The sequence below is a fragment of the Variovorax sp. V213 genome, from assembly GCF_041154455.1.
Classification (GTDB): domain Bacteria; phylum Pseudomonadota; class Gammaproteobacteria; order Burkholderiales; family Burkholderiaceae_C; genus Variovorax.
Genome location: NZ_AP028664.1, coordinates 4,416,766 through 4,647,451, shown reverse-complemented (window position 1 = coordinate 4,647,451; position 230,686 = coordinate 4,416,766). Strand labels below are relative to the sequence as shown.

Genomic DNA, 230,686 nt, shown 5'->3' with positions numbered 1-230,686 from the left:
CTGCCCAACCACATCGCGATGGAGACGCGCTTCCTGAGCGAGATCGTGGGCACCCACCAGACGACGGCCCTTGCCGTGGCCAACAACGAAGCCGACGTGGCCACCAACAACACGGCCGATTTCGAGCGCTTCAAGCTGCGCTTTCCGGCCGAGGCGCAGCGGCTGCAGGTGCTGTGGGAATCCGAGCTCATTCCGCATGCGCAGATCGTGGTGCGGCGGGAATACTCGCCCGAGTTGCGCAGCCGGGTGCAGGCGTTTCTGGTCGGCTACGGGCGTGCCAAGGGTCCGCGCGGCGACGGCGAACGCCTGGTGCTCAAGTCGCTGCACGACCTGGCCGGTTTCGTGGCCGCGGACAACAGCTCGCTGCAGCCGGCCGCCAAGCTCGCCTACCAGCTGGCCAAGCAAAACGCCATGACCGCACAGTGGGTCAACGACGCGGCGCGCCAGGCGCGGCTGCAGCGCATCGAAACCAATTACGCGGAGCAGGTTACCGTCTTGCGGGATCTGTCGCCCTGATGTTGCCCATGGCGTTTTCGCGCGTCCTGCGCCTGTTCGCGGTGGCACTGGCGCTGTCCGCCGCGGCCGTCGGTTCGCTGGCGCAGGGCGGCGCGGCGGGCGCTCACAAGGCGGCTCCGGTCGCGTCGATCCGCTTCGGCGTGCTGCCGCTGGGCGGCGCCGTCGAATCGCGCGCACTGTGGATGCCTTTGCTGGCGGACATGAGCCAGGCCATCGGCGTGCCCGTGAGCGCCTATTCGGTGGCGTCCTACGAAGAGCTCGACCGAGCCATCAAGCGCGACGAGATCGACATGGCTTTTCTGTCGGCCAAGATGGCGCTCGACGCCGTGATGCAGCAGCGCATGAAGGTGGTGGCGCAAATCGCGCGCCGCCCCGGCATGCCGATGCACCGCGCGGTGCTGCTGACGCGCAAGGCCGGCGTGCCCAACACGCTGGAAGCCGTGCTCGCCGAACCCGAGCGCTGGCGGCTGGCGCGCGGCGACAGCCGTTCGGTGACCGGATTCCTCGTTCCGCAGAGCCAGCTCTTCCTGCCGCGCAACATAGAGCTGGAGACGCGTTTCCGTGGCGAGGTGGTCGGCAACCACCAGGCCACCGCGCTGGCCGTGGCCAACGGTGACGCCGATGTGGCCACCAACAACACCACCGACTTCGAGCGCTTCAGGGAACAGTTCCCGGTCGAGGCCGGGCGGCTCCACATCGTCTGGGAATCCGAGCCGCCACCCGGCGCGCAGATGGTGGTGAGGCGCTCCTATCCCCCCGAGTTCCAGTCCCGGCTGCAAAGCTTTCTGATCGGGTATGGCCAAGGCAAGGGCCCGCGCGCAGACGCCGAGCGCGAGGTCCTGAAGACGCTGCGCGCGGCCTACGGCTACGCCCCAGCCGACGACAGCGCGCTGCTGCCCGAGGCCATGCTCGAATACCAGCTTGGCAAACAGCGCGCCATGGCCGCCGCGTGGGTCAACGAGGCGGCGCGCGAGCAGCGGCTGCGGCGCATCGAGCAGGCCTACAAGGAACAGGTCGAGACATTGCGCGCGGCGGCCGGCGCGACGCGCTGAGCAGGCACCGCGGCCTCGCATCTAGTCCCTTCGCCGTAGCTCCAAATCCCTCCGCCTAGGCCGTTAGGCGGATTTGCCGGCGGCCCTGCGCGCCGGAAACTCCGTGCTTCTTTCGGGCAGCCCTTGCCTTTGACGGAGTGCGGATGAGTTGGCGAACAAAAGTGGTCTGGAGCGAGGGGATGCTGCTGCAGCCCCAGCACCTGCAGCAGAGCGAGCGTCATGGCGACCATGCGCGGCATGTGCTGTTGCGCTCCACCACGCCCTATGCCTGGGGCTTCGCGGAGATCGAGATCGATCAGGCCGCGCTCACGCTGGGCAAGCTGGCGCTGGTGCGCGCGGTGGGCATCTTCGGCGACGGCACGGTGTTCGACATGCCGGCGGTCGATCCGCTGCCCGAACCCATCGACATTCCGCCCACCATGCGCGACGAGGCCGTGATGCTGGCATTGCCGCTGCGCCGCGCCGGTGCCCGCGAGGCCGATGCCGAGGAATACGAAGAGCTGGTGCGCCACCGCGTGCTCGAGTCCGAGGTGCCCGACTCCAACACCGCCGGCGAGCGCACGGCCATGCTGCAGCTGGGCCAGCTTCATACGCGCCTGATGCGCGCCAGCGAAGCGACCGATGCCTGGACCACGCTGGGCGTGGCCCGTGTGCTCGAGCGCCGGGTCGACAACCAGGTGCAGCTCGACCGCGCCATGCTGCCGCCGCTGCTGGACGTGGCGGGCCATGCCGTGATCCGCGCCTGGCTCGACGAACTGCTGGGCCTCATGCGCCAGCGCGGCGAGGCACTGGCCGGCCGCATGACGCAGGGCGGCACTGGCGGCGTGGCCGAGATCGCCGACTTCATGCTGCTGCAAACGGTCAACCGCAATGAGGCGATCTTTGCGCACCTGGCCAAGAGCGCCATGCTGCACCCGCAGCACTTCTTCGAGCACGCGCTCGGGCTGGCCGGCGATCTGGCGAGCTTTCGCGATTCACGCCGCGTGGCGCGCTTCGGCCCCTACATCCACGACGACCTGGCGCTGAGTTTCCGCCCGCTGATGGACGACCTGCGGCGCAGCCTCTCGATGGTGCTGGAGCAGTCGGCCATCCGCATCGACCTGCACGACCGCAAGCACGGCGTGCGCGTGGCGGTGGTGACCGACGTCGAGCTGCAGCGCAAGGCGACCTTCGTGCTCGCGGTGAACGCCAACATGCCGAGCGAAGCGCTGCGTGCCCGCTTTCCCACGCAAGTCAAGATCGGCCCGGTCGAGCGCATCCGCGACCTGGTCAACCTGGCGCTGCCTGGCGTCACGCTCACGCCCATGCCGGTCGCGCCGCGCCAGATCCCTTTCCACACAGGCGCCAACTACTTCGAGCTCGAAACGCGCAATAGCGACCTGTGGCGCCAGCTGGAGCAATCGGGCGGCATCGCGATGCACATCGCGGGCGATTTTCCCGGCCTCGACCTCGCGTTCTGGGCAATCAGGGCCTAGCGATTCCGGGTAACGGACGGAACACACCATGACTACACCCGATCCCTTCGCCGCTTTCGAGTCGGAGCGCACGGTCATCAAGCCCAAGCCGCGCACGCCGGCCGGTACGCCGCCGCCCGCTGCCGCGCCCGCGCCTTTCTTCGGCGGCGCCGATCCGACGCCCGCCGCCGATGTCGGCGAGATCGGGCTGCTCAACCCGCTGGTCTCGGCCGCGGGCAAGCTGCTGGTGCTTACGGCCAAGCTGCGCAATCTCGCGCAGCCGCCCAATGTGCCGGCCCTGCGCGCCTCCACAGCCGAAGCGGTGAACCAGTTCGACGCCGCCGCGCGCCGCGCCGGCGTCAGCAATGAGTCGGTGCTTGCCGCGCGCTATGTGCTGTGCACGGCGCTGGACGAGGCCGTGGCCAACACGCCCTGGGGCGTGCAGGCCGGCTGGAACAAGCAGAGCCTGCTGGTGCAGTTCCACAACGAGACCTGGGGCGGCGAGAAGGTGTTCCAGCTGCTCGCCAAGCTCGCGCAGGACGTGCCCACGCACCGCCAGCTGCTGGAGCTGATCTACAGTGTGCTCGCACTCGGCTTCGAGGGCCGCTACCGCGTGGTCGACAACGGCCGTGCGCAGCTCGACTCGGTGCGCCAGCGCCTGGCCGACCTGATTGCCAAGGATCGTCCGCCGCTCGAAGCCGAGCTTTCGCCGCATTGGCGCGGGCAGGGCGCAGGCACGGTGCGGCTGCGCGAATCGCTGCCGCTGTGGGTGTTCGCGGCCGGCTTTGCGCTGTTGCTTGCGCTGGCGTGGTTCGGCCTGCGGCTCACGCTCAATTACCGCTCCGACACCACCTATGCCGCCGTGTCGGGCCTGCGCGTGCCCAACATCCAGATCGCGCCGCCCGCCGCGCCGGCCAAGACGCCGCGGCTCGCGCGCTTTCTCGAGCCCGAGATCAAGCAGGGCCTCGTGACCGTGACCGACGAGGCCGACCGCAGCGTGGTGCGCCTGCGCGGCGATTCCTTCTTCGGCTCCGGCAGCGCCGAACCCATGGCGGCCTCGCTGCCGGTGCTGCGCCGCATCGGCCAGGCACTGGCCGAGGTGAAGGGCGAGGTGCTGATCACCGGCCACTCGGACAACCAGCCGATCCGCTCGCTGCGTTATCCGTCCAACTGGCATCTGTCGGCCGCGCGCGCCGATGCAGTGAAGGGCGCGCTCACCACGCTGGTCGATCCGGCGCGCATGCGCTCCGACGGCAAGGCCGACGCCGAGCCCGTGGCCGCCAACGACACGCCGGCCAACCGCGCGCGCAACCGGCGCGTGGACATCGTGCTGTTGTCCGAGCCGGACCGGGTCGCTTCGGCGGGAGTGACGAAATGATCAAGAAAATCTTCGGCTTCCTGTTCAGCCCGGTGCTGCTGACCATCCTGGCGCTGGTCATCGTCGCGCTGCTGATCTGGTGGATCGGCCCGCTGGTGAAGATCGGTGCGTGGGCGCCGCTCGAGAGCGAGCTTGCGCGCGCGCTGCTGATCGGCGCCATCGTGCTCATCGTGGTGCTGCGTGCGCTCTACCGCCGCTGGCGCGCGCGCCGTGCGAGCCAGCACCTGACCGACGGCCTCATGAAGGCGCCGGCCGCCAAGACCGACGCGCCCGTCAACGGCGAACAGAAGATCCTCGACACGCGCTTCAGCGAAGCCGTGTCCACGCTCAAGCAGATGCGCCTGCATGCGGCCGGCAAGAAGCCCGGCTGGCGCGACTGGCTTTCCATTTCCGGCGGCAGCTACCTGTATGACCTGCCGTGGTACGTCTTCATCGGCGCGCCCGGCGCGGGCAAGACCACGGCGCTGGTCAACTCGGGTCTTTCGTTTCCGCTGGCAGAGAAGTTCGGCCCCGGCGCCATCCGCGGCGTGGGCGGCACGCGCAACTGCGACTGGTGGTTCACCGACGAGGCCGTGCTCATCGACACTGCCGGCCGCTACACCACGCAGGACAGCCACCAATCGGAAGACAAGAGCGCATGGGAAGGGTTCCTGGGTCTCTTGAAGAAGGCGCGCCCGCGCCGCCCGCTGAACGGCGTGTTCCTGACAGTGAGCGTGGCCGACCTGCTGAGCCAGGGCCCCGAGCAGCGCACGCAGCTGGCCGCGTCCATTCGCGCGCGGCTGCTCGAGCTCGATTCGAAACTCACCACGCGGTTGCCGGTTTACGTGCTCGTCACCAAGAGCGACTTGCTCTACGGCTTTACCGACTACTTCGACGACCTCGGCAAGGAGCAGCGCGCGCAGGTGTTCGGCTTCACGCTGCCGGCCGACGAAAACGTGCAGGCCGACGACAAGGGGCTTTCCACCGCCTTCCAGCGCGAGTTTGCGCTGCTGCACAACCGCGTCAACGACGGGCTCATTTCGCGCATGCAGCGCGAGACCGATGGCACGCGGCGCGCCGCGATCTTCGGCTTTCCGGCGCAGTTCGGTTCCATCGGCTCGATGCTGTCCGACCTGCTCGACCAGGTGTTCACCGGCTCGCGCTTCGCGCAGCCGCCGTGGGTGCGCGGCGTGTACTTCACCAGCGGCACGCAGGAAGGCAGCCCGATCGACCGCGTGATGGGCAGCCTTGCGCGCAGCTTCGGCATCGAGCGCGCCATGCTCGCGCCGCAGAAATCGAGCGGCCGCAGCTACTTTCTCACCGCGCTGCTGCGCGAGGTGGTGTTTCCCGAGCAGCGCCTGGCCGGTGCCAACGTGAAGCTCGAGCGCCGGCGCCATGCCCTGCGCGTGGCCGGCGTGGCGGCCATGACGCTGGTCACGCTCGCGCTGCTTGCGAGCTGGGGCTACAGCACGCTGCAGAACGTCAATTACCTGAAGTCGGTCGAGGCGCGTGTCGAGCCCGCGCGCCAGAACCTCGCGGCCCTGCCTTCGCGGGTGCAGAACCTGGTCGAGGTGGCACCCGTGCTGCAGGGCCTGCGCGACATCTGGAAAACGCCTGACAACCGGCAGGGCGACGAGCCGCTGTCGATGACGCTCGGCCTCTACCAGGGCGACAAGCTCGACGCCGCCGCCATGCTCACGCACCAGCGCGCGCTCAACGACGCCTTCCTGCCGCAGATCGCCAAGCGCATCGAAGACCAGCTGCGCACCGCGCAGAAGGACAACCTCGAGTACACGTACGAGGCGCTCAAGAGCTACCTCATGCTCTATCAGCCCGAGCACTTCGATGCCGAGGCGCTCAAGGCCTGGATCACTCTCGACTGGGCGCGCAGCCTGGACCGCGGCATTCCCGAAGACCAGCGCAAGGCGCTCGAAGACCAGCTCGACGTGCTCATCGCCCAAGGCCCGCCGCGTTCGCCGCTCAAGATGGACGAGAACCTGGTGCGCAGCGTGCGCGCCGTGCTCGCGAGCTATCCGCTGGAGCAGCGCGTGTTCAGCCGCCTGAAGCGCCAGCGTGCCACCAAGGACATTCCGGCCTTCAGCATCGCCACCGCCGCGGGCCCCTCGGCGCCGCTGGTGTTCGAGCGCATCAGCGGCAAGCCGCTGACCGAAGGCGTGCCGGGCATGTTCACCTACGACGGCTATCACAAGCGCTTCCAGAATGAAGTGACGGTGCTCACCGGCCTGCTCGCGCAGGAGGACCCGTGGGTGCTCGGGCAAGACCGCAGCGCCACCGACCGGATGCGCGACGTGGCCGCCCTCGGCGCGCTGACCGATCGCGTGCGCCGGCTCTACCTGGCGGAATACGTCAAGGTGTGGGAAACGCTGCTGGCCGACGTGCGGCTGATTCGCGCCAACGGGCTCGAGAAGAACATCGAGGCCGCGCGCATCCTCTCGGGCGTGGGTTCTCCGCTGGCGAACTTCCTGCGCGCGGTCGTGAAGGAAACCACGCTCATTCCGGCCGACCAGCCCAAGGATGTGGTGAGCAAGGCCACGGCCACGGTCGCCAACACCCGCAAGGGCCTGGAAGACCTGTTCGGCGGCGACCCGAACAAGGCGGTGGCCAGCGGCAAGCGCATCGAGAGCATCGTGGACGACCGCTTCGAGCCGCTGCGCCGTCTTGTCACCCCCGCCGCGCCGAACCAGCCTGCGCCCATCGACGATGCGCTCAAGCTTTTCAACGAGGTGTACGTGTACCTCAACGCCGTCGACACGGCCGTGAAGGGCCGCACCTCGCCGCCGCCCGGCGACGTGGCCGGCAAACTCAAGTCCGACGCCGGCCGCCTGCCCGAGCCGGTGCGCACGATGGTCGAGAACCTGAGCCAGTCGGGCGCGGCGCAGGCCCAGGTGGCCGAGCGCGGCAACCTGAGCCAGGACCTGCGTCCCGTGACCGAGTTCTGCAACCGCGCCATTGCGGGCCGCTATCCCTTCGTGGGCAACAGCAAGCGCGACGTGCTGCCCGAGGACTTCGGCCAGATGTTCGGCCCCGGCGGCCTGATGGACGACTTCTTCCAGAAGCGGCTGGCCGCGCTGGTCGACACCAGCACCCGGCCGTGGCGCTACAAGCCCGTGGCCGAGCGCGGCGCCGTCACCACGCAGGCGATTGCGCAGTTCGAGCGCGCCGCGCGCATCAAGGACATCTTCTTCCGCGGCGGCGGCCGCGGCCCTTCGATGCGGCTGGACTTCAAGCCGGTGGAGATGGACGCCGGCATCACGCAGTTCATTCTCGACGTGGACGGCCAGCTCGTGAAATACGCGCACGGCCCGGTGGTGCCCATGGCCGTGCAGTGGCCCGGCCCGAAGGGCAGCAACCAGGTGCGCATCCAGGTCAGCCCGCCTTCGACCACGGGCAGTTCGGGCTCGGCGGTCGATGGGCCATGGGCGCTGTTCCGCGCGCTCGACGACGGCCAGCTCGAAGCCGGCGATGCGCCCGAGAAATTCTTCATCACCTTCCAGGTCGGCCCGCGCAAGACGCGCTTCGAGGTGACGACGAACAGCGTGCAGCATCCGATCCGCTTGAAGGAACTGCGCGAGTTCTCCTGTCCGGAGGGGCTGTGAGCGACGTGGCGACTTCTTCCTCTTCCTCCTCTTCTGTCTTCGCTTCTTCTTCGGACGCGCTGCCGGGATGGTTCGGCAAGTTGCCGGGCATGGGGGACTTTGCGCATCGGCGCCTGCCCGAGTCGTTCCGTTCGGTGTGGGACCAGTGGCTGCAGCGCGGGTTGGCGCGGCTGAAGGACCGGCATGCCGACTGGACGGCGCATTACCTGGAGGCGCCGATCTGGTGCTTTGCCTTGGGGCCGCAGGTTGCCGGAGAGGGCGCGTGGATCGGTGTGTTGATGCCTTCGGTCGATGGCGTGGGGCGGTACTTTCCGTTCACTATGGCTGTCGAGCTTGATGTTTCCGTGGGCGAGGTGCTGCGGGGGGATGCGCTGCAAGTTGCGTTGCGCTGGTGGTCGCAGGGCACGCGGGCTGCACTCGAAGGGCTTGAGGGGGATCTGGATGCGCTGCGGTTCGATGCCGTGTTGCAACGGGTGTTTGTTGCCGATGTTGGTGATGTGCGCGTTGGGGCGGTGGAGTCGCTGGTTTTGCCGGGGGCGGGGGGGTCGTTGTGGATGGGCGATCCGGGCGCTGAAGAGACTGTTCGAATAGTTGTGGCTGGGTTGCCTTTGGATGGGCAGTTCGAGGCTTTGTTTGTTGGGGGTGGGGAATGACGTCCGTCAGTCGTTTTCTTTCCCGAAGCCGGGATATCCGCCCGATGGCGGACTCACTTTCCTTTGGTGAAGCAAAGAAAAGCAGGTCGCCCGCCGGGGCGAGTCCCGGCCTCGGGAAGCAAGCACCCGTCTACGTTCAAACGGGAGCCACTCAATGACCGACGCAAACACGCCTCCAGAAGACGACCGTACGCAGGTCATGTCGAGGCCAGCCCCACAACCCGCGGGCAACGAAGACACGTCAGCCACCGTCATCACGGCAAACCCGACCAGCCTGTCCAACGTCCCCGTCACCAGCCCCGCCACGGAAGCCAACGAAGCCGGCCTCCTCCCCGTAGGCAGCCGCCTCGCAGAATTCGAAATCACCAGAGTCGTGGGCCAGGGCGGCTTCGGCGTCGTCTACGAGGCCTGGGACCACACGCTTGAGCGCGTCGTCGCCATCAAGGAATACCTGCCGACGTCGCTCTCGACCCGGCAGCAGGACGGCACGGTGGTCCCGCTCTCCGAGCGGCACCGCGAAACCTTCGATCTCGGCATGCGCAGCTTCATCAACGAGGCCCGCCTGCTCGCGCAGTTCGACCATCCCTCGCTGCTGAAGGTCTACCGTTTCTGGCAGGAGCGCGGCACCACCTACATGGTGATGCCGTTCTACCGCGGCGACACGCTGCGCCAGGCGCTGGTGTCCATTCCCGCGGGGGTGGACGAGGCATGGTTGATCCGCATCATGGACGGCGTGACGCAGGCGCTGGCGGTGATGCACAACGCCAACTGCTACCACCGCGACATCGCGCCCGACAACATCATCCTGCTCGAAGGCTCCGGCCGGCCGGTGGTGCTCGACTTCGGTGCCGCGCGCCGCGTGATCACCGACAAGACGCAGGCGATCACCGTCATCCTGAAGCCCGGCTACGCGCCGATCGAGCAGTACGCCGAAATGCCCGACATGTCGCAGGGCGCGTGGACCGACGTCTACGCGCTGGCGGCAGTGATGCACGTGGCCGTCTGCGGCCGCGCGCCGCCGCCTTCGGTGGCGCGGCTGTTGTCCGACAGCTATGTGCCGCTGGCGGGCAACGAGATCCTGCGCCAGCGCTACAGCCTGCGGCTCCTGCAGGCGATCGATTCTGGCCTGGGCGTGCGGCCCGAGTCGCGGCCGCAGTCGATGGCCGAGTTCCGCGCCGCGCTCGACCTGGAGGTGGGCCACAGCGTCGCGCCAACGCCGCGCACCACGCCGCCGGGCTCGGGTGCGCGGACCCACAGCAACGCCGACCTGCCGACGACGATCGGCCGCGGCAAGGCGCCTGCGCCGGCACCCGCTCCGGGCGCGGGCACGAGCGGAAAGAACGGCAAGGCCGTGGCCGCCCTGGCCTCGGTGGCCGTGCTGGCCGCCGTGGCCGGTGGCGGCTGGTGGTGGTACCAGGGCCGCACGGCGGGCGCGGAGGGCGACGGCGGCAAGCAGGTCGCGGTTGCAACACCGCCGCCGCCGCCCGAGCCCCGCGTGACCCAGGCGCCCCCAGCACCGCCGCCGCCTCCGCCGCCAACACCCCGCACGCCGCTCGAATCGCTGCAGTCGCTTGCCGCGGGCGCGGCGCCGGGTTTCGACGTGACGGCCACGCCGAAGAAGCCCGAGGTGGCGATCGGCAAGGACAAGCTGGCCTTCGAGGTCCGCAGCAAGCGCGAGGGTTTCGTCTACGTGTTCCTGCTGTCGAGCGGCGGAGAGATGTTCCTGCTGTTCCCCAACCTGCTCGACAAGTACAACAAGATCACCGCGAACAGCCCGCTGTCGCTGCCGCGCGCCTCATGGCCGATGGATGCGGGCGGTCCGGCCGGCACCAACCAGTTCGCGGTGCTCGTCAGCCAGCACGAGCGCGACTTCAGCGCCTCGGGCATGCAGAACGACGGCGTGTTTCCGCAGTTTCCGCTGCCCGTGCTGGCGGCGCTCGAAGCCAGCCGCGGCACGGGGCCGTCGCCCTTGCTGGGCAAGCCCGCGTGCGCGCCCAACACCCCATGCAACGACGTCTACGGCGTCGCGAATTTCAAAATCGTCGAGAAGTAATCGTCTGTAGAGCGTTGGCCCGCTGGGCCGTCTTTCGGACAAGGAGGCTTTCATGTACACGCAGTCGCCGATTTTCATTTCCGCCCTTCGCTGGGTTGCCGCCGCCGCGGCCGTGCTTGCGGCGGGCTGCGCCAACACGCCGCCGGCGTCCAACACCGACGTCAACGCCAACGCAACTGCCGCTGCTCCCGACACCACGGCGGCATCGGCAGGCACATCGCGGCCGGCCTCCACCGGCGCGAGCGTGGCCGGCCAGGCGCGCACCTTCTCGACCCAGCTGGCCACCTACACCTCGGTCAGCTTCGATGCCGTGCCCGGCTGGGCGCGCGACGATTTCTCCGAGAGCTGGCCCGCCTTCCTTGGCAGCTGCAAGGTGCTCACCGGCCGCGGCGCCGAATGGAAGGATGTGTGCGCGCGGGCCCTCAGGATCGACAGCAGGAACAGCACTGCCATTCGCGCCTTCTTCGAACAGGAGTTCTCGGCCTACCAGATCCGCGACGACGACCGCAAGCCCGATGGCGTGGTCACCGGCTATTTCGAACCCGAGATCCCGGGCAGCCGGCAGTACGCGGCGCCGTTCATCTATCCGGTCTACGGCCAGCCCGAAGACATGCTGTTTGCCGACGTGCGCAAGTTGCCGGCAGGAAACGGCACCGTGGCGGCGCGTGTCGAAGGCCGCAACGTGGTGGTGCAGACCGGGCTCAGCACGCGCGACATGGGCGCGCCGGGTCTCTATGCGCTCGACCTCTCGGCCCTCACGCGCGACACGCTCGACCGCAAGGTCCGCCTGCGCATCGAGGGCAAGCAGTTGCTGCCCTACTACACACGCGAAGAGATCGAGACCAAGGGCGCGCCCAATGCCAGGGTGCTGGCCTTCGTGAGCAGCGCCACCGCGCTCTACGAAATGCAGATCCAGGGTTCGGGCCGCATCAAGCTGGCCAACGGCGACATCATTCGCGTGGCCTACGCCGAGCAGAACGGCCAGCCCTTCCGTCCCACGCTGGCGCAGGCCACCAACGGAAAGCCCCTCACCCCGGTCAAGGTGCGCGGCTCGTCCATCGAGCTGCAGCTCGACGACGGCGACGATGACGACGACGTCGGCGGCACCTCGACCAGCACCATCCGCACGCGCGGCTTCACGCTTGCACGGCCCGTCGCCAGCGGCGCGGTCGTGGTGCCGGGGCGGCGCGCAGCCGGGCCGGTCATCGGCTCCGGCATCAAGGACCCGAGCTACGTGTTCTTCAAGGAGTCGCCGTCGCCTTCGGGCGGGCCGGTGGGTGCGTTCGGCGTGCCGCTTTCGGCGGGCCGCTCGATCGCGGTGGATCCGCGCAGCACGCCGCTCGGCTATCCGGTGTTCGTCTCCACCCGCGCGCCCGGCACCGGCGCGCCCATGCAGCGGCTGACCATTGCGCAGGACACCGGCGGTGCCATCCGCGGCGCGGTGCGGGCCGACTATTTCTTCGGCAACGGCCAGCAGGCCGCCACCAACGCGCGCCGCATGAAGGAACGCGGCCAGCTCTGGATCCTGCTGCCGCGCGGCCTGGCCGTGGCCTCGGCGGCGGTGTCCTCGGCCATCCGCACGCGCGGCGGTCCGGTGGGCGCCGGCCTGCCGCAATGCCTGGTTCCGACCGAAGGCGTGTGCGTGGACGACTAGTCCGACTGCTTCCGATTTCCTTTGTTCGCTCCTCCATGCAGGAAACCCTTTCGTCCGCGGAAAGCAGTGCGCTCGTCCGCCTCTGGCGGCGTCGGCAGACGCTGTCCCCCGACGACATGGGCACCATGTACCGCATCGTGGGCGATGCGCTCGTGGCCTGCAATCCGCCCGAGCTCCAAGTGCTGGGCGAAGGCCGGCAGGAGCTGGTGGCGCAGTTCATCTATGTGAAGGTGCTGCGGCTGGACGCCGATCCCGACGAGGCCGACGAGCGCGCGAGCCACAGCGCGCCCTCCAGTGCCTTTGCCTTGTGTGCCTACTTCCGGCGCTACCTGATCGACTGCACGCGCGCGAGCTCGTTCCGCCGCAAGCTCTCGATCGGCGACCAGGTCACGGAGGCGCAGCTCGAAGACGCGCTGGGCGCGGATGAAGATCCGGACGGCTGCCTGGCGGAACACGGGCTGAGCGCCAGCGCGGTACAGCTGGCCGCGCGCGCCTTCATCGCCGAGCTGCCCGAGCCCGAGCGCATCCTGCTGTGCGAGGGTTTCGGCAAGGAGGCCGAAGGCGGCTTGTCTGGGATTGCCTCGCGCCATGCCATCGCCTCCTACCACTACCGCGCAGGCCGGCTGGGCCTGGTGCACAAGCGCGAGGGCCTCACCGCCGACTACGCCAAGACCCGCCTGGGCGGCTGGATCCAGCAGACGCTGGGCATTGCCATCGAGCCCGGGAACATGGCGGCGATCCTGCAGGTTTTCAAAATCCTCGGTGCTGAAGCGTCTTATGCCTGAAGACATAGCCATTCAGGAACAGACCGCCATGCACACCGACCTCTGGCCCCCCCTCAGCGTGATCCGAAGTGCGTTCCAGCCCGTGGGCGCCGCCCCCCCGGTGCCCGACGCCTCCGGCCGCGAAGCCGTCGTGGCCATGCCGGGCACGGCCGCGCGCACCGCGGCCGGGACGCCGCGCGCTGTGCTCGATCTCGTGCTTCCGCTCTCCGAATTGGCCCGGCGCCGCGAGGCTGTCGCCCAGCGCGCCTTCACGGCGCGCTGGGCGCCGGGCCGCCTCGTCAGCGTGGTGGTCGAAGGGCGCCTGCTCGGCGTGCTGCTCGACCGCTGCATACACGGCAACCTCTGGCAGGGCTGGATGGCCGCGGGCGAGGCCGACTGGGCCGGCGCGTACGACGTATTGCTCGAGCCCGACGATGAGCCCTTCGAGCCCGCCTTCGGATTGATCCAGGCCTGGAACGTGGTCATGCTCGAACCCAGCCCGCAGCTCTGCGCGCGCGTGCTCGGCGAGGTCTCGGCCACGCGGCTGGCCGCGATCCGCGCGGTGCACGACGAATGGGCCGCGCAGACGCCGCTCGCCATTGCGCCCGAACCGGGACGCATCGCATTGCGCACCGTGGGCGGCGTCTTCTCGGTGCTCTGTGGCACGCCGCTGGGCGAGGAAGATCCGCGCGCCGAATACCAGGCGATCTATCGCGATGCCGCGGCGCAGCTGGGCACGGCATTGCTGCCGGGTTCGAGCAGCGCGGCGGCGGTGCCCAGCGCGCCGCGCGCAACGCCGCAGCCCAAACCCGAGGGAGGCTGGTGGGGCAGCATCCGCCGCTGGTTCGGCGCCGAGGGCTGGGTGCGTCCGGCCTTCGCAGTGCTTGCGTTGGTTGTGGTGGTGCAGAACCTTGGCCTGCCTGGCGGGCGCCCTGCCGAAGACGAGGAGGTGCGCTTCCGCGCCGTGCCGGCCGCACCCTCGGCCGCACCAGCGAACCTGGTCGTGCGCTGGAAAGACGGCGTGCGCATCGACGAAGCCGGCCGGCTGTTGCAGTCGATCCCGGCCGAGGTGGTGGGCGGTCCGGGCACGAATGGTGTGTGGCGCCTGCGTGTGCACGATCCGGTTCAAGGCCTGGCGGTGCTGGCGGCTTCGCCGCTGGTCGAATCGGCCGGACCGGCTTCGGAGCGGCCATGACGATCACGGCGCATCCGTTCTTCTCCCTCCCCCCCTGGGGGAGGGCAGGAGTAGGGGCAAGCGGCGTATCCATCGGGCGCTCTGCCTGGCCCCATCCCCGCCTTCCCCAGGAAGAGGAAGGCGCCATGCGATCGCGTTGCTTGCGGCTGCTGTTGTCGCTGGCGCTGCTGCTCTTCGGCAACGCCGCCTTCGCCGCCCAGCGCGCTCTGCTCGTCGGCGTTTCCGAGCTCGTGAATCAACCGCAGTCGCTCTGGCTGCAGGCGCCGCGCAACGACGTGATGCTGATGCGCGAGGCCTTGCTGAAGCAGGGCTTCGCGGCGCCGGACATCACGGTGCTGGCCGATGGCGTCAGCGGCGCCGCGCTGCCCGAATCCCGTGCCATCCACGAGGCGCTGGGCCGTTTGCTCGCGCAATCGAAAAGCGGCGACTTCGTGTTGCTGTACTTCTCCGGCCATGGCGCGCGCTGGCGCGACGGCACCAAGCGCTACCAGGAGCCCGACGGCCTGGCCGAGAATTTCCTGGCGCGCGACGTGCGCGGCGCGGTGGGCGTGGACACCGCGCTGGCGGGCGGCGTGCGCGACGTGGACTTCGACGCCTGGGTCCAGGCCTTTCTTGCGCGCAACGTGTTCGTGTGGTCGGTGTTCGACACATGCGCCGCCACCTCCATGACGCGCAGCGCCAATGCCGGCGCGACAACCGCCACGGCCGAAGGCCCTGCTGACGACGAAGTCCGCTGGCGCGGCCTGCGCGCCACGCAGCTGCGCGGCGCCATGAACACGGCAACCGCCGATGCGCCCGCGCCGACCGCGCCGCCTGCTTCGCAGAGGGTGGCGCGGGCGCGCTATGTGGCGTTCTTCGCGTCGGAGAGCCACCAGATCACGCCCGAGCTTCGCCTGCCGCGCAAGAGCCGCGGCGCGCAGCCGCAGGGCCTGCTCACCTGGGCCGTGGTCGGCGCGCTCGAGCGCAGGCCCGCCACCTGGCGCGAGCTTTTCGACGGCGTGCTCTCCTTCTACCCGCCGGTCATCGACGAGCTCGCGCAGCGTTTCCCCACGCGCGAACTGCCGTCGCCGGTGGCCGAAGGCAATCTCGATGCGCAGCTGTTCGCCAACAGCGCCGTGGCCGCCTCGACGCGGCCGGTGTGGCGCGCGCAGCGCAGCGGCGACACGCTCACGCTGCAGGCCGGTCTCATCGACGGGCTCCAGCCGCAGCAGGAAGTGCGGCTCGCGGCCACGATGGAAGACGGAACCGTTCGCAGCGCGCAGGCGCGATTGCTCCAGGCCGATATCGACTCCGCGCGTGTGGCCGTGCCGCCCGCGCTGCGCGCCCTCTCGGGCGCCGCTTCCTGGAGCGCCGCGCCGCTCGCGCCGCCGCCCGCGCTCGCACTGCGCGTGCGCAGCGACAAGGGCTTGTTGCCGCCGCGCATGAACCTCGACTATCCGGCTTCGGTCGTTTCGGTCGGCGATGCCCCGGCGCCCGGAGAGGCCCCGGCCGATGTGCGCTGGAGCGATCTCGGCGCGGCAGGCCAGCGCATCGAAGTGCTTTCGCCCGCACTCAGGAGCGGATCGGAGGCCGTCACCCAAGTGTTGCCCGACCAGGCCGCACTGCGCCGGCGGCTCGAGGCGCTGGCCCGGCTGAAGTGGTGGACCCAGTTGTCCGCGCTCGGCAATGGCAGCAGTGCACAGGTCGATGGGCTCGAAGCCGTTCTCGAAGTCTGGAGCGGCGAGCGCCTGGTGCGCAGCGAGCCCGTGCAGCGGGCCGGCGCGTCGCTGCTGCCGCTTCGCGGCGGCGAGCGTGCGGCGCTCAGCGTGCGCAACGCCAGCGGCCATTCGATCGACATGGTGGTGGTGGGCGTGGACGCGCAGGGCAGCCTGCGCCCGGTCTACCCCGACGACCCGGGCGAGACCAACCGCTTCGAACGCGGCACGCAGGGCGCACCTGCTTCCAAGCGCTTCGAGCTGCCATGGTTCGAGGCGCCCGGCGGCCGCCTGCTGGTGCTGGCTTCCACGGCCAGCCCCTACAGCAGCCCGCGCCTCTTCGGCGCGGGGCCGATGGAAGCGGCCGCGCCCGAGGTCCGCGTGCGCGGGCAGCTGTCCGAGGGCAAGTCCCGGCAGACCTTTGCCGCCATGGTGCATTGGGCGGGCGATGCACCGCCCGCCAAGTAACTGTTTTTGTTCTCAGGAGATCGACATGAGCTGGACCTACGATGGAAAACTGGACCCCGACGAGGCCCTGCGCCTGCTCGACTACCTGTCGGGCGAATCGGGCAACGACTTCTCGATGATGATCGAGAGCAAGGGCTCGCCGATCGAAGGCGAGTCGGCGCGCACGTATGAAGACGGCAAGCAGCGCATGGAAATCGGCGGCTACTCGTACAAGTCCGACGTGGTCATTCCGCCGGGCTCGACCAAGGGCAAGCTGCGCAGCTATTCGTTCATCGTCATTCGCGACTGCGATGCCGCCACGGCCTCCATCGCCAGCCTGCTGAAGAACCAGGAAAGCGACCTCAAGGTGACGGTATCGGTTTTCAAGGCCGGCGGCGACAGCTCCAAGGACCTGCAGTCGCACCTGGAGTTCGTGCTCGAAGGAGCGCGGGTCGACTGCCACGCCATCGTCACGGGCGGCACCCCCAAGCGGCCGTGCGACATCATCTTCTTCCACTACACCAAGCTGGAAATCCGCTCGGCGCCGCAGCAGAAGACCGGTGCGCGCGGCGCGGTGCGCACCTGCACCTTCAGCGGCAACTGAGACGGCCGAACGGAGAACCCCATGACCACCTCTGCCGAACTCATCAAGTCCGCCGACCCTGTCGCTGCCCTCAAGGCACTGAGCGACGAGGTTCGCGCCAGGCCTTCCGACAGCAAGCAGCGCGTCTTCATGGCGCAGCTGCTCTGCGTGCTGGGGCAGTGGGAGCGCGCGCTCAACCAGCTCACCGTGGCGGCCGAGCTCGATGCGCTCGCCGTGCCCATGAAGCAGGTCTACGGCGAGGCCGTGCGATGCGAGGGCCTGCGTGCCGAAGTGTTCGCGGGCACGCGCACGCCCATGATCTTCGGCCAGCCGGACGAATGGCTGGCCCTCCTCATCGAATCGCTGTTGCGGCAGGGCCGCGGCGAACTGGACCTCGCCGAGGACCTGCGCCAGCGCGCCTTCGATGCCGCGCCCGCCATCGGCGGCACCATCGACGGCGTGCCCTTCGACTGGCTGGCCGATGCCGACATGCGCCTGGGCCCCGTGCTCGAGGCCTTCGTCAACGGCAAGTACTACTGGATTCCGTACGCGCGGCTTGCGCATATCAAGATCGAAGCGCCCGAAGACCTGCGCGACTGCGTCTGGATGCCCGCGCACCTGCTGCTCGAAAACGGCGGCGAGACGCTGGCGCTCATTCCCACCCGCTACGAAGGCACCGAGAAGAGCCAGGACGGCGAACTGCTTCTCGCGCGCAAGACCGAATGGCGCGAACTGCGGCCCGAGGTGTGGGCAGGCAGCGGCCAGCGCGTGCTCGGCAGCGATGCGGGCGAATACGCGCTGATGGACGTGCGCGAGATTCTCTTCAACCCGGCGGCTCCGGTGGAGGAGAAGGGCGCGTCGGAACAAGGCGGGCAACGTGGTTGACCTCACGGCCCAGGAGCGCCTGCAGCCCTCGCTGCTCGACCGGCTGGTGGACCATGCGCCCGACGAAAAGCGCGAAAGCGACGACAAGCGCACGCTGACCAAGCAGGCGCTGCGCCAGGCCGTGCTGCGCGACCTGAGCTGGCTGTTCAACGCCACCGGCTACGGCCTTGCGATGGACGACAGGCAGTACCCGAATGCTGCGCGCTCGGTCATCAATTACGGATTGCCTATGCTGTCTGGCCAGTTCACCTCGTCGGTGCAGCGTGTCAGCATGGAACAGGCTTTGAAGAACGCAATCCTGCAGTTCGAGCCACGAATCCTGCCCCGCACCCTCGAAGTCGAACTCGTCATGGAAGGCTCAGCATTGGACTCCCACAACAGCATTGGCCTGCAGATCCGCGGCATGCTGTGGGCGCAGCCCGTGCCGCTCGAATTCCTGATGCGAAGCCGCGTCGATCTCGAAGAAGGACGCATCGAGATCGTGGACATGGCACAGCGGTCATGAGCCCGCGGCTTTTCCTGGAGTGATGCCGTGGACCCCCGGTTGCTGAACCTCTACGAGCAGGAGCTGCGCTACTTTCGCGAGAGCTCCTCGGAGTTCGCCCGCGCGTTTCCCAAGATCGCGCACCGCCTGGGCATCGAGGGCCAGGAAGTCGCCGATCCGTATGTGGAGCGGCTGATCGAAGCCACGGCTTTTCTCTCGGCGCGCGTCAACCTCAAGCTCGATGCCGAATACCCGCGCTTCACGGGCCACCTGCTCGACATCGTCTACCCGAACTTCCTGGCGCCCACGCCGGCCATGGCCGTGGCCTCGTTCGCGCACGACCCCGACGATGCCAACCTGGCCACCGGGCCCACGCTGCCGCGCGGCAGCGGGCTGCGCGCGCGGCAGGCGGTGGGGCAGAACACGCATTGCGAGTTCCGCACCGCGAGCGCGCTGCGGCTCTGGCCGATCGAGGTGCAGCGCGCGCAGTACTTCACCTATGCGCCGGACCTGCCGCTCAACACGCATCCGCAGTCGCGTGCGATTCGCGGCGGGCTGCGCATCGGCCTGCATGCCACCGCGGGCCTGAAGTTCAGCCAGATCGCCATCGACGAACTGGTGCTGCACCTGGGCGGCGCCGAAGACGTGGCGTGGCAGCTGCACGAATGCGCGCTGGGGCAGCCCATCGGCGTGATGGTGCGGCCGCTGTCGCCCACCGGCGCGTTGCAGGGCGCGGCGCAGAACCTGCCCGCGAGCGCCATCGGGGCCGTGGGTTTCGAGGACGACGAGGCACTGTTGCCTGTCACTGCCACCGGCTTTTCGGGCTTCCGGCTGCTGCAGGAATACTTCGCGTTTCCGCAGCGCTTCCAGTTCATTCGCATCTCGGGCCTGCAGGCGCTGCTGTCCACCATGGCGGTGGCCGATATCGAACTGGTGCTTCTGTTCTCGCGCGGCGATGCGGCGCTCGAAAAGCTGGTGGGCGCGGACAACGTGCAGCTGCACTGCGTGCCGATCGTCAACCTGTTCAACAAGCGGCTCGACCGCGTGCCGCTGACCGAAGGCGTGAGCCAGTTCCACCTGGTGCCCGACCGCACGCGGCCGCAAGACTTCGAGGTGCACACGGTGACCGAGGTTGTCGGCCACGGCGCGCCCGGTGCCGATGCTGCCGCGGCGGAGCAGCTCTTCCGGCCTTTCTATTCGGCCTTTCATGGCACGCGGCACAGCCACCCGGCCTACTTCACGACCACGCGCGAGCCACGCATGCTCTCGGTGCGGCAGCGCACCGAAGGCCATCGCAGCAGCCATATCGGCTCCGAGGTCTACATGCAGATCGTCGATCCGCAGCAGGCACCCTATTCGGCCGCGCTGCGGCAGCTGGCCGTGTCTGCGCTGTGCACCAACCGCGACCTGCCGCTCCTGATGCCGCTCGGCCGTGAGAACGACTTCGACTGCATCGATTCGTTTCCCGCGCAGCGCGTGCGCATGGTGCGCGGGCCTTCGCGCCCGGTGTCGCCGGTGGTGAGCCAGGGGCTCGGATGGCGCGTGCTCGATCACCTCGCCCTCAACTACCTTTCCATCTCCGACAGCACGCCGGAGCAAGGCGCGGCCGCGCTGCGCGAAACCCTGATGCTCTATGCCGTGCATGCCGACGAAATGCGCCAGGGCCAGGTGCGCGGCCTCTTGTCGGTCAAGAGCAAGCCGGTTGCGCGCCGGCTGCCGCTCAAGGGACCGATCGCGTTCGGACGCGGGCTCGAAGTGACGGTCGAGGTCGACAAGGACGCCTTTCACGGCCACAGCGTCTTCCTGTTCGGCGCGGTGCTGTCGCGCTATCTCGCACGCCACGTGGAGGTCAATCACTTCGTCGAGACCGTGCTGCGCGTGGCGGGCAAGGGCGAGAACATGCGATGGAGGCCGCTGTGCGGGACACGCCAGATTCTGTAGCCGGCCGCGTCGACGGCGCGCTGCGCGCGTGGTCGGCCGAGCCATGGTCCTACGACTACTTCGCGGTGATGCGGCGGCTGGAATCGGTGGCCGGCACCACGCCGCGCTGGGGCCGCGCGCTGCTGCCGAGCGCCGAGCCGGTGCGCGTGGGGCAGGAGCCGTCGCTGTCGTTCGCGCCGGCCAGCTTCAGCCGCTTCGAACCCGCGACCGCCGATTCGCCGCCGCGCCTGCGGCAGCATTTCTTCAGCTACATGGGTCCCAACGGCCCGCTGCCGGTGCACCTGAGCGATTTCATCCGCGAGCGCAGCCTGAACCATGGCGATCCGACGTGGCTGGCATTTCTCGACAGCTTCCTGCACCGCTTCTCGCTGCATCTCTACCGTGCCTGGGCCCAGTCGCGGCCGGCGGTGGCGCTCGACCGGCCGGGCGAGGACCGCTTTCGGCTCCAGGTGGGCGCGCTCGTGGGCATGGGCATGCCAGGCCGCACGGGGCGCGACGAGATCCACGACGATGCACGGCTGCATTTCTCGGGCTGGCTGGTGCGCCGCGTGCACAACGCGGAGAGCGTGGAGTCGGTGCTGTGCAGCTACTTCGGCGTGCCGGTCACGCTGGAGCGCTGGGTCGGCCACTGGATGAGCCTGCCCGGCGGCGAACTCACGCGCCTGGGGCAGGGCGAGAGTTCGCGCTCGATGGGCATGGGCGCCATGCTCGGCACGCGCGCCTGGGACCGCCAGCACCGCGTGCGGCTGCACGTGGGGCCGCTCTCGCTCGACCAGTACCGCATGTTCCTGCCCACCGGCGATGCGCAGCCCGTGCTGCAGCGCTGGATGCAGCAGTTGCTGGGCGACGAACTCGAGTGGGACGCTGAACTGATGCTGGAGAAGGCCGAGGTTCCGGCCACGCGGCTCGGCCAGCACAAGGGCAACGCGCCCCGCCTGGGGTGGATCTCCTGGCTCGGGCAACACAAGCGTGCGCGCGATGCGGCGGACGTGCGCGTCGGCAGCCAGCCGATGCGTGCGAGCGCACGGCCTTCGCAACCGCTCGCACTTCAATAAACCCAGCTTCCATTCGTCTTGAAGAGATACGGAGTCCTCCATGAGTGAAATCAGCCGCACCGCCCTCTTTGGCAAGCTCAACTCGCTGGCCTACAAGGCCATCGAAGGCGCCACCGTGTTCTGCAAGATGCGCGGTAATCCGTATGTGGAGCTGGAGCACTGGTTTGCCCAGCTGCTGCAGGTACAGGACTCCGACCTGCACCGCGTGATCCAGCACTACGGGCTCGACGTGTCGGTGATTGCCAAGGACATGACGGCCGCGCTCGACCGCCTGCCACGGGGTGCCACCGCCATCAGCGATTTTTCTCCGCACATCGAGAACGCGATCGAGCGTGCCTGGACCTACGCCACGCTGCAGTTCGGCGAGGCGCAGGTGCGCACCGGCTACATCCTGGTCGGCATGCTGAAGACGCAGAGCCTGCGCAACCCGCTCTTCGGTTTGTCGAAGCAGTTCGAGAAGGTGAAGGTCGAGGATCTGGCCGACAACTTCGCGAAGATCTGCGACCCTTCCCCCGAATCGCAGATGCGCGCGCAGGACGGCACCGGCATGGGCAGCGGAGCGCCCGGCGAAGACTCGGGTGCCATGGCGCCCGCGGCCATGGGCAAGGGCGATGCGCTCAAGAAGTTTGCTGTCGACCTGACCGAGAAGGCGAAGAAGGGGGAGATGGATCCGGTGACCGGGCGGGACGAGGAAATCCGCCAGATCGTCGACATCCTGATGCGGCGCCGCCAGAACAACCCGCTGCTGACGGGCGAGGCGGGTGTCGGCAAGACCGCGGTGGTGGAAGGCTTCGCGCAGCGCCTGGCGCGCGGCGACGTGCCGCCGCAGCTGAAAGACGTGAAGCTGCTCACGCTCGACATCGGCCTCCTGCAGGCGGGCGCGAGCATGAAGGGCGAGTTCGAGCAGCGCCTGCGCCAGGTGATCGATGAAGTGCAGAGCTCGCCGACGCCCATCATCCTCTTCATCGACGAGATCCACACGCTGGTGGGCGCGGGCGGCGCGGCCGGCACCGGCGATGCGGCCAACCTGCTGAAGCCGGCGCTCGCGCGCGGCAACCTGCGCACCATCGGCGCCACCACCTGGGCTGAGTACAAGAAGTACATCGAGAAAGACCCGGCGCTCACGCGGCGCTTCCAGGTCGTGCAGGTGCCCGAGCCCGACGAGGTGAAGGCCATCCTGATGCTGCGCGGCGTGGCCAGCGTGCTCGAGAAGCACCACCGCGTGCAGCTGCTCGACGAGGCCATCGAGGCGGCCGTGAAGCTGTCGCACCGCTACATTCCCGCGCGCCAGCTGCCCGACAAGGCTGTGAGCCTGCTCGACACCGCATGCGCCCGCGTGGCCGTGTCGCAGCATGCCACGCCGCCCGAGGTGGAAGACTGCATGCGCCGCATCGAAGGCCTCACCGTCGAGCAGGAGATCATCGGACGCGAAGAAGCCATCGGCATCGACGTGACCAAGCGCGCCACGCAGGTGGCTGCGCTGCTGGCCGAATCGAAAGTGCAGCTCGATGCGCTCAATGCGCGCTGGCAGGAAGAGAAAGGGCTGGTCGACCGCTTGCTCGAGTTGCGCAGCAAGCTGCGCGCGGGCAACAAGCCCGTCGATGCGCCCGCCGATGCCCCGGCCACCGATGCCCCGCCGCACGACCGCACCGCGCTGCTTGCCGAGCTGCATGAACTGCAGGCGAAGATCCACGCGGTGCAGGGCGAGTCGCCGCTCATCCTGCCTTCGGTCGACGAACAGGCCGTGGCCTCGGTGGTCGCGGACTGGACCGGCATTCCCGTCGGCCGCATGGTGAAGAACGAAGTCGAGGCGGTGCTCAAGCTGGCCGACACGCTCAACCAGCGCGTCATCGGCCAGAAGCACGGGCTGGAGATGATCGCGCGCCGCATCCAGACCTCGCGCGCGCGGCTGGACAACCCGCAAAAGCCCATCGGCGTGTTCATGCTCTGCGGCACCTCGGGCGTCGGCAAGACCGAGACCGCACTGGCGCTGGCCGAGGCGCTCTACGGCGGCGAGCAGAACATCATCACCATCAACATGAGCGAGTTCCAGGAGGCACACACCGTCTCCACGCTCAAGGGCGCGCCGCCTGGCTACGTGGGCTATGGCGAGGGCGGCATCCTGACCGAGGCCGTGCGCCGCCGGCCCTACAGCGTGGTGCTGCTCGACGAGGTGGAGAAGGCCCACCCCGACGTGCACGAGATCTTCTTCCAGGTGTTCGACAAGGGCTGGATGGAAGACGGCGAGGGCCGCATGATCGACTTCAAGAACACGATCATCCTGCTCACCACCAATGCCGGCAGCGAGCTGGTGATGAGCATGTGCCGCGACCCCGAGCTGCTGCCCGATTCCAACGCGCTGGCCGATGCGCTGAAGGCGCCGCTGATGAAGGTGTTCCCGCCCGCGCTGCTGGGCCGCATCGTCACCATTCCCTATTACCCGCTGTCGCCCGAGATGATGAAGAAGATCGTGCGGCTGCAGCTGGGCCGCATCAAGAAGCGCGTTGAAACCAACCATGGCGTGCCCTTCGAGTACAGCGAGGCGGTGGTCGAGCAGGTGGTGGCGCGTTGCCAGGACCCGGAGTCGGGCGGCCGCGTGATCGACGCGATCCTGACCAACACCGTGCTGCCGACCATCTCGGTCGAGTACCTGCAGCGCCTGGCCGCCGGCGGTGAGATCCGCCGTGTGGCGCTCGACGTGAAAGACGCCGACTTCACCTACGCCTTTGATTGAGGCTTTCAACAAGAGACCCCCGAAATGGCCGACCACGAGTTCCGCATCGAGAGCGATTCGCCTGTCAACAAGGAGCTGATGTTCTGGCGCATCGTGGGCCACGAGGCGCTCGCGCGGCCTTCGGCCTATGAGCTCACGGTGCTGTCGAAGAACAGGGCACTGGACGCCAAGGACATTCTGGGACGGGCCTTCGACGTGGTCATCGAATTCCAGGACAAGAACGGCGGCAAGCACGAGCGGCACTGCCAGGGACATGCGGTGCGCTTCGTGCGCGCGGGGCACGTGGGCCGGCACTTCGAATACCGCATCACGCTGCGCTCGTGGTTCTGGCTGCTCACCAAGCGCGCCAACTCCCGCATCCTGCAGGAAAAGCCGGTGCTCGAGGTGATGGACGCGGTGTTCGAGGACAGCCCGATCAAGCGCTTCAAGAAGACCAAGGCCGACAACGTCATCGGTACCCATAACCCGCGGCGCTACTGCGTGCAGCACCAGGAAAGCGACTACCAGTTCATCTCGCGGCTGCTCGAAGACGAAGGCATCTACTACTGGTTCGACGCGCACGACGCGCCGGGCACCATGCACCTGTCGGACGCGAGCGATATGGCGCACGAGAAGCTGTCCGTGGAGGGCACCTTGCGCCACGCCGGCAGCGATGCGAGCGAGGCGCGCTACAACGAGATCTCGCGCTGGGTGAGCGCGCGCCACTTCCATACGGGCAAGCAGGATTCGCGCGACAGCGACTTCAAGGCCATCAAGAAAAAGCTGGGCGCCGCCATCGACGTGTCCGACGACCATGAACTGGCCGGCCTCGAGGTGTTCGAATTTCCCGGCGGCTACTTCAGCGGCGACGATGCCGAGAACCGCGCCAAGCTGCGCGGCGACGAACTCAACGCGCGGCGCGACCGCCACTGGGCCCTGACCAACTGGCCCGACGTGGCCGCGGGCCGCAGCTTCAAGTTCGAGGGCGACCCGGATGGCGCGCGCGACGGCGACTACATCATCGCGGCCTGCACCTTCGTGGCCAGCCACCCCGGCTACGAGAGCGTGGCGGCCAGCGCCGCCGAGCAGCCGATCTACAGCGCGCTGTCCGAAGCGCTGCGCGACGACGCGGTGAATGCCGACACGCTGCAGGTGCTGGAGGAACTGATCGCCGGCACGCCCATGCTGCACACCGCGCAACCGGGCACCAGCGCCTTCCTGCTGACCGTGATTCCGGTGGACCGCCCGTACCGCGCGCCCCGCCTCACGCCGCGCGTGACCATGCCCGGCCCTCAGATTGCGATCGTGGTGGGCCCCAAGGGCGACGAATACCACGTGGACGACCACGGCCGCGTGAAGGTGCACTTTCATTGGGACCGCTACGACGAGAGCAACGAGAAGTCGACCTGCTGGGTGCGCGTGTCGCAGCCCTGGGCCGGCAAAGGCTGGGGCGGCTACTTCATTCCGCGCATCGGCCAGGAAGTGATCGTCGATTTTCTGAACGGCGACCCCGACCGTCCCATCATCGTCGGCCGCGTCTACAACGACGACCAGCCGATCCCGTACAAGTCGCCCTCGCAGAGCGGTTTCAAGACCCGCTCCACGCCCGGCGGCGGGTCCTCGAACTACAACGAGATCATGTTCGAGGACAAGAAGGGCGAGGAGAACATCAACATCCACGCCGAGCGCAACATGAGCCGCAGCGTGGAACTGGACGACTCGACCACGGTCGACCGCGACCAGTCGGTGACTGTCAAGCGCGACCAGACGAACCACGTGGACCGCGACCGCAAGAGCACGGTGACGCGCAACGACACCAACATGGTGGCGGTCGACCAGACGAACACGGTCAAGGGCAAGCAGAACAACCAGGTGGTGGGCAACCGAGACACCTTTGTCGATGCCAACGACATGCTCAAGGTGAAGGGCACCGGCACGCATGAAGTGATCGGTGCGCGCAGCGACATCTCGCGTGCCGGCGAAACCCGCAGCGTGACCGGCAACCAGACCATCACCGTGAGCGGCAACCTGACCTACAAGGCCGCCAAGATGAGCTTCGAGGCGGCGCACATCGATTGGCTGGTGACCGGATCGAGCTCGAAGTACATCACGGTGCCTGCCGGCCCCCTGGCCTTGATGGCGAACAAGATCAAGCTGATGAGCAACACCGGCATCGACATGATGGCCGCGGGCGACATCGACGCTGTTTCCATCGGCTCCAACACCACGGTGCTTGGCGCCAACAGCAGCGGGTACATCGGCAACAACAGCGAAGCCAACATCGGCATGGCCCGTTCCACCTTCATAGGGTTGAACATGGAAACCGCGATTGCGGCGAGCCTGTCCAATTTCCTGGGGCTGCAGATGGACAACACCGCGGGACTGAAGTTGGAGACGGTCGCTGCCGCCGGCATCGAACAGAAGACTTCCAGCTTCAGGCAGTCCGCGCTGGCCTGCTTCACGCCGGGAGCCGGAGGTCCGGCTGCGGGCATGGGAGCTGCGGTGGGCGCAGGGCTCGGCGCCGTGGCGGGCGCCGCGTCCGCCATCGTCGATGTTGCCGCCACTTTCGAGCAGTATGCGAAGGCGGCCGACAAGCTGCAGAGAGCCTCGGAAGAGGCGGCGGCTCAGGACCCACCGGTGCCAGGACTCGCCGACAGGCTGCTGGCCCTTTCGCGCATCACGCGACGTCGTGCGACCGACGCCAAGGCGGGGCTTGTATCACTCGGCATTGGTGTGGTGGCGCAGGTCGGTTCCGACATGCTGGGCGGCCAAGGTGCCGCTTCGGATGCGGATGCGCTCGGCAGAGCGATGCCCGATCCCGATGCCAGCTGAGCCCACGCCTCATGCAAGTGCTCAAGCCCCAAGCCCTCGGACTCTCGACGCGGCCGATCGAATTCCGCAAGCGCTACGGCCTGTCCATCAGCGCTTGCCTGCACCTGCCTTTTGCGCAGGACAAGAACGGCACCCTTTGGTCGGAGCAATCGATGTGGTCTTTTCTTGGAAAGGAAATGGCGCAACCCCTGATCGACGAGGGCGTCGCCAAGCTGACCCCGGAGTTCCTGGTGCACGGCAAGGCCTTTCCGCCCCGCGACAGGCCTGAGGCTTGCGCGGTTCGCGCCCGCCTTGGCGCGCGGGAAAAGACCGTACTGGTCTTTGGCGAGCGCTATTGGGACGGCGGGCGTGCCAGTGCGCCTCAGCCCTTCGAGTCTCTTGCGCTGGGTTGGTCCGCAGCCTATGGCGGCCCGGACTTCGCATCCAACAGCCAGGGCAGAGGGAGGCAAGCCAGGGACGGCGTGACCTGGCTGCCGAACACCGAACTGCCGCAAGACCGATTGCAGCGTCCTGACCAGGCCATCGCCCCGGCGGGTTTCGGTGCATTGGACGTGATGCATCCGCAGCGCGTGCAGTATCGCGGCACCTACGACGCGGGGTACCTGCGCGAGCACGCGCCCGGCTTAGCTCCCGATACCGATTGGCGCTATTTCAATCTGGCGCCGGCCGATCAGTGGATGGACACGGCGCTGGTCGGCGACGAGGCGTTCGCGTTCGATCACATGCACCCCGACAAGCCGCGCATCGAGGGTCGGTTGCCGGGCATGCGGGCACGCGTGTTCGCCGGCTACAAGGTCGAAGGCGCCGAACCCAAGATCCGGGAAGTGCCGCTGCGGCTGACCACGGTGTGGTTCTTTCCGCACGCGGAACGCTGCATCGCGATCTTCCAGGGGCTTGCCGAAGTGGACACCGACGATGGCTCCGACGTGGTCAGCCTGTTGGGCGCAGTCGAGCGCCTGGCGGAAGCCAAGGCCGATCACCACTACATCGATGCTGCGGCGAAGCGGGCCGACCCGAAGATGGGGGCCATCTACGCCATCATCGACAGCGATCTGCTGCCCGCCGGTGTCTGCACCCTGGACCCCGACGTGGAGGCCGCCAAGGCGCCATTCGAAATGGCTGGCCTGCAGGGAGAGGCCCAGTACCGCCGCGCGCAGTTCGACGTGGAACTCGCGCGCGAAAAGGCCGCTGCGTTGGGGAAGGACCCTGATGCCCTGGGAATCCGGATGCCTCCGCGCGAGAAGGTTCCGACCGGCGACGAGCTGCCGCCGTACCTCGAAAAGAAGATGCAGGAAGCGCAGGCGCAGCAGTGGGCCGCCGTCGAGGATGCGGTCACGGTGCTGGAGAAAGCACTGGCGATGTCGGAAGAAAACAAGATCGACCTGGCGAAGCTGCAGCACCGCGGGCCGCCCCGGTACGACGCCGAGAAGCACCTGGCCCAGATGCAGGCGCAGGCCGCGACCGGTACCCGGCCCATCGACCTCCAGCCTGTGCTTCCCAAGCTGCGCCAAATGGAAGACGCTCACCGCATGGGCTACCTGCAGTCTGCGCACATGCAGCTGCCGGCGTTCGCAATGCCGCCCGATGAGGCGGCAACGCTGCGGGACGAGGTGTCGCGTGCCGTTCAAGCCGGCATCAAGTTCTTTGCCGGCATCGACTTCACCGGTGCCGACCTGTCCGGCCTCGATCTGCGCGAGGTGAACTTCGAAGGCGCCTGGCTGGAGAGTGTCGATTTCAGGAACTCCAACCTCTCGAACGCCGATTTGTCGGGCGCGGTGCTGGCCCACGCCAATCTCGAAGGCGTGATTGCGATCGGCGCGAAATTCGGCAAGGCCAACCTGGGAAAAGCCATTCTGGCCCGCGGTGTTTTCGACGACTCGGATTTCAGCGGGGCGGTGCTGATGCATTGCGCATTCGCCGGCACGCAGATGCGGCGGGCGCGGTTCGCAAAGGCCAATCTGCTGGAGACGACCTGGGGTGACGCAGACTGGGAAGGCGCCCAATTGGCGGGCCAGACTTTCTACAAGCTGGATATCAGGGGCATGCGTTGGCCCGGTGCGGATCTGTCTGTCTGCAATTTCCTGGAATCGGATCTTTCGGGCGTGGATATGCATGCCGCGAACATCGCAAGCGCCACCTTCGCGACCTGCAAGCTGGACGGAGCGAACATGGTGGCTGCGCAATGTGCTGGCGCCGTGGCGGTCAAGGACTCCAGTCTCGTCGGCACGGACATGAGCGGGGCCAACCTGCGCCAGTTCAACTTTGGCGCATCGGACCTGCGCGGAGCGAAGCTGGTTCGGGCGGTGCTGGATGGCGCCAATTGCGGCGACGCGCGGCTCGAGGGGGCAGACCTGCGGCTTGCAAGTGCCAAAGGCACCCTGATGCGCAAGGCGGACTGCAGGAAGGCATTGCTCTCTGGCGTGAATTTCACCGACGCGATACTGCAGAAAACCGATCTGCGCGGTGCCGATCTGCGGCGCAGTAACCTCTTCGGCGCCGACCTCAGCCGCGTGCGGCTCGATGGTTCGACGAGTTTCGACGGTGCGCTGCTGAAGAGGGCGCGTACCTGGCCCCGTCTGACGCCCGAACAGGCGGCCGCATGAGTCCGGAATTATTGAGCATCGCAGTCGGAATCGGGGAGGCCCTGGAAGGCCTCGATCTCGGCAAGGGGCGGTACGCCGGGCTTGTGCTGGGCGGAGGAACTTTCTCCAAGGTCAGGTTGGCCGAGACGGATTTTCGTGGGGCCGACCTGCGCGAAGCCGTGTTCGACCAATGCGACCTGCGCGGTGCGATCGCTTCGGGCGCCAATCTCCGCAAGGCGCTGTTCAATCGCTGCGTGCTCGACCATGCGGACTTGCGCCAGGCCAACCTTCATGGCGCGGTCTTCACCGAGTGCGACATGACGCATGCGCAACTCGCACAGGCCATGCTGTCGATGGCCACGGTCTCGAAATGCAAGATGGGCCACGCCAACCTGCGCGGCGCCTGCCTCGATTCGGCGGTGTTCAGTCAATCGGTGTTGCTCGACGTGTGCGCTGACGACACGAGCTGGCAATACACCGCCGTGACCGAATGCGACCTTTCGCATCTGACGTGGACAGGGGCGCGAATGCTGCGCAACGTGTTCTTCAAGACTTCGCTCAAGCGCATGTCATTCGCGGGGCTGACCCTCGACGGATGTCAGTTCGCGTCCGCCGATCTGAGCGGCGCCGATCTCGGCGGCATCACGTTGCAGCAGTGCAATTTCCAGAATGCGAACCTCGAAGGCGCGAGCTTTGCGAAGGCGGTGGCACCGTCGACCATCTTCTGCGAAGCCACGGGCAAGGGTGCCGATTTCTCGGGCGCGCGCATGCGGCAAGCGCTCTTCACCGGCGCCGCCCTGGCGCAGGCTAATTTCGCCGGCTGCGACCTCTACCAGACGCATTTCGCGGGCGCGAAACTGCGCGGTGCGAACTTCACTGGCGCGGAGTTGACCTATGCGGACTTCCGCCATGCCGACCTCGGTGGGGCCGACCTGCGCGGCGCCACGCTGTTGCGCACGGTGCTGCATGGCGCCAACACCGAGAACGCACAAATGACCGACCGCGCACGTGCGCTCGAATCCGACCCCGAACTGGCGGAATCCGAGCGATGGCAGCCGCTGGCCGCCTGATCCGACGAATCGACAGACAGGGAAACATGCAATGATCGAAACCACGACGCTCAAACCCGCCACGCCTCGCGCCCGCCGGCGCGAGCCCTCCAAGGCCATTTCCGGCGAATGGTGCGTGGGCATCCTCGGCGCCGATGCCGGCGGCGCGCCGGTGGTCACCAGCGGCGACCTGCAGCTGCACGCGCGGCGCGCCGCCAGTTGCCTGCTCGAGCCCGCTGCCGGCGACAGCGTGGCCTGCCTGCGCATTGCCCCTCGGGAGGTCTGGGTCATGGCGGTGCTGGAGCGCGAGGAAGGCACGCCCAATGTCGTGAGCTGCCCGAACCACATGCGCATCGCCGTGGAAGGCGGCGCGCTCGAACTGGCGGCGGCGCGCGTCGCCCTGCAGTCGGACGAACTCGATGTCGCCACGCAGAAGACACGCGTTGCCACCGATACCGCCGACATCGTGGGGCGCCAGCTCAGCGTGGTCGCGACCAGCATCAAGCTCGTGGGGTCGGCGCTGTCGTCGGTGATGGACCGGGTGCAGCACTTCAGCAAACACTACCTGCGCACCACCGACGGCATCGACCGCGTGGCAGCCACGCACCTCGAGTGCGAAGCGAAGCAGCTGCTTCGCCTCGAAGGCGAGCACACGCTGGTGAACGGCCGCGAGCTCATCAAGGCGCGCGGCGCGCAGATCCATTTCGGCTGAAGGAAGAAGGAAGCGGAGCACAGCATGTTCGCCAACTGCCAGCTGATGGGCACCGACATGGGCTTTCCCGATGTCTGCATCACGCCCGCCGCGCCATCGCCGATTCCGGTGCCGTACCCGAACATCGCCATGGGGCCGATGGCGATCCCGAACTGCCCCACGATCCTGATCATGGGCGGGCCGGCCCACAACCTGGGCACCACGATCCCGATGACCAACGGCGACAACTCCGGCGTGCTGCTGGGTGTCGCATCGGGCACCGTGATGGGACCGAGCCGCCATCTCACCGGCGCCTTCACGGTGCTGTGGAACGGCATGCCCGCCACGCGGCTCACCAGCGTTTCGCTGCAGAACAGCACCAACTGCCCGGGCGTGCGCACGGTGCCCAGCCAACCGCTCGTTCTATTGCTGGCGCCCTGAGGGGCCTTGGTGCCGCCACGGCGCGCCGCATGCGGGGTGCGCCGGACAACTGGAAAGTGTGAGGGAGAGGGACGGAAAGGAGAGGCTCAGAGCCGAACGCCATGGCCGATCACGAGTTCAGCATAAAAAGCGATTCGCCCGTCAGCGACAAGCTGAAGTTCTGGCGCATCGTGGGGCACGAGGTGCTCGCACGCCCCTCGGCCTACGAACTGACGGTGCTGGCCGAGAACGAGACGATCGACGCCAAGGACATTCTCGGCCGGTCGTTCGACGTGGTGATCGAATTCACCGACAGGGACAACGGCAAGCACGAGCGCCACTGCCAGGGCCACGCGGTGCGCTTCTCGCGGGTGGCGCAGATCGGGCGCTACTTCGAATACCGCATCAGCCTGCGCTCTTGGTTCTGGCTGCTTACCAAGCGCATCAATTCGCGCATCCTGCAGGAAAAGCCGGTGCTCGGCGTGCTCGATGCGGTGCTCGAGGACAGCAGGATCAGCGGGCTCAAGAAGATCAAGTCTGGCAAGGTGATCGGCCCGCACACGCCGCATACCTACTGCGTGCAGTATCAGGAGAGCGACTACCAGTTCCTTTCGCGGCTCCTGGAAGAGGAGGGGATCTACTACTGGTTCGACGCGCACGATGCGCCCGGCACCATGCACCTGTCGGACACGAGCACGCTGGCGCACGACAAGCTCCCCGCCGCGGACACGCTGCAATACGCAGCCACCCACGCCACCGAGGCGCGCTTCAACGAGATCACGCGCTGGGTCAGCGCGCGCCAGTTCGAGTCGGGCCGTTTTGCTTCGCGCGATCGCGATTTCAAGGTCATCAGCAAGGAGCTGCGAGCCGACAGGGGCGACCCGGACACGCACGAGTTGTCCGATCTCGAGGTGTTCGAATTTCCGGGCGGCTACACCGCGACCGACGACACCGACAACCTGGCGCAGGTACGGCTGGACGAACTCATCGGCCGTCGTCAGCGCCACTGGGCGCTGACGACCTGGCCCGATGTGACGGCGGGCCGCAGCTTCACCTTCGAGGGCGACCCCGACACCACGCGCAATGGCGACTACATCATCGGCGCCTGCACCTTCGCGGCCAGCCACCCTGGCTACGAGTCCATCGCCTTCGACGAGATCCGGCGCCCGGTCGACGAGGTGCTGCACGAGGCGCTCGAAGACGATCCGGTCAACGATGGAATGCTTGCAATGCTGCGCGACATGGTGGCCGGGACGCCCGCCCTGCATGCTGGCGAGCGCGGCACCAGCGCCTTTCTCATGACCGTGATGCCGCTCGACGTGCCCTGGCGCCCACCGCGGCTCACGCCGCGCGTCGCCATGCGCGGACCGCAGACCGCCATCGTCGTGGGCCGAAGCGGCGAGCAGATCTGGACCGAGGAGCATGGCCGCGTGAAGGTGCAGTTCCATTGGGACCGCTACGGAAAGAACGACGAGAACAGCTCTTGCTGGGTGCGCGTGTCGCACCCATGGGCTGGCAAGAGCTGGGGGGCCATCAGCATCCCCCGCATCGGCCAGGAAGTGATCGTCGACTTTCTCGATGGCGATCCTGACCAGCCCATCATCGTCGGGCGTTTCTACAACGGCGAGTCGATGTCGCCCTATGGCCTGCCGGCGGGCGCCGTGGTGAGCGGCATCAAGTCGAATACGCACAAGGGCAAGGGCTACAACGAACTGTCGATGGACGATACCGCGGGCAAGGAGAAGGTGACGATCCACGGCCAGTACGACATGAACACCACGGTAGAGCACGACCAGACGACCACCGTGCACAACAACCGCACCGACAGCGTCGATGTCGACGACTCGGAGACCGTGGGCAGCAACCAGACCCAGAGCATCGGCGCGAACCAGACGATTTCCGTTGGTGCAAACCGCGAGGAGTCGGTGGGAGGCACCGAAACCATCACCATTGGCGGCCACCGGACCGAAACCGTGAACGGCGGCGAAACCGTGACCATCAACGGCGGGCGCAGTCACACCGTGAACGGCATGCAGACCACCACCATCTCGGTGGCCGAGGCGCACACCGTGGGCGCGGGGCGCATGCACAGCGTGGGCGCTGGCGAGGCCATCAACGTGGGCGGCGTGCAGGCCGTGACGGTGGGCGGCGCGCAGATCGTCAGCGTGGGCGGCGTGCAGAAAGTCAGCGTGGGTGCGCTGCAGTCGATCTCCGTCGGCGGTCCGCACAAGCTGTCGGCCGCGGTGATCTCCGAGACATCGAAGGGGCCGATCAAGATCAAGGCCGGCGCCATCTGCATGGTCGAGGCACCCACCATCATGCTCAAGGCCGGCGGCAGCAAGATCGTCATGAACGCCAGCGGCATCACCATCAAGGGCGCCAAGATCACCATCAAGGCCGACGGCAGCGCGTCTTTCAAGGCTGGCGGCTCGATCAAGATCAAGGGCTCCAACCTGGGAGAGGACTGAGCCGTGGAAGACCACACCGATCTTCAGAGCGCGCGCAGCGTGCTGCACAGCGTGGCGGCCTGGTCGAAGCTGTCGGGCCAGGGCGTGGCGGTGGCCGTCTTTGCAGGCTTCGATGCCGAGGGGCGCTTCCTGGTCACCCTGGGGGAAGGCATGGCGCCGGTGCAGGCGCTCTCCACCGTCGGCCTGGCGCCCGGCGATGCCGGTGCGGCCATCGTCGTGGCCTTCGAGCAGGGCGAAGCGCGGCACCCCGTCATCGTCGGGCGCGTGCAGCCGCCGCGCACCGACGCACCGCAGGCGCGCGAGGCGGGCGCTTACGCCAACGTCGACGGCGAGCGCGTCGTGCTCCAGGCGCGCGAGCGCATCGAGCTGCGCTGCGGCGACGCCAGCATCGTGCTCACGCGCGCGGGCAAGGTGCTGATCAACGGCAACTATGTGCTCTCGCGCTCGCGCGGCGCCAACCGCGTCAAGGGTGCCTACGTGGGCATCAACTGACGAGGCGCATGTCATGTGGCAGTTGGACAACCGAACACCCTACGCCGCCGAACGCACCTGGGTGCGCGATCGCGACGGTGCGGAGATCTGGCTCGTCGCGGTGAAGTGCAGCTTCGACATTTCACCCGATGGCGAGACAAGCGTCGCACCCGAGCAACCACCCGTTGCGCAGGCGCCCGTCTTCGTCGACGAGGCCGCGCCCCAGCCGAGCCTCCTCTACGAGATGGATCTGGTGCGCACCAAGCAGACGACCGACGTGCTGCTCATCGGCCACGCCCATGCGCCCGGCGGCGTGCCCGTGACGCAGCTCGACGTGGGCCTGCGGGTCGGTCCCATCGCCAAGCGGCTGCGCGTGACCGGCGACCGCGTGTGGCTGGGCGGCGCGCCATCGGAGCCCGAGCCTTTCAGCGCCATGCCGCTGGTGTGGGAGCGCGCGTACGGCGGCGTCGACCCGTGGACGCGCAATGCGCCGTTGCCGCAGTTCGACGTGCGCAACCCCGTGGGCACCGGCTTCGTGTTGGAGGCCGCGCACGCGGAAGGCCTGCGGCTGCCCAACATCGAGTACCCGGATCAATGCGTGCGGACGTGGAGCGACCGGCCCGAGCCCGCGGGCTTCGGACCGCTGTGCAACCACTGGCAGCCGCGCGCGGGGTTTGCGGGGACGTACGACGAGGCGTGGCAGCGTGATCGGTTGCCGTTGCTGCCGGTGGATTTTGATGACCGGCACTATCAGTGCGCGCCGGGGGATCAGCAGGCGCCGCAGTTTCTGGTGGGCGACGAGCCAGTGGTACTGGTGCACCTGGCGCCGCAACCCGAGATCCGCTTCACGCTGCCGCGCGTGTTGCTGGGCTTCGAAACCTTCTTCTCCGACGACACGAAGGTGCTGCATGAACGGCCGCAGCTGCACACGGTGATCCTTGAGCCGGCCGTGATGCGTGTTTCGCTGGTCTGGCACAGCGCGCTGCCTTGCCACCCCAAGGTTCACAAGCTGCTGAAGACGCGCATTGTCGAGAAACGGCTGCTGCGCCTGGGCGAGACTGTGCCCGGGCAGGCGGTGGAGGCCTGAGCATGGCCGGCGCCGCATTGCAGATCCTCGGGCTCGGCGCCAGCACGCCGATAGGGCGCAATGTGTGGGCCAGCGCCGCGGCGGCGCGTGCCGGCGTGTGTGGCTTTTCCGAGCATCCGTACATGGTCGACACGGCTGGCGAGCCGATGCGTATCGCGCGGGCACCCTGGCTCGACGTGGGCCTCGATGGTGCCGCGCGCCTGGACGCACTGCTACTGCCGGCCATGGACGAGGCGCTGGTGCCGCTCGCACAGGCAGGCGGGAGCTCGCCGCTGCGCCTTGGCTTCGCACTGGCACTGCCGCCGCCACGACCGGGTCGGCCCGACACCCTTGTCGGAGATCTGCTGAAAGCGATCGGCGAGCACCTGCCTGATCGCTTCGCGCGCACCGGACACTTCGAAATGGGCCACGCTGCCGGCTGTCTGGCTCTGTCTGCGGCCGAGGCGGGTTGCGCCCGCGGGGCCTTCGACGCTTGCCTGGTGGCCGGCGTCGACTCCTACCTGTCGTCCGAGACCCTGGAATGGGTGGAGGCCTGCGATCAGTTGCACGGCGGTGGGCCGCTCAACAACGCCTGGGGCTTCATCCCCGGGGAGGCTGCGGGTGCGGTACTCCTCGGAACACCCGACCTGGTGCGGCGCTGTGGCCTCGTGCCTCTGGGCGAGGTGGTTTCGGCGGGCATCGGAATGGAGTCCAAGCTCATCAAGACCGACGAGGTGTGCGTCGGCGAGGGCCTGACCCAGGCCTTTCGCGCGGCCCTGCAGGTTCTTGCGCCCGGCGAGCAGGTGCACAACGTGTTCTGCGATCTCAACGGGGAGCCCTACCGCGCCGACGAGTTCGGCTTCGCCACGCTGCGCACTGGGGAGCACTTTCGTGCAGCGTCGGACTTTGTCGCGCCAGCCGATTGCTGGGGCGACGTGGGTGCGGCGGGTTCGCTGCTGCACGTCGCGTTGGCGGTCATCGCCAGTCGCAAGCGCTATGCCGAGGGGCCGCTGTCGATGGTGTGGGGCAGTTCCGAGTCGGGCGAACGCGGGGCGGTGCTGGTGCGCTGCGCCGAATCGATGGGAGGCTGATTCGTGCCGCTCACCATCAGGGTCAACGGCACCAGTCTCACACTGGTCCACAAGTTCAGCATCGGCATCAGCACCGCGACGATCCCCGACGTGTGCAAGACGCCGAGCCCCGGTGGGCCCGTGCCGGTCCCCTACCCGAACATCGCCAATTCGATCACGTTGTCGAGCGGCACCAGCACCGTCAAAGGCGACAAGGCGATGGCCGCGAACAAGGGTTCGAAGTTCGCCATCTCCAACGGTGACAACGCAGGTGTGGCGGGAGGCGTGAAGTCCAGCACCTTCATGAAGGAGGCCACCTGGATCCTCTACTCCTTCGACGTGAAGATGGACGGGAAGAACACGGCCCGGCTCACGGACAAGATGTTCCATAACTCGGAGAACGCGGCGAATCTGGGCGGGGTGGCGCAGCAGCCGCTAATCACCGCCCTGGGGGACGCTGCCCTGGCGCAAGAGCTTTGCGAAGCCGCGTGCCAGGCCCTGAAAGACAAGGAAGCGGCTGACGCCAAACTACCGCCAGGGCAGGCTTCCACTGACCAATACCAGCGCCGCATGCGCAACATCGTCGATCCCAAGGACGCCGCCGGTGCGCGCGGCGGCAAACCAGGCCTGCTCACAGAGGTCTCGCAGGATTTGAAGAGTGGGAAACTCATCGGCAAACATGGCGCAGATGTCGGCAGTGGTTTGGGATGTGCCAGGTGGGACATCCTGCTGGTCGACGCAACGAAAGCCGTTGGGAAAAAAGTGCTGACGCTTGCCGATGTGGAGAAGATCATCGAGGTGAAATTTCCCGGCGATTCGCCTACGGACAATCAGGAACGTCTGCGAAAGGCACACCCGGACACGGACAAGAAGCTGAAGGAAATGAAGGTCAGAAAAAAAGGGGCGAAGGACGCCAAAGGCGCTGACTGCCTGTGTACCTGAAAGGAAAACTTATGAATGAGTCCCTATTCACCCTGACGGACGAAGGTGAGAGCGTGGCGACGCCCTGCATCGAGATCGTCGCATTCGCCTATGGGCTGCCTGAGAACATTGGAGCGGGCCTTGTGCGATTTCTTCGCGCGTACACGGACGCCTTTGGCAATCAGCAGCGCTTCTATCGCACTGGCGACATGAAGCGCTTCCGCGTTCAGGATGCCAAGGCGAGTGAGGGACCGAATCACTGGTTTTCGGACCCGGACATACTCTCAACCAAAATACTGGGCTATCGGTCGCATTCGGGGAAGAAAGCCGGCCAGGTTCAGTCACCAGCGATTGATATGGCGTTGCTGGGCCCTATGGATCCGCCGCGCTTTGTGCTACGAATGGCGCTACCCGCCGTGTGGGGCGACCATCCCGAGGATGTGATCGCGTTGGCCCAGGATGCGCTCGCTGACTTCCCGCTCAGCAGTGGGTATGCCGGCTATTCCTTGCTTTGGGACGACTTGGACCCATTGGTGGATCGGGAAGTCCTCCAATGGTCGGTCCCGCTGATGCTGCGGTATCCGGGCCTCGGCTACGGCGATGCCATGCGAATGTCGAATGGGGTGCAGCATGGTGTCGCGGCCGTCAATTGGTTGACCTTCCTTGGAGTCGAAGCGGCGGCGGCACTTGGCGGCCTGGCAACCCTTGAGCGAAGTGCGCCCGTGGGGGTGTCCGCGCTTGCGCTCGGCAAGGCCGGCGTGATCTTGCGCGCCGGCGATGCGCCGCAGATCGGTGACGTGAATCGGCAAGAGACCGTGCCGATCTATGGCGCCGTGGGCAAGCTTATCGCGCACGTGGTGGCGCCCGACGAGGCGCTGGACCAGATATTCATCAAAGACATGTCCGAGGAGGCGGCGCATGACTGGCTTCGACGCTTCTTCGTCTGAGCGCTACAGCGGCCCGGTTCTGCTTCAGGCCATGCTGGAGCACGGCCCCGAAGGATCGGTCGAGCTTGTGGAGCGGCGCTTTCGCGTCTTTCTTGATGCGGTCGACGCGGGGTTTTTCTTTCCGGGGAGGCGGCTTCCTTCGGCGCCGGCCGAGCTTCGCGCCGCCGGCACGTCGGTGCAGGCGCGGCTGCAAGTCGAGGATCTTCCTGTCACGGCCCTGGATGTGCTGGGCGGCATGCTGGCCGATTGCCGCCAACACGAAGTCCTTTTCCACGCGGCGCGTGCCGTGCTGGGCCAGCGCGAACTTGACTTGCTCCGCGAGAGAGGCATGCGTCCGGCTGCTCCGGAGGAACCGCCGTTCGAAGTCGAATTCCCCGAGGACATGGGCGGCAATTACGCATTGCTGGTCGAGATCGAATTCGCGCAGCCGGTGCAGCCCGAAGTCCAGCAGGGCCTGCTCGAAACCCTGGCGCTGTGGGACGCGTTGACGCTCGCGTATCCCAACGATCCCGACGAGGCGGTGGAAGTCAGCGGCGCGCAGGCCATGTTCAACGATCCGCGCACGATCCACTATCACGAATGGATCTGGGACAACGCGGACGCCGAGGCGTGGGATCTCATCGTCAACCTCTGCTGCGCCTGGCACCAGACCCTGCCCATCGTGCGGCTGCACTTCGAGTAGGAGCCTGTCCTGTGGAATCCTACACGCTGCTTCCCGTTGTCGCCGAGCACGCCGACGAAGCCGCCTTCCTCTGGCTGCAGCGCGCCAGCGCAGTCCACGCGCCCAACTACTCGCCCCAGCAATTCGCCGACCTCGACGAACGCCTTGCCGCCCACATCGACGGCCTGCGCGTTGCCGGCGAAGAAGGCTGGGAGCATGCGCTGGCGCTCACCGACAACGAAGGCCCCGAGGACTTCTTCGTCGCCGCCGTGCTCGCCATCGAAGCGGTCGACAGCCGCTTCGACGATCTGGTCGAGCGCGCAAAGGACTTGCCCGAGGTCGTGCCCGGCCTGGTCTCCGCGCTCGGCTGGGTCGAGCCGAAGTATCTCAACGGCCGCGCCAAGGCGTTGCTCGAAGACGCTTCGCCGCTGCGGCAGAAGCTCGGCTTGGCGGCTTGCGCGCTGCATCGGCGCGATCCGGGCCCGGTGCTCGGGCAGCTGCTCGCGGCTGCGCCGGACAGCGTGCGCATCCGTGCGCTGCGCGCAGCCGGCGAGCTGGGCCGTGCCGATCTGCTGCCGCAGGCGCGATCGCTGCTCGGCGAGACCAAGCCCGAGTTGCGCTTCTGGGCCGCGTGGGCGGCGGTGCTGCTCGGCGACCGGGCGCAGGCACTCGATGTGCTCACGGCCTTCGCGCTGAAGAGCGGGCCGCGCCAACCGCGCGCATTCCAGCTTGCGCTGCAGGCGATGGAGGTTGCGCCGGGCCACGCGCTGCTGCTCGAAAGCGCTGCGCTGCCCGAGGCGCAGCGCCTGCGCATCATCGGTTCGGGTTTCATCGGCGACCCGCGCTACGTGCCATGGCTCATCGAGCAGATGGTGCATCCTGCCATCGCGCGGATTGCGGCCGAAGCGTTCGTCACCATCACCGGCGTCGACTTCAACCTGGAGCAGATGGAAACCCCGCCGCCCGATGATTTCGAAGACGGCCCCACCGAAGACCCCGACGATGAAAACGTCGAACTCCCGGAGGACATTGCCTTGCCCTGGCCCGATGTCGGGAAGATCCGCCAATGGTGGCTTGCAAACCAGTCGCGGTTCGTGCCCGGAGGGCGCCACTTCATGGGACAGCCGGTGTCGGCCTCCTCATGCGCCGGCGTGCTGCGCGAGGGCTTCCAACGGCAGCGCGTGGCGGCAGCGCTGCACCTGTGCCTGCTTGACGCCGGAGCGCCGCTTTTCGCAACCAGCGCGCCTGCCTGGCGACAGCAGCGCTGGCTCGACAAAGTGGCGTAAGACGCCATCGCAATAAAGACATACCTCTTAAGGCGAGATTGCCAACCCGCCCCCCGGAATGAATACTCCTTCTGAGTTTTTTCACCCGTGCAAGCGCGGGCTGTGTTCGGGCGTAGAAGGGCATAGAGCCTCGGGGGCCGATTCATGATCCATATTGCTGTCATCACCCGGCAAGGCGCCCCGGCGGGGCAGGCCATTGCCGCCGATTTCGGCCCCAACGGGGGCACCATCGGGCGTGCGGACACCAACACGCTGGTGCTGGTCGATCCCGACCGCACGGTCTCGCGCGTGCATGCGCAGGTGCTGTGCCGCGACGGGCAGTATTTCGTCATCGACCGCGGCAGCAATCCGATGCAGTGCAACGGTGTGCCGCTGGGCTCGGGCAAGGAAGCCGCGCTCACCGACGGCACGCAGCTCGTGGTGGGCAGCTTCGAGCTTCGCGTGCGCGTGATGGCTGCCGCCGTGGCCCCTTCGCTGGCCGTGCCGAACACGGTGATGAAAGCCCCTGCATCCACGGCAGCGGTGTCGAGCGACGATCCCTTTGCGGACCTGCTGGCGGGGCTTGCGCCTCCGCCGCCACCGTCGGGGCCCGCCGCGGCGCCCAAGGCATCGTCCGCTGCTTCGGCCGCGTCCGCCGACTCGCTGCTGTTCCCGGACCCGATGCAAAGCGGCTCGCGCAATGCGCAGGCCGCGCAGATCGATCCCTTTGCCAATCTGCTGGGGCCTGCGTCTTCTTCTCCATCGTCGTCATCGGCACCGGGCACGAACTTCGGTGCGCTCGACGATTTTTCCGACCTGGGCGCGCCGCCCGCAAGCGGCAAGGCCGCCGGCATCGACGAGCTCTTCGGCGGCATGGGCGGTGGGGGCGGCATCGGCGGCGATCCGCTCGCGCTTTCCCCGCTGGCCGACCCCCTGCTGCAACCCAATACGGCCTCGGACGCCGATCCGCTGGCGGCGCTGCAGCGCGCAGCGCCGGCCACGCCGGTGCCGCGCGCGGACCACCTGCCCATCGACCAGTTCGGCTTCACGCCGCCGAAGGCAATCTCCGCGCCGCCGCCTGTCATGCCCCGGCCGGAGCTGCCGCAGTTCGACGACATCACGGGCCAGCCGATCCGCATCAGCGGGCCGGAGGTTTCGCTGCTCGATCCGATCGAGCCGTTGCCGCAACCGGCGCCTCCCGCGCCGCGGCCCCAGCCGCAACCCGTGGCAGCGCCAGTCGCCAAGGCCGCAACGCCGTCAGCGCAGCGCATTGCCTCCGACGACGAACTGCTCGCCGCCTTCCTGCGCGGCCTGGCCAGCACGCACCAGCCGCCCGAGATGCTCACGCCCGGCCTCATGGAGCGCATCGGCTCGATTCTTCGCAGCGCCACCGAGGGCACGCTGCAGCTGCTGCTCACGCGCCAGGAGTTCAAGCGCGAGGTGCGCGCCGAGGTCACCATGATCGCGTCGCAGGCCAACAACCCGCTCAAGTTCTCGCCCACGGTGGAGGTGGCGCTCGCGCACTTGCTGGGGCCCGGCGTGCGCGGCTTCATGCAACCGGAGGCCGCCATGCGCGATGCCTTCAACGACCTGCGCGCCCACCAGTTCGGCGTGATGGTGGGCATGCGGGCGGCGCTGGCGCACGTCATTGCGCGCTTCGAGCCCGAAGAGCTCGAGAAGAAGATCGCGTCCAGGTCGGCACTCGACGCGTTGTTCAGCGCCAACCGAAAGGCGAAGCTCTGGGATCAGTTCGTGGCGCTCTACGGCGGCATCGCGAGCGAGGCCGAAGACGACTTCCACAACCTCTTCGGCAAGGCCTTTCTGCAGGCCTACGAAGAACAGATGGCGCGCCTGAAGGCCGACGTGCCGCCCGGTGGCAACTGAACCCTCCGACACAGAAGCAAAAGGCACTCCGCTTGGAAATCGAAATCGTCACGCTGTCCCGGCAGGGCGGCCGCAACTACAACGAAGACGTGCATGGCCACTGGCACGACGAGCGCTATGTCGCGTGCCTGGTGGCCGACGGCGCGGGCGGCCATGGCGGCGGCGACGTGGCGGCGGCCACGGCGCGCACCAGCATGCTGGCCGGCTTCTCGGCCGCGCCGAGCCTGGACGAGGCGAGCCTGCGCGCGCTGGTCGAGCAGGCCAACCTCGACGTGGTCGCGCGCCAGGCCGAAGGTGGCAAGCTGGCCGGCATGCGCTCGACCATCGTGTTCGCGGCCATCGACCTGGAGCAGCAGGTGCTCGCCTGGGTGCACAGCGGCGACAGCCGGGCCTACCTGTTCCGCGGCGGCGCCGTGGTGGCGCGCACCACCGACCACAGCCTGGTGCAGCAGATGGTCGCAGGGGGCATGCTCGACGAGGAGGGCGCGCGCCTGCATCCGCAGCGCAACATGCTGCTGTCGGCGCTCGGCTCGGTGGAAGAGGCGCCCGACATCACGGTGTCGGACCGCATGCGCCTGTTGCCCGGCGACGTGCTGCTGCTGTGCAGCGACGGCGTCTGGGAGCCCCTGGGCGACGAAGTGCTGGTCGACACGCTGCATGCTTCGCGCACGCCCAGCCAGTGGACCGAACTGCTCGACGCGCAGATCAAGTCGCATGCCAAGCCCGGGCACGACAACTACACGGTGCTCACGCTGTGGGTGATTGCGGACGACGGCGACGCAACGCGCCTGCTGCCGGCGGGCGGCGAAGTGACGATGCCGGCGGGCCTGGAGCCCACCGAAAAGCCGGCGGACTAGGCGCGTGCCGGGTCGTCCCCGGCCGCGGCCTCAGGGCTTCTTGGGCCGGTAGGCCTTGAGCTTGCCCGTCACGGTGACGTCTACCGTCACCACCACGAGGGCCGATTCCATCTTGCCGTTGTCCTGCCGCTTCATCAGCTTGCGGGTGGTGGTCGAGGTCGAGCTGTCCTTCCAGCGGATCGTGCTCGATCGCACCGCCTCCTTGTTTCCCATGTAGTTCTGCTCCAGCACCGTGATGGCGCCGGTGCCCGGGTTCTTGGAGAGGATCGAGGTGTGGTGCGGATGGCCGACCGTCACGGAAGGACTGTCCACCCAGCCCGAGTCGTCGGAAAAGGTGACGTCGGTGGTGGTGGTCGTCGTCATCTCGTAGTCGCGGTACTGGAGGATGTCGCCAGGCAGGGCATCCTTGAGCGCGACTTCGTCGCCCCAGACGTAGTCGGCGTCGTCGCCCATCGGACCGAAGTCCGACGAGGTGCCGGCGCCGGCCTGGAGCAGGGCCTTGTTGGCCAGGTCCCAGCATTCGCCCGCGCCGATCTGCTTGCCGACCTGTGCGCTGGCCCACTGGAGGGCCTTGGCGTTGAGTGTTGCCATCGCGTGTCTCCGGCTCGAAGGTTGAAGCGGCCTCCGGCCGCGAGCGGCAGCCGGAGAGGCGCGTTCAGACCTTCTTGTTGGCCGCGATGTCCCAGCCGGTTTCCTTGGTGCCGTCGCCGGAGCCGTCGGACTTCTGGGGCGTGTACTCGTACTTGAACTTCGAGAAGTTCAGCGTAATGGTTTCGGTCAGGCGGTCTTCGCCCCCGCTGCCGCCGGTGTGGATGTTGCTGACGATGATGTCTTCCATCGTGAGCTTGATGTATTCGAGCGGCGTGGCGCCGGCCTTGCGGACCACCAGCGTGCCCTTCTTGATGTGCTGGCCGTTGCAGCAGTCGAGAAGCAGCAGGTGCGAGGAGGAATCGACGTACTTGGTGACCGAGAGGTCCTGCACGCTCACCTTGCCGGCGCCCGAGCCGCCGCCCACGTGGCCGGTGCCGGACTGGCTGGCGCCCCAGCTCCAGGCGAGAACGTCGATTTCCTTCTTGTGCGAATCGTCCTTGGATTCACCGTCGACGCCTTCGAGCTTCAAAAACATGTCTGCAGCCATGATGCTTACCTTTCAGTTGTGTGTGGTCGAAAAAAGACAGGGCTTCCGGGCGGTGCCAGAGCGTTGTTGCCCGGGAGCTATGGAGAGAACGAGCGATGGGCCGGGTTTTCAAAGGCCCACCGAAGGCATATGCCGTCGGTTATTTGCCGCCCTTGGCGGAAGGCAGCTTGGACACGAGGCGCAGGGAGACCGTGAGGCCTTCGAGCTGGTAGTGCGGGCGAAGGAAGAACTTCGAGGTGTAGTAGCCGGGGTTGCCCTCGACCTCTTCCACCACCACCTCGGCCGCGGCCAGCGGCTTGCGCGCCTTGGTTTCCTCGGACGAATTGACCGGGTCCCCGTCGACGTAGTTCATGATCCATTTGTTGAGCCAGCGCTGCATGTCGTCGCGCTCCTTGAAGCTGCCGACCTTGTCGCGCACGATGCACTTCAGGTAGTGCGCAAAGCGGTTGCAGGCAAACAGGTAGGGCAGGCGCGCCGCCAGGTTGGCATTGGCCGTGGCGTCCGGGTCGTCGTATTCCGCAGGCTTGTGCAGCGACTGCGCACCGATGAAGGCCGCGAAGTCGGAGTTCTTGCGGTGAATGAGCGAGAGCAGGCCGGCCTTGGAGAGCTCGGCCTCGCGCCGGTCGCTGATGGCGATCTCGGTCGGGCACTTCTGGTCCACGCCGCCGTCGTCGCTCGGGAAGGTGTGCAGCGGCAGGTTCTCCACCGCGCCGCCCGACTCGATGCCGCGGATGCGCGAGCCCCAGCCGTAGATCTTGTACGAGCGGTTGATGTTGGTGGCCATGGCGTAGGCCGCATTGGCCCACGCGTACTTGCTGTGGTCGGCGCCGGCCGTGTCTTCCTCGAAATCGAACTCTTCCACCGGATTGGTGTTGGCGCCGTAAGGCGTGCGCGCCAGGAAGCGCGGCATGCACAGGCCCAGGTACTTGGCGTCGTCCGACTCACGCAGCGAGCGCCAGCCGGCGTACTCGGGCGTCGAGAAGATCTTGGTCAGGTCGCGCGGATTGGCAAGCTCCTGCCATGACTCCATCTGCATCAGGTTGGAGCTGGCGCCGGTGATGAAGGGTGCATGCGCGGAGGCCGCGATCTTGGCCATCTCGCCCAGCAGTTCGACGTCGGGCGGGCTCTGGTCGAAGTGGTAGTCGCCCACGAGCGCGCCGAAGGGCTCGCCGCCGAACTGGCCGTACTCCTGCTCGTAGACCTTCTTGAACAGCGGGCTCTGGTCCCAGGCGGCGCCCTTGAACTTCTTGAGCGTCTTGCCCAGGTCCTTCTTGGAGATGTCCATCACGCGGATCTTCAGGTGCTCGTCCGACTCGGTGTTGTTCACCATGTAGTGCAGGCCGCGCCAGGCACTTTCGAGCTTCTGGAATTCCTCGTTGTGAAGAATCGCATTGACCTGGTCGGTGAGCTTCTTGTCGATGGCCGCGATCATGGCCTGGATCGACTTGGTCACGTCCTTGCCGATGACCGTGCTGTTGCTCAACGCCTGCTGCGCCAGCGTGAGCACGGCCGCCTCGACGGCGCTCTTGGCCTCGTCGCTGCGGGGTTTGAATTCCTTTTGCAGGAGCGAGGAAAAGTCGCTCCCTTCGTACGCGACGTCCTTGAGTGCGCTCTGCTGCTCGAGTGCTTCTGCCATGATGCTTTCTCCTGGTGGTCCGGTGGTGTTGGTCAGGCGGCGGGCGCGGTGCCGTCTTCGGGTTTCTTGCTCGCGGCCAGCGTGGCCAGCAGCGCCGGGTCTTCCAGCACCTTGGCCAGCAGGTCTTCGGCGCCGCCCTTGCCGTCCATGTAGGTCACCAGGTTCGACAGCTGCGTGCGGGCTTCGAGCAGCTTGCTGAGCGCGTCGACCTTCTTCGCCACCGCGGCGGGCGAGAAGTCCTCCATGTTCTCGAAGGTGATGTCGACCTTCAGGTCGCCCTCGCCGGTGAGCGTGTTGGGCACCGAGAACGCCGCGCGCGGCTTCATGGCCTTCATGCGCGAGTCGAAGTTGTCGGTGTCGATCTCGAGGAACTTGCGATCGGCCACCGGTGCCAGCGGATCGACCGGCTTGCCGGACAGGTCGGCCAGCACGCCCATCACGAAAGGCAGCTGGATCTTTTTCTCGGCGCCGTAGAGTTCGACGTCGTACTCGATCTGTACCCGGGGCGCCCGGTTTCTGGCGATGAATTTCTGACTGCTCTTGGCCATGGGAAGTGCTCCTTGCGGGTGTGAATGGGACGGGTCGATAAAAACGGAAGGAATGAGGCGGGCTTATTCGGACGGGCGCTTACCGGTCACGTTCTCGATGGTGTCCATCGCATTGGGTGCGAGGTTGGCCATGATCTCGAGGAAGCTCACGCCAATGAGCTTCTTCGCGCGTTCGATGAGGAGCGGCGCCGGGTTGCCGGGCTCGGCCTGTTCGAGATAACGGATCACGCGGTCGAGCATCTGCACTGCGTCCTGCCGGTTCTGGATCTCGCCGCGCGCGGCGGCCGGACGCGGCGCGCCCGCACCCGCGCCTTGCGTTTCATCGTTGCCGGCATCGCCGGCGTCCACCTCTTCGGGGGCGCCGCTCGCAAGGCTGCAGGCCCGCTGCAGCACGCGGCCAATGCCGCGCAGCGCGCCAAGGTCGACGGCATCGGCGCGGCCGGTGCGCTCGACCAGCAACGCCTGCAGGCGCTCCACGAGGCCGGGCACGCTCACGGCCGCCTGCAGGAGTTCGGGGCGCTCCGCCTGGATCGCTTCGAGGCCGCCCTGGATCTGCGACATCGAATAGGTCGGCTCGCCACCGACGGCGGTCAGCGCATTGCTCGCAATGGCGACGTCGCGCACGCGGATCGGGCCGACACCGGGCGCCACGCCCACCTGCGCGTCGTACAGGTCGCGCAGCACCATGTTCTCGTCCCACAGCGGTGCCAGCGCGTTCAGGCGCATCGTGGGGTCGTTGTCGTCGTCGGCATCGAGCGTTGGATGTATGCCGTCCCAGAAGCGGTCGAACAGGCCGATCAGCAATTGAAGGCCCGCGATGAAACCGGCCACGCCCTGCAGCCGCGTGGAAGCGCGCAGCAGCAGAACCGCGGCGCGCACGTCCTTGCTTCGGCGCAGGATCGCGTCGGACTGCTCGGCCACGTCGCGCCACTCCGGCTCCACCGCGGGTATGACGGTGTCGCCGAACTGCTGCTCGGGCTTGCCCTGCGAGGACGCCGCCAGCGCGGTAAAGGCCGGGTCGTACTCCAGATCGTCGCCGCACGGCGATGCTTCGCCGACGGGCGTGAGCAGGGCTTCGACAAGTTCGTTGGTCAGCATGTTGCCTGTTCGAGTTGGCTGGTGATAATCAAAGATGCGTCGGAACCGGTCAATGCAACGAAGGGAATAGCATGCGCACGCTGGGTACACACCATTCGTCCTATGGACGCACTCCTGCCGCGGTTTCGCGGCGCCTGGCACTGGGTTGCGGCCTGGCGCTGGCTGGCGTCCTGATGGCCGGCTGCGCAAGCAAGCCGGTAGTCACGCCGGTGTCGATCACGCTGGTTGCGGGGGGCGATGCCAACCCCGATGCGCGCGGCCGCGCTTCGCCGCTGACGGTGCGTGTCTATGCACTGAAGACGCCCGGCCCCTTCGAAGGCGCCGACTTCTTCTCGCTGTTCGAGAAAGACCAGGCCACGCTCGGCGCCGAGCTGGTTCAGCGGGAAGAGATGCTGCTGCGTCCCGGCGAGAGCAAGAAGCTCGATCTCACCTTGCCGGCAGACGCCAAGGCCATCGGCGTGATGGCGGCGTTCCGCGACCTGGACCGTGCGCGCTGGCGCGAAGTGCGCGCCGTGGAGCCCGGCAAGCCGCAAACGCTCACGGTGACCTTCGGCGCCCGGCAGATCCGCGTCGAAAGCAAGTAGGTCCGTCAGGCGCTTCATGGCGGCGCCGCGCTTCCATGCGAAGGGCGGCCGGGCCGCACGAGCGGCTGGTCGGCCGGCAGGAAGTGCGCGAACAGATCGTTCACGAACGCGCCGCCGGCGGCCCCCGATGCGGCGGCCGTGAAGTAGAGGCCGCGCCACCGAAGCCCGCGCGAACCCCGTCCCTGGCTTTCGAACAGGGCGTCCGCCACCTGGCGCAGCGCGGGTTGCAGCGCCCGCATCGCTTCGACGAATTCATGGGTCGCAAGCCGGCCCGAAGCGCTCGGCTGTTCTCGCAGCAACGCCATGCGCAGCGCGTGCAATTGCCGCGCCATGGGGTCGAACAAGGCATCGAGCCGCGCTGCCGCCGTGTCGTTGCCGCCATGCGGCTCGGCCAGTCGATGGCCGATGGCTTGCGCCAGCACCTCGGGCGGCAGCGCGCCGCGCAGCGTGGCATAGCCCGCCAGCTGTTCGAGGCCCGTCACGACGAGGTAGACGGGCAACTGCAGGCGCAGGGTGTCGCCAGCCTCCTCGAGCAGGCGGTGCATCCGGGCCGCGAGCGGCTTCATCGTTTCGGTGCCGGCGCGCAGCAGCTCGCTCGCGGCGACGCACACCACCAGCCCGTTGAGCGGCAGGCGTTCGCGCCGCTCGGCCAGAGCCATCAGTGCCTGCAGCCAGAGGCCACGCGTGTGCGGCGCCGCGGCTGCTTCGCTGACGGCCGTTGGATGGAGTTCGATGGCCGCCATCGAACCGGTGAGCCACCAGCGCCAGTACGGTTCGCCGAAAGGCTCGCTGCCCGAAGGCACGAGCCGCTCGGCATGCGCCGCCGCCAGCAGGCCCGGCAGATTGGCCGCCGCGTCGCCCAGGAAGAGAAACCATGGTGCCGGGGCGCTGCGTTGCCGCGGTGGCTGGCGCAGGGCCTGGCGCGCCTGCGACATGGCATCGCGCACGGCTTCGATGGCGGCCTCGTCGGTGTCGGCGGCCGGCGGACCCAGGGCATCGATGCGCCGCCGCAGCGCACGCCGGCGCGCACCGCGGCCCGCATCGCGCACGGTGCCGTACAGCAGCATGAAGCCGATCAGGCACAGCAACAGCAGCAGCCAGAAGAGATGGGCAGACGACGGCGCGGCGGTCATGGCGATGGCGTGGGGTTCTTCTCAGCGTGCGATCGTGTCGAGCGACACGAAATCAGCGATCAGCCGATCTCCGCCCTTGTTGGCCGCGAGTGCTTCGCGCAGGCGCAGCAGATAGGCCGAGGCCAATTCGAAAGGCGGCCGGTCGGCGGTTTCGTTGAACGGCGTGGGAGACGAGAGCACGGTGATCAGCACGCTGCCGAAGGGCGGGCCCACGAGCCAGCTGGTGGGCACCTCGCGGCCCAGTTCGAGCTTTTCGCCGGCGCGCAGCCGCGTGGCCACCTGGCCGGCGTTCAGGTGCATGACCGAACCGTCGACCGTGTAGTAGTCGACCCACAGGTAGCTGTCGTGGTTCGGTGCCGCCACCTGCACGCGCACGCTGTCGCCTTCGCGCAGCTGGCCGTTCCTGGCCGTGAGGGCTTCCACATCCAGTCCGTAGGCCTTGTCGCGGTTTCGCAGCTGGTAGGGCTTCAGGATGGCGAACACCTCGCAGTGAGGCCACAGGCGCAGCTCGACGTCGAACGCGGGCGACTTGACCCCCGGCATCGCGGCCACCTCGTGCTCGACTCTTTTCAGGTCCGCGGGCAGCGAGACGAAGCCGCTTACGCGCAGGTTGCCGTCCTTGTCCGCGGCGGCCGCGAGGTCGGCGCATGCGTAGGTCTGCAGGTGCTGCTCGATGCGCTGGCCCAGGCTCGGCTCCACCGCGGGCGGCCCGGCCAGCCACAGCCACCACAGCAGGTAGACAAGCGGCACCAGCAGCGCGAGCGCGGCGCTGGCACGCAGCAATGCGCGGTCGCGGCGCTGCGTGTCGTGCGGCCCGGCCGGGTCCGCCACGCGATAGGGTTGCGGCGTGATGCGGTCCTGCACCAGGCTGCCGAGCGCCAGCGGCCGCAGGCGCAGCTGGTGGGCGTGCAGATCCTTCAGCTTGCCAAGCTCGCCCCGATCGCCGTTCTCGAAGTAGTACTGGCCCTTGAAGCCATACACCAGCGCATGCCAGTAGACCTCGCGCACTTCGTCGTCCTGCGTGGTCAGGGCCGACAGGTGATGGAAGAATTCGCTGTGCGCGTTGTTCGAATTGAAGAGTTGCACCTGCAGGGGCGCGGCACTGCTTGCCGCGCCGGGATGGCGCGCCAGAATCTCGTCGATCCAGGCCACCATGGCAAAGGCCGCCGATTCGACTTGCGGCGCGGGCGTGCCCGATGCGGCGGCACAGGCGCGCGCGGCATCCAGCAGGCGGCGGGCCTGTTGCTGCGCAGCGTCATGGGAGAGCGTGGTGCCGCCGGCGGCAATCGATGCGTCGAGAGCCAGACCGAATGAGACGAATGCCGAAAAACAGTCGAGCAGCCGGGCCATGAACCGCGCCCGTTCACTGCGCTTGCATGGCGAGGAATGCCTTGCACCGGCGTCTGCAGCGATGGCACATGCCCATGTCCCCGGTTCCTTCGAATAGGCGTTCATTCTTCCAAACGCGGCGCGGCGGGCGCCATATCGCTTGGGGTCTATGCCGTTCGTCGGGCAAACCGGCCTTGCTGCGCGGGGCAATCGCCGGTATCTTCGGCTTCCGCTGAGTTCAATGCACGCTGGGACTGGGACATGCCATGAAAATTCTGATCGCCGACGACCACCGGCTCGTCATCGAGGCGGTCAAAGCCAAGTTGTCGGAGCTCGAGCCCGGCATCGAGTTCGTCCTGGCGATGAGCGTCGACGAACTGCTTGCCGGTGCAACCGACGAGCTCGACCTGGCCCTGATCGACCTCAACATGCCCGGCGCCGACGGCCAGGCCCACATCGACGAAATCCGCCGCCGCCATCCGGCCGTGCCGGTCATCGTGCTTTCCGGCTACGAAGACCCGGCCATCATGCGCAGCGCGCTCGAACGCGGCGTGCTCGGTTTCATTCCCAAGGCGTATTCGCCCGAGGTCATGCTGTCGGCCGTGCGGCTGGTGCTGGCCGGCGGCGTCTACGTGCCGCCCATGATGCTGACGGCGCTGCCGCCCGGCATCGTGGCCGGCGTGGCGCCCACGCAGAACGGCGAGGCGCGCTCCGCAGGCGCTTCGTCCCAGACGCTCGAACACCTGCGCAGCGTGCTCACCGAGCGCCAGGTCGAAGTGCTTCAGCTGCTCTCGCAGGGCAAGCCCAACAAGCTCATCGGCCGCAGCCTCGGCATCAGCGAAGGCACTGTGAAGATCCATCTCGCGGCGATCTTCCGCGCGCTCAACGTGCGCAACCGCACCGAGGCGGTGGTGGCCGCACAGGCCTTGACCGAAGCGCAGCAGGCCTAAGCCGCGCGCAGCTGCGCGGCGGTCTGTTGTTGTTCCCGTGCTTCGTCGCCAGGCTGCCTTCCCGCTGCCGCCATCTCTCTCTTCTGCGCAATCGCCTCGGCAAGAAACTCCGCATCGCGTGCCACGCCCGAGAAGCGCCCTGAACCCCAGGTGTGCAGCCAGGGCAGCCCCAGGAAGTAGAGGCCGGGCACGCCCGTCACGCCGCGCCGGTGCACCGGTGCGCCGCGGCCGTTGAATACCGGCGCATCGACCCACTCGAAGTCGGGCGAGAAGCCAATGCACCACAGCACGCTCGCAATGCCCGCCGCCTCGAGGTCGAGCCGTGTGCGCTCCTCGGGCGGTTCCCACACCGGCGTGTAGACCGAAGGCGGCGGCGCCTCGATGCCCTGGGCCGCAATGTGCCCGTCGATCGACGCATTGATGCGGTTGTAGACGCTGTCCGCGCGGTCGAGGTTGTCGCGCAGGTTGGGCTTGAACGCGAGTGCGCCGCCGTCGAAGCCCTCGAGCAGCCCGAAGAGTTCCATGCCTTCCATCGCGAAGCGCCGCAGGTCGATGTCGCGCCCGCCATCGCGTCCGGTCACGTAGTGGTTGGTGTTGTCGCGCACGCCTTCGCGCAGCGGATGCTCGGTTACCGGCATGTCGTAGTACTTCATGTCGGCGAGCCAGTCGACCACTTCGCGCCCGCGGTAGAAGCGGGCGCAGCGCGGCGCGTCGCCGGTCGCAACATAGACCTTGCGTCCGGCCAGGTGCAGGTCTTCGGCGATCTGCGCGCCCGACTGGCCGCAGCCCACCACCAGCACGGCGCCTTCGGGCAGCTGCGCCGGGTTGCGGTACTGCGCCGAGTGGTACTGCGCCACGCTCGCGGGCAGTTTCTCGGCCAGGCGCGGCACGATCGGACGGTGGTAGCCGCCCGAGGCCACGACGACCTGGTCGGCGGTGTAGTTGCCCGCGTCGGTCTGCACGGCGAAGCGGTCGTGGCCTCGCTCACCCGTACCCGGCACGCGCGACACGCGTTCGACCGTGACGCCTTCGATGGCCGGCGCCTTCACGTGCGCGACGAAGCCTGCCAGCCATTCGTTGATCTGGTCCTTCACCATGAAGCCGTGCGGATCGCCGCCACCGTAGGCCCAGCCCGGCAGCTGGCACTGCCAGTTGGGCGTGACCAGGCAGAACGAATCCCAGCGCTGGGTGCGCCAGCTGTGCACGAGGCTGCGCTTCTCGATCACGAGGTGGTCGATGCCGCGCTGCTGCAGGCAGTGGCTCAGCGAGAGGCCGGCCTGGCCGCCGCCGACGATGATGACGCTGTAGTGGCTGCGCCCGCCAAAGGGATGGGACATGGGTCTTCGCTTTCTCGGAAATCTGGAAACAGGGGTTGGGGAAAGTGCGGTCAGTCGAAGGCGACGACGGTGACTTCTGCATTCGCAACGTCGGCAAAGCGCAGGGCGATGCGTTCGATTTCCGCCAGCTGGTCCATCGCCTGCGAACACGCAAAGCCGTACCTGGCGCGCACGCGTTCCGAGGCAATGCCGAGCGCCTCGCGCGTGCGCCGCAGGAAGTCGTCGAGGCCGTAGCGCTCGCCGGGTTCCAGGAAGTCCTGCACCACCCGCGAGGGCGAGTAGCAGCGCGTCTCGCTCGCGTCAGGCCAGCGGACGTGGAAATGCATCACGGGCATGCTTGTTTCTCCTCGAACGCAACGTGTGGGTCGGTCGTGCCTGGCTGGATGAACGCGTCGCTAGCAAAATCCCAGAGCAGGGCTTCCTCGCCACCCCTGCACAGGCGCACCTGGCGCGTGGCGTCCACCTCGCCGATCACGCCGCAGGCGATGTCGCGCGCCGCGAAGCGGCCCAGCACCGAAGCCACCTGCGCCGGCGCCACGCTCAGCACGAAGCCGTAGCTCGGAAACGACGAGAGCCAGCGCATCAGCGGAACTCCCGCAGGCCTGGGCAGCGCGTCGATGTCGATCGTCGCGCCTACGCCCGAGCATTCGAGCAGCATCATGGCCGTGCCCACCGCGCCGGCCATGCTGATGTCCTTGGCGGCACGGCTGAGGCCGTCCTCCGCAATGGAGGGCAGCACTTCGAGGTCGGCGCGCAGCCGCGCCGCCGGTGCCGAGGTCGATGCGTTCCAGTAGGGAAAGGGCTCCTCGTAGGCGCCGCGCAGGTCGGCCGCCATCACCAGCAGGTCGCCGGGCTTCGCATCGAAGCTCGTCAGAAGCCGCCGCGCATGGCCGAGGATGGCCACCGCCAGCTGCGGCCGCTCGCTGCGGTTGTTGCTGTGGCCGCCCACCACCGGCACGCCGTAGCGCACCGATGCCTCGGCCATGCCGCGCAGCACGTCGTCGGCCGGGTTCATGCCCGTGCTCCAGAGCGCATCGACCACGGCGGTGGGGCGGCCGCCCATGGCGTAGATGTCGCTCACGTTGACCATCACGCCGCAGTAGCCCGCGAACCAGGGCATGCGAACGATGAAGTCTTCCACCAGCCCCTCGATGGCGAACAGCAGGTAGCCGCCGTGGCCGTCGGGAATGGCCGCGCAGTCGTCGCCGATGGGCACGGCCTGCGCGAGCGCCGCATGGCCGCCCGGCAGGGAGCGGCCGAGGGCCGACACCACGTCGCTGATGTCGCGCTTGTGGGCGAAGCCGCGCGTGGCACGCAAGGCTTCGGCGATGTCGTGCACGCCGTTCATGCCGCCACCCTCGCGCGCGTGACGAAGCCGCTCACGGGATCGTGGCAGGGCGGATAGAAAGCGAGGCCCGCCTGCATCCGCGCATGCGGACGGCCGTGGACGGCGCACTCTTCGAGCATCTGCCAGCCCAGCTTCTGGAACAGCGGCACGTTCTGCATCTGCACCTGCGCGAAGAACGCATCGCAACCCAACGCATTGGCGCGTGACACCGCGAGCCGTATCAGCGTGGCGCCCAGGTGGCCCTGGCTGCGGAACGCGGGATGCACGGCCAGCCGCGAGCCCCACCATTCGCCCGGGGCCTCGCCGCGGTGGATGCGCACGGTGCCCACCACCTGCTCGGGCATGCCGCCGTTGCACGACATGGCGACCAGGAGCCGCGCATGGTCGTCGATCGTGTCGCGGTCGTCGCGCGCGAAGATGCCCTGCTCGATGCAGAACACCGCGCGGCGCAGCGCCATGGCTTCGTCGCGCTCCCACTGCTGCGCGGCTTCGCGCACCAGGTATTCGACCGGGGCGTAGTGCAGGTCGAGTTCGCTGAGGTCGTCGATGCACAGCATGGTCAGCTTTCGTAGACCGAGAGCGACGAGCACGCGCCGCATTTGCCGCAGCCGGCCTTGATGTCGGCCGAGCGCAGGCCGGTGGCGACCACGCGCTCGCCGAGCGGCGCGAGCACCGATTTCATGAACTCCGGTGAGGGCGCGGGATGGTCCTCGAGCGGCGTGCCGCTGATCGGCACGAAGGGCACCACGAAGGGGTACACGCCGCGAGCGAGCAGCTGGTCGCAGATGTCGAGGATGGCTTCGCGCGTGTCGCCCAGCCCGGCCAGGATGTAGGTGCTGACCTGGCCGCGCCCGAACACGCTCACTGCCGCCTCGAAGGCGCTCATGTAGCGCGAGACCGGCACTGTGGCCTTGCCCGGCATGATGCGTTCGCGCACCTCGGGGGTCACCGCTTCGAGGTGCATGCCCAGCGTGTCGATGCCGGCGGCCTTCATGCGATGGAACCACTGGTCGTCGTCGGGCGGCTCGCACTGGCCCTGGATCGGGATGTCGACCGCGGCCTTGATCGCGAAGGCGCTCTCGCAGAGGACGGCGGCGCCGCGGTCGGTGGTGTTGGGCGTGCCGGTGGTCATCACCATGTGCTTGACGCCGTCCAGCAGCACGGCGGCGCGCGCCACCTCTGCGAGCTGCTCGGGCGTCTTGCGCGCCACGGTGCGGCCGGCCGCGAGCGACTGCCCGATTGCGCAGAACTTGCAGCTCTTCTTGCGGCTTTCGTAGCGGATGCAAGTCTGCAGCACGGTGGTGGCCAGTACGTCGCTGCCGTGCAGCGTGGCGATGTGCGAGTACGGCACGCCATCGAAGGTCTGCATCGCATAGAAGCGCGGCTGCTTCGGAAAGCTGATGCTCGCAATGGGAATGCTGCCCCGCATCACGCGGCTCACGCCCTCTGCATCAGGCGCCTCGGCGGTGAAGGGCGAGTGCCAGGCGCTGGAGGTGTGGACCGGCACCATGATCGTGTGGCCGTCCACCGTCACGGCCTTGTGGTCCGAAGGGCCTGCACCGCCGCGGCGGCTCGATACACCGGCTGAAGGATCAACCAGCCGCAACCCGAAGGACTGGAGCTCGGTCATCAGCTGCCGGCTGTCCGGCGGGGTCGTCGTGGCGAGGGTCATGGTCGGGGCTCCGTGCAACGGTGGGGGTGGAGAAATGGGTGGCGTGCATCGGCGCGGTGGTCTGCGCCGGCCGGTCGTTGATGGCGAGCGACAGCAGCTCGGGCCGCGCGTAGTGGCCGACCGAATCCATCATTCGCTTGCGCTTGGCGATCAGCGCCATGTCGAGGTCGGCGATCACCATGCCTTCGCCTTCGGTGAGCGGCGGCGCGAGGTGCCTGCCTTCGGGCGAGACGATGGCGGTGTGGCAGCCGCCGCGCAGCGCCTTCTGCAGGTTGGTGTCGGGCGTCACGCTGCGGATCTGCTCGTCGCTGAGCCAGCCGGTGGCATTGACCACGAAGCAGCCCGACTCGAGCGCGTGGTGCCGGATGGTCACTTCCATCTGTTCCGCGAAGATCGGGCCCACCAGCGAGCCTGGAAACTGCGCGCAGTGAATCTCTTCGTGCTGCGCCATCAGGCTGTAGCGCGCCAGCGGGTTGTAGTGCTCCCAGCAGGCCAGCGCGCCGACGCGGCCGATGGCGGTGTCGACCACCTTGAGGCCGGCGCCGTCGCCCTGGCCCCACACCATGCGCTCGTGGTAGGTGGGCGTGATCTTGCGGCGCTTGAGCACCAGCGTGCCGTCGGCGTCGAACACCAGCTGCGTGTTGTAGAGACTGCCGTGGTCGCGCTCGTTCACGCCCAGCACGACGACCATGCCGCGCGCACGCGCGCGCTCGGCCACGGCCTGCGTGACCGGCCCCGGCACGACCACCGCACGCTCGGCCAGCTTCAGGTGCGGCGCACCCTGCAGCACCGGCGGCAGAACGAAGCTGAAGTAGGGGTAGTAGGGCACGAAGGTCTCGGGGAAGACCGCCAGCTGCGCGCCCTTGGCAGCGGCCTCGTCGATGGCGCCGCACACCCGCTCGAGCGTGCCGTCGGGCCGTTCGAAGTCGGGCGCGATCTGGATCGCCGCGGCACGCACGATGCGGGATGAAGAGCTCATGGCCACATCCTGTCCGAAGCGGCAAGCGAAGCGACACGAAGTGCGCGAAGACTGGGGGTGGACATGTTTACAGTGTCCAGGTGTCGAGGATGACGGCGCCGGCCTTCTTGTGCAGCAGCACGAGGTCCAGCACGTCGAGCGGATTGATCGGCTTGATGCCTTCGATCAGTGCGCCTTCGCCGTGGCCGTACAGCGCCTGCAGCGCGAAGCGGCAGGCGTAGACCTTGCCGCCTTCTTCCATGAACTTGCCGATCTGCTTGTTGAAGTTCTGGTGGCCCGGAAAGGCTTCGTCACCCAGCGTTGGAAAGCCGCGCTGCACGCCCAGCGTCACGCCGGGGCCGTAGAGCAGGACGGACGTCTCGTAGCCCTTGCGCCTGAGCCGCGTGGCCTGCAGCAGGTTCACGAAGCCGATCGAGCCTTCGAAGGCGACGGTATGAAAGGTGACGAGCGCTTTCTCGCCAGGCTCGGCCTTGACGTCTTCGAACACCTTTTCTTCGTAGTCGACGAGGAACTCGCCTTTCTCGTTGCGGGGGCGGGTGACTTTGGGCATGGGGGACTCCGGTTGTGGGGTGAACGCAGGTCTTGCGTGCCCTTCTCTTCGCAGGCGATGTGCCAGCGCTTTGCGCGGTGCGTGCGATCAACGCGCGATCAACACGCGGCGGCGCGGCCCGCAGGCGGATGAAAATTTTTTCGGCACCCGAAAAGGCCGGTGCGAAGGCGGGCGGCAAGGCGCTTTCCGCACCGGGAAGACGCACCCGCCATGCGATCAATGCACCCGATCAATGGGGTTGATCGCACCTGATCGAAGCATTCGGCCCCTCTGGGGTGGGCGCGATTCCTGCGTGCCGACCGGTGGCCCGATGCAATCAATGGATGCAATCAACTCCGCCGATGAACACGATCACCACCCACTGGCGCAAGCAGCTGCGCAACACCACCAGGCCGGCCTACCTGCTGCTGGCCGAGCTGATCGCCGACGACATCAAGACCGGGCGGCTGGGCGTGCGCGACCGGCTGCCCACGCTGCGCGAACTCGCGGCCGACCTGGAGCTCAACTACACGACCGTGGCGCGCGGCTACGCCGAGGCGCGCAAGCGCGGCTTGATCGATTCGCGCGCCGGCACGGGCACTTTCATCCGCTCGGGCAGCCCGAGCCTGCGGCTGCGCGGCGGCAGCGGCGCCGAGATGACCATGAACATGCCGCCCGAGCCCGACGACGAGCACCTGATGGCGCGCCTGCACGACAGCGCGAGCCGGGCTTTTGCAGAGGCGGACCTGCACGACCTGCTGCGCTACCAGGACTTCGGCGGCACCGCGCACGACCGCGAGGCCGCGATGCGCTGGCTGCGGCCCTTCGTGCCCGGCGCGGGCATCGATCGCATCCTCGTGTGCCCGGGCATCCACAGCGTGCTGACCGCGTTGTTCTCGCAGCTGGCGCGGCCGGGCGAACTGATCTGCGTGGAGTCGCTCACCTACCCGGGCGTGAAGGCCATCGCCGCGCAGCTGGGCGTGCAGCTGCACGCGCTTCAGCTGGACGACGACGGCCCCATTGCCGACGCCTTCGAGCATGCCTGCAAGACGCTCAAGCCCAAGGCGCTGTACTGCAACCCCACGTTGCTGAACCCGACCGCCGGCACCGTGACGCGCGCGCGGCGCGAGGCGCTGGCCGACGTGGCGCTGCGCTATGCGGTGCCGATCATCGAGGACGATGCCTACGGCATGCTGCCGCGCCAGACCCCCGCCGCGCTGGCCACGCTGGCACCGGGGCTCACCTACTACGTGAGCGGCTTCTCCAAGTGCTTTGGCGCGGGCCTGCGCAGCGCCTATGTCTGTTCGCCCACGGTGCTCCAGTCGCAGCGGCTGGCCGGCGCGATGCGGGCCACAACCGTGATGGCGTCGCCCATCACCAATGCGCTGACCACGCTGTGGGTGGAAGACGGCACCGCCGAGGCCATGCTGCTGGCCGTGCGAAGCGAATCGGCGGCGCGGCAGGCGCTGGCGGCGCGGTACCTGAGCGGCAGCGGGCTGCAGGCGCATCCCGAGGGCTTTCACGCCTGGCTGCCGCTCACGCCGGGCTGGAGCCCGGTGGAATTTGCCTCCTACCTGCGCACGCAGAACGTCGGCGTGGTGGCCAGCGCGGCCTTTTCAACCGATGGCGACCCGCCCGATGCCGTGCGCATCTGCCTGGGCGGCCCGATGTCGCGCGAGCAGTGCGACCAGGCGCTGCGGCTCATCGCCGACACGCTGGCGCATCCGCTGCATCCGCATGCCACGCTGCGCGGGGGCTGAGGGTTCCTTCCTTCGTGGCTGTCCGGGGGCTCAGCTGCAACTGAGCTTCATGGCCTCGATGCGGCCACCGAAGCCCAGCTTGCGCATCAGACCGCCCTCGCGGCTATTGGCCGGAAAGTCGACCGTGCGGTCCCTGAACATCGCGTGCTCGTACACGTGCAGCGTCGCGCGCGGACCGACTCTCACGCTGTCGATGTCGCGCTTGAGCTGCCTTGCGGTGCCCCGGTCCATGCTCTGGACTTCGGCCGGGCCCACCAGCGTGAGCATGTCGCCCTGGAAGTCGCGCCCGGTATAGAACTGTGCCCAGCAGCCGGAAGCCAGCGCCGGATCTTCGACGCGGATCGGCACCAGCAGGATGGTGGGATCGGGACGATTGTCGGCCGTGGCGGCAGAGGTGGTCGGCGTGGACGTGTTGGCGCACGCGACGAGCGCGAGCGCGCCGGCCATCATGAGGTAGCGGAGATTCTTCATTGGTTTTTCTTTGGTGGCGGTTGAGAAAGATGCACAGCGAGGTGAGTGCTGATTGCTGCGGCTCACGAATCCAGGCTACCGCCCACGTTCGCCGCCCGCGTAGGAAGAGAGCCCAAGCTCCCGTCGCCTCGCCGCCAAGACGGGGCTTGCCGTACGCGGCCAAAGGTGCGGAAGTCCCGCGAATGGCTGCGGCCCGGATGCGCCCCTTTCCTACGCCAATGCCAGCTTCGAATGTTCAGGCTGGCTTTGACGCGGTCAGGCCGGACGGGCTTGCCGACGTGGAGATGGATGAAGACGAAACCGAGGACGCCGGCGACGAGCCCGATGGAGGCGAAGCCCGGCGTGAGACGCATGCACGGCCCTCCTCTCGAATGCGCGCTGCAGGGTCTCCAGCAGCTTTCCTACGCCCGGATCGCACGCGAATTCCATCGCGCGAGGCAGGAGAGGGATGACCTGCTTTCGCCGTCCGACGTGATGGACGAAGCGCATCGCCGGGTGCTGCACTGGGAACGGGTGCTCGCAGAGCTGAGGCTGCTGCTCGACGATCCGCGCCAGATCGCGAAGATCAAGATCGCGCGAGCGCTCTATCTGCGCATGCTGCTGGAAAGCGCACCCATGCGCCTGCAATCCTGGAGCGACGGCGACAGCATGGGCAACATGCCGAAGTCCCACTTGTTCGAATGGATTTCCTACGATTTCGAGCGTCTTGAACTGGCCGAGCTGGAGAGCTCCATGTCGCGCGAGGAAGCCGCTTGCTACGCGTTGGCGCTCGACGCGCGCGCCAGCAGCATGCGCGAGGAATGACGGGCAGGCCTTGCCCCCCAACCGCCCGTCAGCCCCGGCCCAGGACCACCGCGCCCTCCTGGATGTAGCGGTCGAACTCGATCTTCGGAATGGCCGCGGTCAGCGATTGGCCGTTCTCCGTCCAGTGAGCACGACGCGGTCGTCCGCCACGAGGCGACGTCGCCCATGATGCGGCCGTCGATCTGCGTGGTGGAACAGGGGGGTACTCCTGCAGACAGCGATCCTCCTTTCTCGCGCTTCTGCGCGCCTGCGCACGGGCTCTGGCCGAACAACGCTTACAGCGGACGTCGGGCGAAGCCGACACCGGCCCCTGTTCGTTCGACCACCATTTGATTTGGAACCAGCGCATTGCGGCTGCCGTGCGGCGCCGCCTTTTGCTGGCGATTTTTCAACCCGCCTCGATTTCAACGAGGCATGAAGGAGTCATGCAATGGCCAATTACACGAACACCGCCGACACCGCCACGTCTGAAGACGTGGTCAAGGTGCTGAACGACCTGCTCGAGACCTCGCGCGACGGCGAATACGGCTTTCGCGCCTGCGCCGAAGAGGTCGACTCGCCGCAGCTCAAGCAGGTCTTTCAGAGCCGCGCGGCCGATTGCGCCAAGGCGGCGGGAGAACTGGACCAGCTCATCCGGCGCTTCGGCGGCTCGCCCGACGAGGGTGGCACGGTGACCGGCGCCATGCACCGCGGCTGGGTGCACGTGAAGGGCTCGGTGGGCGCCGACAGCGCGCACTCGATGCTCGAAGAATGCGAACGTGGCGAAGACACTGCGGTGGCGCGCTATCGCAAGGCGCTGAAGGCCGATCTGCCGGCCGACGTGCGCGCACTGGTCCAGCAGCAGGCCGATGGCGCCCAGCGCAACCACGACCAGATCAAGCAGCTGCGCGACCAGATGAAGAAGTCGTGATGGCCGACGGAGGACGGCCCGCGCACTGAAGCCGCGGCCGTCCGGCCCGCGCCCCGCGGCGCTCAGTTGGCGCAGCGGGCCTCGAGCGCATCGAGGAAGGACCGGTCCCATCGGCCTTCCTTCATGGCCTGGATCGTGCGGGCCTCGGTGGCCAGGTGCGCATGGGCTTTCTCGATCAGAAGCTCGGCCTCGTCGCGCGCGAAGGCCATCAGGCCGTCCTGGTCGCCCACCACGATGTCGCCGGGGTTCACCACCATGCCGCCCACCGAGACGGGTACGTTGATCTCGCCCGGGCCGTCCTTGTACGGGCCGCGGTGGTTGACGCCGCGCGCGTACACCGGAAAGTCGCGCTCGCGGATCTCGGCCACGTCGCGGATGGCGCCGTCGAGCACCACGCCCACCGTGCCGATGGTCGCGGCATAGAACGACAGGATGCCGCCGATCACCGCATTGGTCACGTCGCCGCCCGCGTCGATCACGAGCACGTCGCCAGGGCGGCAGAACTCGAAGGCCCGCATCATCGTGAAGTTGTCGCCGCCGCGCGTCTTCACGGTGACTGCCGTCCCCGCCATGGTCTTGTGCCCCGGGCGATGGTAGGGCTGCAGGCCGACGCTGCCGATGTTGCGGTGCATGTTGTCGCTCAGCGCGGCGACCGGGATGTCGTGCAGCGCGGCGATGATCTCCGGCGCCACTTGCGGGGCCGACGGGTTCTTGCGGATGGCTTTATAGGGCATGGGTGTCCTCGGTAACTCAGGGGCGCTTCAGCGCAGGGCGGCCACGGCCCGCGCGATGCGCGCGCAGCCTTCTTCCAGCGTCTCGATGCCGGTGGCGATGGAAAGACGAAAGTAGGGCGACAGCCCGTAGGCGGTGCCCGCGACCACGGCCACGCCTTCGCTCTCGAGCAGGTACATCACCACGTCGCCGTCTTCTTCCAGGCGTTTGCCTTGCGGTGTGGCCTTGCCGATCAGGCCGCCGCAGTGGATGTAGAGATAGAAGGCCCCGGGTGGCGGGGCGCAGTGCAGGCCGGGGATGTCGTTGATGAGCGCCAGGGTGCGGTCGCGGCGCTGCTTGTAGACCGCCACGCTCTCGGCCACGAAGCTCTGGTCGCCATTCATGGCTGCTGCAGCGGCCGCCTGGCTCACCGAGCAGCAGTTGCCGGTGGACTGCGACAGCAGCGTGTCCAGCGCCTTGACCAGGTCTGCCGGACCGGCCGCATAGCCGATGCGCCAGCCCGTCATCGCATAGGTCTTCGAGACGCCGTTGACCACCAGCGTGCGCTCGCGCAGCGCAGGCGCGACCGCGAGCAGATGCGGCGTGGCCTGGCCGTCGAAGCGGATGTGCTCGTAGATGTCGTCGGTCATCACCATCACGTGCGGATGGCGCTGCAGCACCTCGGCCAGCGCGCGGTATTCGTCGCCCGTATAGCTGGCGCCGGTCGGGTTGCTGGGCGAGTTGATCAGCAGCCAGCGGGTGCGCGGCGTGATCGCGGCCTCCAGCTGCGCGGGCGTCAGCTTGAAGCCGTTGGCTTCGGGGCAGGCCACGGTGACCGGCGTGCCTTCGCAGGCCAGCACCATGTCGGGGTACGACACCCAGTACGGCGCGGGAATGATGACTTCGTCGCCCGGCTCCAGCGTGACGGCGAAGGCGTTGTAGATCGCGCTCTTGGCGCCGCTGGTGGCGATGATCTCGTTCATCGCATAGTGCAGGCCGTTTTCACGCTCGAGCTTGGCGGCGATGGCCTGGCGCAGCTCCACCGTGCCGGCCATCAGGGTGTAGCGCGTCGCGCCCTTCTCGATGGCGGCGGCGGCGGCCTGCCGGATGTGGGGCGGCGTGTCGAAGTCGGGCTCGCCCACCACGAGGTTCACGATCGACTTGCCCTGGCGGCGCAGTTCGTTGGCCCGGTCCGCGGCCGAGGTGCTGGGCGAGGGCTTGATGCGCCGCACGCGGGCGGCAATGCGGGACATGGTCACATGACTTCCTGTGTCTGGGATTGCATGGGCCGAACGGTACGCACATCGAACAGACGAGGCCAAGACGACTTTTCACTGGTCGTATAGGCGCAGCTTATGGTGAGCGCCTATACCCGCCGCGCAGGGGCAGTGCTAGGCTCGGCTTTTGCTTGGGGACAAGGCGTGAACCTGCGACGCCTCAAATATTTCGTGAAGATCGTGGACATCGGCAGCCTGACGCAGGCGGCCGAGGTCCTTTTCATCGCCCAGCCGGCGCTGAGCCAGCAACTGGCCACGCTGGAGGGCGAGGTGCGCCAGCAGCTGCTCGTGCGCACCAAGCGCGGCGTCACGCCCACCGAGGCCGGCAAGGTGCTGTACCGGCATGCACAGATCATCCTGCGCCAGTGCGAGCAGGCGCGCGTGGACATGGAAGCAGCCGGCGAGGGGCTGTCGGGCCAGGTGTCGGTGGGTCTTGCGCCCGGCACGGCGGCCTCGGCGCTCTCGCTGCCGCTGCTGCGCACCGTGCGCGCCCGCCACCCCGGCATCCTGCTCTACCTGAACGAGAACTACGGCACCACGCTGAGCGAACTCATCATGAACGGCCGCATGGACCTGGCCGTGCTCTACGGCGACAAGGCGATCCATGGCCTGAGCTTCCTGTCGTTGCTCAAGGAGCCGCTGTTCCTGGTCGGGCCGGCCGCGATGCCGGCGCCGGCGCAGCCCGTGAAGCTGGCCGACCTGCGCGACATCGAGCTCTTCCTGCCTCGCCCCTACAACGTGGTGCGCAAGCTGGTCGAAGCGGCTTTCGTGCGTGCGGGCATGGTGCCGCGCGTGGTGGCCGAGATCGAATCGGCCTTCACACTGACGGCGGCCATCGCCGACGGGCTGGGCGCCACCATCCTGCCGGCGTCGATGGCGCGCGAAGTGGTGGCGTCCTGCGGTGCCTGGCAATTCCAGATCGTCGACCCGGTCATCGAGGCGCCGCTGGCTCTGTGCCAGTCGGACCACCTGCCGCTCTCGGAGCCGGCGCAGGCGGTGAAGAGCATCCTGCTCGAGCTGGTGGTCGATCTCGCCGGTACCTTTGCGGCCACGCCCGAACCCGGTCTCGCCGCGCTGTCGTAACGTGCCGTCATAAGCCGGCCTTATCCCGGCACAGCTATTCCGTCTTGGGCTTTGCGCCCGCGGCCCGTTACCTTTCATGCCTGCCGTCACGCGTTCGCGGAATGCGTCGGCCACCAAGGATGTTCTGTCGCCACAGGCAGGCCCGGCATGAAGCAGGAACAGATCAAGACGCTCATCGACGCACTCGCCGCCTCGGACCTGGCGGAGCTGGAGTACAGCGAAGACGGCAGCACGCTGCGGCTGGTGAAGCAGTCGGCGCTGGCGGCCGCGCCCGCCGCGCGGCGCCCGGCCGCTGCGCGCAGGGCACCCACCGAGGTGCCCGCAGAACCGGCGCAATCGACGGCCGCCGCAACCGAATGCCTCGCGCCGCTCTATGGCGTGGTGCACCTGCAGCCCGCACCCGGCGAGCCGCCCTTCGTGCGGCCGGGGCAGGCCGTCGAGGCCGGCCAGATGCTCTGCGTGATCGAGGCCATGAAGATGTTCAACGAAGTCCGCGCCGACGCTGCCGCCACCGTGCAGGCCGTGCTGGTGCGTTCGGGCCAGGAAGTGGACGCAGGGCAGCCCCTGTTCCGCTTCGGTTGAGGAAAGCCGCGCGATGTTCGACACCGTCCTCATTGCCAACCGCGGCGAGATCGCCTTGCGCATCCTGCGCGCCTGTCGCGGCCTGGGCCTCCGGGCCGTGGTCGCGCATTCCGAGGCCGACAGCGAAGCCAGCTACGTCGCACAGGCCGACCAGGCGCTGTGCATCGGGCCCTCCGCGCCGGGGCAGAGCTACCTGAACCAGTCCGCCATCCTGTTTGCCGCCGAAGTCAGCGGCGCGCAGGCCATCCACCCGGGCTACGGCTTCCTGTCGGAGAACGCGGGCTTTGCCGCGCGCGTCGAGCAGGCAGGCCTGGTCTTCATCGGCCCCAGCGCTGCCTGCATCCGCACCATGGGCGACAAGGTCTCGGCCAAGCGCGCGATGCGCAAGGCCGGCGTGCCCTGCGTGCCGGGGCCCGACGAAGGGCTGCCCGAAGACCCGGCCGCCGTGCAGGCCATCGCGCGCGAGATCGGCTACCCGGTGATCGTCAAGGCGGCGGGCGGCGGCGGCGGGCGCGGCATGCGCGTGGTGCACGACGAAGCGGCGCTGCTGGATGCGATGGCGCTGACGCGCGAGGAAGCGCGCCAGGCCTTCGGCAACCCCGAGGTCTACATCGAGAAATTCCTGCTGCACCCGCGCCACGTCGAGATCCAGGTGCTGGCCGACAGCCACGGCAACGCCGTCTGGCTGGGCAGCCGCGACTGCTCGCTGCAGCGCCGCCACCAGAAGGTGATCGAGGAGGCGCCCGCGCCCGGCATCGACGACGCGCTGATGGCCGAGGTGGGCGAGCGCTGCGCGGCCGCCTGCCGGCAGATCGGCTACTGCGGCGTCGGCACCTTCGAGTTCCTCTACGAGAAGGGCGCCTTCTATTTCATCGAGATGAACACCCGCCTGCAGGTGGAGCATCCGGTGACCGAGATGACCGCCGGCGTGGACATCGTGCAGCAGCAACTGCGCATGGCGCGCGGCGAGCGCCTTTCGCTGGCGCAGCGCGATGTGCGATGCCAGGGCCACGCGATCGAGTGCCGCATCAACGCCGAGAACCCCGACACTTTTGCACCCGCGCCCGGGCGCATCACCGGCTGGCAGGTGCCGGGCGGCTTCGGCGTGCGCGTCGATTCGCATGCCAACACCGGCTACCGCGTGCCGCCTTACTACGACTCGATGATCGCCAAGCTGATCGTGCAGGGCAGCACGCGCACCGATGCGCTCGACCGCATGCGCCTCGCGCTTGCAGAGATGCGCATCGACGGCATCGCGACCAACGTTCCGCTGCACCGCGAATTGCTGCGCGACGAGGGCTTTGCCGTCGGCGGCGTGGACATCCACCACCTCGAGCGCTGGCTGCAGCAAAGGAGCGCGGCGTGATCGCGCAACGGCCATCCGTCAGCCTGCTGGGCACGACCGCGCTGCTCTTCGAGGCGCCCGGCGAGATGAACCTGAACTCGCAGCAGCGCATCTGGGCGCTGGCGCATGAGGCGCAGGCCTGGCCGGAGATTCGCGAAGCCGTGCCGGGTATGAACAACCTGATGCTGACCTTCCTGCGCCCGCCGCGCGGCCTTGGCGCGCTCGAAGCGCTGGAGGCACGCGTTCGCGATGCGTGGGACGCGGCTGTTGCGCTGCCGCGGGAAGGCCGGGTGGTCGAGCTGCCGGTGGTCTACGGCGGCGCGGGCGGCCCGCACATGGCCGACGTGGTGGCGCACACGGGTCTCAGCGTCGAGCAGATCGTCGAACTGCACAGCGCGCCGCTCTATCCGGTGTATGCGCTCGGCAGCCATCCGGGCTACTGCTACCTGGGCGGCATGGACGCGCGCATCGCCACGCCGCGCCGCAAGGTGCCGGTGCTGAGCATTCCGGGCGGCGCGGTGTCGATCGGCGGCGCGCAGACCGGCGTGTCGGCCTCGGCCGGGCCCAGCGGCTGGAACACCATCGGCAGCACCTCGATGTCCTTCTTCGATCCCGCGCAGGACCCGCCCGCGGCGCTGCAGCCGGGCGACATGATCCGTTTTCGCGTGGAGGGCATCGTCCGATGATCGAAGTGCTTTCGTCGGCCGCGCTCGCCACCGTGCAGGACCTGGGGCGCACCGGCAGCCTGCGCTGGGGCGTCGGCACCTCGGGCGCCATGGACAACCTGGCGCTGGCGGCCGGCAACCTGCTGCTGGGCAATGCGCTCGATGCGGCCGCCATCGAGGTGCCGGTGTTTCCCTTCAAGGTGCGCTTCGACGAGGACTGCGCGTTTGCGCTGACCGGCGCCGATTGCGCGGCCCGCCTGGACGACCAGCCGCTGCTACCCTGGTGGGTTCACCAGGCGCGGGCCGGGCAGGTGCTGACGCTGGGCCTGCCGCAAGGCGGCGCGCAGCGCGGCAGCCGCGCCATGCTGTGCCTGGCCGGCGGGGTCGATGTGCCCGAAGTGCTGGGCTCGCGCAGCACGCAGCTGCGCGGCGCCTTCGGTGGACATGAAGGGCGCGCGCTGCGCCGGGGCGATGTGTTGCGCGCCGTCGGCGAAGGTGCTGCGTGCAAGACCGGCTTCGGCCTGGTGCCCCCCGCGCTCATGCTGCCGCTGCAGCGCGACGGTGTGGCCGCGGTGCGCGTGCTGCCAGCTGCCGAGTACCTGGGATTCGAGCTCGCGTCGCGTGACGCCTTCTGGGCTGGCGAATGGAAGATCACCTCCCAGAGCGACCGCTACGGCTACCGCCTCGAAGGCGAGGCATTGCGCCCCGTCGCGTCGATGGAGTTGCGCTCGCACGGCATCGTGCCCGGCGTGATCCAGGTGCCCCACAGCGGGCAGCCGATCATCCAGATGCGCGATGCCCAGCCCTCGGGCGGCTACCCCAAGTTCGGCACCGTGATCGAGGCCGACATGTGGCGCCTCGGCCAGGCGCCGATCGGCAGCCGCGTGCGCTTCATCGAAGCCACCTGGGACGAAGCGCTGGCCGCGCTCGACGAAGTGCGCGCCTGGCTCGACAAGGTGGCGCGCATGGTGGAACTGCACCGCGGGGCGCCTGTGCCTGCAGGAAGGCACTGAGATGAAATCTCTCATTCCGATTCTTCTTGTCGTCCGTGAGGTGCTTTGTTCAGGGCGGTTGTTGATCGGCGGTGTCCTGCGCACGCGCCCGGGAAGAAGCTGAAATGCAGGACACCGCACTGCGCACCTCGCAACTGGCCGCCTGGCTGGCCGGCACCGACATCGGCCTGCTCGAACTGCGCACGCCGCAAGGCACGCTGCGCCTCGGCCGGCAGGGTGACGAAATCATCGAACTGCCGGATGAAGACGCAGAGCCCGAACTCCTGATGATCCACGCCCCCTCGGTCGGCGTGTTCCTGCACAGCCATCCGCTGGCCGCCGCGCCGCTGGTGCGCATCGGCCAGCGCGTGCGAGCCGGCCAGACCGTCGGCCTGCTGAAGATCGGCCCGCTGCTGCTGCCCGTGACCGCGCCGCAGGCCGGCATCGTCGACGGCATCCACGCGGCCGACGGCCTGGCGGTCGGCTACGGCACGCCGCTGGTCGACCTGCACCCCCTCTGACGAACGAGAGAAGGACTCCCATGGACATCGACCTGAACGCGGACCTCGGCGAAGGCTTCGGCCCCTGGCGCATGGGCGAGGACGAGGCGCTGCTGGACATCGTTTCTTCCGCCAACGTGGCCTGCGGCTTCCATGCGGGCGATCCGGTCATCATGGACCGCACCGTGCGCATGGCGCGCGCGCGGGGCGTCGACGTGGGGGCGCATGTGGGCTTTCCCGACCTGCTCGGCTTCGGCCGCCGGCCGATGCAGATCGAGCCGAAGGAACTCGTCGCCTACGTTCTCTACCAGCTGAGCGCGCTGGACGGCATGGCGCGCACCGCCGGCCACCGCATGACGCACATGAGCTTTCACGGCGCGCTCGGCAACATGGCCGCGGCCGACGCCGCCCTCGCCGAGCCGCTGGTGCGCGCGGTGGCGGATTTCGACCCGATGCTCATCGTCAGCTCTTCCGCCAGCCGCGCCATCGAGGATGCGGCCGCGCGCTGCGGCCTGCGCGTGCGCACCACCTTCCTGGCCGACCGCGCCTGCGACGACGACGGCCTGCTGGTGCCGCGCAAGCTGCCCGACTCGGTGATCCATGACCGGGGTGCGGTGCTGGCGCGCGTGCGCCAGTTGCTGGAGGAGGGCACGGTCACCAGCTGCAGCGGCCGCAAGATCCCGATGCGCGCGCATTCGATCCTGCTGCATGGCGACACGCACGGCGCGGTGGACCTGGCCCGCGCCGTGCGTGGCGTGGTCGAGCAGGCGGGTCGCGTGGTGCCCATTTCGAGGCAGTCGGACTAGGGCCCGGACATGGTGCTTACCCTAGGTCGTGCGCACGCAGACGGGGCAACATAAGGGCGGCTTATCGCTCCACAGCCAATCCGTCTTGGCGCCGCGAAGAAGCGCTCGATACAGTGAATTCAAGGCAGTGATCTCCAGTCCCAACGAAAGAAGCAAAGATGCCGTTTTCTGACTACAAGACCGCGCTGGTGACGGGGGCCTCCTCGGGCATCGGCGCCGCCGTCGTCGAACGCCTCTGCAAGGAAGGCCTGAAGGTCCATGCGCTGGCGCGCAGTGCCGGCAAGCTGGCCGAGCTGGCCGCGCGCACCGGCTGCATCCCGCACGCCATCGACGTGAGCGACCTCGCCGGCATCACCCGCCTCGCGCAAGAGGTGGAATTCGACGTGCTGGTCAACAACGCCGGCGTGGACCGCCCCGGCTCCATCCTCAAGGCCGACGCCGAGGACATCGACCTGCTGGTCGACGTGAACCTGCGCGCCGTGCTGCACCTGTGCCGCCTCGTGGTGCCCGGCATGGCCGCGCGCGACCGGGGCCACGTGGTCAATATCAGCTCCATTGCCGCGGCCTACAACTTCGGCGGCAACAGCACCTACCACGCCACCAAGGCGGCCGTGAGCATGCTGTCGCGCCAGCTGCGCATCGACGTCTTCGGCAAGCGCGTGCGGGTGACCGAGATCTGCCCGGGGCGCGTGGCCACCGACATCTTCGCGCACGTGCACGGCGACTCCGAAGAGACCTACAAGCGCTTCGTCGAAGGCTACGAGCTGCCGCAGGCCGAGGACATCGCGAACGCCATCGCCTTCGCGATTGCGGCGCCCATTGCGGTCAACGTGGGCCACATGGAAATCACGCCCACGCTGCAGGTGCCCGGCGGGCTCTCGACCGCGCGGCCGGAAGCGTCGCAGGCCTGAGCGGCATCGCGCCCACAAGCCCAAGCAAAGGAACAGCGCATGAAGGATTTCGACCTGCTGGCGATCCTGCTGAAGCCGGAGTTCGGTGCGATGCTCTGGCACGGCCTGCAGGAGACGCTGAAGATCGCGGCCGGTTCCTGGCTGCTGGCCATGGCCATGGCGGTCGTGCTGCTGGTCGTGCGCCTCACGCCGAGCCGGCTGGCCGAACGCGTGGTGGCCGGCTATGTCTCCTACCACCGCAACGTGCCGACGCTGGTGCAGCTCATGCTCTGGTACTTCGGCATCTTCAGTCTGCTGCCCGATGCACTGCAGGGCTGGCTGTCGGCGCACAACGCGGAGACGATTCTCTCGATCGTCGCGCTCGGCCTCTGCCAGGCCGCCTATTTCAGCGAGGACATGCGCTCCGGCCTGCGCTCCATCCCGGCCGGCCAGGCCGAGGCTGCGCGCGCGCTCGGCCACGGCTACATCGGTTCGATGCGCCACGTGATGCTGCCGCAGGCCATCCGCAACGCCGTGCCCGCGCTGGTGAACCACAGCGTGTCGCTGTTCAAGAACAGCAGCCTGGCCATGGCCATCGGCGTGGCCGAGCTGACCCATGCGGTGAAGGAAATCGAGAGCCAGAGCTTTCGCACCTTCGAGGCCTACAGCATGGCGACGGTGCTGTACCTGGTGTGCTCGCTGCTCATCATGGCGGTGGGCGGCTGGCTGTCGCGGCACTACCGCATCGCCCAAGCGAGGTAGCAAGCCATGTTCGGCGTCTTTGAAATCCTTCGCGACAACTGGCTGCTGCTGCTTGTCGGCCAATATCCCAGCGGCCCGCTGGGCGGCATCGTCGCCACGCTGATCCTGTCGGTGCTGGGCATCGTGCTGGCGTTTCCGCTCTCGGTGCTGCTCGCGCTCGCGCGGCTGTCGCCCTGGCGGCTGCTGCGCTGGCCGGCCACGGTGCTGGTCTACGCGGTGCGCGGCGTGCCGCTCTTGATGGTGATCCTGTGGGTCTACTTCCTGGTGCCGATCCTGATCGGGCGCGATGTGTCGGGCTTCACCACCATGCTGTGCACGCTGGTGATCTACGAGGGCGCCTACCTGTCGGAGGTGGTGCGCGCCGGCATCCAGGCCCTGCCCAAGGGCCAGACCGAGGCGGCGCGCGCGCTCGGCCACAGCCACCTCGGCACCATGTGGTTCGTGATCCTGCCGCAGGCGCTCTACAACATGCTGCCGAGCATGCTGAGCCAGTTCATCTCCACCATCAAGGAGACCACGCTGGGCTACGTGATCAACGTGCAGGAGCTGACCTTCGCGGCGAACCAGATCAACAACCAGCTGCTGACCAAGCCGTTCCAGGTGTTCTTCATCCTGGCGATGACGTACTACGTCGTCTGCTTCAGCCTGACCCAGCTGGCGCTGTGGCTGGAGCGGCGCGTGGCCCACAAGCGGCTCGGTGCCGTTTCGCCGAAGGCGTCCGAAGACGGCGCCTCGCTGCCGCCGCCGGTGGTGGTGAATCCGTGAGGCCGCGCACGACGGCCATCGACAGGAAAGCAAGGAGACAGAACCATGAAGCCCGCTCCACACCCCGCAGGGGATGACACCATGATCCTGTTCTCCAACATCAACAAGTGGTATGGCGACTACCAGGCGCTCGCCGACGTCAACGCCGAGGTGAAGAAGGGCGAGGTGGTGGTGATCTGCGGGCCCTCGGGCTCCGGCAAGTCCACGCTCATCCGCACCGTCAACCGGCTGGAAGAAGTGAAGTCGGGGCAGCTGCTGTTCGACGGCCACGACATCCACGCGCCCATGAGCAGCGCGGCGCTCAACAAGCTGCGCAGCCGCATCGGCTTCGTGTTCCAGAGCTTCAACCTGTTTCCGCATCTCTCGGTGCTGGAGAACATCATGCTGTCGCCCGTGCGCGTGCTGGGCGTGAAGCGGGCCGAGGCGAAGGCACGGGCGGCGCAGCTGCTCGAGCGCGTGGGCCTGTCGAACAAGGCCGGCGCCTACCCGGCCCAGCTCTCGGGCGGGCAGCAGCAGCGTGTGGCCATTGCCCGTGCGCTGGCCATGGAGCCGCCCGCGATGCTGTTCGACGAGCCCACCAGCGCGCTCGACCCCGAGATGGTGGGCGAGGTCCTGTCGGTGATGCGCAGCCTAGCCAACGACGGCATGACCATGATGTGCGTCACGCACGAGATGAACTTCGCCCGTGAGGTGGCCGACCGGGTCTGGTTCATGGACGCGGGCCGCATTCTCGAGAAGGCCGACCCCGAGACTTTTTTCACCAGCCCGCAGCATCCGCGCGCGCAGCGCTTCCTGTCGGATTTGCGCGCGCACTGATCGTCGTTTTCTTCATCCCCCTCGAGTTTCTTCAGGAGTCCAGCATGTCGAACAGAACCGCTTTCCGTCTTGCCGCCGTCGGCGCCTGCCTTGGCGCCTTGCCTTTCCTGGCCCACGCCGACCAGTGGAGCGACATCAGCCAGCGCAAGGAACTGCGCTGCGGCACTTTCGCCGACGTGCCGCCCTTCGCCGCCCCCGATCCGAAGACGCGCGAGATGGTGGGTCACGACGTCGACCTGTGCAACGCGCTTGCAAAGGAGCTCGGGCTCACTGCCAAGGTCACGCCGCTGTCGGTGGAGGCGCGCGTGCCCGAGGTCAAGCTCGGGCGCGTCGACGTGACCGTCGCCAACCTGGCCTACACCAAGAGCCGCGGCGAGCAGATCCAGTTCAGCGACCCGTACTACGTGGCCAAGGAAATGCTGGCCGTGAAGGCCTCCGACCCCGGCACCAGCAAGGCCGACTTCAAGGGCAAGCGCCTGAGCTCGACCAAGGGCTCGACCTCGGAGCTGTCGATCAAGATGAACGGCTCGGAGCCGGTGACCTTTCAGGACACGGGCTCGGCCTTCATGGCGGTGCAGCAGAACAAGTCGGTCGGCATGGTCGCGAACACGATGACCATCACCAAGCTGGTCAACCAGTCGAAGACCGAAGGCGTGGCGCTGAAGATGATCAAGGAGCCGATGGTGCTGCAGCCCATCGGCGTCGGCATGAAGAAAGACGAGCCGGTGCTGCTGTCCAAGGTGAACGGCGCGCTCTACGCGCTGGAGAAGTCGGGCGAGCTCGACAAGATCTGGGCGAAGTGGCTCGGCCCGAACACCGAATACAAGATGACGCGCGAAGAAAAGGTCATGCCGCTGGCGGAACTCAAGTTCGAGCTCCTGCCCTGAGCGCGCCAACGCCCGGCGGGCAGATTTGCCCAGCCCGGGCCCTTGCGCGCCAGAGATGGCGCGGCTTACTTGCGCGCAACGGCCTCGGGCATTGCCGAAGAGTGGTGGTGCGCGATCAACCATTGGCCGTTGACCCACTCGTAGACATACGTGTAGCGCGCATTCACCGTCTTGCCATCCTTGAACTTGAAGGTGTAGGTGCCGACGTCCTGCGCCACGTTGCAGCCGATCTTGATGATGCGGTGGTCGATCGTGCCCTGTGGCGCGTCTTTCAGGAACTTGACGAAGTAGTCGCGGATCTCCGCCGGATTGGTGCGCGGCTGGTTCGAGACGGTCGGCAGCAGCACGCCGTCGGCCGCATAGTTCGCAACGACCTTGTCGGCATCCAGCGTGCGCAGCGAATCGTTCCAGCGGTCGAACAATGCCGCGATCTGCGGTTCGGTGGCTGGCACGCAGGTTCCCGCTGTCGGCGTCTGCGCGATGGCAGAGGTTGAAATGGCGAGGACCGCCGCCGTGGTTGCCGAGAGGGAGAGCGTACGAAGCACATTCATGGAGTTTTCCTTTTTCAATGGGTAGTCGATCGCCGGTATCGCCGGCGCTGCATCGCTTGGCGATACAGGACTTCATTCTTCGGTCTCTCCATGAACGCCGCCGGGTCTTCGTGATGAACCCCGGGTGACGCGCACATGAATATCGGATGAACCGCCTCAGCCCGGCTCCGCATCCAGGCGATAGCCCAGACCGCGCACCGTCTTCAACAACGCAATGGGATGGCCGTCGTCGATCTTGGCGCGCAGGCGACGGACATACACGTCAACGATGTTGGTCAGCGGATCTTCGTTCGTGCCCCAGACATTGGAAAGGATGCGCTCCCGGCTGTAGACACGGCCAGGCGCCGTCATCAACAGCTCGAGGAAGGCAAGCTCCTTGGCTGTGAGCGGGACGAGCTTGCCGGCACGGGTCACCTCCATGCGCTCCCGGTCGAGAACGAGGTCTGCCACCTGCAGCGTGGTGGCCCTTGGCCTTTGCTCCCGGCCGCGGCGAAGCAGGGCCTCGATGCGCGCCAGGAGTTCTTCGAACGCAAAGGGCTTGGTGAGGTAATCGTCGGCGCCCAGGCGCAGGCCGCTGACCTTGTCCTCGGTGTTGCTCAATGCGGTGAGCATCAGGACCGGCACATGGTGGCCTTCGGCGCGCAGCGTCTGGCACAGCTCCAGGCCGCTCAGGCCGGGAAGCATCAGATCCAGCAGGAGCACGGACAGCTCGTTGCTGCGCGCGAGTGCGAGGCCTTCGGGGCCGGTGCGCGCCAGCTGTACGCGGTGACCCTCGGCGCTCAGGCCCCGCAGCAGAAAGTCGGCGACGCGCGCGTCGTCTTCGACAACCAGAATGTTCATGTTCGTTGGGTTCGGACGGAAAAGTGGCACGGCAGTTCGATTTGCACCGTGGTGCCGTGCGAGGGAATGCTAGCAATGCCGATGCGGCCGTAATGGGCATGCACGATGGCCTGTGCGATCGACAGTCCGATGCCGGTGCCGTCGGCCCGATGCAGGCGTGCGCGGCGACCGCGGACGAAGCGATCGAACAACTTCGGCAATTCGTCTGCGTCGATGCCGATCCCCTCGTCCGCCACGACCACCTGCACGCGGCTGTCAGTCAACTGCCAGCTCACCCGCACCGTCCCGTCACTGCCCGAATAGCGCACCGCGTTGTCGAGCACGATGACGAGGGCCTGCCGGAGACGGTCGGCATCGGCCTGCAGCGTGACCGCGGGCACCTCGGCGCCTGGGGGCTCGAGCTGAACGCGAACGTTGTGCCGCGCACCCAGCGCCTCGGCTATTTCGGTGGCGTCGCCCAGCAGCTCCTGCAGGTCGACCGTGTCGAAGTGCATCGCCAGCTGGTCGGCCTCGGCCTTGGCGACCAGGAGCAGGTCGTCGATCACGCTGGCGAGTTGCTTCACGCCACCCACGATGCGCGTCAGCGTCTGCCGGTACTCGGCGAGCGGCTTGTCGGCGCCGCGCAGCGCGATCTCCGCCTCGCCGCGGATCGCGGTGGCCGGCGTGCGAAGCTCGTGGCTCAGGTCGGCAAGAAGCTGGCGGCGCCGCTGGTCGATCTGCTGCAAGGTTTCGTGCGCGGCGCTCAGCTCGCTGGTGCGCTCCAGAACGGCCTCCTCGAGCCGGCGCCGCGCGGCATCGGCGTCGAGCCGATGCCGCTGCAGTTCGGCCGCCATCGCATTGAAGTGCTCGGCGACGCGGTCGAACTCGTCGCGCGAACCCAGCGCGATGCGGTGGTCGAGTGCGCCGGCCCGCAAGGCCTGCGTGCCTTCGAGCAGGCGGTCCAGCGGCCGCTGCAGCCGCTGGTTCAAATACAGCGCCAGCAAGACGGCTGCAGCCAGCGTGAGGGCCGCGAGGCCGATGGCCTGCTGGCGCAACTGGTCCAGGCCCCGCTCGGTCGCCGCACGGGCAACAGGCATCACATTGCGCTGCCGCTCGATGGCGCCGTTGATCAACTCGCGCAGATCGCGGCCGCGTGCCTTGTCGAAGACTTCGTTCAGTTCCTGCCAGACGCTGGCGAACTCGGCGCCGCGCTCCAGCGGTGCGAGTTTCAACAGTCGGGCACGGACCGCGGCGATGTTGTCGTTGAGCAGGTCGCTGACGGCGACGAGCTGATCGACTTCCGGCGGGATGGGCACGCCTTCGCGTTCCGCGATCCCGCCCCACAGGGAAAGGTCGCGGCGCGCGAGCTGCCTGAGCGTCTCCGTGCTGGCTTGCATGCGCGCCAGCTGGCTGTCGCGCACCTCGGGCGATGCGTTCGCATCCATCAGCTGCTGGGACGCCCAGACGCGCAGCCGCTGCTTGCTGGCCGAGAGCTCCAGCAGTTCCGACAGGATGTCGCTGGCCAGCCGGCTGTGCTGGGCGTAGTCGTTGACCCGGTTCGATCCCCAGTAGACGAAGCCGGCCTGGATGCAGACCAGCGCGACGAGAACGGCAAATGCGAGGGACAGGCGGAGGCGGAACATGAGGCACTGTAGCGGCGCGATGCGGGCCCCTGCATGAACAACAGATGAACGTTTGGGAATGGCGTCCCGGGTGTCCTTGAAGCCCTCGCCCCGCAGCATCACGTGCACGCGCCTGTAGCCGTAGTGCACGCGTGTCTGGGCGATCTCTTTCATGCGCATGATCAGCGCTGTATCGCCGCATGCGACTGATCGATAGAGGTACACCACGCGACTGAGTTGAATCATTGCGCAGGCCTTGCGCATGCTGGCACCGAATCGCTGCATCAGTTCGGCAGCCAGTTCGCGCTTGCGCGAGGGCTTCAAAGTTTTTTTGACAGGACGTCGTGCAGCATGGCCTTGTCCAGGCTCAGATCGGCCACCAGGGCTTTTGAGCTTGGCGTTTTTCTTCTTCCAGTTGCCTCAGCCTTCGCAGCTCCGACGGTCCCAGGCCGCCGTACCGCTGTCGCCAATTCAGTCGCTCATTTTCAGAGGCAATTCAACGCTCATTGCAGCCTCCGTGGAGCTCACACTCATGAGCCTTGCCCTGTCGTGCAGGTCGAATCCGTGCGGGCATGCCAAAGGGCAGTGACATTCAATGTCGCTCGCCTGCCTCTCATGTGACAACGAATGTCACTGCTTGCCGCTGCGTGTCTCTCGGAGACACGCGAAATGCATCCATCGGTTTTACCGATTTCGTTTCATCGAACCATCGACGTGAGTGGCATGCAGTTTGCAGAATCATTTATTTACATATTTGTGACAAATGACACATTCATCGAACGACGACCAGGATGCCGCGCTGCTGGATCGCCGCACTTTCTTCATCGGCACCGCGAGCGCACTGGCCCTGGGCACGACGGCTTGCGGTGGTGGCAGCGGCGGAGGCTTTTCGCCGACAGGGGGGGCCACCGCGCAGCAGACACCGGGTGCCACCCCTGATGCTGCCGTGGGTGTCGGTACGCCGGATACCCCAGCGCCCGAGCCGACCACCCCTGAGCCCGAAGTACGCAAGATCGTGCACCCCGGCCTGCTCGTCACCGAGGCCGACCTGCAGCGCATCCGGGACAAGCTGGCCGCCAATGCGCAGCCCTGGGTGGGTGGCTGGAACATGATGCTCAAGACGAACAACACCAACCTCGCTGCGACGCCGCGCCCCCTGGCGTTGGTGACGCGCGGCGTCGATGGCGAGAACTATTGGCAGATGGTCGGCGACATGGTGCGCGCCCTTCATCTCGCATTGCGCTGGAAGATCACGAACGACGAGAACTATGCGAAGAAGGCGGTGGAGTTCCTCAATGCATGGTCGTCGACTTTGACCGAGCTGGGCGGCAACTCGAACGTCTTCCTCGCCTCGGGCCTCTACGGCAACCAGTGGGCCAACGCCGCGGAATTGATGCGGACCTACTCCGGCTGGGCGAAGGAAGACGTCGCGCGCTTCCAGGCCATGCTGCTGAACGTGTTCTACCCGAAGGCCCACGACTTCCTGGTCAACCACAACGGCACGGAGACCAGAAAGGTCACCCACTACTGGGCGAACTGGGACTTGGCCAACATCTGCGCCATCTACGCGATCGGCGTGTTCTGCGACCGGAGCGACCTGGTCGCCGAAGCGAGCAACTACTACAAGGCCGGCCGCGGCAACGGCGCGAGCGCCAACAACGTCTACTACGTGCATCCTGGCTATCTGGGGCAATGGCAGGAGAGCCATCGCGACCAGGGCCACTCGACCCTCGGCATCTCGCTGGCCGGGATGTTGTGCGAGATGGCCTGGAACCAGGGAGAGGATCTCTTCGGTTACTGGAACAACCGGCTGCTGGCTGGCGCGGAGTATGTGGCCAAGACGAACCTGGCGGATGCCAACGGCAACGCCCTGTTCACGATGCCGTTCGCCCCCTACAACGGCGTCCACGGATCGGGGACCGCTGCGGCGGGCACAAATCAGCTGCGGCCCAACTGGGACCTCATCTACAGCCACTATGTGAGCCGCAAGGGACTCTCGGCACCCTGGAGCAAGGCGATGCTCGACAAAATACGGCCGGAGCGCGTCGATGGCGGCGACCAGCCGGGCATCGGCACGCTGCTCTATGCGCGCGATCCGGCCCCTGCCGCTCCGCCGAGTGGCCTGAGCGCATTCCTGAGCGACGCAAAGGTGCAGCTGTCCTGGTGGGGCACCACAGGCGCTTCCCAGTACCTCGTGCAGCGCGCGGCTTCGCCGAACGGTCCGTTCACGACCCTTGCGCCGGTCACCGACCCGCGCACCTACACCGACGATCCCGGCCAGGGCACGTGGTATTACCGGATCGTCGCGGTGACCGACGCCGGGGAGATGACCGGTGCGGATACGGTGCGCGTGGCGGTCCGCGGTGAGCTGTGGCTGCACCTGCCTCTCAGCGGCGATGCCAACGACGCCAGCGGCCGTGGGCTGCATGCGCAGTTGAAGGGCGGTACGAGCTGGGGCGAAGGACGCAACGGCGAAAGCGCGGTGCAGCTCGACGGCCGCAGCGGTCACGTCCAGTTGCCCGACGGGGCTGTGTCGGCCTTGGGCGATTTCACGGTGGCGGTGTGGGTCTACTGGGATGCTTCGGTGGTCAATGCGCGCATCTTCGACTTCGGGTCCAACGACGTGGTCTACGTGGCGCTGCTCCCGCGCGACGGCAGCGGCAAGCTGCGCTTCTCGGGCACGCGCAATCAGTTCTGGAACGAAGAGTCGGTGACGACCGACGTGCTGCCCACCGGTCGCTGGGTGCATGTAGCGGTCACGCTCTCGGGCACCGTCGGCACGCTCTACGTGGACGGTACGCAGGTCGCCACCGCGGATGGCATCTGGATCAATCCCTTCCAGCTTGGCCGCACCACGCAGACCTGGCTGGGCCGTTCCCAGTACGGCGGCGATCCGTACTTCAAGGGCCGCATGCAGGACTTCCGCATTTACAGCGGCGCGCAGGACGCGGCCTTCATCGCGAACCTCGCCCGCTGAGCGCCATCGTGCAGCGGCGCTGCCCTGACAACCCTGAACCCGAACCGGCGTGCGCATGCACAGGCGCGCCGGTGCTTGTTTGACTTCGATCTTTCGGACTTCTCTCATGGACATTCTTTCTCGACTATGCATTTCCGCGCTGACGGCCTCGCTGCTGCTCTTCGGCTGTGGCGGAGGAGGTGGCGGCGGTGGAGGGGCTGGCATTCCGCTGGTCGGCACCCCGACGGGCCAGTCCGGCACCGGTGGTCAATCCGATGCCGGCCAGAGCAACGGCGGCCAAACGGCCGGCAACACCTCCGGTAGCGGCACCCAGGGCGGCACTGGCGGCACGAGCGGAGGCACCGCGCCTGTGCCGGCCACCGTCGCCCTGGCGAACAAGCTCGGCAAACCCTCGCGTGTGCTGGTCGGGCTGGGAGCGACCTCCATCGACGACATGAAGAGCCAGGACATCCATCCCGACATCGTCGAGCGCTATCTGGTGGGTGTCGGCCCGGGGTCCTGGCCTACGTGGAACAGCCCCGATGGGGCCTACGTCACCTTCACCGCGCAGGCCGCCCAAGCCTACGGTGCGGTGCCCATGTTCACGCTCTACCAGATGACTGCGAACGGCGAGGGCAATCTGAGCGGCATCAGCGATGCGACCTTCATGGGCGAGTACTGGGGGCAGGTCCGGCTGATGTACCAGCGCATCGCGGAGCTGGACAAGCCCGCTCTGGTCAACGTGGAGCCGGATTTCTGGGGCTTTGCAGCATCGCAGGCGCCCGGTCGAGACCTGACGAAGATGGCCGCCGCCGTGAGCGGCCAGCCGGAATGCAGCACCTTGCCGGACACCGTCGCGGGCCTTGGCCAGTGCTTCGTGCAGATGGGCCGCAAGGTCGCGCCCAAGGCGCTGATCGGGTTCCCGCCCGCTTTCTGGAACGGCACGCCCGTCGAGGTCGCGGCGATGATGCGGGCCGCCGGCGCGAACCAGGCGGACTTCATCGTGGCTCAGACCAGCGACCGCGATGCGGGCTGTCGCGAAGCTGCATCGCCACCCCCGGAATGCCAGAACGGAAGCGCCCCGTTCTACTGGGACGCGAGCAACCGGACCAGCCCCAACTTCCACGACAACCAGAAGCAGTATTCGGACTACCGCGCAGCGCTGGGCAACGGCCTGCCGATCCTGTGGTGGCAGACGCCGATGGGCGTGCCGTCGGACACGCCCGGCGGCACCGACCAGCATTACCGCGACAACCGCGTCGACTACATGCTGACCAATACCCAGGAATACGGCGACATGCACACCATCGGGATGGTCTTCAGCGCGGGCGGCAGCCACCAGACCTCGATCAGCACGGATGGCGGCCAGTTCGCGCGCCTGTCGGCGCAATACCTCGCGCGAGGCGGCGCTGCGTTGAAGTAGCCGGGTCCTGTCTCCCTATCGCGCGGAGGCACCACCGTCGACGGAGATGATCGCCCCGGTCATGTAGCTGGAAGCAGGCGAGGCCAGCAGCAGGGCCAGCCCCTTGATCTCGTCGCACTGGGCCACACGGCCCAGAGGACGTGGGTCCGCATCCGCTCGGCCGACTCGGGAAGGCGCAGTCGGTCGCCGGAGAACTGGCTTTCGCCGAACGACATGCAGCGCTTTTGAGGCCGGTGCGCGCGAGCTGGCACGCTGCCCGACGACACTTGTGGCGTAGCAATCAGTTGGGACGAATCTGTTGTGGCGCGTTGCGCTGCCTAAGCACTTGCGTCGCAAACGCGGAAGGGGTTGTGGCCTCTTCAGTCGACGCGCCAGGCATCGCAATGGCCGTTGCGGTACCTCCGTGCTCCTGGTGCGCCAGCATCGCCCGGACTCGGCCCACGAGCGCGGCTCTGTTGGCAACGCGCAGCTTCTTGAAGGTGTTGCCCAGATGGAAGCGGACCGTCGGATACTCCAGGCCGAGCCGGCTCTGGATCTCCTTGTCGGGACAGCCGCAACTCACAAGCCACGCCACTTCGGCCTCGCGCTTGCTCAGGCGTCCTTCGCGCTGCAGCGTTGCCTCCGCGGATTCGCCTTGCTCGATGGCAGGTGCGGATTCCTTCCAGCCCAGCCGTGAAAGCGCGCCGGTGATTGCAGGCTCGACGAGGTTCAGGATCTCGATTTCGCCGGTATCGAAATTCCCCCGCTCCCGATTGCGCCAAATGCGAACGTCTCCGACACACCGCTCCCGGTCGTAGAAATAGACATTCACTCCCCAGTACATGCGGTCGCGACGAAGGAAGTCGTTGAAGAACTCCGTGCGCGACAGGTCCGTCTGGCAGAGCACCTGCGTTGCCAAGGTCGGCTTGCGACGCTGCATCATGGGGTAGGTCAGCGGGTCCACGAAGCGAAAGTAGTCGTCCCAGGACCGCAGGTTCTCCTCGGACATGTTGAGCGCGGTCGTTCGACCGAAGCGCTGCTTTTCGCCATCCCACACCATCGACACATAGGTGTCCGCACGAAGGAGGTCGAGCAATGGAAGTGCCATGCGCTCGCGCAGCTCGTTACCGTCGGTCGCGTTCGCGACCAGGCGCATGAGATCCGACAAGGCCCTGGTCTGACTGGTGGAGAGGTGCATGGTCGATTCCAAGCAAGCTTCATGCGCGGGGCACCAATGCTAGGCAGTGCGGAGGTTTTCACCAGTCCGGTTTGACCCTACGTTCCGACCAGAAAGCGAGACCCCTAACGATTTCTATAGGTCCCCGGCAAAGCCCCACTGCGTACATTGAATCGTCACAAACGCTGAACGAGCCATGCACGCGATCGACCTTCCTCTCTCTGCCATTCGTAAGCTCCTCGACGGAGCGACCGTTTCAAGCCTGGATCTGGCCGAGGCCTGCATCGCGCGGTCGCAAGCCTACAGAGACCTCAACGTGTGGGTTTGCTTCGATCCCGAGATACTGCGGAAAGAAGCGCGCGATGCGGACAGCCGTCTTGCCGCCGGCGAGCGGCTCCCCTTGCTCGGCATTCCCATCGCCTTGAAGGACAACATCGAAGCGGTCGGCATGGCCTGTGGGGCCGGCACGGCCTCATTGAGCGGGAAGCAGCCCCAAGCGGATGCGCAGCTGGTCGCCCGCCTGCGGGCGGCAGGAGCCGTGATCGCGGGCAAGGTGGGTATGCACGAGCTGGCGTTCGGCATCACCACCAACAACGCGGTCACCGGCGCCGTCAGAAATCCCTGGGACCGCACGAGGATTCCCGGCGGCAGCAGCGGAGGCTCGGGCGCCGTCGTCGGTGCCCGCATCGTCCCCGCCTCCATCGGAACGGACACGGGCGGCTCGGTCCGCGTCCCGGCGGCCCTCTGCGGGGTCAGTGGATTCCGGCCGACGGTGGGGCGCGTGCCAGCACAGGGTATCGCACCAATTTCGCTCACTCGTGACACCGCGGGGCCGCTGGCTTACACCATTGCGGACTGCGCTCTTCTCGATGAGGTGATGACGGGCGCGAAAAGCGGACCAATGAAAGTGGCTCTCGAAGGGCTGCGCCTTGGTGTCCCGAGGCTTCCATTCTGGAGTGACTTGGAGCCCGGACTTGAACAGGTGGCTGAATCCGCCCTCGAGGCGCTGCGGCAAGTCGGCGTCGAACTCGTGGATGTCGATATGCCCGCCCTGAACGAGCTCGACGCCAGTGTCAGCTTGCCGGTGGCGCTCTTCGAGTTCGTGCGTGACATGCGGGAGTACCTCGACGTACGCGGCCGCGGCATCACCCTCGAGGAGATGATTGCAGCCGTTGGCAGTCCGGACGTACGCGGTGCTGTCGGTACGCTTCTGACCGGCGGGGGCATTCCCGAGGACGTCTACGAGAGTGCTCTTCAGGCGAGACGGCAGATGCAGGCCCTCTACAAGCAGACATTCGAATCGCACCGGATCGAAGCCCTGGTCTTCCCGACGACCCCGCGCGTTGCGGCTCTCATCGGTGAAGACGAAACCGTCGAACTGAACGGCACGCAGCTGCCTACCTTCGGGACGTTCATTCGCAATACAGACCCCGGAAGCAATGCATCGTTGCCCGGCGTGACCATCCCGCTGGGCCTTGCGAACAACCTGCCGGTGGGCCTCGCGCTCGATGGGCCCATCGGTTCCGACCGCCGTCTTCTGGCAATTGCCGAAGCTGTCCAGTCAGCTCTTCCGTCCGCCCCTCAACTCAGATTTCCCTACTGAAACCCCGAAGGAGCATCTCATGGATCGTCGTCATTTCCTGCAGGCAACGCTGGCCGCTGGTGCAGCTTCCGCACTGCCCACAGCCTTCGCGGCCGACCCGCTCAAGGTGGCTGTGATGATTCCCCAAAGTGGGCCCGGGGGCTTGTTCGGCCCGTCGTGCAAGGCGTGCGCCGAGATGGCCGCCGTAGCCTTGAATGGCCGTGGGGGCGTGCTGGGCCGCAAGGTCGAGCTTCTGTTTGGTGATGCGGGCCTTGCTCCTGCGGAAGCAGGCCAGGCGGCGCTGAAGCTCTGGAAGGGCCAGAAGGCGGGTGCCGTTATCGGAATGCACGACAGTGCCGTGCGCGGTGCGCTTGTCGGCTTGTTCAAGGGCCAGGTGCCGTACTTCTACACGCCTGTCTACGAAGGCGGCGAGTGTGCAGCGGGTACGTATGTGAAGGGCGAAACGCCGCAACAGCAACTGGAGCCTGTCATCTCATGGCTGGCGGCCGAGCGCAAGCCTGCCAAGTGGTACATGATCGGCAACGACTACATCTGGGGCCGGAACACCAATGCCACCGCCAAGGCGTACATCGAGAAGACCGGCGCCAAGGTAGTCGGGGACGAGTACCTCCCGTTCACTGTCGACAACTTCGATGCAAGCCTTGCGCGCATCCGCGACAGTGGCGCCGACGCCGTGCTCGTGTCGCTGGTGGGCGGGGCTTCGGTGACCTTCAACAAGTCGTTTGCGAGCTTTGGCCTTTCGGACAAGGCGATTCGACTGGGCACGCTGATCGAGGAGAACACCCTCGCCGGCATCGGCTTCGCCAATGCGCGCAACCTCTACTCGAGCGCCGGCTACTTCGCAAGCATCGACACGCCCGCCGCGAAGGCGTTCGCTGCGGACTATGCCAAGGCCAACGGCGCCAACGCGCCGGCATTGAACGGGCTCGCCGAATCGACCTATGAAGGCTTCCTGATGCTCGAAGCGCTTGCGAAGAAGGCCGGGAGCCTGGACCCGGCGAAGCTCGATGCCGCCTCCGAGGGAACGACCTACAACGGCCCGAGAGGCGTGGTTACCGTCAAGGCGCGCCACGTGGAGCAAGACATCTACGTGGCCGACGTCACGGACAAGGGCTTCCGCGTGGTGAAGACCTTCCCGAAAGTCGGCGCGGGCCAAACTTGCAAGGTCTGATCATGCTCGATGGCAACATCACGCTGCACGGCCTGAATCTCGCCTACGAATTGGCCACGCTCGCGCTCACGACGCTGGGCCTGGCGATTGTCTTCGGCTTGCTCGGCGTCATGAACATGGCGCACGGGGAGTTCGTGATGCTCGGGGCCTATTCGGCGGTGACAGTGCAGAAGCTCGGGCTGCCGTTGCTGGCCGCGGTTCCTCTGTCGGTGGTCTTGTGCGGCGTGCTCGGGTACGTGGTGGAGCGCTGGCTCATCCGGCCGCTCTACTCGCGGCCTTTCGATACGCTGCTTGCGACCTGGGCGCTCGCCATGCTCATGCGAAAGCTCGTCGAAGCGGTTTTCGGGAGGGAGTACCGAAACGTCGAATCGACGTTGACCGAGCCGATGACGGTTTTCGGTTCGCAGTACCCGGCCTATCGCCTGGCGCTGATCGTTCTGGCGGTCGTCGTGATGGCGGGGCTCTACCTCTGGTATCGACGCAGTGCGGCCGGGCTTCGGGTGCGTGCCATGACGGCGAATCCTGTTCTCGCGCAAGCGCTGGGCATCAACACCAGGCGACTCGCTTCGCAGGCGTTCGTCATCGGAGTCGTATTCGCCGGGCTGTCCGGCGTACTCCTGGCGCCGCTGATCCGCATTGAACCGGGCATCGGCGTCGACTACCTCCTGGACGCCTTCTTCGTGCTGGTCGTGGGCGGCCTTGGGACCTTGGGTGGCATGTTCGGCGGTGTCGGAATCATTGGCGGCTCGCAGGCAATCATCAGCAGCGTGGCAGGGCAGACCAGCGGTTATGCGGTCGTGCTGATGCTCTCAATCCTCTTTTTGTGGCTCAAGCCCAATGGCCTTTTCTCGCGACGCTAGATCGGCGACCTTCCTGGCCGCGGTCCTGGTTGCGCTGCCGTTCGCGTCCAGCGAGTTCGTGGCGTACCAGATTGCCCTGTTCCTGATCTACGGGATTGCTGCGCAGGGCGTGGCCCTCTGCTGGGGGCGCCTTGGGTTCCTGCCTCTGGGGCACGCGCTCTTCTTCGGGCTGGGTGCCTACCTCTTCGGGGGGATGCTCAAGGGCGCGGGGTCGAACCCCGCCTTGTACCTGGCGCTGCCCCTTGCCGTGGCGGCGCCAGCGTTGCTTGCCTACGTCATCGCACGCCTGGTCTTCGCCAGAAGCTCGCGCAGCGGCCCCTATTTCTCGCTCATCACCCTGGCGCTGACCATGTTGGGCTTCCTTGCGGCGCAGCAGTGGAGCGGTCTCACCGGCGGCTTCAACGGCATGGCGAACATTCCGGACATTCCCGGCACGTCCCGGTACGAGACCTTGTACTGGCTCGTGGCGGCAGTCGCAGCCATCTCGACGCTCGCGCTTGCGATGCTGGCGTCCCGACCCATCGGGGTGATCTGGGAGGCGGTGGCGCAGAACGAGGAGCGGCTCCAGCTGCTCGGGTACGCAACCGACCGGGTCAAGGCAAACGCCTATGCGTTCTCCGCCTTGCTCGCCGCGGCGGCAGGTGCCCTTTTCTCCGCGCACCAGGGCATCGTGACTCCTCAGGCGATGAGCTTCATCCTCTCGACCGAGTTCGTCATCTGGGCCGCCGTCGGAGGAAAGGGGAGCGCGCTGGGGCCATTGCTCGGTGCCACTGTGGTGGGCTACGCGTCCGCCGAGCTTCGGGAGCAGTTTCTCTACTGGGAAGTCGCGGTGGCGGCCCTCTTCATCGTCGTGGTGCTGTTCCTGCCGAACGGGGTCGCCGGTCTGCTGAAGCGTCGGGCCGACCCGCGCCACGGCGAGGATTCGCCAGCCCCCGCCGTGCATGAGGCGGCCACGTCCACGGCGCCTGTTTCCTTGACCCTCGACGAGGTGAAGACGGCCCAGTCGGGCGTGACGATTCTCGATGGGCTTTCCCTTGCCCTCAGCGGGCCCGGTATCCGTTGCGTCATCGGTCCCAACGGCGCGGGGAAAACCTCTTCGTTCAACGTCATCACGGGTCGGCTTCCTCTGCTCGGCGGTAAGGTCACGCTCAACGGCCACGATATCGGCGGCCTGTCTGCCTGGCGCGTGGCGCGCAAGGGCATCGGGCGCAAGATGCAGGTGCCATCGGTGTTTCCCGACCTCACGGTGCGGGAGAACCTGGGTCTGGCTGTCTGGGCAGGGCGGGCATCCGGCTTCGACACGCTGAAGCTGGCCACTCTGGGATGGCGTACCAGGCTTCTGGCCGACATCCTGCAAGAGTTTCCCGCTCTCGCGTCGCAGCTTGACGCTCCAGCCGGCACCCTGGCTCAAGGGCATCGGCAGGCACTGGAACTGGCGATGACGCTTCTTCCCGAGCCGAAGCTGGTGTTGCTGGACGAGCCCTGCGCAGGCCTGTCGCCCGGCGAGACCCATCAGATGATCGATGCCATCAAGACCCTGGTGAACCAGATCGGTGCGGCTGCGCTGCTGATCGAGCATGACATCACCGCGGTGGATGCCATGGGCGGTGACGTGTATGTGCTGCACCAGGGGCGTCTTCTCGACAAGGGCTCGCTCGCGGACATCCAGGCCAGCGCGGCGGTGCGAGCGGTGTACGCAGGAGGTCGCAAATGACACTGGTCTTCAATGGGTTGGTATGCGGCTATGGGGACACCGTCGTGGTCCGGGGAGTATCTGGAGAAGTCCAGCCCGGTCATGCACTCGCCATCGTGGGAAGAAACGGCGTTGGAAAGAGCACGCTGCTGAAGGCGCTGGCCGGCCAGCTGCCGCTCACGAGCGGTGACATCGACTGGAACGGCCAGGCGCTCGGCGACAAACCACTTCACGCCCGGCTTGGCCTGGGAATCGCATTCGCGCCCCAGGAGAACGTCGTGTTCGGCGAGCTGACGGTTGCGGACAACCTGTGGCTGCACCTCGACGACCGCAACGCCGAACGCTACGCGGAGGTCTTCGAGCACTTTCCGCTGCTCCAACGCCGGCTGGGCCAACGGGCGGGGTCGCTGAGCGGCGGCGAGCGAAAGCTGTTGTCCTTCGCCCGGACCCTAGGGCTGAAGGCAAAGCTCGCGATGCTCGACGAACCCACCGAGGGTGTGCAGCCGGAAAACATCGACCGGATGGCCGCGATGGTCAACCGCAGGAAGGCCGGCGGCGATTCATTCATCATCGTCGAGCAGAACCTGGAGTTCGTGGCAGCCTTTGCCGACTCGGTCCTGGTCTTGGATCACGGAGAGGTTGTCTTGCAAGGCAGCTTCGCCGCCCTGGGCCGCGAGCGGATCGAGCAGCACATGGTCGTCTGAGCATCTTCGCTCGATGCGTGCTTCACGTTGCTTCATGCTGCCGTCAGCGCGCGGAGCTCCTCGAGCAGCTTGACCGAGGGGCCCGGCAGCATGCCGGCCCGCCGGCGAAAGGCGGTCAGGATTCTCTTGTCGCTTGCGCCGGGAATGTCGAGTGCATCGATCAGCCCGGCCTTTCGTTCCGCGTCGTACATCGGCGCCGGCATCCACCCGAGAAAGCCCGAGTGGCCGATCAGGCTCTTGAGCGCCATGACCGAGCGCGTCTCGACGACCACGTTGGGCAGCGCGAGGTTCTGCCGCGCAAATACGCTCTTCATGTGCTCGAAGGGGCCGGTTCCCTTTGGAAGGATCGCCCAGCGCTCGGCCAGGGTGTCCGCCAGCTTCAGCTTCTTTTTCTTGCGCAGCGGGTGGTGACCGCCCGCCACGACGTAGCTGGTGTCTTCCCATCGGCAGTCCTTGACGGCGATGATCTCGGCGGTGTCCTCGGTGTCGACGCCGAGCGCCAGGTCGATCTCGTGCGAGACGAGCGCGTCCGCCAGCCGGTCCCAGACGCCTTCGATGATCTGAACCTGAAGGCTCGGCCACTTCCTGCAGGTCCGGCCAATGGCCGAAGGAAGTACGAGGCAGGCGATGCTGCCGACCGCACCGACGCGGATCGTGCCCTTCGCCAGCCCGAGCATGGCCTTGATGTTCTCGCTTGCGTGCTCCGATTCCCGCTGCAGCAGCAGTGCATGCGGCTGCAGCGCGCGGCCCACATCGGTGAGCTGCATTCCCTTCGAATGTCGCTCGAACAAGGGTGCCCCAGCTTGCTCTTCCAGCCTGCGGATCGTGCGGCTCAGCGCGGGTTGGGTGATGTTGAGCGCCTCGGCCGCTCGCCCAAGGCTTCCCGAAGAAACGATGGCGTTGAAGGCGACGAGGTGCTGCAGATCGAAAGTCATGCCAAACAGTAATGACTTTTTCTCTAAAAGGCAATTTTCAAGATGGGCGCGCGATTTCACACTCCCGCCATCGAGACAGCATTGCGAGTTCGCGGTGCCCAGCAGGAAAGCACGAAATGACCGGACCCGTACCGCACGCCACTGCCGCGACGCCCGCACAACCCGCCACCGCCGCCAGCACCACCACCGTTCGCGAGGCTGTGTTCGACTTGATGCGTCGCTTCGGAATGACCTCCGTGTTCGCGAATCCGGGGTCGACCGAGCTCCCCATGTTCCGCGACTTCCCCAGTGATTTCCGGTACGTTCTCGGCCTGCAGGAGGCCTGCGTGGTCGGCATGGCGGACGGCTACGCGCAAGCGACTCGGAACGCTTCGTTCGTGAATCTCCACTCGGCTGCCGGCGTGGGCAATGCCATGGGCAACATCTTCACCGCCTTCAAGAACCGCACGCCCATGGTGATCACCGCCGGGCAGCAGGCGCGTTCGATCCTTCCCTTCGACCCGTTCCTGTCTTCGGCCCAGGCCACCGAGCTGCCGAAGCCCTACGTCAAATGGAGCATCGAACCTGCCCGTGCCCAAGACGTGCCGCTGGCGATTGCTCGCGCCTACTACCTGGCCATGATGCCGCCTTGCGGTCCGGTGCTGGTGTCGGTGCCTGTGGACGACTGGGATCAACACACTGATTTGGTTCCGACCCGGGTCGTGAGCACTCGATCGCGCCCGGAGCCCGAGCTCATTGCCCGGATCTCGGCCGCACTGGAAGCAAGCGAGCGCCCGGCATTCGTGGCGGGCGCTGCAACCGACCGAGACGACGCGTGGAACGAAGTCGTTGCATTGGCGGAGGCCCACAACGCCCGTGTGTGGGTGGCTCCGATGTCCGGACGTTGCAGCTTTCCGGAAGACCATCGCCTGTTCGCCGGCTTCCTTCCGGCCATGCGCGAGCGCATCGTCGAACTGCTCGAGGGCCACGATCTCATCCTCGCCATCGGCGCGCCGGCCTTCGCATACCACGTCGAAGGCGCGGGCCCTCATGTGCCTGCCGGCGCCGCCCTCTGCCAGTTGACTGAGGATCCCGACACGGCGGCCTGGGCGCCCGTCGGCATCTCCGCGGTCGGCAGCATCCGTTTGAGCTTGCTCGACCTGCTGGCCCTGCCGCCGAAGAAGACTCGCCCGCTTCCCCCCGCACGAAAGGCCGCGCCGCGCGCAGAGCCGACGCCGTTGATGTCGGTGGCCTACGTGCTGCAGACGCTCGCGGAAGCAAGGAAGCCGGACCACATCGTGGTCGAGGAGGCGCCAAGTGCAAGGCCCGTGATGCAGGCCCACTTGCCGTTCACCCGCAGCGAAGCCTTCTACACGATGGACAGTGGCGGCCTCGGCTACGGCATGCCCGCGTCCGTGGGCGTTGCCTTGGGCAAGCCCGGCAGCCGGGTCATCTGCCTGATCGGCGACGGTTCGAGCATGTACTCCATCCAGGCGCTGTGGAGCGCAGCACAGAACAAGCTGCCGATCACCTTCGTGATCCTGAACAACCGCCGGTACGCCGCACTCCAGGATTTCGCGCCGGTGTTCGGCTTTTCGCCCACCGATGTCGTGCAGGGCACCGAACTGCCCGATCTCGACTTCCAGTCGCTGGCCAAGGGGATGGGATGCGCCGCAGTGCGTGTGACCGACCCGGCCGATCTTCGCAAGGCGCTCGACGAGGCCCTGTTCAGTGACGCGCCCCGCGTCGTGGAGGTCCGGGTCGCCTGACCCCGCCAGTCATTGCCGTTCCAGCGCGCCCACGCATTCTTTCAAACCAACTTACGGAGACAAGCCGATGAAGATTTCGATGTTGATCAATGGCGAGCGCACGGACGCTCGCAACGGCGCAACCTTTGAGCGGCGCAACCCTCTGGACGGCAGCGTGGCAACGACCGCACCCGCGGCCACGACGCAAGACGCCGTTGCCGCGGTGGATGCCGCGGCCGAGGCTTTCAAGACTTGGTCCACCACCGGCCCCGGCGAACGCCGGGCGCTGCTCATGAAGGCTTCGCATGCGCTGGAAGCCAAGGCGGAGGCCTTCGCCGCTGCCGTCGCCGCCGAGACCGGCGCATCGGCTATCTGGGCAGGCTTCAATGTCCACCTGGCGGCGGGCATGCTGCTGGAGGCCGCCTCGCTCACGACCCAGATCAGCGGCGAGGTCATCCCCTCGGATGTGCCGGGCAATCTGGCGATGGCCGTGCGGCAGCCGGCCGGCGTCGTTCTTGGCATTGCTCCCTGGAACGCGCCTGTGATCCTGGCCGTGCGTGCCATCGCGACGCCTCTGGCTTGCGGCAATACCGTCGTTCTCAAGGGCAGCGAAATCTGTCCGGCCACGCATGGGCTGATCGTCGAGGCACTGCAAGAGGTCGGCTTCCCCAAGGGCGTGGTGAACTTCGTGACCAACGCGCCTGCCGACGCCGCTTCGGTCGTCGAAGCAATGGTGGCGCACCCTGCAGTTCGACGCGTCAATTTCACGGGCTCGACCCACGTCGGCAAACTCATCGCCGCCACCTGTGCCAAGTACCTCAAGCCCGTTGTGCTCGAACTCGGCGGCAAGGCCCCTCTGGTCATCCTGGACGATGCCGACGTCGATGCCGCCGTCAACGCAGCGGTGTTCGGTGCATTTGCCAATTCGGGACAGATTTGCATGTCGACCGAACGCGTCGTCGTCGACGAGAGCATCGCCGATGAATTCGTCGCCAAGCTCGGCGCAAGGGCCGCGAGTCTTCCGCTGGGTGACCCACGACTGGGGCCTGTAGTGCTTGGTTCGGTGGTGGACATGGGCACGGTCAACCGCTGCAACGAATTGATCGACGACGCGCTTTCCAAGGGCGCCAAGCTCGTCACCGGCGGCAAGGCGAAAGACACCCTGATGCCCGCGACGCTGCTCGATCACGTCACCTCGGAAATGCGCATCTTCCGGGAGGAGGCTTTCGGCCCTGTGAAAGGCATCGTTCGGGTCAGCGGTGTGGAAGCGGCCGTTGCCTGCGCCAACGACAACGAGTACGGCCTTGCGGCCGCGGTGTTCGGCCGGGATGTGGCGCGAGCCATTCAGGTGGCGGGGCGCATCGAGTCGGGCATCTGCCATGTGAACGGTCCCACCGTCCACGACGAAGCACAGATGCCGTTCGGCGGCGTCAAGGGCAGCGGTATCGGCCGCTTCGGCGGAAAAGCCGGCGTGGAAGCCTTTACCGAACTGCGCTGGCTGACGGTGCAGACCACGCCGCGCCAATACCCCTTCTAGGAAACGCGCAGGCGCACCGGCGTCGTTGTCGGGCGTCATGCCACTGTCCGCAAAGCGCAGAGGTGGACGAGCCGAGGCATGCGGCAGCGAAGCTGCAGCACCCTGATTTTTAAAACTGGAGACAAGAAAAATGAAGTTTGCTTCGATGAACCGCCGGGCTCTCGCCTGCGCCCTGATCGCCATGGGCGCCACGCCTCTCGTGGCGCTCGCACAGGATCAAAAACCGATCGAATGGGTTGTCGGCTATGCCGCCGGCGGCGGCTCCGACACCGTGGCACGAACGATTGCCGAGGAGATGGGCAAGTCGTTGAAGCGCACGATCATCGTGAACAACAAGCCCGGCGCTGCCACGAACATCGCCGCCGATTACGTGGCGAAATCCAAAGACTACGGGAACATCATGTTCACCGCCGACTTCGCCACGCTGGCGGCCAATCCGGCACTGTTCGCCAAGCTGCCCTACGACGCGGAGAAGGACTTCATGCCGGTGGGCATGCTTGCACGATTTCCGCTCTTGCTGGTCGTTCATCCGAGCAACCCCGCCAACAACCTGAAAGAGTTCGTCGCATGGGTCAAGGCCAACCCCAACGGTGCGAGCTTCGCATCGGCGGGTGCCGGCAGCCCCCAGCACCTGGCCGCGGAGCTGTTCAAGGAACGTACCGGTCTCGCGCTGCAGCATGTAGCCTATCGCGGCGGCGCGCCGGCGGTCATCGACCTCGTGGGGGGTCAGATCCCGTTCGCGCTCATGGACAGCGCCACGGTCCAGCAGTACGTGGTGTCGGGCAAGCTCAAGGCGCTCGGCGTGGCCAGCAAGGAACGCCTGAAGAACTTCCCTGACGTTCCCACGCTCTCCGAGCAGGGGCTGACCGGTTTCGATGCATCCGCCTGGCAGGGGCTGGTCGTTCCCAAGGGAACGCCGCCCGAAACCATCGCCACCCTGAACAAGACGCTGCAGGCTGCGCTTGCCTCCACGCCGGTGAAGGCGCGGCTGGAAACCTTGTCGCTCGAAGCACTGCCCGGTACGCCGCAACAGATGACTACCTATGTGCATGCGGAACGCGAGCGATGGGGCGCGCTGATCCGCAAGAACCAGATCCGCCTCGACTGAAAACCACCTCATGAAAACGCAAGTCGCGATCATCGGAGCAGGTCCTGCAGGACTGATGCTCTCCCACATCCTCCACCTCCAGGGCATCGAGTCGATCGTCCTGGAGACGCGCAGCCGCGAGGCGATCGAGGCCACGATCCGCGCGGGCGTGCTGGAACAGGGGACCGTCGATCTCATGAAGGAGATCGGCGCGGGCGCCCGCATGGAACGCGAGGGCTTCCGGCATGAAGGAACGATCCTGCGTTTCGACGGCATCGACCGCCGCATCGATTTTCCGGAGCTGACCGGCGGCAAGGCCGTGATGGTCTATGCGCAGCACGAGGTCATCAAGGACCTGGTGGCGGTGCGCCTGGCATCGGGTGGCGACATCCGGTTCGAAGTGTCGGATGTGAGCCTGCATGGGCTGGACTCCACGTCGCCGAGCGTGCGCTTTCGGCAGCCCGGTGGCGAGCTGCAAACCATCGAGGCCGATTTCATCGCCGGCTGCGACGGCACGCAAGGCGTCAGCCGGCCCTCGATTCCCAAAGGCGTGTTGAAGGGCTTCGAGCGGCTCTATCCGTTCGGCTGGCTCGGCATCCTCTGCAAGGCGCCTCCGTCTTCCGAAGAGCTGATCTACGCACTGAGCGAGCGGGGCTTTGCGCTCGTCAGCACCCGCTCGCCCGAGGTTCAGCGCATGTACCTTCAATGCGAGCCGACGGACAAGATCGAGAACTGGTCGGACGACCGCATCTGGAGCGAGCTCCGCGCTCGCCTGGTCACCCGCGACGGCTGGGCGCCCATCGAAGGCGAGATCTTCAGCAAGACCGTCGTCGGGATGCGCAGCTTCGTGACCGAGCCGATGCAGTACGGCCGTCTTTTCCTGGCAGGGGACGCGGCGCATGTGGTGCCCCCGACCGGGGCGAAAGGTTTGAACCTGGCGGTCGCCGACGTGCGCGTCCTCGCTCGTGCGTTCGCGGAGTTCTACAAGTCGGGCCGTGAAGACCTGCTCGAACGCTACAGCGACATCGCACTGCGGCGCATCTGGAAGGCGCAGCGCTTCTCCTGGTGGATGACCTCGATGCTGCATCGCTTCCCGGGTGCCGACGAATTCCAGCACAAGGTGCAGATCGCGGAACTCGACTACGTCACCGGCTCGCGCGCCGCTTCGACCGCCCTGGCGGAGAACTACGTCGGGCTGCCGTTCGACGAACTCGTCTATTGACTCGTGCACGACCGCTCGCCAAGAAGCGGAAGCAATAAGTCGACCCACCCCTGAGCGCCAGGCAAAGCCGGACGCCCGACCTGGAGACAAGACATGAACCATCACTTCTCTTCGGCGCTCGACGCCGGCTCGCGGGGGGCGCCCATGAACGCCACCACTGCGACCTTCAAGGGCCATGCGGACATCGGCCGGCTGCTGGACGACGGCCCCTACACGACGATGCAGAAGCTCGTGGTCTTCCTGGCCGCTCTCTCGATCGTGATGGATGGATTCGACGGCCAGCTCATCGGGTTCGCGATTCCGTCGATGATCAAGGAGTGGGGCATCACGCGCGAAGCCTTCGTCCCGGCAGTGGCGGCGGGCCTGATCGGCATGGGCATCGGAAGTGCCTGTGCGGGGCTGTTCGCCGATCGCTTCGGCCGCCGGTTGGCCGTCATCGCAAGCGTCTTCCTGTTCGGCGCGGCCACCTGTGCGATCGGCCTCGCGCCCGACGTGCTGACCGTGGCGGTGCTTCGATTCGTTGCCGGCCTGGGCATCGGCGGCGCGCTGCCGAGCTCGACCACGGTCACCGCCGAGTTCACGCCTGCCCGCCGCAGGACGCTTGCCGTGACGGCCACGATTGTCTGCGTGCCCCTCGGCGGCATGCTGGCAGGCCTCTTCGCCGCGGAAGTGCTTCCGGCCTTTGGGTGGCGCGCACTGTTCTTCATCGGCGGTACCTTCCCGATGGCCCTGGCGGTGCTCTTGCTCTTCACGCTGCCGGAGTCGCCGCGGTTCCTCGCCCGCCATCCGGCCCGCTGGGGCGAACTGGGCAGACTGCTTGGACGCATGGGGCGCCCCATGGCTCAGGACGTTACCTACACTGACGCCGCTGAACAAGTCGTCGAAAAGCGCGCCGGCTTCGGCGCACTCTTTTCGAACGGCCTGGCCCGCGACACGCTCGCGACCTGGGCTGCGTTCTTCATGTGCCTGACGGCCGTGTACACCGCCTTCAGCTGGCTGCCGACGATGCTCGCGTCGCAGGGGCTTTCGATGAGCGTCGCCGGTTCGGGACTGACGGCCTACAACCTCGGGGGCGTGATCGGCGCGCTGGCCTGCGCGGTGGCAATTTCTCGCTTCGGATCGCGCTGGCCGCTGGTCCTGTGCTGCGCCGGCGCCGCTGCAAGCGCGTTCGCCCTGCAGACCCTGAACGTTGGAAAGGACACCAGCCTGCTCATCTTCGGATTCGGCGTGCACGGCATGTTCGTGAACGCCGTGCAGTCCACCATGTACGCCCTGTGCGCATTCATGTACCCGACCAGCGTCAGAGCGACGGGGACTGCGTCCGCACTGGCATTCGGGCGCCTCGGCGCCATCCTGAGCGCCTTCGCAGGGGCCGCCGTGATCACGGCGGGCGGGGCCACGGCGTATCTGGCGTTGCTGGGTACGGCGATGTTCTTCGCCATGGTCGCGCTGCTCGTCGTTCGCCGGCACATTCCCAGGCGCGAAGCGCTGTTGCGGCGTGGTCGAGACCAGAGCTTGCCAGGCGTGTTGCCGCTGCAAAGTATTTCGCGGGAGAGGTCATCATGAAGATCTCGATCGTCGGCGCAGGGGCGATGGGGTCGCTGTTCGGTGGCTTGCTCGCCGAGTCGGGCAACGAAGTCACGCTGATCGACGTGAACGACGCGCACATCGGCGCAGTCCGCACCGAGGGGCTTCGCCTGGCGACCGATGGCGGCGATCGGCAGGTCACGGCGCTGAAGGCCGTGCGCCCGGAAGATGCCGTCGGCTTCCCCGATCTGCTCCTGGTATTCACCAAGACGCTGCACACCAGCGCGGCCCTGTCCGGAGTGCGGCATCTGATCGGTCCAGGCGTGCATGTGCTGTCTCTGCAGAACGGCTTGGGCAATATCGAGAAGATCGCCGGGTTCGTGCCGCCGGAGCGCGTCCTGATCGGTGTCACCACATGGCCGGCGGACATGGTCGGCCCCGGCCACGTGCACTCGCACGGCAAGGGCGTCGTGCGGCTCATGGCGGCCGACGGAATCGATCGCCCCTTCGTTTCCGAAGTGACCGAAGTGCTCACGAAGGCCGGGCTCGATTGCACCTCGGACAGCACCGTGTGGGCGGCGATCTGGGAGAAGGTCGCGTTCAACGCCGCACTGAACAGCATCTGCGCCGTATCCGGCTGCACGGTCGACGAACTCGGCAAAGTGCCCGACGGCAGCCGCCTCGCAAACGACGTTGTCACCGAAGTCCTGTCCGTCGCACTGCGCCTGGGCATTGATGTCGATCCCGCCAAATGCTGGGGCAATGTGGCGAGCGCCATCGCCCAACACAAGGGACACAAGCCCTCCATGCTGCAGGACGTGTTGGCCGGCCGCCGTACCGAGGTGGAGAGCATCAACGGCGCCGTCGTGGCGCTGGCCGGCCCCCTGAACATCACGCTGCCTGTCACGGAGACATTGTTGGCTCTCGTGCGCCTTGCGGAAGCGCGCGCCATCGCCTGACGCCGCAATCGATACGAGACACGCGCACCGCCGCTCAGGAAATTCTCATGCTGTTGAACATCGAAGACTATCGACGCAGAGCCCGCGCGGTGCTGCCGCGATTCGTCCATGACTACATCGAAGGATCTGCCGACGATGGCCATTGCATGCGGCGAAACGCGGGTGATCTGTCGTCCATCGAGCTCACGCCGCGCGTGCTGCGCGACACCACGCAGGTCGACACTTCCGTCGAGGTCTTCGGCCGGAAATGGGCGCTGCCCATCGGCATTGCGCCGACTGGGCTCAACGGCCTGGTCCGGCCGGAGGGAGACCGCCTGCTGGCGGCCGCGGCCGCCGATGCGGGCATTCCTTTTTCACTGTCGACCGCTTCCAACATGCGGCTGGAGGATGTACGCGCAGCCGCTCCAGGCGGCGTGCAGTGGATGCAGCTGTACGTCATGCACCGCGAGATGGCGAGCCAGATCGTCGAGCGTGCCCAGAAGGACGGCTACCAGGCGCTGGTGCTGACGGTGGACGTTCCCGTCAGCGGCAACCGAGAACTCGACCTGCGCAACGGGTTCCGCATGCCGTTTCGGCCGACACCCCGCCTGACCTGGGACCTGGTGAGTCACCCCATGTGGTCGCTTCGGATGGCCCCGCGCGGCGCGCCGGACTTTGCCAATCTGACGCCCTCGGGGAGCGGCGCGGGTTCGACCAGCATGCAGGCGGCCTTGCTGGCCCGCGCCATGGACCGGTCGCTCGTCTGGGAATCGCTGGCATGGCTTCGCGGAATGTGGAAGGGACCGCTCCTTCTCAAGGGCGTGCTCCATCCGGACGATGCACGCATGGCGGTCGACCACGGCATCGACGGCCTGATCGTGTCGAACCATGGCGGCCGCCAGAACGATGCGTCTCCCTCGGCGATCTCGGCGCTGCCGCGCGTCGTGAGTGCAGTCGGCGGACGCATTCCCGTGTTCATGGACGGCGGAATCCGCCGTGGTGGCGATGTCGCGAAGGCACTGGCCTTGGGGGCAACGGCTGTGTTCGTGGGCCGGCCCACGCTTTACGGCCTGGCGGTGGGCGGGCAGCAGGGCGCGGCAGCCGTGCTGAAAATCCTGGCTGATGAGCTGGTCCGCGGCATGACCCTGCTCGGTGCCACAACGGTGCGCGATCTGCCGGCTCGCCGGGTGGCGGGTGACGCCTCAGGCGGTTGAAGCGGCGCCGCTTGCGCGGTAGGCGCGGGGCGAGAGGTCGAACCGTTGCCGGAATGCCCGGCTGAAGTGGCTCAGATCGTTGAAGCCGTGCGCCATCGCGATCGCCGAAATACCGAGGCTGGCGCGCGCCGGATCCTGCAGATCGGCCGCCGCGCGCTCCAGGCGTCGGCGCCAGATGTACCGGGTCAACGATGTGTTCTCGGCTTCGAACAACTTGTTGATATAGCGCGGCGACAGATTCAACGCGGTGCTCACCATGGACGTGTCAAGTTCGCACACGTCGAGATGGCGCTCCACGAAGTCCCTCACGCGCATCAATGCGGTGGCCCGGTATTCGGATAGCGGCAGCGGTGAGGCCAGGATGACCTCGTCCAGGGCGGCAGCCAGCAATTCGGTGAAGTTCCTCACCACCTTTTCCGACGCGGCCGGCGGCAGAAGCGAGGCCTGCTTGCTGAAACTGACCAGGTACGCGAAAAGGATCGGGCACATCTGACTCGATTCACCGAGGCTTCTTGCCGTGATGCGATGGATGCTCCCGGCCCGGTGCGCGACGGCCGAACGCGCCAGCTTGATCGTGATGATCTTGAACGTGTCGTCGAATCTGAGCGAGTAGGGGCGCTGTGCGTCGCAGACGGCGCCGTCGCCCGCCCTCAGCACCACGCTTCTTCCATCCTGCTGCGCCATGGCCACGCCCGAGAGCACGAAATTGAAGATCAGCGACTCTTCGCTGGCGCGCGATATGGCCGAAGGCTGGCGCTCGACGCGGTGCGCCGAAGCTTCGATCCGGGCAACGCTCAGCCCCTCGAGGCGCGATCCCTCGACGGAGGCCTCGAAGGCCATGCCGCTCACCGGTCTGCACTCGAGATCGACCAGCGCACGGCACACGACGTCCTGCCAGTAGCCGAATTTGTCGTGCTGATCGAGGCCGGCAGTGGAAGCGAGGATCGAGGTCGATTTGACGGTGGAAGTCGACATGGCGGCCCGCCTTGGGGCTGACGTTGCACTTGCTGGGTGCCCGGGTAGCGCAGGCCCGGTGCATGAGTCCGGATGTCCGGAGTTTGATGGAAATCACGCAAGGTTGATGCCAAGAAAACCCTAGGTCACGCCTCGGTGACGCGCGTGTTTCGGCCCCCGGGCAGGGCCGTTCCAGTCAACTTTTGCGGCCGAGCCAGCAAAGTCGCGCGTGCCGGAAAAAAGCAAAGTTCGGGCAGGCCTTCGCGGAGGGCTGTAACCGCAACGGAGCGCACCTTGAAGACATCCACTTACATGCAGAACGCCAGCTACACGGGCCTCCTCGGCAACCGTCGCCAGCTGCTTCGCGGCGCGGCAGCGCTCGGCGCGGTGGCGGCCCTCGGCCAGGCCGGCAAGGTCTGGGCAGCCGACAAGGACATGATCAAGATCGGCTACATCAGCCCCAAAACGGGGCCTTTCTCTCCCTTCGCCGAGGCCGATGACTTCATCCTCGACCAGGTGCGCAAGTCGCTCGCGGACGGCCTTGTCGTCGGGGGCAGGAAATACAAGGTCGAGATCCTGGCGCGCGACGACCAGAGCAGCCCCGACCGGCAGTCCAACCTGGCGGCCGAGCTCATCAACAAGGAGAACATCGACCTGATGCTGGCGCAGGTGGCGATCGGCCCCAACGCATCGCAGCAATGCGAACTGAACGGCGTGCCCTGCATCTCGACGGTCGGCCCGTGGCAAGCGTGGATGTTCCCGCTCAAGGGCGATCCGGCCAAGGGCTTCAAGAGCGTCTTCCACTTCTTCTGGGGCCTTGAAGACATCTCCGACGTGTATCTGGACATCTGGTCCGCCGTGCCGTCGAACAAGGCGGTGGGATCGGTCTTCAGCAACGACGTGCCGGGCAACGCCATGGGCGACCTGAAGCTCGGCATGCCCGGCGCCTTTGCCAAGGCAGGCTACAAGGTCGTGGACATCGGCCGGTTCCCGGTGGGCGCCGACGATTTTTCCTCCTACATCCAGGCGTTCAAGAAGGACAACGTCGAGATCGTCACCGGCCTGTTCAATCCGCCCGAGTGGGCTTCGTTCGTCAAGCAGTCCGCGCAGATGAACTTCAAGCCGAAGGTCGCGACTGTCGCCAAGGCTCTGCTCTTCCCGGGCGGGGTCGCCGCACTCGGGCCGCGCGCCGACGGCATGTCCACCGAGATCTGGTGGACGCCTGCCTATCCGTTCAAGTCGAGCCTCACCGGCCAGACGGCCAGGCAGTTCGCCGATGCCTACACCGTCGCTACGAAGCGCGAGTGGACCCAGCCGATGGGCGTCGTCCATGCGCTGTTCGAAGCGGGCATCCAGGCGCTCAAGGCCAGCGGCAACCCCAAGGACCCGGTCAAGGTGGCCGACGCCGTGCGCGTGATGAAACACGACACCATCATCGGCAGGCTCGACTTCACGTCGAGCGGCATCAAGAACGTCTCCAAGATGCGTGTCGTCGGCGGCCAGTGGCGGGTGAACGCGGCAGGCAAGCCGGAGCTCTTCATCACGAACAACAAGACGGCGCCGGAGATTCCCGTGCAGCGCAAGTTCGAACTCCTGAAGCTGGGCTGAGGAGCTGCCATGCTGCTCGAACTGCGTGATACAACCAAGCGCTACGGCGACATGGTGATCATCCCGAAGCTCTCGCTTTCCGTCGAGGAGGGCGAATTCATCGGAGTGATCGGCCCCAACGGCGCCGGCAAGAGCACGATGTTCGGGCTCATTTCCGGCAGCACGCGCTGTGACGGCGGCAGCGTCTTTATCGATGGCATGGACGTCACCACGCTGGATGCGGCGCAGCGTTGCCGCGCCGGCATCGGACGCACTTTCCAGATTCCGCAGCCGTTCGAAGGCATGACCGCCTACGAGAACGCCCTGGTCGCCGCGAGCTTCGGCAGCAGTGGGACCGGGAGTGCCGCACAGGCCTTGGCGGTCGATGCGATCGAACGCTGCGGCCTCGCTCCGGTCGCGGACAAGCTGGCAGGCACACTCACGCTGCTTCAGCGAAAGCGCCTCGAGCTCGCGCGTGCGATTGCCACGCAGCCGCGCCTCTTGTTGCTCGACGAGGTGGCCGGGGGCCTGACCGACGGCGAGATGCAGCAATTGCTGCAGCTGATCGTCACGATCCATCAAAGCGGCGTCACCATTCTCTGGATCGAGCACCTTGTGCACGCGCTGGTCTCGGCGGCGGACCGTCTCGTGGTGCTTGCCAGCGGCGCCGTCATCTGCGACGGCGATCCTGGATCGGTCATGGGCGACCAGACCGTGCGGGACACCTACCTCGGCTCCGACATCGGTGAGGAGGTCGACCATGCTGCGCACTGACCGTCTCGATGCGTACTACGGCCTGTTCCAGGCGCTGTTCGGCTTCACGTTCGAGGTCAGGCCAGGCGAAACCGTCGCCCTGATCGGATCGAACGGGGCGGGCAAATCGACGCTGCTTCGTTCGATCGTCGGTTCAGTCCGCACCCGACCGGACGGGGTCCTGCTCGACGGCCGGCCCGTCGGCGGGGAGCCGGAGCGCAAGCAGCTCGATCGCGGCATTGCACTGGTGCCCGAAGGCCGGCGGCTGTTTCCCAGCCTGACGGTCCGCGAAAACCTTCAGCTGGCGATGCGCAACGGCCGCAAGGGGCCGTGGACCGTGGAGCGCCTGATGAAGGAATTTCCGGTGATGGAAGCATTCCAGCACCGTCCGGCGACGGCGTTGTCGGGCGGCCAGCAGCAGCTCGTGGCTCTTTCGCGCGCGCTGGTCTGCAACCCCGACTATCTGCTGTGCGACGAGATCTCGCTGGGACTCTCGCCGGTCGCCGTCAACGAAGTCTATGAACTCCTGGGCCGCGCCCGCAGGGACGGGCTGGCGGTCGTGCTGGTGGAACAGAACGTGAAGCGCGCGCTTTCCGAGTCCGACCGCTTCTATTGCATCCAGAAAGGCCGCGTGGTGCTGGAAGGCAGCTCCGAACACGCGGACCACGCGCAAGTTGCCCAGGCCTACTTTGGAATCTGACATGCAAGCACTACTCGAAACCATCGCAGGCGGGCTGATGCTCGGCGCGCTCTATGCCCTCTTCGGGCTGGGCCTCAGCCTGAGCCTCGGTGTGATGAAGATGATCAACATCGCGCATGGCGACCTGATCGTCCTGGGCGCCTACCTGTGCAGCACGGTGATGCAGCACCTGGGCATCGGTCCGTTCATCTCGTTGCTCGCCGTGGTCCCGGTGATGTTCGTCATCGGCTATGTGCTGCAGAGGGTCCTGCTCAATCGCGTGGTGGGCAGGGGAGCGCTTTCGCCGTTGCTGCTGACCTTCGGGCTCTCGATCGTCCTGCAGAACCTCCTGCAGGAGGTCTATACGGCCGATACGCGCAGCCTCCAGGCCGGCGAGTTCGCCCTGCAGGGATTCGACCTGGGCGGGGTGTCCATAGGCCTGCTGCCGCTCGTCTCGACGTTGATCAGTGTGGGCATCTTCGCGGGCACCAGCTGGTTGATCGGCCACTCGCATCTGGGCCGGCAGGCGCGCGCCGTGGCGGACGACCCCGGCACCGCGCGGCTGGTCGGCGTCAACGACCGCAACTTCTTCGCGCTGGTCACCGGCTTCGTCCTCGCCGTGATCGCGCTGGCGTCGGTGATGTACGGCATCAGAACGCCGTTTTCGCCCACGGCGGGGCCCGAGCGCCTGCTGTACTCGTTCGAGGCCGTTGTGCTTGGCGGCCTCGGCAATGTCTGGGGCACGTTTGTCGGTGGCTTGATCATCGGCGTGGCGCAGCTCCTTGGTGCCAAGGTGTCGTCGGGCCTCGGCCCGTTCTTCGGACACCTCGTCTTCCTGATTGCGTTGCTGGCCCGTCCGCAAGGGCTTTTTGGAAAGGGTTCGCGATGAACTCGATCGCACTGATGAATGGGGCCCGGCCGCGTAAGGCGGGCAGGGCGGCAGTTGGCGTCGTGTTGCTCGCCGTGCTGGGCGCCCTGGCCCTGGCACCGTGGTTCACCAGCTTCGCGACCCAACGTCTCCTCGTGGAAGTCTTCACCGTCTTCGCGATGGCGCTGGCCTGGAACCTGCTCGCAGGCTACGGCGGGCTGGTCGTCGTGGGGCACCAGATGTTTGTCGGCGTGGGGGCCTATGCCCTATTCGCCCTGTCCAACAGGTTGGGAATCAACCCTTGGATCATGCTGCCGCTCGCGACGGCGGCGACCGCACTCTTCGCATTGCTGAGCGCGCTGCCGATGTTTCGGCTCGGCGGCGCGCATTTCGCGGTGGCAACATGGGTGCTCGCGGAGATGCTGCGGATCCTGACGCTCAACAACGAATGGCTGGGCGCAGGGGGCGGCATGCCGCTCGAGGCGCTCGGGAGCTTCGAGCGTTGGACGCGCAACGCGGGTGTCTATTGGTCCGCGCTGATGACCGGGATTGGGGCACTCGTCGTCGCGCGCCTGATGCTCAGGGGCAAGCTGGGCCTGGCGCTGATGAGCGTGAGGGACTCGGAGGCTGCCGCGGCCGCATCCGGCGTTTCGGTTCAGCGGGCCAAGCTCGCGCTGTGGGTCATCGCGGGCTCCATCACCGGCCTCGCGGGCGCCGTGGCCTACATGAACACGCTGCAGGTGACGCCGGATGCGACCTTCTCGCTGAACTGGTCCGCCGCGGCCATCTTCATTGCGGTGCTCGGCGGTATCGGAACGCTGGAGGGCCCCATTCTGGGAACGATCCTCTACTTCCTCCTGCGCGAGTCCTTCGCCAGCTACGGCTCGTGGTACTTCATCGGCCTCGGCTCGCTCGCCATCGCCACCATGGTGTTCGCGCCCGGCGGCGCCTGGAGCCTCGTCACCCGGCGATGGGCCATCGATCCATTCGGCGTGCGGCGCGACATGCCCCGCCGCTGAAACCCGTCCTCTTCAAGCATTCACTCACAGTCAAGGAAATCCAGATGTCCGAAACAGCTTTCAAGGTGGCCGTCGTCCAGGCCGCGCCGGTGTTCCTCGATGCGAAGGCCTCCACGGAAAAAGCCATCGGCCTGATCGCCGAGGCGGGGGCCAACGGCGCGAAGCTCGTGGCGTTTCCTGAGGTGTTCATCCCGGGCTACCCCTGGTGGCTCTGGCTCGGCGCGCCGGCATGGGGGATGCAGTTCGTCTCCAGATACCACGCCAATTCCCTGCGGGTGGACGGGCCGGAGCTGGCGGCAATCGCCGCGGCCGCCAAGAAGTCGGACATCAATGTCGTGATCGGTTTCTCCGAGATCGAGGGCGGATCGCTGTACATCAGTCAGGCGCTCATCAGCGACAAGGGCGAGATGGTGTTCAAGCGTCGCAAGCTGAAGCCCACGCACGTCGAGCGCACCCTGTTCGGTGAAGGGGATGGCACCGACTTCCAGGTCGTCGACACCAGTGTCGGCCGCCTTGGCGCGCTGTGCTGCGCGGAGCACATCCAGCCGCTGTCGAAGTACGCGATGTACTCGATGCACGAGCAGGTGCACGTGGCATCCTGGCCCTCGTTCACCCTGTACCGTGGCAAGGCCTACGCGCTCGGACATGAAGTCAACCTGGCCGCCAGCCAGATCTATGCGCTGGAAGGGGGCTGCTACGTGCTCCACGCGAGCGCGGTCACCGGACAGGACATGTTCGACGCGCTGTGCGACACGCCCGACCGAGTGGCGCTGCTCAATGCCGAAGGCTGCAAGCCGGGCGGCGGCTACTCGATGATCTTCGGACCCGACGGACAACCTCTGGTGCCGCACATGCCTCAGGACCAGGAAGGCCTGCTCTACGCAGACATCGATCTCGCCAACATCGCCGTGGCCAAGGCGGCCTACGACCCATCGGGCCACTACGCTCGCGGCGATGTCGTGCGCCTCATGGTCAACAGGAATCCACGCCGGACCTGCGTCAATTTCGGGGAAGGCGTTACCGACACAGCCCAATGGACAGAAGCAAAGGCCGATTGAGAAAAGGTCGATCCATAGACAGCCCACAGAATGCGCGCGTTTTTGTTGGCCAGTGCGAAACCTGCCTTTGCCAACCGGACTTCTCGCGCAACAGGTGTGCACACCTCGAGATCGGATCATCGTGTCGGTGTGCTGTCATCACCGCTGCCGAGAACTGCGGCAACTGCTGGCATACCTTCGCTTTCTCACCTAGGATTTTCGAATTGTTTGAACTCCATTTTTTGATGGCCAGTAAAGTGCTGGGCTATTTTTCGAACTCTAATTGCTTGTTTTGAACTCTATTAGCTTCGACCCCACCCGCTTCGATGCCGCCATCGTCGATCTCGACGGCACCATGGTCGACACCCTCGGCGATTTCGCGGTGTCGCTGAACCACATGCTCGATGACCTGTCGTTGCCTCCTGTGGCGCCGGCGGCCATTGAAAAAATGGTGGGCAAGGGCTCGGAGCACCTGATTCTTTCGGCACTCGCGCATGTGATGTCTTCGGGCGGCCATGCGCCATCGGGAGGCGCCGCTGCGGAGGCGCTGCAGGCACGGGCGCAAGCGCTTTTCGACCGGGCCTGGGAGCGCTACCAGCACCACTACCTCGCCATCAACGGACAGCACTCGGCGGTGTATCCGGGCGTGGTCGAGGGTCTCAAGGCGCTGCGGTCGCGCGGCCTGCGCCTGGCCTGCCTCACCAACAAGCCGACTTCGTTCGCCAAGCCGCTGCTGGCCGCCAAGGGGCTCGATGGCTTCTTCGAGTTCGCCTTCGGCGGCGATGCCTTCGCCCGCAAGAAGCCGGACCCGCTGCCGCTGGCCAAGACCTGCGAGGCGCTGGGCACCGTTCCTGCGCGCACGCTGATGATCGGCGACTCGAGCAACGACGCCAAGGCCGCACGTGCGGCCGGCTGCCCGGTGCTGCTCGTGACCTACGGCTACAACCATGGCGAGCCGGTGCGCGGCGTGGATGCCGACGGCTTCGTGGATTCGCTCGCCGAACTCGATCGCGCGGCGGCTTGAGCCGGAAGGCCGCGGCTACGGCTGCTTTCCGAGCAGCGCGTCCTTGAGTTTCCAGTCGGCCGGCACGGGGCCGAGCCAGATGCGCAGCAGCGCGTTGAAGAAGGCCTGTTCCTTGATGGGATCGGGCTGCGGCACACCGCGCACGGTGATCACCGTGCCCGTGCCGGGCAGCCAGTCGATCGTGAAGGTGTCGCCGGCCTTGAGCTGCTTCTGGTCGGCGAACATCTGGCCCATGCGCAGCAGCCCCGGAATGAGGTTGACCATTTCGCTCTTGGGCGAGTTTTCTTCCACGCCCTTGGTGAAGAGCTTGCCGAGTTCGTTGGCCTCGATGTCGCGCAGCATGGTGATCGCCACGCGCTTGGGGCCCGGCGCGGCCAGCGCCTCTTCAGGCGTGGAGACTTTCTTGCCCACGTAGAACCCCGCCGTGTAGACCTTGAAGACGGCCTTGTAGCGCACGCCGGCGCCATTGAGCTGCAGGGTGCTGCCGCGCAGGTCGAGGGTGTCGTTCAGCTTGACGCCGGCCACGTCGACCTGCGCGGCCGAGACGCCGAGCACGGCCGAAGCGAAGGCCAGCGCGGCCAGGCGGGAGAACGACAGGGTCGGGAGCGAAGGTGCGGCCAAAGGATCTCCTCGATTTGCGAACGATCGTGCTAATGTATCTTTTCGTTCTACCCCGTTCCCCTCGGGGGAACCCTGAAGCGGGCTGTTGCACGCGGCGGCGTTTTCGTGGGCTAAACTCCACGCTCCATGTTCGTTCATCACATCATTCAAACAGGTGAAGGCAGCCGGGGAGCCTGGCCCTGGCGTCGCCATACATCGCTGACTGTTTGATTGCACGGCGCACGCCGTGCGCCCGCGGTACCGGATCGGTCATCGACTCCGGACCACCAGTGAATGACCTTGCCACCGGCCGAACTCGAGCGCCGGAGGCAATTGGAGAACGAATCCGTGATCACCGAACTTGAATTCAAGAGCCTCAGCGCCCAGGGCTACAACCGCATTCCGCTGATGGCCGAGGCCTTTGCCGACCTCGAAACGCCTCTTTCCCTCTATCTCAAGCTGGCCCATTCGCAGGGCGGCGGCAAGCACAGCTTCCTGCTCGAATCGGTGGTGGGCGGCGAGCGCTTCGGGCGCTACAGCTTCATCGGACTGCCGGCGCGGACCTTGCTGCGCGCGTCGGGCTTCGGCGCCGAAGCCGTGACCGAGGTGGTGACCGACGGCCAAGTGGTCGAGACCGCCGCGGGCAATCCGCTGGACTTCATCGCCGAATACCAGAAGCGCTTCAAGGTGGCGCTGCGGCCCGGCCTGCCGCGCTTCTGCGGCGGCCTTGCCGGCTACTTCGGCTACGACACGGTGCGCCACATCGAACGTAAGCTCGAAAAAAGCTGCCCGCCCGATGCGCTGGGCTGCCCCGACATCCTGCTGCTGCAGTGCGAAGAGCTGGCCGTCATCGACAACCTCTCGGGCAAGCTCTACCTGATCGTCTATGCCGATCCAAAGCAGCCCGAGGCCTATGCGGCGGGCAAGCGCCGCCTGCGCGAGCTGAAGGAAAAGCTCAAGTATTCGGTGAGTGCACCCGTCGTCAAGCCGACGCAGCCCCATCCGCCCGAGCGCAGCTTTGCCAAGGCCGACTATCTTGCGGCCGTGGAGCGCGCCAAGGAAATGATCGCCGCCGGCGACTTCATGCAGGTGCAGGTGGGGCAGCGCATCAGCAAGCGCTATACCGAGTCGCCGCTGTCGCTGTACCGCGCGCTGCGTTCGCTGAATCCGTCGCCCTACATGTACTACTACCACCTGGGCGATTTCCACGTGGTGGGGGCCTCGCCCGAAATCCTGGTGCGCCAGGAGAACACCGGCGAGGGCGAGCAGAAGATCACCATCCGCCCGCTGGCGGGCACGCGCCCGCGCGGCGCCTCGCTGGAGCTCGACAAGGCGGCCGAGGTGGAACTCATCAACGACCCGAAGGAGCGCGCCGAGCACGTGATGCTGATCGACCTCGCGCGCAACGACATCGGCCGCATCGCCAAGACCGGCACCGTGAAGGTGACCGAGGCCTTCGCGGTCGAGCGCTACAGCCACGTGATGCACATCGTGAGCAACGTCGAAGGCACGCTGAAAGACGGCATGACCGCCATCGACGTGCTCAAGGCCACGTTCCCGGCCGGCACGCTGACCGGCGCGCCCAAGGTGCACGCGATGGAACTCATCGACCAGCTGGAGCCCACCAAGCGCGGCCTCTACGGCGGTGCCTGCGGCTACATCAGCTATGCGGGCGACATGGACGTGGCCATCGCCATCCGCACCGGCATCGTGAAAGACCAGATGCTGCACGTGCAGGCCGCGGCCGGCGTGGTCGCCGATTCGGTGCCCGAGCTGGAGTGGAAAGAAACGGAAGCCAAGGCGCGCGCACTGCTGCGCGCCGCCGAACTGGTCGAGGAGGGGCTGGAATGAGCAACGTACCGGACATCCAGAACGATTTCTCGCACGAAATCATCGGCGCCGCCGTCGAGGTTCAGCGCGTGCTTGGCACGGGCCTGAGTGAAGACGCCTACGCCGCGGCACTGGCCATCGAACTCGCCGAGCGCGAGATCGGCTTTGCGCAGGGCGTGGCGCTGTCGGCCAGCTACAAGGGCCGTTCTCTCGGCGAGGTGTACCGCGCGGGCTTCGTGGTCGAGCAATCGGTCATCGTCGAGCTCAAGGCGGTCGACGTGCTGACCGACCTGCACCGCGCGCAGGTGCTTGCCGCGCTGAGGCTCTCGGGCCTCAAGCTGGGCCTTTTGATCAACTTCAACGTGTTCCCCGTCGTCAAGGGCGTGCACCGGATTGTGAGCAAGCCATGAAACTGCTGATGATCGACAACTACGATTCCTTCACCTACAACATCGTCCAGTACCTGGGCGAGCTGGGTGCGGACGTGCAGGTGCACCGCAATGACGAGATTACGGTGGCGCAGATCGGCGAGCTGATCGCTTTGGGCGTCACGCGGCTCGTGGTGTCGCCAGGGCCTTGCTCGCCGGCGGAAGCGGGCGTTTCGGTGGCGGCCATCAAGGAATTCGCGGGCAAGCTGCCCATTCTTGGCGTGTGCCTGGGCCACCAGGCCATCGGCGCGGCCTTCGGCGGCAGGATCGTGCGCGCGCAACAGCTCATGCATGGCAAGACCAGCGAGATCACGACCACGCAAGAAGGCGTGTTCGCGGGGCTGCCCGAGAAGTTCACCGTCAACCGGTATCACTCGCTCTCGATCGAGCGCGAAAGCTGCCCGAAGGAATTGGCGATCACCGCCTGGACCGACGACGGCGAGATCATGGGCGTGCGGCATACCGGCTTTGCGCATGACGTGCGCATCGAGGGCGTGCAGTTCCATCCCGAATCGATCCTGACCGAGCACGGCCACGCGATGCTCAAGAACTTTCTGGACTGAACCGCCATGACAGACCGCTCTTCCATCGTCGATCTGCGCAGCGACACCGTCACGCAGCCCACCCCGGCGATGCGCGAGGCCATGATGGCGGCGCCGCTCGGCGACGACGTCTTCGGCACCGACCCGAGCGTCAACGCGCTGCAGGAAAAGATCGCTGCGCTGCTGGGCTTCGAGGCGGCGCTGTTCGTGCCGACCGGCACACAGAGCAACCTGTGCGCGATCCTCTCGCACTGCGGGCGGGGCGATGAATACATCGTCGGCCAGCAGGCGCATTGCTACCGCTGGGAAGGCGGCGGCGCGGCGGTGTTCGGCAGCGTGCAGCCGCAGCCGCTCGACCATGCGCCCGACGGCACGCTGCCGCTCGCGCAGATCGAGGCGGCCATCAAGCCCGACGACGCGCACTTCGCGCGTACGCGGCTGCTGGCGCTGGAGAACACGCTGGGCGGCAGGCTGCTGCCTTTTGAATACGTGCAGGCCGCGACCGATCTGGCCAGGAGCAAGGGGCTGCAGCGGCACCTGGACGGGGCTCGCCTCTTCAACGCTGCAACGGCGCAGGCGGCGCTGAACAAGCGCCGCGACATCCGCGCCGAAGCACGCCGCATCGCGCAGTGCTTCGACAGCGTCTCGGTCTGCTTCAGCAAAGGCCTGGGCGCACCCATCGGCTCGGCGCTGCTCGGTTCGCGCGAGTTCATCGCGCGGGCGCACCGCATCCGCAAGATGGCGGGCGGCGGCATGCGGCAGGCCGGGCTGCTTGCCGCGGCGGCTTCGCATGCGCTCGACCACCACGTCGACCGGCTGGCTGAAGACCATGCACTGGCCCGGCGACTGGCAGAGGGGCTCGAAGGCATCGAGGGCCTGCAGGTCGAGGCGCCGCACACGAACATCGTGTTCGTCGATCTCGCGGGTGCGGCGCAGGCGCGTTCTTCGCAGCTGCTGGCGCACCTGAACCAGCAGGGCATTCTTGCGACCGGGCTCTATCGCCTGCGTTTCGTGACGCACCTCGATGTCGATGCGGCCGGTGTCGATCGAGCGGTCGCTGCCATTCGCGGTTTCTTCAACGCCTGACGCGAAGGAGTCCGCGATGCCCGATCTTCCGCATCTGCTTGCTTTCATCGCTGCAGGCTGGCTGCTGAACCTGACGCCGGGGCCCGACGTGCTCTACATCGTGGCGAACTCGCTGCGCTCCGGCGTGCGCGCCGGCACCGTCGCCGGGCTCGGCATCACCGCCGGCTGCTTCGTTCACATCTTCGCCGCCGCAGTCGGCGTGGGCACCCTGATGGCCACGTCTGCGGCGGCCTTCACGGTGCTCAAGTACGTCGGCGCGGCCTATCTGCTCTACCTGGGCGTGCGCATGGTGCTGTCTCGCGCGGCGCCGCCTGCCGACCTGGGCAAGGCGGCGGCCGCGGTGAGCGGGGAACGCAGCCTCAAGGCGATCTTCCTCGGCGGCTTCTGGACGAACGTGCTCAACCCCAAGGTCGCGTTGTTCTTCCTGGCTTTCGTGCCGCAGTTCATCGCGCCTGGCGCGGACAACAAGGCCCTGTATTTCGTGCTGCTGGGCGTGCTGTTCAACCTCAACGCGATACCCGTCAACGTGGGTTGGGCCGTGGCGGCTGGCTGGATGGCGCGCCGCGGCGCCGTGCAAAAAGGCATGCACTGGCTCGATCGCGCAGCGGGCGTCCTCTTCATCGGCTTCGGCCTCAAGCTTGCGTTCACGGACGCGCCGGCGGTTCGCGCCGGACACTGACAAACTCCCAGGAGACTTCCCATGATCACTCCCCAGGAAGCGCTGCAGCGCACCATCGAACACCGCGAGGTCTTCCACGACGAAATGCTGCACATCGTGCGGCTCATCATGAGCGGCGAGTGCTCGCCCGTGATGATGGCGGCGCTGATCACCGGCCTGCGCGTCAAGAAGGAAACCATCGGCGAAATCACGGCGGCCGCGCAGGTGATGCGCGAGGTGTCGACCAAGGTGCCGGTGAAGGACACCACGCATCTGGTCGACATCGTCGGTACCGGTGGCGACGGTTCGCACACCTTCAACATCTCGACCTGCTCGATGTTCGTCGCGGCCGCGGCCGGTGCCAAGGTGAGCAAGCACGGCGGCCGCAGTGTGTCGAGCAAGTCGGGCAGCGCCGACGTGCTGGAGTCGCTCGGGGTCAACATCAACCTGCAGCCGGAGCAGATCGCGCGCTCCATCGAGCAGGTGGGCATCGGCTTCATGTTTGCGCCCAACCACCATCCGGCCATGAAGAACGTTGCGCCGGTGCGGAAGGAGTTGGGCATCAAGACCATCTTCAACATCCTCGGACCGCTGACCAATCCGGCCGGCGCGCCGAACATCCTGATGGGGGTGTTCCACCCCGACCTGGTCGGCATCCAGGTGCGCGCGCTGCAGCGCCTGGGCACCGAGCACGCCATGGTGGTGTACGGCCGCGACGGCATGGACGAAATCTCGCTCGGCGCCGCCACCATGGTGGGCGAGCTCAAGGACGGCGAGATCCGCGAGTACGAGCTGCACCCCGAGGACTTCGGCTTTTCCATGTCGAGCAATCGCGCGCTGCGCGTGGAAACGCCCGAGCAATCGAAGGCCATGCTGCTGGGGGTGCTCGACAATCAGTCCGGCCCGGCGCTGGACATCGTGCTGCTCAACGCCGGCGCGGCGCTGTATGCGGCCAACGTGGTCGATTCGATAGCCGCGGGCATCGAGCGCGCGCGCGAGGCGATTGCATCTGGCGCCGCGCGGGCCAAGCTGGCCGAGCTGGTCAAGGCCTCCACGGCCGTTTGAGCCGCTACAGATTGGTGGGAACACAGAACATGTCCGATATCCTCGACAAGATCATTGCCGTCAAGCGGCAGGAAATTGCTGCGGCGCAAAAAAGAAGCCCGCTCGAAGCGGTGCGCTTCGACGCCGAGAGCCGTGTGCTGACGCGCGATTTCGAAGGGGCGCTGCGCGCCAAGATTGCCGCCGGCCACGCTGCGGTGATCGCCGAGGTCAAGAAGGCCAGCCCTAGCAAGGGCGTGCTGCGAGAAGACTTCATTCCGGCCGACATTGCCCAGAGCTATGCGGAGGGCGACGGCGAGATCAGCGCCGCTTGCCTTTCGGTGCTGACCGACAAGCAGTTTTTCCAGGGCAGCGTCGACTATCTCAAGCAGGCGCGCGCCTCGTGCGACCTGCCGGTGCTGCGCAAGGACTTCATCGTCGACGCTTATCAGGTGTACGAATCGCGTGCGATGGGCGCCGATGCCGTCCTGTTGATTGCCGCTTGCCTCGATGACGCGCAGATGAAGGACTACGAAGCCATCGCACGAGGGCTCGGCATGGCGGTGCTGGTCGAAGTGCACGACGCGGCCGAACTCGACCGTGCGCTCAAGCTCAAGACTCCGCTGATCGGTGTGAATAACCGCAATTTGCGCAACTTCGAGGTGTCGATCCAGGCCACCATCGACCTGCTGCCCAAGCTGCCAGCCGATCGGCTGGCCGTGACCGAATCCGGCATTGCCACGCGCGAAGACGTGGCCACGCTGCGCGCCGCGGGCGTCCACGCCTTCCTGGTGGGCGAGGCCTTCATGCGTGCCAAGGAACCCGGCGAGGCGCTCGCTGCATTGTTCAAATGAACCGGCCGGACCAGCTATCGAGCGGCGATCCTGCCGACTGGCCCGTGGCGCCAGGCTGGCAGCCGCTGGTCGACGAGTTTTTCGGCAGCGTCGTGGGGCAGAAGCTGCTGGGCTTCCTGCGCGAGCGCCTCGATGCCGGCGCAGTGATCTTTCCGCCGCAACCGCTGCGGGCGCTGGAGCTGACGCCGCCCGAGGACGTGCGTGTCGTCATCCTGGGGCAGGACCCGTACCACGGACGGGGCCAGGCGGAGGGTCTGGCGTTCTCGGTGGCGCCCGGCGTGGCGCTGCCGCCATCGCTGCGCAACATCTTCAAGGAACTCCAGCGCGACCTAGGAACGCCGCCGCCGCCATTCCCGAATCCGGGCGGCAGTCTGGTGAAATGGGCGACCCGCGGTGTGCTGCTGCTCAACACCTGCCTCACGGTGGAAGAGGGGCAGCCGGCCAGCCATTCGGGCCGTGGCTGGGAAGTGCTGACCGATGCGGTCATCCGCCATGTATCGGACGGCGAGAAACCTGTTGTTTTTATGCTCTGGGGCTCGCATGCTCAAAGTAAGCGTGCGTTGATCGATATTGGACGCCATAAGGTGCTGATGTCGAATCATCCGTCGCCGCTTTCCGCGTTGCGCCCGCCCGTTCCCTTCATCGGCTGCGGTCATTTCGGCGAGGCGCGTGCGTGGCGGGAGGCGCGCCAGGCGGGCGGCTGAATTCGCGGATAATCCTTGCAGTTCCGCCTCGTGCAGTTCTCACGCTTCTTCTTGGTGCTGGGGTTCTGCGTAGTCACAAAACCGTGCTATATTTCGAGGTTCGCCGGAGAGGTGGCCGAGTGGTTAATGGCAGCAGACTGTAAATCTGCCCTCTTACGAGTACGCTGGTTCGAATCCAGCCCTCTCCACCAGCGATGAATTTGGTTTCTAAGAGCGATTGGATCTAGCGCTTTGGGTGCCTTGGGGTGCCCCCGATGCGGGAGTAGTTCAATGGTAGAACCCCAGCCTTCCAAGCTGATGACGCGGGTTCGATTCCCGTCTCCCGCTCCAGAGACCCGGTTCGACGCCGGAAGCGATTGGTTAGACAAAGCCCTTTTGGCTCAGTGGTAGAGCACTCCCTTGGTAAGGGAGAGGTCGCGGGTCCGATTCCCGCAAAGGGCACCAGTTTCTAGGGGGTTGCAACGGCAGGTTTGCAACCCATCTGCATACGTTGAAATCGTTTTTTTCGGAGTCGAAAAATGGCAAAAGGTAAATTCACCCGCACCAAGCCGCACGTGAACGTGGGCACGATCGGTCACGTCGACCACGGCAAGACCACGCTGACGGCGGCCATCGCCACGGTGCTGTCGAGCAAGTTCGGCGGCGAAGCCAAGGCCTACGACCAGATCGACGCGGCGCCCGAAGAAAAGGCCCGCGGCATCACCATCAACACCGCCCACGTCGAGTACGAGACGGCCAACCGCCACTACGCACACGTGGACTGCCCCGGCCACGCCGACTACGTCAAGAACATGATCACCGGCGCTGCCCAGATGGACGGCGCCATCCTGGTGTGCTCGGCCGCCGACGGCCCGATGCCCCAGACCCGCGAGCACATCCTGCTGGCCCGTCAGGTCGGCGTGGGCTACATCATCGTGTTCCTGAACAAGTGCGACATGGTCGACGACGCCGAACTGCTCGAGCTGGTCGAAATGGAAGTGCGCGAACTCCTGGACAAGTACGAGTTCCCGGGCGACGACACCCCCATCATCCACGGCTCGGCCAAGCTCGCCCTGGAAGGCGACAAGGGTCCCCTGGGCGAGCAGGCCATCATGAAGCTGGCCGAAGCCCTCGACACCTACATCCCGACGCCCGAGCGCGCCGTGGACGGCACCTTCCTGATGCCCGTCGAAGACGTGTTCTCGATCTCCGGCCGCGGCACCGTGGTGACCGGCGCTGTCGAGCGCGGCGTGATCAAGGTCGGCGAGGAAATCGAGATCGTGGGCATCCGCCCGACCGTCAAGACCACCTGCACCGGCGTGGAAATGTTCCGCAAGCTGCTGGACCAAGGCCAGGCGGGCGACAACGTCGGCGTGCTGCTGCGCGGCACCAAGCGCGAAGAAGTCGAGCGCGGCCAAGTGCTGTGCAAGCCGGGTTCGATCAAGCCGCACACCCACTTCACCGCTGAAGTCTATGTGCTGTCCAAGGACGAAGGTGGCCGTCACACGCCGTTCTTCAACAACTACCGTCCGCAGTTCTACTTCCGCACGACGGACGTGACCGGCGCGATCGAGTTGCCCAAGGACAAGGAAATGGTCATGCCTGGCGACAACGTCAGCATCACCGTGAAGCTGATCAACCCGATCGCGATGGAAGAAGGCCTGCGCTTCGCCATCCGTGAAGGTGGCCGCACCGTGGGTTCGGGCGTCGTGGCCAAGATCCTCGACATCTAAGCCGAGCGTAAAGAGTACCGGAGGGGTATAGCTCAATTGGCAGAGCGTCGGTCTCCAAAACCGAAGGTTGTAGGTTCGATTCCTACTGCCCCTGCCACCTAGGTGGCGCCTCCGAAAAACGCCCCGTCGGTGATCCGGCGGAAGGCAAAAAGCCCCATCGGTGACCCGATGGAAGGCAAAAAAGCCCATCGTGACCCGATGGGCTTCGGCGTCTCAAGAGGCGCATTGAATTGAAGGCCGAAAGGCCACAGGAAATCAGCCGAACATGGCCACTTCTCAAATCGAAACCGTGAGCACGGGTGCCGACAAGGCCAAATTGGCTGCGGCGGTGGTGCTGGCAGTGGGCGCCATCGTGGCGTTCTATCTGCTGTCGCGCCAGGGCTCGCTGGTGCAATGGGCTGCGCTGCTGGTCGGCCTGGCCGCGGCCGTGGGCGCGTTCGGCAGTTCGGAGAATGGCCGCCAGCTGTGGGCCTTCGGCCGCGACTCGTGGCGCGAGGTCAAGAAGGTCGTCTGGCCGACCCGCAAGGAAGCGATGCAGATGACGGCTTATGTGTTTGCCTTCGTGGCAATCATGTCCGTTTTCCTCTGGCTCACCGACAAGACGCTCGAATGGGTGTTTTTCGACCTCATTCTGGGCTGGAGAAAATAAATGACCGCTGATCCAGTGAACGCAGTTGACACCACGCCGGGCGCGCCGGAAGAAGAAAGCACTTCCGTGCTGGCTCCCGCCGCCAACCCCGATCTGCGTTGGTACGTGGTGCATGCCTATTCGGGCATGGAGAAGGCTGTCGAGCGCAACATCACCGAGCGCATCAACCGCGCCGGCATGCAGGACAAGTTCGGCCGCATCCTGGTTCCGACCGAAGAAGTGGTCGAGATCAAGAACGGCCAGAAGCGCACCACCGAGCGCCGCTTCTTCCCGGGCTACGTGCTGGTCGAAATGATCATGGACGACGAGAGCTGGCACCTGGTGAAGCACACCAACAAGGTGACGGGCTTCGTGGGCGGCGCCAAGAACCGCCCGGCCCCGATCTCGCAGAAAGAGGTCGAGGACATCGTCAACCAGATGCAGCAGGGCACCGAGAAGCCGCGCCACAAGGTCGAGTTCACCGTCGGCGAATTCGTGCGCGTCAAGGAAGGCCCGTTCACCGACTTCAACGGCACGGTCGAAGAAGTCAACTACGAGAAGAGCAAGGTCAGCGTGTCGGTCATGATCTTCGGCCGCGCGACGCCTGTGGAGCTCGAATTCAGCCAGGTCGAAAAGACCTGAGCCCCTTCCGGTCTTCGGGCCGGAACCATTTCCGGCTGCGCGTTGTCCGACTCGGCGCGCGGCCTTGATCGAAGAGTCGTCTAACCCCGGGGAGCTGCGGCGAGAGCCAAGGCGATATCACCCGCAAGGAGCAAAGCATGGCGAAAAAAATCGTCGGCTTCATCAAGCTGCAAGTGCCAGCTGGTAAGGCCAACCCGTCACCACCCATCGGTCCCGCACTGGGCCAGCGTGGTTTGAACATCATGGAGTTCTGCAAGGCGTTCAACGCACAGACCCAGAGCGTCGAGCCTGGTCTGCCGCTGCCGGTGGTCATCACCGCGTTCGCTGACAAGAGCTTCACCTTCATCATCAAGACGCCGCCGGCGATCACCTTGATCAAGAAGGCCATCAAGCTGGACAAGGGTTCGGCCCGTCCGCACACCGACAAGGTCGGCAAGATCACGCGCGCACAGCTCGAGGAAATTGCCAAGGCCAAGATGAAGGACCTGACTGCAGCCGATCTGGACGCAGCAGTTCGCACCATCGCCGGCTCTGCCCGTTCGATGGGCGTGAATGTGGAGGGCGTGTAAATGGCCAAGATCACCAAGAAGCAAAAAGCGCTCGCAGGCAAGGTCGACAGCAACAAGCTGTACCCCCTCGTTGACGCCATCGGCATCGTGAAGGACGCCGCCACCGCCAAGTTCGACGAATCGATCGACGTGGCCGTGCAGCTCGGCATCGATGCGAAGAAGTCGGACCAGGTCGTGCGTGGCGCCGTCGTGCTGCCCAACGGCACCGGCAAGACCAAGCGCGTGGCTGTGTTCGCCCAGGGCGCCAAGGCTGAAGAAGCCAAGGCCGCCGGCGCCGACATCGTCGGCATGGACGACCTGGCTGCCATGGTCAAGGCTGGCGACATGCCTTTCGACGTCGTAATCGCTGCCCCCGACGCGATGCGCGTGGTCGGTACGCTCGGCCAGATCCTCGGCCCGCGCGGCCTGATGCCCAACCCCAAGGTTGGCACGGTGACCCCGGACGTCGCCACGGCCGTGAAGAACGCCAAGGCTGGCCAGGTTCAGTTCCGCGTCGACAAGGCCGGCATCGTGCACGGCACGATCGGCCGCCGTTCGTTCGACACCGACAAGCTGCAGGGCAACCTCGCTGCGCTGATCGACGCTCTGGTCAAGGCCAAGCCGGCGACCAGCAAGGGCGTGTACCTGCGCAAGGTGGCTGTGTCGTCGACCATGGGTCTGGGTGTCCGCGTGGACACGCAAACCATCTCGGCGAGCTAAAGAGATTTGTCCCGCCCGCAAGGGCGCGACGGATGTGGTGGGTCGCGGCAGCTTCGGTTGCCGTGAGCCATCCAAGACCGCTGGTGTGCAGGGTGCCTGCACTTAATCGCCGGACCTTTTGTCCGGCAATCAGCGCAGATGGCGATCCCGCTGCAAGGAATTTGATTTTTTGTTCCTGACAGTTGGTCGCTGCATGAAGCGCGATCCGAGGCCCCGGCCGAAGATCGCATTAAAAGGAGTAGACCTTGAGTCTGAATCGCAGTGAGAAAGAAGCGGTCATCAGTGATGTGACCAGCCTCGCCGCTAAAGCTCAAACGCTCGTGATGGCGGAATACCGTGGCATCACGGTGGCCGACATGACCAAACTGCGCAGCGAAGCTCGCAGCAAGGGTGTGACCCTCAGCGTGTTGAAGAACACGCTGGCACGCCGTGCTGTCGCTGGTAGCGCATTTGAGATTGTTGGCGACCAGATGACCGGTCCGCTGATCTATGGCTTTTCCGAAGACGCAGTGGCCGCCGCCAAGGTGGTGGCCGATTTCGCGAAGACCAACGACAAGTTGGTGATTCGCGGTGGCGCTTTCGGCGGCAAGGCCCTGGACGTGAACGGCGTGAAGCAACTGGCCAACATCCCTTCCAAGGAAGTGCTGCTGGCGCAATTGCTGGGCTTGATGCAATCCCCGATCTCTCGTACCGCCCGCGTGCTCGCGGCGCTGGCCGAGAAGCGCGGTGGTGGCGAAGCTGCACCCGCCGATGCACCGGCAGAAGCGCAGGCCGCTTGAGCCTTGCGTTTGAAATATTCAACCCAATTGTTAGGAAACAAAAATGGCATTCGATAAAGACGCATTTCTGACCGCGCTCGACAGCATGACGGTCCTGGAACTCAACGACCTGGTGAAAGCCATCGAAGAGAAGTTCGGCGTGAGCGCCGCTGCAATGGCCGCTCCCGCCGGCGCTGGCGGTGGTGCTGCCGCCGCTGCCGTCGAAGAGCAGACCGAGTTCAACGTCATGCTGATGGATGCAGGCGCGAACAAGGTTTCGGCGATCAAGGCCGTGCGCGAAATCACCGGCCTGGGCCTCAAGGAAGCCAAGGACCTGGTGGAAGCCGCTCCCAAGGCAGTCAAGGAAGGCCTGTCGAAGGCTGACGCTGAAGCCGCCAAGAAGAAGCTGGAAGACGCTGGCGCCAAGGTGGAACTGAAGTAATTCAGACCCCCTAGAGGGCTGGAGGTGCCTGAAAAGGCCCTCCAGCCTTTGCCGCTTTCAGAGCGCACCCAAAAGCCGCCATTCCAACGCGTTTTTTGAGTGTCTTCTGACCCCGACTGCAGAAGACCCCTTGGTTCGGGCGATGTGCAACGCATCGCTGTCCGCCAACGGCTGGTAGTGGCCAGCCGCCAAGCAGTGGTGCCTCGGCACTGCTGACAAGTCGCTGAAGATCTCAAGCTCCGGAGCTCTCATGGCCCAATCGTCCGCGTACAGTTACACCGAACGCAAGCGCATCCGAAAAAGTTTCGGTAACCGCGACAGCGTCGTAGAAATTCCCTACCTGCTGCAGATGCAGAAAGACGCGTACACCGCGTTCCTGCAAGCTGGCATTCCCCCCAAACAACGTACCGTCGAAGGCCTGCAGGCCGCGTTCGACGCCGCGTTCCCGATCGTCTCGCACAACGGTTTTGTCGAGATGAAGTTCCTCGAGTACAACCTCGCGAAGCCTGCCTTCGACGTGCGCGAGTGCCAGACCCGTGGCCTGACCTTCGCCTCGGCCGTGCGCGCCAAGGTGCAGCTCATCATCTATGACCGCGAGTCGTCGACCTCGCAGTCGAAGGTGGTCAAGGAAGTGAAGGAACAAGAGGTCTACATGGGCGAAGTGCCGCTCATGACCGAAAAGGGTTCCTTCATCATCAACGGCACCGAGCGCGTGATCGTCTCGCAGCTGCATCGTTCGCCCGGCGTGTTCTTCGAACACGACAAGGGCAAGACGCACAGCTCGGGCAAGCTCCTGTTCTCGGCCCGCGTGATTCCCTACCGCGGTTCGTGGCTCGACTTCGAGTTCGACCCGAAGGACATGCTGTACTTCCGCGTCGACCGCCGCCGCAAGATGCCGGTCACGATCCTGCTGAAGGCCATCGGCCTGAATCCGGAATCGATCCTCGCGAACTTCTTCGTGAACGACAACTTCCGCCTGATGGACAGCGGCGCGCAGATGGAATTCGTTCCCGAGCGCCTGCGCGGCGAAGTCGCGCGCTTCGACATCACCGACAAGTCGGGCAAGGTCGTGGTCGCCAAGGACAAGCGCGTGACCGCGCGCCACACGCGTGAACTCGAGCAGTCGGGCACCACGCACATCAGCGTGCCGGAAGACTTCCTGGTCGGCCGCGTCATCGCCCGCAACATCGTCGACGCCGACTCCGGCGAAATCCTGGCCAAGGCCAACGACGAACTGACCGAAGCGCTGCTGAAGAAGCTGCGCACGGCCGGCGTGCAGGACATCCAGGTGATCTACACCAACGAACTCGACCAGGGCGCGTACATCTCGCAGACCCTGCGCATCGACGAGACGGTGGACGAGTTCGCAGCCCGCGTGGCCATCTACCGCATGATGCGCCCCGGCGAGCCGCCGACGGAAGACGCAGTGCAAGCGCTGTTCCAGCGCCTGTTCTACAACCCGGACACGTACGACCTGTCGCGCGTCGGCCGCATGAAGTTCAACGCCAAGGTCGGCCGCGACGAATCGACCGGCCCGATGGTGCTGACCAACGAAGACATCCTGGCCGTGGTCAAGATCCTCGTGGACCTGCGCAACGGCAACGGCGAAGTCGACGACATCGACCACCTGGGCAACCGCCGCGTGCGTTGCGTCGGCGAACTGGCCGAAAACCAGTACCGCACCGGCCTGGCCCGTATCGAGAAGGCCGTGAAGGAACGTCTGGGCCAGGCGGAGCAAGAGCCGCTGATGCCGCACGACCTGATCAACAGCAAGCCGATCTCGGCCGCGCTGAAGGAATTCTTCGGCGCCTCGCAGCTGTCGCAGTTCATGGACCAGACGAACCCGCTGTCCGAAATCACCCACAAGCGCCGCGTGTCGGCTCTTGGCCCGGGCGGTTTGACGCGCGAGCGTGCAGGCTTCGAAGTGCGCGACGTGCACGTGACCCATTACGGCCGCGTGTGCCCGATCGAAACGCCTGAAGGCCCGAACATCGGCCTGATCAACTCGCTGGCCCTGTACGCCCGCCTGAACGAATACGGCTTCATCGAGACGCCGTACCGCCGCGTGGTGGACAGCAAGGTCACCAACGATATCGACTACCTGTCGGCCATCGAAGAAGGCAAGTACGTCATCGCCCAGGCCAATGCGGTCCTGGACAAGGACGGCAAGCTGACCGGCGACCTGGTCTCGGCGCGTGAAGCCGGCGAATCGATCCTGGTGGGTGCCGAGCGCATCCAGTACATGGACGTGTCGCCCGCGCAGATCGTGTCGGTGGCCGCCTCGCTCGTGCCGTTCCTTGAGCACGACGACGCGAACCGCGCGCTGATGGGCGCCAACATGCAGCGCCAAGCCGTGCCCGTGCTGCGCCCCGAGAAGCCGATGGTCGGTACCGGTATCGAGCGCGTCTCCGCGGTCGACTCGGGCACCGTGGTCACGGCCACCCGTGGCGGTATCGTCGATTACGTCGACGCGACCCGCATCGTGGTGCGCGTGAACGACGCCGAAGCGGCAGCCGGTGAAGTCGGTGTGGACATCTACAACCTGATCAAGTATCAGCGTTCGAACCAGAACACCAACATCCACCAGCGTCCGATCGTCAAGCGCGGCGACAAGATCGCCAAGGGCGACGTGGTGGCCGACGGTGCATCGACCGACCTCGGCGAACTGGCCCTCGGCCAGAACATGCTGATCGCGTTCATGCCCTGGAACGGCTACAACTTCGAAGACTCGATCCTGATTTCGGAACGCGTCGTCGCGGAAGACCGCTACACCTCGATCCACATCGAGGAACTGGTGGTGATGGCTCGCGACACCAAGCTGGGTGCCGAAGAAATCACGCGCGACATTCCGAACCTGGCCGAGCAGCAGCTCAACCGCCTCGACGAATCCGGCATCATCTATGTCGGCGCCGAAGTGCAGCCGGGCGACACGCTGGTGGGCAAGGTCACGCCCAAGGGCGAGACCACGCTGACGCCTGAAGAGAAGCTGCTTCGCGCCATCTTCGGCGAGAAGGCTTCCGACGTGAAGGACACCTCGCTACGCGTGGACCAGGGCTCGCAAGGTACCGTGATCGACGTGCAGGTGTTCACCCGCGAAGGCATCACGCGCGACAAGCGCGCCCAGCAGATCATCGACGACGAGCTCAAGCGCTTCCGCCTCGACCTGAACGACCAGCTTCGCATCGTCGAGGCCGACGCGTTCGACCGTATCGAGAAGCTGCTGACCGGCAAGGTCGCCAACGGCGGCCCGAACAAGCTGGCCAAGGGCACCAAGCTCGACAAGGCCTACCTGTCGTCGGTCGAGAAGTTCCACTGGTTCGACATCCGCCCGGCGGACGACGAAGTGGCAACGCAACTCGAGTCGATCAAGAACTCGCTCGAGCAGACGCGCCACAGCTTCGACCTCGCGTTCGAAGAAAAGCGCAAGAAGCTCACGCAGGGCGACGAGCTGCCCGCGGGCGTGCTCAAGATGGTCAAGGTCTACCTGGCCGTCAAGCGCCGCCTGCAACCCGGCGACAAGATGGCCGGCCGCCACGGCAACAAGGGTGTGGTGTCGAAGATCGTTCCGGTCGAAGACATGCCCCACATGGCCGACGGTACGCCGTGCGACATCTGCCTGAATCCGCTGGGCGTGCCTTCGCGGATGAACGTGGGCCAGGTGCTCGAAGTGCACCTGGGCTGGGCCGGCAAGGGCATCGGCCAGCGCATCGGCGACCTGCTGCAGCAAGAAGCCAAGGTGGCCGAGCTGCGCAAGTTCATGGAGCAGCTGTACAACGGTTCGGGTCGCAAGGAAGACCTCAGCAAGCTGAGCGACACCGACCTGCTCGAGATGGCGGAAAACCTCTCCAGCGGCGCAACCTTTGCGACGCCGGTGTTCGACGGTGCCTCGGAAGAAGAAATCCGCGGCATGCTGAAGCTCGCCTATCCGGACGACATCGCCAAGCTCAAGGGCCTGACCGATACGCGCACGCAGGCCTACCTGTACGACGGCCGCACCGGCGACCAGTTCGAGCGTCCCGTCACCGTGGGCTACATGCACTTCTTGAAGCTGCACCACCTGGTGGACGACAAGATGCACGCCCGCTCGACCGGCCCGTACTCGCTGGTCACGCAGCAGCCGCTGGGCGGCAAGGCGCAGTTCGGCGGCCAGCGTTTCGGCGAAATGGAAGTGTGGGCGCTGGAAGCTTACGGCGCCGCCTACGTCCTGCAGGAAATGCTGACCGTGAAGTCCGACGACGTGCAAGGCCGTACCAAGGTGTACGAAAGCATCGTCAAGGGCGAGCACACGATCGAAGCCGGCATGCCGGAATCGTTCAACGTGCTGGTCAAGGAAATTCGTTCGCTGGGGCTCGACATCGAGCTCGAGCGTTCTTAATTTGAAAAGGGAAAGAGTCTTATGAAATCGCTACTCGACCTGTTCAAGCAATTTACGCCCGATGAGCATTTCGATGCCATCAAGATCGGCATGGCTTCGCCCGAGAAGATCCGTTCGTGGTCTTTCGGCGAGGTGAAGAAGCCAGAGACGATCAACTACCGCACGTTCAAGCCCGAGCGCGACGGTCTCTTCTGTGCCAAGATCTTCGGCCCCATCAAGGACTACGAGTGCCTGTGCGGCAAGTACAAGCGCCTGAAGCACCGCGGCGTGATCTGCGAGAAGTGCGGCGTTGAAGTCACGCAGACCAAGGTGCGCCGCGAGCGCATGGGCCACATCGACCTGGCCGCGCCCTGCGCGCACATCTGGTTCCTGAAGTCGCTGCCGTCGCGTCTGGGCCTCGTGCTCGACATGACGCTGCGCGACATCGAACGCGTGCTGTACTTCGAAGCCTACGTGATCACCGACCCCGGCATGACCCCGCTGAAGAAGTTCGGCATCATGTCCGAGGACGACTATGACGCGAAGCGCAAGGAATACGGCGACGAATTCGTCGCCAAGATGGGCGCCGAAGGTATCAAGGACCTGCTCGAAGGTATCGAACTCGACAGCGAGATCGAACGCCTGCGCGGCGACCTGACCGGCTCCGAAGTCAAGGTCAAGAAGAACTCCAAGCGACTGAAGGTGCTCGAGGCCTTCCGCAAGTCGGGCATCAAGCCCGAGTGGATGGTGCTCGACGTGCTGCCCGTGCTGCCGCCGGACCTGCGTCCGCTGGTGCCGCTGGATGGCGGCCGCTTCGCGACCTCCGACCTGAACGACCTGTACCGCCGCGTCATCAACCGCAATTCGCGCCTGCGCCGCCTGCTGGAGCTCAAGGCTCCGGAAATCATCGCGCGCAACGAAAAGCGGATGCTGCAAGAGGCTGTCGACTCGCTGCTGGACAACGGCCGCCGCGGCAAGGCCATGACGGGCGCCAACAAGCGCGCGCTCAAGTCGCTGGCCGACATGATCAAGGGCAAGAGCGGCCGCTTCCGCCAGAATCTGCTGGGCAAGCGCGTCGACTACTCGGGCCGTTCGGTCATCGTGGTGGGCCCGACGCTCAAGCTGCACCAGTGCGGCCTGCCGAAGCTGATGGCGCTCGAACTGTTCAAGCCTTTCATCTTCTCGCGCCTCGAAGCCATGGGCATCGCGACCACGATCAAGGCTGCCAAGAAGGAAGTCGAATCCGGCACGCCGGTGGTCTGGGACATCCTGGAAGAAGTGATCAAGGAACACCCGGTCATGCTGAACCGTGCGCCTACGCTGCACCGTTTGGGCATCCAGGCGTTCGAGCCGATCCTGATCGAAGGCAAGGCGATCCAGCTGCACCCGCTGGTTTGCGCGGCGTTCAACGCCGACTTCGACGGCGACCAGATGGCCGTTCACGTGCCGCTGTCGGTGGAAGCGCAGATGGAAGCCCGCACGCTGATGCTGGCCTCCAACAACGTGCTGTTCCCCGCGTCGGGCGAACCGTCGATCGTTCCTTCGCAGGACGTGGTGCTGGGTCTGTACTACACGACCCGCGACCGCATCAACGGCAAGGGCGAGGGCCTGATCTTCTCCGACATCGGTGAAGTGCAGCGCGCACTCGACGCCAACGAAGTCGAACTGACCGCCAAGGTCGCCGTGCGCATCACGGAGTACACCAAGGACAAGGAAACGGGTGAGTTCACCCCTTCCACGTCGCTGGTGGACACCACCGTGGGCCGTGCACTGCTGTCCGAGATCCTGCCGAAGGGCCTGCCGTTCTCGAACATCAACAAGGCGCTGAAGAAGAAGGAAATTTCCAAGCTCATCAACGTCTCGTTCCGCAAGTGCGGCCTGAAAGAGACCGTGGTGTTCGCCGACAAGCTGCTGCAAAACGGCTTCCGCCTGGCAACCAAGGCCGGTATCTCGATCGCCATCGACGACATGCTGGTGCCCGCTGAAAAGCACGGCATCATCGAGCGCTCGGCCAAGGAAGTGAAGGAGATCGAGCAGCAGTACGTCTCGGGTCTCGTGACCTCCGGCGAGCGCTACAACAAGGTGGTGGACATCTGGGGCAAGGCCGGCGACGAAGTGTCGAAGGTGATGATGGCCAAGCTGTCGAAGCAGAAGGTCATCGACCGCCACGGCAAGGAAGTGGAGCAGGAGTCGTTCAACTCCATCTACATGATGGCCGACTCCGGCGCCCGCGGTTCCGCAGCGCAGATTCGCCAGGTGGCCGGTATGCGGGGCCTGATGGCCAAGCCGGACGGCTCGATCATCGAGACGCCCATTACCGCGAACTTCCGCGAAGGCCTGAACGTGCTGGAGTACTTCATCTCCACCCACGGTGCCCGCAAGGGTCTGGCCGACACGGCACTGAAGACCGCGAACTCGGGTTACCTGACCCGTCGTCTGGTCGACGTGACGCAAGACCTGGTCGTGACCGAACAGGACTGCGGCACGCACGGCGGCTACCTGATGCGCGCCATTGTCGAAGGCGGCGAAGTGATCGAATCGCTGCGCGACCGTATCCTCGGCCGCTCGGCGGCGGACGACGTGCTGCACCCGGAAAATCGTTCGGTGCTGCTGAAGGCCGGCGAGATGTTCGACGAGGACAACATCGAAGAGCTCGAGGCGCAAGGCGTCGACGAGGTCAAGGTGCGTACCGCGCTGACCTGCGAGACCCGCTTCGGCATCTGCGCCACCTGCTACGGCCGCGACCTGGGCCGCGGCGGCCTGATCAACATCGGCGAAGCCGTCGGTGTGATCGCGGCGCAGTCGATCGGCGAACCCGGCACGCAGCTCACGATGCGTACGTTCCACATCGGTGGTGCGGCATCGCGTGCGGCCGTGGCCTCGAGCGTCGAAGCCAAGTCCAACGGCACGATCGGCTTCAACGCCACGATGCGCTACGTGACCAACAGCAAGAACGAGCTGGTGGTGATTGCACGTTCGGGCGAGATCGTCATCCATGACGAACACGGCCGCGAGCGCGAGCGCCACAAGGTGCCGTACGGTGCGACCCTGGCGGTCAAGGCCGACCAGCAGATCAAGGCCGGCCACGTGCTTGCCAACTGGGATCCGCTGACGCGCCCCATCATCACCGAGTTCGCCGGCAAGACGCAGTTCGAGAACGTCGAGGAAGGCCTCACGGTCGCCAAGCAGGTGGACGAAGTGACCGGCCTGTCGACCCTGGTCGTGATCGACCCGAAGCGCCGCGGCGCTGCCAAGGTCGTGCGCCCGCAGGTGAAGCTCATCGATGCCTCCGGCTCCGAAGTGAAGATCCCGGGCACCGACCACTCGGTGACCATCGGCTTCCCGATCGGCGCCCTGGTGCAGATCCGCGACGGCCAGGACGTGGGCCCCGGCGAAGTGCTGGCGCGTATTCCGGTCGAAGGCCAGAAGACCCGCGACATCACCGGCGGTCTGCCGCGCGTGGCCGAGCTGTTCGAAGCCCGTTCGCCGAAGGACAAGGGCATGCTGGCCGAAATGACCGGTACCGTGTCGTTCGGCAAGGAGACCAAGGGCAAGATCCGCCTGCAGATCACCGACCCGGAAGGCACGGTCTGGGAAGACCTCGTGCCGAAGGAAAAGAACATCCTGGTGCACGAAGGCCAGGTGGTGAACAAGGGCGAAAGCGTGGTCGACGGTCCGGCGGACCCGCAGGACATCCTGCGCCTGCTGGGCTCGGAAGAACTCGCGCGCTACATCGTGGACGAAGTGCAGGACGTGTACCGTTTGCAGGGTGTGAAGATCAACGACAAGCACATCGAGGTGATCGTTCGCCAGATGCTGCGCCGCGTCGTGGTCGACAACATCGGCGAGACCAGCTACATCTCCGGCGAACAGGTCGAACGCAGCGAAATGCTCAACACCAACGACGCCCTGCGCGCCGAAGGCAAGATCCCCGCGACGTTCACCAACCTGCTGCTGGGTATCACGAAGGCATCGCTCTCGACCGACTCGTTCATCTCGGCCGCTTCGTTCCAGGAAACGACGCGCGTGTTGACCGAAGCCGCGATCATGGGCAAGCGCGACGAGCTGCGCGGCCTGAAGGAAAACGTCATCGTCGGCCGCCTGATTCCCGCGGGCACCGGCATGGCGTACCACCAGGCACGCAAGGTCAAGGATCAGATGGACGAGGCCGAGCGCCGCGCCATCGCCGAATCCGAAGCCGCCGAACTGGCCGGTTCGACCAGCGATGTTCCCAGCACGGCCGACGCCAGCGAAGGCGCCGCGTCCGAATAACTGGTTAGCATCACCGGCCATGACCGGTATCCGGCGCCCCCCGACCGAATCCGGTTGGGGGGCGTTTTTCTTTGAGTCGTTTTTTCCATGAAGTGTTTTTGCCGATGAGCGCATTGCCCGATTCGTTTGCCAGCTGGATCGCCGTCGCCGTGCTGTTGTTCTGGTTCGTGGGGGCCTACAACAGGCTGGTGCGCCTGCGCGCCGCCGTGCTCCAGGCCTACGCCACGCTCGATGCGGCGCTCCGAAAGCAGCTGGACTTCGTTTTGGCCAGCATCGCGGCCGCCGTGCCCGAAAAAGATCCACCGTCGCCCGGTTTTTCTTCGTCGGTGGCGCCGCTGCAGGCCGCCGCCACCCAGCTGGCCACGCTGCTGGGCGCGACCCGGCTGCATCCGCTGGATCCGGGCGGCATGGCTGCGCTGGCCACGGCGCTGCAGGTGCTGATCTCCGCCTGGCAGCGCCAGCACCCGGACGCGGTCACGGTCTTCGACGCGGACGGCACCCTCTCGCGGCCCGCGCCGCTGTTGCCGAGCGGTAGCGGAACCGGTGCAGGCGCCGCATCGTCCGGCACGGCGGAGCCCATGGCCTGGCCTGAACCTTCAGCCGCGGCGGAAATCGCTCGCAGCCAGTTCAACCTGGCGGTGGAACAGTACAACGCCGCCATCGTCCAGTTTCCGGCCTTGCTGGTGGCATGGATGGTGCGTTTGCGACCGGCCGCACCCCTGCTCTGAAGTTCTTTTTCAAGTCGCCGGGAAACGCCTTCTTCTTTCTTGATTCGTGCGGCTTTGTGCGTCATGCCGGCCCGTTACCATCGCCTCAACTTGCCAGAACTATCTTCCGATCATCCAGGCGGCAGCCACGCACCGCTGCTGCAACCCCCGCTCTGGCGCCAGCTGCAGTTGACTGCCGTGGCGCTGGCGTCGATTCGCGCCGGCAGCTCTGGCACCGTCGCTTTCGAGGCGGTGGAGCCGGCCATGCGGCCGGGCGTGCAGGCGCTCGGCTTCCAGGTGCTGCGCTGGCTGGGCCGTGCAGAAGCGTTGCGCCGCCACCTTGCCAAGCGCACGCCGCCGCCGTTGCCCGATGCCTTGCTGTGCACCGCGTTGGCGCTGGCCTGGGATGCGCAGCACGCCCCTTACGAGCCCTTCACGCTGGTCGACCAGGCGGTCGAGGCTGCAAAGCGCAACCCGGCCACGCGCGCACAAGCCAGTTTCATCAATGCCTGCCTGCGCCGCTTCCTGCGCGAACGCGACGAACTCGTGGCCGCCACCGACCATGAACCGGTCGCGCAGTGGAACCATCCGCGCTGGTGGATCGAACGGCTCAAGCGCGACCACTCGCGCGATTGGCAGCGCGTGCTCACGGCCGACAACGCCCACGCACCGATGACCCTGCGCGTCAATCTGCAGAAGACCACGGTGGCCTCTTACCAGCTCGCGCTGGAAGCCGCCGGCCTGTCGGCGGTGCGCGTGGGAGCAGCCGGCCTGCAGCTGGCGCGGGCCCGGCCGGTGCAGCAACTGCCGGGCTTCGCGGATGGTGAATGCTCGGTGCAGGACGCAGCCGCACAGATGGCGGCGTCGCTGCTGCTCGAGGGGATGCTTCCCGCGGCCGGTGCCGCGCCGCTGCGCGTGCTCGATGCCTGCGCTGCCCCGGGCGGCAAGACGGCGCACCTGCTGGAGTTTGCCGGTCCGCAGGCCGTCGAGGTGACAGCCCTCGAAGTCGACGCGGTACGCAGCCGCCGCATCGACGAGACCCTGGGCCGGCTCGGGCTGTCCGCCAAGGTGGTGGTGGCCGATGCCGCGCGGCCGTCCGCATGGTGGGACGGCACGCCTTTCGATGCCATCCTGCTCGACGCGCCGTGCACGGCGTCGGGCATCGTCCGGCGCCACCCCGACGTGCGCTGGCTGCGCCGCGAGAGCGACACGGCCCAGCTCGCGGTCCAGCAGGCGGCCTTGCTGGCGGCGCTCTGGCCGCTGGTCAGGCCCGGCGGACGGCTGCTCTATTGCACCTGTTCCGTGTTCCGGGAAGAGGGCTCGCAACAAATCGATGCGTTTCTTGCGCACAACACCAACGCCCGATTGAAGGCATCGCCAGGCCATTTGCTTCCCCAAAGCGGGGCGAATGCCCGCGCCGTCCCGGACAATGCCTCAGGTGACCACGACGGCTTCTTCTACGCATTGCTTGAAAAACGCCCGCGCTGAGCCATGCAGGCGGCGCGGCGCCACGGCCTTGGCGGCGCTGCTGCTGGCCTGTGTGCTGCTGCTGAGCTGGCTGCCCCTCACCGCGGCCGCGCAAGGGCGCGCTGCCGCTGCGTCGGTCACCCAGATGCGCCTCGAGCAGGCCGACGACGGTGTCTACCTCACGGCGGCCGTGCAGTTCGAGCTGCCGTCGCTGGTCGAGGAGGTGCTCGACAAGGGCATTGCCATCTACTTCGTGGCCGAGGCCGAGGTTTTCCAGGAGCGCTGGTACTGGACCGACCGCAAGGTGGCCCAGGTCACGCGCCATATGCGGCTTGCCTACCAGCCGCTCACGCGCCGCTGGCGGCTCAATGTGTCGCCCGTGCCCATCACCGGCGCCGCGGGATTCGGCGTTTCGCTGAACCAGAACTTCGACAGCCTTGCCGACGCCATGGATGCCGTCAAGCGCATCGGCCGGCTGCGGCTGGGCGATGCGGCCGAGATTGGCGACGAGCCCACGCATCAGGTCGTGTTCCGCTTCCGGCTCGACACCTCGCAGTTGCCGCGCCCGTTCCAGATCGGCGTGGTCGGGCAGGCCGACTGGAACATCGTTGCCGAGCGCAGCGCCAAGCTGGCCCTGGAGAAGCAGCGGTGAGCACCAAACCGCGCAGCGGCGCAGCGGCCAGCCCCGCCGCCCGCCGCGCGCGCGCGATCCGCTGGGCCGTGGGCGTGGGCGCCGCGCTGGTCACTGCCATCGGCCTGGTGCTGATGTTCCTGCTGGCGCAAGCCACCAACAACCGCGCGCTGTACGAGCGCTACTACGTACGGCTTTTCGGCATCAACGTGGTGGTGGCGGTGCTGCTGGTGCTGGTGATCGGCTGGGTTGCCTTTCGCCTGCTGCGGCGCCTGCGCCAGGGCAAGTTCGGCAGCCGCCTGCTCATCAAGCTGGCGGCCATCTTCGCGCTGGTGGGCGTCGTGCCCGGCGCACTGGTCTACGTGGTGTCCTACCAGTTCGTCGCACGGTCGATCGAGAGCTGGTTCGACGTCAAGGTCGAAGGCGCGCTCGATGCCGGCCTGAACCTGGGGCGCGCCACGCTCGATTCGCTCGCCGACGACCTGGCCGCCAAGACACGCGTGGCCAGCGCCCAGCTGGTGCAGGTGCCCGACGCGAGCGCCGGCCTGGTCCTCGAGCGCATTCGCGACCAGCTCCAGGCTTCCGACGTGGTGCTTTGGACCGGCACCGGCCAGCTCGTGGCCGGCGCGGGCGCGTCGCGCTTCCAGCTCAGCCCCGAGCGGCCGACGACCCAGCAGCTGCGGCAAGCACGGGGCGACCGCGCCATCGCCCATATCGAAGGCCTGGACGAAACGGCTCCGCCGGGGACCACCCTGCCTCCCGCCAGCGTGCGCGCGCTGGCCATGGTGCAGCGCCCGGGCTTCGACTTCGACACCGCGCCGCGCTTTCTTCAGGTCACGCAGCCATTGCCTCCCGCCGTGGTGGCCAATGCGCTCGCCGTGCAGGAGGCCAACCGCGAATACCAGGAGCGCGCGTTGGCCCGCGAAGGCCTGCGGCGGATGTACATCGGCACCCTCACGCTGAGCCTGTTCCTGGCTGTGTTTGGCGCCGTGCTGCTGGCGGTGCTGTTCGGCAACCAGCTGGCGCGGCCGCTGCTCGTGCTGGCCGACGGCGTTCGCCAGGTGGCCGCCGGAGACCTGCGGCCGACCACCGTGCTGCAGGGCAAAGACGAACTGGGCGGCCTCACGCGTTCCTTTGCCGTCATGACCCAGCAGCTGGCCGATGCCCGCGGCGCGGTCGAAAAAACCATGGGCCAGCTCGATGCCGCCCGCGCCAACCTGCAGACCATCCTGGACAACCTGACCTCCGGCGTGATCGTGCTCGACGCCAAGGGCACCATACTTTCCACCAACCCCGGTGCCACCCGCGTGCTGCGCGCCCCGCTGGCGGCCTACGAGGGCATGCCGCTCGCCCAGGTTCCCGGGCTGGCCGACTTCGGCAACAGCGTACAGCAGCAGTTCGACGAATTCCAGGTCGAGCGCCTGCAGCACGGCCTCGACCACTGGCAGCACGCCTTCGAGCTGCACGCCACCGGCACCGATCTGCCGCAGCAGGACAGCGCCATCAACATCGTCGCGCGCGGCGCGGAATTGCCCGGCGCCGCCCGGCTGCTGGTGTTCGACGACATCTCCGAGATCGTGTCGGCCCAGCGCGCCCAGGCCTGGGGCGAAGTCGCGCGCCGCCTGGCCCATGAAATCAAGAATCCGCTGACGCCCATCCAGCTTTCGGCCGAGCGGCTCGAAATGAAGCTCTCGGGCAAGGTCGCGCCGTCCGAGCAGGCCGTGCTGGTCAAGTCGGTCAAGACCATCGTCGACCAGGTCGACGCGATGAAGCGCCTGGTCAACGAGTTCCGCGACTACGCCCGCCTGCCCGCGGCCGATCTCAAGCCGGTCGACCTCAATGCGCTGCTGGTCGACGTGCTCCAGCTCTACGGTGCCGACAACGCCCCCATTGCGCTGCGCTCCGAGCTGGACGAGCGCTGCCCGCCGATCCGCGGCGACGCGCAGCAGATCCGCCAGGTCATCCACAACCTGCTGCAGAACGCGCAGGACGCCGCCGAGGCCGCCGCCAGCAGCACCGGGCGTGCCGGCGAAGTCGTCATTCGCACCCGCCTCGGCGATTCGGGCCAGCGCGTGCGCCTCACCGTGCAAGATAGCGGCCCCGGTTTTGCCGAAAACATCCTCAAGCGCGCCTTCGAGCCCTACGTCACCACGAAAACAAAAGGTACCGGATTGGGGCTGGCCGTGGTGAAGAAAATCGCGGACGAACACGGCGCGCGTATCGAGCTTTCCAACCGTGTTGTCGATGGGGCTGTAGCAGGGGCGCAAGTCTCGCTATCATTCGCGCTGGCAGGCGTGTCGCAGGCAGCGGCCGCTCACACCGAAGATTCGAAGTCTTCCGCCGCCTGAGCGAAAGAATCCATCGCCTCCAGGCGATGGATAGGCCGGCGGACCCATACACATCATTCAGATACCAGCGCACAAGACAAGCAGCACTCATGGCAAACATTCTCGTGGTCGATGACGAGCTGGGTATTAGGGACCTGCTCTTCGAAATTCTCAATGACGAAGGCCACAACGTGGAGCTCGCCGAAAACGCGGCCGAAGCTCGCGCCGCACGGCAACGCGCACGACCCGACCTCGTGCTGCTCGACATCTGGATGCCCGACACGGACGGCGTCACGCTCCTCAAGGAGTGGTCCACGGCCGGGCTCTTGAGCATGCCCGTCATCATGATGAGCGGCCACGCCACCATCGACACGGCGGTCGATGCAACGCGCATCGGCGCCTTCGCATTCCTCGAAAAACCCATCACCCTGCAGAAGCTGCTCAAGGCCGTGGAGCAGGGGCTCGCGCGCGAAAGTGCAAGGCGCGCAGCCGCGGGCGTTGTTCCTCCGGCCGCGGGCGTCAACCCATCGGCCGCCATCACCACCACGGGCGACAGCCTGTTGCTGGCCTCCTTGGCGGCGGTGCCGGTTCCCGATGCCGGGCCGCAATCGACCCAGAGCTTCGACCTGGACCGCCCACTGCGCGATGCGCGCGACGGCTTCGAGAAGGCCTACTTCGAATTCCACCTCGCCATGGAAAACGGGTCCATGACCCGCGTGGCCGAAAAGACCGGGCTGGAACGGACCCATCTTTATCGCAAGCTCAAACAACTTGGGGTCGATCTTTCGAGAGGCCGCAGAAGCGCTGTATAATTTAAGGCTGCACACCAAGGCCCGGTAGCTCAGTTGGTAGAGCAGCGGATTGAAAATCCGCGTGTCGGTGGTTCGATTCCGCCCCAGGCCACCACTCTTCTAAGCCCTTGATTCCTAACGGAATCAGGGGCTTTTCAGTTTGTGGCCCTTCGCTGTCCGCCTGACTTGGTACACCGAACAGGTACACGGTGGCATCTTCGCTTCATGGAATCGCCGGCCGATCAACAACCCGCCGACCCTCTTTCATGGCTCAGCCTTTCAAGTCTCCGAATGGGATCTAGAGGTCCCTCAAGACGCGCCATCCATCGGAAGCAAAGACGCGATTTGCCGTGGAGTGGGCGAGATCCGACGATGCAACGCTTTCAATGCGTACCGATGGCCGCCGCCCTAACGGGTTCAGCCTGCCAGCCGCCGCCCAGCGCCTTGAATGCACTGACCGCCGCGCGCGCCGACTCCGTTTGCGCTTGCGCTCTCGCATCGGCCACGCGCAGAAGGCTCTCGTCCGCTTGCAGCACTTCGATCAGGCTGACAACACCGCGCTGGTAAGCCGCGAACGAGGCACCTCGCGCACGACCGAGCGATGCCTCGCCCTGCGCGAGCAATGCGGCTTGTTCTTCACGCTTGACCAGGGCGGAGAAAGCGTTCTCCACGTCTTCTGTCGCACGCAGCGCGGCGAGCCGGAACGCTGCGAGCAACTCCGCGTCCTGTCCCTTGGCCATTTCGATCTGCGCGTCGATGCGCGCGAAGTCGAACAGCCGCCAGCGCAGGCCGAGCAGGGCCGCAGCCTGGCTGGCGCCGCCGGTGAACAGGTTGCCGCTGGCCACCGATGTGGCGCTGCCGATCGTTCCTCCCAAGGACAGCTTCGGGTAGTACTCGGCCACGGCAATGCCGATGCGCGCGTTCGATGCCGCAAGGCGCCGTTCGGCGACGATCAGGTCGGGCCGGCGTCGCAGCAACTCGCCGGGTGATCCGGTGGCGCCGATGCGCGGTGCGACGGGAATGACACCCGCAGCCGACAGTTCGGCGCGGTGCGCGCCCGGTGCCGCGCCCAGCATCACGTCGAGCGCGTTCATGGCCGCAGCCTCGCCCGCTTCCAGAACTGGCACCGACGCACGGACCTGCGCCAGCGCACCTTCGACCTGCCTCATCTGGAGTTCGGCGGCCAGCCCCTTGCCGTAGAGCAGGGCGATCTTCGATAGCAGGTCCTGCTGTGTGGCGACTTGCCGGCGTGCCACGTCGAGACGGGCCTGCAGTCCGCGCAGCGTGATGTAGATGTCCGCGGTCTGCGCGGCCACGGCCAGGCGCGTGGCGGCCGCACCGGCCTCCGATGCCTGGTAGTCGGCCAGCGCAGCTTCGCGTCCCCGACGCAGGCCGCCGAAGATGTCCAGCTCCCAGCTTGCGCCAAGGTTCGCTTCGTAGGCGTTGCCGTAGCGATCGAAGCCTGGCTGCGAGTTCAGGACTCGGCCCAGCGGCGTCTCCACCGACTGGTAGGCCCGGGCGGCTTGTCCGCTGAGGTTGCCCGAGGGCAACAACGCCGCATTCGCCGCACCGAGCCCTGCCCGGGCCTGCGCCACGCGGGCGGATGCTTGCGCAAGATCGAGGTTCTGCGTCAGTGCGAGTTCGACATAGCGGGCCAGCTGCGCGTCGCCGAACGCGGCCCACCATGCCGCCAGCTCGGCATTCGCAGTAGCGGCCCGCCGATCGAGGGCTGCCTGGCCCATGTATTGGTCCGGCAGAGTGATCGCGGGCCGGACATAGTCAGGGCCGACCGCGCAACCCGCGAGCAGGCTGAAAAGCAGGGGAATGGCAAGGGTACGTTGAGACATGGCTTCTTCCGGAAGGAGGGGCATCGGAACCGCAAACAAGTTGGGTGACTATAATCCAATTTGGTCACTCGTTGTCATCTGTTCGCTGGAGCGGTAAGCTGTCGGCATGAGCAATGCAACTTCTTCTTCCCCTGCCGCGCGGGGGCCGGCCGACCATGACGTGCGCGCGCAGATCCTCGTCGCGGCAACCGAGCACTTCAGCCGGTACGGTTACGAGAAGACCACGGTTTCCGACCTTGCCAAGGCCATCGGCTTCTCCAAGGCGTACATCTACAAGTTCTTCGAGTCCAAGCAGGCGATCGGCGAAATGATCTGTTCCAACTGCCTGCGCGAGATCGAGGCCGACATCCGCGCGGCGATCGATGGAACTGATCGCCCGCCGGAGAAACTTCGCCGCATGTTCAAGGCCATTGTCGATTCGGGCCTTCGCCTGTTTTTCCAGGACCGCAAGCTCTACGAGATTGCCATCTCGGCGGCCAGCGAACGCTGGCAGTCGGCCATCGCTCACGAAGCGTGTATCCGGCAACTGATCGCCGAGGTGCTGAAGCAGGGGCGGGATTCCGGCGATTTCGAGCGCAAAACACCGATCGACGAGACGGCGGCGGCGATCTACTTGGTCGTTCACCCCTATATCAACCCCTTGATCCTGCGGCACAGCTTTGATCACACGGACCATGCGCCAGCACAGCTGTCCGGCTTGGTGCTGCGCAGCTTGTCACCTTAGGCAAACAAACCTGCATGTGACCATTGACTAAATTGGTCACTGTTATCAAAATCAGGGTCCTGATCGATTCGTCCATGGGACCCTCATGCATCCGCGCCGCTTCGTTACATCCGCACTTTTCTGCGCCTTGCCATTCGCGCTGGTCGCTTGCGACGACAAGGCGCCGCCAGACCCGCGCCTCCAAGTGCCGCTGGTGCGCGCCGCTACCGTCCAGGCCGCCGCTTCGGCGTCGCGCTCTTTCACCGGCACCGTAGCCGCACGTGTGCAAAGCGACCTGGGATTTCGAGTCTCGGGAAAGGTGCTGGAGCGGCTCGTGGACGCCGGGCAAACAGTCAAGCGTGGGCAGTTGCTCATGCGCATCGACCCCGCCGATCTGAAGCTCGCCGCGCGTGCGCAGCTGGAGGCCGTGACCGCTGCACGAGCGCGCGCGAAGCAGGCGAGCGACGAAGAGCTGCGCTATCGCGACCTGCGCGGCACCGGTGCAATCTCCGCTTCGGCCTACGACCAGATCAAGGCCGCGGCGGATGCCGCCCAAGCCCAGCTCAGTGCGGCCGAAGCGCAGTCCGATGTCGCGCGCAATGCCAACCGCTATTCGGACCTGGTCGCCGACGTCGACGGCACGGTCCTTGAAACGCTGGTCGAGCCCGGCCAGGTCGTCACCGCCGGCCAGGTGGTGGTCCGCGTGGCACAGGCCGGGCGCAGGGAGGCGGTGGTGCAGTTGCCCGAAACGCTGCGCCCTGCCGTCGGCTCTGCGGGCCATGCCACGCTGTTCGGCAAGGAAGGCGCTGCGGTCCCTGTGAAGCTGCGGCAGCTTTCGGATGCGGCCGACCGCCTCACCCGCACCTTCGAGGCGCGCTATGTGCTCGAAGGCGAGCTGGCCAATGCGCCGCTGGGCGCCACGGTGACGGTCCTCGTCGGGGACGGCAAGGCCGTCGCGAAGAACGGTGTGCAGGTGCCCGTCGGCGCCCTGTTCGACGCCGGCAAGGCGCCGGGGGTCTGGGTCATCACCGGCGATCCGACGAAGGTGCACTGGCAGCCGGTGAAGGTGGAGTCGCTGGAAGACGACCGCGCCCAAGTCACGGGCCAGCTCAAACAGGGCGATCGAGTGATCGCACTCGGCGCGCACCTGCTGCGCGACGGCGAAGAGGTGCGCGTCGCCGGCGCGGTCGCGGCGCCTGCGGGTGGCGGAGCCCGTCCATGAGCGAAAGCCGTTTCAATCTGTCGGCGCTCGCGGTTCGCGAACGCTCCATCACCCTGTTCCTGATCTGCCTGATCTCATTGGCGGGCCTGGTCGCGTTCTTCAAGCTGGGGCGCGCGGAGGACCCCGCCTTCACAATCAAGGTGATGACCATCATCACGGCCTGGCCCGGCGCCACGGCGCAGGAGATGCAGGACCAGGTCGCAGAGAAGGTCGAGAAGCGCCTGCAGGAGCTGCGCTACTACGATCGCGCCGAAACCTACACTCGGCCCGGTCTCGCGTTCACCACGCTGACCTTGCAGGACAGTACGCCGCCCTCCAAGGTGCAAGAAGAGTTCTATCAAGCACGAAAGAAGGTCGGCGACGAAGCGGGCAATCTTCCGGCGGGCGTGATCGGCCCGATGATCAACGACGAGTACGCCGACGTCACCTTCGCCCTCTTCGCGCTCAAGGCCAAGGGAGAGCCGCAGCGCGTGCTGGTGCGCGATGCGGAAGCGCTGCGCCAGCGGCTGCTGCACGTGCCGGGTGTGAAGAAGGTGAACATTGCGGGGGAGCAGTCCGAACGGATCTACGTCGAGTTCGCGCACGACCGTCTGGCCACCCTGGGCATCGGCCCGCAGGACGTGTTCGCCGCGCTCAATGCCCAGAATGCGCTGAGCCCGGCCGGGTCCGTGGAAACCAAGGGGCCGCAGGTCTTCATTCGCCTGGACGGCGCCTTCGACACCCTGCAGAAGATCCGGGACACGCCAGTGATCGCGCAAGGCCGCACCTTGAAGCTGTCGGACGTGGCCACGGTCAGGCGCGGCTACGAAGATCCCGCCACCTTCATGATCCGCAACGGCGGCGAGCCGGCGCTGCTGATAGGCGTCGTCATGCGGGAAGGCTGGAACGGGCTCGATCTGGGCAAGTCGCTGGAGGCGGAAGCCCGCGCCATCAACGCCGAACTGCCCCTGGGCCTGAGCCTGTCGAAAGTCACGGACCAATCGGTCAACATCGCCGCGTCGGTGGACGAATTCATGGTGAAGTTCTTCGCGGCCTTGCTGGTCGTGATGCTGGTGAGCTTCCTGAGCATGGGCTGGCGCGCCGGCCTGGTGGTCGCCGCCGCCGTGCCGCTCACACTGGCCGTGGTCTTCGTGGTGATGGAGGCCACCGGCAAGAACTTCGACCGCATCACGCTCGGCTCGCTGATCCTGGCGCTGGGCCTGCTCGTGGACGACGCCATCATCGCCATCGAGATGATGGTCGTGAAGATCGAGGAGGGTTATAGCCATGTGGCCGCGTCCGCCTACGCCTGGAGCCACACGGCAGCGCCGATGCTCTCGGGCACGCTGGTGACCGCCGTCGGCTTCATGCCGAACGGCTTTGCGCCGTCGACGGCGGGCGAGTACACCAGCAACATGTTCTGGATCGTCGGCATCGCGCTGATCGCATCCTGGGTCGTCGCGGTGGTGTTCACCCCCTACCTGGGCGTCAAGCTGCTGCCGAACTTCAAGAAGGTCGAAGGCGGCCACGCCGCGATCTACGACACGCCGCGCTACAACCGCCTGCGCCGGCTACTCGAACGCGTCATCGCGCGCAAGTGGCTGGTCGCGTGCGCGGTGGTCGGCCTCTTTGTGGTGTCGATCCTCGGCATGGGCGTGGTCAAGAAGCAGTTCTTCCCGATCTCCGACCGCCCCGAAGTCCTGGTGGAAGTGCAGATGCCTTATGGCACGGCCATCACGCAGACCAGCAACGCAGCGGCGAAAGTCGAGGCCTGGCTGTCCACGCAGCCGGAGGCCCAGATCGTCACCTCGTACATCGGACAGGGTGCACCCCGCTTCTTTTTCGCCATGGGGCCGGAACTGCCGGACCCGTCGTTCGCCAAGATCGTGATCCGCACGGCCAGCCAGGAGGAGCGCGAAGCGCTGAAGCACCGCTTGCGCGAGGCCATTGCGGACGGCCTCGCGTCCGAGGCGCGGGTGCGCGTGACGCAGTTGGTGTTCGGGCCCTACTCGCCGTTTCCCGTGGCCTACCGCGTCAGCGGGCCCGATGCGAACGAACTGCGCCGGATCGCGGCCGAGGTGCGGCAGGTGATGGATGCCAGCCCGATGATGCGCACCGTCAGCACCGACTGGGGCACCCGCACGCCCACGCTGCACTTCACCCTGAAGCAGGACCGCCTGCAGGCCGTCGGGCTGAGCTCCAGCGCGGTGGCGCAGCAACTGCAGTTCCTCCTGAGCGGCGCGCCGGTGTGACCACCGTGCGTGAAGACATCCGCACCGTGCAGGTCATGGCCCGTTCGGCTGGCGGCACGCGCCTCGACCCGGCCCGGATCGCGGACTTCACGCTCGCCGGTGCTGGCGGCCAGCGCATTCCGCTGTCGCAGGTCGGCGAGGTCGAGGTGCGCATGGAAGAACCGGTCATGCGGCGACGCGACCGCATGCCCACGATCACGGTGCAGGGAGACATCGCCGACGGGCTGCAACCCCCCGACGTGTCAAACGCGATCACTGCGCAGTTGCAGCCCCTCATGCAGAAGCTGCCCGCCGGTTACCACATCGTTCAGGCCGGTTCCATCGAGGAATCGGAAAAGGCGACCAAGGCAATGCTGCCGCTCTTCCCGATCATGCTGGCGTTCACGTTGCTCATCATCATCTTCCAGGTGCGCTCGATCTCCGCGATGGTCATGGTGTTCCTCACGAGTCCCCTGGGGCTGATCGGCGTCGTGCCGACCTTGCTGCTGTTCCAGCAGCCCTTCGGCATCAATGCACTCGTGGGGCTCATCGCGCTGTCGGGCATCCTGATGCGCAACACGCTGATCCTGCTCGGGCAGATCCACTACAACCAGGAGGAAGGGCTCGACCCGTTCCATGCAGTTGTCGAGGCGACCGTGCAGCGTGCCCGCCCCGTGATCCTGACGGCGCTCGCGGCGATCCTCGCGTTCATCCCGCTGACGCACTCGGTGTTCTGGGGTGCGCTCGCCTATACCTTGATCGGCGGTACGTTCGCGGGGACGATTCTGACGCTGGTGTTCCTGCCGGCCATGTATTCCATCTGGTTCAGGATCCGGCCCGGCAATGGCAGCCCGGCTACGCATTGATGGCGCTTTTCATCATTCATTCAGATCGCCGGCGGCGCACCGTGCGTTCCTCGATTTTCTTGCGAGCCGGTTGAAGCCCGCAGGTTCGCGGAGTTAGCGGGGCGCAACGGTGACATTCCTGAGCGCAACGGCGCCTTGATGTGACGCCGAATGTCATTTCCGGGGCACTTGCGGCATGCCGCGGTGCCAATCGGGGTCGATCGACGAATGGAAAAGGTTTCACTCGTCGATTGGCATGCATGTTGCTGTAACAATTTATAACCAACAGCTCTTCGACATGCATCCACAAGACAGCGAAAACAACGTTCCTCTAGATCGCCGCGCCTTCTGCATGGGCGCGATGAGCCTGGTCGCGCTCGGCACGAGCGCGTGTGGGGGCGGAGGAGGGGGCGGTGGGGGTGTGGCGGGCGGCTTCGGCGCGCTCGCCGCGTCACCGCAGAACGCTTCCACGTCGTCGGTTGTCGTCTCCTCTGAGGGGACAGATCCCTCGACCGATACCGCGACCGAAGAAACAGCCGCTCCATCGCGAAAGTTCGTGCACCCCGGCCTCCTGCACACCGAGGCCGACTTCGATCGCATGCGCGCGAAGGTCGCGGCCAATGCGCAACCCTGGCTCGCCGGGTGGAACGCGTTGCAGGCCAACGGCCGTTCGCAGCTGGGCGCCACGCCACGGCCGCTGGCCACGGTGATTCGCGGCGGGGATGACCAGAATTTTGCGCAGATGTACATCGACATCGCGCGCACCTACCAGCTTGCGCTGCGCTGGAAGGTTTCGCAGGACACGCGCTATGCCGACCTGGCGGTCGTGTTCCTCAATGCCTGGTCGTCCACGCTGACGTCGATCCAGGGCAACGCAGACCGCTTCCTGGCGGCCGGCATCTACGGCCACCAGTTCGCGAATGCGGCCGAGATCATGCGGTCCTATCCGGGCTGGGCGGCAAGCGACTTCGCGCGCTTCCAGAACATGATGCTGACGGTGTTCTATCCGCTCAACCACAGCTTCCTCATCAACCACAACGGCTCTGAAATCACCAACTACTGGGCCAACTGGGATCAATGCACGCTGGCCTCGATGCTGGCCATTGGCGTGCTGTGCGACCGGGTCGACATCTATGACGAGGCGCTCGGCTACTACAAGACCGGCCAGGGCAATGGCGCCGGCCTGCAGGCGGTCTATCACGTGCATCCCGGCTACCTTGGCCAGTGGCAGGAGAGCGGCCGCGACCAGGGTCACTGCACCCTCGGCATCGGCCTTGCGGGCGTGTTCTGCGAGATGGCCTGGAACCAGGGCGACGATGTCTACGGCTACGAGAACAACCGCTTCCTGGCCGGTGCCGAGTACGTGGCCAAGTCCAACCTTCGCGACGGCTCGGGTGACTTCTACACCGTGCCTTTCTTCACCAACATCAACAGGCAGGGAACCCAGTCCGTGCTGTCGACGGCCGGACAGGGACACATGCGCGGGATCTGGGAAAGCGTCTACAACCACTATGCCAACCGGCTGGGCATTGCCACGCCCTTCACGTCGCTGCAGGCCATCCAGATGCGCCCTGAGTCAGATGGCGGCAACGGCGATCAGCTTGGCTTCGGAACGCTGACCTACACGCGCGATCCGCTCGCCACGCTCGTGCCGCCGAGCGGGCTCACGGCGCGGGTGCGCGGAGCGCAGGTCGAGTTGTCGTGGTGGGGCAGCACCGGTGCGCTGAGCTACACGGTCAAGCGCGCGGCCGTTGCGGGCGGGCCCTACGCAACAGTGACCTCGGGCATCACCGATACGCTCACCTTCACCGACAGCGCCGTCGCAGCGGGAGAGGTGTGGCACTACGTGGTGGTGGCCGTGAACGCGGGCGGAGAGAGCACCCCTTCCACCGAGGCAAGGGCCGCCATCAGGGCCGAGTTGCTGATGCAGCTCAAGTTCGACGAGGCTCAGGGCACTTCGGCCGCCGATACAACGGGCCGGTTCGCCGCGAGCGAGCTCGCGGGTGGAGCGGCCTGGGTGGCCGGGCACGAGGGCAGCGCCGTCGCCCTGGCCAGCGCGGCGGCCTGCGTCAACCTTCCGGCGGCGCCGGTGAAGAACCTGGCCGACTTCACGATCGCATGCTGGGTGTACCTGGACGCCATCCCGACGTGGTCACGCGTGTTCGATCTGGGCTCCGGCCAGCGCCGCTACATGATGCTGACGCCGCGCAGCAGCGCCGGGACGGTGCGCTATGCGATCTCCACGGTCCACGGCTACAACACGCAACTGATCGAAGGCTCGTCGCCGCTGCCCACCGGCCGCTGGGTGCATGTGGCCGTCACCTTGTCCGGTGCGCTCGGCACGCTGTATGTCGATGGCGCGGTGGCCGGCAGCAACGCGCAGATGACGCTGGCTCCCTTCGATCTCGGAGAGACCACGCAGAACTTTCTCGGCCGTTCGCAGTACGCAGCAGATCCGTTCCTGCGCGGCCGGCTCGACGACTTCCGGGTCTATCACGGCGCGCTGACGGCGGCGGAGATCGCATCGCTGGCGGCGTAGCAACGAACCTCGGCCGCCGAAACGCTAGACCGCTCCGTGCGCCTCCACGTAAAGCGCATAGAGCGAATGGCTGCTCGCCATGTAGAGGCGGTTGCGCTTCGGCCCGCCGAACTCGAGATTGGCGCACCGCTCCGGCAGCCGGATGAAGCCGATCGGTTTGCCCTGGGGGTTGAAGACCTTCACGCCATCGAGCTCCTCAGACTTTCCGAGCGGCAGGTGGGCCTTCATTCCGCCGCCGATGTCGGTCGGCTCGGGCGCGAATGCGCCACTGAAGCCCCAGCCGCACCAGAGGTTGCCGTCGCGGTCGACACGAAAGCCGTCGAGCGCGCCGGGGCCGTCCGCGTCGATCAGCTTGGTCTTGTTCGACACGCTGGCGCCGTCGGCTGAAACGTCGTAGCTCCAGATGCTGCGGTGGGGCGTGCCTTTCCACTCGACCACGTAGAGCTTTTTCTCGTCCGGAGAAAACGCAAGGCCGTTCGGGTTCACGAGATCGGTGATCACCGCGGTGAGCTTGCCGTCCGTGGCAATGCGAAAGACATTGGTGGTTGGCTGTTCCGGCGTGGCCCTGGAGCCTTCCCACTCGCCGTTGATGCCGAAGATGGGGTCGGTGAACCACACGGTGTCGTCCGACCTCACGACCACGTCGTTGGGCGCGTTGAGCTTTTTGCCGTCGAAACTATCGGCGAGCACCGTCATCCGGCCGTCCTTCTCGGTGCGCACCACGCGGCGCGTGACCGAGTGTTCGCAGGTGACGAGCCGGCCCTGGCGATCGCGGGTGTTGCCGTTGGCGAAGTTGGCGTTCTGCTTGTGCACCGTGAACCTGCCGGTCCTCTCGTCGTACTTCATGATCCGGTTGTTCGGAATGTCGCTGCACAGCAGGTAGCCGCCTTCGGGAAAGTACACCGGCCCTTCCGCCCAACGCATGCCGGTGCCCACCTGCTCGATGGTGCTGCTGTAGATGCGGTACTTCGCAAAGCTCGGATCCAGGATCAGCACCGAAGGATCCGGATAGCGCTGGTTGGGCTTGAATTCGAAAGATTGCGCATCGGCCAGTCCGGTAAGGGCCGCCAATCCGGAGCCCGCGGCGGTCTTCAGGAAGTGGCGGCGATGACGGATTCCGTTCTGCATCGGTAGATCTCCTTTTGTCATTGTGGAAGGGGGCGGCTCGCCTGTGCTCGCAGGCGAGGGCCGGCCCGATCTTACGTATCGAAGGAGATCAGGTGCCGCTCCAGCGCGCACCGCAGGCCTCATCGCTCCACGAGGCCTGCCGGCGGATCACGCGTTCTCGTTCTAGGTGTGGGCGGGCGCGGCTCGTCGTCGAATTTCAGTCTGCAGCGCACGTTGCCCGGCGGCCAGCGCGGCTTCATAGGTGTCCGCCGCGTCGAAGGCGCCGTGAAGCACTTTGGGATTGGCTCCCTCCGCATCCGTTTCGAGCAGGCGCCAGACATATGAACCGAGGGCTGGCTCCTCGATGATGAGTTCGATGGGGTGTGTCATGCGCCCAACTTGCACAAACCGGGGCGGAATGTCTGTAGGCCGAATTCGGAAGCTGCTTGTCCTCGCAACTCGGCACCCCGGCAGGCGCTATTCGACCGGCAGCTTCAAGGGCCCGCTCGCTCTCAGCCGCAGGGCATTGGTGATGACCGACGCCGAGCTCAAGCTCATCGCCAAGGCCGCGATCATCGGGGACAGCAGCCATCCGGTGAACGGGTACAAAACGCCGGCCGCCAGGGGTACGCCGAGCGCGTTGTAGACAAACGCGAAGCCCAGGTTCTGTTTCATGTTGGCGATGGTCTGCTCGGAGACGACGCGCGCCTGCGCGATGCCGCGCAGGTCCCCCTTGACCAGCGTGACCTGCGCGCTGTTCATCGCCACGTCGGTGCCGGTCCCCATCGCAACGCCCACGTCGGCCTTGGCGAGGGCGGGCGCATCGTTGATGCCGTCGCCGGCCATGGCGACGATGCGTCCTTCGCGCTGCAGCTTGTCCACCAATGCCAGCTTGTCGGCGGGCTTGACCTCCCCATGCACCTCGTCGATGCCCAGCCTGGCAGCGACGGCCCGGGCCGTGGTCAGCCCGTCGCCGGTGGCCATGATCACGCGCATGCCCGAAGCCTTGAGCGCCTGCAGTGCTTCCACGGTGGTGGCCTTGACCGGATCGGACACGGCGAGCAGGCCGGCCAGCTGGCCGTCGGCAGCGAGGAACATCACGCTGGCGCCTTCGGCGCGCAGGGCCTCGGCCTGCGGCTTGAGATCGCCGATCGCAACGCCCAACTGATCCATCAGCGCGGTATTGCCCAGTGCCAGCTTCGTGGCGCCGACGCTGCCGCTCACGCCGATGCCGCTGGCGGATTCGAAGTCGTCCGCCGTGCCCAGCGCGAGGCTGCGCTCGCGCGCCGCCTGCACGATGGCATGCGCCAACGGATGCTCGCTCCCCTGGTCGAGGCTGGCCGCCAGGCGCAGCACTTCGTCCTCGGTGAAGCCGAACGCCGCCACTGCGCGTTCGAACCGTGGCTTGCCCTCAGTCAGCGTGCCGGTCTTGTCGACGATGAGCGCGTCGACCTTGCGGAAGTTCTCGATGGCGGCCGCATCGCGGAACAGAACGCCCTGCGTGGCCGCCTTGCCGGTGGCGACCATGATCGACATCGGCGTGGCCAGGCCGAGTGCGCAGGGGCAGGCGATGATGAGCACCGCCACGGCGTTGATGAGTCCATGGGTCCAGCTCGGAGCCGGCCCGAAGAAGCCCCATGCGAAGAAGGTCAGCACCGCGATGCCGATCACGGTCATGACGAAGTAGCCGGCCACCTGGTCGGCCATGCGCTGCATCGGCGCCCTGGAGCGCTGGGCCTGCACCACCATCTGCACGATGCTTGCGAGCACGGTCTGCGAGCCGACTTTCTCCGACTGCATCACCAAAGACCCGCTGGTGTTCAGCGTCGCGCCGATGAGTTTGTCCCCGGCACGCTTGGTGACCGGCAGCGGTTCGCCCGTGAGCATGGATTCGTCGACGGCGCTGGCGCCCTCGACCACCACGCCGTCCACAGGTACCTTTTCGCCGGGCCTGACACGCAGCTTGTCACCGACATGCACATGCGCGATGGGAACATCTTCCTCAGCGCCATCGGCACCGATCCGGCGGGCCGTCTTGGGTGCAAGGCCCAGCAGCGACTTGATGGCCGCAGAGGTTTGCGAGCGCGCCTTGAGTTCGAGAATCTGGCCGAGCAGGGTGAGCGAGATGATGACCGCGGCCGCCTCGAAGTACACCGCCACGCGGCCCATCGACATGAACGACTCGGGAAACACGCGCGGTGCCACCGTGGCCACCACGCTGTAGATGAAAGCAGCGGCGGTGCCCAGGCCGATGAGCGTCCACATGTTCGGGCTGCGGTTCACCACGGATTGCACCGCGCGCTCGAAGAAGGGCCATCCGGCCCACAGCACTACGGGAACGGAAAGAACCAGTTCGATCCAGCTCTGCGCCGCCATCTCGAACCATTGCAGGCGGTGTCCCGCCATGGCGAGCACGGTGACCGCGATGGTGAGCGGCAGGGTCCAGATGAACCGCCGCTTGAAGTCGCGCAGTTCGGGATCTTCCTTCTCCTCGAGACTCGGCATCTCGGGTTCCAGCGTCATGCCGCACTTGGGGCAGTTGCCCGGATGGTCCTGCCGGATTTCCGGATGCATGGGGCAGGTGTAGATGGTGCCAGGCGATCCAGCGGTCTCGCTCGGCGCGCCGCTCGTCGGGGCAGGCCGGTGCAACGCGTGGTGGCCTTGGTGATTCATGGAGACGCCTTCCTTCGATGAAGTGGGCTCCAGTGTCGGGGTTGACACCATGGCAAGGTCAAGCGGTGCGCCGCTGCCGCCGGGAACGCGGCCGCATCGCTTGCCGGCTCCCCGGCGCTGTCTTCTCAGACGGCCGAAGTGGTCGCAGCGCTCGAAGCGCTGCCATGCGAGCCCGGCGGCGCCGTGACGATGGATGTGAGCGCAGGTTCAGCCATGCGCAAAGACGCCAGGTCGGGCCGCGGGCGGCGCAGCTCCGCACTGGCGGCGAAGGCACTTTCCATTGCACGCGCCGCGCCCAGCACCTGGTGGTCGGCCCGGAAGCCGCCGACGATCTGCAGCCCGAAGGGCATGCCCGCATGGTCGACGCCGCAAGGCAGCGCCAGCGCCGGATGCGTGGTCAGGGTGACGACGTAGGTCAGCGCGAGCCAGCGGTAGTAGTTGGCCTGCTTCTCGCCGTTGATGGTGTCCGCGTACAGCTGCGTCCACGGGAACGGCGACACCGGCGTGGTCGGCGAAAGAATCAGGTCGTAGTCGGCAAAGGTCGCTTGAAAGCGCTTGATGAGCCGGGTCTGTTCGGCCTGCGCCCAGGCGCTGTCGAGCAGGCTCATCTGCGCGCCCATCTCGTAGTTCGCGCGCGAGTTGGGCCCCAGGCTGGCCGGGTCGCGCTGGTAGGCGGCCTGCATGCCCGCCACGAAGGCTTCGGCGCGCAGCACGTCGAAGCAGCGGTGCGCTTCGCCCAGGTCCAGCTCGATCTTGTCGCAGCGCTTGAACAGGTGCCGCATGGCGTCGATCTTGCGGCGCATCGTGGCGCGGATGCCGTCGTCCACCGCGCAGACGCCGAAGTCTTCGGTCCACGCCACCCGAAGCCTGCTCAGGTCGACGTCCGCCGGCTTCAGGAAAGACAGCGGGTCCAGCGGATAGCTCAGCGGATCGCCGGCGTGCATGCCCGCGGAGGCCGCCATCTGCAGGCAGGCGTCCGCCACGGTCCGGCCCATGGGGCCGACGACGGAGATGGGTGTCCAGCCCAGCAGCTTTCGCACGCTGGGCACGATGCCCGGCGAAGGCCGAAAGCCCACCACGCCGCATTTGGCGGCCGGAATCCGCAGCGACCCGCCGGTGTCGGAGCCGGTGCACACGGGCAGCATGTCGCACGCCAGCGCCGCCGCGGAGCCGCCGGAAGAGCCCCCGGCATTCAGGTTCGGGTTGAACGGGTTGCCGGTCGCGCCCCACACGTCGTTGCGCGAATTGGCGCCGGCGCCCATCTCGGGAACGTTGGTCTTGCCCGCCACGATGGCGCCGGCCTTGCGAAGGCGGGCCACCAGTTCGATGTCTTCCTGCGGCACGTGGTCGCGGAAGATCGCGGAGCCCCAGGTGGTGAGCAGGCCTTCGGTGGGCTCCAGGTCCTTCACGCCGAGCGGGAGGCCGTGAAGCAAGCCCAGCGCGTCGCCGCGCATGACGGCCGCTTCGGCGGCCTTGGCTTCGGCTCTCGCGCGTTCGAAGCAGGTCGCGGTCACGGCATTGACGAAAGGGTTCACCCGCTCGATCCGCGCGATGCAGGCCTCGAGCAGATCGACCGGCGAGACCGCCTTGCTGCCGATGAGGCGGCGCAGTTCGACGGCGGATTTTTCGACCAATTCGTTGTGAGTGCTCATGTCGGTTGTTGTTCCAGGGGGCCAAGTCCAGTGCACCCGCGGAACGGGCTTTGCCCGGCCGCCGGGTGCGCCCCCCAGTGGGGGGAGGCGCCGAAGGCGCTTCGGGGGGCGTTCATCATCTAGTCGGAGGTGATGTTGGCGCGCGCGGCAATGGCGCGCATCAAGGGCAGTTCCTTGCTGATCAGTTCGCTCACGGCGGCCGAATTGCCGTAGGCCGGCTCCAGGCCCTGCGCGGTCAGCTTGGCCCGGGTGTCGGCGTCGGCCATGGTTGCGGCCAGCGCCTTCTCGAGCTTGGCCTTCACCTCGGCAGGCAGGCCCTTCGGCGCCGACACCACCAGCCAGCTGTCCATGTTGATGTCGGGGTAGCCGCTTTCGGCCAGGGTGGGCACGTCGGGCAACAGGGTGGAGCGCTTGGCCGTGGTCACCGCAATGGCCTTGATCTTGCCGTTCTTGAGCTGGGGGATGGCGGCGCTCACCGTGTCGATGCTGAACGGAACCTGGCCGCCCATCAGATCCGTCATGGCCGGGGCGCTGCCCTTGTACGGAACGTGCGTCATCTTGAGGCCTGCGACATGGAGGATGGTTTCTCCCGTGAACTGGGACGTGGTGCCGGTGCCGTACGAGGCGTACGAATACTTGCCGGGCGATGCCTTCACGTAGTCGACGAACTCCTTGACCGTCTTCACCGGCACCTCGCTGTTCGCGAGCAGGATGAGGCCGACGCGTCCGACCAGGCCGATCTGGTCGAAGCCCTTGACCGGGTCGTACGGAAGATTCGAGCGGATGGCCGGGTTGACGGTGAACGTGGTGCCCGAGCTGACCAGCAGCGTGTAGCCGTCCGGCGCGGCCTTGGAAACGTAGCTCGCCCCGATCACCGTGCCGGCACCGGCGCGGTTCTCGATGACCACGGGCTGCCCGAGCTCCTTGCCCAGACGCTGGGCGATCACGCGCCCGTTCACGTCGGTGGCGCCGCCGGGCGGAAAGGGAATCACGAGCGTGACCGGCCGCGTCGGAAATCCGGTCTCCGCGGCAGCCGCTGCCAGAGTCGACAGTGCGAGGCAGGACATCAGCACCATGCTGGCGAAAGCGGGAAGGCGTTTCATGAAGAGTTCTCCTGAGGGGGCGGGACGCTGCAATAAAAGGCGAGGCTGCGAAAGCGTGAAGCGGGAAAGCAGTTTCATCCTAGGAGCCGAAGCCCCCTGCCACAAGCGCAATGTTTAGAATTGTGGATTGCCGTTTCGGCAATCGACGCACAGCGGTTTCCGATAGCAACTGCGAAGGAGAATCCATGTCGCTTCACGCACTTCAGGAGACGGCGGTCCGGTACTTTCTGGAGGTCGTGCGAACCGGCTCGGTGAAGGAGGCCGCAACCAGGCTCAACGTGGCGCCCTCCGCGGTGAGCCGGCAGGTGGCGCGCCTGGAGCGCGAGCTCGACACCTTGCTGTTCGACCGGCACGCACGGGGCATGGTGCCCAACGCGGCCGGCGAGCTGCTGGCCGCGCATGCCAAGCGGGTGCAGCAGGACATCGAGCGGGTCGCGAGCGACATTGAGGGCTTGCGCGGCTTGCGCAGCGGGCGTGTGCGGGTGGCCAGCACCGAAGGCTTCGCGTTCGACTTCCTTCCCACGCTGATCTCGCGCTTTCGCAGCAGGCACGAGGGCATCCGCTTTCATCTGGAAGTCTGCTCGCCGAGCGAGATTCCCGGCCGCATCCGCGACGGCGAGGCCGATGTCGGCATCACCTTGAGCGCGCTGCCCGAGCCGGGCATCAAGATCGAGCTGCGCCACCCGAGCCCGATCCTCGCGGTGATGGCCAACGACCATCCGCTGGCGGCGCAGCGCCAGCTCTCCTTGCGGCAGGTGGTGGCCTATCCGCTCGGGCTGCCGCCGCAGGACAGCTCCATCCGCCAACTGCTCGACATCAGCTGCAGCAGGCAAGGGCTGCGCTACGTGCAGGCCATGTCCAGCAACCATGCGAATGCGCTGGTCAGCTTTGCGGCCGCGGGCGGCGGCAGCATCGCCTTCTACGGCGAGTTGTCGATCCGCACGCAGCTGAAATCCAAGGCGCTGGTGGCCATCGCGCTGAAAGACCGCGAGATGAACGAGCGCCACCTGGAGGTAGAGACATTGGCCGGCCGTTCGCTGCCCGATGCGGGAAAAGCCTTCGTGCGGTTCCTGACGGAGGCCATCAGGGAAGCGGCTTGAAAGCACCCGGGAAAGCGGGCTTTGCGGGGCTGCAAAAGCGTTCGCGATCTTTTGGGGCCGCCGCGTGCGCTACACTCCGCGCCGCTTGCAGACGGCCTCAGCCGCTGCGCCGTCATTGGCAACATGACGAGAACAATCCAAAGGAAATTTTCAAGTGAACCGTATCGAACTGGTCGAAAAGATCGCCACCGCCCACAACGTCAGCAAGGCTGAAGCCGCCCGCATCGTGGAAACCGTCACCGGCTCCATCATTGCAGCAGTGAAGAAGGGCGACCCCGTGCAGCTCATCGGCTTCGGCACCTTCAAGCAAGTGGCCCGTGCCGCGCGCACCGGCTTCAACCCCCAAGCCGGCGCGAAGATCAAGATCGCCGCGCAGAAGGTGCCCAAGTTCGTCCCGGGCGCAGCGTTCAAGGCCGCCATCGACCCCAAGGCTGCAAAGCGCAAGGCCGACAAGGCAGCAGCCAAGCCCGCCGCCAAGAAGGCAGCGCCGGCAAAGAAGGCCGCCGCTCCGCCAAGAAGGCCAAGAAGTAAATCGCGCAACGCGCAAATTCGCGGCGGCTGCAAGGCTGCCGCGGAGACGACGGCCCTTCGGGGCCGTTTTCTTTTTCAGGGCCTCAGTTGAGCGTACCCAGCCGCGCAAGGATCAGGTCGTGCAGCGTCTGGGCCGCCACCGACAGGCTGCCTTCCCGCCGCTGCACCAGGTAGATGGTCCGTGTCAGGCCGGGCAGCGGCAGCGGCCGGGTCACCAGGGTGTCGCGCCGGAAGTGAAAAAGCGTGAGCTCCGGCACCACGCTGATGCCGATGCCGGCCTCCACCAGGCCCATCACCGTGGCCAGGTGCTCGACCTCGAACACCGAGTTCAGCCTGAGCGGATGCAGGGCCGCATCGAGCGATTGGCGCACGCTGCTGTTGCGCGCCATCTGGATGAAGGGCCAGGGCGCAAGCTGCTTTGCCGTGAGCCTGCGTGCGCCGGCCAGCGGATGGTCCTTGCGGCACACCAGGTGAAAGCGGTCGTCGCACAGCTTGCACCCGCGCAGGTCGCTGGCCGCGGCCGCGCCGGCGCCCGTGGCCGCCAGCGCGAAGTCCGCCTGGTGGCTGCGGAGTTGGGCAATGCAGGCGTCCGACAGCGCGTCGTGCAGTTCGACCGTGATGCCGGGCCACTGGCGCATGAATTCCGCGAGGATGGCCGGCAGCCAACCGGCCGCGAGCGAGGGCAGCGCCGCCACGCTCACGCGGCCCTTGCGCCGCTGGGCATGGTCGGCAAGGTCGCCGATGGCGCCCTGCATGTCGTCCAGCAGGCGCCGCGCCGAAGGCTCGAACAGCCGGCCCTCGGGCGTGAGTTGCACGCTGCGGGTGTCGCGGTCGAACAGGCGGGCGCCGAGCGTCTCTTCCAGCGTGCGGATCAGCGCGCTGAACGCGGGTTGCGACAGATGGCAGGTTTGTGCCGCCCGCGTGAAATTGCGCTGCTCGGCCAAGGCGGCAAAAGCGCGCAACTGGCGGGAGGAAAGGTCGGGCGCCGGCATCGGTCAGGAGTCTGGATGAAATGGTCCGCAGTTCCGGAAATTCGGCTCCCGGGCCTGCGGATGGTAGCCCTGTGCCCTGTACGCAACGCGCTCCTGCGAACATCGATGGACGGGATGCCAGAATCGTGGTCTTTTGTAAAAAATTTGTGACTTGAAGCGCAATTCGGCATCATGATCCGGGCCATGAAGTCCGGCGAAGCATCTTTTGCTGCTTGGCAACGCGTCGTGTCGATGGCGCAGGTTGCCGCTCTTTTTCTGGCTTTCGCAGCGCCAAACAGCGAAGCCCAGCAGGCCGCGCCCGCGCAAAGATTGCGGATCGTGGGCGGCCTGGCCAGTGTGAGCCAGTACACGCTTCAGGAGGAGCCCTTCTGGAGCAAGGATCTGGCGCGATTGAGCGGCGGCAAATACAGCGCGAGCATTGTTCCGTTCAACCAGGCCGGCGTCCCCGGCCCGGAAATGCTCAACCTCATGCGGCTGGGCGTCATTCCGTTCGGTACCGCGCTGCTGACTCAGGTCAGCAATGAGTACCCTGAACTGGGTACCCCTGACATCGCGGGGCTGAACCCCGACATGCCGACGCTGCGGCGGGTGATTGCCGCCTTTCGGCCTTATCTGGAAAAGACGCTGCGTGAACGCCATGGCGTCGAGGTTCTTGCGGTGTACGTCTATCCGGCCCAGGTGATCTTCTGCAAGCAGCCTGTGAAGCAGCTCTCGGACATGGCGGGGCGGCGCATTCGCGTATCAGGCAGCACCCAAGCCGACTTCGTCCGAGCGCTGAAGGGGATCCCGGTGTTCACCGAATTTTCCGAACTCATGGCCAACATGAGCTCGGAAAACACCGAATGCGCAATCACCGGGGCCATGTCCGGCAACACGCTGGGCCTGCACAAGATCACCAGCTCTCTCTACACAATGCCCATCAGCTGGGGCATCGCCGTGTTCGGCGCCAACACCGATGCATGGAACGCGCTTCCACCGGACCTGAAGCTCCTGCTGAAAAGCGAACTTCCCAAGCTCGAGTCGGCGGTATGGGCCGAATCGGAGCGCGACACCGGCAACGGGATTGCATGCAACACGGGTGCATCGACATGCGTGAAGGGCACCAAGGGCGCCATGGTGGAGGCACGTCCTTCGGCGGATGACGAGCGCCGCAGGCGCGACATCTTCGCCACGAGCGTATTGACGCGATGGGTGCAGCGGTGCGGGGCGGTGTGCGCGGAGGTCTGGAACCAGACCGCGGGCCCCGTGGTGGGCATCAAGGCACCCGTCGGACAGTGAACAAGCCGCTGCCCCGCCGCATCACCGCCTTCGTCTATGGGGTTGCGGCGCTGTTTCTCGGCGCCGTTCTGTCGATTGCCGCCCTGACGATGTGGCAGACCTACCAGAAGGCGATTGCCGAAAGCGAGAGCGAGGCCAAGCGGTTCGTTGGCGCGTCGGAAGCCGCACTCAACCGAAGCCTTCTGGCCGTGGACATGCTGCTCGCGGGCATGGGGCAGTTCCTGCGCAAATCCACCGAAGCCAACGTGGCGGCGGACATCGCGCAACCCGAGACCGCGCAACTGGTCGAGACCATCGTGCGCCAGAGCCTGCTGGTGCGGTACCTTGCGTTCCTGAAGCCGGACGGTGCGGTCGTCGGGTCTTCCGACCGCCGGGGAGCCGGGCTGGCGGTACAGCTGCCCGACGGATTCCTGAAAGAGCTCCTGAGCCGGCCGGGTTCCCTGCTGGCGATCAGCGCGCCTTCGGTCAGCCTGGCGACATCGCAGCAGGTGCTGTACTTTGGGCGCGTGCTCCGGCTCGCCGATGGCAGCCGGCTGGTGGCTGTTGCCGAAGTGCAGGTGTCGATGCTCACCACCATTCTGGCGCAGGGCGCGAGCATCAAGGGGCTCGAGGTCACGCTGGAGCGCGAAGCGGGGCCGCTGCTGGCCAGCATGCCGCCGCGCGACGACCTTGCCGGCCGGTCCATCAGCCCCGCGGTGACGGATCAGATCAGCGACGGGCGTCCGCGGCGGATGCTTGCGCGGCTCAGCGGCACTCCCGCCATCGTCGTGGCTCGCCCCACGCTGCAACGGAACCTGCTGATCGTCGCGGGCATCCCGCTCACTTTTGCGCTGGAGGATTGGCGCAGGGAGCGCGATCTGATCCTGGGTACGGCGCTGGCCTTCACGCTGATGATTCTTGCCGTCAGCTACTTCGCCCATCTGCAGCTGCGCCGGCAATGGAGCGCCCGGGCCGACCTGCTTCGCTCCAAGGCCACGCTGGACCAGGCCCTCGAATCCATGGCGGACGGCTTCGTGCTGCTTGACCCCGATGGCCGCATCCTCACGTGGAACCGCCGCTTCGTGGACTATTTTCCCTGGACCGAGACATTGCTTTCACCGCGGGCGACGTTCCAGGAGATCGACGACCAGAACGTGCGCCACCTGCAGGCACAAAACGAGCAGGAACTCGTCTTGCCGAATGGCCAGGTGATTCTTGCGGTGAAAAGTCCCACGCCGGACGGCGGGCTGGTGTGCGTTTACCGCGACGTCACCGAGAAGAGACGCCATCTCGCGGACATCCTCGAAGGCAAGGCGCAGTTGCAGGCCACTTTGGACGCACTGCCCGACGTGCTGCTCGAAGCCGGGATCGATGGCCGGTGCTATCGCTTCCATTCTCCACGCCGCCCGAGGTCCTCCATCAAGGTGCGAGAGCCGGTCGGCAAGCTGATGTCCGAACTGCTGCCGGCCAATGCCGCCGCCGAAGTGATGGTGGCGCTGCGCGATGCTTTCGAGTTCGGATTCTCGTCCGGCAGGCAATTCGAAAGCAGAGGGCCCAAAGGCGCGCTCTGGTTCGAGATCTCCGTTTCGCGCAAGCTGATCGGCGAAGGCATCGACGCACGGTTCATCGTCATCCTGCGCAACATCACGGACAGCAAGCTGGCGGCGCGCGAGATCGAGCACCTCGCCTTCTACGACATCCTGACGGGCCTGCCCAATCGCCGGCTGCTGCTCCATCGGCTGCAAGCCAGCATCGACTCCAACATCCGGCGGTCGCGGCACGGGGCATTGCTGTTTCTCGACCTGGACGACTTCAAGACGCTCAACGATGCACTCGGGCACGCCATTGGCGATGAATTGCTGAAGCAGGTTGCCGTCCGGCTTCAGGGCTGCCTGGGCGAAGGCAGCACCGTTGCGCGGCTCGGCGGCGACGAATTCGTGGTGCTGCTCGAAAACCTCAGCGAAGACCCGGCCGTTGCCGCGATGCAGACCAACGCCAGCGGCGAGGCCATTCTCACGGGGCTGAACCAGTCGTTCCAGCTCGAGAACCACCAATACCACAGCACATGCAGCATCGGTGCGGTGGTCTTCAACGCCACGCATCAATCGCTGGAAGACCTGCTGAAGCAGGCGGACATCGCCATGTACTACGCCAAGTCGGCGGGTGGCGACGCGCTGCGGTTCTTCGAAGCCGCCATGCAGACGGCCATCACGGCCCGCGCAACGCTGGAGAGCGAATTGCACGCGGCGCTGGAGGGCGGGCAGTTCGTCCTGCACTACCAAAGCCAGGTCACGTCGGAAGGCCACATCGTGGGCGCCGAGGTGCTCATTCGCTGGCACCATCCGGTGAAGGGATTGGTGCAGCCCGGCGGCTTCATCGAGCTGGCCGAGGAAACCGGGCTGATCGTGCCGATCGGCATGTGGGTGCTCGAGACCGCATGCGCGCAACTGGAGCGCTGGAGCCACGATCCGAGGCGCCGGCACCTGCAACTGGCGGTCAATGTCAGCGCGCGCCAGTTCCGCACCGACGACTTCGCCGAGCGGGTCTGCGAGGCGATTCGAAAAACCGGCGCCGACCCCACGAAGCTGAAGCTGGAGCTCACGGAAAGCCTGCTGCAGGACAAGGTGACCGAAACGATCGGAAAGATGCAGCTGCTCGCGGCCATGGGAATCCACTTCTCCATGGACGACTTCGGCACCGGGTATTCGTCGCTCTCCTACATGACGCAACTGCCGTTGAACCAGATCAAGGTCGACAAGTTCTTCGTGCAGAACATCGGGGTCGACCCGAAGGTCGAACTGATCATCCAGGCCATCATCGGGATGGCCCGCAACCTGGACCTCCAGATCGTGGCGGAGGGCGTCGAAACGCAGCAGCAGTTCGAGTTTCTCCAGGCGCACGGGGCCATGCTGTGCCAGGGCTACCTGTTCAGCAGGCCGGTGCCGATCGAACAATTCGAAGCGCAGCTGGACCTTGCGATGGCCGACTGAACGCATGCCGCGCTGAGCGAGTTCACACGATGCGCCTTCCTCTCAGCCTCTCACGCTCCAGCCAGTCGCGTTTCAGCCTGCGTGCCCGCCTGTCCGCGGGCGTGGTTGCGATCGTTTTCCTGACAACCTTCGGAGTGACCACCGCTGCGCTTTACTTCGTCAAGCGCAACATGCAGGCCGCCATTGCCGACGAGCAGCTCGAACGCATATCGGCCATTGCCGACGCGGTGGACCAGAAGTTCCTGAGCCGTCGCACCTTGCTCAAGACCTTCGGCGACAGCGTCGAGAGCCACGACTTCACCAATCCCGAGGGGCTGCAGGACCTCGTCATGCAGCACAAGTCGCTGAAAGAAGCCTTCGACAACGTCGCCTTCGTGGACACCGACGGCAAGCTGGTCGCAAACCTGAACGGCGCGCACCAGATCGGCCGGGTCAACATCAAGGACCGCGAGTACTTCCAGCGCACGATGGCAGCCAAGGCAGGCGTGATCTCCGCGCCCTACCGCAATCGACTCAACGGCCTGGCGCAGATCGCCATGACCGAACCGGTGCTGGACCGGCAGGGCAACGTGGCCTATGTCATCTCCGCCTCGATCAACCTCAACGAGCAGAACTTCCTCGGTGAACTTGCCAACGTGAAATTCGGCAAGACGGGGTACATGTTCATCACCAACACGGATGGCATCGTCGTCGATCATCCCGACAAGTCCAGGCTGCTCCAGCACGTGAACGCCGATGGCAGGAGCAATGCGGCCGCGGAGCGCGCCATTGCCGGCCACGAGGGCACGATAGAAGCCGTGAACCGCAAGGGCGTGCGCGGGCTCTACGCCTTCAAGCCGATCCACCAGACCAACTGGGTGCTGGGAGCGATGTATCCGCGCGACGAAGCCTTTGCCCGGATCGATCAGATCGAGCGCTTCGCATGGGCGGGCGTGCTGCTGCTGACGCTCGCGGCCGGCACCATCGCCTTCGCGACCGCGCGGTCGCAGCTCGCGCCCTTGTCCCGGCTGCGCGAGCACATGCAGGTCTCGCGCGCGGCCGCGGTCTATGAGCCCATGAAGGGGGAGCCTCCCAGGGACGAGGTCGGCGACCTGTCGCGCACCTTCGATTCGCTGATGCAGGAGCGCCAGGCAGCCCAGGAGCGGGTGCTGTCGAGCGAAAGATTCCTGCGCGACGTGACCGACAACCTGCCGGCGGTGGTCGCCTACTTCGACAGCGAGCAGCGCTGCCTGTTCGCCAACAAGGCGGGGCTCGGCATGCGCGGCAGGACGCGGGCCGACATCGGGCGCATGACCATTCAGGAGTCGCTGCCCGATACGGTCTACCAGCAGCTCGTTCCGCACATTGCCAAGGTGCTCGCAGGAACGCCGACGCGCGTGGAAGGCACCTACGACCGCAATGGCAAGGAAGGTTTCTTCGAGTGCCATCTCGCGCCTGACTTTCGCGACGGCGGCGTGCTGGCCGGCTTTTACGTGATGACCTTCGACATCACGCGCCAGAAGGTGGCCGAGCGCGAGCGGGCGGCTGGCGAGGCACGCGTGCGCACCATCACCGACAACCTGCCGGCGCTGGTGTCGCACGTGGATGCGTCGCTGCGCTTCACCTTCGTGAACGAGCATCTGCGGGCCTTGTTCGACGACATCGAGCTGGTGGGAAAGCTGCTGCCCGACGTGCGCGGCCCCGAGGATTTCAAGGCGGTCGAGCCCTATGTCCGCCGCGTGCTTGCGGGAGAAGCGGTCACCTTCGAGAAAAAGGGCGATCCCGCGCGCGGCATCGGGCAACGGTGGTACCAGTCGCACTACGTCCCCGACCGCAACACCGACGGCACCGTGCGCGGCTTCTATGGCATGACCTTCGACATCACCGAGCGCAAGCAGGCCGAGATGCGAAGCGCCGAAAGCGAGCGTCGCCTGCGGGGCCTGACCGACAACGTGCCGGCGCTCCTGACCGAACTGGACCGCGAGGAGCGGGTGGTCTTCTGCAACGGCCGATACGAGACCTGGCTCGGCATATCGCCGGCTTCGATGATGAACCGGCCCATCCGGGAGATCATCGGCGACGCGCACTACGAAATGCGCAAGCCTTTGCTGGCGCGCGCCTTCGCGGGCGAGGTGGTGTCTTTCGAGCAGACGGCCAAGCTGCTGATCGGCGAGCGGACCCTGCAGACAACCTATCTGCCCCAGAAGAATGCGCAGGGGGAGGTCGTCGGCTTGTACGTGCTGGCGAACGACGTCAGCGACCTGAAGCAAAAGCAGCTGCAGCTGGACGTTCTTGCGCGCGAAGATGCCCTCACGGGCCTGCCCAACCGCCGGTCGTTCGAAGAGCATGTGCGCGACGCCATGGCCAGGTCGCGGCGGAGCGGGCTGCCGGTGTGCCTGCTGTTCCTGGACATCGACTATTTCAAGACCATCAACGATTCGCTGGGCCATGCGGCGGGCGATGCGGTGCTGAAGGAGTTCGGCCGCCGGCTCCGGCACAGCGTGCGCGACACCGACATGGCGGCACGCTATGCCGGCGACGAATTCGTGATCCTCCTCGAAGGGGTGGCCGGCGCCGCCGAAGCGCAGGTGGTCGCGGGCAAGGTGCTGGCCGCCATGCGGCCGCCTTTCAACCTGCCCGGCCGCATCCTGTACGCGACGACCAGCATCGGCGTCGCGCTGTCGGAAGAGGACGAGGACTTTGCTTCCTTATTCGTGCGCGCCGATACGGCGCTGTACGCGGCCAAGAAGGAGGGCAAGAACCGCTTCATGATGGCCGCGCCCAGGGCCGACGCCTCGTGGCCGCGGCCGGAGCCTTACAGCGCCTGAGGCCGCGGCGCCCGTCGGGCCGGCACCGCTCGCAATCTCGGCCTTGTCCTACGCGGCAGGTACCTGCTGCTGCCCAAAATCGGCGGCGGTACTTTCACGGCCGGGCGTACCAGGCGTCAGGGCTACGCCGCCTCGGGGATGTTCGGGCGAAGGAATTCGGGAGTTCGGCATCTGCCGCTGAAGCGGGGAGCCGCATGCAGTTGCAGACGATGCGCGGCCACTGGAAGGACAAGAGCAATGGCAGAACACGGCGGTGGGGGTGCACCACTCAACCAACGCACTCTGACCGACGCCGACTACCGGCTGCTGGTCGAGACAGTCACCGACTACGCCATCACCGTTCTGGATCCCGGCGGCATCCTCATCAGCTGGAACGACGGAGCGAGAAAGCTCAACGGTTACGAGCCCCCGGAAGTGCTCGGGCGCCACTTCTCGCTGCTCTATCCGAGCGAGCTGCTCGACCAGAACCTGCCGGACCAGGCGCTGGCAATAGCGCGTGAGGCAGGCCATCTGGAAGAAGAGGGCTGGCGCCTGCGCAAGGACGGCACGCGGTTCTGGGCCAGCGTCGTCGTCACCCCGATGACCGGTCCGGGCGGCGAGATCCGCGGCTACTCCGTGATCACCCGGGATCTGAGCGAGCGGCGCCGCCAGGACGAGATGCTGCGAATGAGCGAGGAGCGGTTCCGGCTCCTGGTCGAAGGGGTGAAGGACTACGCGATCTTCATGCTCGATCCCGGCGGCCACGTCGTGAGCTGGAATCTCGGCGCGCAGAAGAACAAGGGCTACGAGGCGTCGGAGATCATCGGGCAGCACTTTTCCAAGTTCTACCCGGCCGAGCTGGCCGCCAGCGGCTGGCCGGAACAGGAATTGCGCTACGCGCTTCGGGACGGGCGGTTCGAGGACGAAGGCTGGCGCATCCGCAAGGACGGCAGCCGGTTCTGGGCCAGCGTGGTGATCACCGCGCTGCACGACGCCACCGGCAAGCACCGCGGGTTCGCCAAGGTCACGCGCGACCTGACGGAGCGGCGCCGCGTCACTGCGCTCGAGGACGAGGGGCGCCGCGTGACGAACTTTCTTGCCATGCTCGGGCATGAACTGCGCAATCCGCTGGCGCCGATCTCGAATGCGCTCGAGCTCCTCAAGCGCGAAAAGACGGATTCAGCGGTGGTTGCGCACACCCGCGACATCATCGGCCGGCAGCTCAGGCAGATGACGAGGCTGGTCGACGACCTCCTCGACGTGGGCCGCATCACGAGCGGCAAGATTCACCTCGAAAACAAGCCGGTGCGCCTGCGCGACGCCATTGCCCAGGCTATCGAGGCAGCGCGCCCGCTGATCGAAAGCAAATCGCAGGCCCTGCACCTGGAGATGCGGGACGCGGATCCGTGGATTGCCGGAGACAACGCGCGGGTCATCCAGATCGTGAGCAACCTGATCCACAACGCGGCCAAATTCACGCAGGACGGCGGCAACATCCATGTGTCTCTCTCGCGGATCGGCACCGATGTCGACATCAGCGTGCGCGACGACGGGCCCGGCATCCAGCCCAAGGACCTGCACCGCATTTTCGACCTGTTCGTGCAGGGCGAGCAGAACATGGCAAGGTCCCAGGGCGGGCTGGGCCTGGGGCTCAGCCTCGTGCAGCAGCTGACGACGCTGCATGGAGGGCGAGTGAGCGCCTTCAGCACCGGAAGAACGGGCGAGGGCAGCGAGTTCGTGGTGCAGTTCCCCGCCGTCCAGGCGCCGATTGCCACGATCGAGGCGCAACCCCGGCCCTTGGGAGAGCAGCGCGTGCTGGTGGTGGACGACAACACGGATGCGGCCGAGACCATGGCGCTGCTGCTGGAGGCGCTTGGCTACAAGTCCAGCGTTGCGCATGGAGGGCTGGCCGCTATCGAGGCCGTCAAGGCGCAAGACCCGGACGTCGTGCTGCTGGACATCGGCCTGCCGGACCTGAGCGGCCATGAGGTTGCCAGGCGCTTGCGGGCGGAGATGATCAACCCGCCGCCGCTGATCGCCGTGACCGGCTACGGCCAGGCCAGCGACCGGGAAAACAGCCTCGAAGCCGGCTTTCGGGCCCACCTGACGAAGCCGGTCGACGTCGACAAGCTCTCGGCATTGCTCGAACGCCTGCTGGAGCCGCCGCCGCCTCGGTCGAAGGCGGCGTAACACGCCGCCACCTGTCGAGGCGGGCTAGAAATCGACCAGGCTCAGGCCGATGCTGAGCACCGTGCGCTTGCGGTTGTAGTCGACCAGCGTGTCGCCGTAGCCGTGGAAAAGCTGCGTGTGGAAGCGCAGGTTGCTTGCGGTCGAGTCGCCGATGGCCTTGAGCCATTCGAGCCGGACCGAGCCGCGGCCGCTGTCGCGCAGGTTGTTGCGCACCGTGATGCCCAGGGTGTTGTCGCGGTTGAAGTTCCAGCGGCCCGTGATTTCGGCGCGGCCGATGTAGTTCGAGATGTCGGGGTTGTCGTCCTTCGCCGCCTCTTCCGACAGCCGCTGCCAGACGCGTCCGGTGATGCTGAAGCGGTCGTCGAGTTCGGCGCCGCCCATCAGGTACACGCGGTTCCAGCTGCGCGACAGCGGCAGGCTCTGGCCGTTCGACTGGTGCACCAGGCCCACGCCCGCGTAGCGCCAGCGCCAGCCGCCGGGCAGGTTGAAGTCGAGCGGATAGACATACATCAGCTCGGGCTCGTGGTCGGTGGTGCGGAACGGCCGCGAGACCGAGCCGTTGAACAGCTGCCAGGTCGACTGCTGCGAGTACGCGAACCACAGCGAATCCTTCTTGGCCGGCTCGTTCTGCGTCAGCAGGCCTTGCGCGATCTTGGTCCGCACCGAGAGGCCGATGCGCATTTCGTTGGCCTGGTAGGCCACGGGCGTCGCCGTGTGGCCTTCGGCCGGGGACGTGGGCGTCTCGGGCTTGCTGGTGGCGGCCGAAGCCGACACGTTCAGCGGCCGGTAGCCGCGGAACACGAAGGTGCCGCAGTCGGTGCCGTTCTCGAGCTCCCAGAAGCGCGACAGGATCGAGTACTGCCGGTCGCGGCAGCCTTCGCTGGTGGCGACCGAGATCACGCGCGTGGCCGGAATCGAGGCGTCCACCGGCGGTACCGGCTGGGTGCTCGCGAGCACCGGCGGCGCCACCGGCACCGAGACCGAAGGCAGCGTCTGCTGCTGGGTCCAGCGGTCGAAGCAGGCCAGGCGCGCTTCGTTGTTGTTGCCCAGCGCGGCGCATTGCTGCCAGGTCAGTTGGGCATCGGCCAGCGGGCTGCGCGGCCTGTCGACCGCCTGTGCGTGCGCCGGCGCCGCAAAGAGGCCGGGAGCCAGCAGCAGGCCTGCGGCCAGCGTGGTGCGTAGATGGATGGCGTTCATTTTTCTGCGGTCCGTTCCGTCTTCTTCAGAGTGAAGCGATGTGTGCTGTCGTCGGCGGCATTGCGCCATGTGCCCTTGAACTCGCGGCCGCACGAGTCCGGCTGCAGCGAGCCCGACCACACGCCGCTGATGCTCCGGCCGTCGAGCGATTCGTCGATGGCGAGTTCGCCCTCGTCGTCGATGTCGCCCGCGAGCTGGGCCACGGAGGTGCGCGCCGAGGGGGCGGCTGCCGTGCGCGTGATGGTGCCGCGCACACCCGCGTACTCGGGGTGCTTGCCGAGCCGTACCAGGGCCGCATCGGGCAGGTCGTCGAAGCGCGCCTGCCAGTCGCCGTAGAGCGCCTCGATGGGCAGGTCTTGCGCGGTGGCCGGGCATCCCGCCTCTGCCGTGTTCCGGCCCGCGGGGCCGGCGCATGCCGTACAGAGCGCCGCCACCAGAAGAAGAGCGATCGGTGCCTTCATGATGAGGAGGCGGCTGCTGCTGCGGCGGCGGCCGCGCTGTCCTGGGCCTTGCGCGCGAACTCGGCGCGCAGCGCCTTGAGTTTTTCGCGCGGGTCTTCGCGAGTGGTGGTCTTGTCCAGGCCCATTTCGGCGATGAAGCGGCTCGGCACGCAAGGCACCATTTCGCGGCCCTGCTTGCGCTTCTTGGTCCAGCTCACCGCCAGGCTGCGCTGCGCCCGCGTGATGCCCACGTACATGAGGCGGCGCTCTTCCTGCAGCCGCTGCAGCGTCTCGTCGCTCACCTTCAGCTGGCGGCCGTTGTCGTCCTCGAGCTTGAAGGGCAGCAGGCCCTCGGTCACGCCAATCAGCATCACGTGCGGCCATTCGAGGCCCTTGGAGGCATGCAGCGTGGAAAGCGTGACCACGTTCTGGTCCTGCTCGCGCTCGCTGATGGTCGAGAGCAGCGAGATGGTCTGCGCCACTTCGAGCAGGCTCTTGCGCTCGCCTTCGATGTTGTCGTCGGCGCCGGAGGCATCGTCGAGGCCGCCGCCAGCGCGCTGCGACATCCAGTCGACGAACTCCAGCACGTTGGTCCAGCGCGCGGCCGCGGCCTGCTCGCTGTCCTCGCCGTCGTACAGGTGCTTCTCGTAGTCGATCTCCTTCAGCCAGTCGAGCATGAAGGTGCGGGAGTCTTCGGCGCCCATGGTGCGGCGCGCGCGGTATTCCAGGTCGTTGATGTAGCGGCCGAACTCGTGGATGCCCTCGAGCGTGCGCTTGGGCATGACGCTCGGCAGCGACGGGCTGAACAGCGCCTCGAACAGGCTCAGCTTGTACTGGCTGGCAAAGGTGCCGAGGCTCGCGAGCGTGGTGTGGCCGATGCCGCGCTTGGGCGTGGTGATGGCGCGCAGGAACGCGGGGTCGTCGTCGTTGTTGACCCACAGGCGGAACCAGCCGCACAGGTCCTTGATTTCTGCGCGGTCGAAGAAGCTCTGGCCGCCCGAGACCTTGTAGGGAATCTGCGCCTTGCGCAGTGCCTGTTCGAACACGCGCGCCTGATGGTTGGCGCGGTAGAGAATGGCGAAGTCCCGGAACTCCTTGTACTGCTTGCCCTGGGTGGTGGCATCGCCCGCGCGCAGGCTGACGATGCGCGCCACCGCGCGCTCGGCCTCGTGCGCCTCGGAATCGGCATCGACGATGCGCACCGGCTCGCCTTCGCCGAGTTCGGAGAACAGCGTCTTCGGAAACAGCTTGGGGTTGGGTCCGATCACGTTGTTGGCCGCACGAAGGATCGCGCTGGTCGAACGGTAGTTCTGCTCGAGCTTGATGACCTTCAGGTTCGGGTAGTCGACCGGCAGCTTGCGCAGGTTGTCCAGCGTGGCGCCGCGCCAGCCGTAGATCGACTGGTCGTCGTCGCCCACCGCGGTGATGCGCCCGCGCTCGCCGGCCAGCGCCTTCAGCACTTCGTATTGGGTGGCATTGGTGTCCTGGTATTCGTCCACCAGGATGTGGCCCAGCGCGGCCTGCCACTTGGCGCGCACCTCGTCGAAATCCCGCAGCAGCTTCAGCGGCATGCCGATGAGGTCATCGAAGTCGACGCTCTGGTAGGCCGTGAGCCGCTCTTCGTAGCGCGCCATGATGCGCGCGGTGATGCGCTCGTTGTCGTCCGCCGCGGCCGCTTCGGCCTGTGCGGCGTTGAGGCCCATGTTCTTCCACTTGCTGATGGTCCACTGCCAGATGCGCGCGGTGGCCGTGTCGGTCGTGCCACCGGCGTCCTTCAGGATCTTGGTGACGTCGTCGCTGTCGAGGATGCTGAAGGCCGGTTTCAAGCCCAGCACGGCGCCGTCTTCGCGCATCATGCGCACGCCTAGCGCGTGAAAGGTGCAGATCACCACATGCTTCGCGTCGCGCCCGATCAGCCCCTTGGCACGTTCGCGCATTTCGCTGGCGGCCTTGTTGGTGAAGGTGATGGCCGCGATGCGCTTGGGCTCGAGCCCGGCCTGGATGAGCCTGCCGATCTTGTGCGTGATGACGCGCGTCTTGCCCGAACCCGCGCCCGCCAGCACGAGGCAGGGCCCGTGCAGGTAATTGACCGCTTCTTGTTGCGCGAGATTGAGACCGGAGGACATGGGGAGTGGGAACGGAAGGCCCGCTGGGGAACGGCAGGCGCAAAGCGCGCAATGATACGGGGCGCATGTTTCCGGAGAGGCCGCCAGAGTTCACGATGCGAGACGCAACGACAATGAGGCCGTGTTCGCTGTATTTCTCGTAACTTTTCCCTTCTTCGCGCTGATCGCTGCCGGCTATGGTGCCGCGCGCGCCCGCGTCCTGCCGCTCGATGCGATTCCAGGCCTCAACACCTTCGTTCTGTACTTCGCGCTGCCTTGCATGTTGTTGCGATTTGGCGCCGGCACGCCGATCGGGCAGCTGCTCGACGGTGGCGTCGCGCTGGTCTGGGGCCTGAGCGCACTGGCCGTGGTGGCGGGCGTGGTCGTCTTCACCCGCAACGCGCGCATCGGCTGGAACGACGGCGCCTTCGGTGCGCTGGTGGCGGCCTTTCCGAACACCGGCTTCATGGGCGTGCCGCTGCTGGTGGCGCTGCTGGGCGCGCAGGCCGCGGGGCCGATGATCATTACTATCGCCTTCGACCTGGTCGTGACCTCGTCGCTGTGCATTGCGCTGTCGCGCCTCGACGGAGTCGGCGGCGGCGCGGCGCTGCATGGCCCGCGGCAGGCGGCGCGCCAGGCGCTGCGCGGCGTGCTGGTCAATCCGATGCCGTGGTCGATTCTGCTGGGCGTGCTGCTGTCGGCCGCGCGCTGGCGCCTGCCGGGGCCGGTGGAGCGCACCATCGCCATGCTGGCCGATGCGGCTTCGCCGGTGGCGCTCTTCACCATCGGCGCGGTGCTGGCGCGGTCGGCCTTGCTCGCGCGGGAGCACGGAGCCAGCGCGGCGGTGGCGGCGGCCATGGGCACCCGGTCGGCCGTTCCGCCCAAGGCGCCGCTGGCCGACGTGCTGCCGGTGGTGCTGGTCAAGCTGCTCGCGCATCCCTTGCTGGTCTGGGCGCTGGGGCGGGGCTCCATCGCGCTCGGTCTGCCGCTCTCGTCGCAGGCGCTGATGGTGATCGTGCTGGTAGCCGCACTGCCGAGCGCCAGCAACGTGTCGATGCTGGCCGAGCGCTTTGGGGCCGACAACGGCCGCATCGCGCGCATCATCCTGTGGACGACAGTGGCGACCTTCTTCAGTTTTCCGCTGGCGGTGGGGCTGCTGCGCTGAACCGGCGGGCCACGGCGCCAGGCCTCACGGTGTCAGCACGCCGAGCTTGTACGGGTCGGCATCCGACAGGAGCTCGCATTTGGAGAAATCGCGGCCCTGGCTGCCGTCGCAATAGAACGCGTTGTAGATGTGCCCGAAGAGCGTGGGGCTGGCCGTGAAGAGCACGCCATGGTCGGGCTGCCAGTTGTCCTTGGCCGGCCCGGTGCTGGCCTCTACCTCCTTGGCGGGGGCGGCCGCCGCAATGGGCGTGAATTCCGCCAGCGTCTTGTGGGCTTCGTCGCCGCGCCAGCGCGAGGCCAGTTCGGCCGCCGAGGGCCTGGTTGCCACCGGCAGCAGCACGCCGTTCACCTGGAAGCCGTAGCCGAAGCGATGCGCCTTGCCGGCCAGAAGGCGTAGGCGCATGCGGCCATGCACTGGCCGCGGACCTCGGTGTCCACCCCGCTCGAGCGGATGGCGTCCGCATAGGCGCCGGCCGCTTCGGCGGTGCCGCCGAACGAATCCTCGAACACCACCGTGCGCACGGTGCCCTTGGCAAGGTACTGGGTAAAGGTCTTGACGGCGCTGCCGTCGAGCATGCCCGACACCACCAGCCGGCTGCCCTGCAGTTCAAGTTCGGCCGCCGAGGCTGCGAGGCAGGCGAACAAAAGAGCCGAACCGAGAGATAAAGGCAGTTTCACGACAACCCCTGCAAACCAGCGTGCTTGCTTGATGCGCGGAAACCGGAATGGGCCTCGCACAGCGACAGCTTGCGCAGCGGGCGAGGGCCCAGTCAACTTCTTTTTCAGAATATTTCCCGCTTTGCGACTGGCCGTAAGACATACCTACTGGTATTACCGTTATTACTTCAGATGAATACTTGTGTTTTCATTGAGCCTGCTAGAGTGTTTGCAAATCAAAGTATGAATGGGTAGCACGATGACAATACTTGTTCGTGTCCTGTTGTGGCTGGCATGGGTTGCTGGCGTGAGCTGGTTCTGGCACGCCGGCGAGCTGGGCACCGGCACTTCGCTGGCCCTGGGCGCCCTCAGCCTCGTGGTGTTCGCCTGGCCCGGCAGCGTTGCGCGGCGCCGCAGCACCGAACTGCGCTATGTCGACGTGGGCAAGGAGCCCGCAGGCCTGCACTGACCGCGCGGCGCGCACGGCTCAGATGCTGTGCGGATCGACGTCGACAAGCCAGCGGATCACGCCCTTGCCTTCGGGCGTGCGCCGCAACGCATGCAAGAGCGGCTGCCAACCGGCCAGCAGGCGCTGCAGCGCCGCACGCGAAGCGCTTTCGATCAGCATCTGCGCTCTTTCCACATTGGCCACGCGCTGGATGGCAAGCGGCACCGCGGGGTAGCGCACCACGCGGTCGGCACCTTCGAGCGCATCGGCGGCCGCGCTCGCGGCATTCAGGAAAGCCTGGGCGGCCTCCTGCGTGCGCGCGTCGGCCCGCAACAGGGCCTGGAATGCGAAGGGCGGCATGCCGGCCGCGGCCCGCTCCTCCAGCTGTTGGCGGGCGAAAGCGGTGTAGTCGTGCCTGCGCAGCGCGGCAAAAAGCGGGTGCTGCGCATGGTGCGTCTGGATCCACATCTCGGCCGTCGCGCCCTGGGCCGCCAGGTACGCCGCATCACGGCCGGCGCGGCCGGCCGATTGCATCAGCAGGCTGAACAGCCGCTCGGGCGCGCGAAAGTCGCTGGAGAACAGCGCGCCGTCGGGGTTCACCGCCGCCACCAGGGTGATGCGGCGGAAGTCATGCCCCTTGGCGATCATCTGCGTGCCGACCAGCACGTCGACCTCGCCCGAATGCACGGCTGCAAGCTGCGATTCGAGCGCGCCCTGCTTCTTGGTGCTGTCGGCGTCGATGCGCGCGATGCGCACCGCACTGCCGTCCGGCCGCTTCACCGCCGCGAACAGTTCGGCCAGATGCTCTTCGAGCCGCTCGGTGCCGCGGCCGACGGGTGCGATGTCGGGGTTGCCGCAGGACGGGCAGGCGCGCGGCACGCGCTCGGTAAAGCCGCAGTGGTGGCAGCGCAGCGTGCGGTCGATCTTGTGGAACACGCGGTAGGCGCTGCAATGCGGGCACTCGCTCTTCCAGCCGCAATCGGCGCAGGCCAGCACCGGCGCATAGCCGCGGCGGTTCAGGAACACCATGCTCTGCTCGCCGCGCGCAATGCGCTGGCCGATGGCGTCGAGCAGCGCGCCCGAGAGCACGGTCTTGGGTGGCTGCAGGTTCATGTCCACGAGCCGCACCGCGGGCAGTTCGCCCGCGCCGATGCGCGACGGCATGGCCAGCCGCACGTAGCGCCCGCCCGGGTCTTCGCCCTCGGCGGGTCGGCTCTGGTGCCAGCTTTCGAGCGAGGGCGTGGCCGAGCCCAGGATGACTTTTGCGCCCTCGCGCTGGCCGCGCCACACGGCAAGGTCGCGCGCCGAATAGCGTGCACCTTCCTGCTGCTTGTAGCTCGGGTCGTGCTCCTCATCGACCACGATGAGCTTCAGCCCCGGGATCGACGCGAACACCGCCATGCGCGTGCCCAGCACGATGCGCGCGGCGCCGCTGTGCGCCGCGAGCCAGCTCGCGAGCCGCTGGGGGTTGGTCATGCCGCTGTGCAGCGACACCACCGCCTCGTCGCCGAAACGCGCCTTGAAGCGTGCTTCGAGCTGCGGCGTCAGGTTGATCTCGGGCACCATCACCAGCGCCTGCGCGCCGGCATCGCGAGCGAGCAGGTCGGCCACGCAGCGCAGGTAGACCTCGGTCTTGCCGCTGCCGGTGCTGCCGACCAGCAGGAAGGTGCCCGTCTCGGCCTCGATGCGGGCCAGGGCGGCCGTCTGCTCCGGGCTCAGCGCGATCAGGTTGGCGGCTTCGTCGGTGGCCGCCACGGGGCCGGTCGTCGCCTTGCGTTTGAGGCGGCGCCCCAGTTGGGTCGTCGTCAGGTCGCGCAGTTGCGGCGGCAGGGCCGCCAAGGCGATTTCGCCGATCGAGCGCTGGTAGTAGCGCGCGGCAAAGGCAACCAGGTCGCGCCAGGCGTCGCCGAGTGGGGCCAGCGCATCGAGAGCCGCGCCGACGGGCTTGAGCGCCATGTCGGGCTCGGCGCCGTCCAGCGAGCTTGCCTGGTTCCAGACCACACCCAGCACCTCGCGCCGGCCCAGCGGCACCCGCACCAGCGTGCCGGGGGCGAGAGGCGCCGCGCCGGCGTAGCTCAGCAGGTCGCCCAGAGCGGCATGCGCCGGCGTCTGCACTGCGATGTCGAGCCGCCAAGCCATCGCGGCGGGCGGGCTCGCCGGCGTCGCTGCGTCCGTTTCGGGGGCTGGGGCGGTGGGGAAAATGGGTGTCCTTGTTGGCAAAGGTTGTTAATGCGACTTTGAGCAAAATCACTTAAGTCGTTGATTTTTCAGCGCTTTGGCAACCATCCAGAGTTTCTGTGGATAACTTTGTTGACAACAGGGCTCGACACGCCGCCAAGCCTTGTAAATCAAGCGCCTGACTGGGTTGCCCTCAAAAAAAGCAAAGTTCGAATCCTATATAAATCAACAACTTAGGAGTGCCATTGGTTCGAGAGCCAAGAGGGGTGTCCCTAAGATAATCTTGCGCAGTGCAGCACGTGTTTTGTGCATAAGTCGGGCCTCCTACACCGTTTTTGCGCTTGACAACGGCCCGAATTTGATTTTTGGCGATCGCGCCCAGCCCCCCCCCGGCTGACAGCTCTCAGCGGCGAAGGGCACGCGATTGAGCATGCACCGCCTGCACCAGCGCTGCCACGTGGTCCGGCGGCGTGAACTGGCTGATGCCATGGCCCAGGTTGAAGATGTGGGTCGGTCCGGGCACGCTGGCATCGGTATGCGGCTTGCCGAAAGCGTTCAGCACCTTGGCCACCTCGGCTTCGATCTGCGCGGGCGGCGCGAACAGCACGTTGGGATCGATGTTGCCTTGCAGGGCCTTGGCCTTGTCGCCTTCGCCCACCAGCCGGCGCGCGGCCGCGAGGTTCACGGTCCAGTCGACGCCGAGCACTTCGCAGTCGAGCGCACGCATGGCTTCGAGCCACAGGCCACCGCCCTTGGTGAACACGATGCGCGGCACAGGTTGTCCGTCGGCGCCGTTACGCTTCAGGCCGGCCAGCACGCGCGCCGTGTAGGCGAAGCTGAATTCCTGGAACGCGCCGTCGGCCAGCACGCCGCCCCAGCTGTCGAACACCATCACGGCCTGCGCGCCGGCGTCGATCTGCGCATTGAGATAGGTGGCCACCGAATCGGCATTCACTGCGAGCAGGCGATGCATCAGGTCGGGGCGGCTATAGAGCATGCTCTTCACGAGCCGGTAGTCGCTCGAGCCCGCCCCTTCCACCATGTAGCAGGCCAGCGTCCAGGGGCTGCCCGAGAAGCCGATCAGCGGCACCCGGCCATCGAGCGCCTTGCGGATCGACGCCACGGCGTCGAACACATAGCGCAGCTTGGCCATGTCGGGCACTTCGAGCGCCGCAACGGCCGCTTCGCCCTGCACCGGGCGCGCGAAGCGCGGGCCTTCGCCGGCCTCGAACGACAGGCCCAGGCCCATGGCGTCGGGCACGGTGAGGATGTCGGAAAACAGGATGGCCGCATCGAGCGGATAACGCGCGAGCGGCTGCAGCGTGACTTCGGTCGCGTAGTCGACGTTGGTCGCCAGCCCCATGAAGCTGCCGGCCTTGGCGCGGGTGGCCACGTACTCGGGCAGGTAGCGCCCGGCCTGGCGCATGAGCCAGACGGGCGTGTGGTCTGTGGCCTGGCGCCAGCAGGCCCGCAGGAAAGTGTCGTTTTGCAATGGGGCGAAAGGCATGGCCCGATTGTCGCAGGGGCCCGCACCTGGACCCTGTGACGGCCCTGCGGCAGGCCGGAAAAAACTCAGACCACCGGCACGCGCCGCGAATCGGCCGGGCTCACGTTGCGCCGGTAGAGCATCAGCGTGGCGAAGAGCCCGCAGGCAGCGGCCGCCGTCATCCACAAGCCCGGCGCGCCCTTGTCGCCGGTCATCTCGATCAGGCCGGTGGCAATGGCCGGCGTGAACCCGCCGAACAGCGCCGTCGCGAGGCTGTAGGCCAGCGAGAAGCCGGCGGTGCGCACGTTGACCGGCATCACCTCGGTCAGCGCCACCACCATCGCGCCGTTGTAGCTGGCATAGAGGAACGACAGCCACAGCTCGACCTCGAGCATGCGCCCGAAGCTCGGTGCGCCCACCAGCCATTTGAGTGACGGGTACGCGGTGAAGATGGTCAGCACCGTGAAAAGAATCAGCAGCGGCTTGCGGCCGACGCGGTCGGACAGCGCGCCCATCACCGGCAGCCAGATGAAGTTCGAGACAGCCACGCACAGCGTGACGATCAGCGCATCGGTCGTGCTCAGGTGCAGCACCGACTTGCCGAAGGTGGGCGTGTAGACCGTGATCAGGTAGAACGACACGGTGGTCATCGACACCAGCATCATTCCCGCCACCACGAGGCCCCAGTTGGCGAGCATCGACTGGAAGATCTCGCGTGCGTCGGGCCGGTGCTTGCGTGCCATGAACTCCTCGGTCTCCTGCAACGAGCGCCGGATGATGAAGAGCACCGGCACGATCAGGCAGCCGACGAAGAACGGAATGCGCCAGTAGAAGTCGCCGATCTCCTGCGAGGTGAAGGTCACATTGAGCCAATAGCCCAATGCCGCCGCCACGATGATCGCCACCTGCTGGCTGGCCGACTGCCAGCTCACGTAGAAGCCCTTGCGCCCCGGCGTGGCCATCTCCGACAGGTAGACCGAGACGCCGCCCAGTTCCACGCCGGCCGAAAAGCCCTGCAGCAGCCGGCCGATGAGCACCAGGAGCGGCGCCGCGAAGCCGATGGTGGCGTAGGCTGGCACGCAGGCAATGAGCAGCGTGCCGAGCGCCATCAGCGCGAGCGTGGCGATCAGGCCCTTGCGTCGCCCCACGCGGTCGACATACGCGCCGAGAAAAATCGCGCCCAGCGGCCGCATCAGGAAGCCCGCGCCGAAGGTCATGAAAGTCAGCATCAGCGAGGCGAACTCGTCGCCCGCCGGGAAGAAGGCCTTCGAAATCTGCGTGGCGTAGAAGCCGAACAGGAAGAAGTCGAACATCTCCATGAAATTGCCGCCCGTCACGCGCAGGACGGTGGCCAATTTCGAGGAGGAGCCGGTGCTTGAAGAAAAGGCGCGGGCGGCCGTGCCCGGTTGCGCGTCGGAGTGCGCAGGATTCATCTCGTTGTCCCCTTGGGCGATGTAATGCGCCAAGGGTAGGCCGGGGTTCCCGACCGCTGCCTGACCGTGCGAGTCAGGTAGCTGTCACTGCGCGGCTGTTCTTCCTCAGCTCTTGTACTTGACCGAGCAGCCGTAGGGCCGCGTCGAGGCCGCCGAGATCGGTTTGCCTCCGAAGGCTTCGCCCAGCGCCTGGTTCACGTAGTTGGTCGCGGCCTTGATGTCGTCGGGCCGGGCCGACGCGATGCTGTCGATGCCGCCAGCGTACACCAGCATGCCCTTGGGATCGATGATGAAGATGTGCGGCGTGGTGCGCGCGCCGTAGGCCTGGCCGATCACGCCGTCTTCGTCCATCAGCACCGCGGTGGGCGACGCCTTCTGCGACTTCATCCAGGCATCGAGCGCCGCGGGCTGCAGGTAGTCGCTGGCCGCTCGCTCGGTGGAATTGACCGACAGCCAGACCACGCCCTGAGCCGTGGCGGCCTTCTGCGTGGCGGGCATGTTGCCGCTGTTGTAGTGCTTGCGCACGAAGGGACAGCCCGGGTTGGTCCACTCGAGCACCACGAACTTGCCGGCGAAGTCGGAGAGCTTGTGCTTGGCGCCGCTGGTGTCCACGGCAACGAAGTCGGGCGCCTGCTGGCCCACGGCGGGCGCTGCAAAGGCGTGGTTGCCCATCAGGAAGGTGGCGCCCAGGGCCACGGCGGCGGCCACGACGGCGCGGCGCGAGGCACGGCTGAGAGCGGCGCGGGCGTGGCGCGCGGCGCGAATGGAACGCGAGTCGGACGATGGCGAAAGTGACATGGCCAGCTTGAACTCCAAAAGAAAAAACGAACAACGGCGAGAGCTTAGAGCGCTTTGCTCATGTGCATGTGACAACCCATGTCACACCGGGGTCAAAGCGAGGCAAGCGCCGCGCGCACCTCGTCCTTGCCCAGGATCTCGGTCAGCACGACCGGCGGCTTGCCGGGCGCCTGCAGCACGTACAGCGGCACGCCGCTGCGCCCGAACGCGGTCAGGGCGGCGGTGATGGCGGGATCGCGGCGCGTCCAGTCGGCCCGCAGCATCGCGACCTTCTTGCTGTCGAAATCGGCCAGCAGCTCGGCATCCGCGAGCGTGGCCTTCTTGTTGTACTGGCAGGTCACGCACCAGGCGGCGGTGAAGTCGATGAACACCGGCCGCCCGGCGCCGGTGAGCTCGGCCACGCGTTCGGTCGACCACGGCTGCCAGCGCTGGCCGGCCTTGGACGCGAGCCTGGCCGGCTCCACCGTCTGCAGCACGTTGCGGCCGATGGCCGCGGTGAGTACCGCGGTGAAGGCGACCAGCACCGTGGCAATGACGAGCCGCGTGCGGCCGCGCAGCGTCAGCGCCCAGACGATGGCGGCCATGCACACCAGCAGCGCGAGCAGCGTGCCCGCGCCGTCGATGCCGCTTTGCTGGCCCAGCACCCAGACCAGCCAGGCCACGGTGGCGAACATCGGGAACGCCAGCAGCCGGCGCAGCGTGCCCATCCACGGGCCGGGCCTGGGCAGCAGCCGCGCCACGGCCGGAATGAAGCCGGCGACCAGGTACGGCAGCGCCAGCCCCAGGCCCAGCGCCGCGAACAGCAGCAGGGCCTGGACGGCCGGGAGCCCGATGGCAAAGCCGAGCGAGGCGCCCATGAACGGCGCGGTGCAGGGCGATGCGATCACCACGGCCAGCACGCCCGACAGGAAGTCGTTGGCGATCGGGTGCCTGGCCTGCGCGGAACACAGCGAAGACGGCGCCGCGCGGCCGAACTCGAACACGCCCACCAGGTTGAGCCCGATCAGCGTGAACAGCGCCGCCAGCGCGGCCACCACGGCCGGCGATTGCAGCTGGAAGCCCCAGCCGAGCTGGGCGCCTGCCGCGCGCAGCGCCAGCATGGCGCCGCCCAGCGCGAGAAACGAGAGCATCACGCCCGCGGTGTAGGCCAGCCCCGCCGTGCGGTGCGCGCTGCGATTGCCAGCCTGCCGTGCGAAGCCCAGCACCTTGATGGCGAGGATCGGGAACACGCAGGGCATGAGGTTGAGCAGCAGGCCACCGAGCACGGCGCCCAGCAACGCGAGGACGAAGGTGCTCGCGGGCTGGGGCGGCAACTCCGTGGGCGAGGCCGGTGCGGCGGCCTTCGCCGCGTTCGCTGCGTTGGCGGCCAGTGCGGCCTGCAGCGCGGGGGACACCTCGGCGCGCGGCGCGGCGGCCGCGGGCCAGGTGCCGCCGACCGGCGCCTCGGTGCGCCAGGCCACCGGCTGGCCCGGCTGCCGGTCGGGCTCGGCCAGCGCCACCACCAGCGGCAGCGTCGCCGGGCTGGCGCTGCGCTGGTCGGCCAGCGGCAGCGTGGCGGTCCAGGTGGCGCCTTGCCAGCTCTGCGTCCAGTCCTTGCCCGACTCCGCGGCGGTGCGGATCAGTTCGGGCGTTTCGGGGAAGAAGCCCAGGGTCTTGCCCTGCGCGGCGGCGGGCAGGCCTTCGAGGCGCACTTGCAGGTTGTTGCCATTGACCTCGACGGCGCCCGGCTTGGCGAGCGGTTGCGGCTGGGCCGCCTGGGCCGCGTCGAAGTCGGCCTTGTGCAGCGCGGTCGAGCCCTGCAGCGGCAGCGCGAGGGTGAATTCGCCTTCCTCGGGGATGCATTCCTTGCGGCACACCAGCCACGTGGCCTTGAGCCGGATGTCGAGCGCCGATGCACCCGTGCCAAGGGCCAGCGGCGGCTTGAAATTGCTCGACACCTCGAGCGGCACCGGCAGCAGCACCGTGCCCTCGTAGCCGTAGTTGGCCAGGCTGCCGACCGGAATCTTCTTTGGCACCGGCCAAGCGATGTCGCCAGCGGCCACGCCTGGCGGCAGCGTCCAGTTCAGCTCGGTGGGGAGGCCGGAATCGCCGGCGTTCTTCCAGTAGGTGTGCCACTCGGGCTGGTGGGTGATCTGCAGGCCGACCCAGACCGGAGCGCCGGGCGTCACGCCCTCCGGCGCGTGCGCGACCAGTTCGGCGCGCACATGGGGGGTGGTGACGACAGCACCCGGCTTGGATGCCAATTGGGCCGCAGCCGGCATGCACGCTGCGGCGGTTGCTACCAGAAACGTAGCCAGATGAAAGAAGCGGGAAAAGATCATGCCGATGAGTCGGAGCAGGCGGGCAGTGCGAAGTTCCGGGTGTTTATGGGGCCTCAAGCGGCCCAGCCCAGCACCACGCGGCGGCTGTTGGCGCTCTTTTTCTCGATTTTGGTGACCACCACCGCGCCAATCTCGGCGGTGTTTGCAACATGCGTGCCGCCGCAGGGCTGGAAATCGATCTGCGCGCCGCCCTCGCCGCCCTCGCCGCCGATGCGGATGGTCCGCACCGTGCCCGTGCCGCGTGGCGGCTGCACGCTCATGCTCTTCACCAGCGCCGGATTCGCGTCGAGCTCCTCGTCGGTGATGGCGCCCACGGTCAGCGGATGCGCCGCTTCCACCAGCCGCGCGAGGCCGGCGGTCAGCGCTTCCTTGTCGAGCGGATCGGTCATGTGGAAGTCGATGCGCGCGTAGTCGGGCGTGATCGAGCAGCCGTTCACCGGCACCGGCACGAGGTGGCACAGCAGGTGGCTGGCAGTGTGAAAGCGCATCAGCCGGTGGCGGCGCTCCCAGTCGAGGCGGGCCGTCACCGTGTCGCCGGGCTTCAGCGCGGCCAGGAGTTCGGCCTGCCCCTGGGCCGGCACGTGAACGAACTCGGGGGTGGGCTGGCCTTCCTCGTTCTTCGCCTTGCGGGTGTCGGCAATGGCGATTTCGCGGCCATCGGCCAGCGCCAGCACGCCGGTATCGCCGGCCTGCCCGCCGCCCAGCGGATAGAACACGGTGCGGTCCAGCACGATGCCGGTATCGTCGATGCGCAGAATGCGGGCTTCGCAGGCGCGCAGGTAGGCGTCGGCACGGAACAGGTCGTCGGTCATGCGGCCGATGGTAGCGGCGATGCGCCAATGGGGTGCGCCCACGCCAAAAAGCGCCCACGGCCGACAGCCCATGCCGGCGCAGGCTGCATGATCTGCGTCAAAAGCGGCCGGCATGCCGCGACAACCGAGGAGAGTGAATGAAGGTTCCGAGCATCGCCGTTTCTTCCCTGGTCTCCCTGGCCGCCGTGGCCGCGGCGCTGGCGGGCTGCGGCGAAGCCGCCAAGCTGCCCCCCGAAGCCACCATCGGGCCGCGTCCGCAACTGGCCGAGCCCAACAAGACGCTGATTCCCACCGTCAACGTGGCCACCGCGGTCGGGTGGTCCGACACCGCCGGGCCCAAGGCTGCCGACGGCCTGCGCGTGAATGCGCTGGCGCGCGGGCTGGACCATCCACGCTGGGTGTACACCCTGCCCAACGGCGACGTGCTGGTGGCCGAGAGCAACAAGCCGCCCAAGCCCGAGGGCAGCAGCGACGGCGGCAGCGGGCCGATGGACAAGATCCGCAACTGGGTCATGGGAAAGGTCATGACCCGCGCCGGCGCAGGCGTGCCGAGCCCCAACCGCATCATGCTGCTGCGCGACGTCGACGGTGACGGTGCGGCCGAGGTGCGGCACGTCTTCTTGTCGAACCTGAGTTCGCCCTTCGGCATGGCGCTGGTCGGCAACGAGCTTTTCATTGCCAATGCCGACGCGCTCGTCAAGGTGCCCTACACCGAGGGCCAGACCTCGGCCAGCGCCTCGCCCACGGTGGTCACGCCGCTGCCGGCGGGCATCAACCACCACTGGACCAAGAACGTGATCGCCAATCCCGACGGCACCAAGCTCTACGTCACGGTCGGCTCCAACAGCAACATCGGCGAAAACGGGCTCGCCGCCGAAGAAGGCCGCGCCGCCATCTGGGAGGTCGACGTGAAGAGCGGCGAGAAGCGCCTGTTCGCGAGCGGCCTGCGCAATCCCAACGGCCTGGCCTGGCACCCCGAGACCAAGGCGCTGTGGACCGTGGTCAACGAGCGCGACGAAATCGGCAGCGACCTCGTGCCCGACTACCTGACCTCCGTGAAGGATGGCGCCTTCTACGGCTGGCCCTGGAGCTACTACGGCGGCCACGTGGATGCGCGTGTCACGCCGCAGAAGCCCGACCTCGTGGCCAAGGCCGTCGTGCCCGACTACGCGCTCGGCTCGCATGTCGCGCCGCTGGGGCTGGTGTTTTCCGACGGGCGCGGCATGCCCGCGGAATTCGCTGGCGGCGCCTTCATCGGCGAGCACGGCTCGTGGAACCGCAAGCCCAAGTCGGGCTACAAGGTGGTGTTCGTGCCCTTCATCGGCGGCAACCCGAGCGGACCGCCGGTCGACGTGCTGACCGGCTTTCTCACGGCGGACGAAAAGGCGCAAGGCCGGCCGGTGGGCGTGGCGCTCGACAAGAACGGCGCGCTGCTGGTGGCGGACGACGTGGGCAACGTGGTCTGGCGCGTCACGCGGGCAAAGCCGCAGTAGGCGTTCGACTTCTAGCGCCGCGGGCGGCCGATTCGGAACAGCCGGTGCCGGCGCAGCGCATGCCCCTCGGGCACGCTCGGGTGATCGAAAGCGCCGGCCAGGTCTTCATGCATGCCGATGCGTTCCATCACCGCCGCCGAGCGGAGATTGCCCAGCGCCGTGAACGCCACGATCTCGGCGAGCCCGAGCCGCTCGAAGCCGACCTGCAAGGCGCCGCGCGCCGCCTCGGTTGCGAGCCCCTGGCCCCACCAATGGCGCGCGAAGCGCCAGCCGATCTCGACGCACGGCGAGAAGGGCAGCGTGGCCAACGGGGCGTTCAGGCCCGTGAAGCCCGCGAATTCGCCCGAATCCTTGTGCTCGACGGCCCAGAAGCCCCATCCGTTCGCGGCGATGCGTGACTTGATGCTTGCTGCCAGCGCATCGCTGTCGGCCCGAGTGGGAAGCGGCAGCAGGAAAGCCATGACCTCCGGGTCGGCGGCGAGCGCGGCAAAGGGCGCGAGATCGCTCTCGCGCCACTGGCGCAACCGAAGGCGCGGGGTCTCGAATTCGATCAGGGGCTGGATGCTGTCGGCCATGCGGCCGATTGTGCGCAGAAGCGCTCAGAACCCCGCGAGCACCACCTTGCCCTGCGCAGTGCCGCTTTCGATCAGCGCATGCGCCTTCCTGAGGTTGGTGGCATTGATGGTGCCGAAGCTCGCGTTGGCGGTCGTGCGGATGCGGCCCGCATCGACCAGCGCCGCCACTTCGGCCAGCAGCGCGCCCTGCTCGGCGATGTCCGGCGTTTCGAAGCGCGAGCGCGCGAACATCATTTCCCAGTGCAGCGAGATGCACTTGGTCTTGAGCGGCATCGCGTCGAGCGACGGCAGGTCGTCGATCACCGCGAGCTGGCCCTGGGGCTTGAGGCTTTCGATGATCTGCGCGTAGTGCTGGCCGGTCTGCGTGAGGCTCGCGACCATGTCGACCTCGCCGATGCCGGCGGCCTTGAGTTCGGCCGCGAGCGGCTTCGAATGGTCGATGACCGCGTGCGCGCCGAGCGCCAGGCACCAGGCCCGCGTCTCGGCCCGCGAGGCCGTCGCCACCACGCGCAACTGCGTGAGCTGGCGCGCGAGCTGGATCAGGATCGAGCCCACGCCGCCGGCCCCGCCGGTGACGAGCAGCGTCTGGCCCGCGCCCCCGTTCTTCGGCACCCGGAGGCGGTCGAACAGCAGCTCGTAGGCGGTGATGGTGGTGAGCGGCAGCGCGGCGGCCTGCGCGTCGTCGAGGCTCCTGGGCGCAAGCGCCGCGATGCGCTCGTCGACCGCATGCAGCTCCGAATTGGCGCCGGGCCGGACGATCGAACCGGCGTAGTAGACGCGGTCGCCGACCTTGAAGTTATTCACTTCGGAGCCGACCGCCTCGACGGTGCCCGCAGCGTCCCAGCCCAGCACCTTGGCCTGGCCGGCCTCGGGCGCCATGTTCTTGCGCACCTTGGCGTCGACCGGGTTGACCGAGATGGCCTTCACGCGCACCAGCAGGTCGCGCGGGCCGGCCGCGGGCGCGGGCAGTTCGATGTCCTGCAGCGATTCCGGGTTGTCGATGGGGAGGGCTTGGTAGTAGCCGATGGCTTTCATGTCGGGACCTTTCTTGAATGGATTGGCCACTGTAGGATGGCAACCAGAAATTGATAAGACTGTCAAAATCAGCAACACTTTCAAATGAAGATTGAAAATCTGTCGGACCTGCAGGTGCTGATGCAGACCGCGCGCGGCGGTACGCTCACGGCGGCCGCCCATGCACTGGGCTTGACGCCGGCCGCCGCCAGCGCGACGCTCAAACGGCTGGAAACGCAGCTCGGCGCGCGCCTGTTCGAGCGCTCGACCCGCGCCATGCGCCTGACTTCGCAGGGCCAGACCTTGCTCGACTACGCGGTGCGCGCCTTCGAGCTGCTCGACGAAGGCGAATCGCTCGTCACGGCCGATCGCGGTGAGCTGGTCGGCGCCCTGCGCGTGGCCGCTCCGTCGGACCTCACGCGCAGCACGCTGCTGCCCTGGTTCGACGAATTCCTCGAACGGCACCCGGGCGTCCAGCTGTCGCTTTCCGTCGGCGACCGGCTGCTCGACGTGACCCGCGACGAGGTCGACGTGGCGCTGCGCTATGGCGCGCTGGCCGATTCACGGCTGGTGGCGCGGCCCTTTGCCCTGACCAATCCGCTGCTCACCGCATCGCCCGCCTACCTGCGCCGCCATGCCGCGCCGAAGACGCCGCAAGACCTGGTGCACCACAACTGCCTCACCTTCGATCGCGGCGGGCGCCGGCACCGCACGTGGCGCTTCGCGCAGAACGGGCAGTGGACCGAAGTGCGGGTCAAGGGCGATCGCAGCGTGGACGATGCCTCGCTCGCGCGCGATTGGGCCGTGGCGGGGCGCGGCATCACGCTGAAGTCGGCGCTCGACGTGCGCAACGACATCGCGAGCGGACGGCTGGTGCGCCTGCTGCCCGAGTGGGACACCGAGCCCTATCCGCTGCATGCATTGCTGCCGAGCGGGCGCTTCGTGCCGGCGCGCGTGCGGGCGCTGGTGGACTTCCTGGCGCTGAAGTTCGAGGCGCTGACCGCCACCGCCTAGATCATGGGCGTGACGGCGCCATCCATTGCAACGATGGCGCCGGTGATGTAGCTCGCCCTCGGCGACGCCAGGAACACGACGGCATTGGCAATCTCGTCCGGCGCGGCGATGCGCCCGAGCGGGAGCCGGGCCTTGGCGCGCTGCAGCGCCTCGTCGCTGCCGATGCCCTGCAGCTTCGCATCCGCCTTCAGGCCTTCCTGCAGCCGCTCGGTCAGCGTGAGGCCGGGGTTCACCGCGTTCACGCGCACGCCCTTGGGGGCATAGGCCGCGGCCATCCCGGCGCTCACCAGCATCAGCGCGGCGTTGGCCGCGCCGCCGGCCATGTGAACCGGGCTGGCGACCTTGCCACCCTGGCCGATCACGTTGACGATGGCGCCGCGGCCGCGCTGGCCCATGCGTTTCACGACCGGATCGATCATGTGGATGTAGGTGAAGTACTTGGCGTCCATCGCGTCGTGCCAGGCGGCGGCGTCCAGCTCGTCGGGCGGTGTGCGGCGCGCGGCGCCGGCGGAATTGACCAGCACGTCGACCGGGCCGAAGCCTTGCTCGGCCGCATCGAGCGCGGCCACGGCACTGGCGGAGTCCTTGAGGTCGGCGGCATGCACCGAGACCCGGCCCTCGGCCTGCGCGAACGCCTCGACCAGCGTCCTGCGGCCCTGCTCCAGGTTCTGCAGATCGCGGGAGACCAGGCTCACGCGCGCGCCTTCGCGCAGGAAGCCCAGCGCGCAGGCCAGGCCGATGCCCTTGCTGCCGCCGGTGATGAGAACGTGCCGGTCCTGGAGTTGAAGGTCCATGAGTGTCCTTGTGTCGTCGAAGAGCGCGTGTGGCGCGGGGTCGCGTGGATTGAATCACCGCTCTAAGATCGGCGGATGAACGCATCCCCGGTATCCCTGCCCCGCCACTGGTCTCAACTGACGACGCGCGACTTCGCGGCGCTCGATGTGGCAGCCACGGTCGCGGTGCTGCCGCTCGGCGCCACCGAGCAGCACGGGCCGCATCTGCCGCTGGGCGTGGACACGGTGCTGGCCGACGGCATCGTGGCCGCGGCACTGCCGCTGCTGCCGGCGGCGTTGCCGGTGCTGTTCCTGCCGACCCAGCAGATCGGCCTGAGCCCCGAGCACGCGCGCTTCGCGGGCACGCTCACGCTGTCGGCCGAGACCGTGATCCGCATGTGGAACGAGATCGGCGCCGGCGTGGCGCGCGCCGGCGTGAAGAAGCTGGTGCTGTTCAACGCGCATGGCGGCCACGTGGGTGCCATGGACATCGTGGCGCGTGAGCTGCGCGCGGCCCACGGGCTCATCGTCTACAGCGTGAGCTGGTTCAACCTGCCGCTGGGCGATGCCGGCGCGCAGTTCGGCGCGGATGAACACCGCTTCGGCGTGCATGCGGGCGACATCGAAACCTCGATGATGCTGGCGCTTGCGCCGCAACAGGTGCGCATGGGCGAGGCGAAGAATTTCCGTTCTACTTCCGAGCAGCGCGCGGCCGACTACGCGATCCTCGGCAACGGCAAGAGCGCCAAGCTCGGCTGGGCCATGGAGGATTACAACGCGCAGGGCGCCGCGGGCAATGCGGCCGCGGCGACGGCGCTGCGCGGCCAGGCGGTGGTCGATGCGGCCGCGCAGCAGCTGGCGCTGTTGCTGGCCGAGGTGTCGCGCCTGCCGCTGGACACGGCCAATACGCAGCCTCTGCCCTGACTTTTCGGACTAGGAAACGCTGCGGGCCAGCACCCCGGCAAACATGCCGGAATCGACATTGCCGCCGCTCACGCTGATGCCCACCGTCTTGCCGCGCCAGCGCTCTCGCTGCTGAAGCGCACCCGCCAGCGCGGCGGCGCCGGCGCCTTCGGCCACGTTGTGGGTGTCGCTGAAGAGAATGCGCATGGCCTCGGCAATCTCGTCGTCGGTGACGGTGATCACGTCGTCGGCTTCGCGCAGGATCACCTCGACCGATTCGGGCACAGGCGTGCGGCAGGCCATGCCGTCGGCCAGCCGCGTGCTGACCGGCGACTCGACGGGCCGGCCCGCGCGGAAGGAGTCGCGGTACGCGGTGGCATGCGCCGACACCACGCCGACGAGCTTGGTCGATACGCCGCAATGCGCCCGCGCGGCAGCCGCCGCGGCAAAGCCGGAGCCCAGGCCGATGGGCACGAACAGCACGTCCGGCGGCGCGTCTTTCAATGCGCTGAAGAACTCGACATACGCCGTCGACACGCCGCGCACCAGCTCGCGGTGGAACGAGGGCACGCGATGCATGCCGTCGCGCTCGGCGAGCATGACCGCATGCTCCGCGGCCGCCTGGAAGTCGTCGCCATGCTCGACCAGCTGCACCCCCAGGGCACGCATGGCGGCGTTCTTCTCGAGCGAGTTGCCGTGCGGCACCACGATGGTGGCCGCGAGCCCGTGGCGCCGCGCCGCGAAGCCGACCGACTGGCCGTGGTTCCCGCGCGTGGCGCTGATGACGTGGCGCACGTCCGGCTGTTCGCGCGCCAGCGTCTCGAAGTAGGTCAGCCCGCCGCGGATCTTGAAGGCGCCCGCCGGCGTATGGTTCTCGTGCTTGGCCCATACCGCGCTGCCGAGGCGCTGCCCGAGCAGCGGCCATGCGTATTGCGGCGTGGGCGGCATGGCGGCGCCGACGGTGCGCTGCGCGGATTCGATTTCGTCGCGGGTGAACCTCACGGGCGGCCTTTTTTATTTGCGTTCCGTCAGTGCGACTCGCACCGCCAGCGCGGCCAGCACGCTGCCCATCACGTACCGCTGTGCACGCAGCCATCCGGCGCTTTGCGAGAGCACCGCCGTGATGCTTGCGGCGCCGAAAATCACGACGGTATTGACCGCGGCGCTGCTGGCCATCTGTGCCATGCCCAACTGCATGCTCTGCAGCAGCACCGAGCCGCGCTCGGGATGGATGAACTGCGGAAAGAACGAGAGGTAGAACATCGCGACCTTCGGGTTCAGCAGGTTGGTGAGAAAGCCCATGCGAAACAGCTTGGCCGGCGGATCGGCCGGCAGCGCGCGCGCCTCGAAGGGCGCATTGCCGCCTGGCTTGACCGCCTGCCATGCCAGCCACAGCAGATAGGCGGCGCCGGCAAGCCGGATGGCATCGAACGCGACCGGCACGGCCAGCAGCAGCGCGGTGAGCCCGAGCGCGGCCGCGAACAGGTGGGCCAGGAAAGCCATCATCACGCCACCGAGCGAGACCAGCCCGGCGCGGCGGCCCTGGATCAACGTGCGCGACACGCAATAGATCATGTTCGGCCCCGGCGTGAGCGCAAGCAGCATGGAGGCAAGCGCGAACCAGGCGATTTCGGTCAAGGTCAGCATGTCGGTCAGAGCCCTTCGGATTGAAGTGTGACGGGGCCGCGGGGCGTGTCGAGCACGGCCACCAGATTGGGCGCGCCGGGCTGCACGGGCATGTCGGACATGCCGATGGCTGACAGCGCGGCATCCAGGGCGGCCGCGCGCGGATGCGTGGCGCGCAGCGATTGCATCGCCAGTCCCGAGGGCGGCATGGCGTCGGTGGGATGCACCGGCCCCCACTGGATCAGCGTGGGCAGCGCGCCATAGAACAGCCGCTGGCCGTCGTCGCGCACCGTGATCTGCCACTCGAGCCGGCCGGCGGGCGTGTCGCGCGAGGCTTCGAGCAAGTGGCCGCGATCGATGTGCGCATGTTCGTCGTGCGCCAACGCCTGCAGCGCGGCGTGCGCGTCGGGCACGCGCGCGACGAAGTGCACCAGCCGCGGCCCGCGTTGCGCGAGGCCTGCCCGCAGCACGGCGTCGTCCAGGTCGAACCAGCGGCGCGTGCCGGGGCGCGACGGCTGCTTGCCCGGCTCGATGGCGATGATTTCGAGGTAGGCCTGGGGAAAGGCCGCGCTCGCGATGTTCAGGAGCCGGTTGTGTGTGCCCATCAGCGGATGCGAACCGCCAGGACCCGGCGTCACGCCCAGGGTGGCTTCGCACCACGCCACGCCCTCGGCGAGCGAGGCGGCGGCGATCACCAGGTGGTCGAGTTGCGCGCGCATGGTGTTCTCCGTTACAGCGTCACCTGGCCGTCGACGCAGGTCACGGCATCGCCGCCGACCCACACCTTGCCATCGCCGTCGCGCTCGATGTACACGCGGCCGGCGCGTCCGAGGCACTGGCCCTGCGCGGCCACGTAGCGCTCGGGCATGTGGCCGTCGGCGATCAGCCATTCGGCCAGGCTGGCGTTGAGGCTGCCGGTGACCGGGTCTTCTTCCACGCCGATGGGCGCTGCAAAAGCGCGCACCTCCAGGTCGATCTTCGGTCCGCCGTCGGCTTCGGCCGCGGCCTTGCCGCCGAAGGCGCGTGCCTCGCGGTTCGACCGGCCGATCAGCATCGACGAGCCCTCTGCCACGGGCACGCCCGCGACGCCGGCCTTGACGCCCAGCTCCTTGAGCATGCGGTGGTCGGGCACGAGCCGGAGCACGGCGTCGGCATCGCTGAGCAGCAGGCCGAACCAGACGGGGCCGTTGTCGAGCACCTGCGCCGCGACGATCTGCTGGGCCTTCAGGCCCAGCGCGCCCGCCACCTTGGCCAGCAGGGTGGGGCTGGGCGCGCTGCGCTTGAGCGGCGGAGCCGAGAACGCCAGGCGCTCGCCCTCGCGGCGCAGCGGCACCAGGCCCGCCGCGCACTGCTGCACGACCCGGCCCGCCGCCTTGGGCTTGCCGCCGGCCTGCAGCCAGGCATGGCAGCTGCCGATGGTCGGATGGCCCGCGAAGGGCAGCTCGCCGCCGGGCGTGAAGATGCGCACGCGGTAGTCGGCCGTGGGGTCGGTCGGCGGCAGCAGGAAGGTGGTCTCGGACAGGTTGGTCCACTGCGCAAAGCGCTGCATCGCGGCGTCGTCGGGGCCGGCGCCGTCGAGCACCACGGCGAGCGGATTGCCGAGGTAGGGCGTTGCGGTGAAGACGTCGACTTGTTTGAACGGGCGGGGTTTCATGCTTTTCATTCGAGCGGGAGATCGAGCACGCCGCGCGTGCCCGGACGGGAGATCAGTTCGCCGTACCAGCGTTCGAGGTTCGGCCAGCTGGGGCGCTGGTATTCGGCCGGCGGCAGGCCGAACCAGCGGTGAGCTTCGCAGCCGATGGGAATGTCAGCCATGGTGAAGCGGTCGCCCGCCATGAAGGGCTGCCGCGCAAGGTGCGCGTCGAGCATCGCGAACAGGGACTCGCTCGCATGGACGGAGGCGGCGATGAGCGCCGGTTCGCGTTCGGCCGGGGCTGTGCGCACCCATTGCACGAAGGCGTCGCGGCTCGCGCGGTTGAGCGTGGTCTGCTGCCAGTCCATCCAGCGCTCGGCGTCGAAGCGCGCGGGCAGGTCGCTGGGATAGAACTTGCCGTGCGAGTGCTTGGCGCACAGGTAACGCACGATCACGTTCGATTCCCAGAGCGTGACGCGCTCGCTGCCTTCGCCGTCGTCGATGGTGGGTACCATCGCATTCGGGTTGAGCGCAAGGTATTCGGGCGTCTGCACCACGCCGAACCGGCCGCCGGCTTCGGTGCGTTGAAAGTCGAGCCCGAGTTCCTGCGCGCACCAGACGACCTTGCGCACGTTGATCGAACTGATGCGGCCCCAGATGTTGAGCATGTGTTCAGCTTCCTTGGACAGATGTGGCGGACAGGGCGGACGGCACCGAAGGACGGTCGAGCAGCAGCAGGCGGATCGCCAGGCCGACCATCACCAGCGCCAGCAGGCCGCGCTGGAATTTTTCAGCCCCCGGTCGGCGCTGCAGCCAGCGGCCGACCTGCCCGCTGCATGCGCCGAGCAGCGTGTTGAACGCGAGCGCGGCTGCCGCGAGCATGACGCCGAGCTGCACCAGTTGCAAGGGCACGCTGCCGCGCGCGGGGTCGACGAACTGCGGCAGAAACACCATGAAGAACAGCAGCGCCTTCGGATTGACGAGATTGTTGAGGAACGCCATGCGCACGATGCGCGCGAAGGCGGACGGCTGCGCCCGCGCACCCGCCGGGAGGCCGCCGCTGCTGCGAAGGGCCTGCGCCGCGAGCCACAGCAGGTACAGCGCGCCCGCATAGCGCAGCAGGTCGAAGGAGGGCGGCCATGCCGCCACCAGCGCGGTCACGCCGGTGGCGGTGAAGAGCGTGTGCACCAGGTCGGCCGACGAGATGCCGAGCGCCGCCGCGAAGCCGCCGCGCGGTCCGTGGGCCACGCCGTGCGAGAGCACGAAGGCCATGTTCGGTCCGGGGGACAGGAACAGGGCCAGCACGGCCAGCAGGAAGAGCGCGAGCGTGGCGAGGCTGATCATGGCGTGTCTCGCAGCACTTCTTTCAGGCAGCGGCGGCCGCGGCCGCTGGAACCGTGGGGAGATGAGGCTCGATGTTGCGCAGGGCCCGCGCCACGTAGTCTTCTTTTTCGCCGACAGGCGCGACGTAGTGCAGCGCGCTCTTCGCAGCCTCGATGCCTTCGCTGCGCGCAATGAGCCAGGCCGCGAGGTAGGGCGCCGAAAGGCAGCCGCCGGCGGTGGCCACGTTGCCCTTGGCGAAGAAAGGCTGGTTGAGCACCTCGACGCCGGCCTCCTGCACCCAGGGCTTGGTCGTGAGGTCGGTGCAGGCCGGCACCGCGCCCAGCAGGCCCAGCTTGGCCAGCAGCAGCGTGCCCGAGCATTGCGCGCCGATCAGCTGCCGCTTGGCGTCGAGGCGGCGCAGCGCGCCCATGATGGCGGGGTCGGCAGCCACTTCGCGCGTGCGGATGCCGCTGCCGACGAGCACCGCGCCGGCTTCGGCCGCCGCCTCGAGCGTGGAGCTCGCATGCACGGTGACGCCGTTCATCGAGGTGACCGTGGCGCTGGGCGCTGCCAGCGTCACGCGCCAGCCCGGCTTCTTGATGCGGTTGAGCACCCCGAGCGCGATCAGCGAGTCGAGTTCGTTGAAGCCGTCGAAAGTAAGGATGGCGATGTGCATCGTGACGTACCCCTGCGTCGTGGCTCAGGCGGGTTCGGGCGCGAGCTTGCGTTCGCCGAGCAGCGCCAGTTCTTCGCGCAGTGTCAGGGCCAGCGCGGCGATGGCGATGTCGATCTCTTCGACGCTGGCCGTCACGAACGACAGGCGCAGCGTGCGCGGATCGCCTTCGCCTGCATAGAACGGCGCACCCGGAACGAAGGCCACGTTGCGCTCCACCGCCTTGGGCAGCAGGGCCACCGTGTCGATGCCCTCGGGCAGGCGCGCCCACAGGAACATGCCGCCCTTGGGCGCATTGAACTTCACGTCGAGGCCGGCCATCTCGCGCGTGAGTGCGGCCATCATGGCGTCGCGCTGGCGCTTGTAGAGCGCGCGGATCGTGGGCACATGGCGCTCGAGGAAGTTGTCTTTCATCACGGCCGAGACCATGCGCTGCGTGAAGATCGGCGTGTGCAGGTCGACCGCCTGCTTGGCCTGCAGCAGCTTCGGATAGATGGCCTTGGGCGCGACCAGGAAGCCCAGGCGCAAACCAGGGGCGAGCACCTTCGAGAACGAGCCCAGGTAGATGCAGCCTTCGGGGTTGCGCGCGGTCAGCGGCAGCGGCGGGGCTTCGTCGAACCACAGTTCGCCGTAGGGGTTGTCCTCGACGATCGGCAGGCCCGCGGCGGAAGCTGCGGCCGACACGGCCGCGCGGCGCGCCTCGGTCATGGTGCGGCCGGTGGGGTTCTGGAAATTGGGCAGCAGGTAGACGAAGCGCGCGCCGTCTTCCGAAGCCCGCCCGCCGGTCGCGCGTGCCTTGGCCACCAGGTCTTCGACGATCACGCCTTCATCGTCGCTTGCCACGCTCACGGGCTGCGGCTCCATCGGGCCGAAGGCCTGCAGCGCGCCGAGGTAGGTGGGCGTTTCGACCAGCACCTTGCTGCCCGGGTCGAGCAGCACCTTGGCCACCAGGTCGAGGCCCTGCTGCGAGCCGGTGGTGATGAGCACCTGCGCGGGATCGACGTTCCACGGCAGCATGTCGGCCACGGCCTGGCGCAGCGGCGCATAGCCTTCGCTCGCGGCGTATTGCAGGGCCGCCTGGCCGTCGTTGTGCAGCACCTCGGCGCAGGCGCCGGCAAAGGCCTGGATCGGGAAGGTCTTGGGCGAGGGCAGGCCGCCGGCCAGGCTGATGATGCCGGGGCGCTCGGTGACCTTGAGGATTTCACGCAGCACCGACGGGTTCATCTTGGCGGCGCGGGCGGCGAGTTTCCAGTTCATGGGTTCTTCTTTCAGGCGGGGTGAGGTGAGAGGCAATTTTCTTCAGGATTGTTCGGCACGCGCTGTACGCGGCGAAATGGCAAGGGCCGGCTGCGGCTGCGACAGGCGCTTGCCGAGCACCACCGTGCAGACCACCGCAACGGCAAAACCCAGCGTGACCATGTCGAGCGGCTCGCCCAGCAGCGGAATGGAGGCAAGGATGGAGAGAAAGGGCTGCAGCAGCTGGGTCTGGCTCACGCGCAATGCACCGCCCAGCGCCAGGCCGCGGTACCAGGCAAAGAAGCCGATCCACATCGAGAACACGCCGACGTAGACGAAGCCCAGCCAGGCCGATGTGGCGATGGGCTCTTGCGGCCACAGGGCCAGCGTGGCCGGCAAGGTGACGGGCAGCGCCATCACGCACACCCAGCAGATCACGCGCTCGGCGCCGAGCGACGGCGTGACCTGCGCGCCGTAGATGTAGCCGAACGACGCCGCGACCACCGCGCCGACCAGCAGCAGGTCGGCCCATTCGAAACCGAAGCCGTGGCCCTGCTGGCTGGCGCGCAGCAGCGAGAACAGCACGACGAGCACGCTGCCCGCCACGGCGCAAAGCCAGAAGCCGAGCCGCGCGCGCTGGTGCAGCACCAGCGCGGCGACCGCCGCGGTGACGAGCGGCAGCAACGCCGTCACCACCGCCGCATGGCTGGCCGTGACCACGCGCAATGCGTAGGCCAGCAGCAGCGGATAGCCGATCACGTTGCCGAGCACCGCCATGCCCAGGGGCTTCCACTGCTGCGGCGCGGGCCGCGGCGAGCGCGTGGCGAGCAGGAAGATCGTCGAGAGAATGCCCGCCAAGGCGGCCCGCCCGAGCGTGACGAACCAGGGCGAGAGCTGCGGCGCGCCCTGCGTGCCGGTGGCCAGCCGTGTCATCGGCAAGGTGACCGCGAACAGCGCCACGCCGATCACGCCGAGCCACATGCCCAGGGTCTCGTCCTTGATGTGGAGGCCGCGGCTCATACGCTCAGCATCCACCACGCCGTGAGCACCAGCACCAGGCCCATCGCACGGTTGAACCACAGCAGGCGCTTGCCCTTGGACAGCCAGTCGCGCAGCAGCGCACCCGCCAGGGCGTAGGCGAAGTTGCTGGCGAAGGCGTAGACCAGCATCACCGGGGCGACGATGGCGAAACGGCCGAGCGCATCGGGCTGCCCCGCGATCCAGCCGGCCACCAGCGTGAGCGCGAGCAGCCACGCCTTGATGTTGACGAACTGCAGCATCACGCCCTGGCCGAAGCCGATGTTCAGGCTCGCGCTGTCCGCGCGGCCGAGCGTGCCGCTGCCGCTGAGCTTGCAGGCCAGCCACAGCAGGTAGCCCACGCCCAGCGCCTTGATGCCCAGGCGAAGCGGAGGCACCGCCACCACCAGCGCTCCGATGCCGGCCGCGCAAAGAACCAGCAGAAGTGTCCAGCCGACCGGCACCGCCACCACGAAGCGCATCGCGCGCGGCAGGCCCCCGTTGGCCGCCAGGGCGGTGGAAAGCGTGGTGTTGGGACCGGGCGAGAAACTCATCGCCGTGGCCAGCACCAGCAGCGCGGTGAATTCTTGCCAGTTCATTGCATACACTCTAAACTTTGCGACCATTACAGTTCCAATACAGTTGATCGAACATATTCCAAAGCTGTATTGGCGTGCCTTTCGACACAGAAGCCCAAGCCGATGCTGACACGAACCTCCACCCAGTCGCTCACCGGGCAATTGGCCGACCGGCTGGCCGAGCGCATCCGCACCCGGCTGCTGCCGCCTGGCGCGCGCCTGCCCTCGGTGCGCGAATGCGCGCGCCAGCAAGGCGTGAGCCCCTACACGGTGGTGGCGGCCTACGACCAGTTGCTGGCCCAGGGCCTGGTCGAAGCGCGCCGGCAGCGCGGGTTCTACGTGCGCGATTCGGCGCCCGCGCAGGAGGGGCGCCCGCCCAACGCGGCCCCCATGGTCGCGCAGATGATGGCCTCGCGTGTGCCGGCCGATGCGAGTTCGCTCATCCGCAGCATGTTTCACCGGCCGAGCGACAAGCCGCAGCCGGGCATGGGCGTGTTTCCGCCGGACTGGATGTCGTCGACCTTCATGCCGACTGCCGTGCGCCGCATGACCAGTACAGCCGTGCTGCAGGAGCTGTCGCTCCAGTACGGGGAGCCCTCCGGCGACGCCGCGCTGCGCCGCAGCCTGTCGAACAAGCTCATGGGCATCAACGTGCCCGCCGCGCCCGACCAGATCGTGACGACCGTGGGCGCCACGCATGCGCTGGACATCGTGAGCCGCACGCTGCTGCGCGCGGGCGATCCGGTGATGGTCGAGGAGCCCGGCTGGGCGCTGGAGTTCGCGCGGCTCGAGGCGCTGGGCATGCGCATCCTGCCGGTGCCGCGCCGGGCCGACGGGCCCGACCTGGAGGTGATGGCGCAGTACTGCGCGCTGCACAGCCCCAAGCTGTTCGTGAGCGTGAGCGTGCTGCACAACCCGACCGGCTACAGCCTCACGCCGGGCAGTGCGCATCGCGTGCTCAAGCTGGCCAACGAGCATGACTTTCACATCGTCGAGGACGACACCTACAGCCACCTGGCGCCCGAGCACGCCACGCGGCTCAGCGCGCTCGACGGGCTGCAGCGCACCATCTACGTCAGCGGTTTTGCAAAGATCCTGGCGCCCAACTGGCGCATCGGTTTCCTGGCCGCATCGCCGGATCTGAAGGAGCGGCTGCTCGAAACCAAGCTGCTGGCCACGCTCACCACGCCCACGCTGTTCGAACGGGCGCTGTCATGGTGCATCGACCAGGGGCAATTGCGGCGCCATGCCGAGCGCATACGCATCCGGCTCGACGGCGCGCGGGGCCGCGCGGTAAAGCTAGCCATGTCGCACGGCTGCAGCTTCGCGTCGGAACCGGCGGGCCTCTTCGGCTGGGTCGATACCGGCGTGGACACGGATGCGCTCACGCAGCGCATGCTCGACCAGGGCTACCTGCTGGCGCCGGGCTCGCTGTTCCATGCGCGGCGGCCGCCGAGCACGATGATGCGGATCAATTTCGCGACCTCGCAGGACGCGGCATTCTGGAAAGTTTTCAGCAAGGTCCGCGCCGAGCTTTGACGGGTTTTGCCTCCCACGACGTGAGCATTCGCGGGGCCAAAAGAGGGGTGCCTTGGAGTAAGCTGGCATCACAAGAAAACCCAACCCTGGAGACCGCCGCATGAGCAACGCCAGCCAACCCTTCGACTTCAGCCAATTTGTCCCTGGATTCGATTTCCTGAAGAACCTTGCCGGCGGTGCCGCCGCTGGTTCGGGCGCCGGCGCGACCGCGGTACCTGGTTTGCCGAGCCTTGCGAGCTGGGTGGCGCCCACGCTGAGCGTCGAAGAGGTCGACAAGCGCATCCAGGAGCTCAAGACGGTGCAGTACTGGCTCGAACAGAACGGCCATGCGCTCAAGGCCACCATCCAGGCCCTCGAAGTGCAAAAGATGACACTTTCGACCTTGCGCGGCATGAACGTGCGGATGGAAGATATTGCCAATGCGTTCACCAAGCAGGCGGCCGCCGTGGCGCCTGCTGCTGCTTCCGCGCCTGTGTCGGCACCGGCTGCTGCTGCGCCAACCGAGGCCGAGGCCGAAGCCGAACCGGAGGAGGCACCAGCGTCCGCCAGGAAGGCGCGCAGCAAGCCGGCTTCGTCCGCGGCCGCTTCGGGCGGCAACGGCGGGGTGGTGGATCCGATGCAATGGTGGGGCTCGTTGACCGAGCAGTTTCAGCAGATTGCCAGCTCGGCGCTGCAGGATGCAGCCCAGCTCAAGGTGCCGGCCATGGCCCAGCCCCTGGCCGATGCCGTAGACAAGGCCATGGGCAAGCCGGCGGCTCCCGCAGCTGCCAAGTCCGCGGCCAGGAAGGCGGCAGCGGCGCCCGCCGCAAAGAAAAAGGCACCGGCCGCCGCGCGCAAGCGAACGACCGGCCGGCGCTGACGTCATACACGAAACATTTTGAAGAGAACGGGTTGGCACGCATCATGAAGCTGTTTCCTTCCGGCCATGCCACCCATCCGCAATGGCGCATGGCGGCCGGCCTCGTGCTGGCCCAGTTGCGGGCGCAGATGGCGCTGCCCGACTACGCCTCGTCGCCGACGCTCGGGCTGCTCTACATCACCGACCACTACGCGTCGGACGCGCAAGACATCCTCGATCACCTGAGCGCCGAGCTTCCCGAGGTCACCGATTGGTCGGGCACGGTCGGCATCGGCGTGTCGGCCAACAATGCCGAGTATTTCGACGAGCCCGGCCTCTGCCTGATGCTCTGCGCGCTGCCGAGCGACCAGTACCGCGTGTTCTCCGGTGTGGCGCCGCTCGGCAATTCGGAGATGAGCGGTTTCGAGGCGCACACGGCTCTGGTGCATGCGGACCCCGCGACACCCGACCTGACGGAACTCATTGGCGAAATGGCGGGCCGCACCGACACCGGCTATCTGTTCGGCGGGCTGTCGTCGGGCCGCGCGGGCGCGCTGCAGTTCGCGGTGGGCGGCAACGGCAACATCCGCGGGCATGGCGCGGCGGGGGGCGTGTTTTCGGGTGGCTTGTCGGGCGTGGTGTTCGGTGAAGGCGTGCGGCTGGTGTCGCGCGTCACGCAAGGCTGCCAGCCACTGCGCTCGGGCGCGGGGCGCGAGCGCGAGATCACCGAGGCGGACGGCAACCTGCTGCTCAAGCTCGACGGCGAACCTGCGCTCGATGTGCTGCTGGCCGACCTGCAGGTGTCGCTCGAGCGGCCGCAGGAAGCCATCGACGCCGTGCGCGCCACCCTGGTAGGCCTTGCCGATGCGGGCAGCGACGGCATCCGCCGCACCGGCGACCTGGGCGCCGACGTGCTGGTGCGCCACATCATCGGCCTGGACCCCACGCGCCGCGGCATCGCCATCGCCGACGTGGCCGAAGCCGGCATGCGCCTGACCTTCTGCCGCCGCAATGCGCAGGCCGCGCGCGCCGACCTGATGCGCATCTGCGCGGAAATCCGCGAAGAGCTGGAGCCCGAGGAGCAGACGCTGGCCACTGCGCGCGCCGTGGCAGCCGGCGAGGCCGAGGCAGCGCCGCATCCGGCGCGCCGCATTGCAGGGGCCGTGTACGTGAGCTGCTCGGGACGCGGCGGGCCGCACTTCGGCGCCCCGGGCGCCGAACTGCAGATCGTGCGGCACGCACTGGGCGACGTGCCGCTGGTCGGTTTCTTTGCGGCGGGCGAGATCGCCCGGCACCACCTGTATGGCTATACGGGGGTGCTGACGGTGTTTACCAGCAAGGACTGAGCCGCCGCTGCCGGCGTTCAGGCCGGCTGCAGCGCGCGCGCGGCCGGCGCAGGCATGCCGGTGAACGCAAAGTCGACCTCGGGCACGAGCCCGCTCACGATGCGCGCAATCGACTTGCCCGAGCCGCAGGCATGCGTCCAGCCGAGCGTGCCGTGGCCGGTGTTGAGGAACAGGTTCGGCAGCTTCGTCTTGCCGATCAGCGGCACGTTGCTTGGCGTTGCGGGACGCAGGCCGGTCCAGAACTGGGCCTGCGTGGTGTCGCCGGCACCCGGAAACAGTTCTTCGACGCGCCGCACGATCGCCTCGCAGCGCACGCGGTTCAGGTCGCGGTCGTAGCCGTTGAGCTCAGCCGTGCCGGCAATGCGCAGGCGGTCGCCGCTGGCCGAGGTGTAGCGCGAGAACACGAGCTTGTACTCGTCGTCGGTGAGCGAAACCTGGTGGGCCTTGGAGGCGTCCTTCACGGGCAATGTCACTGAATAGCCCTTGGCCGGGTAGATCGGCAGGCGAATGCCCAGCGGTGCCGCATAGAGCGGGCTCAACGAGCCCATCGCGAGCACGAAGGCATCGCCCCGGATGCGCTGGAAGCGGCCTTCGCTGTCGGTGGCTTCGATGTGGTCGATGCTGCCGCCGGCTTCGCGCAAAGCCGTCACCGTGTGGCTCATGAGGAACTTCACGCCGGCCGCGGCGGCCAGGCCGACCAGTTCGCGCGCGAAGCGGTTGGCGTCGCCGGATTCGTCCTCGGCCGTGTAGGTGGCGCCGGCCAGCTGAGGACGGATGTGGGCGAGGGCAGGCTCGATCTTCACGGCCTCGTCGGCCGAGATCACCAGCCGCTCGCAGCCGAGGGCGCGCATCTGTTCGGCCGGCTTCAGCGCCCCGTCGAACTCCTTCTGCGTCGTATAGAAGTGCAGGATGCCCTGCGTGCGCTGGTCGTATTGGAGGCCGGTGTCGGCGCGCAGCTGCTGCAGCGTGTCGCGGCTGTAGGTGCCCAGGCGCACGATCTGCTCGATGTTGTGCCGCGTGCGTGCCGGGGTGCATTCGCGCAGGAACTGCAGGCCCCAGAGCCATTGGCGCATGTCGGCGCGAATGCGAAAGAGCAGCGGGGCGTCTTCCCTGCCCAGCCATTGCAGCACCTTGAGCGGCGCGCTGGGGTTGGCCCAGGGTTCGGCATGGCTGACCGAAATCTGCCCGCCGTTGGCAAAGCTGGTTTCGGCCGCAGGCGTGGCCTGCCGGTCGATGACGGTCACTTCGTGGCCGAGTTGCTGGAGGTAGTAAGCCGAAGTCACGCCGAGCAGGCCGGCGCCAAGAACGATCACGCGCATTTCAAGTACCTTTTGAGGTTGGCGCTTGAACGGCGGGCTTGGTTTGCTACTGATTCAATAGCAAGCAACCGGACGACCGCCGTCCAAGTTGCCGCTCCCCCTGTCCTTGGTACCTGAGAGATTCACCCGCTGCGCCCGCAGCGGGTTTGCTCCTTCGGTGCATCACGCAAAGGTGACGGCTCTCCAGACGGCGTATCAGTTGGTGCAGTACAGGCCCTTCTCGAAACTCTTTGAAAGAAGAACTTCAAGAATTCGGAGGGCCGACCTGAGCGTTTATGGGAGTTTGCGCCTTCGGTGAGGTAGCAAAAAGCGCTACCTGCTCTCCTGCAGTAGGGGCTATTGTAGGCGCACGCGCCGAGCTGCCCACCCCTCGATTTTGGCAATTCGGTCCAATGGGATAATCACGGGACAGATTCGCCTGAGGGCGATTGTTCGACAACTTCGGGGGACTCATGATTCTGGTAACCGGCGGCGCCGGCTTTATTGGCGCCAATTTCGTACTCGACTGGATCTCGCAGAGCGACGAGCCGGTCGTGAATCTCGACAAACTCACCTACGCCGGCAACCTCGAGACGCTCGCGTCGCTCAAAAGCGATCCACGGCACATCTTCGTGCAGGGCGACATCGGCGACAGCGCCCTGGTCGACCGCCTGCTGGCTGAGCACAAACCGCGCGCGATCGTGAACTTTGCCGCGGAATCGCATGTCGATCGTTCCATCCACGGCCCCGAAGATTTCGTGCAGACCAACGTGCTCGGCACCTTCCGTTTGCTCGAGTCCGTGCGTGGCTACTGGAGCGCGTTGCCGGCCGACCAGAAGGCCGCGTTCCGCTTCCTGCATGTGTCGACCGACGAGGTCTACGGCTCGCTTTCCAAGACCGACCCCGCCTTCACCGAAGAGAACAAGTACGAGCCCAACAGCCCCTACTCGGCCAGCAAGGCCGCCAGCGACCACCTCGTGCGCGCCTGGCACCACACCTATGGCGTGCCGGTGCTCACCACCAACTGCTCCAACAACTACGGGCCCTTCCACTTCCCCGAGAAGCTCATCCCGCTGATGATCGTCAACGCACTGGCCGGCAAACCGCTGCCCGTGTACGGCGACGGCATGCAGGTGCGCGACTGGCTCTACGTGAAGGACCACTGCAGCGCCATCCGCCGCGTGCTCGAGGCCGGCAAGCTCGGCGAGACCTACAACGTCGGCGGCTGGAACGAGAAGCCCAACATCGAAATCGTCAACACCGTGTGCGCGTTGCTCGACGAACTGCGCCCCAAGGCCGACGGCAAGCCCTACAAGGAGCAGATCAGCTACGTCACCGATCGCCCGGGCCATGACCGCCGCTACGCCATCGACGCGCGCAAGCTCGAACGCGAACTCGGATGGAAGCCCGCCGAGACCTTCGACAGCGGCATTCGCAAGACCGTCGAGTGGTACCTAGCCAACGCCGAGTGGGTGCGCAACGTGCAAAGCGGTGCCTACCGCGAATGGGTCGAGAAGCAATACGACGCCGCGCCCGCGGCCAAGGCCGCGGCATGAAGTTGCTGCTGCTGGGCAAGGGCGGACAGGTCGGCTGGGAACTGCAGCGCAGCCTCGCACCGTTGGGCGAGCTGGTGGCGCTCGATTTCGACAGCACCGAATTGAATGCCGACTTCAGCCGCCCCGAGCAACTGGCCGAGACCGTGCTCAAGGTCCGTCCCGACGTCATCGTCAATGCCGCGGCCCACACCGCGGTCGACAAGGCCGAGAGCGAGCCCGAGTTTGCGCGCAAGCTCAACGCCACCTCGCCCGGCGTGGTGGCCCAGGCCGCCCAGCAAATCGGTGCGCTCATGGTGCACTACTCCACCGACTACGTGTTCGACGGCAGCGGCAGCAAGCCCTGGAAAGAAGACGACGCCACCGGCCCCCTCAGCGTGTACGGGCGCACCAAGCTCGAAGGCGAACAACTCGTGGCCGCGCACTGCGCCAGGCACCTGATCTTTCGCACCAGCTGGGTCTATGCCGCGCGCGGCGGCAACTTTGCCAAGACCATGCTGCGGATCGCCAAGGATCGGGATCGCCTGACCGTCATCGACGACCAGTTCGGCGCGCCCACCGGGGCCGAACTGCTCGCCGATGTCACGGCACACGCCATTCGCGCCACCCTGCAAGATCCGGCCAAGGCCGGGCTCTATCACGCAGTGGCTGGCGGTGAAACCACCTGGTGCGGCTATGCGCGCTTTGTGCTCGAGCAGGCGAAGGCGGCTGGCGTCGAACTCAAGGCCGGGCCTGCAGAGGTCGATGCCGTGCCCACCAGCGCCTTCCCCACTCCTGCGACACGTCCCGCCAACTCGCGCCTGGACACGCGCAAGTTGCAGTCCACCTTCGACCTGGTGCTGCCGCACTGGCAGCAGGGCGTAGCCCGCATGCTGCGCGAAACCCTTTAAGCACGCCGAGCGCGGCAAAGCAAAGAAAGCAAGGAGAAAAGCACAACGATGACTACCAAGATCACGACGAAACGCAAAGGCATCATCCTCGCTGGCGGCTCGGGCACGCGCCTCCACCCGGCCACGCTCGCGCTCAGCAAGCAGCTGCTGCCGGTGTACGACAAGCCAATGATCTACTACCCGCTCAGCACGCTGATGCTCGGCGGCATGCGCGACATCCTGATCATCAGCACGCCGCAGGACACGCCGCGCTTCCAGCAACTGCTGGGCGACGGCAGCCAGTGGGGCATCAACCTGCAGTACGCGGTGCAACCAAGTCCCGATGGCCTGGCACAGGCCTTCATCATCGGCGACAAATTCGTAGGAAATTCGCCGAGCGCGCTGGTGCTGGGCGACAACATCTTCTACGGCCACGACTTTGCGCATCTGCTCGCCGATGCCGATTCGAAGCAATCCGGCGCCACCGTGTTCGCTTATCACGTGCACGACCCTGAGCGCTACGGCGTGGTCGCCTTCGATGCCGAGGGCAAGGCCAGCAGCATCGAGGAGAAGCCGGCCCAGCCCAAGAGCAGCTACGCGGTGACCGGCCTCTACTTCTACGACAACCAGGTGGTCGACATTGCCAAGGCCGTGAAGCCCAGCGCGCGTGGCGAACTCGAGATCACGGCCGTCAACCAGGCTTATCTGGATCTCAAGCAGCTGAACGTGCAGATCATGCAACGCGGCTATGCGTGGCTCGATACCGGCACGCATGAGAGCCTGCTGGAAGCGGGGCAGTTCATCGCAACGCTGGAGCACCGGCAGGGCCTGAAGATCGCCTGTCCGGAAGAAATCGCGTGGCGCCATGGCTTCATCGACCGCGAGCAGCTGGCAAGGCTCGCCGCGCCGCTGCAGAAGAACGGCTACGGCAAGTACCTGAACCATCTGCTGGCCGAGGAGGTGCGCTCGTGAAGGCAACGCCCACCGCCATTCCCGAGGTGCTGATCATCGAGCCGAAGGTCTTCGGCGATGCGCGCGGCTTCTTCTACGAGAGCTTCAACGGCAAGGCGTTCGACGAGGCTGTCGGGCGGCATGTCGAGTTCGTGCAGGACAACCATTCGCGCTCGGCGAAGGGTGTGCTGCGCGGCTTGCACTATCAGATCCAGCAGCCGCAGGGAAAGCTGGTGCGTGTTGTTCGAGGCGCGGTGTTCGACGTGGCTGTGGACATTCGCAAGTCGTCGCCGACCTTTGGCAAATGGGTGGGCGTGGAGCTCAGCGAGGACAACCACAGGCAGCTGTGGGTCCCCCCGGGTTTTGCACACGGTTTTCTCGTTCTGAGCGAGACGGCGGAGTTCCTGTACAAGACCACCGACTATTACGCGCCTGCGCATGAGCGCAGTATTGTTTGGAATGCTTCCGAACTCGGTATTACTTGGCCTCTCAATAATGCCTCACCCCTCGTTTCAGACAAGGATGCGCGCGGCGCTCAGCTTGGTGACGCGGAGCTGTTTGAATAATGGATCTGGAGTCGGGAATGAGTACAGAAAGTCTCGTGGAACTTTACGAGCAGCACCGCGGAAAAACTTCAGACAAATGGACGAACTATCTGCCGGCCTATCAGGCGCATTTCGACCCCCTGCGAAAAACAGCAGTAAGTGTCTTGGAAATCGGAGTGCAAAACGGGGGGTCTCTCGAGATCTGGGCAAAGTATTTCCCAGAAGCGAAACACATCCTGGGCTGCGACATTGATGAGCGTTGTCGCGCGCTTGTATTTGATGATCCAAGGGTAAACCTGATTGTCGGAGATGCTACCTCCGAACCGATTCGAAGGAAATTGATTGAGATTTCCGGTCCGCTTGATATCGTTATTGATGATGGTTCGCATCGATCGGAGGATATCGTTCGAACTTTTTCGCAGTATTTCCCATATTTGCGTGATGGAGGCATTTACGTTGCCGAGGATTTGCATGCGAGCTACTGGCAAGCCTATGAAGGCGGGGTGTTTCATCCCTACTCATCGATCTCGTTTTTTAAGAAGCTTTGCGACATCATCAATCACGAACACTGGGCAGTAGAAGCGAATCGAATTTCCCTTCTCGAAGGCTTCCGCACGCAGTATGGTGTTGAGTTTGATGAACTTGAGTTGGCGCGCATACATTCAATCACATTTGTTAATTCCGTTTGCTTCATTAAAAAGGCGCATCCACTTGCAAATGTGTTGGGAAAGCGTGTCATCGTCGGGATTGAAGAACTCATCACTAAACGTGCCGATATTCTTTCGAAGGGCCCTTCGAGTGGTCCCTCGGAGGCGGGCAACGAATGGAGTCGGCTGGCTGAACTGCCGGAAGTAGTTGCTTCAAATCGAGAATCCGAAATCCATAAGCTTGCAGCGCAATTAGATGCCGCTCAAGCGCGGCAACTGGCAGCTGAGGGTGCACTTGCATGCGAGAAAAATTATCACGATGGCCTTCAAACGGTAATTTCTGAGTTGCGGTTGGAAAAGCGCGATCTGGAAAGGCGACTACATTCCGCACAGCACGAAGCCGCCGCACAGCGAGCCCGCGTTAGTGAAATTGAAGGCACGCAGGCTTGGCGTTACACCCGCGTGTTGAGCCGCGTGAAGGCGCTCATCGCCGGCGGCGTACCACGGGGCTGAAGCGCATGAGAAGAGTTAAGAGAGTTGCCGACCGGTTTTGGACCGAAATGCGGCAAAACGGATTCCTGTGGGCTTGTGAGTTCAGTCTGGCCGAACTTCGTCGCCGTCGCGGTTTAAAGCGCGCCCCCCAAGTCGATCATTTACCTCAGCGCCCAAGCACGGCGGTAACGGATTCACAACCTGTAATTAATGCTCAAGGAATTGTCAATGCGATTCGGCCTGACCCGCGAGTAGACTTCAGTATCGCAATTCCGTTCGACGCCGAAATCGCTTCAACGGTGGAGCACGTTGCCGTTGTCGCGCACCTCTACTATGAGGAGTACGCTTCGGAAATTTTCGGCCTTCTGAAGAATTTCCCGGTCCGCTATTCACTCTTTATTTCCGTCGCGAACGAAGCGGGTAAATTGGCGGTCCAAGAGGCAATAGGTGAAAGCGGACTACTTCCTGAAGAAACTGTGATTCGGATTTTTCCGAACAAAGGCCGCGACATTGCCCCAAAAATTGTGGGTTTTGCAGATGTATATGGCCGCTTCGAATATGTTTTGCATATTCATTCAAAGCGATCACCTCACAACGGCGTGTTGAATGGATGGCGGAGCCATCTATTGGATCATCTGCTTGGCTCGCCGGAGATTGTTCGATCGAATCTGGCGCTGCTCAGTCGACCCAATATGGGCATGGTGTTTCCCATGCATTTTAAGCCAGTGCGTGGTTCATTGAACTGGGGCTATGATTTTCCTCTCGCTCGTGAACTGTTGCAGCGCGCCGGTATCGTATTGTCGCGCGATTTGACACTGGAATTTCCATCAGGGTCCATGTTTTGGGCGCGTAGTAGCGCCCTGCGCAAACTGTTGGCACTCAACCTGAGTTTCGACGATTTTGGAACTGAACAAGGATTGGTCGATGGAACGTTGGCTCATGCCATTGAGCGAAGCTATTTGGTGTTTGTAGAGGCAGCTGGCTTCAAATGGGCCAAGGTGTCGCGGCGCGCGTCCGCGGAGCCCGGTGATCAGTTGCTGGATGTTTATTGCCCCGACGATATCGATCTGGGGGTCAAACTTGCATTTCGCTCCATCCACGCTTCATCTGTACGGCAACCGCGCCTGCTCGAACAACGCTTCGGTGAGATACGGCCGTTGCGATCGTACTTTTCGGACGTGGCACGACCCAGGCTCAATTTGCTGATTCCTACGATCAATCCGCATCAGACATTCGGTGGCGTTGCAACGGCGCTGCGCGTCTTTAGAACTATTTCGGAGCGACTGGGACGAGAATGGGATTTCCGATTGGTGGTAACGGACGCACCCATTACATCGGAAGCACGTCTACTGTTTGAAGACTACGTGTTCGCCGAAGGCGACACCATGTTCGATTCCGACTCGCGTTCGATCGTCGACGCGACTCCTGGCATCAATACTTCGGTGTCTTTGCGGGCAGGCGACCACTTTATGGCATCAGCTTGGTGGAATGCGACCCAAGGTCTGGATCTACGCGACCTGCAGCGAGATTTTTACTCAGGCCATTGCTCGTTCATTTATCTCATCCAGGATTTTGAACCGGGCTTTTACCCGTGGTCGAGCCGGTGGGGCTTGGCAGAGTCGACCTATTTGCGCCTGCAGCGCGACATCGCCATAATCAACTCGCAGCAGCTGTACGATTATTTCGCCGCTCACTATCGGACGGGCACAACCTACTTGCTGCCGTATGAGCCGAATGCCCAGATTGTTGCGGCTCAATCACCGCGTAAGCGACGCAATCTGATCATCTTCTACGGGCGCCCGTCAGTGCCACGCAATGGATTCGAACTCATTGTTGACGGGATCCGACTATGGCAAGCCCGCTTCCCGGATCTTGCAGCCCAGTGGGAAATAGTTTCTATCGGCGAGGATATGCCAGAAGGCATCTCTACCCATTTGCTGAATGCGCGCGTCAGTGGAAAGTTATCGCTGGCCGCGTATGGCGAACTGCTGTCCGAGGCGGCTGTGGGTGTCTCAATCATGATGTCGCCACATCCGAGTTATCCGCCCCTCGAAATGACTGCGGCCGGTGTCTGGACGATTACCAACAAGTTTACAAACAAGGATTTGTCTCAGGTGGCGTCCAACGTGGTGAATGTTGACGCATTGGACCCACATGGTATTGCGAAAGCGCTAACTCAGGCCATAGGAAACTTCGTCGATGGCAGGACTGACGCATTGCAGCCAGGAAGTGATGAAACGCGGCTCGCCAGCAGCGATGCGGTGCGCTTCGACGCCGAACAAATAGCTCGTAGCCTCGACGAAGAGTTGCACGCTCGCTTGGTGGAATCAAATGCCTTTGGGAGGGCTCGCAATTGGCGGGTCGAGGCATCTTCATTTCAAGTAGTTAAGAAATTGCCGGACGATCGATCCGAAGTTGCGTTGTTCGTCACACATCGACCTCGATCGCTGATGAAGCCGCATATTGCACATTATCTTCGAAGCTTGCGGCAAGAGGGAATTTCCGTAATCCTGATTATTGCCGCTGACGATGTTTCAATAGACGTGCCTGATGAGATATTGACGCTCGTAGACGGTGCGGTGATGCGGGCCAATGAGGGTTTCGATTTTGCTGCTTGGGCGCATGTTTTGAAGTCGAATACCGCCCTGTTCAACGCAAAAATATTGTATTTATTGAATGATAGTTTGGTGGGCCCATTTGAAACTGTTGCATTTGAAAATCTGATTCAGAAAATTCGTTTAAGCACATCAGATCTCGTTGGCCTTGTAGATAATCACGAGGTTCGTTGGCATCTTCAAAGTTTTTTTGTGGCGTTGAAGCCACGTGCATTGCAGTCGCCAGACTTTCGTGATTTTGTAAATCGAATAGAGAGCCTAGCTACAAAAGATGAGGTCATTCAATCCTACGAATTGGGGCTGACAGATGCGATGCTTCGTTCGGGCTTGAAGATCGAAGCGCTGTTTCCGTCGACTTCTGATTCCAATCGAACCGTCCATCAATGGCGCGAGCTCTTGTTTGAAGGCATGCCTTTCGCAAAGTTTGCAATGATCAAGCAATTTGGTGCTCGCGCAACTGAATTGGAGTTTGAGGGCGTTATTCACGAAGCGAAAATGGACTCGAAAGGTAGAGATTTGTTCATGTCTTGCGTGCGCAGTGAGGCGCGCGATATGGAAATTTCTACATAAGCGGGCTGGAGAGATGCGAGAACGGTGTTTGAATGTGGCCCATGTCCTTGGGGAGTGGATCAAAACCGCGATCGTAAGGCGTGCGGTCTTGTAGGAGTGCGATGCGATACCGGATTTCCTTGTTCTGGTGAATCACGGCGGCTCTTTGTGGGACGTAGATCGTCTCTTTCCGTCGGCATCTATAAAACGCGAGGAGTTAAATGATGAATACGCGAGGGAGTCGGTTCGTGGCTTTTTGGAGCGAACACGGCACAGCTGCTGCAATGCGGCTCATTCGCGCCAAGATAGGTGACGCCATTGCAGGTCGCCCGATCTTCAACAAAATGGCTCTCGATGATTTTGGGGACGAAAGTCATTCGACGGATATTGCCTTCGGGCGAGACGATCACGCTCTGGCTGCGAGCAAAGTCGTTCGCACACGTTTTCTGACCTCTCAGCCACTAGAGACTTTCCTCATTCCGAACGCGTTGCCAAGAGTGAGCCTGGTGACCGATAGCATTGGCAGGGAAAGTCTGTTTGGCGGAGTGGGGACTGCGCTGCTGCTAGCTGCTCAACTCGCAAATCGAATGAATGCCTCGTTGCGGATCGTGACGCGCACCGAAGCCCCCTCTGCTTCGAATGCCGCGCAGATCCTGGGTGCCTACGGAATCCAACTGAAGCACGAAGTTCAGTTTGCGTTTGCTCCCATGGCCCTGGATGGCGCGACGCAGAGCGCAGGGGCCGCGGGCCTGGATATCCACCCCGACGAGACATTCATCACCACCTCGTGGTGGACCACCGCCGCGACGCTGGCCAGCGTGCCCCCTGCTTCGATCATCTACCTCCTTCAGGAGGACGAACGGATGTTCTATCCGTTCGGGGACGATCGAGTTCATTGCGAACGAATCCTGAATAACCAGGACATCCGATTCGTCGTCAATACGCGGCTCCTGTATGACCATCTGATCGCGAGTGGCTTGGACAACCTGAAACACAACGGGAGTTGGTTCGAACCAGCGTTTCCGAAGACGCTTTTTTACGAGCGCCAGCGGGTGTCGGGCGGCAAGAAGAAGTTCTTCTTCTACGCGCGGCCAAACAATCTGCGCAATCTTTTTTATGTTGGGCTCGACATCATCGAGAGGGCTGTGAACGAGGGGATTCTTGACCTCGAGCAATGGGACCTTCTGCTAGTTGGCAAGCACATCCCGAACGTGGCTTTCGGCAATGGCTACGTGCCCGAACGATGCGAAGGGCTGGACTGGGAAGCTTATGCCGATCTTGTGGGGACGGTCGATCTCGGGCTCTGTTTGATGTACACGCCGCACCCTAGCTATCCGCCACTCGACTTGGCGGCCAGCGGCGCGGTCGTGGTGACCAACAAGTTCGCCAACAAGCAGGATCTGTCCAACTATTCGCGCAACATCATTTGCGCCGAACTGAATACAGAGGCCGCGCTCGATGCGCTTCGCGCTGGGGTGGCGCTTGCGGAAGACAAGGAAACACGCGCGCGCAATTTCGCGGCCAACGGGTTGGGCGCGGACTGGACTCAATCGTTCGAGCCAATCCTCGAGTTGCTCACGACGGCACGCTGATGTTTGAACTGGCGACTCCCCTCGTTCCCTACGCGGACCCTTGGCTTCAGCCTCTTTCGGAGCGGCTGGCAATGCTGCATCGACGTGAGGTGCGCGTTGCTTACTTCTACGAGGAGCCGAACAACAGCACGTTTCGCTATCGCGCCTACAACATGGCTCAGGTGCTGAACGGGTGCGAGACGGGGAACGTCTCGGCGAGCTATTTCTTCTTGTCTGACCGCGAGCGTTTCGACGAAATTGCCGATGCCGCGGACATACTGGTTATCTGTCGTTCGCGCTACTGCCATGAGGTCAACGGACTGATTACCAAGTTTCGTGCGCGCCGAAAACGCGTGTTGTTCGACATAGATGATCTGGTGTTCGATACGGACTACGCCCATCTCGTAGTTGCCACCCTAGGCGTCGACGTGACGAAAAAGGGTCTCTGGGATGACTGGTTTGCAATGATTGCCCGCATGGGGCAAACATTAAAGATGTGCGATGGCGCCATAACGACCAACGAGTTTCTCGCGCAGAAACTTGCCAACTACTCGGGCCTTCCGGTGTTCGTCGTGCCGAACTTCATGAACAAAGAGCAACTCGAGCTTGCAGAAAGGATCTTTGCCGAGAAGGAGCATGCGCGTTTTGTCGGCGACGGCAAGGTATGTCTTGGCTACTTCAGCGGCTCGCCGTCTCATCGCCTCGACTATGCGATCGTCGAGCCCGCGCTGGCCGAGGTGCTGGCCGAACGGCCAGATGTGGAAGTCATGGTCGTCGGCTACATCGACCATGGTCCTGTGATGCGCGAATTTTCTCACCGCATCAGTCGGCAACCCTTTCAAGACTATGTGAATTTGCAGCGCCTGCTTGGGACCGTTGAGTTCAATCTCATGCCGTTGCAATCGAATGCCTTCACCGACTGCAAGTCCGAGTTGAAGTACTTCGAGGCGGCCAGCGTCGGCACATTGAGCATCGCTTCGCCGAGTTTCACTTATCGACGGGCTATTCGCGACGGCGAGAACGGGTACCTGGCCAAAGCACACGAATGGACCGAGGCGATTCTGCGAGCTTTGGATCGCAGCGAGGCTTATGAGGTGATGGCGGCGGAGGCCCGGCGTGATGCGCTCTTGAAGTTTGGCTGGCAGAACCAGACCGAAGCGATTGTCCGCGCGCTGCAGCTCAGCTAGTCTTGCCTGGCAAGCAACACGCGTCCCAGCGTCTCTTCCAGCGAAGGTTCATGCAGCGCGACGCCTTGCCTGGAGAAGAGTGTCTGGAGCTTCTGCGGGTCACCACACAAACGGTGCACTTCATTCGCCCTGACGAAGGCCGGATTGATCTCGATGCGCAGGTCATGCGAAGTCATCCGCGCCAAGGTCTCAATGATTCGGCGCAGCGCATGAGGCCGTCCTGAGCAGATGTTGTATGTCTCACCCGGCTCTCCATGGGCGAGCAGCAGCAGGTAGGCATCACAGACCATCTGCACATCGTTGAACTCGCGTTCCACGTCCAGGTTGCCCAGCGCGATCGAAGGCGCGCGGGCGGCGAAGTGTGCGGCGAGCTTGGGAATCAGGAAATGGGCATCCTGTCCGGGGCCGGTGTAGTTGAAGGGGCGTGTGACCACCAGGTTCAACCGGTCGTTGTAGGTCTTGGCCATGAACTCCATGGCAAGCTTGCTCATGCCGTAATGGTTGACGGGCGCCGGCGGCTGCTCCTCATTGATGGGCGATTGGGCCGTGTTGCCGTAGATGTTGGCGCTGCTGGCCAAAAGAACACGGCCAGGCTTTGCAGGCAGTTGCACCAGCGCGTCCAGAAGGTTGGTGGTTCCGACGACGTTCACGGCGTAGAACGCGGCTTCGTTGGCGTGCCCCACAAAGCTGATGGCCGCGAGGTGCACCACGGCTTCGGGGGCAAGCCCCAGCACCTCCTGGTGCAGCGCCTCGCGATGCGTCAGGTCGGACTGAAGTGCGGTGACGATGTGACCGGCCGCAACAGCTCGCCTGGCAAATACCCGGCCGGTGAATCCTTCGGCGCCGGTCAGCAGTATTCTCAAAACGACACGCCCTGGGCGTTTCGTCGGAGGTCCGCCTCCACCATCAACTGGCACAGCTGTTCGAGCGTGGTGACAGGCGCCCAACCGAGTTTGGCCTTGGCCTTGGCAGGATTGCCGATCAGAAGCTCCACTTCCGCCGGGCGATAGAACGCTGGATTGATGCGCATCACCGTCTTGCCGGTGGCCGTGTCGACTGCAAACTCCGAATCGCCGGTGCCCCTGAACTCGATGGCCATACCGGCGCTTCTGAACGCCATGGCAACGAAATCGCGCACGGTTTCCGTGCGATTGGTCGCGAGCACGTAGGTGTCGGGTTCTTCTGCCTGCAGCATGCGCCACATACCCTCGACGTATTCCTTTGCAAAGCCCCAGTCGCGCTTGGCATCAAGGTTGCCGAGTTCCAGCAGGTCCAGCTTGCCGAGCTTGATCTTCGCAACGCTGTCGGTGATTTTGCGCGTGACGAACTCCCGGCCGCGCAAGGGGCTTTCGTGATTGAAGAGGATGCCGCTGCAGCCGAAGATGCCATAGCTCTCACGGTAGTTGATGGTCATCCAGTGGGCATAGAGCTTTGCAACGCCATAAGGACTGCGCGGATAGAAAGGGGTTTCTTCGGTCTGCGGGATGGCTTGGACCTTGCCGAACATCTCCGACGTCGAGGCTTGGTAGAAGCGGATTTTGGGATTGACGAGGCGGATGGCCTCCAGCAGATGCAGCGTGCCCAGGCCAGTGATCTGCGTGGTGGCAATGGGCTGATTGAAGCTGACGCCCACGAAGCTCTGCGCAGCGAGGTTATAGACCTCGTCGGGTGCTGCGTCGCGGATCAGCGTGATCGAGCTGCCGAGGTCGGTAAGGTCATGCTCGACGAGATGAAGATCGGGATTGTTCTGGATTCCAAGCTCTTCGATGCGCCAGAAGTTCACCGAACTGGTGCGGCGATAGGCGCCATAGACAACATAACCCTTGGCAAGCAGCAGCTCGGCCAGATAAGCGCCGTCTTGCCCGGTGATGCCTGTAACGACAGCATGTTTCTTCATGGAACCCTCTCTCTTTGTTCAAGGAAAGCGCACGGGTCTGCACGTTTTGTAGGCCGATACGTGCCGCAGACGCCTGAATTCTGCCTTGGAAGAGAGAGATTTAACACAGGTGCCGGGGCCTGCATGTCGGCGCCCTAAATGCGGGGGGTGGGCAATCTGAGACGCGGCAAGAAAAAAGCGTCCACAGGACGGGCCTGTGGACGCTGCTATCGGGCGATGGACGGTTGCCTATTCAGCAGTTTCGAGTACAGACATTTCGGCAGCCTCGAGTCGTCCGTGGTTGAGCTTGACGACCATGTTGCACTCCTTGGCGATCAGTGCCGGTGAATGCGAAGCAAGGACCAGGATGCCCGACTTGGAAACCACGTCTCGCATGCGCTTTTCTGCTTTTTCGGTGAATTCGGCGTCGCCTACAGAGAGCCATTCGTCCATGAGGAGAATGTCTGCTTCGACACTGGTGGAAATTGAAAAAGCGAGCCGCATCATCATGCCGGTGGAGTAGGTTCGCACAGGCATGTTGACGTATTGCCCGAGCCCGCTGAATTCGCAAATTTCCGGTATCCGCCTGTCGATCTCTTTCTTGCTCATGCCCATGACAAGTCCACGCAGCATGATGTTCTCGATGCCTGTGGCGTCGGCTTCGATTCCGAGAGAGGGATCGATCAGGCTCGATACGGTGCCCTCGCGCTTGAACTCGCCGGCGGAGGGTTCATAAACACCGGCAAGCGTGCGGAGCAACGTTGATTTCCCTGCGCCGTTGTGCCCGATCAAGCCCAGGCGGTCTCCGCTCTTCAGCTCGAGATTGATGTCGCTCAACGCCTGAACAACTGTCACGCCAGTCTCTTTGCCAAACCTGCCGCCCGTTACAGAAGCCGCAAGCGTTTTTTTCAATGACGCTGCACCGGCCCCATAAATAGGAAAGTTGACAGCTACGTTTTTGAGTGAAATGGAAGCCATGTGTCAGAGCCAATAGACAACGCGTCGGCGGTATCTGGTAAACAAGATTGCAGACCCGATGAGGGACAAGGCCGTCCAGCCCATGATGCCCAGCCAGCTGTGCACCTCGGCAACGCCCCCCATCAGTGGGGTACGCAGCAGGTCGAGCATCTGGGCAAACGGATTCCACAGGATGTATTGAGCGCGACCCGGAAGACTCTCAGGCAACCAGAATACGGGCGTCAGAAACATCAACATCTGCATGACGCTGGTCACGATCTGAGTCACGTCCCGGAAACGGGTGCAGACGAGCCCGAGCAGCAACCCGAGGGCGTGCGCATTGACGATTGCAATGGCCATTGCGGGAACGACCAGCAATGCAGACCACGAAAGCGAGATGCCCGCCCAAAGCGCAACCGGGATGTACAGCACGACCTGATGCGCGAACTGGATCAGGTTGCGCGCAATGCTGCGCCATACGAAGAGGCTGATTGGAAAATAGCCTTGCTTGAGGTAATTCGAGGACCCTACGAAGGCGTTGCACGACTCCGTCACGACGCTCGAGAAGAAGCCCCAGAAAATAATGCCAAGCGCGAGGTGAGGGAAGAACTTGGAGAGTTCCGTCCCGAAAAGCGAGCTGTACAGCGGGCCCATGCCTCCGATCATTGCGCCCATGCTCAACGTGAGCCAGAGAGGCCCCAGCATCGAGCGGCGATAGCGCAGCACGACGTCGAACCATGCGAGCGTCCACCAGATGTCTGTGCGACGGGTGCCTTCCCACCAGTCGGCCCATGGGCTGCGGTGCAGATTGGAATGAATTTGGCTCATGCGCGCCTTTGGGTGTTTGCTTGGCGGAGGAAGTCGTCCTCGGCCGGATATTCTCGACACTGAGCTTCAAGAAGCATCAGTTCCTCATTGGCGATATTCGTCAATCGATGTTTCTCTTTCAATGGATATGGCGATATCCGCCGCGGAAGGTCCCGTGCTGGACGTTGCCGATCTGGCCAATACCGCGGCCCTGGACGCCGGTCCAGCGCGCAGCGAATTGGTGATGATATTGCAGTGACAGTTCCGCCTTGCCCTTACAAAACATGCGACTGGCCTGGAAGTTGCCTGTTGTGATGGCGGCCGGAGCCGGGATTTTGCGCCCCCGAGAGCACAGCTGAAAGGGGGCGCATTTCTTGTTCGTGTGTGAAGAAGGGGATAATTTTACCGGCCTCCAACTTGGAGGCCCCAGGAACTGTTGGAACCCGCCTCCCGTCGCCTCGCCGCATCCACAACCGCTCGCAGGGCGAGCAAGCCATGAGCAGCATCCCCCATTCCCCCGAAATCTCTGTCGCCCTCTGCACCCACAACGGCGCACATTTCCTGCGCGAGCAGGTGCGCAGCATCTGTCTCCAGACCCTGCCGCCCGTGGAGATCGTGCTGTCCGACGATGCGTCGACCGACGGTTCGGTGGATGTGGTGCGCGCCGCGGTCGCCGAGTGCGCCGCCGAGCGGCCGGCACGCCCCGTGGCCCTGCGCATCTTCGAGAACAGGCCCGCGCTGCGCGTGGTCAAGAATTTCGAGCAGGCAATCCGGGCCTGCACCAGCGAACTGATTGCGCTCAGTGACCAGGACGACATCTGGCTCCCCGAGCGTCTCGCACAGATGGTGCCGCTTTTCGGGCGCGACCCGAACCTTCTCCTTTTGCACACCGATGCTCGCCTCGTCGACGCCGACCGGCGTGATCTTGGCCACACGCTGTTTCATGCGCTCGAGGTCACTCCTTCGGAGATCGAGCGCATCCATGGCGGCAAGGCTTTCGACGTGTTTCTGCGACGCAACCTCGTGACCGGCGCGACCACGGTGTTTCGCCGCTCGCTGCTTGAACACGCATTGCCTTTGCCCATCGAATGGGTGCACGACGAGTGGCTGGGCATCATCGCCTCGGCCATCGGCCGGGTGGATCTGCTGGAGCAGCCGCTGATCGACTATCGCCAGCACCAGTCGAACCAGATCGGTGCTCGCCGGGACACCTTCGCGGGCAAGGTCCGCAAGGCGCTTGCCTCAAGGGGCAATACGCACGTCGAGCGAGCCTTCAAGGCCGAATTGCTTCTGGCTCGGCTGGAGCAATTGGGCGGCCGCGTCTCGCCGCAAACCCTTGAAAAGGTGCGCAGCAAGATCGAGCATCAACGGTTCCGCGCTGCCTTGCCCGCGTCCCGGTTGTCGCGCTGTCTGCCCATCCTGCGCGAAGCCATGACGGGCCGTTACGACAAGTTCGGCCGTGGCTTCCGGGGCGTGGTTCGCGACCTGTTCGAATCTGTATAGGCTTGCGCCAAGGCAAAATCGCGTCACTCCAGAAAAACAATGACCCCCACGAATCCCTCTCCTGTATCCATCGCCGGCGCCCCGGGCGCTTCGCCCAGCGTGGTGGTGATCATCCCGTTCTACAACGGTGCCGACTTCATCGAGCGCTCGGTTCGCAGCGTGTTCGAGCAGACGGTTCCCGCGAACGAAGTGATCGTGGTCAACGACGGCTCCCGGCCCGAGGAGCGCGCGGCACTCGGCGCGCTCGCGGCGCGCTATCCGTTCCGCATCGTCGACAAGGAAAACGGAGGGCAGGGCTCGGCGCGCAATGCCGGCGTCGCCGCGTCCACGTCGGATTACCTCTGCTTCCTGGACCAGGATGACTTCTACCTGCCCAACCACATCGAGACGCTGGTCAACGCCATTCCACCCGACGATTCGCTCTTTGGGTACGTCTACGCCGATCTGTTCGAAGCGGATGCCGATGGCAACGTGATCCGCACGGACGTCGTCAAGGACCATGCCAAGCACCCCAAGCGCAGCATCTTCGACCTGCTGCGCTACGACATGTTCGTGCTGCCTTCGGCCAGCCTGGTGAACCGCAAAGCCTTCGAGTCGGTGGGCGGTTTCGACCCCCAGTTCATGGGCTACGAGGACGACGACCTCTTCCTGCGCATCTTCCGCAAAGGCTACAGCAATCAATTCGTGGACAAGGCCGTCACGGTCTGGTGCATTCATACGGCCAGCACATCCTTCGGCATCCGGATGGTCCGCAGCCGCTTCAAATACTTCAAGAAGCTGCTGCAGATGTTTCCCGACGAGCACCAGCGCGGCCGCTACTATCTTCGCGACTACCTGATGCCGCGCTTCCACCCGTTCTTCGTGAACGAGGCCATCGAGGCAATCAAGACCGATTCCGAATACCGCGCCGAAATGAGCGCGGTACTTGCCGAATATGCGGGTGTCGTCTTCGCCAATCCCTATGTGGGCCGCAAGACAAAGCTGCGCCTGTGGATCACGCTCCGACTGCTGCAAAACAGCACGCCGGGGATGGTGCGCTTCGTAGGCACGATGACGCGGCTGCCGGTCATTCGCCGCTTGCGGCGTCTCTACAGGGGCTGATCCGGCGCCCGGGAAGCGCCTGGCCGACTATCGCGCGGCTTCGGCCGGCGGCTTCTGCGTGCTCATCGCCACGTCGATGTAGGTGGCGAACTTGCGCACGTACTCGGCGCGCAGGTGGCCCGAGTCCTTGTAGATCGGGGTGGCATCGGCATCCGCGCGGGTGCATTCGCTGTTCTTGCACAACGTCGGGATCGGGTCGATCACGATTGCGCCGCTACGCTTCGCGATCTGGCGCATGCGCTCGTGAAGTTCCTTCTGCGCCGGCGCCCAGGGCGCGGTCGGCGTCATGCGTCCTACGGTCATGTCGCCCAGACGGCCCCCCTTGATGAACTCTTCGGGTCCAAAGCCTTCGCCCACCGGGTTGTCCAGTACGAGGTAAACCTGCTTGTGCCTGGCAAGGTTCGTCATCACCGCCTCGAGCATGTTGAGCGCGAAATCCACGCCGCCGCCGCCCATGAAGCGCCGCTTGGTCTTGCCGTCGAAGTAGTAGTAGCGGTCCATCTCCGCATTCGCGGCATCGGGCTTGCCGGTTTCCGAGAAGTAGCAGTTCCAGCAGCCGCCGAACACCACCGCGTCGAACTTGTCGCTGATGGCCAGGCGCATGGCGCCGTCGCGGCGCTCGCCGCACAGGGCGTTCTTTTCGTCGACCACGTTGGGGACGGGCGGGCAGGCGCCCCAGGTTGCGAACGAGAGCGAATCGAGGGTGTCGGGTGCGATCTTGCTCAGTTCCACGGCGCGCGGACCGTATTGCTCGATGTGGCTGTCGCCGAAGAAGAGCACCCTGCGCTTGCCATGGCCGATCTGCTGGAGCACCTCGCCGTCGACCTTGATGGGGCTCAGTCCGTCGGGGTAGCCCCAGTCCTTGGCGGCCGCAGCCGTCTTGTTGAAGTAGGGGTCGCTATGGCGTCCCACGTAGTACCGTGTGGCCGCCAGGGTGCCCAGGACGACGAAGCCCACCATCACGGCCACCAGCACCGAGATCACGGTGTTGTTTTCGCTGCGGCGCGTGCTGCGTTCGACGAAACGGTAGGTCAGCCAGGCCAGCACGAAGGCGGCCAGCAGCATCAGCGCGCGCAGGCCGTTGGAGGGCACGTCGCCCTCGACGATGCGCGCGTAGACCAGCAGGGGCCAGTGCCACAGATAGAGCGGATAGCTGATCAGGCCGACCCACACCATCGGTTTCGAGGCGAGCACGTAGCGGTTGAGCACGCCCGACGGCCCGGCCGCGATGCAATAGAAGGCGCCCAAGGTCGGCAGGATGGCCCAGAACCCCGGAAAAGCCTTGCCGCCGCGGATGTAGGCGAGGCCCAGGCCGATCAGCACCAGTCCGGCGATCGATTGCGCATGGCGCCCCCAGCCCGGCCTGGGCGCTGGCCTGTGCAGCCGCATGTACGCCAGCATGCCACCGATCATCAGTTCCCAGAAGCGAGACAGCGGCGAATAGAACGCCGCCGTCCGGTGGCTGTGGATGGTCGAGACGTTGAGCAGGAATGACAGGGCCGCCACGGCCCCCACGACCGCGAGCACGCGCCACTTGCGCTTCCATGCCAGGCCCAGCAGCACGGGCCAGAAAATGTAGAACTGCTCCTCGATGGCCAGCGACCACAGGTGCAGCAGCGGCTTGGTCTCGGCCGCGTTGTCGAAGTAGCCGGCCTCGCTCCAGAAGGCGAAGTTCGAGACGAACCCTGCGCCCGCCGCCACGTGCTTGCCGAGTTGTTCCCATTCGTGCGGCAGCAGCGCATACCAGCCGAAGGCAAAGCTTGCCGCCAGCACCAGGACCAGCGCGGGAAAGATGCGCTTGACCCGCCGCGCGTAGAACTCGCGGTAGCTGAATCCGTCGCCCTCGAAGCTGCCCAGGATGATCGTCGTGATCAGGAAGCCCGAGATGACGAAGAAGATGTCGACCCCGATGAAGCCGCCCTTGATCCACTGCGGAAACGCGTGGTAGCCGAGCACCGAAAGCACCGCGACGGCGCGCAGGCCGTCGATGTCGGGTCGGTATTTGGGGTGAACCAGGTGGGCGTGTTCCTGCGGGGATGTCGGGCTGCTGGTTGTCGTCATCGTCGTCGTGTGGGAGGGGAAAGCGGCTCTGATGCGGGCTTCCCGGCCCCGGATTGTCTTCGCAAACGCAGGAGCGCCTTTTTTCAGGGCTGGCGGGGGCGGGCCCGCAGGTAGCGCCAGAACACCGTCGAGCTCCACACCTTCAGCAGGCTGGTCACGTGCCAGTACAGGTGCTTCTTGCTGCTGCGGCTGGCGCGCTGGGCCTCGTGGCGCGCGAGCAGGTCTTCCCCCACTTGCAGCTTCCAGCCTGCCAGCCGGGTCCGGGCGCAGATGTCGAAGTCTTCGCCGTACATGAAGAAACGTTCGTCGAAACCGCCGATCTGGCGGTAGGCGTCGCTGCGAAACAGCATGAACAGGCCCGGAATCCAGGCCGGCACTGCCGGGCGCGCATAGCCGGGCCTGCGCCGGGTGAGGATCTCGAGCGGCGTGATGATCGCGCGGTGCTGCTCGGGGGTGTGCTTGCCCGGCTCGAGAATGCGCGGCGTCAAGAGGCCGGCATCCGGCGCGGCCTGTGCGACCAGCGGGGCCAGCACGTCGCCGTCGAAGCGGATGTCCGGATTGAGCACCAGGAACCACGGCGTATCGCAGCGCTCGAATGCCTGGTTGTGGTTGGCCCCAAACCCCTTGGGGCTCGCGTTTTCGATGCGCTCGATGGCAAACCCCCATTCCAGGCCCGCCAGCAGGTCGGGTTCGGGGATGTTCAGCGTGAGCACCACCTTGGCGGTCGAGGCGCGGCTGAAGCGGTCGAGCTGCTCGAGCAGCGGCAGCACCAGCGCGAGCTGGCCGTGGCTGACGATCGAAACGGTGATCGGGGGTTGGGAGGGGGAGGGCGCTGGCATGGTCTAATTTCGCTCGGGAATTCTAGGGTTCCCCAACACCCACACATGATTGCTCTGATCGTCATCAGTTTTTTCGTCTCCGCCTTTGCGGTCCAGCTGTTCATGCGCCGCGCGCGCAGGCATGCGCGGCTCTACGGCACCGACATGCCTCAGCGCTTCCACAGGGGCCACGTGCCCCGGCTCGGCGGGGCGGGCATCCTGCTCGGCATGGGCGCGGCCTGGCTGGCCGCGGGCATCACCGGGACCGATCCGTTCAACGTCTCCTGGCCGGTCAAGACCTCGATGCTCACGTTGCTGTGCATTGCGCCGGCTGTGCTTGCGGGCATCGTCGAAGACGTCACGCAGAACGTCAGGGTGCGCTACCGGCTGGGGCTCACCATCGGCTCCGCCTTGCTCGTGTGCTGGGTGCTCGGGCTCAGCCTGTCGCGCACGGGCATCGAGACGGTCGACGGGTGGCTGGCCATGGTTCCGTATGGCGCCGTGCTGTTCGCCGCACTGGCCATCGGCGGCCTGCCGCATGCCTTCAACATCATCGACGGCTACAACGGGCTTGCCGGCACCGTGGCGGTGCTGGTCTGCCTGGCCATTTCGCACGTGGCCCTGCAGGTGGGCGATCGCCAGCTGGCGGCCATGATGGTGTGCCTGGTCGGCGCCACCGTCGGCTTCCTGATCTGGAACTATCCGCGCGGCAAGATCTTTGCCGGCGACGGAGGCGCCTACGTGTGGGGCATGGTCATTGCGGTGGCCTGCGTGACGCTGGTGCAGCGGCACCGCGTCGTCTCGCCATGGTTTCCGATGCTGCTGCTGATCTACCCGGTGTGGGAGACGCTGTTTTCCATCTATCGCAAGCTGGCGCGCGGGCAGTCGCCCGGCACGGCCGATGCGCTGCACTTTCACCAGTTGATCTTCCGCCGCATCGTGCGGGTGGCGTTTGCCGACGACGAGGCGAGGCAATTGCTTGCCCGCAACAACAGGACCTCGCCCTACCTGTGGATGTTCGCGGCTCTGTCGGTGGTGCCGGCCGTGCTGTTCTGGAACAACACCATCGTGCTCATGCTGTTCTGCCTGTTGTTCGTCACGACCTATGTGGGCGCGTACCTCATGATCGTGCGCTTCAAGGTGCCGCGCTGGCTGCGCCCCTGACGGCATCTTTCTTTGCGAGAATTTCTTCTCATCGTCCTTCGCTTTGGAGCCTGACCGCCCATGACCGACCCCGTCCTCAATATTCCCCCGCGCGACAAGGCCGAGATCCTGGCCCAGGCGCTGCCGTACATCCGCAAGTTCCACGGCAAGACCATCGTCATCAAGTATGGCGGCAACGCCATGACCGACCCGGCGCTGCAGGCCGACTTTGCGGAAGACGTGGTACTGCTCAAGCTGGTCGGCATGAACCCGGTGGTGGTGCACGGCGGCGGCCCGCAGATCGAGGCGGCGCTCAACCGGCTGGGCAAGAAGGGCAGCTTCATCCAGGGCATGCGCGTCACCGACGCCGAAACCATGGAAGTGGTCGAGTGGGTGCTGGCCGGCGAGGTGCAGCAGGACATCGTGGGCCTGATCAACCAGGCCGGCGGCAAGGCCGTGGGCCTGACCGGCCGCGACGGCGGCATGATCCGCGCACAGAAGCTCAAGATGGCGGACCGCACCGACCCCAACCTGCACCACGACGTGGGCCAGGTGGGCGACATCGTCTCCATCGACCCCAGCGTGGTCAAGGCGCTGCAGGACGACGCCTTCATTCCCGTTGTCAGCCCCATCGGATTCGGCGAGGAGAACGAGAGCTACAACATCAATGCCGACGTCGTAGCCGGCAAGCTGGCCACCGTGCTCAAGGCCGAGAAGCTCATGCTCCTGACCAACACGCCCGGCGTGCTCGACAAGGATGGCAAGCTGCTCACCAACCTGAGCGCGCGCGAGATCGACGACCTGTTCGCCGACGGCACCATCTCGGGCGGCATGCTGCCCAAGATCGAAGGCGCGCTCGATGCGGCCAAGAGCGGCGTGAACGCGGTGCACATCATCGACGGCCGCGTGCCGCACGCCATGCTGCTTGAAATCCTGACCGACCAGGCCTACGGCACGATGATTCGCGCGCGCTGAGGCCGCTTTCGGCTTGGGCGATCGGATCTAGCCGTTCACCCTGGCAACCGCCGGTTTCCGGCCCAGGAGTTCGAACCCCGCGGCGCCAATCTCCTGCACCGACTGGGGCAGCTTTTCGAAATCGGTCCAGAGCGGCGTGCTGCGCAGCGACGGATCGCGCCACAGGTCCACGAGTTCGCCCGTGGAGGAATCCCGGAAGCGCTCGGCAGCTTCGTCGGACACGTTGGCGCGCAGCGCCTGCTCGCATTCCGACGCAAGCCAGCTGACGGCGTGGTTGGGCGAGAAATTCTCCGACACCCGGACCCGCTCGGCTTCGAACTCCCGGAACCACTGCTCCAGCCCGTAGCGGGTGCAGTTGAAGAAGTGCCACGGCCTCTCGTGCAGCGGCTGCATGAAGGCGGTCCGAACCAGGATGCGGCCACCGGGCTTCAGTACCCGCAGGAGTTCCGCCGCCACCTTCTGCGGTTCGCGATAGTGTTCGAAGGCGTTCATGACGATCGCCGCGTCGAAGACCTCGTCGTCGAATGGCAGGACGTGGGCGTCCGCTACCACGTCGGTATGCCTGAACAGGCTGTATTCGACCTCGACCACGTTCTCGATCTTCTCCTGCGAACTTCCGCCGCTGAGATTCAGGACCCATCCCTTGGTGCTCCTTGCGAGCTTCAGGGCTTCGGGCGGCAACGCGTTGCTGACATGGTCGGCAGGCTTCACTTCGGGCTCGCCGAGGCCGTCGCAAAGAACGGGGCGGCCGTTCACGAGCGGCCAGGTCCTCCAGCCGTCCACGGTCACCAGGGCGTCCCTCCCCGCGTCGGCGGTCAGCTTGAGTCCGGTCTTGGGACAGCGAAGTATCGGCAGCAGCGTTTGAAGCCGCGATTTCATGGTGTCGTCCCCCAGATGCACCTGCAGGGCCGGCGGCTTGCGGGCAAGCCGCTCGTCGATCAGCGACACCCAGGGATGCTGGGCCTTGAAGTTCTCGATCAGGCGGCGATAGTTCTCTGGAACCGTCGTCTCGGCCTTGATCATCGAGCCCGCATGAACACGATAGTCGGCGAGCGTCTGCGGCTCCCGGAAGCCACGCTGGCCCTGCTCCGCGAGCCGGCACCAGAAATCGTAGTCCTCCCATCCGTGGCGAACGTGGTTGTAGCCACCGACGATTGCCCACGCTTCCTTCGAGACCAGCGCCATTGCGTCGATGTAATTGCCGGCCACGAGACGCTGCGGCTCGTAGCGATCTTCGCCGAGCATGGCGCTGGAGGCGCCAAAGTGCTGGATGGTCGGATAGACGAACGCCACGCCCTGGGCGCGAATGGCCCGGCGCAGTTCCTCGCAGCATTTCGGACGCAACCGGTTGTCTGCGTCCAGGGGCAGCACAAACGGACTGTCTGCCAGATTGAAAGCCGCGTTCCGCGTCAGGCCGAGGCCGCGGTTCGACTCATGTTGGGCGACCACAACGCGGTTGAAGCGCGTGGCGTGCTGCCGGGCCCATGCCAGCACCGTGTTCAGCGAACCGTCGGTCGAACAGTCGTCCACCACCACCAGGTCCAGCACCGCCAGCGTCTGCGTCCGGACGGATTCCAGCGCCTCGACGATGAACTGCTCGTAGTTGTAGAGCGGAATGACGACCGAGACTTCTGCAAGCTCGCCCGCATCGGCCCTGTGTTCGAACAGTACTTTCAGCGGCATCAGGCTGGGCCGGCGAACCGGCGCCGAGCGCACGCGGGCATCGAGCGCAAAGGCCCGCGCGGCCAGGGCGTCGCCTTGCAGCTGGTCGAGCACGAGGCCGAACTTTGCGGCGCGCTGCAGCGGCCCGTAGGAAGCCATGGCGCGCAGGAACGCGGCCGAGCCGATGCTGGCCCTGAGCGTCTGGTCCGAGGCAAGGGTCGAAAGGTAGTGGTACCAGTCGTCGGCGCTGGTGGCCAGAAAGCCCGAAACGCCGTGCTCGATCGCCCGCGTGAAGGGGCCGGTCGGCGAAGCGATGGTCGGAACGTCGACCAGAGCGGCTTCGAAGAATTTCAATTCGCTCTTGGCCTCGCAGAACGGATTGCCGAATTCCAGCGGCGCGATATTGATGTCGAAGCGCGCTATTTCGCGCGGCAATGTTTCCAAGGTCTGGAAAGGCCGCCACTCGATCCGGTGCTCCAGGCCGGCCATGACGGGGTATTCCTCCACGTCGACCAGGCGCATGCCGGAGTCGGTCTGAAAGAGCACCAGGCGGCACAGATCGTTTTCGCGGAGCAGGCGCGCAATCGCCTCGATGGCAAGCCCCAGGTCGCGCTGATGCGTCCGCGATCCGCCCGCATAGCCGATCCGCACCAGGTTGTCGGGCCGCGCGCTGCGCCATTGCACTGCGCTGCGCCTGGACAGTTCGAAAGTCTGGTCGTCGAAGCCGTTCAACAGCACATGGGTGGTCTTGCCCGCACAACGCATGTGGTAGGCCAGTTCCTGGGTGCTGGCAATGCACACGTCGGCCGCGAGCATGGCCCTGCGCACGCTCGCGAAAAGCTCGCGCACCGCCGCTTCCGGATGGGCGTTGGACCGGATGCCGTCGATCACCTTGGTGTCGGCCAGGTCCGGCTCGATCATCAGGTCGTCGACGTCGAACATGACCTTCTTGCCTTGCGAATGCATCAGTCCTATGGCTTTTTCGAGGGCGGGGCTCCACTGGGTGCGCCAGAGAATCATCACGTCGTGCCTTGACGTCAGCTGGAGCTGCGTTTCGAGCTGGTCCTGCCGGATCCACTCTGCCGGGACGCCATTCATGCGTGCCGCCTCCATGTAGCGCGCTACGCGATATTGATGGCCCGGTGTATCCGCCTCGCCGGAAACGTAGAAGATGGAGAAGACCCGGCTGGGCAAGGAAGGAAGAGGCGGGTCTGCCTGGTCGTCCCCGCCCAGTCCGGCGCGCCGGCCCTCTCGCGCTCCGACCAGCGTGTAGTGAAGCAGCGGATTGAAGCCCGCCGCATCCCCGTAGCGCGCCGCGTATTCGGTGCCGGAGAACCACGGACCGGGGTCGCGTCCTTCGGCCGCACCGTAGGCAACGTAGTGCTCTGCAGGGTCTACGCCCGAGGACGCCACGTCAGGGTAGGCACTCAGATACCAGTCCCGATCGAAGTAAGGTGAGAACCTGACGGTTTCGACCGCCGCGAGATTGACAGGCCGGCCGGAAAGGCGCTTGGCAAGCAGCCGGATACGCTTGCGCACCTTGGCCTTCACGCTCAAGGATGGATCGATCCGCAGGCGCGAGAAGCGCTTTGTCAGGGAATCGATCCGTTCACCCTTCAGATCGGCGAAGTCCTTCCAGGCGAGCGCAATCCGCTTCTGAAGATTCGTCTCTTCGCCTGCTTCCTTCAAGTCCTCTCGCGCCCTGTTCAGGTCGGTTGCCAATTGCGCCACGACATTGCGAAGCTCCGCCACGCGCCTGTTCGCCTGCTCGTGGGCGAAGCCCGTTGCACGGGCGGCGGCTTCGGCCTGGGCGGCCTTCGCTTGCGCATCGCTGGCTTGCTTGTCCAGGTCCTGCAACTGGGCTGCCTTGTGGGCCACCTCCTGGGACAAGGCGTCCACCTTGCCTTCGGCGCTGGCACGGGCCTCGGCCTCGGCGACGCGGGCTGCCGCTACTTGCGCAAGTTCTGCTTCCACGGGCGCGCGCAGCGCATTGGCCTCATGGATGCGCTGATGCAGCTCCGCCGAACCGAGCTGTTCGCGGGTAGCGACGAACCAGCGCGTCCCAAGATGCGAAAAGCGGGCCCTGGCTGCGTCCGCTCGTTCGGGTTCGAGGTTGCACAACGCCATGGCAGCGGCAGGTGCGCGATCACCAACTGCCAGCACGCCGAGTCCGTGGCCGTGCAGGAACTCGAAGGAGGGATAGTGCCGTGCCTGCTCCGCGAAAAACCGGAAGACACCGAAATTTCCGCTGCGCACATTGGTGTCGTGGAACAGCACCACGGCCTTGTCCGACAGCTTGGGAAGCCAGGTCTCGAAGTCGTGCTTGACTGCTTCGTAGGTATGGAAGCCGTCGATGTGCAGCAGATCGATCGAGCCGTCGGCGAAGTAAGGCAGAGCGTCGTCGAAGGTGGACTTGAGGAGCTCGGAGAATGCGCTGAAGTGCTTGTCGTGGAAGTCGCGAAGCTCGTGATAGACCTGCGCGTCGAAATGCCCGGCATGCTCGTCCCCGGCCCAGGTGTCCACCGCGTAGCAGCGCGTGGACGACTTGATTCGGGCGACGGCTTCGCAAAACGCCGCATATGACACGCCGTTGTGTGTGCCCAGTTCCACCAGCAAGCCTGGCTTGCATGCGGCCACGATCCAGAACGCGAACGGCGTGTGGGTCCACCAGGCGCTGGCCTTGCCGAGAAGATGCGGTGTCCAGAAGAGGGGGTCCAGCACCGGGTGCGTCAGCACGTCGAGCGACTTGTCGACCGTCGGAAGAATGATGGTGGGTTCTTTCATTGTGTGTTCCTGCCCGGACGCATCCGGGCCTCCGCTAGAGGGTCGATGAAACCGCGGCCTTAGCGCGCGAGCTGCCAGTGCTGTCCGGCGTTCTGGGCCAGGCGCGCGCCGGTGAACCAGTCCAGCAGGACATTCGGGTTGTGATAGGGGTCGTTTTCGAAGCGATCGATCCACTTGGCGCTGGTGTGGTCCTGCTCGCGCTGAGCGCGCTGCCGCTTCTCTTCGGACGCGTGGTCCTGTCCGCGTGAAGCGCTTTCAAGGTGCAGCAACGATGCAAATGGCGTGCAGATGTTGCGGTATCCCGCATCGTTCACCTTGAGGCACAAGTCGATATCGTTGTAGGCGACCGCCAGATGTTCGCCATCGAATCCTCCAACCTGCTCGAACACCGAGCGGCGAACGGCGAGGCAGGCCCCTGTGACCGCCAGGTAGCCCCGCGTGCCCGCAAGCCGCCCGTCCACTCCGGAGGCCGTGGCATCGTCCATGCGGCAAACATGCATTGCCAGCGGTCCGCGCTGCAGGATGACCCCGGCGTGCTGGATGGAGCCGTTGCCGTACAGGAGCTTTGCGCCGACACAGCCGATGTCCGGCCGCATGACTTCGCTGACCATTTCTCTCAGCCACCCGGCATCCAATACTTCGATGTCGTTGTTCAAGAAGAGGAGCACCGCTCCCGTCGAGGCTTGCGCGCCGACATTGTTGATGGCCGAGAAATTGAAAGGGCCGGGAACGCGGAGCACGCGAACGCGCGGGTCCGCGCGCAGTTCGGCGAACAAGGCCATGGTGGCCGGCTCGATGCTGTCGTTGTCGAGAATGATGACTTCGAAATCGGGATAGTCGGTTTGCTTGAGCAAGCCATTCAGGCAGGACCTGACCAGGTTCGCGCGATCCCGTGTCGGCACAAGAACACTCACCCTGGGAGCAGGGTTGGGCAAGGGCCGTCGAACGTGATTGACAAATTCAGCGACGGGCGATGGCAAGACATCGACTGCGGTCCCCGTCTGCTGGAAGGCTGCTTCTGCGGCAACCCGCCTGGCCGCCGCCGCATAGGTCTTGATCGCGTCCCTCGCGTCAGGTGCATTCATGACCGGCGGAACTCGCCGGTGATACAGCACCAGGGGAATATGGCGTATCTGGCTGCAGTGCAGCGGCATGGCCACTCTGCAATGCAGGTCGTAGCGTGCCGCCGGTTCGAACTCGGCGCCAAAGCCTCCCGCTTCCAGAACGGCTGAGCGCTTCATCACGCACAAACCATCCAGCAGGTCGAACCCCAGTTGGCCCTCCGGGTCCCACGCAGATTTGAAACGCGGCTTGCAGCGCGTGCCGTCTTCAGTGATCCAGTCCTCGTCCGCATAGACGATGACCGCCTCCGGCCATTTCGCCAGCGTGAGATGCACGGAAGAAGCAGCTGACGGAGCGAGCCTGTCACCTGCCAGGATCACTCCGAAGTAGGTTTCAGTCGAGTGCGCGAGTGCGATCTGCAGCAGCTCGGTGCGGCTTGCCGATGCACCGGATGCCACGAGGCGGACATTGACCGAATCCTTGACGAACAGGAGCGCCGTGTTGACCGATGCCGCACGCGAAGGCTGACACGTCACCACCACATCGAATCGACGGCACGACTGAGCGGAGAGCGATGCCAATGTGGTGCGCAACTCTTCATCATTGCCGTTGTCAGCGATTGCGAAGGTGATGCCGTGTTGGTAGGGGAAGTTCGCCAGTTCGAGACCCAGCGCCGCATCTTGTGCTTTGGAGCACGATGCGCCTTCTTCAGTCCAAGCCAGGTACGCGGCATCGGCGAAAGATGAAAACCGGCGCGCCGCAGCCCAATGGGTATATCGCGCTTGATCGATAGACAAGTCATTCTCCCAAGTCTTCAAGTGTGAGCGGTACCGAGGGTTCTCTGGCTGGCAGAAATCCCTTCGATTCAGAATACCGAGAGAAGCAGCTGTGAAAGAGCTGCCGGCAGTAACAGGCTGTTTGAGCCTTGGCTTATTCAATACGGAGGTATGCCTTCGTTACCAGCGTAATCAATTCGCTATACCGTCTGTTGAAGGACAAGGCGCCGTTTTGATCCCGGCGCTTGCCGCATGTCGCGGCATTGCCGCCAACGTCAGCGCTGGACGGATGCGGTGTCGTACCCGTTCGGATTGCCCTGCTGCCAACGCCAGCTGTCCGCGCACATCTGGTCGAGCCCGCGCTGCGCGCGCCAGCCCAAGGTTGCTTCTGCGAGCGACGGATCGCCCCAGTACGCAGGCACGTCGCCGGGCCGGCGCGGGCCGACCTCATAAGGAAGCGGCCGCCCGCTTGCGCGTTCGAAGGCATGCACCACTTCGAGCACGGAGGCGCCGCGGCCGGTGCCGAGGTTCAGCGTGACCAGGCCCACCTGGCTTTCTGCGTGCCGCAGCGCCGCCACGTGCCCTTCGGCCAGGTCCATCACATGCACGTAGTCGCGCACGCCGGTGCCGTCGGGCGTCGGATAGTCGTTGCCGTGGATGAGCAGCTTGTCGCGCTGCCCCACCGCCACCTGGCACACGAAGGGCATCAGGTTGTTCGGCTTGCCTTGCGGATGTTCGCCGATGCGTCCGCTCTCATGGGCGCCCACCGGGTTGAAATAGCGCAGCAGCGCAATGCGCCAGCCCGGCTCGGCGCGGTGCAGATCGATCAGCGCTTCTTCCACCATGCGCTTCGAACGCCCATAGGGATTGGCCGGCCTGCAGGGCGCGCCTTCCGGAATGGGCGATTGGTCGGGTTCGCCGTACACCGTGGCTGACGACGAAAAAATCAGCGTACGGACGCCTGCCTGTTGCATGGCCGAAGCGAGCACGAGGCTTCCATGCACGTTGTTGTCGTAGTACGTGAGCGGGTCGGCCACCGAGTCGCCGACGGCCTTGAGGCCCGCGAAGTGGATCACGGCCGAGAAGCGTTCGCTGGCCAGCACGCGGTCGAGCAGCGCCCTGTCGCGTACGTCGCCCTCGATCAGCCGCGGTGCGCTACCCGTGATCTGGCGCAACCGCTCCAGCACGCGGACGTCGCTGTTGCCAAGATTGTCGAGAATGACCGGCGTGTATCCGGCGGCGGCCAGCGCCACGCAGGTGTGGCTGCCGATGAAGCCTGCCCCGCCAGTCACCAGAACGCTGCTTTGGGCCATGTGATCTCTTTTCTGTTTGCTGGACCCGATTCTGTACGAGCTTTCCGGGGGCTGGTTGGCACGCGCTCACTGCGAGCGGCCCTGTGCGAGAATCAATTGATTACATCTTTGCACGCGCTCCCATGCAGAACGAAGAGACAAGCCATCCCGGCGTAGAAACCCAGACAGAGACGCTGACCCCTGCAGCTCCGGTGCGAAAGCGACCCAAGCCCGGGGAGCGGCGCGTGCAGATACTGCAGGCGCTGGCGGCCATGCTCGAGCAGCCTGGCGCCGAGCGGGTGACGACCGCGGCACTGGCTGCGCGGCTGGATGTGAGCGAGGCCGCGCTCTATCGCCACTTCGCGAGCAAGGCCCAGATGTTCGAGGGCCTGATCGATTTCATCGAGCAAAGCGTCTTCACCCTGGTGAACCAGATCCTCGAGCGCGAGGGCGCAACGGGTGCCCAGCAGGCCGCAAGAATCCTGACGCTGCTGGTGCAGTTTGCCGAGCGCAACCCCGGCATGACGCGCGTCATGGTCGGCGATGCGCTGGTGTTCGAGAACGAGCGGCTGCAGCAGCGCATGAACCAGTTCTTCGACAAGATCGAAGCCACCTTGCGCCAGGTGCTGCGCGGCGCCGCCACGGCGGATGGCTCGACCACGCCCACGGTGGACGCGCAGGTGCGCGCCGCCGCGCTCACGGCCTTCGTGGTCGGCCAGCTGCAGCGATTCACGCGCTCCGGCTTCCGGCGCGCGCCTTCGGAGCATCTCGAAGCCACGATCGCGCTGATCGTCTAGGCAAGGCGCATCCAGGGGCGCTGCCCTGGCGATCGGCTTCGCCCGACGCCAGCCGCAGCTGAGCCGGCAGCCCGAAGAGGGTACCCAGGGGATGGCGCGGGTCCGGGCGCCGCACTCGACTTGCCTCGTTGCGAGGCGTACGATCAGCGCCCCCTTGCCGCTGAATCGCGGCGACAAGTCCGTGTTCGTGTGGCTTCTGAACGGAGGTTCGTATGAGCTATCACCTGGAAGGTCGCCTGCTCGAGGTATGCAACTGCAACGTCCTGTGCCCTTGCTGGATCGGCGAAGACCCCGACAACGGCACCTGCGACACCATCGTCGCGTGGCGCATCGACAAGGGAACCATCGACGGCGTCGATGTCGGCGGCAACACCATCGCGGCCGTGGCGCATGTGCCCGGAAACATCCTCGAAGGCAACTGGACGGCGGCGATCTTCGTCGACGAAAACGCCTCGAAAGCGCAGGAAGAGGCGCTGCTCAAGGTCTACACCGGGAAGGCCGGCGGGCCGATCGCCGATCTGGCCGCACTCATCGGCCAGGTGGTGTCGGTCGAGCGGGCGCCCATTCGCTTCACCGTGAACGAAGGTAAGGGCGAGCTGGAGATCGGCAAGGATTACTACGCCGAACTCGAACCCTACCGCGGCGCGACCGGCGGCCAGACCACGCTTTCGGACACCGTGTTCTCGACGGTTCCGGGCGCGCCGGTGTTCGTCGGCAAGGCTCCGACCTACCGCTCGAAGAACGCCGCCCTCGGCATCGATCTCGACATCAAGAACCACAACGCCCTGCAGAGCACCTTCGTCTTCGACGCATGAGCGCCGCGCCGGGCCGACCCAGGCAAGCTCGCACCGCAGTGCGAAGCACGAAGGTTAGCCAATGAACCCGACGGCCGGCTCGCCGCCGCGCAACGTCACCCGTCATCGCCGCGTGTTCCTGCCGGTTCTCGCCGCACTGGTCACGCTTGCGTGGATGGCGTTGTGGGCCTGGGCGCGCAGCCCTTACGGGCGCTATCTCGAACACGGCGACTGGACCGCCTCGGGGCCGGCCGCGTTCCTGTGCCAGGCCATTCCCGCCGGCGGCGTGATCGTGCCCGCGGTGCTCTACGCCGCGGCATGGATCCTCATGACGGCGGCCATGATGCTGCCGACCACGCTGCCGCTGTTCAACGCCTTCGACCGATTGACCGCGGGGCGCCCGGACCATGCGCGCCTGCTCATGCTGCTGGGACTCGGCTACATGGCCGTGTGGGGTGCCTTCGGGCTGCTGGCGCACGGGCTCCACAGTGCGGTGCTGGCCCTGCTCGCCAGCGCGCCCACGCTGGCCTGGCACGGCTGGGTGATCGGTGCCGCGACCATTGCGTTGGCCGGAGCCTTCCAGTTCAGCCGCCTCAAGCACCGGTGCCTGGAGAAGTGCCGCACGCCCTTGAGCTTCGTCATCGAGCACTGGCGGGGCCAGGCGCAAGCCCGCCAAGCGTTCGCGCTGGGCACGCACCACGGCCTGTTCTGCGTCGGCTGCTGCTGGGCGCTGATGCTGCTGATGTTCGCGCTCGGCACCGGCAGTCTCGGCTGGATGCTTCTGCTGGCCGCCGTCATGGCGCTGGAAAAGAACGTTCCCTGGGGCCATCGCCTGAGCGCGCCGCTCGGGTTCGCGCTGCTGGGCTGGGCCGTCTTCATGGTGGCGACGCATGTCTGAAGCCGTGTCCGAGGCGCGCGGCGCCCCGTCCCTCCTGCAGACCATCGTCCTCACCGCGGCGGCCATGATCGCGTTCGCGGCCAATTCGCTGTTGTGCAGGCTGGCGCTGCAGCATCAGGGCATCGATCCGGCCAGCTTCGGCAGCATCCGGCTGGTTTCGGGTGCGCTCACGCTGGCCCTTGTCGTGCGGCTCAGGGCGCGGCCGCCTTCGCCCGCCCGTGTCGATTGGCTCGCCGCCGCCATGCTGTTCGCCTACGTCGCGTTTTTTTCGTTCGCCTACCTCAGCCTGCCGGCGGGAACGGGCGCGCTGATCCTGTTCGGCGCGGTTCAGCTCACGATGCTCGGCGCGGGCCTGGGCTCCGGGGAGCGCTTCGGGCCGGTTGCATGGCTGGGCTTCGTGCTGGCCGCGGGCGGGCTCGTCTACCTGGTGTTGCCGGGCGTCGCGGCGCCGCCGCTCCTGGGTGCCGCGCTGATGGCCATCGCCGGCGTGGCGTGGGGCGTGTATTCGCTCCGCGGCCGCGGCGTGGCAGACCCGCTGGCCGCCACGGCGCGCAACTTCTTGCGGGCCGTGCCGCTGGCCCTGGCGCTGAGTCTGGTTTTCGTCGCCCGCGCCCATGTGGATGCAACCGGCATCGCACTGGCCGTGGCTTCCGGCGCATTGACCTCGGGCCTCGGTTATGTCGTCTGGTACGCGGCGCTGGCCCGTCTTTCGGCCATGCAGGCGGCCACCGTGCAGCTGTCGGTGCCGCTCCTGGCGGCAATCGGCGGCGTGCTGCTGCTGTCGGAAGCAATCACGCCGCGGCTGGCGGCTGCCTCGGTGGCCATCCTGGGCGGCATTGCGATCGTGCTGAGCCAGAAGTCGCGCAAAGCACGCCGTTAGCGGCACAGGCCTTTACGCGATCGCCACGCCCATCTTCGAACCGGCCGCGACGATTTCTCCCCAGGTCGCATCGTCGAGCCAGATGCCCTCGCGCTCGCGCGCCACGCGCGCCGCGCGCTCCGGCTCGCCGGCAATCTGCACCTGGTCGAAGCCGGCACCCGGCGGGCTCTGGCGCAGCCAGTCGACGAAGGCCGTCGCTTCCTGCTCGAAGCTGGCCTGGGTTCCCAGCTTGGCGGGGTCGATCAGGATCGTCAGCATGCCGTTGAGCACCGTGCGGGCGGTGTCGGCCGGGCGATGCCAGGTACCTCCACCGCTGAGCGCGCCGCCAAGCAGCTCGCACGCCATCGCCATGCCGTAGCCCTTGTGCTCGCCGAAGGTCATGAGTGCGCCGAAGAGGCCATTGGATTGCGGCACCACCACGACGCCGGGGTCGTTGGTGGGCGCGCCGCGCTCGTCGATCAGGTAGCCGTCCGGCACCTGTTCGCCCTTGTTGTGGGCGACGCGCATCTTGCCCTGTGCCACGCGGCTGGTCGCAAAGTCGAGCAGGAAAGGCTCGGCCCCCGCCAGCGGAATGCCGATGCAGCACGGGTTGGTGCCGAAGCGCCCGTCGCCGCCGCCCCACGGCGCCACCACGGGCCGCGAGAGCACGTTGACGAAGTGCATCGAGACCAGGCCCTCGGCCGTCGCCATTTCGGCGAAATGCCCGATGCGACCCAGATGGTGCGCATTCGCGAGCGTGAAGATGCAGCTGCCGTGCTGCTTTGCACGCGCGATGCCGAGCTCCATCGCCTGCACGCCGACGATCTGGCCGTAGCCATGCTGGCCATCGAGTGCGAGCATCGTGCCGATGTCGGCGTTGACCTTGACCGCGGCATTCGGCGTGAGTCCGCCTTCGGCCACCGCATCGACATAGCGCGGCAGCATGCCCACGCCGTGCGAATCATGGCCGCTCAGGTTGGCCAGCACCAGATTGCCGGCGACCTGCGCGGCTTCGGCCGGCGTGCTGCCGGCGGCCGTCAGGATTTGGGCGCATTGCGATCGCAACGTAGCGGCGGGAAGGGTCTTGGGCATCAGTTGACTCCATGGGTTTGATCAAGGGCCGCGCAGCAGGCCCGTTCGTGAAACACCGCGGAACCGGCTTTGCCGGGCCGCTGGTGTTGCCCCCGGTAGGGGGAGGGAGAAGCGGCACGAAGTGCGCGCAGCCTGGGGGCGAGCTACTACATCACGGCGCCGACTTGCCACGGCACGAATTCGTTCTGGCCGTAGCCATGCTTCTCGCTCTTCGAGGGCTCGCCGGACGCCGTGGCGAGCACCAGTTCAAAGATGCGCTGGCCCATCTCCTGGATCGAGCTGGTGCCGTCCACGATCTCGCCGCAGTTGATGTCCATGTCCTCTTCCTGCCGCTGCCACAGCGCCGAGTTGGTCGCGAGCTTGAGCGAAGGAGAGGGCGCGCAGCCATAGGCGGAGCCGCGCCCGGTCGTGAAGCAGATGACGTTCGCGCCGCCCGCCACCTGCCCGGTCGCGCTCACGGGGTCGTAGCCCGGCGTGTCCATGTAGACGAAGCCGTGCGCGGTCACCGGCTCGGCGTATTCGTACACCGCCTCGAGGTTGCTGGTTCCGCCCTTGGCCACGGCGCCGAGCGATTTTTCGAGGATGGTCGTGAGGCCGCCCGCCTTGTTGCCCGGCGAGGGGTTGTTGTTCATCTCGCCTTCGTTGATCGCTGTGTAGTGCTCCCACCACTTGATGCGGTCCACCAGTTTCTGGCCGACCTCGCGCCGGACGGCCCGGCGCGTCAGCAGATGCTCGGCGCCATAGACCTCGGGCGTTTCGCTGAGGATGG

194 protein-coding genes, 5 tRNA genes, 3 pseudogenes and 1 riboswitch (2 of these 203 running past the window's edge) are annotated in these 230,686 nt (G+C 66.2%); of the genes and pseudogenes, 133 read left to right on the top strand and 69 right to left on the bottom strand.

Going from position 1 to position 230,686, the window contains the following annotated elements; translation table 11 throughout:
- From phnD (ACAM55_RS21985) to ACAM55_RS21830, 32 genes are all read left to right on the top strand, one after another.
- On the top strand, window positions 1–516 hold the 3' portion of the coding sequence (gene phnD, locus ACAM55_RS21985; RefSeq protein WP_369656454.1) for a phosphate/phosphite/phosphonate ABC transporter substrate-binding protein. The gene continues 438 nt to the left of window position 1, outside the view; only the last 516 of its 954 coding nucleotides appear in the window; its start codon lies off the left edge, out of view; it ends in the stop codon at window positions 514–516.
- Between the two features lie 2 nt (window positions 517–518).
- The gene (phnD, locus tag ACAM55_RS21980) at window positions 519–1,568 is read left to right on the top strand and encodes a phosphate/phosphite/phosphonate ABC transporter substrate-binding protein (protein WP_369656453.1); all 1,050 of its coding nucleotides are present in this window, start codon (window positions 519–521) and stop codon (window positions 1,566–1,568) included.
- A gap of 143 nt (window positions 1,569–1,711) precedes the next feature.
- Window positions 1,712–3,043, top strand: coding sequence for a type VI secretion system baseplate subunit TssK (gene tssK / locus ACAM55_RS21975; RefSeq protein WP_369653553.1), 1,332 nt, complete (start codon window positions 1,712–1,714; stop codon window positions 3,041–3,043).
- Window positions 3,044–3,071: 28 nt separating this feature from the next.
- The gene (locus ACAM55_RS21970) at window positions 3,072–4,400 is read left to right on the top strand and encodes a DotU family type VI secretion system protein (protein ID WP_369653552.1); all 1,329 of its coding nucleotides are present in this window, start codon (window positions 3,072–3,074) and stop codon (window positions 4,398–4,400) included.
- Window positions 4,397–7,996 carry a type VI secretion system membrane subunit TssM gene (tssM, locus tag ACAM55_RS21965; protein WP_369653551.1) on the top strand — a complete coding sequence of 1,200 codons (3,600 nt, stop codon included), beginning with the start codon at window positions 4,397–4,399 and terminating at the stop codon, window positions 7,994–7,996. Before ACAM55_RS21970 ends, tssM begins: the two co-directional genes overlap by 4 nt.
- Entirely contained in the window at window positions 7,993–8,649 is a 657-nt protein-coding gene (tagF, locus tag ACAM55_RS21960) for a type VI secretion system-associated protein TagF (RefSeq protein WP_369653550.1), read from the top strand. The genes tssM and tagF overlap by 4 nt, the downstream gene beginning before the upstream one ends.
- A gap of 154 nt (window positions 8,650–8,803) precedes the next feature.
- Complete coding sequence (locus tag ACAM55_RS21955) at window positions 8,804–10,702, top strand: protein kinase (RefSeq protein ID WP_369653549.1); 1,899 nt, start codon at window positions 8,804–8,806, stop codon at window positions 10,700–10,702.
- Between the two features lie 52 nt (window positions 10,703–10,754).
- Window positions 10,755–12,356, top strand: a complete 1,602-nt coding sequence (locus tag ACAM55_RS21950; protein ID WP_369653548.1) for a murein transglycosylase A — start codon at window positions 10,755–10,757, stop codon at window positions 12,354–12,356.
- A 35-nt stretch (window positions 12,357–12,391) separates the two neighbouring features.
- Window positions 12,392–13,141: a hypothetical protein gene (locus ACAM55_RS21945; RefSeq protein ID WP_369653547.1), complete on the top strand. Its 750-nt coding sequence runs from the start codon at window positions 12,392–12,394 to the stop codon at window positions 13,139–13,141.
- Window positions 13,142–13,169: 28 nt separating this feature from the next.
- A complete protein-coding gene (locus ACAM55_RS21940; protein WP_369653546.1) occupies window positions 13,170–14,315 on the top strand; it encodes a hypothetical protein in 1,146 nt (381 codons plus the stop codon).
- A gap of 125 nt (window positions 14,316–14,440) precedes the next feature.
- A complete protein-coding gene (locus tag ACAM55_RS21935; protein WP_369653545.1) occupies window positions 14,441–16,477 on the top strand; it encodes a caspase family protein in 2,037 nt (678 codons plus the stop codon).
- A 25-nt stretch (window positions 16,478–16,502) separates the two neighbouring features.
- Window positions 16,503–17,060 (top strand): hypothetical protein, encoded by a 558-nt coding sequence (locus ACAM55_RS21930; protein ID WP_369653544.1) that lies wholly within the window; start codon window positions 16,503–16,505, stop codon window positions 17,058–17,060.
- Window positions 17,061–17,081: 21 nt separating this feature from the next.
- Window positions 17,082–17,924, top strand: a complete 843-nt coding sequence (locus tag ACAM55_RS21925; protein ID WP_369653543.1) for a type VI secretion system accessory protein TagJ — start codon at window positions 17,082–17,084, stop codon at window positions 17,922–17,924.
- Window positions 17,917–18,429: a type VI secretion system baseplate subunit TssE gene (gene tssE, locus ACAM55_RS21920; protein ID WP_093020878.1), complete on the top strand. Its 513-nt coding sequence runs from the start codon at window positions 17,917–17,919 to the stop codon at window positions 18,427–18,429. The genes ACAM55_RS21925 and tssE overlap by 8 nt, the downstream gene beginning before the upstream one ends.
- 27 nt (window positions 18,430–18,456) lie before the next feature.
- Complete coding sequence (gene tssF, locus ACAM55_RS21915) at window positions 18,457–20,349, top strand: type VI secretion system baseplate subunit TssF (protein ID WP_369653542.1); 1,893 nt, start codon at window positions 18,457–18,459, stop codon at window positions 20,347–20,349.
- On the top strand, window positions 20,325–21,404 hold the full coding sequence (tssG, locus tag ACAM55_RS21910; protein WP_369653541.1) for a type VI secretion system baseplate subunit TssG: 1,080 nt from the start codon (window positions 20,325–20,327) through the stop codon (window positions 21,402–21,404). Before tssF ends, tssG begins: the two co-directional genes overlap by 25 nt.
- Before the next feature lie 40 nt (window positions 21,405–21,444).
- Window positions 21,445–24,138: a type VI secretion system ATPase TssH gene (gene tssH / locus ACAM55_RS21905; RefSeq protein WP_369653540.1), complete on the top strand. Its 2,694-nt coding sequence runs from the start codon at window positions 21,445–21,447 to the stop codon at window positions 24,136–24,138.
- Between the two features lie 24 nt (window positions 24,139–24,162).
- On the top strand, window positions 24,163–26,949 hold the full coding sequence (locus ACAM55_RS21900) for a type VI secretion system Vgr family protein (protein WP_369653539.1): 2,787 nt from the start codon (window positions 24,163–24,165) through the stop codon (window positions 26,947–26,949).
- Between the two features lie 11 nt (window positions 26,950–26,960).
- Complete coding sequence (locus ACAM55_RS21895; protein WP_369653538.1) at window positions 26,961–29,552, top strand: DUF2169 domain-containing protein; 2,592 nt, start codon at window positions 26,961–26,963, stop codon at window positions 29,550–29,552.
- Window positions 29,549–30,601, top strand: a complete 1,053-nt coding sequence (locus tag ACAM55_RS21890) for a pentapeptide repeat-containing protein (RefSeq protein ID WP_369653537.1) — start codon at window positions 29,549–29,551, stop codon at window positions 30,599–30,601. Before ACAM55_RS21895 ends, ACAM55_RS21890 begins: the two co-directional genes overlap by 4 nt.
- A gap of 31 nt (window positions 30,602–30,632) precedes the next feature.
- Window positions 30,633–31,292, top strand: a complete 660-nt coding sequence (locus ACAM55_RS21885) for a DUF3540 domain-containing protein (RefSeq protein ID WP_369653536.1) — start codon at window positions 30,633–30,635, stop codon at window positions 31,290–31,292.
- A 24-nt stretch (window positions 31,293–31,316) separates the two neighbouring features.
- The gene (locus tag ACAM55_RS21880; protein WP_369653535.1) at window positions 31,317–31,712 is read left to right on the top strand and encodes a DUF4150 domain-containing protein; all 396 of its coding nucleotides are present in this window, start codon (window positions 31,317–31,319) and stop codon (window positions 31,710–31,712) included.
- Between the two features lie 101 nt (window positions 31,713–31,813).
- On the top strand, window positions 31,814–34,159 hold the full coding sequence (locus ACAM55_RS21875) for a type VI secretion system Vgr family protein (RefSeq protein ID WP_369653534.1): 2,346 nt from the start codon (window positions 31,814–31,816) through the stop codon (window positions 34,157–34,159).
- A gap of 3 nt (window positions 34,160–34,162) precedes the next feature.
- On the top strand, window positions 34,163–34,651 hold the full coding sequence (locus ACAM55_RS21870) for a DUF6484 domain-containing protein (protein WP_369653533.1): 489 nt from the start codon (window positions 34,163–34,165) through the stop codon (window positions 34,649–34,651).
- A gap of 13 nt (window positions 34,652–34,664) precedes the next feature.
- Window positions 34,665–35,717: a DUF2169 domain-containing protein gene (locus ACAM55_RS21865; protein ID WP_369653532.1), complete on the top strand. Its 1,053-nt coding sequence runs from the start codon at window positions 34,665–34,667 to the stop codon at window positions 35,715–35,717.
- A gap of 2 nt (window positions 35,718–35,719) precedes the next feature.
- On the top strand, window positions 35,720–36,787 hold the full coding sequence (locus tag ACAM55_RS21860) for a hypothetical protein (protein ID WP_369653531.1): 1,068 nt from the start codon (window positions 35,720–35,722) through the stop codon (window positions 36,785–36,787).
- Between the two features lie 3 nt (window positions 36,788–36,790).
- Entirely contained in the window at window positions 36,791–37,708 is a 918-nt protein-coding gene (locus ACAM55_RS21855) for a DUF4150 domain-containing protein (RefSeq protein WP_369653530.1), read from the top strand.
- 11 nt (window positions 37,709–37,719) lie between these two features.
- Window positions 37,720–38,634: a type VI immunity family protein gene (locus ACAM55_RS21850; protein ID WP_369653529.1), complete on the top strand. Its 915-nt coding sequence runs from the start codon at window positions 37,720–37,722 to the stop codon at window positions 38,632–38,634.
- 31 nt (window positions 38,635–38,665) lie between these two features.
- Complete coding sequence (locus ACAM55_RS21845) at window positions 38,666–39,316, top strand: hypothetical protein (RefSeq protein ID WP_369653528.1); 651 nt, start codon at window positions 38,666–38,668, stop codon at window positions 39,314–39,316.
- A gap of 11 nt (window positions 39,317–39,327) precedes the next feature.
- Window positions 39,328–40,581 (top strand): TIGR02270 family protein, encoded by a 1,254-nt coding sequence (locus ACAM55_RS21840; protein WP_369653527.1) that lies wholly within the window; start codon window positions 39,328–39,330, stop codon window positions 40,579–40,581.
- A 144-nt stretch (window positions 40,582–40,725) separates the two neighbouring features.
- The gene (gene tagH, locus ACAM55_RS21835) at window positions 40,726–42,444 is read left to right on the top strand and encodes a type VI secretion system-associated FHA domain protein TagH (protein ID WP_369653526.1); all 1,719 of its coding nucleotides are present in this window, start codon (window positions 40,726–40,728) and stop codon (window positions 42,442–42,444) included.
- Window positions 42,445–42,476: 32 nt separating this feature from the next.
- Window positions 42,477–43,301, top strand: a complete 825-nt coding sequence (locus ACAM55_RS21830; protein WP_369653525.1) for a PP2C family serine/threonine-protein phosphatase — start codon at window positions 42,477–42,479, stop codon at window positions 43,299–43,301.
- 30 nt (window positions 43,302–43,331) lie between these two features.
- Here the strand turns inward: ACAM55_RS21830 and ACAM55_RS21825 are convergent, their stop codons facing one another.
- From ACAM55_RS21825 to tssA, 5 genes are all read right to left on the bottom strand, one after another.
- Window positions 43,332–43,892, bottom strand: a complete 561-nt coding sequence (locus tag ACAM55_RS21825; RefSeq protein ID WP_369653524.1) for a hypothetical protein — start codon at window positions 43,890–43,892, stop codon at window positions 43,332–43,334.
- A 64-nt stretch (window positions 43,893–43,956) separates the two neighbouring features.
- Complete coding sequence (locus ACAM55_RS21820) at window positions 43,957–44,439, bottom strand: Hcp family type VI secretion system effector (RefSeq protein ID WP_369653523.1); 483 nt, start codon at window positions 44,437–44,439, stop codon at window positions 43,957–43,959.
- A gap of 139 nt (window positions 44,440–44,578) precedes the next feature.
- Window positions 44,579–46,075, bottom strand: a complete 1,497-nt coding sequence (tssC, locus tag ACAM55_RS21815) for a type VI secretion system contractile sheath large subunit (protein WP_369653522.1) — start codon at window positions 46,073–46,075, stop codon at window positions 44,579–44,581.
- A gap of 32 nt (window positions 46,076–46,107) precedes the next feature.
- A complete protein-coding gene (gene tssB / locus ACAM55_RS21810) occupies window positions 46,108–46,623 on the bottom strand; it encodes a type VI secretion system contractile sheath small subunit (protein ID WP_369653521.1) in 516 nt (171 codons plus the stop codon).
- A gap of 63 nt (window positions 46,624–46,686) precedes the next feature.
- Window positions 46,687–47,721, bottom strand: a complete 1,035-nt coding sequence (gene tssA, locus ACAM55_RS21805) for a type VI secretion system protein TssA (protein ID WP_369653520.1) — start codon at window positions 47,719–47,721, stop codon at window positions 46,687–46,689.
- Between the two features lie 71 nt (window positions 47,722–47,792).
- Between tssA and tssJ the strand changes: the two genes are divergently transcribed.
- On the top strand, window positions 47,793–48,305 hold the full coding sequence (gene tssJ, locus ACAM55_RS21800; RefSeq protein ID WP_369653519.1) for a type VI secretion system lipoprotein TssJ: 513 nt from the start codon (window positions 47,793–47,795) through the stop codon (window positions 48,303–48,305).
- 14 nt (window positions 48,306–48,319) lie between these two features.
- Here the strand turns inward: tssJ and ACAM55_RS21795 are convergent, their stop codons facing one another.
- Window positions 48,320–49,438 (bottom strand): type VI secretion system protein, encoded by a 1,119-nt coding sequence (locus tag ACAM55_RS21795; protein ID WP_369653518.1) that lies wholly within the window; start codon window positions 49,436–49,438, stop codon window positions 48,320–48,322.
- 21 nt (window positions 49,439–49,459) lie between these two features.
- The gene (locus ACAM55_RS21790; protein WP_369653517.1) at window positions 49,460–50,788 is read right to left on the bottom strand and encodes a DotU family type IV/VI secretion system protein; all 1,329 of its coding nucleotides are present in this window, start codon (window positions 50,786–50,788) and stop codon (window positions 49,460–49,462) included.
- Window positions 50,789–51,033: 245 nt separating this feature from the next.
- Here ACAM55_RS21790 and ACAM55_RS21785 point away from each other — a divergent pair, with 245 nt between their 5' ends.
- Entirely contained in the window at window positions 51,034–51,717 is a 684-nt protein-coding gene (locus ACAM55_RS21785; protein ID WP_369653516.1) for a response regulator, read from the top strand.
- On the opposite strand, the gene ACAM55_RS21780 is transcribed toward ACAM55_RS21785, so the two are convergent.
- The 7 genes from ACAM55_RS21780 to ACAM55_RS21750 form a co-directional block, all read right to left on the bottom strand.
- Window positions 51,714–53,054 carry an MSMEG_0569 family flavin-dependent oxidoreductase gene (locus ACAM55_RS21780; RefSeq protein ID WP_369653515.1) on the bottom strand — a complete coding sequence of 447 codons (1,341 nt, stop codon included), beginning with the start codon at window positions 53,052–53,054 and terminating at the stop codon, window positions 51,714–51,716. The genes ACAM55_RS21785 and ACAM55_RS21780 overlap by 4 nt on opposite strands.
- A 50-nt stretch (window positions 53,055–53,104) precedes the next feature.
- A complete protein-coding gene (locus ACAM55_RS21775) occupies window positions 53,105–53,389 on the bottom strand; it encodes an MSMEG_0570 family nitrogen starvation response protein (protein WP_369653514.1) in 285 nt (94 codons plus the stop codon).
- The gene (locus ACAM55_RS21770) at window positions 53,380–54,402 is read right to left on the bottom strand and encodes a sll0787 family AIR synthase-like protein (RefSeq protein WP_369653513.1); all 1,023 of its coding nucleotides are present in this window, start codon (window positions 54,400–54,402) and stop codon (window positions 53,380–53,382) included. Before ACAM55_RS21770 ends, ACAM55_RS21775 begins: the two co-directional genes overlap by 10 nt.
- Window positions 54,399–54,959 carry an MSMEG_0567/Sll0786 family nitrogen starvation N-acetyltransferase gene (locus ACAM55_RS21765; protein WP_369653512.1) on the bottom strand — a complete coding sequence of 187 codons (561 nt, stop codon included), beginning with the start codon at window positions 54,957–54,959 and terminating at the stop codon, window positions 54,399–54,401. Before ACAM55_RS21765 ends, ACAM55_RS21770 begins: the two co-directional genes overlap by 4 nt.
- Before the next feature lie 2 nt (window positions 54,960–54,961).
- A complete protein-coding gene (locus ACAM55_RS21760) occupies window positions 54,962–56,032 on the bottom strand; it encodes an MSMEG_0568 family radical SAM protein (protein ID WP_369656452.1) in 1,071 nt (356 codons plus the stop codon).
- Window positions 55,995–57,053, bottom strand: coding sequence for a Nit6803 family nitrilase (locus ACAM55_RS21755; protein WP_369653511.1), 1,059 nt, complete (start codon window positions 57,051–57,053; stop codon window positions 55,995–55,997). Before ACAM55_RS21755 ends, ACAM55_RS21760 begins: the two co-directional genes overlap by 38 nt.
- Before the next feature lie 67 nt (window positions 57,054–57,120).
- Window positions 57,121–57,603, bottom strand: a complete 483-nt coding sequence (locus ACAM55_RS21750; RefSeq protein ID WP_369653510.1) for an MSMEG_0572/Sll0783 family nitrogen starvation response protein — start codon at window positions 57,601–57,603, stop codon at window positions 57,121–57,123.
- Between the two features lie 32 nt (window positions 57,604–57,635).
- Between ACAM55_RS21750 and ACAM55_RS21745 the strand changes: the two genes are divergently transcribed.
- The gene (locus ACAM55_RS21745; RefSeq protein WP_369653509.1) at window positions 57,636–57,845 is read left to right on the top strand and encodes a hypothetical protein; all 210 of its coding nucleotides are present in this window, start codon (window positions 57,636–57,638) and stop codon (window positions 57,843–57,845) included.
- Window positions 57,846–57,944: 99 nt separating this feature from the next.
- The gene (locus ACAM55_RS21740; protein ID WP_369653508.1) at window positions 57,945–59,342 is read left to right on the top strand and encodes a PLP-dependent aminotransferase family protein; all 1,398 of its coding nucleotides are present in this window, start codon (window positions 57,945–57,947) and stop codon (window positions 59,340–59,342) included.
- A 30-nt stretch (window positions 59,343–59,372) separates the two neighbouring features.
- On the opposite strand, the gene ACAM55_RS21735 is transcribed toward ACAM55_RS21740, so the two are convergent.
- Complete coding sequence (locus ACAM55_RS21735; RefSeq protein WP_369653507.1) at window positions 59,373–59,813, bottom strand: hypothetical protein; 441 nt, start codon at window positions 59,811–59,813, stop codon at window positions 59,373–59,375.
- A gap of 324 nt (window positions 59,814–60,137) precedes the next feature.
- Between ACAM55_RS21735 and ACAM55_RS21730 the strand changes: the two genes are divergently transcribed.
- Window positions 60,138–60,617 (top strand): hypothetical protein, encoded by a 480-nt coding sequence (locus ACAM55_RS21730; RefSeq protein WP_369653506.1) that lies wholly within the window; start codon window positions 60,138–60,140, stop codon window positions 60,615–60,617.
- A gap of 430 nt (window positions 60,618–61,047) precedes the next feature.
- Entirely contained in the window at window positions 61,048–61,527 is a 480-nt protein-coding gene (locus ACAM55_RS21725; protein ID WP_369653505.1) for a PA2169 family four-helix-bundle protein, read from the top strand.
- Window positions 61,528–61,589: 62 nt separating this feature from the next.
- Here the strand turns inward: ACAM55_RS21725 and ACAM55_RS21720 are convergent, their stop codons facing one another.
- Both ACAM55_RS21720 and ACAM55_RS21715 read right to left on the bottom strand, forming a co-directional pair.
- A complete protein-coding gene (locus ACAM55_RS21720; RefSeq protein WP_369653504.1) occupies window positions 61,590–62,261 on the bottom strand; it encodes an RraA family protein in 672 nt (223 codons plus the stop codon).
- Window positions 62,262–62,288: 27 nt separating this feature from the next.
- Window positions 62,289–63,497 carry an aspartate transaminase gene (locus ACAM55_RS21715; protein WP_369653503.1) on the bottom strand — a complete coding sequence of 403 codons (1,209 nt, stop codon included), beginning with the start codon at window positions 63,495–63,497 and terminating at the stop codon, window positions 62,289–62,291.
- 162 nt (window positions 63,498–63,659) lie between these two features.
- Here ACAM55_RS21715 and nac point away from each other — a divergent pair, with 162 nt between their 5' ends.
- From nac to ACAM55_RS21655, 12 genes are all read left to right on the top strand, one after another.
- The gene (gene nac, locus ACAM55_RS21710) at window positions 63,660–64,598 is read left to right on the top strand and encodes a nitrogen assimilation transcriptional regulator NAC (protein WP_369653502.1); all 939 of its coding nucleotides are present in this window, start codon (window positions 63,660–63,662) and stop codon (window positions 64,596–64,598) included.
- Window positions 64,599–64,745: 147 nt separating this feature from the next.
- Window positions 64,746–65,180 (top strand): acetyl-CoA carboxylase biotin carboxyl carrier protein subunit, encoded by a 435-nt coding sequence (locus ACAM55_RS21705; RefSeq protein ID WP_369653501.1) that lies wholly within the window; start codon window positions 64,746–64,748, stop codon window positions 65,178–65,180.
- 13 nt (window positions 65,181–65,193) lie between these two features.
- Window positions 65,194–66,546 (top strand): acetyl-CoA carboxylase biotin carboxylase subunit, encoded by a 1,353-nt coding sequence (gene accC, locus ACAM55_RS21700; protein ID WP_369653500.1) that lies wholly within the window; start codon window positions 65,194–65,196, stop codon window positions 66,544–66,546.
- Entirely contained in the window at window positions 66,543–67,211 is a 669-nt protein-coding gene (gene pxpB / locus ACAM55_RS21695) for a 5-oxoprolinase subunit PxpB (protein WP_369653499.1), read from the top strand. The genes accC and pxpB overlap by 4 nt, the downstream gene beginning before the upstream one ends.
- Window positions 67,208–68,203 carry a biotin-dependent carboxyltransferase family protein gene (locus ACAM55_RS21690; RefSeq protein ID WP_369653498.1) on the top strand — a complete coding sequence of 332 codons (996 nt, stop codon included), beginning with the start codon at window positions 67,208–67,210 and terminating at the stop codon, window positions 68,201–68,203. Before pxpB ends, ACAM55_RS21690 begins: the two co-directional genes overlap by 4 nt.
- Before the next feature lie 104 nt (window positions 68,204–68,307).
- Window positions 68,308–68,703 (top strand): acetyl-CoA carboxylase biotin carboxyl carrier protein subunit, encoded by a 396-nt coding sequence (locus ACAM55_RS21685; protein WP_369653497.1) that lies wholly within the window; start codon window positions 68,308–68,310, stop codon window positions 68,701–68,703.
- Window positions 68,704–68,723: 20 nt separating this feature from the next.
- Window positions 68,724–69,488, top strand: coding sequence for a LamB/YcsF family protein (locus ACAM55_RS21680; RefSeq protein ID WP_369653496.1), 765 nt, complete (start codon window positions 68,724–68,726; stop codon window positions 69,486–69,488).
- 158 nt (window positions 69,489–69,646) lie between these two features.
- Window positions 69,647–70,399: an SDR family oxidoreductase gene (locus ACAM55_RS21675; protein ID WP_369653495.1), complete on the top strand. Its 753-nt coding sequence runs from the start codon at window positions 69,647–69,649 to the stop codon at window positions 70,397–70,399.
- Between the two features lie 39 nt (window positions 70,400–70,438).
- Window positions 70,439–71,140: an amino acid ABC transporter permease gene (locus tag ACAM55_RS21670; RefSeq protein ID WP_369653494.1), complete on the top strand. Its 702-nt coding sequence runs from the start codon at window positions 70,439–70,441 to the stop codon at window positions 71,138–71,140.
- A gap of 6 nt (window positions 71,141–71,146) precedes the next feature.
- Window positions 71,147–71,905 carry an amino acid ABC transporter permease gene (locus ACAM55_RS21665; protein WP_369653493.1) on the top strand — a complete coding sequence of 253 codons (759 nt, stop codon included), beginning with the start codon at window positions 71,147–71,149 and terminating at the stop codon, window positions 71,903–71,905.
- An 81-nt stretch (window positions 71,906–71,986) separates the two neighbouring features.
- A complete protein-coding gene (locus ACAM55_RS21660; RefSeq protein WP_369656451.1) occupies window positions 71,987–72,721 on the top strand; it encodes an amino acid ABC transporter ATP-binding protein in 735 nt (244 codons plus the stop codon).
- A gap of 44 nt (window positions 72,722–72,765) precedes the next feature.
- A complete protein-coding gene (locus tag ACAM55_RS21655; RefSeq protein WP_369653492.1) occupies window positions 72,766–73,608 on the top strand; it encodes an ABC transporter substrate-binding protein in 843 nt (280 codons plus the stop codon).
- Window positions 73,609–73,673: 65 nt separating this feature from the next.
- Here ACAM55_RS21655 and ACAM55_RS21650 read toward each other — a convergent pair whose 3' ends face one another.
- The 4 genes and pseudogenes from ACAM55_RS21650 to ACAM55_RS21635 all read right to left on the bottom strand — a co-directional run.
- Window positions 73,674–74,159, bottom strand: coding sequence for an SgcJ/EcaC family oxidoreductase (locus tag ACAM55_RS21650; protein WP_369653491.1), 486 nt, complete (start codon window positions 74,157–74,159; stop codon window positions 73,674–73,676).
- A gap of 156 nt (window positions 74,160–74,315) precedes the next feature.
- Window positions 74,316–74,999 carry a response regulator transcription factor gene (locus tag ACAM55_RS21645; RefSeq protein ID WP_369653490.1) on the bottom strand — a complete coding sequence of 228 codons (684 nt, stop codon included), beginning with the start codon at window positions 74,997–74,999 and terminating at the stop codon, window positions 74,316–74,318.
- On the bottom strand, window positions 74,996–76,621 hold the full coding sequence (locus ACAM55_RS21640) for an ATP-binding protein (RefSeq protein WP_369656450.1): 1,626 nt from the start codon (window positions 76,619–76,621) through the stop codon (window positions 74,996–74,998). The genes ACAM55_RS21645 and ACAM55_RS21640 overlap by 4 nt, the downstream gene beginning before the upstream one ends.
- Window positions 76,622–76,693: 72 nt before the next feature.
- Window positions 76,694–77,072: pseudogene (locus ACAM55_RS21635) on the bottom strand (IS3 family transposase); the annotation flags it as partial.
- 291 nt (window positions 77,073–77,363) lie between these two features.
- On the opposite strand from ACAM55_RS21635, the gene ACAM55_RS21630 reads away from it, so the two are divergent.
- Both ACAM55_RS21630 and ACAM55_RS21625 read left to right on the top strand, forming a co-directional pair.
- Window positions 77,364–79,577 (top strand): LamG-like jellyroll fold domain-containing protein, encoded by a 2,214-nt coding sequence (locus ACAM55_RS21630; RefSeq protein ID WP_369653489.1) that lies wholly within the window; start codon window positions 77,364–77,366, stop codon window positions 79,575–79,577.
- 106 nt (window positions 79,578–79,683) lie between these two features.
- Window positions 79,684–80,979 carry a hypothetical protein gene (locus tag ACAM55_RS21625; protein WP_369653488.1) on the top strand — a complete coding sequence of 432 codons (1,296 nt, stop codon included), beginning with the start codon at window positions 79,684–79,686 and terminating at the stop codon, window positions 80,977–80,979.
- A 15-nt stretch (window positions 80,980–80,994) separates the two neighbouring features.
- Here ACAM55_RS21625 and ACAM55_RS21620 read toward each other — a convergent pair whose 3' ends face one another.
- Together ACAM55_RS21620 and ACAM55_RS21615 are read right to left on the bottom strand one after the other, a co-directional pair.
- Window positions 80,995–81,105 (bottom strand): SDR family oxidoreductase, encoded by a 111-nt coding sequence (locus tag ACAM55_RS21620; protein WP_369653487.1) that lies wholly within the window; start codon window positions 81,103–81,105, stop codon window positions 80,995–80,997.
- Window positions 81,106–81,259: 154 nt separating this feature from the next.
- On the bottom strand, window positions 81,260–82,156 hold the full coding sequence (locus tag ACAM55_RS21615; protein WP_369653486.1) for a LuxR C-terminal-related transcriptional regulator: 897 nt from the start codon (window positions 82,154–82,156) through the stop codon (window positions 81,260–81,262).
- 175 nt (window positions 82,157–82,331) lie between these two features.
- Between ACAM55_RS21615 and iaaH the strand changes: the two genes are divergently transcribed.
- The 5 genes from iaaH to ACAM55_RS21590 are packed head-to-tail and all read left to right on the top strand — an operon-like array spanning window position 82,332 to window position 88,166.
- Window positions 82,332–83,738 carry an indoleacetamide hydrolase gene (gene iaaH, locus ACAM55_RS21610; RefSeq protein WP_369653485.1) on the top strand — a complete coding sequence of 469 codons (1,407 nt, stop codon included), beginning with the start codon at window positions 82,332–82,334 and terminating at the stop codon, window positions 83,736–83,738.
- 19 nt (window positions 83,739–83,757) lie between these two features.
- Window positions 83,758–84,909 (top strand): substrate-binding domain-containing protein, encoded by a 1,152-nt coding sequence (locus tag ACAM55_RS21605; protein WP_369653484.1) that lies wholly within the window; start codon window positions 83,758–83,760, stop codon window positions 84,907–84,909.
- Between the two features lie 2 nt (window positions 84,910–84,911).
- Entirely contained in the window at window positions 84,912–85,769 is an 858-nt protein-coding gene (locus ACAM55_RS21600; RefSeq protein ID WP_369653483.1) for a branched-chain amino acid ABC transporter permease, read from the top strand.
- Window positions 85,747–87,483, top strand: coding sequence for an ATP-binding cassette domain-containing protein (locus ACAM55_RS21595; RefSeq protein WP_369653482.1), 1,737 nt, complete (start codon window positions 85,747–85,749; stop codon window positions 87,481–87,483). Before ACAM55_RS21600 ends, ACAM55_RS21595 begins: the two co-directional genes overlap by 23 nt.
- Window positions 87,480–88,166, top strand: a complete 687-nt coding sequence (locus ACAM55_RS21590) for an ATP-binding cassette domain-containing protein (RefSeq protein WP_369653481.1) — start codon at window positions 87,480–87,482, stop codon at window positions 88,164–88,166. The genes ACAM55_RS21595 and ACAM55_RS21590 overlap by 4 nt, the downstream gene beginning before the upstream one ends.
- 32 nt (window positions 88,167–88,198) lie before the next feature.
- Here the strand turns inward: ACAM55_RS21590 and ACAM55_RS21585 are convergent, their stop codons facing one another.
- Window positions 88,199–89,101 (bottom strand): LysR family transcriptional regulator, encoded by a 903-nt coding sequence (locus ACAM55_RS21585; protein ID WP_369656449.1) that lies wholly within the window; start codon window positions 89,099–89,101, stop codon window positions 88,199–88,201.
- Between the two features lie 116 nt (window positions 89,102–89,217).
- Between ACAM55_RS21585 and mdlC the strand changes: the two genes are divergently transcribed.
- From mdlC to ACAM55_RS21550, 7 genes are all read left to right on the top strand, one after another.
- Complete coding sequence (gene mdlC, locus ACAM55_RS21580) at window positions 89,218–90,849, top strand: benzoylformate decarboxylase (RefSeq protein WP_369653480.1); 1,632 nt, start codon at window positions 89,218–89,220, stop codon at window positions 90,847–90,849.
- Between the two features lie 67 nt (window positions 90,850–90,916).
- On the top strand, window positions 90,917–92,365 hold the full coding sequence (locus ACAM55_RS21575; RefSeq protein WP_369653479.1) for an aldehyde dehydrogenase: 1,449 nt from the start codon (window positions 90,917–90,919) through the stop codon (window positions 92,363–92,365).
- Between the two features lie 130 nt (window positions 92,366–92,495).
- Window positions 92,496–93,473, top strand: a complete 978-nt coding sequence (locus ACAM55_RS21570) for a Bug family tripartite tricarboxylate transporter substrate binding protein (protein WP_369653478.1) — start codon at window positions 92,496–92,498, stop codon at window positions 93,471–93,473.
- Window positions 93,474–93,483: 10 nt separating this feature from the next.
- Window positions 93,484–94,674 (top strand): 4-hydroxybenzoate 3-monooxygenase, encoded by a 1,191-nt coding sequence (gene pobA, locus ACAM55_RS21565; protein WP_369653477.1) that lies wholly within the window; start codon window positions 93,484–93,486, stop codon window positions 94,672–94,674.
- 144 nt (window positions 94,675–94,818) lie between these two features.
- Window positions 94,819–96,240, top strand: a complete 1,422-nt coding sequence (locus tag ACAM55_RS21560; protein WP_369656448.1) for an MFS transporter — start codon at window positions 94,819–94,821, stop codon at window positions 96,238–96,240.
- Window positions 96,237–97,160, top strand: coding sequence for a ketopantoate reductase family protein (locus tag ACAM55_RS21555; protein WP_369653476.1), 924 nt, complete (start codon window positions 96,237–96,239; stop codon window positions 97,158–97,160). The genes ACAM55_RS21560 and ACAM55_RS21555 overlap by 4 nt, the downstream gene beginning before the upstream one ends.
- 47 nt (window positions 97,161–97,207) lie before the next feature.
- On the top strand, window positions 97,208–98,353 hold the full coding sequence (locus tag ACAM55_RS21550; protein WP_369653475.1) for an alpha-hydroxy acid oxidase: 1,146 nt from the start codon (window positions 97,208–97,210) through the stop codon (window positions 98,351–98,353).
- Here the strand turns inward: ACAM55_RS21550 and ACAM55_RS21545 are convergent.
- Entirely contained in the window at window positions 98,342–99,328 is a 987-nt protein-coding gene (locus ACAM55_RS21545; RefSeq protein WP_369653474.1) for a helix-turn-helix domain-containing protein, read from the bottom strand. The genes ACAM55_RS21550 and ACAM55_RS21545 overlap by 12 nt on opposite strands.
- A 273-nt stretch (window positions 99,329–99,601) precedes the next feature.
- Between ACAM55_RS21545 and ACAM55_RS21540 the strand changes: the two genes are divergently transcribed.
- The 7 genes from ACAM55_RS21540 to gph all read left to right on the top strand — a co-directional run bounded on the left by ACAM55_RS21540 (window position 99,602) and on the right by gph (window position 106,274).
- On the top strand, window positions 99,602–100,915 hold the full coding sequence (locus ACAM55_RS21540) for an ABC transporter substrate-binding protein (protein WP_369653473.1): 1,314 nt from the start codon (window positions 99,602–99,604) through the stop codon (window positions 100,913–100,915).
- 9 nt (window positions 100,916–100,924) lie between these two features.
- Entirely contained in the window at window positions 100,925–101,668 is a 744-nt protein-coding gene (locus tag ACAM55_RS21535; RefSeq protein WP_369653472.1) for an ABC transporter ATP-binding protein, read from the top strand.
- Window positions 101,655–102,347, top strand: coding sequence for an ABC transporter ATP-binding protein (locus ACAM55_RS21530; protein WP_319439051.1), 693 nt, complete (start codon window positions 101,655–101,657; stop codon window positions 102,345–102,347). The genes ACAM55_RS21535 and ACAM55_RS21530 overlap by 14 nt, the downstream gene beginning before the upstream one ends.
- A gap of 1 nt (window position 102,348) precedes the next feature.
- Window positions 102,349–103,215, top strand: a complete 867-nt coding sequence (locus ACAM55_RS21525) for a branched-chain amino acid ABC transporter permease (RefSeq protein WP_369653471.1) — start codon at window positions 102,349–102,351, stop codon at window positions 103,213–103,215.
- Window positions 103,212–104,213 carry a branched-chain amino acid ABC transporter permease gene (locus ACAM55_RS21520; RefSeq protein WP_369653470.1) on the top strand — a complete coding sequence of 334 codons (1,002 nt, stop codon included), beginning with the start codon at window positions 103,212–103,214 and terminating at the stop codon, window positions 104,211–104,213. The genes ACAM55_RS21525 and ACAM55_RS21520 overlap by 4 nt, the downstream gene beginning before the upstream one ends.
- Before the next feature lie 44 nt (window positions 104,214–104,257).
- A complete protein-coding gene (locus ACAM55_RS21515) occupies window positions 104,258–105,271 on the top strand; it encodes a nitrilase (RefSeq protein WP_369653469.1) in 1,014 nt (337 codons plus the stop codon).
- Between the two features lie 271 nt (window positions 105,272–105,542).
- Window positions 105,543–106,274: a phosphoglycolate phosphatase gene (gene gph / locus ACAM55_RS21510; protein WP_369653468.1), complete on the top strand. Its 732-nt coding sequence runs from the start codon at window positions 105,543–105,545 to the stop codon at window positions 106,272–106,274.
- A 15-nt stretch (window positions 106,275–106,289) separates the two neighbouring features.
- Here the strand turns inward: gph and ACAM55_RS21505 are convergent, their stop codons facing one another.
- A complete protein-coding gene (locus tag ACAM55_RS21505) occupies window positions 106,290–106,895 on the bottom strand; it encodes a chalcone isomerase family protein (RefSeq protein ID WP_369653467.1) in 606 nt (201 codons plus the stop codon).
- Window positions 106,896–107,222: 327 nt separating this feature from the next.
- Here ACAM55_RS21505 and trpE point away from each other — a divergent pair, with 327 nt between their 5' ends.
- The 27 genes from trpE to ACAM55_RS21370 all read left to right on the top strand — a co-directional run bounded on the left by trpE (window position 107,223) and on the right by ACAM55_RS21370 (window position 134,131).
- Window positions 107,223–108,725, top strand: a complete 1,503-nt coding sequence (gene trpE / locus ACAM55_RS21500; RefSeq protein ID WP_369656447.1) for an anthranilate synthase component I — start codon at window positions 107,223–107,225, stop codon at window positions 108,723–108,725.
- Window positions 108,722–109,114 carry a GxxExxY protein gene (locus tag ACAM55_RS21495; RefSeq protein WP_307577471.1) on the top strand — a complete coding sequence of 131 codons (393 nt, stop codon included), beginning with the start codon at window positions 108,722–108,724 and terminating at the stop codon, window positions 109,112–109,114. The genes trpE and ACAM55_RS21495 overlap by 4 nt, the downstream gene beginning before the upstream one ends.
- The gene (locus ACAM55_RS21490; RefSeq protein WP_369653466.1) at window positions 109,111–109,695 is read left to right on the top strand and encodes an aminodeoxychorismate/anthranilate synthase component II; all 585 of its coding nucleotides are present in this window, start codon (window positions 109,111–109,113) and stop codon (window positions 109,693–109,695) included. The genes ACAM55_RS21495 and ACAM55_RS21490 overlap by 4 nt, the downstream gene beginning before the upstream one ends.
- Window positions 109,696–109,701: 6 nt before the next feature.
- Window positions 109,702–110,760: a low-specificity L-threonine aldolase gene (gene ltaE, locus ACAM55_RS21485; protein WP_369653465.1), complete on the top strand. Its 1,059-nt coding sequence runs from the start codon at window positions 109,702–109,704 to the stop codon at window positions 110,758–110,760.
- 16 nt (window positions 110,761–110,776) lie between these two features.
- Window positions 110,777–111,439 carry a LysE family translocator gene (locus ACAM55_RS21480; RefSeq protein WP_369653464.1) on the top strand — a complete coding sequence of 221 codons (663 nt, stop codon included), beginning with the start codon at window positions 110,777–110,779 and terminating at the stop codon, window positions 111,437–111,439.
- Between the two features lie 21 nt (window positions 111,440–111,460).
- Window positions 111,461–112,483 (top strand): anthranilate phosphoribosyltransferase, encoded by a 1,023-nt coding sequence (gene trpD / locus ACAM55_RS21475; protein ID WP_369653463.1) that lies wholly within the window; start codon window positions 111,461–111,463, stop codon window positions 112,481–112,483.
- Between the two features lie 29 nt (window positions 112,484–112,512).
- Window positions 112,513–113,313, top strand: a complete 801-nt coding sequence (gene trpC, locus ACAM55_RS21470) for an indole-3-glycerol phosphate synthase TrpC (protein WP_369653462.1) — start codon at window positions 112,513–112,515, stop codon at window positions 113,311–113,313.
- Window positions 113,310–114,017, top strand: coding sequence for a uracil-DNA glycosylase (locus ACAM55_RS21465; protein WP_369653461.1), 708 nt, complete (start codon window positions 113,310–113,312; stop codon window positions 114,015–114,017). Before trpC ends, ACAM55_RS21465 begins: the two co-directional genes overlap by 4 nt.
- Window positions 114,018–114,122: 105 nt before the next feature.
- Window positions 114,123–114,208 (top strand) — tRNA-Tyr (locus tag ACAM55_RS21460).
- A 65-nt stretch (window positions 114,209–114,273) separates the two neighbouring features.
- Window positions 114,274–114,347, top strand: a tRNA-Gly gene (locus ACAM55_RS21455).
- A gap of 39 nt (window positions 114,348–114,386) precedes the next feature.
- Window positions 114,387–114,461: transfer RNA gene (locus tag ACAM55_RS21450), tRNA-Thr, on the top strand.
- 74 nt (window positions 114,462–114,535) lie between these two features.
- Window positions 114,536–115,729, top strand: a complete 1,194-nt coding sequence (gene tuf / locus ACAM55_RS21445) for an elongation factor Tu (RefSeq protein ID WP_369653460.1) — start codon at window positions 114,536–114,538, stop codon at window positions 115,727–115,729.
- Window positions 115,730–115,750: 21 nt separating this feature from the next.
- Window positions 115,751–115,826, top strand: a tRNA-Trp gene (locus ACAM55_RS21440).
- A gap of 168 nt (window positions 115,827–115,994) precedes the next feature.
- On the top strand, window positions 115,995–116,378 hold the full coding sequence (gene secE, locus ACAM55_RS21435; protein WP_007831049.1) for a preprotein translocase subunit SecE: 384 nt from the start codon (window positions 115,995–115,997) through the stop codon (window positions 116,376–116,378).
- Window positions 116,379–116,999, top strand: coding sequence for a transcription termination/antitermination protein NusG (gene nusG / locus ACAM55_RS21430; RefSeq protein WP_369653459.1), 621 nt, complete (start codon window positions 116,379–116,381; stop codon window positions 116,997–116,999).
- 137 nt (window positions 117,000–117,136) lie between these two features.
- Window positions 117,137–117,568 carry a 50S ribosomal protein L11 gene (gene rplK / locus ACAM55_RS21425; RefSeq protein WP_055801191.1) on the top strand — a complete coding sequence of 144 codons (432 nt, stop codon included), beginning with the start codon at window positions 117,137–117,139 and terminating at the stop codon, window positions 117,566–117,568.
- A complete protein-coding gene (gene rplA, locus ACAM55_RS21420; RefSeq protein ID WP_055801194.1) occupies window positions 117,569–118,267 on the top strand; it encodes a 50S ribosomal protein L1 in 699 nt (232 codons plus the stop codon). It abuts the gene before it with no gap.
- A gap of 245 nt (window positions 118,268–118,512) precedes the next feature.
- A complete protein-coding gene (rplJ, locus tag ACAM55_RS21415; protein ID WP_012745749.1) occupies window positions 118,513–119,046 on the top strand; it encodes a 50S ribosomal protein L10 in 534 nt (177 codons plus the stop codon).
- A gap of 43 nt (window positions 119,047–119,089) precedes the next feature.
- Complete coding sequence (gene rplL, locus ACAM55_RS21410; RefSeq protein WP_028258527.1) at window positions 119,090–119,467, top strand: 50S ribosomal protein L7/L12; 378 nt, start codon at window positions 119,090–119,092, stop codon at window positions 119,465–119,467.
- A gap of 250 nt (window positions 119,468–119,717) precedes the next feature.
- Window positions 119,718–123,842, top strand: a complete 4,125-nt coding sequence (gene rpoB / locus ACAM55_RS21405; RefSeq protein ID WP_369653458.1) for a DNA-directed RNA polymerase subunit beta — start codon at window positions 119,718–119,720, stop codon at window positions 123,840–123,842.
- Between the two features lie 21 nt (window positions 123,843–123,863).
- Window positions 123,864–128,093 carry a DNA-directed RNA polymerase subunit beta' gene (gene rpoC, locus ACAM55_RS21400; protein ID WP_369653457.1) on the top strand — a complete coding sequence of 1,410 codons (4,230 nt, stop codon included), beginning with the start codon at window positions 123,864–123,866 and terminating at the stop codon, window positions 128,091–128,093.
- 104 nt (window positions 128,094–128,197) lie between these two features.
- Window positions 128,198–128,821 carry a lema family protein gene (locus tag ACAM55_RS21395; protein WP_369653456.1) on the top strand — a complete coding sequence of 208 codons (624 nt, stop codon included), beginning with the start codon at window positions 128,198–128,200 and terminating at the stop codon, window positions 128,819–128,821.
- A gap of 138 nt (window positions 128,822–128,959) precedes the next feature.
- Window positions 128,960–130,288 (top strand): 16S rRNA (cytosine(967)-C(5))-methyltransferase RsmB, encoded by a 1,329-nt coding sequence (rsmB, locus tag ACAM55_RS21390; RefSeq protein ID WP_369656446.1) that lies wholly within the window; start codon window positions 128,960–128,962, stop codon window positions 130,286–130,288.
- Entirely contained in the window at window positions 130,269–130,919 is a 651-nt protein-coding gene (locus ACAM55_RS21385) for a DUF4390 domain-containing protein (RefSeq protein WP_369653455.1), read from the top strand. Before rsmB ends, ACAM55_RS21385 begins: the two co-directional genes overlap by 20 nt.
- Window positions 130,916–133,246, top strand: a complete 2,331-nt coding sequence (locus ACAM55_RS21380; RefSeq protein WP_369653454.1) for an ATP-binding protein — start codon at window positions 130,916–130,918, stop codon at window positions 133,244–133,246. Before ACAM55_RS21385 ends, ACAM55_RS21380 begins: the two co-directional genes overlap by 4 nt.
- 89 nt (window positions 133,247–133,335) lie before the next feature.
- Window positions 133,336–134,037 (top strand): response regulator, encoded by a 702-nt coding sequence (locus ACAM55_RS21375; protein WP_093023379.1) that lies wholly within the window; start codon window positions 133,336–133,338, stop codon window positions 134,035–134,037.
- An 18-nt stretch (window positions 134,038–134,055) separates the two neighbouring features.
- Window positions 134,056–134,131 (top strand) — tRNA-Phe (locus tag ACAM55_RS21370).
- A 268-nt stretch (window positions 134,132–134,399) separates the two neighbouring features.
- Here ACAM55_RS21370 and ACAM55_RS21365 read toward each other — a convergent pair.
- Window positions 134,400–135,863 carry an efflux transporter outer membrane subunit gene (locus ACAM55_RS21365; protein WP_369653453.1) on the bottom strand — a complete coding sequence of 488 codons (1,464 nt, stop codon included), beginning with the start codon at window positions 135,861–135,863 and terminating at the stop codon, window positions 134,400–134,402.
- Window positions 135,864–135,969: 106 nt separating this feature from the next.
- Here ACAM55_RS21365 and ACAM55_RS21360 point away from each other — a divergent pair, with 106 nt between their 5' ends.
- The 4 genes and pseudogenes from ACAM55_RS21360 (at window position 135,970) to ACAM55_RS21345 (ending at window position 143,382) form a co-directional block, all read left to right on the top strand.
- Window positions 135,970–136,587 (top strand): TetR/AcrR family transcriptional regulator, encoded by a 618-nt coding sequence (locus ACAM55_RS21360; RefSeq protein ID WP_369653452.1) that lies wholly within the window; start codon window positions 135,970–135,972, stop codon window positions 136,585–136,587.
- Window positions 136,588–136,672: 85 nt separating this feature from the next.
- Window positions 136,673–137,788 (top strand): efflux RND transporter periplasmic adaptor subunit, encoded by a 1,116-nt coding sequence (locus tag ACAM55_RS21355; protein WP_369653451.1) that lies wholly within the window; start codon window positions 136,673–136,675, stop codon window positions 137,786–137,788.
- Window positions 137,785–140,864 (top strand): annotated as a pseudogene (locus ACAM55_RS21350) (efflux RND transporter permease subunit). Before ACAM55_RS21355 ends, ACAM55_RS21350 begins: the two are co-directional and overlap by 4 nt.
- Window positions 140,865–141,141: 277 nt before the next feature.
- On the top strand, window positions 141,142–143,382 hold the full coding sequence (locus ACAM55_RS21345; RefSeq protein ID WP_369653450.1) for a LamG-like jellyroll fold domain-containing protein: 2,241 nt from the start codon (window positions 141,142–141,144) through the stop codon (window positions 143,380–143,382).
- A gap of 24 nt (window positions 143,383–143,406) precedes the next feature.
- Here the strand turns inward: ACAM55_RS21345 and ACAM55_RS21340 are convergent, their stop codons facing one another.
- The 5 genes from ACAM55_RS21340 to ACAM55_RS21320 all read right to left on the bottom strand — a co-directional run bounded on the left by ACAM55_RS21340 (window position 143,407) and on the right by ACAM55_RS21320 (window position 149,917).
- Complete coding sequence (locus ACAM55_RS21340) at window positions 143,407–144,510, bottom strand: SMP-30/gluconolactonase/LRE family protein (protein ID WP_369653449.1); 1,104 nt, start codon at window positions 144,508–144,510, stop codon at window positions 143,407–143,409.
- A gap of 162 nt (window positions 144,511–144,672) precedes the next feature.
- On the bottom strand, window positions 144,673–144,879 hold the full coding sequence (locus tag ACAM55_RS21335) for a hypothetical protein (protein WP_369653448.1): 207 nt from the start codon (window positions 144,877–144,879) through the stop codon (window positions 144,673–144,675).
- 87 nt (window positions 144,880–144,966) lie between these two features.
- Window positions 144,967–147,162, bottom strand: coding sequence for a copper-translocating P-type ATPase (locus ACAM55_RS21330; protein ID WP_369653447.1), 2,196 nt, complete (start codon window positions 147,160–147,162; stop codon window positions 144,967–144,969).
- Between the two features lie 125 nt (window positions 147,163–147,287).
- A complete protein-coding gene (locus ACAM55_RS21325; protein WP_369653446.1) occupies window positions 147,288–148,814 on the bottom strand; it encodes an amidase in 1,527 nt (508 codons plus the stop codon).
- Between the two features lie 119 nt (window positions 148,815–148,933).
- Window positions 148,934–149,917, bottom strand: coding sequence for a Bug family tripartite tricarboxylate transporter substrate binding protein (locus ACAM55_RS21320; RefSeq protein ID WP_369653445.1), 984 nt, complete (start codon window positions 149,915–149,917; stop codon window positions 148,934–148,936).
- 185 nt (window positions 149,918–150,102) lie between these two features.
- On the opposite strand from ACAM55_RS21320, the gene ACAM55_RS21315 reads away from it, so the two are divergent.
- Entirely contained in the window at window positions 150,103–151,017 is a 915-nt protein-coding gene (locus tag ACAM55_RS21315; RefSeq protein WP_369653444.1) for a LysR family transcriptional regulator, read from the top strand.
- Between the two features lie 154 nt (window positions 151,018–151,171).
- Window positions 151,172–151,537 (top strand): annotated as a pseudogene (locus ACAM55_RS21310) (HU family DNA-binding protein); the annotation flags it as partial.
- Between the two features lie 94 nt (window positions 151,538–151,631).
- On the opposite strand, the gene ACAM55_RS21305 reads toward ACAM55_RS21310, so the two are convergent.
- Window positions 151,632–152,540, bottom strand: a complete 909-nt coding sequence (locus tag ACAM55_RS21305) for a LysR substrate-binding domain-containing protein (RefSeq protein WP_369653443.1) — start codon at window positions 152,538–152,540, stop codon at window positions 151,632–151,634.
- Window positions 152,541–152,858: 318 nt separating this feature from the next.
- Here ACAM55_RS21305 and ACAM55_RS21300 point away from each other — a divergent pair, with 318 nt between their 5' ends.
- The 4 genes from ACAM55_RS21300 to ACAM55_RS21285 all read left to right on the top strand — a co-directional run bounded on the left by ACAM55_RS21300 (window position 152,859) and on the right by ACAM55_RS21285 (window position 161,763).
- Complete coding sequence (locus ACAM55_RS21300) at window positions 152,859–153,818, top strand: TRAP transporter substrate-binding protein (RefSeq protein ID WP_369653442.1); 960 nt, start codon at window positions 152,859–152,861, stop codon at window positions 153,816–153,818.
- Window positions 153,815–156,787 carry an EAL domain-containing protein gene (locus tag ACAM55_RS21295; RefSeq protein ID WP_369653441.1) on the top strand — a complete coding sequence of 991 codons (2,973 nt, stop codon included), beginning with the start codon at window positions 153,815–153,817 and terminating at the stop codon, window positions 156,785–156,787. The genes ACAM55_RS21300 and ACAM55_RS21295 overlap by 4 nt, the downstream gene beginning before the upstream one ends.
- Before the next feature lie 29 nt (window positions 156,788–156,816).
- On the top strand, window positions 156,817–159,594 hold the full coding sequence (locus ACAM55_RS21290; protein ID WP_369653440.1) for a PAS domain-containing protein: 2,778 nt from the start codon (window positions 156,817–156,819) through the stop codon (window positions 159,592–159,594).
- A 237-nt stretch (window positions 159,595–159,831) separates the two neighbouring features.
- Window positions 159,832–161,763 carry a PAS domain S-box protein gene (locus tag ACAM55_RS21285; RefSeq protein ID WP_369653439.1) on the top strand — a complete coding sequence of 644 codons (1,932 nt, stop codon included), beginning with the start codon at window positions 159,832–159,834 and terminating at the stop codon, window positions 161,761–161,763.
- Window positions 161,764–161,787: 24 nt separating this feature from the next.
- On the opposite strand, the gene ACAM55_RS21280 is transcribed toward ACAM55_RS21285, so the two are convergent.
- From ACAM55_RS21280 to ACAM55_RS21270, 3 genes are read right to left on the bottom strand one after another with little or no spacing between them, the layout of a single operon-like run.
- On the bottom strand, window positions 161,788–162,960 hold the full coding sequence (locus tag ACAM55_RS21280) for a phospholipase A (RefSeq protein WP_369653438.1): 1,173 nt from the start codon (window positions 162,958–162,960) through the stop codon (window positions 161,788–161,790).
- Window positions 162,957–163,421: a hypothetical protein gene (locus tag ACAM55_RS21275; protein ID WP_369653437.1), complete on the bottom strand. Its 465-nt coding sequence runs from the start codon at window positions 163,419–163,421 to the stop codon at window positions 162,957–162,959. The genes ACAM55_RS21280 and ACAM55_RS21275 overlap by 4 nt, the downstream gene beginning before the upstream one ends.
- Entirely contained in the window at window positions 163,418–165,526 is a 2,109-nt protein-coding gene (locus tag ACAM55_RS21270) for an ATP-dependent helicase (RefSeq protein WP_369653436.1), read from the bottom strand. Before ACAM55_RS21270 ends, ACAM55_RS21275 begins: the two co-directional genes overlap by 4 nt.
- Window positions 165,527–165,647: 121 nt before the next feature.
- On the opposite strand from ACAM55_RS21270, the gene ACAM55_RS21265 reads away from it, so the two are divergent.
- Complete coding sequence (locus ACAM55_RS21265; protein WP_369653435.1) at window positions 165,648–166,670, top strand: AEC family transporter; 1,023 nt, start codon at window positions 165,648–165,650, stop codon at window positions 166,668–166,670.
- Between the two features lie 24 nt (window positions 166,671–166,694).
- Here ACAM55_RS21265 and ACAM55_RS21260 read toward each other — a convergent pair whose 3' ends face one another.
- Window positions 166,695–167,072: a hypothetical protein gene (locus ACAM55_RS21260; protein ID WP_369653434.1), complete on the bottom strand. Its 378-nt coding sequence runs from the start codon at window positions 167,070–167,072 to the stop codon at window positions 166,695–166,697.
- The gene (locus tag ACAM55_RS21255; protein WP_369653433.1) at window positions 167,015–167,347 is read right to left on the bottom strand and encodes a hypothetical protein; all 333 of its coding nucleotides are present in this window, start codon (window positions 167,345–167,347) and stop codon (window positions 167,015–167,017) included. The genes ACAM55_RS21260 and ACAM55_RS21255 overlap by 58 nt, the downstream gene beginning before the upstream one ends.
- A 238-nt stretch (window positions 167,348–167,585) precedes the next feature.
- On the opposite strand from ACAM55_RS21255, the gene ACAM55_RS21250 reads away from it, so the two are divergent.
- On the top strand, window positions 167,586–167,795 hold the full coding sequence (locus ACAM55_RS21250) for a hypothetical protein (RefSeq protein WP_369653432.1): 210 nt from the start codon (window positions 167,586–167,588) through the stop codon (window positions 167,793–167,795).
- Window positions 167,796–167,813: 18 nt separating this feature from the next.
- Here ACAM55_RS21250 and ACAM55_RS21245 read toward each other — a convergent pair whose 3' ends face one another.
- From ACAM55_RS21245 to ACAM55_RS21220, 6 genes are all read right to left on the bottom strand, one after another.
- Window positions 167,814–169,913 carry a primosomal protein N' gene (locus ACAM55_RS21245; protein ID WP_369653431.1) on the bottom strand — a complete coding sequence of 700 codons (2,100 nt, stop codon included), beginning with the start codon at window positions 169,911–169,913 and terminating at the stop codon, window positions 167,814–167,816.
- A 442-nt stretch (window positions 169,914–170,355) separates the two neighbouring features.
- Window positions 170,356–171,459 carry a uroporphyrinogen decarboxylase gene (gene hemE / locus ACAM55_RS21240; RefSeq protein ID WP_369653430.1) on the bottom strand — a complete coding sequence of 368 codons (1,104 nt, stop codon included), beginning with the start codon at window positions 171,457–171,459 and terminating at the stop codon, window positions 170,356–170,358.
- A gap of 65 nt (window positions 171,460–171,524) precedes the next feature.
- The gene (locus ACAM55_RS21235; RefSeq protein WP_369653429.1) at window positions 171,525–172,871 is read right to left on the bottom strand and encodes an MFS transporter; all 1,347 of its coding nucleotides are present in this window, start codon (window positions 172,869–172,871) and stop codon (window positions 171,525–171,527) included.
- Between the two features lie 105 nt (window positions 172,872–172,976).
- Window positions 172,977–173,669 (bottom strand): thioredoxin family protein, encoded by a 693-nt coding sequence (locus tag ACAM55_RS21230; protein ID WP_369653428.1) that lies wholly within the window; start codon window positions 173,667–173,669, stop codon window positions 172,977–172,979.
- A gap of 92 nt (window positions 173,670–173,761) precedes the next feature.
- A complete protein-coding gene (locus tag ACAM55_RS21225; protein WP_369653427.1) occupies window positions 173,762–175,930 on the bottom strand; it encodes a protein-disulfide reductase DsbD family protein in 2,169 nt (722 codons plus the stop codon).
- Between the two features lie 113 nt (window positions 175,931–176,043).
- Window positions 176,044–176,802: an alanyl-tRNA editing protein gene (locus tag ACAM55_RS21220; RefSeq protein WP_369653426.1), complete on the bottom strand. Its 759-nt coding sequence runs from the start codon at window positions 176,800–176,802 to the stop codon at window positions 176,044–176,046.
- Window positions 176,803–176,939: 137 nt separating this feature from the next.
- On the opposite strand from ACAM55_RS21220, the gene ACAM55_RS21215 reads away from it, so the two are divergent.
- Complete coding sequence (locus ACAM55_RS21215; RefSeq protein WP_369653425.1) at window positions 176,940–178,295, top strand: sorbosone dehydrogenase family protein; 1,356 nt, start codon at window positions 176,940–176,942, stop codon at window positions 178,293–178,295.
- Window positions 178,296–178,306: 11 nt separating this feature from the next.
- Here ACAM55_RS21215 and ACAM55_RS21210 read toward each other — a convergent pair whose 3' ends face one another.
- Together ACAM55_RS21210 and ACAM55_RS21205 are read right to left on the bottom strand one after the other, a co-directional pair.
- Window positions 178,307–178,870, bottom strand: coding sequence for a GNAT family N-acetyltransferase (locus ACAM55_RS21210; RefSeq protein WP_369653424.1), 564 nt, complete (start codon window positions 178,868–178,870; stop codon window positions 178,307–178,309).
- Between the two features lie 24 nt (window positions 178,871–178,894).
- Window positions 178,895–179,905 (bottom strand): zinc-binding alcohol dehydrogenase family protein, encoded by a 1,011-nt coding sequence (locus ACAM55_RS21205; RefSeq protein ID WP_369653423.1) that lies wholly within the window; start codon window positions 179,903–179,905, stop codon window positions 178,895–178,897.
- An 84-nt stretch (window positions 179,906–179,989) separates the two neighbouring features.
- Here ACAM55_RS21205 and ACAM55_RS21200 point away from each other — a divergent pair, with 84 nt between their 5' ends.
- Window positions 179,990–180,898 (top strand): LysR family transcriptional regulator, encoded by a 909-nt coding sequence (locus ACAM55_RS21200; RefSeq protein ID WP_369653422.1) that lies wholly within the window; start codon window positions 179,990–179,992, stop codon window positions 180,896–180,898.
- On the opposite strand, the gene ACAM55_RS21195 is transcribed toward ACAM55_RS21200, so the two are convergent.
- Entirely contained in the window at window positions 180,895–181,692 is a 798-nt protein-coding gene (locus tag ACAM55_RS21195; protein WP_369653421.1) for an SDR family oxidoreductase, read from the bottom strand. The two genes, ACAM55_RS21200 and ACAM55_RS21195, sit on opposite strands and share 4 nt — an antisense overlap.
- Before the next feature lie 75 nt (window positions 181,693–181,767).
- Here ACAM55_RS21195 and ACAM55_RS21190 point away from each other — a divergent pair, with 75 nt between their 5' ends.
- On the top strand, window positions 181,768–182,595 hold the full coding sequence (locus ACAM55_RS21190; RefSeq protein WP_369653420.1) for a creatininase family protein: 828 nt from the start codon (window positions 181,768–181,770) through the stop codon (window positions 182,593–182,595).
- A 9-nt stretch (window positions 182,596–182,604) separates the two neighbouring features.
- Here the strand turns inward: ACAM55_RS21190 and ACAM55_RS21185 are convergent, their stop codons facing one another.
- From ACAM55_RS21185 to ACAM55_RS21140, 10 genes are read right to left on the bottom strand one after another with little or no spacing between them, the layout of a single operon-like run.
- A complete protein-coding gene (locus tag ACAM55_RS21185) occupies window positions 182,605–183,576 on the bottom strand; it encodes a threonine dehydratase (RefSeq protein WP_369653419.1) in 972 nt (323 codons plus the stop codon).
- 12 nt (window positions 183,577–183,588) lie between these two features.
- Window positions 183,589–184,221, bottom strand: a complete 633-nt coding sequence (locus tag ACAM55_RS21180) for a LysE family translocator (RefSeq protein ID WP_369653418.1) — start codon at window positions 184,219–184,221, stop codon at window positions 183,589–183,591.
- A gap of 5 nt (window positions 184,222–184,226) precedes the next feature.
- Complete coding sequence (locus tag ACAM55_RS21175; RefSeq protein WP_369653417.1) at window positions 184,227–184,919, bottom strand: VOC family protein; 693 nt, start codon at window positions 184,917–184,919, stop codon at window positions 184,227–184,229.
- Window positions 184,920–184,930: 11 nt separating this feature from the next.
- Window positions 184,931–185,854 (bottom strand): PhzF family phenazine biosynthesis protein, encoded by a 924-nt coding sequence (locus tag ACAM55_RS21170; RefSeq protein WP_369653416.1) that lies wholly within the window; start codon window positions 185,852–185,854, stop codon window positions 184,931–184,933.
- A 5-nt stretch (window positions 185,855–185,859) separates the two neighbouring features.
- Entirely contained in the window at window positions 185,860–186,501 is a 642-nt protein-coding gene (locus tag ACAM55_RS21165; protein WP_369653415.1) for a glutathione S-transferase family protein, read from the bottom strand.
- 4 nt (window positions 186,502–186,505) lie between these two features.
- Window positions 186,506–187,177 (bottom strand): LysE family translocator, encoded by a 672-nt coding sequence (locus ACAM55_RS21160; RefSeq protein ID WP_369653414.1) that lies wholly within the window; start codon window positions 187,175–187,177, stop codon window positions 186,506–186,508.
- 22 nt (window positions 187,178–187,199) lie between these two features.
- Entirely contained in the window at window positions 187,200–187,832 is a 633-nt protein-coding gene (locus tag ACAM55_RS21155) for a DJ-1/PfpI family protein (RefSeq protein ID WP_369653413.1), read from the bottom strand.
- Between the two features lie 24 nt (window positions 187,833–187,856).
- Complete coding sequence (locus ACAM55_RS21150; protein ID WP_369653412.1) at window positions 187,857–189,086, bottom strand: PLP-dependent aminotransferase family protein; 1,230 nt, start codon at window positions 189,084–189,086, stop codon at window positions 187,857–187,859.
- Between the two features lie 42 nt (window positions 189,087–189,128).
- Window positions 189,129–190,085, bottom strand: a complete 957-nt coding sequence (locus ACAM55_RS21145) for a DMT family transporter (RefSeq protein WP_369653411.1) — start codon at window positions 190,083–190,085, stop codon at window positions 189,129–189,131.
- Window positions 190,082–190,681 carry a LysE family translocator gene (locus ACAM55_RS21140; protein WP_369653410.1) on the bottom strand — a complete coding sequence of 200 codons (600 nt, stop codon included), beginning with the start codon at window positions 190,679–190,681 and terminating at the stop codon, window positions 190,082–190,084. Before ACAM55_RS21140 ends, ACAM55_RS21145 begins: the two co-directional genes overlap by 4 nt.
- Before the next feature lie 102 nt (window positions 190,682–190,783).
- Here ACAM55_RS21140 and ACAM55_RS21135 point away from each other — a divergent pair, with 102 nt between their 5' ends.
- From ACAM55_RS21135 to ACAM55_RS21125, 3 genes are all read left to right on the top strand, one after another.
- Window positions 190,784–192,199, top strand: a complete 1,416-nt coding sequence (locus ACAM55_RS21135; protein ID WP_369653409.1) for a PLP-dependent aminotransferase family protein — start codon at window positions 190,784–190,786, stop codon at window positions 192,197–192,199.
- Window positions 192,200–192,299: 100 nt separating this feature from the next.
- Window positions 192,300–193,058 carry a PhaM family polyhydroxyalkanoate granule multifunctional regulatory protein gene (locus tag ACAM55_RS21130; RefSeq protein WP_369653408.1) on the top strand — a complete coding sequence of 253 codons (759 nt, stop codon included), beginning with the start codon at window positions 192,300–192,302 and terminating at the stop codon, window positions 193,056–193,058.
- A 44-nt stretch (window positions 193,059–193,102) separates the two neighbouring features.
- Window positions 193,103–194,383, top strand: coding sequence for an FIST N-terminal domain-containing protein (locus ACAM55_RS21125; RefSeq protein ID WP_369653407.1), 1,281 nt, complete (start codon window positions 193,103–193,105; stop codon window positions 194,381–194,383).
- A 17-nt stretch (window positions 194,384–194,400) separates the two neighbouring features.
- Here the strand turns inward: ACAM55_RS21125 and ACAM55_RS21120 are convergent, their stop codons facing one another.
- Window positions 194,401–195,702: a D-amino acid dehydrogenase gene (locus ACAM55_RS21120; protein ID WP_369653406.1), complete on the bottom strand. Its 1,302-nt coding sequence runs from the start codon at window positions 195,700–195,702 to the stop codon at window positions 194,401–194,403.
- 90 nt (window positions 195,703–195,792) lie between these two features.
- A riboswitch (glycine riboswitch) is annotated at window positions 195,793–195,899 on the bottom strand.
- Window positions 195,900–196,154: 255 nt separating this feature from the next.
- Here ACAM55_RS21120 and rfbB point away from each other — a divergent pair.
- The 8 genes from rfbB to ACAM55_RS21080 all read left to right on the top strand — a co-directional run bounded on the left by rfbB (window position 196,155) and on the right by ACAM55_RS21080 (window position 206,660).
- The gene (gene rfbB, locus ACAM55_RS21115; protein WP_369653405.1) at window positions 196,155–197,237 is read left to right on the top strand and encodes a dTDP-glucose 4,6-dehydratase; all 1,083 of its coding nucleotides are present in this window, start codon (window positions 196,155–196,157) and stop codon (window positions 197,235–197,237) included.
- A complete protein-coding gene (gene rfbD, locus ACAM55_RS21110) occupies window positions 197,234–198,124 on the top strand; it encodes a dTDP-4-dehydrorhamnose reductase (RefSeq protein WP_369653404.1) in 891 nt (296 codons plus the stop codon). The genes rfbB and rfbD overlap by 4 nt, the downstream gene beginning before the upstream one ends.
- A gap of 48 nt (window positions 198,125–198,172) precedes the next feature.
- Window positions 198,173–199,075, top strand: coding sequence for a glucose-1-phosphate thymidylyltransferase RfbA (gene rfbA, locus ACAM55_RS21105; protein ID WP_369653403.1), 903 nt, complete (start codon window positions 198,173–198,175; stop codon window positions 199,073–199,075).
- The gene (gene rfbC, locus ACAM55_RS21100; protein WP_369653402.1) at window positions 199,072–199,620 is read left to right on the top strand and encodes a dTDP-4-dehydrorhamnose 3,5-epimerase; all 549 of its coding nucleotides are present in this window, start codon (window positions 199,072–199,074) and stop codon (window positions 199,618–199,620) included. Before rfbA ends, rfbC begins: the two co-directional genes overlap by 4 nt.
- Before the next feature lie 35 nt (window positions 199,621–199,655).
- Entirely contained in the window at window positions 199,656–200,759 is a 1,104-nt protein-coding gene (locus ACAM55_RS21095) for a class I SAM-dependent methyltransferase (RefSeq protein WP_369653401.1), read from the top strand.
- A 5-nt stretch (window positions 200,760–200,764) separates the two neighbouring features.
- Window positions 200,765–203,923 (top strand): rhamnan synthesis F family protein, encoded by a 3,159-nt coding sequence (locus ACAM55_RS21090; RefSeq protein WP_369653400.1) that lies wholly within the window; start codon window positions 200,765–200,767, stop codon window positions 203,921–203,923.
- 227 nt (window positions 203,924–204,150) lie between these two features.
- A complete protein-coding gene (locus ACAM55_RS21085; RefSeq protein WP_369653399.1) occupies window positions 204,151–205,494 on the top strand; it encodes a hypothetical protein in 1,344 nt (447 codons plus the stop codon).
- Window positions 205,494–206,660, top strand: a complete 1,167-nt coding sequence (locus ACAM55_RS21080) for a glycosyltransferase (protein WP_369653398.1) — start codon at window positions 205,494–205,496, stop codon at window positions 206,658–206,660. Before ACAM55_RS21085 ends, ACAM55_RS21080 begins: the two co-directional genes overlap by 1 nt.
- Here the strand turns inward: ACAM55_RS21080 and ACAM55_RS21075 are convergent.
- The 4 genes from ACAM55_RS21075 to ACAM55_RS21060 all read right to left on the bottom strand — a co-directional run bounded on the left by ACAM55_RS21075 (window position 206,657) and on the right by ACAM55_RS21060 (window position 210,321).
- Window positions 206,657–207,523, bottom strand: a complete 867-nt coding sequence (locus ACAM55_RS21075; RefSeq protein WP_369653397.1) for a GDP-mannose 4,6-dehydratase — start codon at window positions 207,521–207,523, stop codon at window positions 206,657–206,659. The genes ACAM55_RS21080 and ACAM55_RS21075 overlap by 4 nt on opposite strands.
- Window positions 207,520–208,557, bottom strand: a complete 1,038-nt coding sequence (gene gmd / locus ACAM55_RS21070) for a GDP-mannose 4,6-dehydratase (RefSeq protein ID WP_369653396.1) — start codon at window positions 208,555–208,557, stop codon at window positions 207,520–207,522. Before gmd ends, ACAM55_RS21075 begins: the two co-directional genes overlap by 4 nt.
- Window positions 208,558–208,785: 228 nt before the next feature.
- On the bottom strand, window positions 208,786–209,514 hold the full coding sequence (locus tag ACAM55_RS21065) for an ABC transporter ATP-binding protein (RefSeq protein WP_369653395.1): 729 nt from the start codon (window positions 209,512–209,514) through the stop codon (window positions 208,786–208,788).
- A 3-nt stretch (window positions 209,515–209,517) separates the two neighbouring features.
- Entirely contained in the window at window positions 209,518–210,321 is an 804-nt protein-coding gene (locus ACAM55_RS21060; RefSeq protein WP_369653394.1) for an ABC transporter permease, read from the bottom strand.
- Here ACAM55_RS21060 and ACAM55_RS21055 point away from each other — a divergent pair.
- From ACAM55_RS21055 to ACAM55_RS21045, 3 genes are all read left to right on the top strand, one after another.
- Window positions 210,320–210,559 carry a hypothetical protein gene (locus ACAM55_RS21055; protein ID WP_369653393.1) on the top strand — a complete coding sequence of 80 codons (240 nt, stop codon included), beginning with the start codon at window positions 210,320–210,322 and terminating at the stop codon, window positions 210,557–210,559. The genes ACAM55_RS21060 and ACAM55_RS21055 overlap by 2 nt on opposite strands.
- A gap of 236 nt (window positions 210,560–210,795) precedes the next feature.
- On the top strand, window positions 210,796–211,803 hold the full coding sequence (locus ACAM55_RS21050; RefSeq protein ID WP_369653392.1) for a glycosyltransferase family 2 protein: 1,008 nt from the start codon (window positions 210,796–210,798) through the stop codon (window positions 211,801–211,803).
- Between the two features lie 39 nt (window positions 211,804–211,842).
- Window positions 211,843–212,904: a glycosyltransferase family 2 protein gene (locus tag ACAM55_RS21045; protein ID WP_369653391.1), complete on the top strand. Its 1,062-nt coding sequence runs from the start codon at window positions 211,843–211,845 to the stop codon at window positions 212,902–212,904.
- Between the two features lie 27 nt (window positions 212,905–212,931).
- On the opposite strand, the gene ACAM55_RS21040 is transcribed toward ACAM55_RS21045, so the two are convergent.
- Window positions 212,932–214,965, bottom strand: coding sequence for an acyltransferase family protein (locus ACAM55_RS21040; RefSeq protein WP_369653390.1), 2,034 nt, complete (start codon window positions 214,963–214,965; stop codon window positions 212,932–212,934).
- Window positions 214,966–215,048: 83 nt separating this feature from the next.
- Entirely contained in the window at window positions 215,049–215,804 is a 756-nt protein-coding gene (locus ACAM55_RS21035; RefSeq protein ID WP_369653389.1) for a glycosyltransferase family 2 protein, read from the bottom strand.
- Window positions 215,805–215,849: 45 nt separating this feature from the next.
- Between ACAM55_RS21035 and ACAM55_RS21030 the strand changes: the two genes are divergently transcribed.
- Entirely contained in the window at window positions 215,850–216,947 is a 1,098-nt protein-coding gene (locus ACAM55_RS21030) for a glycosyltransferase family 4 protein (protein WP_369653388.1), read from the top strand.
- A gap of 60 nt (window positions 216,948–217,007) precedes the next feature.
- Window positions 217,008–217,901, top strand: coding sequence for an acetylglutamate kinase (gene argB / locus ACAM55_RS21025; protein WP_093021615.1), 894 nt, complete (start codon window positions 217,008–217,010; stop codon window positions 217,899–217,901).
- Window positions 217,902–217,928: 27 nt separating this feature from the next.
- Here the strand turns inward: argB and ACAM55_RS21020 are convergent, their stop codons facing one another.
- The 3 genes from ACAM55_RS21020 to galE all read right to left on the bottom strand — a co-directional run bounded on the left by ACAM55_RS21020 (window position 217,929) and on the right by galE (window position 225,498).
- Window positions 217,929–222,521: a class I SAM-dependent methyltransferase gene (locus ACAM55_RS21020; protein WP_369653387.1), complete on the bottom strand. Its 4,593-nt coding sequence runs from the start codon at window positions 222,519–222,521 to the stop codon at window positions 217,929–217,931.
- Window positions 222,407–224,206 (bottom strand): glycosyltransferase, encoded by a 1,800-nt coding sequence (locus tag ACAM55_RS21015; RefSeq protein ID WP_369653386.1) that lies wholly within the window; start codon window positions 224,204–224,206, stop codon window positions 222,407–222,409. Before ACAM55_RS21015 ends, ACAM55_RS21020 begins: the two co-directional genes overlap by 115 nt.
- A 254-nt stretch (window positions 224,207–224,460) precedes the next feature.
- Window positions 224,461–225,498 (bottom strand): UDP-glucose 4-epimerase GalE, encoded by a 1,038-nt coding sequence (gene galE / locus ACAM55_RS21010; protein WP_369653385.1) that lies wholly within the window; start codon window positions 225,496–225,498, stop codon window positions 224,461–224,463.
- 122 nt (window positions 225,499–225,620) lie between these two features.
- On the opposite strand from galE, the gene slmA reads away from it, so the two are divergent.
- The 4 genes from slmA (at window position 225,621) to ACAM55_RS20990 (ending at window position 228,846) form a co-directional block, all read left to right on the top strand.
- Complete coding sequence (gene slmA / locus ACAM55_RS21005) at window positions 225,621–226,274, top strand: nucleoid occlusion factor SlmA (RefSeq protein ID WP_369653384.1); 654 nt, start codon at window positions 225,621–225,623, stop codon at window positions 226,272–226,274.
- Between the two features lie 212 nt (window positions 226,275–226,486).
- On the top strand, window positions 226,487–227,089 hold the full coding sequence (locus tag ACAM55_RS21000) for a DUF1326 domain-containing protein (RefSeq protein ID WP_369653383.1): 603 nt from the start codon (window positions 226,487–226,489) through the stop codon (window positions 227,087–227,089).
- Window positions 227,090–227,150: 61 nt separating this feature from the next.
- Window positions 227,151–227,966, top strand: coding sequence for a DUF2182 domain-containing protein (locus tag ACAM55_RS20995; RefSeq protein ID WP_369653382.1), 816 nt, complete (start codon window positions 227,151–227,153; stop codon window positions 227,964–227,966).
- On the top strand, window positions 227,959–228,846 hold the full coding sequence (locus ACAM55_RS20990; RefSeq protein WP_369653381.1) for a DMT family transporter: 888 nt from the start codon (window positions 227,959–227,961) through the stop codon (window positions 228,844–228,846). The genes ACAM55_RS20995 and ACAM55_RS20990 overlap by 8 nt, the downstream gene beginning before the upstream one ends.
- 12 nt (window positions 228,847–228,858) lie before the next feature.
- Here the strand turns inward: ACAM55_RS20990 and ACAM55_RS20985 are convergent, their stop codons facing one another.
- Both ACAM55_RS20985 and ACAM55_RS20980 read right to left on the bottom strand, forming a co-directional pair.
- Complete coding sequence (locus ACAM55_RS20985; RefSeq protein WP_369653380.1) at window positions 228,859–229,917, bottom strand: malate/lactate/ureidoglycolate dehydrogenase; 1,059 nt, start codon at window positions 229,915–229,917, stop codon at window positions 228,859–228,861.
- Window positions 229,918–230,063: 146 nt separating this feature from the next.
- On the bottom strand, window positions 230,064–230,686 hold the final stretch of the coding sequence (locus ACAM55_RS20980) for a UxaA family hydrolase (RefSeq protein WP_369653379.1). The gene runs 916 nt beyond the window's last position; the window shows 623 of its 1,539 coding nt (coding positions 917–1,539); its start codon lies off the right edge, out of view — the gene reads right to left on this strand; its stop codon occupies window positions 230,064–230,066.

Coding starts and splice junctions, on each gene's coding strand:
- ACAM55_RS21955 (WP_369653549.1), top strand. CDS start 8,804: ATGACCGACGCAAACACGCCTCCAGAAGACGACCGTACGCAGGTCATG.
- ACAM55_RS21860 (WP_369653531.1), top strand. CDS start 35,720: ATGGCCGGCGCCGCATTGCAGATCCTCGGGCTCGGCGCCAGCACGCCG.
- ACAM55_RS21615 (WP_369653486.1), bottom strand. CDS start 82,156: ATGCACCTCTCCACCAGTCAGACCAGGGCCTTGTCGGATCTCATGCGC.
- ACAM55_RS21770 (WP_369653513.1), bottom strand. CDS start 54,402: ATGAACGGCGTGCACGACATCGCCGAAGCCTTGCGTGCCACGCGCGGC.
- ACAM55_RS21190 (WP_369653420.1), top strand. CDS start 181,768: ATGAACGCATCCCCGGTATCCCTGCCCCGCCACTGGTCTCAACTGACG.
- ACAM55_RS21355 (WP_369653451.1), top strand. CDS start 136,673: ATGCATCCGCGCCGCTTCGTTACATCCGCACTTTTCTGCGCCTTGCCA.
- tssK (WP_369653553.1), top strand. CDS start 1,712: ATGAGTTGGCGAACAAAAGTGGTCTGGAGCGAGGGGATGCTGCTGCAG.
- ACAM55_RS21465 (WP_369653461.1), top strand. CDS start 113,310: ATGAACCGGCCGGACCAGCTATCGAGCGGCGATCCTGCCGACTGGCCC.
- ACAM55_RS21360 (WP_369653452.1), top strand. CDS start 135,970: ATGAGCAATGCAACTTCTTCTTCCCCTGCCGCGCGGGGGCCGGCCGAC.
- ACAM55_RS21515 (WP_369653469.1), top strand. CDS start 104,258: ATGTCCGAAACAGCTTTCAAGGTGGCCGTCGTCCAGGCCGCGCCGGTG.
- pobA (WP_369653477.1), top strand. CDS start 93,484: ATGAAAACGCAAGTCGCGATCATCGGAGCAGGTCCTGCAGGACTGATG.
- ACAM55_RS21480 (WP_369653464.1), top strand. CDS start 110,777: ATGCCCGATCTTCCGCATCTGCTTGCTTTCATCGCTGCAGGCTGGCTG.
- ACAM55_RS21750 (WP_369653510.1), bottom strand. CDS start 57,603: ATGCCCAAAGTCACCCGCCCCCGCAACGAGAAAGGCGAGTTCCTCGTC.
- ACAM55_RS21055 (WP_369653393.1), top strand. CDS start 210,320: ATGCGCGCCTTTGGGTGTTTGCTTGGCGGAGGAAGTCGTCCTCGGCCG.
- ltaE (WP_369653465.1), top strand. CDS start 109,702: ATGACAGACCGCTCTTCCATCGTCGATCTGCGCAGCGACACCGTCACG.
- ACAM55_RS21545 (WP_369653474.1), bottom strand. CDS start 99,328: ATGTCGACTTCCACCGTCAAATCGACCTCGATCCTCGCTTCCACTGCC.
- ACAM55_RS21605 (WP_369653484.1), top strand. CDS start 83,758: ATGGATCGTCGTCATTTCCTGCAGGCAACGCTGGCCGCTGGTGCAGCT.
- ACAM55_RS21675 (WP_369653495.1), top strand. CDS start 69,647: ATGCCGTTTTCTGACTACAAGACCGCGCTGGTGACGGGGGCCTCCTCG.
- iaaH (WP_369653485.1), top strand. CDS start 82,332: ATGCACGCGATCGACCTTCCTCTCTCTGCCATTCGTAAGCTCCTCGAC.
- ACAM55_RS21780 (WP_369653515.1), bottom strand. CDS start 53,054: ATGTCCCATCCCTTTGGCGGGCGCAGCCACTACAGCGTCATCATCGTC.
- tssA (WP_369653520.1), bottom strand. CDS start 47,721: ATGCTGACCAACGAACTTGTCGAAGCCCTGCTCACGCCCGTCGGCGAA.
- ACAM55_RS21140 (WP_369653410.1), bottom strand. CDS start 190,681: ATGAACTGGCAAGAATTCACCGCGCTGCTGGTGCTGGCCACGGCGATG.
- ACAM55_RS21775 (WP_369653514.1), bottom strand. CDS start 53,389: ATGCCCGTGATGCATTTCCACGTCCGCTGGCCTGACGCGAGCGAGACG.
- ACAM55_RS20990 (WP_369653381.1), top strand. CDS start 227,959: ATGTCTGAAGCCGTGTCCGAGGCGCGCGGCGCCCCGTCCCTCCTGCAG.
- ACAM55_RS21285 (WP_369653439.1), top strand. CDS start 159,832: ATGGCAGAACACGGCGGTGGGGGTGCACCACTCAACCAACGCACTCTG.
- ACAM55_RS21885 (WP_369653536.1), top strand. CDS start 30,633: ATGATCGAAACCACGACGCTCAAACCCGCCACGCCTCGCGCCCGCCGG.
- ACAM55_RS21555 (WP_369653476.1), top strand. CDS start 96,237: ATGAAGATCTCGATCGTCGGCGCAGGGGCGATGGGGTCGCTGTTCGGT.
- ACAM55_RS21125 (WP_369653407.1), top strand. CDS start 193,103: ATGAAGCTGTTTCCTTCCGGCCATGCCACCCATCCGCAATGGCGCATG.
- secE (WP_007831049.1), top strand. CDS start 115,995: ATGGCCACTTCTCAAATCGAAACCGTGAGCACGGGTGCCGACAAGGCC.
- tssM (WP_369653551.1), top strand. CDS start 4,397: ATGATCAAGAAAATCTTCGGCTTCCTGTTCAGCCCGGTGCTGCTGACC.
- ACAM55_RS21395 (WP_369653456.1), top strand. CDS start 128,198: ATGAGCGCATTGCCCGATTCGTTTGCCAGCTGGATCGCCGTCGCCGTG.
- nusG (WP_369653459.1), top strand. CDS start 116,379: ATGACCGCTGATCCAGTGAACGCAGTTGACACCACGCCGGGCGCGCCG.
- ACAM55_RS21155 (WP_369653413.1), bottom strand. CDS start 187,832: ATGCACATCGCCATCCTTACTTTCGACGGCTTCAACGAACTCGACTCG.
- ACAM55_RS21760 (WP_369656452.1), bottom strand. CDS start 56,032: ATGACCGAGCTCCAGTCCTTCGGGTTGCGGCTGGTTGATCCTTCAGCC.
- ACAM55_RS21210 (WP_369653424.1), bottom strand. CDS start 178,870: ATGGCCGACAGCATCCAGCCCCTGATCGAATTCGAGACCCCGCGCCTT.
- ACAM55_RS21325 (WP_369653446.1), bottom strand. CDS start 148,814: ATGAGCACTCACAACGAATTGGTCGAAAAATCCGCCGTCGAACTGCGC.
- ACAM55_RS21180 (WP_369653418.1), bottom strand. CDS start 184,221: ATGCTGACCTTGACCGAAATCGCCTGGTTCGCGCTTGCCTCCATGCTG.
- ACAM55_RS21130 (WP_369653408.1), top strand. CDS start 192,300: ATGAGCAACGCCAGCCAACCCTTCGACTTCAGCCAATTTGTCCCTGGA.
- ACAM55_RS21660 (WP_369656451.1), top strand. CDS start 71,987: ATGATCCTGTTCTCCAACATCAACAAGTGGTATGGCGACTACCAGGCG.
- ACAM55_RS21220 (WP_369653426.1), bottom strand. CDS start 176,802: ATGACCGACGACCTGTTCCGTGCCGACGCCTACCTGCGCGCCTGCGAA.
- ACAM55_RS21950 (WP_369653548.1), top strand. CDS start 10,755: ATGTACACGCAGTCGCCGATTTTCATTTCCGCCCTTCGCTGGGTTGCC.
- ACAM55_RS21590 (WP_369653481.1), top strand. CDS start 87,480: ATGACACTGGTCTTCAATGGGTTGGTATGCGGCTATGGGGACACCGTC.
- ACAM55_RS21765 (WP_369653512.1), bottom strand. CDS start 54,959: ATGCTGTGCATCGACGACCTCAGCGAACTCGACCTGCACTACGCCCCG.
- ACAM55_RS21495 (WP_307577471.1), top strand. CDS start 108,722: ATGAGCAACGTACCGGACATCCAGAACGATTTCTCGCACGAAATCATC.
- ACAM55_RS21335 (WP_369653448.1), bottom strand. CDS start 144,879: ATGACACACCCCATCGAACTCATCATCGAGGAGCCAGCCCTCGGTTCA.
- ACAM55_RS21080 (WP_369653398.1), top strand. CDS start 205,494: ATGTTTGAACTGGCGACTCCCCTCGTTCCCTACGCGGACCCTTGGCTT.
- ACAM55_RS21045 (WP_369653391.1), top strand. CDS start 211,843: ATGACCCCCACGAATCCCTCTCCTGTATCCATCGCCGGCGCCCCGGGC.
- ACAM55_RS21090 (WP_369653400.1), top strand. CDS start 200,765: ATGAGAAGAGTTAAGAGAGTTGCCGACCGGTTTTGGACCGAAATGCGG.
- ACAM55_RS21790 (WP_369653517.1), bottom strand. CDS start 50,788: ATGGCCCGGCTGCTCGACTGTTTTTCGGCATTCGTCTCATTCGGTCTG.
- ACAM55_RS21850 (WP_369653529.1), top strand. CDS start 37,720: ATGAATGAGTCCCTATTCACCCTGACGGACGAAGGTGAGAGCGTGGCG.
- ACAM55_RS21865 (WP_369653532.1), top strand. CDS start 34,665: ATGTGGCAGTTGGACAACCGAACACCCTACGCCGCCGAACGCACCTGG.
- ACAM55_RS21290 (WP_369653440.1), top strand. CDS start 156,817: ATGCGCCTTCCTCTCAGCCTCTCACGCTCCAGCCAGTCGCGTTTCAGC.
- rfbA (WP_369653403.1), top strand. CDS start 198,173: ATGACTACCAAGATCACGACGAAACGCAAAGGCATCATCCTCGCTGGC.
- ACAM55_RS21065 (WP_369653395.1), bottom strand. CDS start 209,514: ATGGCTTCCATTTCACTCAAAAACGTAGCTGTCAACTTTCCTATTTAT.
- ACAM55_RS21880 (WP_369653535.1), top strand. CDS start 31,317: ATGTTCGCCAACTGCCAGCTGATGGGCACCGACATGGGCTTTCCCGAT.
- trpC (WP_369653462.1), top strand. CDS start 112,513: ATGTCCGATATCCTCGACAAGATCATTGCCGTCAAGCGGCAGGAAATT.
- accC (WP_369653500.1), top strand. CDS start 65,194: ATGTTCGACACCGTCCTCATTGCCAACCGCGGCGAGATCGCCTTGCGC.
- ACAM55_RS21520 (WP_369653470.1), top strand. CDS start 103,212: ATGAACTCGATCGCACTGATGAATGGGGCCCGGCCGCGTAAGGCGGGC.
- hemE (WP_369653430.1), bottom strand. CDS start 171,459: ATGCCTTTCGCCCCATTGCAAAACGACACTTTCCTGCGGGCCTGCTGG.
- ACAM55_RS21930 (WP_369653544.1), top strand. CDS start 16,503: ATGAGCTGGACCTACGATGGAAAACTGGACCCCGACGAGGCCCTGCGC.
- ACAM55_RS21785 (WP_369653516.1), top strand. CDS start 51,034: ATGAAAATTCTGATCGCCGACGACCACCGGCTCGTCATCGAGGCGGTC.
- rfbD (WP_369653404.1), top strand. CDS start 197,234: ATGAAGTTGCTGCTGCTGGGCAAGGGCGGACAGGTCGGCTGGGAACTG.
- ACAM55_RS21175 (WP_369653417.1), bottom strand. CDS start 184,919: ATGCGCGCGCAACTCGACCACCTGGTGATCGCCGCCGCCTCGCTCGCC.
- ACAM55_RS21260 (WP_369653434.1), bottom strand. CDS start 167,072: ATGCGCCTACGCCTTCTGGCCGGCAAGGCGCATCGCTTCGGCTACGGC.
- ACAM55_RS21935 (WP_369653545.1), top strand. CDS start 14,441: ATGCGATCGCGTTGCTTGCGGCTGCTGTTGTCGCTGGCGCTGCTGCTC.
- ACAM55_RS21530 (WP_319439051.1), top strand. CDS start 101,655: ATGCTGCGCACTGACCGTCTCGATGCGTACTACGGCCTGTTCCAGGCG.
- mdlC (WP_369653480.1), top strand. CDS start 89,218: ATGACCGGACCCGTACCGCACGCCACTGCCGCGACGCCCGCACAACCC.
- ACAM55_RS21720 (WP_369653504.1), bottom strand. CDS start 62,261: ATGCCCTATAAAGCCATCCGCAAGAACCCGTCGGCCCCGCAAGTGGCG.
- ACAM55_RS21375 (WP_093023379.1), top strand. CDS start 133,336: ATGGCAAACATTCTCGTGGTCGATGACGAGCTGGGTATTAGGGACCTG.
- ACAM55_RS21030 (WP_369653388.1), top strand. CDS start 215,850: ATGATTGCTCTGATCGTCATCAGTTTTTTCGTCTCCGCCTTTGCGGTC.
- ACAM55_RS21160 (WP_369653414.1), bottom strand. CDS start 187,177: ATGATCAGCCTCGCCACGCTCGCGCTCTTCCTGCTGGCCGTGCTGGCC.
- ACAM55_RS21225 (WP_369653427.1), bottom strand. CDS start 175,930: ATGCCGGCTGCGGCCCAATTGGCATCCAAGCCGGGTGCTGTCGTCACC.
- ACAM55_RS21235 (WP_369653429.1), bottom strand. CDS start 172,871: ATGAATCCTGCGCACTCCGACGCGCAACCGGGCACGGCCGCCCGCGCC.
- ACAM55_RS21525 (WP_369653471.1), top strand. CDS start 102,349: ATGCAAGCACTACTCGAAACCATCGCAGGCGGGCTGATGCTCGGCGCG.
- rpoB (WP_369653458.1), top strand. CDS start 119,718: ATGGCCCAATCGTCCGCGTACAGTTACACCGAACGCAAGCGCATCCGA.
- argB (WP_093021615.1), top strand. CDS start 217,008: ATGACCGACCCCGTCCTCAATATTCCCCCGCGCGACAAGGCCGAGATC.
- ACAM55_RS20995 (WP_369653382.1), top strand. CDS start 227,151: ATGAACCCGACGGCCGGCTCGCCGCCGCGCAACGTCACCCGTCATCGC.
- ACAM55_RS21940 (WP_369653546.1), top strand. CDS start 13,170: ATGCACACCGACCTCTGGCCCCCCCTCAGCGTGATCCGAAGTGCGTTC.
- ACAM55_RS21150 (WP_369653412.1), bottom strand. CDS start 189,086: ATGAACTGGAAACTCGCCGCCCGCGCCGCCAAGATGAACCCGTCGGTG.
- ACAM55_RS21145 (WP_369653411.1), bottom strand. CDS start 190,085: ATGAGCCGCGGCCTCCACATCAAGGACGAGACCCTGGGCATGTGGCTC.
- ACAM55_RS21670 (WP_369653494.1), top strand. CDS start 70,439: ATGAAGGATTTCGACCTGCTGGCGATCCTGCTGAAGCCGGAGTTCGGT.
- tssC (WP_369653522.1), bottom strand. CDS start 46,075: ATGGCAGAAGCACTCGAGCAGCAGAGCGCACTCAAGGACGTCGCGTAC.
- ACAM55_RS21655 (WP_369653492.1), top strand. CDS start 72,766: ATGTCGAACAGAACCGCTTTCCGTCTTGCCGCCGTCGGCGCCTGCCTT.
- ACAM55_RS21330 (WP_369653447.1), bottom strand. CDS start 147,162: ATGAATCACCAAGGCCACCACGCGTTGCACCGGCCTGCCCCGACGAGC.
- ACAM55_RS21755 (WP_369653511.1), bottom strand. CDS start 57,053: ATGAGCTCTTCATCCCGCATCGTGCGTGCCGCGGCGATCCAGATCGCG.
- ACAM55_RS21900 (WP_369653539.1), top strand. CDS start 24,163: ATGGCCGACCACGAGTTCCGCATCGAGAGCGATTCGCCTGTCAACAAG.
- tssJ (WP_369653519.1), top strand. CDS start 47,793: ATGCGCACGCTGGGTACACACCATTCGTCCTATGGACGCACTCCTGCC.
- ACAM55_RS21275 (WP_369653437.1), bottom strand. CDS start 163,421: ATGAAGGCACCGATCGCTCTTCTTCTGGTGGCGGCGCTCTGTACGGCA.
- ACAM55_RS21170 (WP_369653416.1), bottom strand. CDS start 185,854: ATGAAACCCCGCCCGTTCAAACAAGTCGACGTCTTCACCGCAACGCCC.
- ACAM55_RS21740 (WP_369653508.1), top strand. CDS start 57,945: ATGAACACGATCACCACCCACTGGCGCAAGCAGCTGCGCAACACCACC.
- ACAM55_RS21205 (WP_369653423.1), bottom strand. CDS start 179,905: ATGAAAGCCATCGGCTACTACCAAGCCCTCCCCATCGACAACCCGGAA.
- ACAM55_RS21560 (WP_369656448.1), top strand. CDS start 94,819: ATGAACGCCACCACTGCGACCTTCAAGGGCCATGCGGACATCGGCCGG.
- ACAM55_RS21040 (WP_369653390.1), bottom strand. CDS start 214,965: ATGACGACAACCAGCAGCCCGACATCCCCGCAGGAACACGCCCACCTG.
- ACAM55_RS21645 (WP_369653490.1), bottom strand. CDS start 74,999: ATGAACATTCTGGTTGTCGAAGACGACGCGCGCGTCGCCGACTTTCTG.
- ACAM55_RS21725 (WP_369653505.1), top strand. CDS start 61,048: ATGGCCAATTACACGAACACCGCCGACACCGCCACGTCTGAAGACGTG.
- ACAM55_RS21490 (WP_369653466.1), top strand. CDS start 109,111: ATGAAACTGCTGATGATCGACAACTACGATTCCTTCACCTACAACATC.
- ACAM55_RS21280 (WP_369653438.1), bottom strand. CDS start 162,960: ATGAACGCCATCCATCTACGCACCACGCTGGCCGCAGGCCTGCTGCTG.
- ACAM55_RS21690 (WP_369653498.1), top strand. CDS start 67,208: ATGATCGAAGTGCTTTCGTCGGCCGCGCTCGCCACCGTGCAGGACCTG.
- ACAM55_RS21925 (WP_369653543.1), top strand. CDS start 17,082: ATGACCACCTCTGCCGAACTCATCAAGTCCGCCGACCCTGTCGCTGCC.
- ACAM55_RS21270 (WP_369653436.1), bottom strand. CDS start 165,526: ATGTCCTCCGGTCTCAATCTCGCGCAACAAGAAGCGGTCAATTACCTG.
- ACAM55_RS21650 (WP_369653491.1), bottom strand. CDS start 74,159: ATGAATGTGCTTCGTACGCTCTCCCTCTCGGCAACCACGGCGGCGGTC.
- ACAM55_RS21685 (WP_369653497.1), top strand. CDS start 68,308: ATGCAGGACACCGCACTGCGCACCTCGCAACTGGCCGCCTGGCTGGCC.
- ACAM55_RS21000 (WP_369653383.1), top strand. CDS start 226,487: ATGAGCTATCACCTGGAAGGTCGCCTGCTCGAGGTATGCAACTGCAAC.
- ACAM55_RS21890 (WP_369653537.1), top strand. CDS start 29,549: ATGAGTCCGGAATTATTGAGCATCGCAGTCGGAATCGGGGAGGCCCTG.
- ACAM55_RS21575 (WP_369653479.1), top strand. CDS start 90,917: ATGAAGATTTCGATGTTGATCAATGGCGAGCGCACGGACGCTCGCAAC.
- rfbB (WP_369653405.1), top strand. CDS start 196,155: ATGATTCTGGTAACCGGCGGCGCCGGCTTTATTGGCGCCAATTTCGTA.
- ACAM55_RS21895 (WP_369653538.1), top strand. CDS start 26,961: ATGCAAGTGCTCAAGCCCCAAGCCCTCGGACTCTCGACGCGGCCGATC.
- ACAM55_RS21585 (WP_369656449.1), bottom strand. CDS start 89,101: ATGACTTTCGATCTGCAGCACCTCGTCGCCTTCAACGCCATCGTTTCT.
- ACAM55_RS21595 (WP_369653482.1), top strand. CDS start 85,747: ATGGCCTTTTCTCGCGACGCTAGATCGGCGACCTTCCTGGCCGCGGTC.
- rplL (WP_028258527.1), top strand. CDS start 119,090: ATGGCATTCGATAAAGACGCATTTCTGACCGCGCTCGACAGCATGACG.
- ACAM55_RS21135 (WP_369653409.1), top strand. CDS start 190,784: ATGCTGACACGAACCTCCACCCAGTCGCTCACCGGGCAATTGGCCGAC.
- ACAM55_RS21200 (WP_369653422.1), top strand. CDS start 179,990: ATGAAGATTGAAAATCTGTCGGACCTGCAGGTGCTGATGCAGACCGCG.
- ACAM55_RS21120 (WP_369653406.1), bottom strand. CDS start 195,702: ATGCGCGTGATCGTTCTTGGCGCCGGCCTGCTCGGCGTGACTTCGGCT.
- ACAM55_RS21845 (WP_369653528.1), top strand. CDS start 38,666: ATGCTGGAGCACGGCCCCGAAGGATCGGTCGAGCTTGTGGAGCGGCGC.
- ACAM55_RS21705 (WP_369653501.1), top strand. CDS start 64,746: ATGAAGCAGGAACAGATCAAGACGCTCATCGACGCACTCGCCGCCTCG.
- ACAM55_RS21795 (WP_369653518.1), bottom strand. CDS start 49,438: ATGACCGCCGCGCCGTCGTCTGCCCATCTCTTCTGGCTGCTGCTGTTG.
- ACAM55_RS21535 (WP_369653472.1), top strand. CDS start 100,925: ATGCTGCTCGAACTGCGTGATACAACCAAGCGCTACGGCGACATGGTG.
- ACAM55_RS21035 (WP_369653389.1), bottom strand. CDS start 215,804: ATGCCAGCGCCCTCCCCCTCCCAACCCCCGATCACCGTTTCGATCGTC.
- ACAM55_RS21050 (WP_369653392.1), top strand. CDS start 210,796: ATGAGCAGCATCCCCCATTCCCCCGAAATCTCTGTCGCCCTCTGCACC.
- ACAM55_RS21550 (WP_369653475.1), top strand. CDS start 97,208: ATGCTGTTGAACATCGAAGACTATCGACGCAGAGCCCGCGCGGTGCTG.
- tssB (WP_369653521.1), bottom strand. CDS start 46,623: ATGGCCAAGAGCAGTCAGAAATTCATCGCCAGAAACCGGGCGCCCCGG.
- ACAM55_RS21345 (WP_369653450.1), top strand. CDS start 141,142: ATGCATCCACAAGACAGCGAAAACAACGTTCCTCTAGATCGCCGCGCC.
- tuf (WP_369653460.1), top strand. CDS start 114,536: ATGGCAAAAGGTAAATTCACCCGCACCAAGCCGCACGTGAACGTGGGC.
- ACAM55_RS21305 (WP_369653443.1), bottom strand. CDS start 152,540: ATGCCGGCGCCCGACCTTTCCTCCCGCCAGTTGCGCGCTTTTGCCGCC.
- ACAM55_RS21250 (WP_369653432.1), top strand. CDS start 167,586: ATGACAATACTTGTTCGTGTCCTGTTGTGGCTGGCATGGGTTGCTGGC.
- rplA (WP_055801194.1), top strand. CDS start 117,569: ATGGCCAAGATCACCAAGAAGCAAAAAGCGCTCGCAGGCAAGGTCGAC.
- ACAM55_RS21365 (WP_369653453.1), bottom strand. CDS start 135,863: ATGTCTCAACGTACCCTTGCCATTCCCCTGCTTTTCAGCCTGCTCGCG.
- ACAM55_RS21735 (WP_369653507.1), bottom strand. CDS start 59,813: ATGAAGAATCTCCGCTACCTCATGATGGCCGGCGCGCTCGCGCTCGTC.
- ACAM55_RS21875 (WP_369653534.1), top strand. CDS start 31,814: ATGGCCGATCACGAGTTCAGCATAAAAAGCGATTCGCCCGTCAGCGAC.
- ACAM55_RS21730 (WP_369653506.1), top strand. CDS start 60,138: ATGGAGGCGAAGCCCGGCGTGAGACGCATGCACGGCCCTCCTCTCGAA.
- ACAM55_RS21680 (WP_369653496.1), top strand. CDS start 68,724: ATGGACATCGACCTGAACGCGGACCTCGGCGAAGGCTTCGGCCCCTGG.
- rplK (WP_055801191.1), top strand. CDS start 117,137: ATGGCGAAAAAAATCGTCGGCTTCATCAAGCTGCAAGTGCCAGCTGGT.
- ACAM55_RS21315 (WP_369653444.1), top strand. CDS start 150,103: ATGTCGCTTCACGCACTTCAGGAGACGGCGGTCCGGTACTTTCTGGAG.
- ACAM55_RS21570 (WP_369653478.1), top strand. CDS start 92,496: ATGAAGTTTGCTTCGATGAACCGCCGGGCTCTCGCCTGCGCCCTGATC.
- rpoC (WP_369653457.1), top strand. CDS start 123,864: ATGAAATCGCTACTCGACCTGTTCAAGCAATTTACGCCCGATGAGCAT.
- ACAM55_RS21625 (WP_369653488.1), top strand. CDS start 79,684: ATGGACATTCTTTCTCGACTATGCATTTCCGCGCTGACGGCCTCGCTG.
- gmd (WP_369653396.1), bottom strand. CDS start 208,557: ATGAAGAAACATGCTGTCGTTACAGGCATCACCGGGCAAGACGGCGCT.
- ACAM55_RS21245 (WP_369653431.1), bottom strand. CDS start 169,913: ATGGCTTGGCGGCTCGACATCGCAGTGCAGACGCCGGCGCATGCCGCT.
- ACAM55_RS21945 (WP_369653547.1), top strand. CDS start 12,392: ATGCAGGAAACCCTTTCGTCCGCGGAAAGCAGTGCGCTCGTCCGCCTC.
- slmA (WP_369653384.1), top strand. CDS start 225,621: ATGCAGAACGAAGAGACAAGCCATCCCGGCGTAGAAACCCAGACAGAG.
- ACAM55_RS21165 (WP_369653415.1), bottom strand. CDS start 186,501: ATGCTCAACATCTGGGGCCGCATCAGTTCGATCAACGTGCGCAAGGTC.
- ACAM55_RS21820 (WP_369653523.1), bottom strand. CDS start 44,439: ATGGCTGCAGACATGTTTTTGAAGCTCGAAGGCGTCGACGGTGAATCC.
- galE (WP_369653385.1), bottom strand. CDS start 225,498: ATGGCCCAAAGCAGCGTTCTGGTGACTGGCGGGGCAGGCTTCATCGGC.
- ACAM55_RS21665 (WP_369653493.1), top strand. CDS start 71,147: ATGTTCGGCGTCTTTGAAATCCTTCGCGACAACTGGCTGCTGCTGCTT.
- ACAM55_RS21640 (WP_369656450.1), bottom strand. CDS start 76,621: ATGTTCCGCCTCCGCCTGTCCCTCGCATTTGCCGTTCTCGTCGCGCTG.
- tssH (WP_369653540.1), top strand. CDS start 21,445: ATGAGTGAAATCAGCCGCACCGCCCTCTTTGGCAAGCTCAACTCGCTG.
- ACAM55_RS21600 (WP_369653483.1), top strand. CDS start 84,912: ATGCTCGATGGCAACATCACGCTGCACGGCCTGAATCTCGCCTACGAA.
- ACAM55_RS21320 (WP_369653445.1), bottom strand. CDS start 149,917: ATGAAACGCCTTCCCGCTTTCGCCAGCATGGTGCTGATGTCCTGCCTC.
- trpD (WP_369653463.1), top strand. CDS start 111,461: ATGATCACTCCCCAGGAAGCGCTGCAGCGCACCATCGAACACCGCGAG.
- ACAM55_RS21825 (WP_369653524.1), bottom strand. CDS start 43,892: ATGGCAACACTCAACGCCAAGGCCCTCCAGTGGGCCAGCGCACAGGTC.
- ACAM55_RS21230 (WP_369653428.1), bottom strand. CDS start 173,669: ATGTCACTTTCGCCATCGTCCGACTCGCGTTCCATTCGCGCCGCGCGC.
- ACAM55_RS21060 (WP_369653394.1), bottom strand. CDS start 210,321: ATGAGCCAAATTCATTCCAATCTGCACCGCAGCCCATGGGCCGACTGG.
- tagH (WP_369653526.1), top strand. CDS start 40,726: ATGATCCATATTGCTGTCATCACCCGGCAAGGCGCCCCGGCGGGGCAG.
- ACAM55_RS21630 (WP_369653489.1), top strand. CDS start 77,364: ATGACACATTCATCGAACGACGACCAGGATGCCGCGCTGCTGGATCGC.
- ACAM55_RS21195 (WP_369653421.1), bottom strand. CDS start 181,692: ATGGACCTTCAACTCCAGGACCGGCACGTTCTCATCACCGGCGGCAGC.
- ACAM55_RS21215 (WP_369653425.1), top strand. CDS start 176,940: ATGAAGGTTCCGAGCATCGCCGTTTCTTCCCTGGTCTCCCTGGCCGCC.
- ACAM55_RS21340 (WP_369653449.1), bottom strand. CDS start 144,510: ATGCAGAACGGAATCCGTCATCGCCGCCACTTCCTGAAGACCGCCGCG.
- ACAM55_RS21970 (WP_369653552.1), top strand. CDS start 3,072: ATGACTACACCCGATCCCTTCGCCGCTTTCGAGTCGGAGCGCACGGTC.
- ACAM55_RS20985 (WP_369653380.1), bottom strand. CDS start 229,917: ATGCCCAAGACCCTTCCCGCCGCTACGTTGCGATCGCAATGCGCCCAA.